Origin of the sequence: Streptomyces sp. Mut1 (genome assembly GCF_030719295.1) — a bacterium.
GTDB classification, from domain to species: domain Bacteria; phylum Actinomycetota; class Actinomycetes; order Streptomycetales; family Streptomycetaceae; genus Streptomyces; species Streptomyces castrisilvae.
Genome location: NZ_CP120997.1, coordinates 5185308 through 5412176, shown reverse-complemented (window position 1 = coordinate 5412176; position 226869 = coordinate 5185308). Strand labels below are relative to the sequence as shown.

The 226869-nt window shown below is 71.8% G+C and carries 208 protein-coding genes, 2 tRNA genes and 1 riboswitch (2 of these 211 running past the window's edge); of the genes, 77 read left to right on the top strand and 133 right to left on the bottom strand.

Annotated elements, in window-relative coordinates; genetic code table 11:
* From P8A18_RS23710 to P8A18_RS23665, 10 genes are all read right to left on the bottom strand, one after another.
* Positions 1-578, bottom strand: partial view of an AAA family ATPase gene (locus tag P8A18_RS23710; protein ID WP_306057401.1) — the 5' portion only. The gene continues 370 nt to the left of window position 1, outside the view; the window shows 578 of its 948 coding nt (coding positions 1-578); it begins with the start codon at positions 576-578; its stop codon lies off the left edge, out of view.
* Positions 575-988, bottom strand: a complete 414-nt coding sequence (locus P8A18_RS23705) for a CU044_2847 family protein (protein ID WP_202453318.1) — start codon at positions 986-988, stop codon at positions 575-577. The genes P8A18_RS23710 and P8A18_RS23705 overlap by 4 nt, the downstream gene beginning before the upstream one ends.
* A 72-nt stretch (positions 989-1060) precedes the next feature.
* Positions 1061-4054 (bottom strand): FxSxx-COOH system tetratricopeptide repeat protein, encoded by a 2994-nt coding sequence (fxsT, locus tag P8A18_RS23700; protein WP_306057399.1) that lies wholly within the window; start codon positions 4052-4054, stop codon positions 1061-1063.
* Between the two features lie 81 nt (positions 4055-4135).
* Positions 4136-5524: an aKG-HExxH-type peptide beta-hydroxylase gene (locus tag P8A18_RS23695; protein ID WP_306057398.1), complete on the bottom strand. Its 1389-nt coding sequence runs from the start codon at positions 5522-5524 to the stop codon at positions 4136-4138.
* The gene (locus P8A18_RS23690; protein WP_306061107.1) at positions 5521-6660 is read right to left on the bottom strand and encodes an FxsB family cyclophane-forming radical SAM/SPASM peptide maturase; all 1140 of its coding nucleotides are present in this window, start codon (positions 6658-6660) and stop codon (positions 5521-5523) included. Before P8A18_RS23690 ends, P8A18_RS23695 begins: the two co-directional genes overlap by 4 nt.
* Positions 6661-7033: 373 nt before the next feature.
* On the bottom strand, positions 7034-7222 hold the full coding sequence (gene fxsA / locus P8A18_RS23685; RefSeq protein ID WP_306057396.1) for an FxSxx-COOH cyclophane-containing RiPP peptide: 189 nt from the start codon (positions 7220-7222) through the stop codon (positions 7034-7036).
* A gap of 161 nt (positions 7223-7383) precedes the next feature.
* The gene (locus P8A18_RS23680; protein WP_371933712.1) at positions 7384-10983 is read right to left on the bottom strand and encodes an SAV_2336 N-terminal domain-related protein; all 3600 of its coding nucleotides are present in this window, start codon (positions 10981-10983) and stop codon (positions 7384-7386) included.
* A gap of 193 nt (positions 10984-11176) precedes the next feature.
* Positions 11177-12205: an AAA family ATPase gene (locus tag P8A18_RS23675; protein WP_306057395.1), complete on the bottom strand. Its 1029-nt coding sequence runs from the start codon at positions 12203-12205 to the stop codon at positions 11177-11179.
* Between the two features lie 130 nt (positions 12206-12335).
* Positions 12336-14342 carry a VMAP-C domain-containing protein gene (locus P8A18_RS23670; protein WP_306057394.1) on the bottom strand — a complete coding sequence of 669 codons (2007 nt, stop codon included), beginning with the start codon at positions 14340-14342 and terminating at the stop codon, positions 12336-12338.
* A 56-nt stretch (positions 14343-14398) separates the two neighbouring features.
* Positions 14399-14968: a CU044_2847 family protein gene (locus tag P8A18_RS23665; RefSeq protein ID WP_306057393.1), complete on the bottom strand. Its 570-nt coding sequence runs from the start codon at positions 14966-14968 to the stop codon at positions 14399-14401.
* Between the two features lie 111 nt (positions 14969-15079).
* Here P8A18_RS23665 and P8A18_RS23660 point away from each other — a divergent pair, with 111 nt between their 5' ends.
* Entirely contained in the window at positions 15080-15265 is a 186-nt protein-coding gene (locus P8A18_RS23660) for a DUF6104 family protein (protein WP_010061466.1), read from the top strand.
* A gap of 9 nt (positions 15266-15274) precedes the next feature.
* Here the strand turns inward: P8A18_RS23660 and P8A18_RS23655 are convergent, their stop codons facing one another.
* Positions 15275-16129 (bottom strand): hypothetical protein, encoded by an 855-nt coding sequence (locus tag P8A18_RS23655; RefSeq protein WP_306057381.1) that lies wholly within the window; start codon positions 16127-16129, stop codon positions 15275-15277.
* Positions 16130-16311: 182 nt separating this feature from the next.
* On the opposite strand from P8A18_RS23655, the gene P8A18_RS23650 reads away from it, so the two are divergent.
* Both P8A18_RS23650 and P8A18_RS23645 read left to right on the top strand, forming a co-directional pair.
* Positions 16312-17172 carry a DUF4097 family beta strand repeat-containing protein gene (locus tag P8A18_RS23650; RefSeq protein ID WP_306057380.1) on the top strand — a complete coding sequence of 287 codons (861 nt, stop codon included), beginning with the start codon at positions 16312-16314 and terminating at the stop codon, positions 17170-17172.
* Between the two features lies 1 nt (position 17173).
* Entirely contained in the window at positions 17174-18193 is a 1020-nt protein-coding gene (locus P8A18_RS23645; RefSeq protein ID WP_306057378.1) for a PadR family transcriptional regulator, read from the top strand.
* A 520-nt stretch (positions 18194-18713) separates the two neighbouring features.
* Here P8A18_RS23645 and P8A18_RS23640 read toward each other — a convergent pair.
* From P8A18_RS23640 to P8A18_RS23625, 4 genes are all read right to left on the bottom strand, one after another.
* Entirely contained in the window at positions 18714-19289 is a 576-nt protein-coding gene (locus P8A18_RS23640) for a Clp protease N-terminal domain-containing protein (protein ID WP_306057375.1), read from the bottom strand.
* On the bottom strand, positions 19289-19498 hold the full coding sequence (locus P8A18_RS23635; protein ID WP_018549966.1) for a helix-turn-helix domain-containing protein: 210 nt from the start codon (positions 19496-19498) through the stop codon (positions 19289-19291). The genes P8A18_RS23640 and P8A18_RS23635 overlap by 1 nt, the downstream gene beginning before the upstream one ends.
* Before the next feature lie 31 nt (positions 19499-19529).
* Positions 19530-20501, bottom strand: a complete 972-nt coding sequence (locus tag P8A18_RS23630; protein ID WP_306057373.1) for a zinc-binding dehydrogenase — start codon at positions 20499-20501, stop codon at positions 19530-19532.
* 371 nt (positions 20502-20872) lie between these two features.
* Positions 20873-22084, bottom strand: a complete 1212-nt coding sequence (locus tag P8A18_RS23625) for an NAD(P)-dependent malic enzyme (RefSeq protein ID WP_306057371.1) — start codon at positions 22082-22084, stop codon at positions 20873-20875.
* 522 nt (positions 22085-22606) lie between these two features.
* On the opposite strand from P8A18_RS23625, the gene P8A18_RS23620 reads away from it, so the two are divergent.
* The 3 genes from P8A18_RS23620 to P8A18_RS23610 are packed head-to-tail and all read left to right on the top strand — an operon-like array spanning position 22607 to position 25328.
* Positions 22607-23584, top strand: coding sequence for an ABC transporter substrate-binding protein (locus tag P8A18_RS23620; protein ID WP_306057369.1), 978 nt, complete (start codon positions 22607-22609; stop codon positions 23582-23584).
* 29 nt (positions 23585-23613) lie between these two features.
* Positions 23614-24570, top strand: a complete 957-nt coding sequence (locus P8A18_RS23615; protein ID WP_306057368.1) for an amino acid ABC transporter permease — start codon at positions 23614-23616, stop codon at positions 24568-24570.
* The gene (locus P8A18_RS23610; protein WP_306057367.1) at positions 24567-25328 is read left to right on the top strand and encodes an amino acid ABC transporter ATP-binding protein; all 762 of its coding nucleotides are present in this window, start codon (positions 24567-24569) and stop codon (positions 25326-25328) included. Before P8A18_RS23615 ends, P8A18_RS23610 begins: the two co-directional genes overlap by 4 nt.
* An 89-nt stretch (positions 25329-25417) precedes the next feature.
* Here the strand turns inward: P8A18_RS23610 and P8A18_RS23605 are convergent, their stop codons facing one another.
* On the bottom strand, positions 25418-26206 hold the full coding sequence (locus P8A18_RS23605) for a hypothetical protein (protein WP_306057365.1): 789 nt from the start codon (positions 26204-26206) through the stop codon (positions 25418-25420).
* Complete coding sequence (locus P8A18_RS23600) at positions 26203-26691, bottom strand: SigE family RNA polymerase sigma factor (RefSeq protein WP_306057363.1); 489 nt, start codon at positions 26689-26691, stop codon at positions 26203-26205. Before P8A18_RS23600 ends, P8A18_RS23605 begins: the two co-directional genes overlap by 4 nt.
* 211 nt (positions 26692-26902) lie before the next feature.
* On the opposite strand from P8A18_RS23600, the gene P8A18_RS23595 reads away from it, so the two are divergent.
* The gene (locus P8A18_RS23595; protein ID WP_018549958.1) at positions 26903-27532 is read left to right on the top strand and encodes a CGNR zinc finger domain-containing protein; all 630 of its coding nucleotides are present in this window, start codon (positions 26903-26905) and stop codon (positions 27530-27532) included.
* Here P8A18_RS23595 and sodX read toward each other — a convergent pair.
* Positions 27436-27894, bottom strand: coding sequence for a nickel-type superoxide dismutase maturation protease (sodX, locus tag P8A18_RS23590; protein WP_199783736.1), 459 nt, complete (start codon positions 27892-27894; stop codon positions 27436-27438). The genes P8A18_RS23595 and sodX overlap by 97 nt on opposite strands.
* Positions 27895-28075: 181 nt before the next feature.
* Between sodX and sodN the strand changes: the two genes are divergently transcribed.
* A complete protein-coding gene (gene sodN, locus P8A18_RS23585) occupies positions 28076-28471 on the top strand; it encodes a superoxide dismutase, Ni (RefSeq protein ID WP_018549956.1) in 396 nt (131 codons plus the stop codon).
* Positions 28472-29178: 707 nt separating this feature from the next.
* On the opposite strand, the gene darG is transcribed toward sodN, so the two are convergent.
* Positions 29179-29679 (bottom strand): type II toxin-antitoxin system antitoxin DNA ADP-ribosyl glycohydrolase DarG, encoded by a 501-nt coding sequence (gene darG, locus P8A18_RS23580; RefSeq protein ID WP_306061103.1) that lies wholly within the window; start codon positions 29677-29679, stop codon positions 29179-29181.
* 481 nt (positions 29680-30160) lie between these two features.
* Here darG and P8A18_RS23575 point away from each other — a divergent pair, with 481 nt between their 5' ends.
* Complete coding sequence (locus tag P8A18_RS23575) at positions 30161-30703, top strand: GNAT family N-acetyltransferase (RefSeq protein ID WP_306057358.1); 543 nt, start codon at positions 30161-30163, stop codon at positions 30701-30703.
* Positions 30704-30774: 71 nt separating this feature from the next.
* Here the strand turns inward: P8A18_RS23575 and P8A18_RS23570 are convergent, their stop codons facing one another.
* Complete coding sequence (locus P8A18_RS23570; protein ID WP_306057356.1) at positions 30775-32235, bottom strand: MFS transporter; 1461 nt, start codon at positions 32233-32235, stop codon at positions 30775-30777.
* A gap of 100 nt (positions 32236-32335) precedes the next feature.
* Between P8A18_RS23570 and P8A18_RS23565 the strand changes: the two genes are divergently transcribed.
* Positions 32336-32947 carry a TetR/AcrR family transcriptional regulator gene (locus P8A18_RS23565; RefSeq protein ID WP_306057354.1) on the top strand — a complete coding sequence of 204 codons (612 nt, stop codon included), beginning with the start codon at positions 32336-32338 and terminating at the stop codon, positions 32945-32947.
* Between the two features lie 63 nt (positions 32948-33010).
* Here P8A18_RS23565 and P8A18_RS23560 read toward each other — a convergent pair whose 3' ends face one another.
* The 6 genes from P8A18_RS23560 to P8A18_RS23535 all read right to left on the bottom strand — a co-directional run bounded on the left by P8A18_RS23560 (position 33011) and on the right by P8A18_RS23535 (position 38589).
* Entirely contained in the window at positions 33011-33634 is a 624-nt protein-coding gene (locus P8A18_RS23560; RefSeq protein ID WP_306057352.1) for a nucleotidyltransferase domain-containing protein, read from the bottom strand.
* 4 nt (positions 33635-33638) lie between these two features.
* Positions 33639-34571: an NAD(P)H-binding protein gene (locus P8A18_RS23555; RefSeq protein WP_306057350.1), complete on the bottom strand. Its 933-nt coding sequence runs from the start codon at positions 34569-34571 to the stop codon at positions 33639-33641.
* Positions 34568-34924 carry a DUF952 domain-containing protein gene (locus tag P8A18_RS23550; protein ID WP_018549944.1) on the bottom strand — a complete coding sequence of 119 codons (357 nt, stop codon included), beginning with the start codon at positions 34922-34924 and terminating at the stop codon, positions 34568-34570. The genes P8A18_RS23555 and P8A18_RS23550 overlap by 4 nt, the downstream gene beginning before the upstream one ends.
* A gap of 64 nt (positions 34925-34988) precedes the next feature.
* Complete coding sequence (locus tag P8A18_RS23545; RefSeq protein WP_306057348.1) at positions 34989-36443, bottom strand: choice-of-anchor A family protein; 1455 nt, start codon at positions 36441-36443, stop codon at positions 34989-34991.
* Positions 36444-36538: 95 nt separating this feature from the next.
* Entirely contained in the window at positions 36539-37540 is a 1002-nt protein-coding gene (locus tag P8A18_RS23540; RefSeq protein WP_306061101.1) for an NAD-dependent epimerase/dehydratase family protein, read from the bottom strand.
* 8 nt (positions 37541-37548) lie between these two features.
* The gene (locus P8A18_RS23535) at positions 37549-38589 is read right to left on the bottom strand and encodes a LysR family transcriptional regulator (protein ID WP_306057346.1); all 1041 of its coding nucleotides are present in this window, start codon (positions 38587-38589) and stop codon (positions 37549-37551) included.
* Between the two features lie 388 nt (positions 38590-38977).
* On the opposite strand from P8A18_RS23535, the gene snpA reads away from it, so the two are divergent.
* On the top strand, positions 38978-39637 hold the full coding sequence (snpA, locus tag P8A18_RS23530; RefSeq protein WP_306057345.1) for a snapalysin: 660 nt from the start codon (positions 38978-38980) through the stop codon (positions 39635-39637).
* A gap of 76 nt (positions 39638-39713) precedes the next feature.
* On the opposite strand, the gene P8A18_RS23525 is transcribed toward snpA, so the two are convergent.
* From P8A18_RS23525 to P8A18_RS23505, 5 genes are all read right to left on the bottom strand, one after another.
* Positions 39714-40073: a GntR family transcriptional regulator gene (locus P8A18_RS23525; protein ID WP_306061098.1), complete on the bottom strand. Its 360-nt coding sequence runs from the start codon at positions 40071-40073 to the stop codon at positions 39714-39716.
* A 2-nt stretch (positions 40074-40075) separates the two neighbouring features.
* Positions 40076-41059, bottom strand: coding sequence for a DUF1648 domain-containing protein (locus P8A18_RS23520; protein WP_306057343.1), 984 nt, complete (start codon positions 41057-41059; stop codon positions 40076-40078).
* Positions 41060-41304: 245 nt separating this feature from the next.
* Complete coding sequence (locus P8A18_RS23515; protein ID WP_306057341.1) at positions 41305-41985, bottom strand: DUF6304 family protein; 681 nt, start codon at positions 41983-41985, stop codon at positions 41305-41307.
* A 119-nt stretch (positions 41986-42104) separates the two neighbouring features.
* A complete protein-coding gene (locus P8A18_RS23510; RefSeq protein ID WP_306057340.1) occupies positions 42105-43148 on the bottom strand; it encodes a family 2 encapsulin nanocompartment cargo protein polyprenyl transferase in 1044 nt (347 codons plus the stop codon).
* A 133-nt stretch (positions 43149-43281) separates the two neighbouring features.
* Positions 43282-44688 carry a family 2B encapsulin nanocompartment shell protein gene (locus P8A18_RS23505; RefSeq protein ID WP_306057338.1) on the bottom strand — a complete coding sequence of 469 codons (1407 nt, stop codon included), beginning with the start codon at positions 44686-44688 and terminating at the stop codon, positions 43282-43284.
* Positions 44689-44868: 180 nt separating this feature from the next.
* Between P8A18_RS23505 and P8A18_RS23500 the strand changes: the two genes are divergently transcribed.
* From P8A18_RS23500 to P8A18_RS23485, 4 genes are all read left to right on the top strand, one after another.
* Positions 44869-45315: an RrF2 family transcriptional regulator gene (locus tag P8A18_RS23500; RefSeq protein WP_306057337.1), complete on the top strand. Its 447-nt coding sequence runs from the start codon at positions 44869-44871 to the stop codon at positions 45313-45315.
* A gap of 108 nt (positions 45316-45423) precedes the next feature.
* Positions 45424-46617 carry a globin domain-containing protein gene (locus tag P8A18_RS23495; RefSeq protein WP_306057335.1) on the top strand — a complete coding sequence of 398 codons (1194 nt, stop codon included), beginning with the start codon at positions 45424-45426 and terminating at the stop codon, positions 46615-46617.
* A 149-nt stretch (positions 46618-46766) separates the two neighbouring features.
* Positions 46767-47360, top strand: coding sequence for an N-acetylmuramoyl-L-alanine amidase (locus P8A18_RS23490; protein ID WP_018549932.1), 594 nt, complete (start codon positions 46767-46769; stop codon positions 47358-47360).
* Between the two features lie 45 nt (positions 47361-47405).
* The gene (locus P8A18_RS23485; protein WP_306057334.1) at positions 47406-48353 is read left to right on the top strand and encodes a 1-aminocyclopropane-1-carboxylate deaminase/D-cysteine desulfhydrase; all 948 of its coding nucleotides are present in this window, start codon (positions 47406-47408) and stop codon (positions 48351-48353) included.
* Here the strand turns inward: P8A18_RS23485 and P8A18_RS23480 are convergent.
* Positions 48332-49930, bottom strand: coding sequence for a Na+/H+ antiporter (locus tag P8A18_RS23480; RefSeq protein WP_306057332.1), 1599 nt, complete (start codon positions 49928-49930; stop codon positions 48332-48334). The two genes, P8A18_RS23485 and P8A18_RS23480, sit on opposite strands and share 22 nt — an antisense overlap.
* A 35-nt stretch (positions 49931-49965) precedes the next feature.
* Between P8A18_RS23480 and P8A18_RS23475 the strand changes: the two genes are divergently transcribed.
* From P8A18_RS23475 to P8A18_RS23465, 3 genes are all read left to right on the top strand, one after another.
* Positions 49966-50226, top strand: a complete 261-nt coding sequence (locus P8A18_RS23475) for a UBP-type zinc finger domain-containing protein (protein WP_306057331.1) — start codon at positions 49966-49968, stop codon at positions 50224-50226.
* A 231-nt stretch (positions 50227-50457) separates the two neighbouring features.
* Positions 50458-50871, top strand: coding sequence for an ATP-binding protein (locus tag P8A18_RS23470; RefSeq protein WP_018105584.1), 414 nt, complete (start codon positions 50458-50460; stop codon positions 50869-50871).
* Positions 50868-51848 (top strand): RNA polymerase sigma factor SigF, encoded by a 981-nt coding sequence (locus P8A18_RS23465; RefSeq protein ID WP_371933711.1) that lies wholly within the window; start codon positions 50868-50870, stop codon positions 51846-51848. The genes P8A18_RS23470 and P8A18_RS23465 overlap by 4 nt, the downstream gene beginning before the upstream one ends.
* A 71-nt stretch (positions 51849-51919) precedes the next feature.
* Here P8A18_RS23465 and P8A18_RS23460 read toward each other — a convergent pair whose 3' ends face one another.
* Entirely contained in the window at positions 51920-52312 is a 393-nt protein-coding gene (locus tag P8A18_RS23460) for a hypothetical protein (RefSeq protein WP_306061095.1), read from the bottom strand.
* A 234-nt stretch (positions 52313-52546) separates the two neighbouring features.
* Between P8A18_RS23460 and P8A18_RS23455 the strand changes: the two genes are divergently transcribed.
* Both P8A18_RS23455 and P8A18_RS23450 read left to right on the top strand, forming a co-directional pair.
* Complete coding sequence (locus tag P8A18_RS23455) at positions 52547-53515, top strand: diacylglycerol/lipid kinase family protein (protein WP_306057329.1); 969 nt, start codon at positions 52547-52549, stop codon at positions 53513-53515.
* A 319-nt stretch (positions 53516-53834) separates the two neighbouring features.
* Positions 53835-54092 carry a WhiB family transcriptional regulator gene (locus P8A18_RS23450; protein WP_003953983.1) on the top strand — a complete coding sequence of 86 codons (258 nt, stop codon included), beginning with the start codon at positions 53835-53837 and terminating at the stop codon, positions 54090-54092.
* A 160-nt stretch (positions 54093-54252) separates the two neighbouring features.
* Here the strand turns inward: P8A18_RS23450 and P8A18_RS23445 are convergent, their stop codons facing one another.
* Together P8A18_RS23445 and P8A18_RS23440 are read right to left on the bottom strand one after the other, a co-directional pair.
* On the bottom strand, positions 54253-55719 hold the full coding sequence (locus P8A18_RS23445; protein ID WP_306061093.1) for a sensor histidine kinase: 1467 nt from the start codon (positions 55717-55719) through the stop codon (positions 54253-54255).
* 367 nt (positions 55720-56086) lie between these two features.
* On the bottom strand, positions 56087-57160 hold the full coding sequence (locus tag P8A18_RS23440; RefSeq protein WP_306057327.1) for an SIS domain-containing protein: 1074 nt from the start codon (positions 57158-57160) through the stop codon (positions 56087-56089).
* A gap of 220 nt (positions 57161-57380) precedes the next feature.
* Between P8A18_RS23440 and nagB the strand changes: the two genes are divergently transcribed.
* The gene (nagB, locus tag P8A18_RS23435; protein WP_306057325.1) at positions 57381-58166 is read left to right on the top strand and encodes a glucosamine-6-phosphate deaminase; all 786 of its coding nucleotides are present in this window, start codon (positions 57381-57383) and stop codon (positions 58164-58166) included.
* Positions 58167-58230: 64 nt separating this feature from the next.
* On the opposite strand, the gene P8A18_RS23430 is transcribed toward nagB, so the two are convergent.
* The 4 genes from P8A18_RS23430 to P8A18_RS23415 all read right to left on the bottom strand — a co-directional run bounded on the left by P8A18_RS23430 (position 58231) and on the right by P8A18_RS23415 (position 63062).
* A complete protein-coding gene (locus P8A18_RS23430; RefSeq protein ID WP_306057322.1) occupies positions 58231-59766 on the bottom strand; it encodes a glycoside hydrolase family 3 protein in 1536 nt (511 codons plus the stop codon).
* A gap of 9 nt (positions 59767-59775) precedes the next feature.
* A complete protein-coding gene (locus P8A18_RS23425) occupies positions 59776-60639 on the bottom strand; it encodes a carbohydrate ABC transporter permease (protein ID WP_018549922.1) in 864 nt (287 codons plus the stop codon).
* Entirely contained in the window at positions 60636-61649 is a 1014-nt protein-coding gene (locus tag P8A18_RS23420) for a carbohydrate ABC transporter permease (RefSeq protein ID WP_306057320.1), read from the bottom strand. Before P8A18_RS23420 ends, P8A18_RS23425 begins: the two co-directional genes overlap by 4 nt.
* A 111-nt stretch (positions 61650-61760) precedes the next feature.
* Positions 61761-63062 (bottom strand): sugar ABC transporter substrate-binding protein, encoded by a 1302-nt coding sequence (locus P8A18_RS23415; protein ID WP_018549920.1) that lies wholly within the window; start codon positions 63060-63062, stop codon positions 61761-61763.
* Between the two features lie 283 nt (positions 63063-63345).
* Between P8A18_RS23415 and P8A18_RS23410 the strand changes: the two genes are divergently transcribed.
* The 5 genes from P8A18_RS23410 to P8A18_RS23390 all read left to right on the top strand — a co-directional run bounded on the left by P8A18_RS23410 (position 63346) and on the right by P8A18_RS23390 (position 69980).
* On the top strand, positions 63346-64116 hold the full coding sequence (locus P8A18_RS23410; RefSeq protein ID WP_018549919.1) for a GntR family transcriptional regulator: 771 nt from the start codon (positions 63346-63348) through the stop codon (positions 64114-64116).
* Positions 64117-64401: 285 nt separating this feature from the next.
* A complete protein-coding gene (locus P8A18_RS23405; protein ID WP_018549918.1) occupies positions 64402-64614 on the top strand; it encodes a DUF3311 domain-containing protein in 213 nt (70 codons plus the stop codon).
* Entirely contained in the window at positions 64611-66239 is a 1629-nt protein-coding gene (gene mctP, locus P8A18_RS23400) for a monocarboxylate uptake permease MctP (protein WP_306057317.1), read from the top strand. Before P8A18_RS23405 ends, mctP begins: the two co-directional genes overlap by 4 nt.
* Before the next feature lie 78 nt (positions 66240-66317).
* A riboswitch (adenosylcobalamin-variant (AdoCbl-variant) riboswitch) is annotated at positions 66318-66416 on the top strand.
* 151 nt (positions 66417-66567) lie between these two features.
* Entirely contained in the window at positions 66568-68964 is a 2397-nt protein-coding gene (locus tag P8A18_RS23395) for a ribonucleoside-diphosphate reductase subunit alpha (protein WP_306057315.1), read from the top strand.
* Positions 68964-69980, top strand: coding sequence for a ribonucleotide-diphosphate reductase subunit beta (locus tag P8A18_RS23390; protein WP_306057314.1), 1017 nt, complete (start codon positions 68964-68966; stop codon positions 69978-69980). Before P8A18_RS23395 ends, P8A18_RS23390 begins: the two co-directional genes overlap by 1 nt.
* A 34-nt stretch (positions 69981-70014) precedes the next feature.
* Here the strand turns inward: P8A18_RS23390 and P8A18_RS23385 are convergent, their stop codons facing one another.
* On the bottom strand, positions 70015-70227 hold the full coding sequence (locus P8A18_RS23385; RefSeq protein WP_306057312.1) for a hypothetical protein: 213 nt from the start codon (positions 70225-70227) through the stop codon (positions 70015-70017).
* A gap of 81 nt (positions 70228-70308) precedes the next feature.
* Here P8A18_RS23385 and P8A18_RS23380 point away from each other — a divergent pair, with 81 nt between their 5' ends.
* Positions 70309-71283, top strand: a complete 975-nt coding sequence (locus tag P8A18_RS23380) for a GlxA family transcriptional regulator (protein WP_306057310.1) — start codon at positions 70309-70311, stop codon at positions 71281-71283.
* A gap of 80 nt (positions 71284-71363) precedes the next feature.
* Positions 71364-73481 (top strand): glycoside hydrolase family 20 protein, encoded by a 2118-nt coding sequence (locus P8A18_RS23375; protein ID WP_306057308.1) that lies wholly within the window; start codon positions 71364-71366, stop codon positions 73479-73481.
* 62 nt (positions 73482-73543) lie between these two features.
* Here the strand turns inward: P8A18_RS23375 and P8A18_RS23370 are convergent, their stop codons facing one another.
* The 9 genes from P8A18_RS23370 to P8A18_RS23330 all read right to left on the bottom strand — a co-directional run bounded on the left by P8A18_RS23370 (position 73544) and on the right by P8A18_RS23330 (position 81795).
* Positions 73544-74275 carry a D-Ala-D-Ala carboxypeptidase family metallohydrolase gene (locus P8A18_RS23370; RefSeq protein WP_306057306.1) on the bottom strand — a complete coding sequence of 244 codons (732 nt, stop codon included), beginning with the start codon at positions 74273-74275 and terminating at the stop codon, positions 73544-73546.
* 162 nt (positions 74276-74437) lie between these two features.
* Positions 74438-75076, bottom strand: coding sequence for a peptide deformylase (gene def / locus P8A18_RS23365; RefSeq protein WP_306057304.1), 639 nt, complete (start codon positions 75074-75076; stop codon positions 74438-74440).
* Positions 75077-75173: 97 nt separating this feature from the next.
* Positions 75174-76166 (bottom strand): tetratricopeptide repeat protein, encoded by a 993-nt coding sequence (locus P8A18_RS23360; RefSeq protein WP_306057302.1) that lies wholly within the window; start codon positions 76164-76166, stop codon positions 75174-75176.
* A 91-nt stretch (positions 76167-76257) separates the two neighbouring features.
* Positions 76258-77541, bottom strand: coding sequence for an HD-GYP domain-containing protein (locus tag P8A18_RS23355; protein ID WP_306057300.1), 1284 nt, complete (start codon positions 77539-77541; stop codon positions 76258-76260).
* The gene (locus tag P8A18_RS23350) at positions 77538-78917 is read right to left on the bottom strand and encodes an HD-GYP domain-containing protein (protein ID WP_371933710.1); all 1380 of its coding nucleotides are present in this window, start codon (positions 78915-78917) and stop codon (positions 77538-77540) included. The genes P8A18_RS23355 and P8A18_RS23350 overlap by 4 nt, the downstream gene beginning before the upstream one ends.
* A 102-nt stretch (positions 78918-79019) precedes the next feature.
* Positions 79020-79340, bottom strand: coding sequence for a mycothiol system anti-sigma-R factor (gene rsrA / locus P8A18_RS23345; protein WP_018549906.1), 321 nt, complete (start codon positions 79338-79340; stop codon positions 79020-79022).
* Positions 79337-79993 (bottom strand): sigma-70 family RNA polymerase sigma factor, encoded by a 657-nt coding sequence (locus P8A18_RS23340; RefSeq protein WP_018549905.1) that lies wholly within the window; start codon positions 79991-79993, stop codon positions 79337-79339. The genes rsrA and P8A18_RS23340 overlap by 4 nt, the downstream gene beginning before the upstream one ends.
* A 285-nt stretch (positions 79994-80278) precedes the next feature.
* Positions 80279-80929 carry an alpha/beta hydrolase family protein gene (locus tag P8A18_RS23335; RefSeq protein ID WP_306057298.1) on the bottom strand — a complete coding sequence of 217 codons (651 nt, stop codon included), beginning with the start codon at positions 80927-80929 and terminating at the stop codon, positions 80279-80281.
* Positions 80930-80979: 50 nt separating this feature from the next.
* Positions 80980-81795, bottom strand: a complete 816-nt coding sequence (locus P8A18_RS23330) for an SOS response-associated peptidase (RefSeq protein ID WP_306057296.1) — start codon at positions 81793-81795, stop codon at positions 80980-80982.
* A 65-nt stretch (positions 81796-81860) separates the two neighbouring features.
* On the opposite strand from P8A18_RS23330, the gene P8A18_RS23325 reads away from it, so the two are divergent.
* From P8A18_RS23325 to P8A18_RS23300, 6 genes are all read left to right on the top strand, one after another.
* A complete protein-coding gene (locus P8A18_RS23325; RefSeq protein WP_018549902.1) occupies positions 81861-82574 on the top strand; it encodes a M50 family metallopeptidase in 714 nt (237 codons plus the stop codon).
* Positions 82575-82660: 86 nt separating this feature from the next.
* Positions 82661-84010, top strand: coding sequence for a 3-phosphoshikimate 1-carboxyvinyltransferase (gene aroA, locus P8A18_RS23320; protein ID WP_306057294.1), 1350 nt, complete (start codon positions 82661-82663; stop codon positions 84008-84010).
* 3 nt (positions 84011-84013) lie between these two features.
* Complete coding sequence (rsgA, locus tag P8A18_RS23315; RefSeq protein ID WP_306057292.1) at positions 84014-85030, top strand: ribosome small subunit-dependent GTPase A; 1017 nt, start codon at positions 84014-84016, stop codon at positions 85028-85030.
* Positions 85031-85210: 180 nt separating this feature from the next.
* Positions 85211-85534, top strand: coding sequence for a DMT family transporter (locus tag P8A18_RS23310; RefSeq protein ID WP_306057290.1), 324 nt, complete (start codon positions 85211-85213; stop codon positions 85532-85534).
* A 54-nt stretch (positions 85535-85588) separates the two neighbouring features.
* Complete coding sequence (gene hisN / locus P8A18_RS23305) at positions 85589-86389, top strand: histidinol-phosphatase (RefSeq protein ID WP_306057288.1); 801 nt, start codon at positions 85589-85591, stop codon at positions 86387-86389.
* Between the two features lie 186 nt (positions 86390-86575).
* Positions 86576-86977 (top strand): CBS domain-containing protein, encoded by a 402-nt coding sequence (locus P8A18_RS23300; protein ID WP_306057286.1) that lies wholly within the window; start codon positions 86576-86578, stop codon positions 86975-86977.
* A gap of 69 nt (positions 86978-87046) precedes the next feature.
* On the opposite strand, the gene P8A18_RS23295 is transcribed toward P8A18_RS23300, so the two are convergent.
* Positions 87047-88498: a catalase gene (locus P8A18_RS23295; RefSeq protein WP_306057284.1), complete on the bottom strand. Its 1452-nt coding sequence runs from the start codon at positions 88496-88498 to the stop codon at positions 87047-87049.
* Between the two features lie 178 nt (positions 88499-88676).
* Here P8A18_RS23295 and P8A18_RS23290 point away from each other — a divergent pair, with 178 nt between their 5' ends.
* The gene (locus tag P8A18_RS23290; RefSeq protein ID WP_306057283.1) at positions 88677-89096 is read left to right on the top strand and encodes a Fur family transcriptional regulator; all 420 of its coding nucleotides are present in this window, start codon (positions 88677-88679) and stop codon (positions 89094-89096) included.
* A gap of 104 nt (positions 89097-89200) precedes the next feature.
* Here the strand turns inward: P8A18_RS23290 and P8A18_RS23285 are convergent.
* The 4 genes from P8A18_RS23285 to P8A18_RS23270 all read right to left on the bottom strand — a co-directional run bounded on the left by P8A18_RS23285 (position 89201) and on the right by P8A18_RS23270 (position 94752).
* Positions 89201-89274 (bottom strand) — tRNA-Met (locus P8A18_RS23285).
* A 67-nt stretch (positions 89275-89341) separates the two neighbouring features.
* On the bottom strand, positions 89342-91402 hold the full coding sequence (locus tag P8A18_RS23280) for a tetratricopeptide repeat protein (protein ID WP_306057281.1): 2061 nt from the start codon (positions 91400-91402) through the stop codon (positions 89342-89344).
* A 212-nt stretch (positions 91403-91614) separates the two neighbouring features.
* A tRNA-Met gene (locus P8A18_RS23275) sits at positions 91615-91688 on the bottom strand.
* A gap of 52 nt (positions 91689-91740) precedes the next feature.
* The gene (locus P8A18_RS23270; protein WP_306061088.1) at positions 91741-94752 is read right to left on the bottom strand and encodes a UPF0182 family membrane protein; all 3012 of its coding nucleotides are present in this window, start codon (positions 94750-94752) and stop codon (positions 91741-91743) included.
* 128 nt (positions 94753-94880) lie between these two features.
* Between P8A18_RS23270 and P8A18_RS23265 the strand changes: the two genes are divergently transcribed.
* Positions 94881-95450 carry a PPA1309 family protein gene (locus P8A18_RS23265; RefSeq protein ID WP_371933709.1) on the top strand — a complete coding sequence of 190 codons (570 nt, stop codon included), beginning with the start codon at positions 94881-94883 and terminating at the stop codon, positions 95448-95450.
* A 21-nt stretch (positions 95451-95471) separates the two neighbouring features.
* Here P8A18_RS23265 and P8A18_RS23260 read toward each other — a convergent pair whose 3' ends face one another.
* The 4 genes from P8A18_RS23260 to P8A18_RS23245 all read right to left on the bottom strand — a co-directional run bounded on the left by P8A18_RS23260 (position 95472) and on the right by P8A18_RS23245 (position 98699).
* Positions 95472-96563 carry a YlbL family protein gene (locus tag P8A18_RS23260; RefSeq protein ID WP_306057278.1) on the bottom strand — a complete coding sequence of 364 codons (1092 nt, stop codon included), beginning with the start codon at positions 96561-96563 and terminating at the stop codon, positions 95472-95474.
* A 93-nt stretch (positions 96564-96656) separates the two neighbouring features.
* Positions 96657-96845, bottom strand: a complete 189-nt coding sequence (locus tag P8A18_RS23255; RefSeq protein ID WP_026249277.1) for a hypothetical protein — start codon at positions 96843-96845, stop codon at positions 96657-96659.
* A gap of 129 nt (positions 96846-96974) precedes the next feature.
* Entirely contained in the window at positions 96975-97436 is a 462-nt protein-coding gene (locus tag P8A18_RS23250) for a molybdenum cofactor biosynthesis protein MoaE (protein ID WP_306057276.1), read from the bottom strand.
* 108 nt (positions 97437-97544) lie between these two features.
* A complete protein-coding gene (locus P8A18_RS23245; RefSeq protein WP_026249275.1) occupies positions 97545-98699 on the bottom strand; it encodes an SDR family oxidoreductase in 1155 nt (384 codons plus the stop codon).
* Between the two features lie 190 nt (positions 98700-98889).
* Between P8A18_RS23245 and P8A18_RS23240 the strand changes: the two genes are divergently transcribed.
* Together P8A18_RS23240 and P8A18_RS23235 are read left to right on the top strand one after the other, a co-directional pair.
* Entirely contained in the window at positions 98890-100368 is a 1479-nt protein-coding gene (locus P8A18_RS23240) for a zinc-dependent metalloprotease (protein WP_306057274.1), read from the top strand.
* On the top strand, positions 100365-100913 hold the full coding sequence (locus tag P8A18_RS23235; RefSeq protein ID WP_306057272.1) for an NUDIX hydrolase: 549 nt from the start codon (positions 100365-100367) through the stop codon (positions 100911-100913). Before P8A18_RS23240 ends, P8A18_RS23235 begins: the two co-directional genes overlap by 4 nt.
* A gap of 68 nt (positions 100914-100981) precedes the next feature.
* Here P8A18_RS23235 and P8A18_RS23230 read toward each other — a convergent pair whose 3' ends face one another.
* The 4 genes from P8A18_RS23230 to P8A18_RS23215 all read right to left on the bottom strand — a co-directional run bounded on the left by P8A18_RS23230 (position 100982) and on the right by P8A18_RS23215 (position 104809).
* A complete protein-coding gene (locus tag P8A18_RS23230; RefSeq protein WP_018549886.1) occupies positions 100982-101737 on the bottom strand; it encodes an AIM24 family protein in 756 nt (251 codons plus the stop codon).
* A gap of 19 nt (positions 101738-101756) precedes the next feature.
* Positions 101757-102437: an AIM24 family protein gene (locus tag P8A18_RS23225; protein ID WP_306057270.1), complete on the bottom strand. Its 681-nt coding sequence runs from the start codon at positions 102435-102437 to the stop codon at positions 101757-101759.
* 11 nt (positions 102438-102448) lie between these two features.
* Complete coding sequence (locus P8A18_RS23220) at positions 102449-104080, bottom strand: TerD family protein (protein WP_306057269.1); 1632 nt, start codon at positions 104078-104080, stop codon at positions 102449-102451.
* Between the two features lie 105 nt (positions 104081-104185).
* The gene (locus P8A18_RS23215; RefSeq protein WP_306057267.1) at positions 104186-104809 is read right to left on the bottom strand and encodes a M48 metallopeptidase family protein; all 624 of its coding nucleotides are present in this window, start codon (positions 104807-104809) and stop codon (positions 104186-104188) included.
* 206 nt (positions 104810-105015) lie between these two features.
* Here P8A18_RS23215 and P8A18_RS23210 point away from each other — a divergent pair, with 206 nt between their 5' ends.
* Together P8A18_RS23210 and P8A18_RS23205 are read left to right on the top strand one after the other, a co-directional pair.
* Positions 105016-106164: a ThiF family adenylyltransferase gene (locus tag P8A18_RS23210; protein WP_306057266.1), complete on the top strand. Its 1149-nt coding sequence runs from the start codon at positions 105016-105018 to the stop codon at positions 106162-106164.
* Between the two features lie 41 nt (positions 106165-106205).
* Positions 106206-107759 (top strand): ABC1 kinase family protein, encoded by a 1554-nt coding sequence (locus P8A18_RS23205; RefSeq protein ID WP_306057264.1) that lies wholly within the window; start codon positions 106206-106208, stop codon positions 107757-107759.
* Positions 107760-107944: 185 nt separating this feature from the next.
* Here the strand turns inward: P8A18_RS23205 and P8A18_RS23200 are convergent, their stop codons facing one another.
* From P8A18_RS23200 to P8A18_RS23185, 4 genes are all read right to left on the bottom strand, one after another.
* A complete protein-coding gene (locus P8A18_RS23200; RefSeq protein ID WP_306061086.1) occupies positions 107945-108268 on the bottom strand; it encodes a putative WhiB-interacting protein in 324 nt (107 codons plus the stop codon).
* A 32-nt stretch (positions 108269-108300) separates the two neighbouring features.
* Complete coding sequence (locus P8A18_RS23195; protein WP_018105532.1) at positions 108301-108669, bottom strand: WhiB family transcriptional regulator; 369 nt, start codon at positions 108667-108669, stop codon at positions 108301-108303.
* A 173-nt stretch (positions 108670-108842) separates the two neighbouring features.
* Positions 108843-109181 (bottom strand): hypothetical protein, encoded by a 339-nt coding sequence (locus tag P8A18_RS23190; protein WP_306057262.1) that lies wholly within the window; start codon positions 109179-109181, stop codon positions 108843-108845.
* Between the two features lie 165 nt (positions 109182-109346).
* A complete protein-coding gene (locus P8A18_RS23185; protein WP_306057260.1) occupies positions 109347-111545 on the bottom strand; it encodes an ATP-dependent DNA helicase UvrD2 in 2199 nt (732 codons plus the stop codon).
* A gap of 261 nt (positions 111546-111806) precedes the next feature.
* On the opposite strand from P8A18_RS23185, the gene P8A18_RS23180 reads away from it, so the two are divergent.
* Entirely contained in the window at positions 111807-112064 is a 258-nt protein-coding gene (locus P8A18_RS23180) for a mycoredoxin (protein WP_018549877.1), read from the top strand.
* Positions 112065-112133: 69 nt separating this feature from the next.
* Here P8A18_RS23180 and nudC read toward each other — a convergent pair whose 3' ends face one another.
* From nudC to P8A18_RS23165, 3 genes are read right to left on the bottom strand one after another with little or no spacing between them, the layout of a single operon-like run.
* Positions 112134-113081 carry an NAD(+) diphosphatase gene (gene nudC, locus P8A18_RS23175; RefSeq protein ID WP_306057258.1) on the bottom strand — a complete coding sequence of 316 codons (948 nt, stop codon included), beginning with the start codon at positions 113079-113081 and terminating at the stop codon, positions 112134-112136.
* A 44-nt stretch (positions 113082-113125) separates the two neighbouring features.
* Positions 113126-114520, bottom strand: a complete 1395-nt coding sequence (locus P8A18_RS23170; protein WP_306057256.1) for a dipeptidase — start codon at positions 114518-114520, stop codon at positions 113126-113128.
* A gap of 10 nt (positions 114521-114530) precedes the next feature.
* Positions 114531-118007: an ATP-dependent helicase gene (locus P8A18_RS23165; RefSeq protein WP_306057254.1), complete on the bottom strand. Its 3477-nt coding sequence runs from the start codon at positions 118005-118007 to the stop codon at positions 114531-114533.
* Between the two features lie 153 nt (positions 118008-118160).
* On the opposite strand from P8A18_RS23165, the gene P8A18_RS23160 reads away from it, so the two are divergent.
* Positions 118161-119060, top strand: a complete 900-nt coding sequence (locus P8A18_RS23160) for an SAM-dependent methyltransferase (protein WP_306057252.1) — start codon at positions 118161-118163, stop codon at positions 119058-119060.
* A 52-nt stretch (positions 119061-119112) separates the two neighbouring features.
* Positions 119113-120018, top strand: coding sequence for an SAM-dependent methyltransferase (locus P8A18_RS23155; RefSeq protein ID WP_306057250.1), 906 nt, complete (start codon positions 119113-119115; stop codon positions 120016-120018).
* 9 nt (positions 120019-120027) lie between these two features.
* Here P8A18_RS23155 and P8A18_RS23150 read toward each other — a convergent pair whose 3' ends face one another.
* Positions 120028-123351: an ATP-dependent helicase gene (locus P8A18_RS23150; protein WP_306057248.1), complete on the bottom strand. Its 3324-nt coding sequence runs from the start codon at positions 123349-123351 to the stop codon at positions 120028-120030.
* A 213-nt stretch (positions 123352-123564) separates the two neighbouring features.
* The gene (locus P8A18_RS23145; protein ID WP_371933708.1) at positions 123565-123933 is read right to left on the bottom strand and encodes an MGMT family protein; all 369 of its coding nucleotides are present in this window, start codon (positions 123931-123933) and stop codon (positions 123565-123567) included.
* Between the two features lie 221 nt (positions 123934-124154).
* On the opposite strand from P8A18_RS23145, the gene P8A18_RS23140 reads away from it, so the two are divergent.
* From P8A18_RS23140 to P8A18_RS23130, 3 genes are all read left to right on the top strand, one after another.
* Complete coding sequence (locus tag P8A18_RS23140; RefSeq protein WP_306057245.1) at positions 124155-126893, top strand: lysylphosphatidylglycerol synthase domain-containing protein; 2739 nt, start codon at positions 124155-124157, stop codon at positions 126891-126893.
* 70 nt (positions 126894-126963) lie between these two features.
* Complete coding sequence (locus P8A18_RS23135; RefSeq protein ID WP_306057243.1) at positions 126964-128565, top strand: alpha/beta hydrolase; 1602 nt, start codon at positions 126964-126966, stop codon at positions 128563-128565.
* Positions 128566-128632: 67 nt separating this feature from the next.
* Entirely contained in the window at positions 128633-130213 is a 1581-nt protein-coding gene (locus P8A18_RS23130; RefSeq protein WP_306057241.1) for an alpha/beta hydrolase, read from the top strand.
* Positions 130214-130278: 65 nt separating this feature from the next.
* Here P8A18_RS23130 and moeZ read toward each other — a convergent pair whose 3' ends face one another.
* From moeZ to P8A18_RS23095, 7 genes are all read right to left on the bottom strand, one after another.
* Positions 130279-131457 (bottom strand): adenylyltransferase/sulfurtransferase MoeZ, encoded by a 1179-nt coding sequence (moeZ, locus tag P8A18_RS23125; RefSeq protein WP_018549867.1) that lies wholly within the window; start codon positions 131455-131457, stop codon positions 130279-130281.
* An 85-nt stretch (positions 131458-131542) separates the two neighbouring features.
* Positions 131543-132364 (bottom strand): spherulation-specific family 4 protein, encoded by an 822-nt coding sequence (locus tag P8A18_RS23120; RefSeq protein ID WP_306057239.1) that lies wholly within the window; start codon positions 132362-132364, stop codon positions 131543-131545.
* The gene (locus P8A18_RS23115) at positions 132352-133317 is read right to left on the bottom strand and encodes an NAD-dependent epimerase/dehydratase family protein (protein WP_018549865.1); all 966 of its coding nucleotides are present in this window, start codon (positions 133315-133317) and stop codon (positions 132352-132354) included. The genes P8A18_RS23120 and P8A18_RS23115 overlap by 13 nt, the downstream gene beginning before the upstream one ends.
* Before the next feature lie 193 nt (positions 133318-133510).
* Entirely contained in the window at positions 133511-134998 is a 1488-nt protein-coding gene (locus tag P8A18_RS23110; protein WP_306057237.1) for a hypothetical protein, read from the bottom strand.
* Positions 134999-135068: 70 nt separating this feature from the next.
* On the bottom strand, positions 135069-136856 hold the full coding sequence (locus tag P8A18_RS23105) for a glycosyltransferase (RefSeq protein ID WP_306057235.1): 1788 nt from the start codon (positions 136854-136856) through the stop codon (positions 135069-135071).
* A 243-nt stretch (positions 136857-137099) separates the two neighbouring features.
* Positions 137100-138479, bottom strand: a complete 1380-nt coding sequence (locus P8A18_RS23100; protein WP_306057233.1) for a DUF3152 domain-containing protein — start codon at positions 138477-138479, stop codon at positions 137100-137102.
* Positions 138464-139429 (bottom strand): alpha/beta fold hydrolase, encoded by a 966-nt coding sequence (locus P8A18_RS23095; protein WP_306057232.1) that lies wholly within the window; start codon positions 139427-139429, stop codon positions 138464-138466. Before P8A18_RS23095 ends, P8A18_RS23100 begins: the two co-directional genes overlap by 16 nt.
* Before the next feature lie 110 nt (positions 139430-139539).
* Between P8A18_RS23095 and P8A18_RS23090 the strand changes: the two genes are divergently transcribed.
* From P8A18_RS23090 to P8A18_RS23075, 4 genes are all read left to right on the top strand, one after another.
* Positions 139540-139755, top strand: coding sequence for an Rv3202a family protein (locus P8A18_RS23090; RefSeq protein ID WP_018549860.1), 216 nt, complete (start codon positions 139540-139542; stop codon positions 139753-139755).
* Positions 139756-139923: 168 nt separating this feature from the next.
* On the top strand, positions 139924-140565 hold the full coding sequence (locus P8A18_RS23085; protein WP_018105511.1) for a TetR/AcrR family transcriptional regulator: 642 nt from the start codon (positions 139924-139926) through the stop codon (positions 140563-140565).
* A 131-nt stretch (positions 140566-140696) separates the two neighbouring features.
* Positions 140697-140924: a DUF3107 domain-containing protein gene (locus tag P8A18_RS23080; protein WP_306057228.1), complete on the top strand. Its 228-nt coding sequence runs from the start codon at positions 140697-140699 to the stop codon at positions 140922-140924.
* Between the two features lie 193 nt (positions 140925-141117).
* On the top strand, positions 141118-141387 hold the full coding sequence (locus P8A18_RS23075) for a hypothetical protein (RefSeq protein WP_306057226.1): 270 nt from the start codon (positions 141118-141120) through the stop codon (positions 141385-141387).
* 34 nt (positions 141388-141421) lie between these two features.
* On the opposite strand, the gene P8A18_RS23070 is transcribed toward P8A18_RS23075, so the two are convergent.
* Positions 141422-142156: a ferritin-like fold-containing protein gene (locus P8A18_RS23070; protein WP_306057224.1), complete on the bottom strand. Its 735-nt coding sequence runs from the start codon at positions 142154-142156 to the stop codon at positions 141422-141424.
* A gap of 451 nt (positions 142157-142607) precedes the next feature.
* Between P8A18_RS23070 and P8A18_RS23065 the strand changes: the two genes are divergently transcribed.
* Together P8A18_RS23065 and P8A18_RS23060 are read left to right on the top strand one after the other, a co-directional pair.
* On the top strand, positions 142608-144545 hold the full coding sequence (locus tag P8A18_RS23065; protein WP_306057222.1) for a DEAD/DEAH box helicase: 1938 nt from the start codon (positions 142608-142610) through the stop codon (positions 144543-144545).
* Between the two features lie 177 nt (positions 144546-144722).
* A complete protein-coding gene (locus tag P8A18_RS23060) occupies positions 144723-145568 on the top strand; it encodes an alpha/beta fold hydrolase (RefSeq protein WP_306057220.1) in 846 nt (281 codons plus the stop codon).
* Between the two features lie 24 nt (positions 145569-145592).
* Here the strand turns inward: P8A18_RS23060 and P8A18_RS23055 are convergent, their stop codons facing one another.
* The gene (locus P8A18_RS23055) at positions 145593-146480 is read right to left on the bottom strand and encodes an NYN domain-containing protein (protein ID WP_018549854.1); all 888 of its coding nucleotides are present in this window, start codon (positions 146478-146480) and stop codon (positions 145593-145595) included.
* Between the two features lie 220 nt (positions 146481-146700).
* Between P8A18_RS23055 and P8A18_RS23050 the strand changes: the two genes are divergently transcribed.
* Entirely contained in the window at positions 146701-146853 is a 153-nt protein-coding gene (locus P8A18_RS23050; RefSeq protein WP_018549853.1) for a DUF8834 family protein, read from the top strand.
* A gap of 127 nt (positions 146854-146980) precedes the next feature.
* Here the strand turns inward: P8A18_RS23050 and P8A18_RS23045 are convergent, their stop codons facing one another.
* The 3 genes from P8A18_RS23045 to P8A18_RS23035 form a co-directional block, all read right to left on the bottom strand.
* Complete coding sequence (locus P8A18_RS23045; RefSeq protein ID WP_306057216.1) at positions 146981-147586, bottom strand: MarC family protein; 606 nt, start codon at positions 147584-147586, stop codon at positions 146981-146983.
* A 151-nt stretch (positions 147587-147737) separates the two neighbouring features.
* Complete coding sequence (locus P8A18_RS23040) at positions 147738-148604, bottom strand: PHP domain-containing protein (RefSeq protein WP_306057214.1); 867 nt, start codon at positions 148602-148604, stop codon at positions 147738-147740.
* 75 nt (positions 148605-148679) lie between these two features.
* Positions 148680-149324 (bottom strand): DUF6758 family protein, encoded by a 645-nt coding sequence (locus tag P8A18_RS23035; protein ID WP_306057213.1) that lies wholly within the window; start codon positions 149322-149324, stop codon positions 148680-148682.
* A 168-nt stretch (positions 149325-149492) separates the two neighbouring features.
* Between P8A18_RS23035 and P8A18_RS23030 the strand changes: the two genes are divergently transcribed.
* Positions 149493-150740 (top strand): MFS transporter, encoded by a 1248-nt coding sequence (locus tag P8A18_RS23030; RefSeq protein ID WP_306057208.1) that lies wholly within the window; start codon positions 149493-149495, stop codon positions 150738-150740.
* A gap of 5 nt (positions 150741-150745) precedes the next feature.
* Here P8A18_RS23030 and P8A18_RS23025 read toward each other — a convergent pair whose 3' ends face one another.
* Positions 150746-151330: a suppressor of fused domain protein gene (locus P8A18_RS23025; protein ID WP_026249266.1), complete on the bottom strand. Its 585-nt coding sequence runs from the start codon at positions 151328-151330 to the stop codon at positions 150746-150748.
* A 409-nt stretch (positions 151331-151739) separates the two neighbouring features.
* Between P8A18_RS23025 and P8A18_RS23020 the strand changes: the two genes are divergently transcribed.
* Together P8A18_RS23020 and P8A18_RS23015 are read left to right on the top strand one after the other, a co-directional pair.
* Positions 151740-152861 (top strand): magnesium and cobalt transport protein CorA, encoded by a 1122-nt coding sequence (locus P8A18_RS23020; RefSeq protein ID WP_306057206.1) that lies wholly within the window; start codon positions 151740-151742, stop codon positions 152859-152861.
* Positions 152862-152897: 36 nt separating this feature from the next.
* Positions 152898-153413, top strand: coding sequence for a hypothetical protein (locus P8A18_RS23015; RefSeq protein WP_306057205.1), 516 nt, complete (start codon positions 152898-152900; stop codon positions 153411-153413).
* A gap of 5 nt (positions 153414-153418) precedes the next feature.
* Here P8A18_RS23015 and P8A18_RS23010 read toward each other — a convergent pair whose 3' ends face one another.
* The gene (locus P8A18_RS23010) at positions 153419-154183 is read right to left on the bottom strand and encodes a hypothetical protein (protein WP_306057203.1); all 765 of its coding nucleotides are present in this window, start codon (positions 154181-154183) and stop codon (positions 153419-153421) included.
* Positions 154184-154387: 204 nt separating this feature from the next.
* On the opposite strand from P8A18_RS23010, the gene P8A18_RS23005 reads away from it, so the two are divergent.
* From P8A18_RS23005 to P8A18_RS22995, 3 genes are all read left to right on the top strand, one after another.
* A complete protein-coding gene (locus tag P8A18_RS23005; protein WP_306057201.1) occupies positions 154388-155662 on the top strand; it encodes a magnesium transporter MgtE N-terminal domain-containing protein in 1275 nt (424 codons plus the stop codon).
* Positions 155652-156206 carry a DUF1003 domain-containing protein gene (locus tag P8A18_RS23000; RefSeq protein ID WP_306057200.1) on the top strand — a complete coding sequence of 185 codons (555 nt, stop codon included), beginning with the start codon at positions 155652-155654 and terminating at the stop codon, positions 156204-156206. The genes P8A18_RS23005 and P8A18_RS23000 overlap by 11 nt, the downstream gene beginning before the upstream one ends.
* An 84-nt stretch (positions 156207-156290) precedes the next feature.
* Entirely contained in the window at positions 156291-157424 is a 1134-nt protein-coding gene (locus P8A18_RS22995; RefSeq protein ID WP_306057198.1) for an Mrp/NBP35 family ATP-binding protein, read from the top strand.
* A 91-nt stretch (positions 157425-157515) separates the two neighbouring features.
* Here P8A18_RS22995 and P8A18_RS22990 read toward each other — a convergent pair whose 3' ends face one another.
* From P8A18_RS22990 to sigE, 5 genes are all read right to left on the bottom strand, one after another.
* A complete protein-coding gene (locus P8A18_RS22990; protein ID WP_306057197.1) occupies positions 157516-158175 on the bottom strand; it encodes a hypothetical protein in 660 nt (219 codons plus the stop codon).
* A gap of 117 nt (positions 158176-158292) precedes the next feature.
* Complete coding sequence (locus P8A18_RS22985; protein WP_306057195.1) at positions 158293-158769, bottom strand: sec-independent translocase; 477 nt, start codon at positions 158767-158769, stop codon at positions 158293-158295.
* Between the two features lie 99 nt (positions 158770-158868).
* Complete coding sequence (locus P8A18_RS22980; protein WP_306057193.1) at positions 158869-160578, bottom strand: trypsin-like peptidase domain-containing protein; 1710 nt, start codon at positions 160576-160578, stop codon at positions 158869-158871.
* Between the two features lie 122 nt (positions 160579-160700).
* On the bottom strand, positions 160701-161705 hold the full coding sequence (locus tag P8A18_RS22975) for an anti-sigma factor family protein (RefSeq protein ID WP_306057191.1): 1005 nt from the start codon (positions 161703-161705) through the stop codon (positions 160701-160703).
* Positions 161702-162463 (bottom strand): RNA polymerase sigma factor SigE, encoded by a 762-nt coding sequence (sigE, locus tag P8A18_RS22970; RefSeq protein WP_306057190.1) that lies wholly within the window; start codon positions 162461-162463, stop codon positions 161702-161704. Before sigE ends, P8A18_RS22975 begins: the two co-directional genes overlap by 4 nt.
* A 178-nt stretch (positions 162464-162641) precedes the next feature.
* On the opposite strand from sigE, the gene P8A18_RS22965 reads away from it, so the two are divergent.
* Positions 162642-163307, top strand: a complete 666-nt coding sequence (locus P8A18_RS22965) for an O-methyltransferase (protein ID WP_026249263.1) — start codon at positions 162642-162644, stop codon at positions 163305-163307.
* Positions 163308-163401: 94 nt separating this feature from the next.
* Here the strand turns inward: P8A18_RS22965 and P8A18_RS22960 are convergent, their stop codons facing one another.
* On the bottom strand, positions 163402-163569 hold the full coding sequence (locus P8A18_RS22960) for a DUF3117 domain-containing protein (protein ID WP_003966491.1): 168 nt from the start codon (positions 163567-163569) through the stop codon (positions 163402-163404).
* A gap of 313 nt (positions 163570-163882) precedes the next feature.
* On the opposite strand from P8A18_RS22960, the gene chcB reads away from it, so the two are divergent.
* Positions 163883-164695 (top strand): 2-cyclohexenylcarbonyl CoA isomerase, encoded by an 813-nt coding sequence (gene chcB / locus P8A18_RS22955; protein ID WP_306057187.1) that lies wholly within the window; start codon positions 163883-163885, stop codon positions 164693-164695.
* A 33-nt stretch (positions 164696-164728) separates the two neighbouring features.
* Here chcB and P8A18_RS22950 read toward each other — a convergent pair whose 3' ends face one another.
* Together P8A18_RS22950 and P8A18_RS22945 are read right to left on the bottom strand one after the other, a co-directional pair.
* Positions 164729-165316: a DNA-3-methyladenine glycosylase I gene (locus P8A18_RS22950; protein WP_018549834.1), complete on the bottom strand. Its 588-nt coding sequence runs from the start codon at positions 165314-165316 to the stop codon at positions 164729-164731.
* Positions 165313-165774, bottom strand: coding sequence for a hypothetical protein (locus P8A18_RS22945; protein WP_306057184.1), 462 nt, complete (start codon positions 165772-165774; stop codon positions 165313-165315). Before P8A18_RS22945 ends, P8A18_RS22950 begins: the two co-directional genes overlap by 4 nt.
* A gap of 121 nt (positions 165775-165895) precedes the next feature.
* On the opposite strand from P8A18_RS22945, the gene folP reads away from it, so the two are divergent.
* Complete coding sequence (gene folP, locus P8A18_RS22940; protein ID WP_018549832.1) at positions 165896-166768, top strand: dihydropteroate synthase; 873 nt, start codon at positions 165896-165898, stop codon at positions 166766-166768.
* Positions 166769-166988: 220 nt separating this feature from the next.
* On the opposite strand, the gene P8A18_RS22935 is transcribed toward folP, so the two are convergent.
* Both P8A18_RS22935 and dapE read right to left on the bottom strand, forming a co-directional pair.
* Positions 166989-167774 carry an LOG family protein gene (locus P8A18_RS22935; protein ID WP_018549831.1) on the bottom strand — a complete coding sequence of 262 codons (786 nt, stop codon included), beginning with the start codon at positions 167772-167774 and terminating at the stop codon, positions 166989-166991.
* Between the two features lie 109 nt (positions 167775-167883).
* Positions 167884-168963 (bottom strand): succinyl-diaminopimelate desuccinylase, encoded by a 1080-nt coding sequence (gene dapE, locus P8A18_RS22930; RefSeq protein ID WP_306057179.1) that lies wholly within the window; start codon positions 168961-168963, stop codon positions 167884-167886.
* A 35-nt stretch (positions 168964-168998) separates the two neighbouring features.
* On the opposite strand from dapE, the gene P8A18_RS22925 reads away from it, so the two are divergent.
* Positions 168999-169922, top strand: a complete 924-nt coding sequence (locus P8A18_RS22925) for a VldE C-terminal domain-containing protein (RefSeq protein ID WP_371933707.1) — start codon at positions 168999-169001, stop codon at positions 169920-169922.
* A 312-nt stretch (positions 169923-170234) separates the two neighbouring features.
* Positions 170235-170645 (top strand): ATP-binding protein, encoded by a 411-nt coding sequence (locus P8A18_RS22920; RefSeq protein WP_306057177.1) that lies wholly within the window; start codon positions 170235-170237, stop codon positions 170643-170645.
* Between the two features lie 83 nt (positions 170646-170728).
* Here the strand turns inward: P8A18_RS22920 and dapC are convergent, their stop codons facing one another.
* Both dapC and fdxA read right to left on the bottom strand, forming a co-directional pair.
* The gene (gene dapC, locus P8A18_RS22915) at positions 170729-171823 is read right to left on the bottom strand and encodes a succinyldiaminopimelate transaminase (RefSeq protein WP_306057176.1); all 1095 of its coding nucleotides are present in this window, start codon (positions 171821-171823) and stop codon (positions 170729-170731) included.
* A gap of 121 nt (positions 171824-171944) precedes the next feature.
* Positions 171945-172265 carry a ferredoxin gene (gene fdxA, locus P8A18_RS22910; RefSeq protein WP_018105475.1) on the bottom strand — a complete coding sequence of 107 codons (321 nt, stop codon included), beginning with the start codon at positions 172263-172265 and terminating at the stop codon, positions 171945-171947.
* Positions 172266-172382: 117 nt separating this feature from the next.
* On the opposite strand from fdxA, the gene P8A18_RS22905 reads away from it, so the two are divergent.
* The 5 genes from P8A18_RS22905 (at position 172383) to thrS (ending at position 177396) form a co-directional block, all read left to right on the top strand.
* A complete protein-coding gene (locus P8A18_RS22905; RefSeq protein ID WP_306057171.1) occupies positions 172383-173384 on the top strand; it encodes a GNAT family N-acetyltransferase in 1002 nt (333 codons plus the stop codon).
* Between the two features lie 3 nt (positions 173385-173387).
* Positions 173388-174227 (top strand): transglutaminase family protein, encoded by an 840-nt coding sequence (locus tag P8A18_RS22900; RefSeq protein ID WP_306057169.1) that lies wholly within the window; start codon positions 173388-173390, stop codon positions 174225-174227.
* Positions 174228-174464: 237 nt separating this feature from the next.
* A complete protein-coding gene (locus P8A18_RS22895; protein WP_306057167.1) occupies positions 174465-175118 on the top strand; it encodes a hypothetical protein in 654 nt (217 codons plus the stop codon).
* Positions 175119-175242: 124 nt separating this feature from the next.
* Positions 175243-175950 carry a class F sortase gene (locus P8A18_RS22890; protein ID WP_306057165.1) on the top strand — a complete coding sequence of 236 codons (708 nt, stop codon included), beginning with the start codon at positions 175243-175245 and terminating at the stop codon, positions 175948-175950.
* Positions 175951-176112: 162 nt separating this feature from the next.
* Complete coding sequence (gene thrS, locus P8A18_RS22885; RefSeq protein ID WP_306057162.1) at positions 176113-177396, top strand: threonine--tRNA ligase; 1284 nt, start codon at positions 176113-176115, stop codon at positions 177394-177396.
* Here thrS and P8A18_RS22880 read toward each other — a convergent pair.
* Complete coding sequence (locus tag P8A18_RS22880; RefSeq protein WP_306057161.1) at positions 177386-178597, bottom strand: MFS transporter; 1212 nt, start codon at positions 178595-178597, stop codon at positions 177386-177388. The two genes, thrS and P8A18_RS22880, sit on opposite strands and share 11 nt — an antisense overlap.
* Before the next feature lie 84 nt (positions 178598-178681).
* Between P8A18_RS22880 and P8A18_RS22875 the strand changes: the two genes are divergently transcribed.
* Together P8A18_RS22875 and P8A18_RS22870 are read left to right on the top strand one after the other, a co-directional pair.
* Positions 178682-179347 carry a sugar O-acetyltransferase gene (locus P8A18_RS22875; protein WP_371933706.1) on the top strand — a complete coding sequence of 222 codons (666 nt, stop codon included), beginning with the start codon at positions 178682-178684 and terminating at the stop codon, positions 179345-179347.
* Positions 179284-179826: a TetR/AcrR family transcriptional regulator gene (locus tag P8A18_RS22870; protein ID WP_306057160.1), complete on the top strand. Its 543-nt coding sequence runs from the start codon at positions 179284-179286 to the stop codon at positions 179824-179826. The genes P8A18_RS22875 and P8A18_RS22870 overlap by 64 nt, the downstream gene beginning before the upstream one ends.
* Positions 179827-179883: 57 nt before the next feature.
* On the opposite strand, the gene P8A18_RS22865 is transcribed toward P8A18_RS22870, so the two are convergent.
* Complete coding sequence (locus P8A18_RS22865; RefSeq protein ID WP_306057158.1) at positions 179884-180513, bottom strand: class I SAM-dependent DNA methyltransferase; 630 nt, start codon at positions 180511-180513, stop codon at positions 179884-179886.
* Between the two features lie 296 nt (positions 180514-180809).
* Here P8A18_RS22865 and P8A18_RS22860 point away from each other — a divergent pair, with 296 nt between their 5' ends.
* Positions 180810-182624: a pectate lyase-like domain-containing protein gene (locus tag P8A18_RS22860; RefSeq protein WP_306057157.1), complete on the top strand. Its 1815-nt coding sequence runs from the start codon at positions 180810-180812 to the stop codon at positions 182622-182624.
* 74 nt (positions 182625-182698) lie between these two features.
* Here the strand turns inward: P8A18_RS22860 and P8A18_RS22855 are convergent, their stop codons facing one another.
* Positions 182699-183265, bottom strand: coding sequence for a TetR/AcrR family transcriptional regulator (locus tag P8A18_RS22855; RefSeq protein WP_306057155.1), 567 nt, complete (start codon positions 183263-183265; stop codon positions 182699-182701).
* Between the two features lie 135 nt (positions 183266-183400).
* Between P8A18_RS22855 and P8A18_RS22850 the strand changes: the two genes are divergently transcribed.
* Positions 183401-184318, top strand: a complete 918-nt coding sequence (locus tag P8A18_RS22850) for an SDR family oxidoreductase (RefSeq protein ID WP_306057154.1) — start codon at positions 183401-183403, stop codon at positions 184316-184318.
* A gap of 79 nt (positions 184319-184397) precedes the next feature.
* Here P8A18_RS22850 and P8A18_RS22845 read toward each other — a convergent pair whose 3' ends face one another.
* The 4 genes from P8A18_RS22845 to P8A18_RS22830 all read right to left on the bottom strand — a co-directional run bounded on the left by P8A18_RS22845 (position 184398) and on the right by P8A18_RS22830 (position 188093).
* The gene (locus P8A18_RS22845; RefSeq protein WP_306057152.1) at positions 184398-185774 is read right to left on the bottom strand and encodes an alpha-amylase; all 1377 of its coding nucleotides are present in this window, start codon (positions 185772-185774) and stop codon (positions 184398-184400) included.
* Between the two features lie 204 nt (positions 185775-185978).
* The gene (locus tag P8A18_RS22840; RefSeq protein WP_306057151.1) at positions 185979-186188 is read right to left on the bottom strand and encodes a hypothetical protein; all 210 of its coding nucleotides are present in this window, start codon (positions 186186-186188) and stop codon (positions 185979-185981) included.
* A 118-nt stretch (positions 186189-186306) separates the two neighbouring features.
* Positions 186307-186918, bottom strand: a complete 612-nt coding sequence (locus tag P8A18_RS22835; protein ID WP_306057149.1) for a response regulator transcription factor — start codon at positions 186916-186918, stop codon at positions 186307-186309.
* Positions 186915-188093 (bottom strand): sensor histidine kinase, encoded by a 1179-nt coding sequence (locus P8A18_RS22830; RefSeq protein WP_306057148.1) that lies wholly within the window; start codon positions 188091-188093, stop codon positions 186915-186917. The genes P8A18_RS22835 and P8A18_RS22830 overlap by 4 nt, the downstream gene beginning before the upstream one ends.
* A 144-nt stretch (positions 188094-188237) precedes the next feature.
* Here P8A18_RS22830 and P8A18_RS22825 point away from each other — a divergent pair, with 144 nt between their 5' ends.
* The gene (locus tag P8A18_RS22825) at positions 188238-189464 is read left to right on the top strand and encodes an RNA-guided endonuclease InsQ/TnpB family protein (protein WP_306057146.1); all 1227 of its coding nucleotides are present in this window, start codon (positions 188238-188240) and stop codon (positions 189462-189464) included.
* Between the two features lie 29 nt (positions 189465-189493).
* On the opposite strand, the gene P8A18_RS22820 is transcribed toward P8A18_RS22825, so the two are convergent.
* From P8A18_RS22820 to P8A18_RS22795, 6 genes are all read right to left on the bottom strand, one after another.
* Positions 189494-190234: an ABC transporter permease gene (locus tag P8A18_RS22820; RefSeq protein WP_306057145.1), complete on the bottom strand. Its 741-nt coding sequence runs from the start codon at positions 190232-190234 to the stop codon at positions 189494-189496.
* Positions 190231-191166 carry an ABC transporter ATP-binding protein gene (locus tag P8A18_RS22815; protein WP_306057143.1) on the bottom strand — a complete coding sequence of 312 codons (936 nt, stop codon included), beginning with the start codon at positions 191164-191166 and terminating at the stop codon, positions 190231-190233. The genes P8A18_RS22820 and P8A18_RS22815 overlap by 4 nt, the downstream gene beginning before the upstream one ends.
* Positions 191167-191338: 172 nt before the next feature.
* Entirely contained in the window at positions 191339-193525 is a 2187-nt protein-coding gene (locus P8A18_RS22810; protein ID WP_445978198.1) for a peptidoglycan binding domain-containing protein, read from the bottom strand.
* 194 nt (positions 193526-193719) lie between these two features.
* Positions 193720-194139, bottom strand: coding sequence for a DUF6113 family protein (locus P8A18_RS22805; protein ID WP_306057139.1), 420 nt, complete (start codon positions 194137-194139; stop codon positions 193720-193722).
* Positions 194136-195041, bottom strand: a complete 906-nt coding sequence (mshB, locus tag P8A18_RS22800) for an N-acetyl-1-D-myo-inositol-2-amino-2-deoxy-alpha-D-glucopyranoside deacetylase (protein WP_306057137.1) — start codon at positions 195039-195041, stop codon at positions 194136-194138. Before mshB ends, P8A18_RS22805 begins: the two co-directional genes overlap by 4 nt.
* A 63-nt stretch (positions 195042-195104) precedes the next feature.
* On the bottom strand, positions 195105-195299 hold the full coding sequence (locus P8A18_RS22795) for a hypothetical protein (RefSeq protein WP_018100847.1): 195 nt from the start codon (positions 195297-195299) through the stop codon (positions 195105-195107).
* Between the two features lie 163 nt (positions 195300-195462).
* Here P8A18_RS22795 and P8A18_RS22790 point away from each other — a divergent pair, with 163 nt between their 5' ends.
* Positions 195463-197589 carry a S9 family peptidase gene (locus tag P8A18_RS22790; protein ID WP_306057133.1) on the top strand — a complete coding sequence of 709 codons (2127 nt, stop codon included), beginning with the start codon at positions 195463-195465 and terminating at the stop codon, positions 197587-197589.
* A gap of 4 nt (positions 197590-197593) precedes the next feature.
* Here P8A18_RS22790 and P8A18_RS22785 read toward each other — a convergent pair whose 3' ends face one another.
* From P8A18_RS22785 to P8A18_RS22700, 18 genes are all read right to left on the bottom strand, one after another.
* The gene (locus P8A18_RS22785) at positions 197594-198679 is read right to left on the bottom strand and encodes a hypothetical protein (RefSeq protein WP_306057131.1); all 1086 of its coding nucleotides are present in this window, start codon (positions 198677-198679) and stop codon (positions 197594-197596) included.
* 177 nt (positions 198680-198856) lie between these two features.
* Positions 198857-200143 carry an ABC transporter ATP-binding protein gene (locus P8A18_RS22780; RefSeq protein ID WP_306057129.1) on the bottom strand — a complete coding sequence of 429 codons (1287 nt, stop codon included), beginning with the start codon at positions 200141-200143 and terminating at the stop codon, positions 198857-198859.
* Positions 200133-201110 carry an ABC transporter ATP-binding protein gene (locus tag P8A18_RS22775; protein WP_018550235.1) on the bottom strand — a complete coding sequence of 326 codons (978 nt, stop codon included), beginning with the start codon at positions 201108-201110 and terminating at the stop codon, positions 200133-200135. Before P8A18_RS22775 ends, P8A18_RS22780 begins: the two co-directional genes overlap by 11 nt.
* A gap of 13 nt (positions 201111-201123) precedes the next feature.
* The gene (locus tag P8A18_RS22770; protein ID WP_306057126.1) at positions 201124-202095 is read right to left on the bottom strand and encodes an ABC transporter permease; all 972 of its coding nucleotides are present in this window, start codon (positions 202093-202095) and stop codon (positions 201124-201126) included.
* Complete coding sequence (locus P8A18_RS22765; RefSeq protein WP_018550237.1) at positions 202088-203011, bottom strand: ABC transporter permease; 924 nt, start codon at positions 203009-203011, stop codon at positions 202088-202090. Before P8A18_RS22765 ends, P8A18_RS22770 begins: the two co-directional genes overlap by 8 nt.
* Before the next feature lie 103 nt (positions 203012-203114).
* Positions 203115-204749 carry a peptide ABC transporter substrate-binding protein gene (locus tag P8A18_RS22760; RefSeq protein WP_306057123.1) on the bottom strand — a complete coding sequence of 545 codons (1635 nt, stop codon included), beginning with the start codon at positions 204747-204749 and terminating at the stop codon, positions 203115-203117.
* Positions 204750-205219: 470 nt separating this feature from the next.
* Positions 205220-205705 (bottom strand): hypothetical protein, encoded by a 486-nt coding sequence (locus P8A18_RS22755; protein WP_306057121.1) that lies wholly within the window; start codon positions 205703-205705, stop codon positions 205220-205222.
* 250 nt (positions 205706-205955) lie between these two features.
* Positions 205956-207101 carry an ABC transporter ATP-binding protein gene (locus P8A18_RS22750; RefSeq protein ID WP_306057119.1) on the bottom strand — a complete coding sequence of 382 codons (1146 nt, stop codon included), beginning with the start codon at positions 207099-207101 and terminating at the stop codon, positions 205956-205958.
* Positions 207094-208152, bottom strand: a complete 1059-nt coding sequence (locus tag P8A18_RS22745; RefSeq protein ID WP_306057118.1) for an ABC transporter ATP-binding protein — start codon at positions 208150-208152, stop codon at positions 207094-207096. The genes P8A18_RS22750 and P8A18_RS22745 overlap by 8 nt, the downstream gene beginning before the upstream one ends.
* 10 nt (positions 208153-208162) lie before the next feature.
* Complete coding sequence (locus tag P8A18_RS22740; RefSeq protein WP_306057116.1) at positions 208163-209113, bottom strand: ABC transporter permease; 951 nt, start codon at positions 209111-209113, stop codon at positions 208163-208165.
* Complete coding sequence (locus P8A18_RS22735; protein WP_306061081.1) at positions 209106-210038, bottom strand: ABC transporter permease; 933 nt, start codon at positions 210036-210038, stop codon at positions 209106-209108. The genes P8A18_RS22740 and P8A18_RS22735 overlap by 8 nt, the downstream gene beginning before the upstream one ends.
* A gap of 168 nt (positions 210039-210206) precedes the next feature.
* A complete protein-coding gene (locus P8A18_RS22730; RefSeq protein ID WP_306057114.1) occupies positions 210207-211847 on the bottom strand; it encodes a peptide ABC transporter substrate-binding protein in 1641 nt (546 codons plus the stop codon).
* Positions 211848-212404: 557 nt separating this feature from the next.
* On the bottom strand, positions 212405-212668 hold the full coding sequence (locus tag P8A18_RS22725; protein ID WP_306057112.1) for a hypothetical protein: 264 nt from the start codon (positions 212666-212668) through the stop codon (positions 212405-212407).
* A gap of 219 nt (positions 212669-212887) precedes the next feature.
* Positions 212888-214762, bottom strand: coding sequence for a translational GTPase TypA (gene typA / locus P8A18_RS22720; RefSeq protein ID WP_306057111.1), 1875 nt, complete (start codon positions 214760-214762; stop codon positions 212888-212890).
* A 234-nt stretch (positions 214763-214996) separates the two neighbouring features.
* Positions 214997-217387 (bottom strand): ABC transporter family substrate-binding protein, encoded by a 2391-nt coding sequence (locus P8A18_RS22715; RefSeq protein WP_306057109.1) that lies wholly within the window; start codon positions 217385-217387, stop codon positions 214997-214999.
* 229 nt (positions 217388-217616) lie between these two features.
* Entirely contained in the window at positions 217617-218168 is a 552-nt protein-coding gene (locus P8A18_RS22710; protein WP_018550247.1) for an isochorismatase family protein, read from the bottom strand.
* A 55-nt stretch (positions 218169-218223) separates the two neighbouring features.
* The gene (locus tag P8A18_RS22705) at positions 218224-218457 is read right to left on the bottom strand and encodes a hypothetical protein (RefSeq protein ID WP_306057107.1); all 234 of its coding nucleotides are present in this window, start codon (positions 218455-218457) and stop codon (positions 218224-218226) included.
* Positions 218454-218957 carry a MarR family winged helix-turn-helix transcriptional regulator gene (locus P8A18_RS22700; protein WP_371933705.1) on the bottom strand — a complete coding sequence of 168 codons (504 nt, stop codon included), beginning with the start codon at positions 218955-218957 and terminating at the stop codon, positions 218454-218456. The genes P8A18_RS22705 and P8A18_RS22700 overlap by 4 nt, the downstream gene beginning before the upstream one ends.
* A 156-nt stretch (positions 218958-219113) precedes the next feature.
* Between P8A18_RS22700 and P8A18_RS22695 the strand changes: the two genes are divergently transcribed.
* Both P8A18_RS22695 and P8A18_RS22690 read left to right on the top strand, forming a co-directional pair.
* Positions 219114-221234 carry a TPM domain-containing protein gene (locus tag P8A18_RS22695; protein ID WP_306061078.1) on the top strand — a complete coding sequence of 707 codons (2121 nt, stop codon included), beginning with the start codon at positions 219114-219116 and terminating at the stop codon, positions 221232-221234.
* Positions 221235-221291: 57 nt separating this feature from the next.
* Complete coding sequence (locus P8A18_RS22690) at positions 221292-222005, top strand: PspA/IM30 family protein (RefSeq protein WP_306061076.1); 714 nt, start codon at positions 221292-221294, stop codon at positions 222003-222005.
* A gap of 25 nt (positions 222006-222030) precedes the next feature.
* Here P8A18_RS22690 and P8A18_RS22685 read toward each other — a convergent pair whose 3' ends face one another.
* The 5 genes from P8A18_RS22685 to P8A18_RS22665 all read right to left on the bottom strand — a co-directional run.
* Complete coding sequence (locus tag P8A18_RS22685; protein WP_306061074.1) at positions 222031-224586, bottom strand: SpoIIE family protein phosphatase; 2556 nt, start codon at positions 224584-224586, stop codon at positions 222031-222033.
* A gap of 193 nt (positions 224587-224779) precedes the next feature.
* Positions 224780-225208, bottom strand: coding sequence for an ATP-binding protein (locus P8A18_RS22680; RefSeq protein WP_306061073.1), 429 nt, complete (start codon positions 225206-225208; stop codon positions 224780-224782).
* Between the two features lie 356 nt (positions 225209-225564).
* On the bottom strand, positions 225565-225975 hold the full coding sequence (locus tag P8A18_RS22675; RefSeq protein ID WP_306057106.1) for a (deoxy)nucleoside triphosphate pyrophosphohydrolase: 411 nt from the start codon (positions 225973-225975) through the stop codon (positions 225565-225567).
* Positions 225976-226059: 84 nt separating this feature from the next.
* Positions 226060-226242, bottom strand: a complete 183-nt coding sequence (locus tag P8A18_RS22670; protein WP_306057104.1) for an SPOR domain-containing protein — start codon at positions 226240-226242, stop codon at positions 226060-226062.
* A gap of 284 nt (positions 226243-226526) precedes the next feature.
* A protein-coding gene (locus P8A18_RS22665) for a GntR family transcriptional regulator (protein WP_306057102.1) crosses the window boundary here: on the bottom strand, positions 226527-226869 show its end. 410 nt of this gene lie beyond the right edge of the window; only the last 343 of its 753 coding nucleotides appear in the window; its start codon lies beyond the right edge, outside the window; the stop codon is at positions 226527-226529.

Genomic DNA, 226869 nt, shown 5'->3' with positions numbered 1-226869 from the left:
GCGAGCACGGTGGTGATCATCCGGTGCCGCTCCTCGATGTCCAGCTCCGCGGCCGTCACCATCAGCCCGAACCGGTCCAGGAGCTGGGCCCGCAGACTGCCTTCCTCGGGGTTCATCGTGCCGACGAGCCCGAACGAGACATGGGTCTCGGTGTCGATTCCCTCCCGCTGGACGGAGAGGACGCCGGTGGACACCACGTCGAGGATGATGTTGACGATGTGGTCGTCGAGGAGGTTGACCTCGTCGACGTACAACAGCCCCTTGTCGTGCGCCTCTTCGAGCAGCCCGCGTTGCCTTCGGGCCTCCCCGTGCATCAGCGCGTCCAGCTCCCAGCCGCCGAGCACCCGGTCGTCGGTCGCGTTGATCGGCAGGGTCACGGGCATGCACCCGCCGGTCATCAGCGCGAAGGCCCGCACCACGGTGGACTTGGCCGTGCCGCGCTGCCCCGCGATGAGCACGCCGCCGATGGCCGGGGCGATGAAGTTCAGCTCCAGGGCCAGCTTCAGCTCGTCCTGCCCGACGATACGGCTGTACGGGAGGATCGGCGCCGGCGACGCCTCCCGCGCCGTGTCCCTCACGAGGGCGCCACCACCGCGACCGCCTGCTCCTCGCGCCCCGGCTGCCAGCGGAAGGTGACCTGGATCTGCGCCTCCGCACCGGCCTTGACCACGGCGGCCATCCCCGCCTCGAAGGTGATGCCGACCTGGAGCTCGACCTCGTCGGGCCGCAGCCCGTCCCCGAGGTCGCCCAGCCTGCGCATGGCCTGGGAGGCGCAGCGGCGGGCGAGGTCGAGGCCGTCCCCATACAGATCACCCGCCGCCCCGAGCGCACGGCGGGCGGCCCCCGCACCGTCCCGCGTCTCCTCGCTCCCGTACAGCGAGTCCGCGTCGGTGACGGGTGCCCCGGTGGCGGTGAACGCCTCGACGTCCACCACGACCGGTATGGGACCGTCCTCGCCGGGTGCCGGTGAACCCACAACGACAGCCATCGTTGCCCCCCATGAGCGCTCAAGTAGCCTTTGCCGCAAGGTTACTGACTAGCCGTCACCAGCACCATGGCCTCAGATCATCTGCGGCTCGAAGTCCCAGTACGGACGGTTCCTGGACCGCGCCGACACGGTGTGCGCGTGCTGCGCGCCGAGCGTCGCCACCAGATCGTCCAGTGCCTCCGTCTCAACCTTCTCCGCTCGCTGCCTGTCCCGAATCCCCCTCAGGTCCGCAGCATGGGCGATGCGGGCGGAGAGAGTCAGCGGGTGGGTGCGTCCCAGGACCTCGGTGGCGCGTGTGACGACTGAGTCCGTCAGATTGACGGCGGACTCCACGTCGCCGACCAGGTTGCGTACGGCCGAAGCGTTGATGGCGCAGCCCAGGGTCCAGGGATGGCTCTCCCCCACCGAACGGCCCATGTCGATGAGGGCCTCTTCCAGCAGGTGGTGCGCCTGTTGGCGTTCCCCTACATTGCGCAGGATCAGGGCGTGGTTGGCGCGGCTGCCGGCCACGTACGGATGTTCCTCACCCAGCATGTCCACATAGCCGCCCACCACCTTCTCGCTTATGGCCCTGGCCTGGTCGATGTCGGCGTGCTCGCGGGCGAAGAAGCTCTGGCTGGCGGCGAACATCATGGTCAGCGGGTCATTCTCGCCAAGCACGCGCTCACCGCGCTCCAGTACGCGAGTGAACAGCACAGCGGCCTTGTTCCGCTCCCCCGCCCGATACTGGCAGAGTGCCAGGTTGTGCTCGGCGCGCAGGGTCTGGGGGTTGTCCTGGCCCATCACGATCCGGTGCACACGGGCGCTCTGGGCCTGGACGGACTGGGCTTCGTGGTACCTGCCGAGGAGGCGCAGGTCGGTCGCGTAGTTCACCTCGGAGTACAGGGTCCACCCGTGGCGGGGCCGCAACAGCTGGCGGCGTGCCTCCAGAGTGCGCCGGTTGAGTTCCAAGGCCTCCTCATAGCGCCCGAGGAGGCGCATGGACGTGCCGAGGTTGTTCTGCGCGCTGAGCGTGCGGGAGTCCTGCTCGCCCAGCAGTTCCCGGTACGACGTCAGGATCCAGCTCGACAGCTCCTGCGCTTCTTCGTAACGGCCGAGGCCGCGCAGGTCCGCGGCGAGGCCACCGGCCGCCCGGAGGTGTTCGAGATCCTGGGGGCCGCGCTCGGTCCTCAGGTGATTGACGGCTGCCCTTTCGATCGCCTCGGTTCCGGCGTAGTCGCCCACGGCCCGCAGCAGGTTGGCGTAGTTGTAGCTGAGGTCGAAGACGCGCGCGTGGTTCTCGCCCAGCAGTTCCCGCCAGGCGGTCATGGCACGCGCGCCCAGCTTGATGCCGGCCCGGTACTCCCCGGAGAGGTACATGTAGCGGAGGCAGTTGAGTACCAGGGTCTGCACAGCGGTGTCTGTGCTGCGCAGCACGTCGGCCCACTTCAGATGCGGTGTGATCTCCGCGTAGCGGGGCCAGAGCCTGGTGTCCGTGGGCCGGCCCGGGTCGGCGGCGGCGAGGGCGCGGCGGACGACATCGATGAATTCCTGCCGGTCGTGATCCGGCATGTCCTTGCGGACGATCTGGTGGACCATGCGGTGCAGGTAGAGCGACTCCCCGGAGGACGCCTCGTCCACGACTGACTCGTGGGATTCCAGGCGGACCACGGAGTACTGGCGCAACTGGCCGATCGCCTTGTTCCACAGCAGCGGGTCGTTCATCAGACCCGAGAGCTGCTCGGGCAACTCCCCCGACGGCATTTCCTTCAACAGCCGCACGGGAATGGAACCGGGTGCGAAGAAACTGCACAGGCGCAGCAGGTCGACGGACTCGGGGACGGTGTCCCTGAGTTTGTTCAGCAGTATCGACCAGGCGGTCTGGAAGGCGAGAGGGAAGTCCGCGGAGACCTTGACCACGTCCTGGTCGATGCCGCCACTGAGAAGTTCGATGTATTCCTCGACCGACATGTCGGAGTCGTTCAGCCACCCGGCTGTCTGATCGAGCAGCAGCGGGAGGTCCTCCAGCGCGTCGGCCAGCTGGTCGGCCTCCGTCCGGGTCAGCCTGGGGGCACGACGGCGGATGAAGGCGACGGACTCGTCGCGCCGGTATACGGGCACCTCTACGAGGTTGCTGTTGTGCTCGCTCCACTCCGGGTTGCGGGAAGTGATCAGCACGTGCCCCGGGCCGGTGGGCACCAGGTCCCAGATCTGGTCGGGCTCGTCGGCGCCGTCCAGGACCAGCAGCCAGTGGGCGTGCGGGTCGCCGCGGCGCAGCGAGTCGCGGACGGCACGCAGCCGTTCGCCGTACTCGGCGCCGGTGGCGAGTCCCAGTTCGGGGGCGAGTTCGGCCAGCTTCTGCCGGTAGAGCGCGCGCCGGTCCGCGGGCACCCACCAGACCACGTCGTAGTCGGAGCCGAAGCGGTAGACGTATTCGGCGGCCAGTTGGGTCTTGCCTACACCCGACATGCCGTGCAGCGTCACCACGCCCGCCCCGGTCCCCGCCTCCTGCAGGGCCTGGTACGTGTCGGTGAGCAGTGCCTCGCGGCCGGTGAACCGGGTGTTGCGGCGCGGTACCCCTCCCCAGACTTCGGGTGTGTCGGCGGGGTAGCGGGGGCCGGGCGGCGCGGCGGCGTCCTCGGGAAGCGGATCGGCGGGAAGTCCCAGGTGTACGAGCAGACGGCGTTCCGCCTCGTCCGCACCGACGTTCGTCAGGTCCGCCGCACCGAACGCGGAGGTGGCACCGGGCAGCGCCGAGGTGGTGATTGTTACCGCGGCGAAGCGGTCGGGATCGGGCACGACCACTTCGCGCAGGGCTCTGTTCCACTCCTCGTGGCTGCGGGGGCCGAGCTGGAAGTACCAGTCGCTGAGCAGGACCAGAATCCGCCCGCGCGAGAGCGTGAGGTCGCGGAGCGCGTCCTCCAACGGCAACTCCACCGGGGGGTCCCAGCGCTGCTGGACGACGGTCACCCCGTGCCGCTCCAGCCGGTCCGTGATCCACGCCGCCCAGGCCCGGTTGAATCCGGCGAAACTGAGGGTGACGGTCTGCGCCCCGGTTGCTCCAACTTGCCTACGCGTTACGGGCATTCAACCGTCTCCCTGACCTCGTTGTGAGCCTTTTCAAGATACACCGGGGCCTGCGAATCCCGGCCATGATCGCGCGGCTGCTCAACTCCTGGATGATCCGTTCCTCTGCTGCCATATCACCTTGGCGGTGGCCACGTACGCCTCCGCACGCGCCAGGTGACCCGTGGGTGGCGGCGAATCCTCCAGACGGTGGTAGAGCGTGATCATTTCGTTGACGAGTACACGTCCCTCGACGGTCAGGGAGGCCGACCCCGCCAGTACCGGCAGCACTGCCCCGACCTGCTGCCTGCACCGCGCGTGTTCGGCCCAGGCCAGATCCCGGTGGGTGACGCGCTGGGCGTTCAGTGCGAACCGCTGCCAGTAGTCGGCGAGCGCCAGATGCGAGTAGGCACCTTGCAAGAGCCCGTCGAAGGGCCTGGGATCGGGACGCCAAGGAGCGAAATGCCGGGGCGTCGCGTCCTCGTGGTGCAGGGGGACGAGGGCGCAGAGCGCTGCGAGCTTGGTGTGCTGGAGTTCATGTACGAGCGTCGACGTGAAGTAGGCCGCAGTGGCGGGCTTGCTGCTGAGGATCGCGCCGAATGCCTCGCGCCGGGTGCCGCTGCAATGCGCCGCACTCCGACCCGTGGGCCCGGAGCCGGGCGGTGGCCCGAGGGGGACCATGCAGCGCAGCAGGACGGCCGCCTCGGCAAGCCGGTGTTCTCCGCCGATGCGCAGCAGCGGCTCGATCCCTGACCAGGACTCGATCCAGGCCTTGCGCTCCCAGTCGTCGATCGGGTCCGCACCGCTCAGTCCGTGTTCTTCGAGTCCGCTGCCAAGGGTGCGGTACGGGTCGAGGTCGTCGAGCGGGATGGCACCGGATCCCGGCAGTACCGCAGGCAGCATAAGCATGGGCAGCCACCGTGGGTCCGCTGATCCCGTGGTGCCGTCCGACTGAATGCGTACGGTCAGGGGCGGCACGTCAGCAGGCCGTACCGTCAGCTCGCCTCCCGAGCAGTGCAGTTCGACCGGGCCCGCGTCCACCCGGGCGGCTCCCAGCGTGGGCAGCGACAGCAGCCCGTCCCTGGGGCCGAGGCAGACGGTGAAATCCACCCCCGCCCGGATCGCCGCCGCGGCCGCGAGTGCGGTCAGGTGGGCCAGGTCCGCGAGGAGGTCCGGGCCCGCGGCCGGGGCGGTGAGGCCGCCCAGCAGGCGCTGCGCCCAGGGGCCGGCCAGGGGGTGGAACAGGACGGTGCGCGCCGCGGCCCGGTCGGTGCGTTCGGCGGCTTCGAGCAGGGCCCAGTCCTCGCGCAGCCGGTCCAGCAGTGGGGGTGGGCACACGGTCGCCGGCGCGGCCGACGCCGCGTCGAGCACCGCCCTCAGAAGGAGGAGGCGGCGGGTGTCCTGGTCGCGGACGAGCAGGCCGAGGGACGCGGCGTCGCCCTCGGTGCGGCCGAGTTCGCGCAGGACGTGGTCGGGGATGGCGGTGCTCATGGAAGGTCTCCAGCGGTTGCTTCGGCGAGCCTGGCGGCCACGTGGCGGACCAGCCGTTCGAGGTCGGCGCAGTAGACGGAGGGGTTGGCGAAGCCGTTGTCTGCGCGATAGCGGTGCGCGTAGTGGCCGCCACCGCACACGGTCAGCAGCGGGCAGGCGCGGCAGGCGGCGGCGAGCGCGCCGGCTCCCGCCTGGCGGGCGGCGACACCGGGGTGGCGCAGGGCGTCGTCGAAGGTGTGGCGGAAGACGTCGAGGCCGGTGGCGGCCGCGCCGTCGTACGCGGACTTGAGGGAGTCGACCTGCTCGATGGAACCGTCCGTCTCGACCACGACCGCGTTGACCGGATCGAGACCGAGGGACTCGGTGGCGGCGGGCAGTCCGAGGAGCAGGGCGACGCACTCCTCGAAGAGCCGGATGCGGGTCTCCCGCCCCGGGGCAGGCCACCAGTGGTCGAAGACGGCGCACAGCCAGTCGCCGTACGGGGTCGCGCGGCCCGATCCCGGGCCCATGGCCGTGTCCGTGAGTCCGGGCAGTCCGGGCGGCGGGCTGGACCAGTTGCCGTGCGGCAGGAGGAGGTCCAGGGCCGGGGGGCGCAGGGCGAGCAGCGACTCGTACATCTCCAGGGGGTCCGTGCGCGGGTCGACGACGGTGAGGATGCCCGCGTACGCGTCGGGGTGGTGGTCGGCCAGGAGCCGGGCACCGCGTGAGGCGGCGGGCCAGGAGGGGCGGCCGGCGTGGTCGGTGCGCAGGGTGTTGTGGGCGGCCAGACCGCCGTCGAGGCTGATGCCGACGCGGATGCCGTGCCGGGCGAGGGTGGTGATCCCGGCGTCGGTGAGCAGGGTGGCGTTCGTCTGCACGGTGGTGTGGACGGCGCATCCCGCCGGCACCCGCGCGCGCACCGCGTCGGCGAGGGCCGCCAGCCGGCCGGGTCCGGCGAGGAGGGGTTCACCGCCGTGCAGGACGAGGGCGACGCTACGGAGCCCGTGGGCCGTCGCGTGCTCGGCGATGCGGCCGGCGGTGCGGTCCAGAACGGCGGGGGCCGCGGCGGCGGGGCGGTCGCGCCAGGTCCGGTCGGGGCCCTCGTACAGGTAGCAGTAGCGGCAGGCGAGGTTGCAGCGGCCGTGCACCTTCACGATGAACTGGCCGAAGGGGACCGGCGTCGCGCCCGGTCCGTCCGCCGGTGCCGGGCCCGCGCGGAGGTGCGCACGGGCATCGCGCCGCGGCGCCCGTTCCGCGGACCGCTCCTCCCGGGGCGTCGTCCGTCCAGCCACTCAAGCACCCCCGTGCTGTACGCCGGCCGGGGTGGCCCCCGATACCGGCCCGGAGGGAGTGTCCCCGGCGTACGGCATGCGCAGCCCCGTCGCGGGCCACGATGTCCTGATCGGGCACACCCAGGGCCGAAACCGTGCGGTGCCCGGGACGCGGGACGGCACCACCGGACCGCGGCCATCCGCCCGGGACAGCCGTCGGTGGACCTTCCTGTCCGGACCGTGTCGGTGGACGTCCTCCTCAGAAGGCGTTGGTGAACCCCCAGAGCATTTCCCTGGGCTGCTCCGCCCGCCCCCGCAGATCCGCCACCACCTCGGTCAGCACCGGGTGGTCCAGGGTCCGCAGGGTCGCCAGGTCCAGGCCCAGCAGGTCGGGCAGCTCCCCCGTGCCCGTCGTGGCCGTTGCGTCGTTCCGTGCCGACTCGCTCATCACGCCTCCCCGTACCGCACTGCCGGGCCGGCCGGCCCATCGCTCGTCGTCGAGCGCGTGCCGCCTGTCCCGCGTCCTGGGTCTGGTCTGCCTGTCTCCGCTGCCCGGACCTTCGCGCGGGCGGCGGCCGCGGGGCCGTCGCCGTGCTCGCCGTTGAGCACTCAGCGCTCCAGTTCGGCGAGCCGCCCGGCGGTGGACTCACCCGCCGCGCCGCCGCCGTCCGGCAGTTTGCGCCACTCCTGCCGGGCCGCCCGGTACGCGTCCCGCGCGGCCTGGGGGCGGCCCGCTCTCTCATACGTCATACCCCGCCAGTGGTTGGCTGTAGCAGCCAACTCCACCGCTTCCCGGAGATGTTGTGGACTGTCCGGCTCCGTTTGTGCCTCGGCCGCGGACTCGGCGGCCGATCTGAAGGCCTCCGCCGCCTCGTCGCGCCGGGCCGGGCGGCCGAGGACTCCGGCGGCCTGGAGGAGGGCCCGGCCCAGCTCCAGCCAGCAGTGCGCGGCGGTGAGCGGGGCCGTGGCCTCCTCGGCGGCCAGCTTGAAGAGGTACTCCGCCTCGCGCAGGTCGACCCGGTCCGCGGTGGCGCGGTGCCTCAGCATCAGGGCGCGGCCGAGCATCAGCAGGCGCTCGGACTGGTGCGCTCCCCCGGCCGGCATCTCGGAGCGGCAGTCCCGCAGCACCCGTACCGCGGCCCCGATGTGCCGTGTGCCGTCCGGGAGTTCGGCGCGGCGCAGCAGGGTGGCCCCCCACTCGGCGAGGAGGTCGGTGTAGGCGCGGGAGTCGCGCGGGATGCCGCGGGCCGCGCGGGCGAACCACTCGGTGGCGTTGACGAGTTCGGCGGGGTCGCCGGTGTGCTCGTAGCGGGCGACCCGGACCCTGCCCGCCCTGGTCTGGAGCTGGGCGCGCCGGCGCTGGTCGCGTACGGTCTCCAGCGCGTGGGCGGTGAGGGTGGCGGCCTCCTCGGGCTCGGCGCCCGAGGCGAGCAGCGCGTCGACCAGGTCCAGGACGATGCGCGTCTCGGTGCCCAGGGTCTGTTGGCCGCCCTGCGCGAAGGCGGTGCGCAGGGAACGGGCCGCCTGGCGGGCGTACTCCCGGGACTGTTCCTCGTCCTGGGTGGCGCGGGCCAGCTTCAGCAGGGTCCGGCCGTGCTGGAGCGGCAGGACGGCGGGCCGGTTCTCCTGGTCGGGCCAGGCGTCGGCGAAGGCCTCCAGCATGCCGCAGGCGCTCTGGAGCAGGGCGGTGTCGCCGTCGAGCCGCCACTGCGCCTCCAGGGCCCGCACCCGCTCCAGGGTGAGCCGCAGCGCCTCGCCGGGCTCAAGGCCGGGGGCCGCGCAGGCCGCGGTGTACTCGCGGTCGGCGCGCCGCAGGAGTTCCAGGGCGCCCCGACGGTCGCCGCGCCTGCGCCGGTCGTCCGCCGCCGCGTGCAGCACCTTGGCGAGCACCGCCCGCTCCCGTACGGCACCGGGGCGTGCGGCCCGCTCTGCGGCGCGTTCGGCCTCGTCGAGGAGGTCGGCGCCGCCCTGCACCTCCCACAGCCGCAGCACGCAGCGCGCGTACTCCGACCAGAGCTCGGGGTCGGCGGACGGCGTCGGGCTGTTCTCGGCGGCGCCTCTGAGCAGTTGTACGGCGTCGATCAGGCGCTGCACCATCTTGTCGGCCTCGAAGTGCCGCACGAGTTCACGCGCGCGCCGCACGGCGACGCCGCCCGCGGGGGGCGAAGGGGTCCCGGGGGTCTTCGGCTCCCGGGTCACGAATCTGGGGGGCACAGGCATGAATCGCTCCAGTACGCGGGCTGCGACCTCGGCAAAGGCGTGGGGGACGCGCGGACCGCCGCGCCTCTCGTTCCCCTCGGCCCCCTCGTTCTCCTCACTCTCGTCGGCGTCTTCCCCGTCCGTGTCCGTGTCCGTGTGCCCGTCGTTGGGCTGTACGTCCTCGGCCCCGCGCGGCCGGCCGGTGCCCGGCCCGGGGCCGTGTCCGGTGTCGCGTACCGTGCCGTCGCCGAGCTGGGCGTAGGCCAGGGCCGGGAAGTTGGGCCCGCCCTTGCCGAACCGCTGCTCTATGTATTGCGAACAGTGCTTGAGTACGAGTAGAGCCTCGTCACGGCCGAGCGGCCCGAGCAGCGCCTCCTGCACGTCGGGTTCGAACGCGTACCACTGTCCGCGCCCGGTGCCGCCGTCGACCCTTTTGAGGAGGCCGCTCAGCAGCACCTCGGCCAGCTCGGCGGGGCCCGAGTGGGGCAGCATGGTGCGCTGCACCAGCTGCATGACCGGCAGGTAGAGGGGGGCCGCCGCGAGGTAGACGGCGAGCTGGCCGGCGACCGGGGAGGCCGTCGAACGGAACCGGCTGACCAGCTGGAGCGAGGACAGCGTGTCGCCCCTGCGGCGGGCGGCCGCTTCGGGCTGGTCGGCCCTGACCCAGCCGACCGCACCGGGGACGGACGCGGCGCCGGTGCCGGAGAGCAGCTTCGCCCAGGCCGCGAGCGCGTCCGGCGCCGGGGGCAGCACCGGCACGGCCAGGGCCCCCGGGTGGATGTCGGGGCCCGTTCCGGCGTCGCCTGTGACCTTCAGCAGGGTCGCCCCGGCCGGGCCCTCGCCCCGGGTCAGCGAGCCGAAGGTGACGGGCAGCCTCGTCCGGTTCCACATGCGCTGCGGCAGCGGCTGCAATACGGCCACGGGGGCCAGGCGGGCGAGCTGGTGCAGCAGCCGGTGCGCGTGGCCGGTGCGCCAGAGGGGGCCCGCGCAGTCGCTGACCACGACCGTGACGCGGCGCCCGGTCGGGTCGCTGAGCCGGTCCGCCGAGTGCAGCGGGGCCGCGGCCGGGTCGGGGCTGCGGCTGACCGCGCAGCCGCCGTCCGGGCCCTGGTGCAGATAGCGCACCTGTACATCCCTGAACGCCCCCAACTGCGCGAAGATCTGCTGGAGTTCGCCGAACAGCCGGTCCCAGACCAGCATCGAGGACGAGGCGTCCATCACGCACTGGACGATGGCGTCGCCCCGCCGGACCCCCCTGAAGACCGGCATGATCACGCCGCCCGCGCGGGCACTGCGTTCCGCGGTCGCGGTCTCGTCCAGGACGCGGCGCAGGGGGGCGGAGACCGGGTGGTAGCGCTGCAACGGGCGCAGCGCGCGGGAGAGTTCGAGCGGGGCGGGCAGGACGGGAGCGGCCGGTACGCCGAGGGGCAGCACGGCGCGGGCCTGCGCGCCGGAGCGCGCGCCGCCGGTCCGGGGCGCGTCCCGGTCCTCCGCGTCTGTGGCGTCGCCGGTCCGGGCGCGCCCGGGGACGGGGTGCAGGGAGATCCGCTCGCCGTCCCCCGGCTCCCGCTCCGCGCCCCGGTGGTCGTCCCGGGTGGCTTCCGCAGTGCGTACGTCCGGTGCGGTGAGCGTACCGACGCGGCCCCGGGCGGCGGCCTCGCCGGAGGAACGGGCGCCCGAGAGCAGCGCTCCGGCCCCGCCGTCGCCGGCGTCGGGCGCGCCGGGTCTGCGGGTCCACTGGGCCAGCCAGAGCGCGTCGCACAGCTGCTCGACGTCGGGTTCGAGCCCGGCCGCGCGCAGCCGGGCGACGAGTTCGGGCAGCAGCCCGTCCTCGTACGACTCCGAGACACCGGGCGCCTCGGGCGCACCGGGCGCCCCAGCCGTCTCGGGCGTCTCGGGCGCTCCAGCCGTCTCGGGTGACCCAGCCGTCTCAGACGTCCCAGCCGTCTCGGGCGTCTCGGATGCCCCAGCCGCCCCTGGCGTCTCGGGCGTCCCAGCCGCCTCAGGCACACCACGCACGCCAGCCGCCCCATGCGCCCCATGCGCCCCATGCGCCCCATGCGCCCCATGCGCCCCATGCGCCCCAGCAGCACCGAACACCCCAGCCGCCCCACCAACCCCAGCAGCCCCTCCGGCCTCAGCCGCTCCTCCAGCCCCCCGAACCCCCCGCGTCCCGTCCTCGTCCGACCCGGGCATCAGTACCTCACCTCGGCCGGTCGAGTCGCTGGATGAGCAGGTCGGCCAGCCGGTCGCGGCCGGCCGGTGACGCGGCGTGCGTGAGGTATATCGCGTTCAACAACTGGTCCGTGGCCAGGAGTTCGGTGCGGGAACGCTCCAGGAAGTGGGCGATGAGGTCGTCGCTGGAGCGGGCCGCCTCCTCGCCCAGGTGGGCCTTCACGAAGGAGGCCAGCCGTTTGTGGTCGGGGCGGCCCAGCTCCAGGTGGATGCAGCGGCGCATCAGCGGGGCCGGGAAGTCCCGCTCGCCGTTGCTCGTGAGCACGACGAAGGGGAAGGACCTGCACTGCACCCGGCCGCCCCTGATCCGCACCTTGTTGCCGTCGTGGTCCAGCACGTCCGCCTCGCCGCCGGGCAGCCGGTCGACGATCCGCTCCAGTTCGGGGATGGCGAACTCGCCCTCCTCCAACACGTTCAACAGGTCGTTCGGCAGATCGATGTCGCTCTTGTCCAGCTCGTCGATGAGCAGCACGCGCGGCCGGTCCGAGGGGAGCAGGGCGGTGCCCAGCGGCCCGAGCCGGATGTAACTGCCCACGCTCTGCGCCGCGTCGGCCCCGGCCGCACCGCCCGCCGCCGCCGCGTGCGAGGCGATCTGCACGTCCTGGAGCCGGGCGATGGCGTCGTAATGGTAGAGGCCGTCGAGCAGGGTGGTGCGGCTGACGACGGGCCAGCGCAGCACCTTGCCGAGCTCCAGCTCCCGCGCCACGGAATGGGCCAGCGTGCTCTTGCCCGCGCCCGGGTCCCCCGTGACCAGCAGCGGGCGCCGCAGGTACAGCGCCGCGTTGATCATTTCCAGCTCCTCGGCGCCCGGCCGGTGCTCCTCGGCGACGCGTCCGGGGATGCCGAGCCGGCGGTCGGCGGACTCGGTGCCGTCCGCCTCGCCGTCCGCCCGGCCGCCGCTGAAGTCACGCCAGGGCGGCGGGGGCGGCAGCTGCGCCACTTCGTCGTGCGGTTCGCCGACGCCTCGGTAGATGAGCCACTCGCTGGGTTCACTCATAGCGTGTTCCTCATTGTCACTCGTCCGCCACCGGCGGCCGCCGTCGAACGTGCCTTACCGTAGCGATCCGGCCCAACCCCCGTAAGAGAAAGGTCAGTTCGCCTCTGCGGGTGATGCGGTACGCGGTGGCTCAAGGCGCCTCCAGGAAGTCGGAGCCCGGCAGCGGACGGTGCGGATCGTCGTAGTAGAGGGCGGCGCCGGCGGACCAGTACATCTCCGTGCGCCCGGCGCTCACCCCTCTGCGCAGTTCATGGATCTTCCACGGCAGCCGGTCGTGGGTACGGGTGTCCGATACGGCCTCGGCCACGCGCCGGTGGAACTCCCGGCAGACCGTGTCGCCCTCCGTGGCACGCCGCTGCAACAGGGCGACGCCGAAGCCGCTGTCGAGCAGCCGCACCACCCCGGCCGTGACGTCCGAGTCCGGCCGGCTCCCGTAGCGGCACAGGACGGGCACGGTCTCGTGGGCCAGGGCGAGCAGCCGCGCCGACTCCGGTACTCGTACCCTCAATTCGTCCTCGCAGTCGACGACTTCGGCCCGCAGCGGAGTCGCCAGGCCGGCGTTCCAGCGGGCCGGGCGCTCCTCGGGACGGCCCTGGTACGGGCTGCGCAGCACCACCGGGCGTACGGCTCCGAGGCGCTGCCCGGACGGGGGCAGCACCCAGTCGTCCACCGGGAGGCCGAAGAGCGCGGGCGCCACGACGACCTGGAGCATGGCCGGGCTGCCCGGTTCGTCGCACCGGCGGAACGCCTCGGTCAGCGCGGCGGCGAGCCGGTCGGGCACGGTGCCGAGCGGGGCGCCGCGGCTGTCCTCGTCCACCGGCTCCGCCTCCGATGCCCGGCGGTCCACGGCGACCCGCCAGTCGTACTGGTCGCGGGACCAGCCCTGGAGGTCGACGTGGAGCACGACGCAGTCGCGGTCGCCGTACAGGACGGGCGCGCTCGCCCGGGTGCGATCGGCGGGCTGGCGGTTCTGCTCCAGGCGCAGCCGGATCTCGGCCCACTCCACGTCGAGCTGCCGGCGCAGGTCCCTGGGCAGCTCGACGTCCGCGATCCGCTTCACCCAGCCCCACAGCGCCTTGGCGTTGCGCACGGAGAGCTGTCCGCAGGGCCGGTCGGCCGCCAGGACGCCCATGCAGAAGCGCACGATCAGTTCGAACTGGGCCTCGCTGTCGCGGGCGCGGACGTCGTACAGCGCGCCCAGTCCGTCGCGCCAGCCGCGCGGGGCCGGGCGGTGGTCCCGGGAATGCACCCCGGGCAGGCGGTCGAGCAGCATCAGCAGGGCGCGGGTGCTGGCGGGCGGCGGCAGTTCGGCGAGCCGGCCCAGCAGGTCCACCCGGCGTTTGGGGCCGAGGATGCCGCCGGGCGGGACGGGCAGTTCGCTCTGCGCGTCGGTCCAGGTCCGCTCGGTCCCGGCCGAGCTGGTGTGCTGGTCGGCGTGGTAGCGGTCGTGGGCGTGGAAGACGGCCTGGTATATGTCGTCGGTCTCGGTCTCGACGGGGGTGGCCGGCACCTCAAGGGTGCGCAGCCGCTCGATGCCTACGGCGGTGCCGCCCTGGTGGCCGTCGAGCCGTGACTTGATCACGCCGACCACCTCACCCCGGACGAGGTCGACCAGCGGGCCGCCGGACATGCCGAGCTCCACCCAGTCCCCGTCGAGCCTGACGACCTGCTCGGCGTCGCCGGACCCCCCGTAGGAGCCCTTCACCGCGCAGACGCCGCTGCGGTTCTGGAGTCCGCCGCCCTGTCCGGGCGCCCAGCCCACGCAGCGCACCTCGCGGCTGCGGAGCATCGCCTCGGACCGCTCGGTGACGTACACGCAGGTGTGCTCGACGGGGCGCTGGAGCTGGATGAGCGCGAGGTCGGGGGCCGGCCAGCCGCCGCCCCCGGGCGGCCGGGCGCCGGGCATCGCGGCGACGACCTTGCCCGGCACCTCGGTCAGTTCCGCGCTGTAGCGGTCCTCCTTGAACCACACGCCCACCATGCCCCCCTCCCCCCGCGTCGCCACGTGTGCGCAGGTGAGGACCCAGCTGGGGGCGACGAAGAAGCCGCTGCCCAGGAAGTCCCCTCCCGGCCCGTCCTGGGCATACCCGGACGGCGGGCGATGGATGCGTACGGTGGCGTCCTGCACGAGGTCCATGAGGGCAGCCTGAGCGGGTCCCAGCACCCCCTCTGCGCCCCCCTGGCCATCGAAGGTCATACCCCGCCGCCGTCGGTGTCGTCCGCACCGCCGGGTTGTGCCGGTGCGCCGGGGGATGCCCCGGCGGGCGGGAAGCCGGGGTGTGCGCCCGCGTGCGGCGGTGGTGCGGGGGGCGCGGGCGGAAGGGGTGGCGCCGGGGCCGGGCTCCCGGGCGGCGCGGAGGTCTGCGCGGGCACCGGGGCGGGCGGGGGCGGGTCGACCGGAGGTCCACCACCGCTCCAGGTGAGCGTGACCGTGATCGCGCCCTTGGCCTCGCCGTCCGCGAGCAGTCCGACGATCTTGCCGGCCTTGGCGGTGAGCTCGATGCCGAACTCGACGCTCACCTCGTCCGGCCGCACCGCGCGCAGCGGCACGGCGAGCGAGCGCGCCACCCCCGTCACCACCGAGTGCAGGCTCTCGACCCGTGCCTGCACCTGGTCCGCGAGGTCCCCGAACCCGGTGTCCGTGTATGTCGGACCGCCGCCGGGAGCCGGACCGGCCAGTTCCTCGGCACCGGAGATCCTGGCCCAGACCGGCGTGCCGTCCGGAAGCTCAATGCGCGTAATACGGGACCCACTGTCACCCATGACACCCCCCGTTCGCCAACTACCCGCAGATTAACGGCCGTAGTCGGCCGATGCGGGGTACATCGACGAGGACGCGACGAAGGTGTCCGGCGGGCCTCTAAACTTCGTGCCATGTACTTCACCGACCGCGGTATCGAGGAGCTGGAGAAGCGGCGAGGCGAGGAAGAGGTCACTTTCGAGTGGCTCGCCGAGCAGCTGCGTACGTTCGTCGATCTGAATCCCGACTTCGAGGTGCCGGTCGAGCGCCTCGCGACCTGGCTGGCCCGTCTGGACGACGAGGACGACGAGGACGAGTAACCGGCCCCGTCAGCCGGTCGCGTCCGGGCCGTCCGCCCGGATGCGGTCGTACGCGAGGCCCAGCGCCCCGTGCGCCATCAGCAGCACCCCGGCGAAGGCCCAGCCGCCGCTGCGCCGGGCCGCCCCCCAGAGGGCGAGCGGGAGACCGGCGGCCAGCTGGGCACCGGCCAGGGCGCGGGCCCTGGGGCCCCGCATCCAGGGCCCCAGGCGGCTGTGCTCCGCCGCGTCGAGGTCGACCTGGACCGCGTCACGCCAGCCGGTCCACTCGATGCGCTCGGCGTCCGGCCACCCCTCGCTCCCCGGGTCCGGCCGCGCGCCGGGCTCCCCCGGTTCGAGGCCGGCCGGGAGCGCGAGGCCGGTGCGGGTGAGCACGGCGAGCAGCCCGCGCAGCCGGACCCGGGCGTCGGCGTCCGGGTCGGGCCGGGTCAGCGCTTCGAGCGCCTGCACGTCCAGTACGGGGTCGAGACCGAGCCGCTCGGCGAACGTACGCATCGCCTCGTCCTCGCCGGCCGGGGTCCCGTCCGCCAGCCAGACGTAGCCCACCGGGCGGCGGAATCCGGCGGCGAGGGTGTAGCCGGCCCGGTCGCCGTCCCACCACAGCGCGAGCACCGGCCAGGTCGAGCCGACCGCGAGCGCGGTGGCCCAGCCGCCCATCACCCGGTCGACGGGCTCGGCGGCCTCACCCGTGGCGGACTCCGCCCGCCGGCCGCCCCGCCAGGGCTCGCCCTCGGGTACGAGGAGGCTCCACCCGTCACCGGCGGGTGCGAGCAGCAGCGGCTCGCGGAGCAGCCGGGCGACCGGGCGCACGGCTTCCGGCGCGGTCCGGCACAGCAGCAGTGCACCCACGGGTGAGGTCGCGTCCATGCCCACACCGTAGGACACATTGTCCCGTTCCGATGGGTTTTGCTCACCCTCCACGCCACCCGGAACCCCCACCCCTCCCCCGACTTTCCCGCCCTTTCTTGACTTCCCGCACCCGCGATATATCGTGTTCCTCAAGAGACGCGATATGTTGCGTCGTCCGCGCTACCCGGGAGGTCAGATCCATGCCTGTCTCGACATGGGCCGTCGCCGAGCCTCAAAAGCTGGCCTTCGACGCGCCGGTGACCGCGCTGAAGGTGCGCGTCGTCAACGGCACGGTCAACGTCGTCGGCACCGACGAGCCGACCGCACGCCTGGAGGTCTCCGCCATCGAGGGCCCGCCACTGGTCGTGACGCACGAGGACGGTGTCCTGACCGTGGCGTACGAGGACCTGGCCTGGCAGAACCTGCTGAAGTGGCTCGACCGCAAGGAGTGGCGCCGCCACGCGGTCGTCTCGCTGGCGGTCCCGGCCGGCTCGACGGTGGAGGTGGGCGTGGTCGGCGCCGGCGCCTTCGTCTCCGGGGTCCGCGGCCGTACGGAGGTGCGGGGCGTCACGGGTGACACCACGCTCGTCAAGCTCGCCGGACCGGTGGGCGCGGAGACCGTGTCCGGCAGTGTGGAGGCCCAGTCCGTCACCGGCGATCTGCGCTTCCACTCGGTCTCCGGCGATCTGACGGTCGTCGAGGGCGGGGGCGCCTCGGTGAAGGCCGAGTCGGTCAGCGGCGGCATGGTGCTCGACGTGGACCCGACCGGGAAGCCCACCGACATCCGGCTGACCACGGTCTCCGGCGAGATCGCGATCCGGCTGCCGCACCCCGCCGACGCGACGGTCGAGGCGAACACCGCGAGCGGCTCCGTCTCCAACGGCTTCGAGGACCTGCGGGTCAGCGGCCGGTGGGCCGCGAAGAAGATCACCGGCACGCTGGGCGCCGGCACCGGGACCCTGCGGGCGACGACCGTATCGGGGTCGATCGCGCTCCTGCGCCGCCCGCCGGCGGCCGAGGAAGATTCGTACGACGGCGAGCCGACCGGAAAGGTGCTCTGACATGCCCCCCGTATTCGCCCACGGCCGTCTGCGGCTGTACCTGTTGAAGCTGCTCGACGAGGCCCCCCGGCACGGCTACGAGGTGATCCGGCTGCTGGAGGAGCGCTTCCAGGGGCTGTACGCCCCCTCGGCGGGCACCGTCTACCCCCGGCTGGCCAAGCTGGAGGCCGAGGGCCTGGTCACGCATGCCACCGAGGGCGGCCGCAAGGTCTACTCGATCACCGAGGCCGGCCGCGCCGAACTGGCCGACCGCACGGGTGAGCTGGCGGATCTGGAGCTGGAGATCCGGGAGTCCGTCTCCGAACTGGCCGCCGAGATGCGCGACGACGTGCGCGGGGCCGCGGGCAAGCTGCGCAGCGAGATGCGGGCGGCGGCCGACGAGTCGCGCCACACCTCGGGCGGCGGCAAGGGCACCCACTCGGGCGGCAAGGAGTCCCCCTTCGGCGGCTTCGGGGACCTCGGGGACCTGGGCGACCTCGGCGATCTGCGCGACAAGGAGGCGTGGCGCTCCGCGAAGGAGGAGCTGCGCAAGGCCAAGCAGGAGTGGAAGGAGCAGGCCCGCCGCGCGAAGGACGAGTCCCGGCGCGCCCGCCAGGACGCGCAGCAGGCCCGCCGCCAGGCCAAGGAGGCCCAGGACCGGGCGCGCGAGCAGATGCAGAACGCCGCCCGTCAGGTCCAGGAGCACTTCGCCCGGGGCGACTGGCCGGCCGGGGTCCGTGAGGGCCTGGCCGAGATCACCGGCCAGCTGGGCGGCTTCGCCCGCACCGGCGGCTGGGCGCCGTACATCAAGCCGGACGCCGCGGACACCGACCCCGACTGGGGCAAGGAGACCGGCGGCACCGGCGACCCGGCCCGCGACCTGGACCGCCTGCTCGACCGCTTCCGCGACGAGATCCGCGACGCGGCCCGGGACCACGGCGTGACGGAGGACCAGCTCACGGAGGCCCGCCGCCATCTGTCGACGGCGGCGGCCCACATCGCGGCGGCGCTGCGCGGCAGCGACGACGAGGGCGCGAAGTAGGGGCGGGGGGCACGTGCGCGCGGGGGCGCGGGCGCACGGTGCGCGAGGCGGCGAGGCGGGGGTGCGTTCGAGGCGCCGGGCGTCAGCGCAGGGCACGGGCGCGGGGCGGGGGGCCGGCGCGCCCGGGGAGCGACACCCCGGGCGCGCGGGGCGCGAGGCGAGGGCCGATCGGTCCGGGGAGTGACGCCCCGGGCGGGCCGGGGTGCGAGGCGAGGGAGCGAGGCGGGGGCCGACCGGTCCGGGGAGCGACACCCGGGGCCGGCCGGCCCCCGTTATGCGCCCCGGCGCGCGTCCGGCCGACGGGCCGCTGGTTCCGGCCGACGGGCCGCTGGTTCCGGCCGACGGGCCGCTGGTTCCGGCCGACGGGCCGCTGGTTCCGGCCGACGGGCCGCTGGTTCCGGCCGACGGGCCGCTGGTTCCGGCCGGCGGGCCGCTGGTTCCGGCCGACGCCCGGTCAACGCGCCTCGCGCCCCCTGCCCCGGCCCGGTCAACGCACCTCGCTGCCCCGGCCCCCGCCCGGTCAGCCCGCCTCGCGGTCCTGGTCAGCGCCGCCGTCCCCGTACAGCGCGCGCTCGACCGTCGCGTACGTGGCGCCGTGCTCGGCGAGCACGTCGGCGACGATTCCGGGGGTGGCGGTGAGGGCCAGCAGCAGGTGTTCCTCACCGATGAACCGGTCCCCGCGGCCGAGCGCGATCCGCAGCGACCTCTCCAGGGCCTTCTTCGCCTCCCGGGCGAACGAGGGGCTGCCCGACCATCGCCGCCGGCCCCCGCCGCCGCCCCGCAGGGCACCTTCGCCGTGCGCCTCCTCGATGCGTGAGACGACCGCGGTGAGGTCGATACCGATACCCGCGAGCGCCTCGGCGTCGGCCCTGGTCATGCCGCCGCGCCGGCGCGCCTCGGCGAGGCCGGCCTCCACCGAGGCCCTGCGGTCCGTGAGACCCAGCGCGGTGACGGCGAATGACGCCCGGCCGGTCACCTGGTCCAGGAGGGCGAGCAGCAGATGTTCCTCGGTGACCGCGCCGGCACCGGCCCGCTCGGCCTGCTCCACGGCTCCGGTCACCGTGGCGCGGGCCCCATGGGTGAATCGCTCGAACATCAATGCCTCCCGTACTTCTTGTGCACGGCCTGCCTGCTGACGCCCAGTTCGGCGGCGATCTCCTGCCACGACCAGCCCTGGGCGCGTGCGCTTCCGACTTGTACGGCTTCCAGCTGCTCCAGCAGCCGCCGCAGCGCGGCGACCGACCGCAGCCCCACCCGGGGGTCGCGGTCGCCCGCCCGCTCGGCGAGATCCGTTGCTTCGGTCATGCTGTCAACTTACGTTGACGAGCGGACCGTGTCAACCATTGTTGACAGTCAGCACGATTTTGCCGAACTGGTCGCCCGCGGCGAGCCGTTCGAACCCCTCGCGGGCGCGGTCCAGCGGCAGCACCTGGTCGATGACGGGGCGCACGCCGGTGGTGGCGCAGAAGGCGAGGAGGTCCTCCAGTTCGTCCTTGGACCCCATGGTGGAGCCGACGACCTTCAGCTCCAGGAAGAAGATCCGGGTCAGCTCGGCGTGCGAGGGGCGGTCGCCGCTGGTGGCACCGGAGATGACCAGCGTGCCTCCCGGGCGCAGTGACTTGACGGAGTGCGACCAGGTGGCGGCGCCGACCGTCTCGATGACGGCGTCGACCCGGTGGGGCAGCCTGGCCCCGGCCTCGAACGCCTCGACGGCGCCGAGTTCGACGGCCCGGCTGCGCCTGGCCTCGTCGCGGCTGGTGGCGTAGACGCGCAGCCCGGCGGCCCGGCCGAGCACGATGGCGGCGGTCGCGACCCCGCCGCCGGCGCCCTGGACCAGCACGGAGTCGCCGGGGCGCACCCCGGCGTTGGTGAAGAGCATGCGGTACGCGGTCAGCCACGCGGTGGGCAGACAGGCGGCCTGTTCGAAGGTGAGCTCCTTCGGCTTGGGCAGCACGTTCCAGCTGGGGACGGTGACCTGCTCGGCGAAGGTGCCCTGGTGGCGCTCGGTGAGGATGGACCGGGGCTCGTCAGGTCCGACCCCGTGCCCGGTCTGGCCGATGACCGAGTGCAGGACGACCTCGTTGCCGTCCTCGTCGACCCCGGCGGCGTCGCAGCCGAGGATCATCGGCAGCTTGTCCTCCGCGAGGCCGACGCCGCGCAGGGACCAGAGGTCGTGGTGGTTGAGGGAAGCGGCCCGGACGTTCACGGTGGTCCACCCCGGCCGGCCCTGTGGAGCGGGGCGTTCGCCCAGCTCAAGGCCGTTGAGGGGGTGGTCGCGGTCGAGGCGGGATGCGTAGGCGGCGAACATGGGGCCGACGATAGGGGGCGGGCTACCGCGACGTAACCGGCTGCGGGTGTGACACGCACCGCGCGTAACGCAGGCTCTCCCCTACCCGCCCCTCCCCGAAACCGGGACCTGCCCCGGCCCCCGCGCCTCAATCGCCGGCGAGGCTGGATCTTGCCCCGGCGCAGCTCAAGCCACCCACCGGCAGAGGCAAAACCAAGCCCCTCCGGCGATTGAGGAGCGGGGGGCCGGGGGCAGCGCCCCCGAAAGCAGGGGCCCGCGGGCGGCGCTCCCCAACCGGGGGCAGCGCCCCCGAACGCAGAAGGCCCGACGGGCGGCGCCCGAAATCGCGCCGCCCAACGCCGCCCACCGGCCCCCGCCGGCCCCCGGCCGGCTCAGCGCCGCGCCACGCCCTCCGCCCGCGCCGCCGCGGCCACCGCCGCCGTCACCGCCGGGGCGACCCGCTCGTCGAACGGGGACGGGATCACGTAGTCCGCGGCCAGCTCGTCGCCCACGACATCCGCCAGCGCGTTCGCCGCGGCGATCTTCATGCCCTCGGTGATCCGCGAAGCCCGTACCTGGAGCGCGCCCGCGAAGATGCCGGGGAACGCGAGCACGTTGTTGATCTGGTTCGGGTAGTCCGACCGCCCGGTCGCCACGACGGCCGCGTACTTGTGCGCGATGTCGGGGTGGACCTCCGGGTTCGGGTTCGCCATGGCGAAGACGAACGCCCCGGGCGCCATCGAGGCCACCGCCGCCTCCGGCACCGTACCGCCGGAGACTCCGATGAAGACGTCCGCGCCGGCCAGCGCCGTGTCCAGGGAGCCGGAGATGCCCGCCCTGTTGGTGAGCGCGGCCAGCTCCCGCTTGACGTCGGTCAGGTCCTCGCGGTCCCGGCTGACGATGCCCTTGCGGTCGGCGACGGCGACATCACCGATCCCCGCCTCCAGCAGGAACTTGGCGATGGCCACCCCGGCCGCACCCGCGCCCGAGATGACGCCGCGCAGGTCGCCGAGGCTGCGCCCGGACAGCTTCGCCGCGTTGCGCAGGGCCGCGAGCGTGACCACCGCGGTGCCGTGCTGGTCGTCGTGGAAGACCGGAATGTCGAGCCGCTCCTGGAGCTTGCGCTCGATCTCGAAGCAGCGCGGCGCCGAGATGTCCTCCAGGTTCACCCCGCCGAAGGAGGGGGCGAGCCGGACGACGGTCTCCACGATCTCGTCCGCGTCGGTGGTCGCCAGCGCGATCGGCACCGCGTCGACGCCGCCGAACTGCTTGAACAGGATCGCCTTGCCCTCCATCACCGGGAGGGACGCCTCGGGGCCGATGTCGCCGAGGCCGAGCACCGCGGTGCCGTCCGTCACGACGGCGACGACCTGCGACTTCCAGGTGTAGTCGTGGACGAGCTCGGGCTGCTCGGCGATCGCGCTGCACACCTTCGCGACGCCGGGCGTGTACGCGAGGGACAAGTCGTCCTTGTCCCGGATCGGGACGGTGGCCTGCACGGCCATCTTCCCGCCCCGGTGGAGCGCGAAGGCCGGATCGAACGGCTCGTCGGTGCTGCTGTCGGTACTGCTGTCGCTGCGAGGATTGACGATCTCCGCTGCCATGGTGTTGACCCCTTAAGTCTTCATCGTTTGAGGGTGGCCACTCCTGGTTGAGGAGGGGTGGGCGGGCACCGCGTACGCGCCCTGCGCCGGGCGGTTGGCCCGCCCCGGCAGGGAGAGGTACATACGCGCGGGCGCGCCGCACACGCGCCCTGAGCCCCGGATGAGGGGTGTAAAGGTCTTTCTTACCGGACGGACCTGGTCACGGACGAGTCCATATCGACTCCGTGACGTGACTCATAGTCGGATATCTGAACAGGCCGGGCTTGTGCCCGGCCTGCGTCCGCCACTCGGGACGCACCGCAGATTCTCCGGCCGTCAGGAGGAAACCCCACAGAAGGTCCGGCCCTGGTGTACCGGCCTCAAGAGGTTCGGGGATCGCCCGTTACCCGATTTTGACATGCCGGGCCCCCTGTTCGGGCTAGTCCGAATGGCAACATGCCGTAATCACACAAGGCGGCGACACCCGACGCCGTGTGCCATTACCGCCCTGGCGACCACCTGACCTGCCGGAGGAACCCGATCATGACCGCACGCTCCACCCGTCGTACGGCCGCGAGGTCCCGCATCGCCGCGGTCGGCGCCATCGCGGTCGCCGGCACCATGCTGCTGACCGCCTGTGGCGACCAGACGAAGAACAACGACTCCAGCGGCCCGGACAAGGCCGGGACCAGCGCCGGTGCCTCCGCCGAGACCTCCTCGCCCGCGGACCTGCTGCCCGCGAAGATCAAGGCCAAGGGCGTCATCAAGGTCGGCTCGGACATCGCGTACCCGCCGGTCGAGTTCAAGGACAAGTCCGGCGAGACCGTGGGCATCGACCCCGATCTCGCCGACGCGCTCGGCAAGGAACTGGGCGTGGAGTTCCAGTTCGAGAACGGCACGTTCGACACCCTGATCACCGGCCTGCGCTCCAAGCGCTACGACCTGGCGATGTCGGCGATGACCGACACGAAGGACCGCCAGGAGGGCATCGACCCGGAGACGAAGAAGAAGGTCGGCGAGGGCGTCGACTTCGTCGACTACTTCACCGCCGGTGTCTCGATCTACACCAAGAAGGGCGACGACCAGGGCATCAAGACCTGGGCCGACCTCTGCGGCAAGAAGATCGCCCTCCAGCGCAACACGGTCTCGCACGACCTGGCCAAGGCCGAGTCGAAGAAGTGCACGGGCGGCAAGAAGATCGCCATCGAGGCGTACGACAACGACCTGGAGGCCCAGACCCGGCTGCGCTCGGGCGGCGCCGACGCCGGTTCCTCCGACTTCCCGGTCGCCGCGTACGCGGTGAAGACCTCGGGCGGCGGCAAGGACTTCCAGCTCGTCGGCGAGCAGGTCGAGGCGGCCCCGTACGGCATCGCCGTCGCCAAGGGCAACGACCAGCTCACCCAGGCCATCAAGGCGGCCATGGACGCCATCATCAAGAGCGGCGAGTACGACAAGGTCATCGCCAAGTGGGGCGTCGAGGCCGGTGCGATCACCGAGGCCAAGGTGAACGGCGGGTCCTGACCGGATTCCGTCCCCGAAAGGCATGAGCCGTGACTGACATCGAGAAGAAGACGGGCCCGGCCGAAGAGCCGCCCGCACCCCCCGCCGTGCCGGCGTCCGGGCCGGAGGCCATCAAGGCCATCCCGGTCCGGCACTACGGCCGGTACGTCTCGGCGCTCGTCGCCATCGCCGCGTTCGTCGCGATCGTCTACGCCTTCAGCCAGGGCAGGATCAACTGGGGCGCGGTCCCGGACTACTTCTTCGACGACCGCATCATCGAGGGCGTCGGGCAGACTCTGCTGCTGACCGCCCTGTCGATGGTCATCGGCGTGGTCGGCGGCATCCTGCTGGCCGTCATGCGCCTGTCGAAGAACCCGGTGACCTCGTCCATCGCGTGGTTCTACATCTGGTTCTTCCGCGGCACACCGGTCCTGGTCCAGCTGTTCGTGTGGTTCAACCTGGGTCTGGTCTTCGAGTACATCAACCTCGGGCCGGTCTACAAGGACTACTGGTCGAGCTTCATGACGCCGCTGCTGACGGCGCTGCTCGGCCTCGGCCTCAACGAGGCCGCGTACATGGCGGAGATCTGCCGGGCCGGTCTGCTCTCGGTGGACGAGGGCCAGACGGAGGCCTCGCACGCGCTGGGCATGAGCCACGGCAAGACCCTGCGGCGCGTCGTGATCCCGCAGGCCATGCGGGTGATCGTGCCGCCCACGGGCAACGAGGTCATCAACATGCTCAAGACCACCTCACTGGTGGCGGCCGTGCAGTTCTACGAACTCTTCAAATACGCCCAGGACATCGGGCAGAGTTCCGGGGCCCCGGTGGAGATGTACTTCCTCGCCGCGGCCTGGTATCTGATCATGACCTCGGTGCTGAGCATCGGGCAGTACTACCTGGAGCGGTACTACGCGCGCGGCTCCAGCCGGAGCCTGCCGCCGACCCCGCTGCAGAAGGTACGGGCCACGCTGCTGTCGTTCGGCCGCCCGAAGGGAGGCATGGCATGACCGCCATGGTGAAGGCCGAGGGCGTCCACAAGTCCTTCGGCGCCGCACACATCCTCAAGGGCATCGACCTGGAGGTCGCCCCGCGCGAGGTCTTCTGTCTGATCGGCCCGTCCGGTTCCGGCAAGTCGACGTTCCTGCGGTGCATCAACCACCTGGAGCAGCTCAGCGCCGGCCGGCTGTACGTGGACGGCGAGCTGGTGGGCTACCGCCAGAAGGGCGACAAGCTCTACGAGCTCAAGGACAGCGAGGTCGCCCTGAAGCGCCGGGACATCGGCATGGTCTTCCAGCGCTTCAACCTGTTCCCGCACATGACGGCGATCGAGAACGTCATGGAGGCTCCCGTCCAGGTGAAGCACGAGTCCAAGGCGGTCGCGCGGGCCCGTGCCGAGAAGCTGCTCGACCGGGTCGGCCTCGGTGACAAGGCGAAGAACTACCCCTCGCAGCTCTCCGGCGGCCAGCAGCAGCGGGTGGCCATCGCCCGTGCCCTGGCCATGGAGCCGAAGCTGATGCTCTTCGACGAGCCCACGTCGGCGCTCGACCCGGAGCTGGTCGGTGATGTGCTCGACGTGATGCGCGGGCTCGCCGAGGACGGCATGACGATGATCGTCGTCACCCACGAGATGGGCTTCGCCCGCGAGGTCGGCGACGCGCTGGTCTTCATGGACGACGGGGTGGTGGTCGAGTCGGGCCACCCGCGCGACGTCCTGACCAACCCGCAGCACGACCGGACGAAGTCGTTCCTGTCCAAGGTGCTCTAGGACGCTGTTCCGTGACGGTACGGGGGCGGGGAGGCGGTACGTACCGCCTCCCCGCCCCCGTACCCGTACCCGTACCCGCCCGCGTCACGTCACGTCTTCGGCAGCAGCTCCGGACGGAGCACCAGCTCCCGCAGCTGCGCGCGGGTGAGCGGCGGGGACTTGAGGAGCGGCCCCTGCACGATGTCGGCCTCGAAGCCGGTGCTGTCGCGCACGTTCAGTTCGCCGCCGTCGGCGAGGACGAGCCGGGCGGCCAGCTCCGGACCCCACTGCGGGGTGCCGTCGCCGTAGTCCATCGCGTCGCTCCAGACGGTGAGCACCCGCCCGTCCGAAAGCTCCTCGCGCACACAGTCCGTACGGGCCGGCTCCCCGTTCGCCACCTTGCACAGGTCCTTGCCCCGCGGGCTGCCGCCCAGCTTCCGCTCCACCGCCTTCGCGTCCCTGACATCGACGGTCAGATAACCGACGCCGCCGTCCTTGCGGACCGCGTACTGCCCGTCCAGCGGCCCGGTCCTGGGCGGCTCGGGCGGCAGCGGCGACGCGTGCTTGATGATGTCGGCGAACGACACCTCCTCGACCGAGCCGACGCCGCTGGGCAGCAGCTGGGTCAGCCGCGCCGCCCGTCCGGTGCCGCTGGACTCCCCCGACGGCTCGGCCGGTGCCGCGACGGACGAGGTCTGCGGCGCCCGAGCCGCCGGGGAGGCGAGCTGGGGCACGACGAACGCCCCCAGCGCCACCGTGCACACCGCCCCCGCCGACACCCCGGCCCTGCGCCGCCACCGCACCCGCGCGGCCTTGGCGTAGACCGCCTCCGTACTGATCACCGGCCGCCCCGCGTCCTCGGCGGCCCTCCGCAGCAGTTCACGCGCCTGGTCACTCATACCAATGCCTCCGCCATCTCGGCGCGCAGCGCCGCCAATCCCCGAGCCGCGTGGCTCTTGACCGTGTTCTCCCGCATCCCGAGCACCTCGGCGGTGGCCTCGACGCTCAGGTCCTCCCAGTACCGCAGCACCAGCACCGCCCGCTGCCTGGGCGTGAGCCGGGCGAGCGCCGCCCGGACCGCCAGGCCCGTGTCCGTGTCGGGCGCCTGGGCGGCGCGGTCGGGCAGTTCCCCGTATGCCTGCTCGCGCCGCCAGAACCGGCGGCGGGCCGCGATGAAGGTGTTGACCAGGGTTCTGCGCGCGTACGCCTCGATGTTGTCGAGCCGCCCGTGCCGCCGCGCCCCGAGCACCACCTTGACCAGAGTCGTCTGGACCAGGTCCTCCGCCTCGTGCCGGTCACCGCAGAGCAGGAACGCGCTGCGGAACAGGGCGGTGCGGCGGCCCTCGACGAAGGCGTGCAGCGCGGCGTGGTCATCGCTCCGCATCCTCGGTGTCCTTCCCCCGGCCCGCGGGTGCGGACCGTCTCACCCTTCCAGTGCGGTGGGGTGCGGCGGAGGTTGCGGCAGCCGGGCAGGGAAAATGGAGGCCGCGAAGGCATGCGGGCCACCACCACCCGGGCCCGTAATACCCTGTACCCTTAACGACCCATTACGACCGCACCGCACAGCCCGTGAACCGACGCCGTAAGGACTATTCGTGGAACTGGCCTATTACTCGGACTACGCCGTGCGCCTGGTCAACACCGAGGAACCGGCCCGCAACAAGGACGTCCTCACCTCGGTCGAAGCGGTCCGGGACCTGTTCGGCGTCAACGGCCAGGCGGCCCGGCGGGCGACCGACGCGGACGTCACCCGGTTCCGGTCCGTACGGGCCCGGCTGCGCACGGTGTTCGAGGCCGCCGACACCGGGGACGAGCGGCTCGCGGTCGACCTGCTGAACTCGCTGCTGCTGGAGTTCCCGGTCAGCCCGCAGGTCTCCGGCCACGACATCCGCGACGCGGACGGCAAGCCGGACTGGCACATGCACCTGGCCGACCACCCGTCCAACGCGACCGCGGGCTACGCCGCGATCGCCGCCATGGGCCTGGCCTTCCACCTCACCTCGTACGGCGTGGACCGGCTCGGCCTGTGCGAGGCCGCGCCCTGCCGCAACGCCTACCTGGACACCTCGACCAACCGCTCCCGCCGCTACTGCTCGGACCGCTGCGCGACCCGCGCCAACGTGGCCGCCTACCGGGCCCGCAAGCGCCTGGAGACCGAGCGCGCCGCCGAGACCGGCCGCAGCGCGGAGACCGCCCAGGCCACCACCCCGCGCACCGAGCGCTGATCCTTCGTCAGCGGCCGGTAGCGGGCCCGGACCCGGGCGAGCACCAGCTCCTCGGGCACCGTCCCGTAGTCCGTACTGTCCCCGCCCGCGTAACTGTTGTCCCCCAGCACCCACCAGCCCCCGGCCCGCCGCTCCACGGCCCGCTTGACGACCAGCAGGTCCTGCTGGAACGGATGGCGCAGAATCACCACGTCCCCGGGGCGCACCGGCGCCCCGTACTGCACGAGCAGCCAGTCCCCGTGGTGGAGCGTGGGCACCATCGAGGGCCCCGTCACCTCCACCACCTGGAACGGCACCCGCGCCGCCAGCCCCCGCGCGGGCTGCTCATCGGCCAGCTCAGGCACCTCCGGTACCTCCCTCATCTCCTCCGGCACGTCCCCGGTCCGTCCAGTACACCGTCCCCCACAGGGTTTCGTACATTCGGCCACCGGTCCCATCCCCATCCCGGACTTTTGGCCTAAGCCCCTGGGGGCACCCGCAAAAAGAGGCTTCTCACGGAGTAATGTCCCACCTGAGAAGACGATCACGAGGAAGGACAGCTCCATGCTTTCCCGCCTGTTTGCCCCCAAGGTGAAGGTCAGCGCTCACTGCGACCTGCCCTGCGGCGTGTACGACCCGGCCCAGGCCCGCATCGAGGCGGAGTCCGTCAAGGCCGTCCAGGAGAAGTACCAGGCCAACGATGACCCGCACTTCCGGGCCCGCGCGGTGGTCATCAAGGAACAGCGCGCCGAGCTCGCCAAGCACCACGTCTCGGTGCTCTGGAGCGACTACTTCAAGCCCCCGCACTTCGAGAAGTACCCGGAGCTGCACCAGCTGGTCAACGACGCCCTGAAGGCCCTCTCGGCCGCCAAGGGCTCGACCGACCCGGCCACGGGCCAGAAGGCGCTGGACCTGATCGCCGAGATCGACAAGATCTTCTGGGAGACCAAGAAGGCTTGATCGGCTGCCGGTTCGGCCGTCGGCCGGACCGCAGGTCAGAGCAGGAATGAGAGAGGCCCAGCCGCTTTTCGCGGCTGGGCCTCTCCCGCGTTTGAAGATCATTTGGGAGGTGTTGGGGAGGTGAGGTCAGGCGGCTCGCCAGTGACGTCAGTCTGCCGCGTTCGCGGCACCCTCAGTCAGTGACTTCGCCCATGGCCTGCCAACAGGCCGCGAACCGTGCTGGACGGCTCAGTGCGGCCAGGGTCTGCTCACTGCCCTCGTCCAGAACGCCCGAGAGCCGTGGGTCGTGGACGGCACCAAGGGGCTCAGCACCTCCCACTGTGGTCAGGATGCACTCGTCGCGCCTTTCAGACGGATCCGCGCTTCGCCGAGCAGCGAGTGCCACGGGCCGAGCCGGTCATGGAGCAGGAAGCGCGGCTGGGGCACGACGACAACGCCGTCCCCCGGGGACCGGATCGTCAAGCCGGGCGCGGCGAAGACCGAATCGGCGGCGGGGCCGTACGTCAGGCCACCGGACGCAGGGACCTGCGGCGGATGAACGGCGGTTGCTCGCCGAGGGACGGACGTGGGCGTGGGCTCGTTTCCGGAAAAGCCGTCGGACGCAACGCACCGGACGATTGGTCATCGGATCGTCCGGTTGACGACTCAGCTTTTGACCCCCGTGTCCGGGGCCACGCGGCAAAGCTGCCGGCGTGACTCTCCCCGGGTTATTCCGGTGCGCCCGTACGGGCCGGAGTCGAGTCAGGCGATGGTGCACCGGCCGGCGGGAACAGCAGCACCTCGACCGTCGGCAAGGATTCAAAAGCGGTTTGAATCATCGGATGGACATCACCCCAGTCAAGCCCGCCATGCCCGCACCCCAAAGCGGGTATCGCGATGGATTCAATCCTGTACTCCTTTATCACTTCAACCAGCGCGTCGAGACCTGCCCGGACGTCCTCGGCGCGCGACTTGCCGCGCCAGTGACGCTTCGTCGGGAAGTTCAGGACGTACCGGCGGGGGCCCAGGGGCTGAGCCTCATGGACGAAGATTTCACCGACCCTCACCTCGCTCCGGTCGCAGGCTGCCTTGTACTGCTTGAAGTTCTCAGGGAAAGCTTGCTTGAATTGCAGAGCGATGCCCTTCCCCATGACACCAACAGTGTTGACAGCGTTAACGATGGCCTCCACGTCCGCTTCGAGCAAGTTGCCTTTCGATTCCTGAATCATCGTCGCCACCCTTGGATTTATCAGTAGTTGGACTCGAAATACACCGCCCCGGGAATCGAAACACCGCTTAATCCACTGCCCGCCGATCGGCTTTTCACGAAGTCGGCATCGCCGGAGCGGAAATCAACGGAGTCGGCACCCGCGTCCTGGGGTCAGCACCGGTGCAGGCACTTGTTCGGGAATGTACTTGGCGGCACTGACATCGCTTCGACGCGGGAACCGTGGCAGGGCGCCGCGCGGGCGGACCCGGGGCCGTCCTGGGCGCGCCTCCACTCGTATCCCGTGGGAGACCGAGAAGGCTTGATCCGCGGTGGGGCACCCTGTCCCGCGATTGCCCGGCCCCGGCCGCCCACCTGTCCGCACCCGGTCCGTCGCGGCCGCCGAACACGGCGGCCGCGGGGGCCGGGTGCGGTGTTTCGCGGCCACTCGGCGGCCCGGAAACTCGGTTTCGGGCCGGTGGCGCCGTCACTAGAGTGCGGCCGTGGAGATCACCTATGAACGCTTCGAGCCGGCCGACGCCGAAGAGCTGGTCGGCTTCCTCTCGGGCGACACCTGGCCGTTTCACGGCTCGGACGTCGTCGACCCGGCCGACGCCCGGAAGTCGGTCGCGGAGGGCCACTACGACGACCAGGACAACCGGACGTTCTGGATCACGGCCGGCGGTGAGCGCGCGGGCCTCGTCCGGCTGATGGACCTGTCCGACCGCACGCCGATGTTCGATCTGCGAATCCGCTCCGAGCGCCGGGGGCAGGGCCTCGGGGAAAAGGCCCTGACCTGGCTCACGGGGTACGTGTTCGCCGAGTTCCCCCTGGTCCAGCGGATCGAGGGCAACACGCGTCAGGACAACGCGGTGATGCGCCGTACGTTCCAGAAGTGCGGCTACGTGAAGGAAGCGCACTACCGCGACGCGTGGCCCGCGTCCGACGGCACGCTTCATGACGCCGTCGGGTTTGCGATGCTGCGACGCGACTGGGTCTCCGGCACCACGACGGTTCCCGACTGGGACGACGAGCGCATCGGCTAGGGGAGGCCCGCCCATCTGCCCATGACCGCGCGGTCATCCCCCGCGCCTGCCCCGGAAGCCGCCCGGCAGTGTCACGCAGGACGATTCGTCGGCCGCCGGCCCAGGAACGTACCGGCGAGCAGCGCGCCCGCCAGGACCAGTGCGGAGTTGACCAGGATCGCGACCGAGACACCGGACAGGACGCCTTCCGGGCCCGGGTCGCCGAGGGCGGTGACGCGGGCGGTGGCGATGGCGCTCATGACCGGGATGCCCAGGGTGATGCCGACCTGCTGGGTCATCGTCGCGAGGCCGGTGGCGAGGCCCTGTTCGTCGTCGGGGAGGCCGGAGGTCGCGGTGACCATGAAGCCGACGATCATCAGCATGTTGCCGATGCCCCCGATGAACGTGGCGGCCAGCAGGAGCCGGATCCAGTCTCCGGATGTGCCGAGCGCGACCAGGGAGAGCGTGGCGAGTGCCTGGACGACGCCGCCGGTGACGATGGTCGCGCGGGTGCCGTAGCGGCCCACCACCCGGCCGCCGAGGGTGCCGCCGATCACGGTGCCGATGCCGAGGACGCCGAAGGCCAGGCCGGTGGCGAGGGGTGAGTAGCCGAGGACTTCCTGGAGGTAGAGCGTCAGCAGGAAGACGAGGGAGGTCTCCGTGACGAAGGCGATGAGGCCGGTGGTGTTGCCCCAGATGACGCTGCGGCGCTTGAGGATGCGTACGGGGACGAGCGGGGCGGCCGCCCGCTTCTCCACGAACCAGAAGCCGACGAGCAGCGCGAGGCCGGTCAGGAGTGCGGCCAGGGTGGTGGGGGTGGTCCAGCCGGTCGCTCCGGCCTGGGTGAGGCCGTAGACCAGGAGCAGCAGGCCGCCGGTGACGGTCGCGGCACCGGGGATGTCGAGCCGGGGCCGCTCGGTGGGGCGCGAGTCGGTGATGACGGCCGGGGCCAGGGCGACGACGAGGGCGGCGACGGGGACGTTGACGAGGAAGGCCCACCGCCAGGAGAGCAGGTCGGTGAGGAGGCCGCCGAGGATCGCGCCCGCGGTGAAGCCGGCGGACATCAGGGCCCCGTTGAGGCCGAGGGCGCGTTCGCGCAGCGGGCCCTCCTTGAACGCGGTGGTCAGCAGGGCGAGCCCGGCCGGGGTGACGGCGGCGGTGGCCAGCCCCTGGAGAACGCGGGCGGTGAGCAGCACTTCCGGTGAGGTCGCGAGGCCGCCCAGCGCCGAGGAGAGGCCGAGGACGGCCATGCCCCCGATGAACAGGCGCTTGCGGCCCACGAGGTCGGCGACGCGGCCGAACAGGAGCGTGAACCCGGCGGCGGCCAGGGCGAACGCGGTGGCGATCCACTGGAGGTCCCGGAGGGCGAAGCCGAGCCCCTCACCGACGACGGGCAGCGCCACGTTCAGGATCGAGAAGTCCACGGCGATCATGAACTGGGCGCCGAGGAGCAGGGTCAGGACGAGCTTCTGGCGGCTGGTCATGCGGGCGGCCGGTGCCGGCCGGTCGGCGGTGGGTGCGGGATGCGACGGGGTGCGGCTGGGCGCGGACATGATGGTCCCTCCTCGGACGGTCGCTAAATGGTTCTGTGGTTCCGTTAAGATGGGGCGACCGTAGCAGAGGAACGGTTACTAATGGAACTGGAGACCCGTTATGGCATCCGAGGGTGTGGAACCCGGCACCGTACGGCCCGGCGGGCGGACCGCGCGGGTCAGGGAGGCCGTCCTGCGGGCGGCGGGCGACGCCCTGGCCGAGCACGGCTTCGACCGGCTCGACCTCGCCGATGTCGCCCGCCGCGCCGAGGTGGGCAAGACGACCGTCTACCGGCGCTGGTCCTCCCCCACCGGCCTGATCGCGGACCTGCTGGACGACATGGCCGAGCAGTCGTCTCCCCGCGCGCGCACCGGCTCGCTGGCCGATGACCTCAGGGCCAACGCCCGGCTGGTGCTGAAGACGCTCACCGACCCGCGTCAGGGCGCCCTGTTCCGGTCCGTCATCGCGGCGGCGACCTGCGATCCGCGTACGGCACAGGCCCTGCACCGCTTCTACGCGGTCCGGGTCGGGGAGTGGTCGGGCTGTGTCACCGAGGCCGTCGAGCGCGGCGAACTCCCCGCGGGCACCGATGCCGACGAGGTCGTCCGCGCCGTCTCGGCGCCGCTCTACTACCGCCTCCTCGCCAGCGGCGACCCGCTGGACGAGGCCGCCGCCGACCGCGCGGCCGAAGCCGCCGTCCTGGCCGCGAAGGCGGGGGCGTACGTCAACTGAGCAGCGGTGTGTGTGCGCGTGCTCCGCGCCCCGGGCGTACGCACGGACGCCCGGGGCGCGCCCTCAGCGCGCCAGGAGAGTGCGCAGCCGGGCCGCCCACGGATGGTCCGCGCCCTGCGCCAGCGTGATCGTCTCGGCCAGCCAGGCGCGCCCGTCGTCGTCGAGCACGGGCAGCGCCGCCTCGAAGTCCTGCTCGTCCTTGGGCCGCAGGGCCCTGGACTTGTAGAGGAGCTGGACCTCGGGCGCGAGGTACGGGACGCCGTCCCCGGAGACCCGGCCCAGCCGGTCCAGCGGCAGGCGGACCCGGGAATCGCGACGGAACACCCAGTCGTCGCCCTCCGCGTCGTCCAGCATGAACTGCAGGCGCCACGGCTCGTCCGGGCCCGGCCGGCACCAGATGTCATGGACTCCGGGAGGCAGGGTCTCGCCGGGGCGCCAGGGGCGCAGCGTGCCGGGCGGATCGGCGGCCCACCACTCCCAGTCCGGCAGAATCCGCTGGATCTCCGACTGGTCCCGGCGCAGCAGGAGTACGTCGATGTCGCCGTGGTCCCGGAAGGCACGGCCCACGGCCAGCTCGACCGCGTACCCGCCGGCGATCCACCACCGGGTGCGCAGCGGGGCGAGCAGCCGCACGCCCTCGGCGAGCGGGGGCGGGTCCCAGGGGCCCCAGGGGGTTTCCGTGCGCATGCCGTCAGCCTTCGGTGAGGAGGTGGCGGTAGCTGTCGGGGTGGGTGCGCAGGTAGGTGGCGAGGTCCATGGCGGGGCGGCCGGTGAGCCTCGGCACCGCGTCCGAGACGGCGGCCATCTCCCCGGCCGCGATGGCCTCGTACGAGGTCACCCAGCCGGCCACCTCCCAGTCCGGGGCACCGTAGTGGGCCCGTGAGGCGTAGGCCTCCTCGCGGGTCTCCGGCTCGTAGGTGATGGTGCGTCCGGTGACCCGGCTCAGCTCATCGGCGGCCTCGGCCAGGGTGAACGCCACGGGCCCCGTCAGCTCGTACGTCCGCCCGTCGTGGGAGGGGCCGGTGGCGTCGGTGTCCGCGAGCAGCACGGCGGTCGCCGCGTCGGCGATGTCCTCGTGGGCCACCGCCGCCACCCGGCCGTCGCCGCCCGGCCCGCGCAGCACGCCGTCGGCGCCGGTCATCGCCGGAAGCCCGGCGAGGTACCAGCTGTCGCGCAGGAAGGTGAAACGGACGTCCGCGGTCCGGATGTGCGCCTCGGTGTCCCAGTGGTCCCGGGCGAAGGTGAACGTGGCGTCGGGTTCGGCGCCGAGGAAGGAGACGTAGACGATCCGTTCGACGCCGGCGGCGACCGCCGCGTTCACGGCGGTCGTGTGCTCGCGCACCCGGTCGGGGCTCTCGTGCGCCGAGACGAGGAACAGCGTGTGCGCCCCGGCCAGGGCCCGGCGCATGGCCTCGCCGTCGCCGTACGGGGCGGGGGGTGCCGGGTCGGCGCCGGGGAGGTCGGGCAGCCGGGCCGGGTCGCGGCCCAGCAGCCGGACGGGGACTCCGGCGCGGGCCAGCCGGGTGGCGACCCGGCCGCCGAGCGCGCCGCTCGCCCCGGTGACGGCGGTGAGGGGGCCGGTGCTGAGGGAGTCGGGCGCGGGGGTGGGGTCGGTGGCGTTCATGCGGGGGTTCCTTCCTCGGGCTGCCAGGGGCGCACCTGGACGACCGCGTCGACCGGGAGCGGCCCGTAGATGTGCGGGAACTCCTCGCCGCCGGGCGATACGGCCTCGTACCGCACGGGGGCGGGCAGCCGGCCGGTGTCGATGACGAGCACCACGAGGTCCTGGTCAGCGGCTCCGGCCCGGCTTCCCGCGCCGTACAGCATCTCGGCCACACCGGGGAGCTGGTGGGGCAGCGAGCAGTGGATGAAGCCCTCTTCGTGCAGGGTGCGGCCGCGGGTGGACATCTCGTACGTCCCGGTCCCGCGGGCCGCTTCCCACAGCGGGCCTTCGGTGAGGTGCAGCAGTTCGGCCATGGGCCGAGGTTAGGCCTTGAGGCAGGTCCTGGGACCTGTCCGGCGGATCTTCGCGGGACAGGTCCTAGCCGCGTCGGCGCGTCCTGCGGGCCATCACCATGGCGCCGGTACCGGCGGCCAGCAGTGCCGCCGCGATGCCGCCGATCACCCACTCACCGCCGCGCGAACCGGTGTGCGGGAGTTCGCCGCCGGGGTGGGGCGGGCGGTGCGGCCAGGTGTGAGTGGGCTCCGGTCCTGGCGCGGACGGCGACGGTACCGGCGCGGGGGTGGGCGACGCGTCGGTCGGGGACGGCGTCGGCGTCGGCGTCGGCGTGGGGGACGCGTCGGTCGGCGTCGGGGTCGGGGAGTCCGTGGGGGTCGGGGTCGGGGAGTCCGTGGGGGTCGGGGTCGGGGAGTCCGTGGGGGTCGGGGACGGGGAGTCCGTGGGGGTCGGGGACGGTGACGGCTCGGCACCGCAGTCCGGCAGGTCACCGTCGAACGGATAGGAGTGCAGTTCCTGGCCGCCCGACTCGCCCGCCGAGGTGTGGGTGAGGGAACCCGCCGTGTAGAAGCGGCCGTTGACACCGCTCGCGCTGACCGTGGCCCGGCTCGACGGCTGTCCGATCAGCACACTGCCCTGGAACTGGCCGGAACCCCTCAGTCCGACCTCGGTGGCGTCCGGGAAGTTCCACATCAGATGCTCGCGCAGGCCCGTCTGCGGCAGCGAGCCCATGTACGTACTGATGGTGCGGGCGTCGCCGTAGACGTTGACGAGCACGGTCGCGCCGTCCGGGATGCCCGCGAAGACGATGCCCTGGTCGTCGCCCGAGCCGCTCACCACGTCGGCGTCGAGGGCGAAGACCTGGAGCGCGGAGGTGCCGTCACCGGTGAGGACGGTCTCGAAGCCGTCGTTCACGGTGGTCCCCGTCACCGGGCGCCGGTGGTCCGCGTTGTCGTCGTACGCGTAGCAGTGGCTAGCCTCGGTGAGTTCGTCGCGCAGCCCGGCGTACGGGGCGGTCGCGGCCGGGTCGTGGACGGGGGCGTCCGCCGGGTCGACGGTGCCGGTCAGCGTCCCCGCGTAACGGACCCGGCCGGTGTTCCGCATCTCCACCGCGACGATCCGCTGCCCGCTCGCGACGGTGATGTCGCCGCCCACGGTCAGGTAGTCGCTGCCGTTGGGCGGGGGTACCCGCGAACCGACGCCCGCGACGCCGACGTTGTAGATCTGCGAGGCGCCGGTCCGCTTGTCCATGTCGAACGCGCCGAGCGTGACGATCCGGCCCTCGGCCTCGGCCGCCGCCTCCCTGACCAGGTAGTCGCCGCCGACGTAGATGTTGATGTTGCTGTCGTGGTTGCGGACCGGGTCGTTGCTCGGGTCGTTCCACGTGGTGGGGCAGTCGTCACCCAGGCACGGCCCGAGCCCGCCGGGCAGCGGGGCGGCGAAGGCGGCGGGCGCGGCGGTACCCAGCACGACCGCCGCCGCGGCGACGACCACCGCCGCCCGGCGCCTTTTATCACCTTTGATGAGTTTTGATCCCATGGGCGCACTATGCAGCGTCCCGGGCCCCGCGCCGGGGGTGCCACACCGCGCAGGCCCGGCAAGGTCCGCCGCGCGGGCCCCGCCCGCCGGGCCGCTCAGCCCGCCAGGAGCGCGGCCTCGGCCTCCGGGGTGAGCCCCGGGCTGGGCCGGTCGGGGCGCTGCGGCACCGTCCCTCCCAGCTCGCACAGCCACGCCCAGGTGTCGGCGACCGTCTCCTCGACCGGCCGGCAGCGCAGCCCCGCCGCGTACGCGCGGCTGACATCGCCCTGGTGCAGGGTGTCGTACACCTCCCCCGGCGGCAGCCAGACCGGCAGGTCGGTCCACGGCTCGACGCCCGCCGCGAGGATCTTCTCCGCCTCGGTCCAGCGCAGCTCCGCGTCCGAACCGGTGGCCCGCACACAGGCGTCGAGCAGCTCGCCCATGGTGGTGTGCCCCGGCCGGCTGACCAGGTTGTACGGGCCGTGCAGCCCGCGCTCCGCCGCGTCGAGCAGCCAGCCGGCGAGGTCGCGGGCGTCGATGTACTGGAGATCCAGGTCCGGGGTGCCCGGCGCCACCACCGGGCCGCCGCGGGCGATCCTGTTGAGCCACCAGGGCAGCCGGCCGATGTTCTCCCAGGGGCCGATGATCAGACCGGCACGGGCCAGGAGTGCCCGGTCACCGAAGGCGTCCAGCACGGCCAGTTCGCCGCCGCGCTTCGCATGGGCGTACGACTCGCCGTCCTCGGAGTCGGGCGAGGCGCCCTCCACCACGGGGCCGTCCTCGGGCAGACCGGCCGGCGCCGGAAACGCGTACACGGAACGGCTGGATACGTACGTGTACCGGGCGGCCCGGCCGGACAGCAGGCGGGCCGCGTCGCGCACCGCCGACGGCGCGCCGCTCCACGTGTCGACGACCAGGTCCCAGGTGTGGCCTTCGGCATCCGGCGCGTCGGCCGCGGCGAGCGCGGCCAGGCCGCCGTCGGCGGTACGGTCACCGATCAGTTCGGCCACTCCGGCCCGGGGCGCGTGGTGGCCCCGGTGGAAGACGGTGACCTCCCAGCCGCGCGCGAGCGCCGCCTCGGTGACGGCCCGTCCGACGAACTGTGTTCCGCCCAGCATCAGAAGCCTCATGAAGGTGACTCTGCCCTGTGGCGCGGCGATCCGGAACGGTCCACGCTTTCGGCTGAATCGGCCGGGACCGGGAACTCGGCGGGGGCGGTGGGCGTCAGGAGCGGGCTGCGGTGGCGCAGCAGCCACTGGTGGTATCCGGCCACCCGCCGGGCCGCCTCGCGGTAGGCAGCCTCCAGTTCCCCGTAGACCGCGGCCGTGTCGGCGCCCGGCCGGGAGACGAGGAGCAGCCGGACGCCGAGCGGGTCGTCGCGCAGGGGGCGGATCGCCATGTCGTCGCGGGGGCCCGAGGTCGGCTGGCAGGGGGCGACCGCCTCGCCGAGCACGACGAGCGAGGCGGCGGTGAGGTAGTCGCCGTGCAGCACGGCGGGCGCCACCCCGGCCGCGCTGAACACCCGCCGCAGCCCGTCCCATTCGCCGTCCACCGTGGGGTCGACCATCCACCGGTCGGCGGCCAGGTCGGTGAGGTCGACGACGGGCAGCGCGGCGGCCGGGTGGTCGCGGGCCATGGAGACGAACTGGGGTTCGCGGTCCACGAGCACCCGCTGTTCCAGGCCCTCCGGGACGGCGAGCGGACAGCCCTCCACCTCGTGCACGAAAGCGACGTCGAGCCGGCCCGTGTCGACCGCGCGCAGCAGGGCGTGGGCGGACACGTCGACCCGCAGCGAGATGTCGGTGCCGGGCAGCCGAAGCCGAAGCCGGCGCAGCCAGCCGCCGATGACCCGGCTCGCGGTGCAGCCGATGCGCAGCCGGGGCCCCCCGGCGCGCGCGGCGTCGGCCTCCGCCCTGGCGTCGCTGACCAGGGCGCTCATGCCCTCGACCAGGGGGCGGGCGCGGCTGAGGACGGCGCGGCCGAGGAGGGTGGGGCGGCAGCCGGTGCGTCCGCGGCTGAAGAGTTCGGCGCCCAGCGCGTTCTCGATCCGGCGCAGTTGGGTGGTGAGCGCGGGCTGGCTCACGCCGAGTGTGCGGGCCGCCCGGTGCAGGCTGCCGGTGTCGGCGATGGCGCACAGCGCCCTGAGGTGCCTCACCTCAAGCTCCATGCTGCCGAGGGTAGGGCGGCCCGACCGGGTGCACCACGGGCCGTAACTCTGCCAAAGACCCATAATCCGGCATTGGTTCAGGCCGTGGACCCGAAGCGTGCATCAGGCATGCACCCGGCGTGCACCCGCGGCGTGTACAAGGCGCACATCTGCGGCGCGTACCGGGCGGGCATCTGCGGCGTATACCGGGCGGGCCCCAAGCGGTGTGTACCGGGTCCGTGAACCGGCGCGGGTCCGTCGCTCGCACGGGGGGGATAAGGCCGCGCTATCACCGGCTGACATCATCCGCCCCGGCTCCGCTTCCCCGACACTCGCTGCGTACCGACCCCGTCCGAGTCCGAACATCGGACGGGTTCCTCTGGCAGGTAACTGGTAGGAGACCCCCCACATGAGACACCCCAGGACCGTCATGTCGGCCGTGCTCGGCCTCGGCCTCGGCATCGCCGCCGCGCTGGGCACCACCCCCGCGATCGCCGCCCCCGCGCCCGCCGCCCCCACCGCGCACGTGGCGTACACCGCGCATTCCGGTTCGCACGAGAGCGCCGCGGCGAACAAGGCGTTCTTCGAGGCGGTCGTGAAGTCGGTGGCCGAGAAGCGGGCCGCCAACCCGGGCGCCCAGTCCGTCACCATCGTCTACAGCGCCGCCAACGCCCCGAGCTTCCGCACCCAGATAGCCAACAGCGCGCAGATCTGGAACAGCTCGGTCTCCAACGTCCGGCTCCAGGAGGGCTCGAACGCGGACTTCGCCTACTACGAGGGCAACGACCCGATGGGCTCCTACGCGAGCACCGACGGGCACGGCAACGGCTACGTCTTCCTGGACTACGCGCAGAACCAGCAGTACGACTCGACCCGGGTCACCACCCACGAGACCGGGCACGTGCTCGGCCTGCCGGACCACTACACGGGCCCGTGCAGCGAGCTGATGTCGGGCGGCGGCCCCGGCCCGTCCTGCACCAACCCGTACCCGGACTCCAACGAGCGCAACCAGGTGAACTACCTGTGGCAGTACGGCTTCGCGGCCGCGCTCACGGCCGGCGGTTCCTGACCGAACCGGCCCGGTTCCTGACCGAACCGGGCCGGCCGGTGGGCCGCCTCGCAGGACGAGGCGGCCCAGCGGCCGTTCAGAGGGCACCGAATTCGGTACGCACCAGGGTCAGCAGCTCGTCCGGCGTGAGCCCCAGGCCACGGGCCTCCTCGACCGCCTCGCGCACCCGTTCCAGCAGGCGGGCGCGGTGCGGGGACGCGCCGTCGGCGATGGCGGCGCCCCGGCCCCTGCGCAGTTCGATCAGGCCCTCCTCGCGCAGCCGCTGGTAGCCGCGCAGGACCGTGTGCACGTTGACCCCGAGCGATTCGGCCAGGACCCGGGCGGCGGGCAGCCGTTCGCCGGGGGCCGCCGCGCCGTCGGCCACGGCGCGGCGGACACAGGCCGCGATCTGGTCGCCGAGCGGCACGGTGGAGGTGGGATCGACCCGGAAGAGCATGGTCACTGTTCCGTTCGGCGCTGGTCGATCAGGGTGTTGAGCAGCGCGGCGCCGGTCGCCGAGTCGTCCACGGTCACCGCGAAGTCCCGGCCGTTCGCCAGCCGTGCCACGATGCCCTCCCCCGAGCGGATCATGACGCCGGTACGTCCGGGCCGGATGCGGTAGCCCCAGCCGCCGTACTCGGTGAGCGGGCTGATGTCGCGGCTGGTCGCCCCCTCTATACGGTCCAGCGAAACCCGTACACGCGGCCAGGGCAGCAGCCCGGAGACGGTGATCCCGCGCCGGTCCACGGTCACGTACGGACGGGCGAAGCTCGCGATGAGCACGCCGAGGACGAGGGCCGGCACGGCGACGGGCCAGGTCGCGGTGAACAGCAGGGCGACGCCCGTGCCGAAGGTCAGGAGCGCGATGAGCGACAGCCACCAGGACCCGGCGCCGCGCGCCCACCCGGCGACCTCACCGGGTCGCAGCGCGATCCGCTTCCGCTCCCCCTCGGCCCCGCCACCCCCGTCCGGCTCGATCGCGGGGACCAGCGCGGCCACCAGGAACCCCAGCCCGAAGCCGACAGCGGCCACCCCGACGGCCACGGCCAGATGCCACAGCGGGAACGAGACGTCCTGCCCCCGGCCCCGGGCGTCCTCGACCGCGTCCACGTTGATGAGCATGACGGCCGCCATCAGGTAGCCGAGGAACCCGGCGAGCGCGTAGCCGCAGCCGACCATTGCGCGGGAAGCCGAGCCGTAGAACTTCCCCAGCCCCGCCATCAGCGCCAGCAGAACGCCGCAGCCGACCAGCACCACCGTGGTGACGACGACGTACGAGGTCTGGCCCGCGTAGTCGTCCGCCCGGCCGTTGCCCACGAAATGGCTGGCCAGCTGGGCGGGAAGCCGGTCGCGGCGGGTGGCGAAGAGGATCAGGTCGGTGGCGAGCGCGAGCAGGAACGGCAGAGCGGTGAGGACCACGCGGCCGATGTTTTTCCGGTTCATGAAAACCTCCATTGTTCGCATGCTAGTAGAACAATGGAGTCCATGGCAACGAGAAGCGAGGGAGGGCGGTACGCCCAGGTGCGACGCGGTGCCGCGGTGCGGGTGCGGCGCCGCGTTTCCCGAAACGCAGAACCGCCGAAACGCCGAACCGCCCGGCGGCGCAAGGCCGTCGGGCGGTTCGGGATCGAGCGGTTCGGAGGGAGGGGTTCAGGGGGCGGTTCGGGGGCGGCCCGAGGGCCGGCCGGTCAGGCCGTTTCGAGTGGGAACGCGCCCCGGTGTCCGGTGCCCGCGCCCGCTGTCGGCCGGGGCTCGAACTCCCGGCAGCTCCAGACCTCCTGGACGAAGCCGGTGCGCCGGTCCCACAGGCCGAGCACGTCCTGCTCACCGGCCGTGCCCCGGTACTCCTCCTTCGCGCCCCGGAAGCAGGCGAGCCCGCCGGAGAGGCCGCGGACCGGTACCGGGTCCTGGGCCGGGAAGTAGTCCGAGAACGCGCAGGCTATGCAGGTCCTGAGCATCACGCCGGGCGGCAGCTTCCGCTGGATGGTGGCCAGCGCGGACCCGAAGTCGCTCTCGGCCCGGTGCGACCGGAAGGCCGCCCCGCCGAACTGCAGCTCCAGATACAGATACGGGTCGGGCCTGCGCAGCGACAACAGGCAGCTGAGCGTCGCCTGCCGCCCCTCCCCCTCCGCGGTGACGGGGAACGGCAGGTCCCACTCCAGGACGCAGTCGTTGAGCGCCCCGTCCGTCAGGGCGAACACTCCGCTCTCCACCGGCGCGCCGGCCACCGGGCGCAGGCCGTCGAAGCTCGTGCCCTCGAAGTCCACGCCCCTGATGCGGAGCCGGAGTTGCTGTCCGTCGGTGGTGAGGATGACGGCGTCGGATCCCTGCCGGTCCCGGTACCACCCTGCCCACGACTCATCTGTCATGAGCAGGGACTGTAGCCCCTGCCTCCGACACCGCCCCTGCCGCCCTCCGGTTGTCCCCGCAGCCCTCGTGATCTTGCTCTGGTTCCTCCCTTCCGCCCCTCATATGTGCCTGGGGAGTCTCAGTGCGAGCGGCGGGTGACGAACTCCGCCAGGGCCAGCAGATCGCCCGCCGCCGACAGGTCCGGGACCGCCCGGGACAGGTGGTGCACCGCGCGCGCCATCCGGTCCCCGGCGCAGCCCTGCGCCCAGTCACGGCCACCGGCTCTGTCGACGGCTTCCGAGGCCCGGCTCACCTCGGCGCGCGTGTTCATCGCGCCCCGGTAGAGGGCGGCGAGCTCCGCGGCGGCCGGGCCGCCCGCGGTGAGCGCCGCCACCACGGGCAGCGACTTCTTGTGGGCGCTGAGATCCGCCCCGACCGGCTTGCCGGTCTGCGCCGGGTCCCCCCAGATGCCGATCAGGTCGTCGATCAGCTGGAAGGCGAGTCCGGCCTCCCGGCCGAAGCCGTCCATGGCCCCGACGGCCCGTTCGTCGGCACCCGCGTAGAGCGCCCCCAGCGCACAGGCGCAGCCGAGCAGCGCGCCCGTCTTCGCCGTGGCCATGGTGAGGCACTCGTCCAGCGACACCTGGTCCGGATCGCGCTCCTCGAAGGCGCAGTCGGCCTGCTGGCCCGCGCACAGCTCGATGACACACGTCGAGAGTCTGGCCGAGGCGCCGGCCGAGACCGCTCTGTCGTCCTCGGCCAGCAGCCGCTGGGCGAGAGCCAGCATCGCGTCGCCGGCGATGACGGCGTCGGCGACGCCGAACACCGTCCAGGCGGTGGGCCGGTGGCGGCGGGTGTGGTCCTCGTCGATGACGTCGTCGTGCAGCAGGGTGAAGTTGTGGACCAGCTCCACGGCGACGGCCGCCCGGACCGCCTGTTCGGGATCGCCGCCCAGCGCGCGGGCGGCCGCCAGGACGAGCGCCGGTCTGATCGCCTTGCCCGCGCCGCCCGCGGCCGGGCTGCCGTCGGCGTGCTCCCAGCCGAAGTGGTACATCGCGACCCGCCGGAGCGATCCGGGGAGGGAGGCGACCGCGGCCCGCAGAGGGGGGTCGACGAGGGTACGGGTGTACTCCAGCAGCGCCGCGGCCTCGTTGCCCTCGGTCGCGGCGTCGGTTCGGGTCATGGTCAATCGGTCACCCCTGTCGTTGCCGTCCCGCCTCGGCCGCTGTCGCGCCGGGGGGCGGGGACGTGGGTGGTTGCTGTGGTTGCGCGCTGCGGGCCGGGGCCCGGACCCCGCGGGGTCCGGGCCCCCTGGCTCACCGCCAGCGGCTGACCTCGACGTTCTCCAGGACACCGAGGGCGTCCGGGACGAGGATCGCCGCGGAGTAGTAGGCGGTCACGAGGTAGGAGATGATCGCCTGCTCGTCGATGCCCATGAAGCGGACCGAGAGGCTGGGCTCGATCTCGTCCGGGATGCCCGTCTGCTGGAGGCCGATGACGCCCTGCTCGGCCTCACCGGTCCTCATGCAGATGATCGAGGTGGTGCGGGCGTCGCTGACCGGGATCTTGTTGGACGGGAAGATCGGCACCCCGCGCCAGGCCGGCACATGGTGTCCGCCGATGTCGACGCTCTCCGGCACCAGTCCGCGCTTGTTGCACTCGCGGCCGAAGGCGGCGATGGCGCGCGGGTGGGCGAGGAAGAGCTTGGAGCCGCGGCGGCGCGAGAGCAGTTCGTCCATGTCGTCGGGGCTGGGCACCCCGTCGTGCGGCTGGAGCCGCTGGCCGTAGTCGCAGTTGTTGAGCAGGCCGAACTCGCGGTTGTTGATCAGCTCGTGCTCCTGGCGCTCGCGCAGCGCCTCGACCGTGAGCCGCAACTGCTGCTCGGTCTGGTTCATCGGCTGGTTGTAGAGGTCCGCGACGCGGCTGTGGACCTTCAGAACGGTCTGGGCGACGCTCAGTTCGTACTCGCGGGGCGCGGCGTCGTAGTCCACGTACGTGTGCGGGACGACGGCCTCACCGACATGGCCCGCGGAGAGGTCGATCTCCGCCTCGCCGTATTTGTTGGTGCGCTGGTGCGGGACGGCCAGCAGCCGGGCGAGGTGGTCGCGCAGCGGCTCGGCCCGCTCGGCGAGGTTGAGCACATCGGCGCGCGAGAGCGTCAGCACCGTGCACGCGGTGACGGCGCGTGCCGTGTACTCCCAGACGGCGTCGCCCTCGATGAGGGAGTGGTCCCCGAAGTAGGCCCCGTCCGCGTGGACACCGAGCACCGTCTCGTCCCCGTAGGGGCCGGTGCCGATCTTCTCGACCTTGCCGTGCGCCAGCAGGTAGACCCGGTCCGCCGCCTCACCCTCCGTCGCCAGGAGCTGCCCGGCGGGGACGTCGCGCTGCTCACACCTCCTGGCCAGTTCGGCGAGGACCGCCTCGTCCCCGAAGTCCCTCAGGGCAGGGAGCTCGCCGAGCTCGGCCGGGATGACCGCCACCTGGTCCCCGGTCTGTACGAACGTCACACGGCCGTCCCCGACCGAGTAGCTCAGCCGGCGGTTCACCCGGTACGTGCCGCCCTGCACCTGGACCCACGGAAGCATCTTCAGCAGCCACCGTGAGGTGATCTCCTGCATCTGCGGAGCGGACTTGGTGGTCGTCGCGAGGTTCCGCGCGGCCGCCGTGCCGAGACTCTGCTGCGGCGGCACCTGCACGTTCTGAACCTCTTCACCAACGGACATCTGTCGTCCTCTCGATTTGTCGGCTGACCTGCGAGAAGAAGACTTCCAGCACGATGAGGCCCCGCGCCATTACACAAAAGAGTGTGACTAATCGGCCTTTGGGCTGGGCACAACGCTGCGCGATACCCCGACCGCCTTCAAATTTGTATCTCGAATGCCAATTAACCTAGTCTCGCCGCCATGCGGCTGACGAGATTCACGGACGTGGCACTGCGCGTACTGATGCGCCTGGCCGTCGTGAAGCACGAGGACCCGACCACCCGCGAGGTGGCGGCCACGATGCAGGTGCCGTACTCGCACGCCGCCAAGGTGGTGGCCCGCCTCCAGCACCTCGGCCTGGTCGAGGCGCGGCGCGGGCGCGGCGGCGGCCTCACCCTCACCGAGGCCGGCCGGACGGCGTCGGTGGGCGGCCTCGTGCGCGAACTGGAGGGGCCCGGCGACGTCGTCGACTGCGAGGGGGGCACCCCGTGCCCGCTGCGGTCGGCCTGCCGGCTGCGCAGCGCCCTGCGCCTGGCGGAGGAGGCCTTCTACACCTCCCTCGACCCGCTCACCGTCGCCGATCTGGTCACCGGCCCCACCGGCCCGCTCCTGATCGGCATCAGCAGCGGCCCCCCGCCCGGCGACTGAGCCGCAAGCCCCCTGAACCCACCCCGCCGCACCGGGTCCCGAACCCGGTTTCTACACTGAGCTTAAATGCGCATCTCAGATGCCAATTCAACATCCGAGGAGTCACCCATGCTCTCCGAGCCGTCCACCGCCACCGTCCGTGCCACCCTTCCCGCCGTCGGCGCGGCCATCGGAGACATCGCCGATCTCTTCTACCGGAAGCTGTTCGACGCCCACCCGGAGCTGCTGCGCGACCTGTTCAACCGCGGCAACCAGGCCTCCGGCGCCCAGCGCCAGGCGCTCGCCGGCTCCATCGCCGCCTTCGCGACCCAGCTGGTCGAGCACCCCGACACGCGACCGGACGTGATGCTCAGCCGCATCGCCCACAAGCACGCCTCACTGGGCATCACCCCCGCCCAGTACGACGTCGTCCACACCCACCTCTTCGCCGCCATAGCCGAGGTCCTGGGCGACGCGGTCACCCCCGAGGTCGCCGCCGCCTGGGACGAGGTCTACTGGCTGATGGCCAACGCCCTGATCGCCATCGAGGAACGGCTGTACGCCCAGCAGGGCGTCGTCGCCGGTGACGTCTGGCGCGACTGGGAGGTCGTCTCGCGCACCGAGGAGACCGAGGACGTCGCCACCTTCCGCCTCCGCCCGGCCGACGGCTCGCCGGCCCCCGCCTTCCGCCCCGGCCAGTACGTCTCCGTACAGGTCGAACTCCCGGACGGCGCCCACCAGATACGTCAGTACAGCCTCTCCTGCGCCCCCGGCTCGACGGTCCGCTCGATCACGGTCAAGCGGGTGCGTGGCGGCGGCGCCCCGGACGGCGAGGTCTCGCGGCAGCTGCACGAGCAGGTCCGTGCGGGGGACAGGCTCCGGGTCTCGGCCCCGTACGGCGACCTCGTCCTGAAGTCCGCCGAGGCGCCCCTCCTGCTGGCCTCCGCGGGCATCGGCTGCACGCCGATCCTGTCGATGCTGGAGCACCTCGCCGAGTCCGGGCACCGCACCCCGGTCACCGTCGTGCACGGCGACCGCTCCCCCGCCGACCACGCGATGCGCACCGACCACGCCGCCCTCGCCGGCAAGCTCCCCGACTCGGCGGCCCACTTCTGGTACGAGGACCCGACGGACGGCCACCCCGCCGACCGGACCGGTCTGGTCGACCTGAGCGGCCTGGCGATCGCCTCCGGCACACACGCCTACCTCTGCGGCCCGCTGCCCTTCATGCGCTCGGTGCGCACCCAGCTGCTCGCCAAGGGCGTCGCCGCGTCCGACATCCACTACGAGGTGTTCGGCCCCGACCTGTGGCTCGCCTCCTGAGCGCCCCACGACGCGCGCCGAATTGACCGAATCGGCTCGCACAGCATCCGAACAGGGCCCCGCGGTCGCGCCGCGACCGGTCCGGGGCCCTGTCCGGCGGGTACAAGCGCTGTACGGACACACTCCCCCACGCACCAAAGGAGTCGGTCATGTCCACACCCATGTCCGCGAGCGCTTTCCTCGCCGCCCTGAAGAACGAAGGGCTCACCGTCGTCCAGGTCGGCGACTGGCGCAGCCACAACCGCAACCACAAGGGCGCCTGGGGCCCGGTCAACGGCGTGATGATCCACCACTCCGTCACCAGGGGAACGGACGCCACCGTACGGATGTGCCGCGACGGCCACCCCGACCTGCCGGGGCCGCTGTGCCACGGCGTCATCGCCAAGGACGGCCGGGTCCACCTGGTCGGATACGGCCGGACCAACCACGCGGGCCTGGGCGACGACGACGTGCTGCGCGCCGTCATCGCCGAGAAGAAGAAGCTCCCCGGCGTCAACGAGAGCAACACCGACGGGAACCGGCACTTCTACGGCTTCGAGTGCGAGAACCTCGGCGACGGCAAGGACCCCTGGCCCGACGCCCAGCTCGAAGCCATCGAGAAGGCCGCGGCGGCCCTCTGCCGGCACCACGGCTGGAACTCCCGCTCGGTCATCGGGCACCTGGAGTGGCAGCCCGGCAAGGTGGACCCGCGCGGCTTCACGATGGCGGACATGCGGGACCGCGTCCACGACCGCCTCAAGTAGCCGCCCGGGGGCCGTCCGGCGGGGGCGTACGCCCACAATGGGGGCATGCCCGACGCGCCCGCCCCGTCCCCCGGCCCGCCCGGCCTCTCCCGGCTGCGGCCGGTGCTCCCGTCACCCGTGCGGCAGGTCGAGGACGAGCGCTTCACCCGCCACGGTGTGACGCTGCTGCTCAAACGCGACGATCTGATCCACCCGGACCTGCCGGGCAACAAATGGCGCAAACTCGCTCCCAACCTGCTCGCCGCCGCCGGGCGCCCCGTGCTGACCTTCGGCGGCGCCTACTCCAACCACCTGCGGGCCACGGCCGCCGCGGGCCGGCTGCTGGGCTTCCGCACGATCGGCGTCGTCCGGGGCGACGAACTGGCGCACCGGCCCCTGAACCCCTCGCTCGCCCGGTGCGCGGCGGACGGCATGCGGCTGCACTTCGTGGACCGGCGCACGTACCGCGCCAAGACCGATCCGGTGGTCCTGGCCGGACTGCTGGACGTCCACGGCGAGTGCGAGATCGTCCCGGAGGGCGGCAGCAACGCCCTCGCGGCCCGGGGCTGCGCCGCACTCGGGCACGAGCTGCGGGGCGTGGCCGATGTGGCGGCGGTGGCCTGCGGCACCGGCGGCAGCCTCGCCGGGCTGGCCGCCGGGCTCGGGCCGGGGCAGCGCGCCCTCGGCGTCCCGGTCCTGCGCGGGGGCTTCCTCGGCGACGCGGTGCGGGAGCTGCAACAGGAGGCGTTCGGCGGGCCGGCCGGCGACTGGTGGCTGGACGAGCGCTTCCACTTCGGCGGCTACGCCCGTACGACACCCGCCCTGCATGCCTTCGCACAGGATTTCGAGGACCGCCACGGGCTGCCGGTCGAGCGACTGTATGTGGCCAAAATGCTGCACGCGCTCACCGTGCTGGCCGAAGAGGGCGCGTTCCCCGCCGGGAGCACCGTCGCGGCCGTGATCACGGGCCGTCCCGACACCGCCGCCGACGGTCAGTCCGCGTCCTCCCGGTAGGCCGCCGCCTCCTCCAGGTCCAGGCGGCGCAGCAGGGTCCGCATCATCTCGTCGTCGATCCTGCGCTCGTCCCGCAGCCGTACGAAGACCTCGCGCTCGGCCTCGATCATCTCGCCGGCCAGCCGCCGGTAGGTGTCGTCCGCCGATTCGCCGGTGACCGGGTCGGCCGCGCCCAGCCGCTCCCACACGGCGTTGCGGCGGCGTTCCAGGACGGTGCGCAGCCGGTCGGTGAGCGGCTGGGGCAGGCGGTTGTGCTCGTCGGTGAGCAGTTCCTCCAGGCGGGACTCGGCGGCGGTGGACGCCTCGCTCTGGGCCTGCGCCTCGGCGAGCGTCTCGGCCTGCCGGTCGCGCCCCGGGAGCTTCAGCACGCGCACCAGGAGGGGCAGCGTGAGCCCCTGGATGACGAGCGTGCCGATGACGGTGGTGAACGTCAGGAACAGGACGAGGTTGCGGGCCGGGAAGGCCGCGCCGTCGGACGTGACCGGCGGGATGGAGAAGGCGACGGCCAGCGAGACGACCCCGCGCATCCCGGCCCAGCCCACGATCAGCGGGGAGGTCCAGTCCGTGTTGGACTCCCGTTCCCTGATCCGCCGCGACAGCCACCGGGGCAGGTAGGTCGCCGGGTAGACCCAGACGAAGCGGACCAGGACGACGACGAGGAAGACCACCACCGCGTACCCGAAGGCCTCCGCCACGGCGTACGCGCCGAGCCCCTTCAGGACGAACGGCAGCTGGAGGCCGATCAGGGCGAAGACGACGGACTCCAGGACGAAGGCGACCATCTTCCAGACGGCGGCCTCCTGGAGCCGGGTGGCGAAGTCGACCTGCCAGGAGCGGTGGCCCAGATACAGCGCGACGACGACCACGGCGAGCACCCCGGAGGCGTGCACGCGTTCGGCCGCCGCGTACGCCACGAACGGGATCAGGAGCGAGAGCGTGTTCTGGAGCAGCGGCTCCCTGAGGTGGGTGCGCAGCCAGTGCAGCGGCACCATGAGCAGGAGGCCGGCCCCGACGCCGCCGACCGAGGCGAGCAGGAATTCGCCCGCTCCGGCGCCCCAGCTCATGCCCTCGCCCACGGCGGCGGCGAGCGCGACCTTGTAGGCGGTGATCGCGGTGGCGTCGTTCACGAGCGACTCGCCCTGGAGGATCGTCGTGACGCGCGCGGGCAGCCCGACCCGGCGGGCGATGGCCGCGGCCGTGACGGCGTCCGGCGGCGCGATCACGGCCCCGAGCACCAGGGCGGCGGTGAGCGGCAGGTCGGGCACCAGCCGGTGGACCAGATAGCCCACCGCGACGGTCGCGAACAGCACATAGCCGACCGAGAGCAGGGCGACGGGCCGCAGATTGGCCCGCAGGTCGAGGTAGGAGCTGTCCACGGCGGCGGTGTAGAGCAGGGGCGGCAGCAGCAGCGGGAGCACGATGTGCGCGTCCAGGGTGTACGTCGGCACCCCCGGCACGTACGAGCCGATCAGCCCCACGGCCACCAGCAGAAGAGGTGCCGGCACCGGCGTGCGACGGGCCAGACCCGCCGTCGCCGCGCTGGCCGCGACCAGCGCCACCAGGGGCAATGCGTCCATCTCACGGTCCTCGCATCCGTCGTAACCTGGCCATCATGAGTGTGTGCCCGCATGTATCGGACCTGCCGCGCCCCGAGCCGGCGCCCCTGAGTGAGACGTGTCTCGAATGCCGGGCGGCCGGCACCCACCCCGTGCAGCTGCGACTCTGCCTGAGCTGTGGCCACGTCGGCTGCTGCGATTCGTCGCCCGGGCGGCACGCCACGGGGCACTACCAGGAGACCGGCCACCCCGTGATGCGGAGCTTCGAGGCCGGCGAGAACTGGCGTTGGTGCTTCACGGACGGTTCGATCGTCTGACGTCTGGGTACGTCAAACCGGCGCCCGTCGTTCGCAATTGACCGGCGCAGCCCCCTAGCCACTGTGTGTACCCATGGGCCTACCATGAGTGACAGCCGCAGGGGGAGGTTCCGGCGACACGGCATCATGGATGCCGATAGCGTCGCCGGGACTGGAACCGAAGACGTACCGCATGGCTCCGGGCGCTCTTCCCGGAACCTCGAATGAGTTTGTGCCACCTTGGAGGTGAGGGTGTCCCAGATCGCAGGCGAGCCCGGGAATCAGGACTTCGTAGAGGTCCGGCTGCCCGCTGCGGGTGCCTACCTGTCGGTGCTGCGCACGGCCACGGCCGGTCTCGCAGCACGCTTGGACTTCACGCTCGACGAGATCGAGGACCTTCGCATCGCGGTCGACGAGGCCTGCGCGATCCTGCTCCAGCAGGCCGTGCCCGGCTCCGTCCTCAGCTGCGTGTTCCGGCTCATCGACGATTCACTTGAGGTGACGGTCGCGGCCCCGACCACCGACGGCCGCGCCCCGGAGCGCGACACCTTCGCCTGGACGGTGCTCTCCGCCCTGGCCGGAAAGGTCGACTCCTCGGTCGCCGACGACCGTACGGTCAGCATCAGCCTGTACAAACAGCGCGGCGCGGGACCCGGGCCGGCGTGAGCAACGGGAACGGGGACGGTCCTGTGCGGGACGAGACGATCCGACCAGGGGTGGTGCGTGCGGCAGGCATCCCGGACCAGCAGGCCCTGCCTCATCCGGTGGACGGGGCGGACCTGCCCCGTGCGGTGGACGGGGCGGACGGGCCCGCCGGCATTACGGTCGCGGTGGAGCAGGCGCAGGCGGAGCAGGCGGGCCAGATGAGCGAGCACGGGCACCACGATCCAAACGACCGCAGCGGGGCGCGGGCGTTGTTCATCGAGCTGGGCAAGCTCCCCGACGGTTCGCCGGAGAAGGCGGAGCTGCGCAACCGGCTGGTGCGGATGCATCTGCCGCTGGTGGAGCATCTGGCCCGGCGCTTCCGCAACCGCGGGGAGCCGCTGGACGACCTGACCCAGGTCGCCACGATCGGGCTGATCAAGTCCGTCGACCGGTTCGACCCGGAGCGGGGCGTCGAGTTCTCCACGTATGCGACGCCGACGGTCGTCGGGGAGATCAAGCGCCACTTCCGTGACAAGGGCTGGGCGGTGCGGGTGCCGCGCCGCCTCCAGGAGCTGCGGCTGTCGCTGACCACGGCCACCGCCGAGCTCTCCCAGCAGCACGGCCGCTCGCCCACGGTGCATGAGCTGGCGGAGCGGCTCGGGATCTCCGAGGAGGAGGTCCTGGAGGGGCTGGAATCGGCCAACGCGTACAGCACGCTCTCGCTGGACGTGCCGGACACGGACGACGAGTCGCCCGCCGTCGCGGACACGCTCGGCTCCGAGGACGAGGCGCTGGAGGGCGTCGAGTACCGGGAGTCGCTGAAGCCGCTGCTGGAGGACCTGCCGCCACGAGAAAAACGGATTCTGCTACTCCGGTTCTTCGGCAACATGACCCAGTCGCAGATCGCGCAGGAGGTCGGCATCTCGCAGATGCACGTCTCACGGCTGCTCGCCCGCACGCTGGCGCAGCTGCGCGAGCGGCTGCTCGTCGAGGAGTAGCGAGGAGCAGGCGGCAGGGTGCGCCGAAGGCCGCCGGGGACGCCCCGGCGGCCTTCGGCACTCAGTGGGTGTCAGGCGTCGGTGGTGTCCGCGTCGGGCGCCGCGCCCGGCCTGCGGATGCCGAGCGCCTCGATGGTGGCGGGCCTGACCAGCTGGTAGAGCGAGGTCAGCGCCACCGCCGCGAGCACGATCCCGGCCGGGATCAGGACACCGTGGGACCGCAGCAGCGTCCAGGCGACCGGCAGCGCGATGATCTGCGTGATGAGCGCGGGCCCCCGGCTCCAGCTGCGCCGCAGCAGCAGTCCGCGCGCGGCGAAGAGCGGGATCAGTCCCAGCGCGATCACGGTGAGCCCGCCCATCTCGGCCTGCTCCGGGCTGTCGGGGCGGCCGAGCAGCCCCATCACCAGCATGTAGATCCCGCCGACGACGAGGGCGGTGCCTTCGAGGGCGTTGAGTCCGGCCACCAGCGTGATCCTGGCCGGCCTCACCGGCTCGGCCGAGGGGGTCGGCGAGGGCGCGTTCTGCTGAGTACTCACCCTTGCAGGTTGGCATCCCCGCCCTGGGAAAGGAAAGCCGGGGGTCGCCGTGCCACCCCACGGGAGAGGCGCGCCGCCGCCCCGCTCCCGTACCGTCACCGAGCGTGAGGGTCACCGGGCAGGACTTCAGGCCGATACCCCGCGGTAGGTAGGCTGGCGGTCATGCGCGCACTTCTTGTGGTCAATCCAGCTGCCACCACCACCAGTGCGCGGACCCGTGACGTGCTGATCCACGCCCTGGCCAGCGAGATGAAGCTGGAGGCCGTCACCACGGAGTACCGCGGGCACGCCCGTGACCTGGGGCGGCGGGCCGCCGACAGCGACGACATCGATCTCGTGGTGGCGCTCGGCGGCGACGGCACGGTCAACGAGGTCGTGAACGGCCTGCTGCACCGGGGCCCGGAACTCGACAGCCTGCCGAAGCTGGCCGTGGTGCCCGGCGGCTCGACCAATGTCTTCGCGCGCGCCCTCGGACTGCCCAACGACGCGGTGGAGGCGACCGGCGCCATTCTGGACGCGCTGGCGAACCGGACGGAGCGCACGGTCGGCCTCGGCCTCGCGGCGGGCACACCGGGCACGGACGACGAATCCGTACCGGAACGCTGGTTCACCTTCTGCGCCGGCCTCGGATTCGACGCCGGGGTGATCGGCCGGGTCGAGCAGCACCGCGAGCGCGGCAAGCGTTCGACCCATGCGCTGTACGTGCGCCAGGTGGTCCGGCAATTCCTCGACGAGCCGCACCGGCGGCAGGGCGTGATAACGCTCGATGTGCCCGGCCAGGACCCGGTCACCGATCTCGCGCTTTCCATAATCTGCAACACGGCGCCCTGGACGTACCTGGGGAACCGGCCGATCTACGCGGCCCCGAAGGCCACCTTCGACACCGCCCTGGACGTGCTTGGCCTGCGGAAACTGTCCACGGCCGCGGTCAGCCGCTACGCCACCCAGCTGCTCACGTCGAGCCCGGAGAAGGGCCCTCGCGGCAAGCACGCGGTTTCACGGCACGACCTCACGGACTTCACCTTGCATTCAAAGGTTCCACTGCCCTTCCAGATGGACGGTGACCACCTGGGAGTGCGTACAAGTGTGACGTTCACAGGCGTACGCCGTGCACTGCGTGTGATTGTGTGAGTGGAAGGGACCAAAGTCCTTTAACTCGAACGTTTGGACTGGCTTCCACCCTCTAGAAGTACGGCTGTGACCTAGTCGACACCGAGGAATCAAAAAAAACTTTCCTGAAGGGGTTGTATCCGCAGCCGAGGTTTGCGAATCTCTACATGGCGATCGGGACGGCCCGCAACAACGGCCTCCACTGAGAGCCAGAACCCCTCCTCACTTCACAGGACCGCAACCAGTTCATCTGGGCGTCGGCCCCACACCTGCGGGGGGATTCGTGAAAGCGTTCACATTCACAAGCCACAGTACGTAATACCAAGGAGAGGTAGCAGCCATGGACTGGCGTCACAACGCCGTTTGTCGTGAGGAAGACCCGGAGCTGTTCTTCCCCATCGGCAACACCGGTCCTGCGCTGCTGCAGATCGAGGAAGCCAAGGCCGTCTGCCGTCGCTGCCCCGTCATGGAGCAGTGCCTGCAGTGGGCGCTCGAGTCCGGCCAGGACTCGGGCGTCTGGGGTGGCCTCAGCGAGGACGAGCGCCGCGCAATGAAGCGCCGCGCCGCTCGCAACCGGGCGCGCAACGCCAGCGCCTGACCGACGCCACCGCTACGAACCTCAGCCAGGCGGCGCGTACAGCGCGTACGCACCACCCCGCCCCCCGAGTCGCAGCGCGCAGTACCCCCGAAGCGCATGCTTGACAGAGAGCCCGGACCGTTCTTCAACGGTCCGGGCTCTCTGTTGTGCGCGGGCGGGGCTACTTGTCGGCGCGGACCGGGATGTCGAGGACGACCTGTGTGCCGCGCTCCGGCGCCGGGACCATGCCGAACGATCCGCTCAACTCGCCCTCGACCAGCGTCCGCACGATCTGGAGGCCCAGATTGCCGGCCCGCTTCGGATCGAAACCCTCCGGCAGACCGCAGCCGTCGTCCTGAACGGTGATGAGCAGCCGCCCCTCGGTGGGCGAGCCGCCCCGGACGGCGGAGACCTCGACCGTGCCGGACTCGGCCACGCCGAACGCGTGCTCCAGGGCGTTCTGCAGGACTTCGGTGAGGACCATCGCCAGCGGGGTGGCCACCTCGGCGTCGAGCACGCCGAAGCGTCCGGTGCGGCGGCAGGTGACCTTGCCCGGCGAGATCTCGGCGACCATGGCGATCACCCGGTCCGCAATGTCGTCGAACTCCACCCGCTCGTCCAGATTCTGGGACAGCGTCTCATGCACGATGGCGATCGAACCGACGCGCCGCACCGCCTCGTTGAGCGCCTCGCGGCCCTGCGGGGAGTCCATCCGGCGGGCCTGAAGCCGCAACAGGGCGGCAACCGTCTGGAGGTTGTTCTTCACCCGGTGGTGGATCTCCCGGATGGTGGCGTCCTTGGTGATCAACTCACGCTCGCGGCGGCGCAGTTCGGTCACGTCCCGCAGGAGGACCAGGGAGCCGATGCGGACCCCCTTGGGCTTCAGCGGGATCGCGCGGAGCTGGATCACTCCGCCGGTGCACTCCACCTCGAACTCACGGGGCGCGTAACCGCTGGCGAGTTTGACCAGGGCCTCGTCCACCGGGCCCCGGGAGGGCGCGAGTTCGGCCGTGATCTGGCCGAGGTGATGGCCCACCAGGTCGGAGGCGAGCCCGAGCCGGTGGTAGGCGGAGAGGCCGTTGGGGCTCGCGTACTGGACGACCCCGTCGGCGTCGAGCCGGACCAGGCCGTCGCCGACGCGGGGGGACGCGTCCATGTCGACCTGCTGGCCGGGGAAGGGGAAGGACCCGGCGGCGATCATCTGGGCCAGGTCGGAGGCGGACTGGAGGTAGGTGAGCTCCAGCCGGGACGGGGTGCGTACGGTCAGGAGGTTGGTGTTGCGGGCGATGACGCCGAGGACCCGGCCCTCCCGGCGTACGGGGATCGACTCCACCCGTACCGGAACCTCCTCGCGCCACTCCGGGTCGCCCTCGCGCACGATCCGGCCCTCGTCCAGGGCCGCGTCCAGCAGCGGGCGGCGGCCGCGCGGCACCAGGTGGCCGACCATGTCGTCCTGGTAGGAGGTGGGTCCGGTGTTGGGCCGCATCTGGGCGACGGACACATAGCGGGTGCCGTCGCGGGTGGGGACCCACAGGACGAGGTCGGCGAAGGAGAGGTCGGAGAGCAGCTGCCACTCCGAGACCAGCAGGTGGAGCCACTCGAGGTCGGTGTCGCCGAGGGCGGTGTGCTGGCGTACGAGGTCGTTCATGGAGGGCACGTGTGGAGCGTACCTGTGGATGTGCGCCGGGTCCGAACCGGAAGCCGCGCCCGTACGTGCAGCACGGTGGGCACCGACATTGGCGGCGCCCATGGATGGACAGGGACTAATGGTCTAGTCCACAATGCTTGATGTAAGAGCCTCCGCTCTCCCCGCACAGGAGGGCGGATCGAGGTACCGCGCTCTCTGCCCTGACTGCGCCGGTGCCTCTCCCCCGGCCGGGGGCACCGCACACCGCCGGCCGAGCCGCCGCCCGCGAGGGCGGCTCTACTCCGGGCTGCGGTGCTGGTCGGGCTGAGGGTCCCGGCCCGGCGCCGCGGCCCGCGGGTGTTTCCGGGGTCTCTTCGCGCCGGCGGACTCAGCGGGTCTCGGTGACCTTCGCGAGCGCGCGCGGCGCGTCCGGGTCCTGGCCCCGGGCGATCGTCACCTCGTAGGCCAGCAACTGGAGCGGCAGGATCTCCAGGACCGGCTGCACCTCCTCCGCCACCCCGGCCGTCGGCAGCACGAAGCCCGCGGACGCCGCCGCCACCGGTGCCGCGGGGCCGACGACGAAGAGGTCGGCGCCCCGGCCGCGCAGCCGGTCCAGGACGGGCTGGAGGGCCTCGCCGCCCCGGCCGTCGGTCACCACGGCGATCACCGGCGAGATGTTGTCGACCATGGCCAGCGGGCCGTGCAGGAGATCGGCGCCGGAGTAGGACAGAGCGGGGATGTAGCTCGTCTCCATGAGCTTCAGGGCCGCCTCCTTGGCCGTGGGATAGCCGTAGCCGCGCGAGGTGATGACCATGCGCTCGGCGAACCGGTAGCGGGAGGCCAGGGACTTCACCTCCTCCTGGCGGGCGAGCACCTCGTCGGCGAGGTCGGGCAGGACGCCGGCCGCCGCGCCGTCGCCGCCGCGCAGCCCCTCCACGAACAGGTACAGCGCGAGCAGGGACGCGGTGTACGTCTTGGTGGCCGGCAGCGCCTTCTCCGGCCCGGCCAGGATGTCGATGTGGTACTCGGACACGGCCGCGAGGGGCGAGTCCGGGTTGTTGGTCACGGCCAGCGTCACCGCGCCCGCCTCGCGGGCCGCCCGGGTCGACGCCACCAGATCGGGCGAGCCGCCGGACTGGCTGACGGTGACGACGAGGACGTCCCGCAGGTCCGGCTTCGCGCCGTAGGCCGTGGTGGTGGACATCGAGGCCAGTCCGCAGGGCAGCCCGAGCGTGATCTCCAGCAGGTACTTGGCGTAGAGCGCGGCGTTGTCGGAGCTGCCGCGCGCGGTGAGCAGGACGAAGCGCGGCTTGCGGGCCGCGATCCGCTCGGCGGTCTCCCGGACGGCGGGAGCGCCGCGTTCGAGGATGCGCCGGAGCATCGCGGGCTGTTCGGCCATCTCGCCGGACATGATGCGGCCGGGCCGTTCGCCGTTCTCGCCGGCCGGGTACGTGGCGGACATGTCTGGTGCCTCCCGGGTGGTCACGGTGCGTCGGACAAGTCGAGCACGGTGCACCGAGGGCCCGCCAGCGGGCTGCGGCCGGTGGGGCGGCCCCTGGGACCGGGCCGTACGTCCGAAGGGCGGTACGGGCCGCGTCCCGGCGGGCCGGGTCTGCTAGATTAGGCTGTTGATTGGTCTATACCACATATCGTCAGTCTTCAATCGGATCGGCAGGCCCCGCGTGGAAGTTGTCATCGTCCCGGACGCCAAGGCAGGCGGCGAACTGATCGCGGGGGCCATCGGCGCCCTGCTGAGCCGCAAGCCCGACGCCCTTCTCGGCGTTGCCACCGGCTCTACCCCGCTGCCCATCTACCAGGCCCTCGCGGAAAGGGTCCGCTCCGGCTCCGTGGACGCCTCGCGCGCCCGCATCTGCCAGCTGGACGAGTACGTGGGGCTGCCCGCGGGCCACCCGGAGTCGTACCGCTCCGTGGTGCTGCGCGAGGTGGTCGAGCCGCTCGGGCTCTCCGAGGCCTCGTTCATGGGCCCCGACGGCTCCGCCGAGGACGTCCAGGCGGCGTGCGAGGCGTACGACAAGGCGCTCGCCGAGGCCGGCGGGGTGGACCTCCAGCTGCTCGGCATCGGTACCGACGGGCACATCGGCTTCAACGAGCCGTGCTCCTCGCTCGCCTCCCGTACCCGGATCAAGACGCTCACCGAGCAGACCCGGGTCGACAACGCGCGCTTCTTCGACAACGACATCGACCAGGTGCCGCACCACGTCATCACCCAGGGCATCGGCACGATCCTGGAGGCCCGCCACCCGATCCTGCTCGCGACGGGCGAGGGCAAGGCGGACGCGGTGGCCGCGACGGTCGAGGGGCCGATCGCCTCGGTCGTGCCCGCCTCCGCGCTCCAGCTGCACCCGCACGCGACGGTGGTGGTCGACGAGGCCGCCGCGTCGAAGCTGAAGCTGGCGGACTACTTCCGCGCCACGTTCGCGGCGAAGCCGGCCTGGCAGGGGCTGTAGCTTCCCGCGGTACGCGAGAGGGCCGGGGCACCTTGGTGGTGTCCCGGCCCTCTCTTCGGTACGGCTACCGCGCGGCGATGATCTCCGCCGCCGCCTGGCCGCAGACCCTGGCGGCGCCGTGGGTGGCGATGTGCAGGGCCCCCCGGGGCTCGGCCTGGGGGACGCCCATCTCGACCACGACCGTGTCCGGGCGCGCCGCGATCAGGGCGTCCAGGGCCTCGGTCATCCACGCGTGGCGGTGCGCGTCGCGGACCACCGCGACGATGCGCCGCTCCCCCGCCGCCCGCAGCGCCGCCTCGGCCGGGGCCTGGGACTCGCTGTCGTACGTGTCGGTCCCGGTGCCCGGCACCAGCCGGGTCAGCTCGGCCGCGAGGCCCCACGGGGTCTCGTCGCCGACCGCGATGTTCGCGACCGGGGTGAAGGCGGCCACGTAGGCCGGACCGGTGAGCGGCTCGGCCGTACCGGTCACGCGCACCGCGCGGCGGGCGGCGACCAGGCCGACGTCCGAGGCGACGCCCTCGCTCTGCGCGGTGCCGGGCGCGGTCCCCTCCTGCGCTGCCGCGCCCGGCTCCCGGACAGCCCCCCTGGCCTCCCGCGTCCAGGACGCGAGGGCCCGTACCCGGGCAGCGGCGTCGGCGAGCCGCTCCTCGGGAAGTTCACCGGCGCGCACCGCCGCGACCAGCGCGTCCCGCAGCCGCAGCACGGTGCTGTCGTCGTCGAGCCCGCCGCCGACGCACAGCGCGTCGGCGCCGGCCGCGACGGCGAGCACCGAGCCGCGCTCGATCCCGTACGTCGAGGCGATGGCCTGCATCTCCACGGCGTCGGTGACGATGAGCCCCTCGTATCCCAGCTCCTCGCGCAGCAGACCGGTCAGGATCTGCGGGCTGAGCGTCGCCGGGCGGTGCGGGTCGAGTGCGGGCAGCAGGATGTGCGCGCTCATCACCGACTTGGAGCCGGCCGCGATGGCCGCCCGGAACGGCACCAGTTCCCGGGCGTGCAGGGTCTGGAGGTCGACGTCGATGCGCGGCAGCGCGTGGTGCGAGTCGACCGCGGTGTCGCCGTGCCCCGGGAAGTGCTTGGTGCAGGCGGCGACGCCGGCGGCCTGGAGGCCCTCGACGTACGCGGCGGTGTGCCGGGCGACCAGCTGGGGGTCGGCGCCGAAGGAGCGGACGCCGATGACCGGGTTGCCCGGGTTGGAGTTGACGTCCGCGGACGGGGCCCAGTTGAGGTTGACCCCGCACTCGGCGAGCCGGCGGCCCAGCTCGTGGGCGACGGCCCGGGTCAGCCCGGTGTCGTCCACGGCGCCGAGCGCCAGGTTGCCGGGGAAGGACGAGCCCTGCCGCACCTCCAGACGGGTGACGTCGCCGCCCTCCTCGTCGATCGCGACGAGCACGTCGTCACGCTCGGCCCTGAGCTGGGCGGTGAGCGCGGCGAGCTGCTCGGGCGTCTCGATGTTGCGGCCGAACAGGCCGACGGAGGACAGGCCTTCGCCGACCCGGCGCAGCAGCCACTCCGGCGCGGTGGTGCCGGTGAAGCCGGGCTGCAGGACGGCCAGCGCGTCGCGGGTGACGGTGTCCGTGGTGGATATGAGGGTGGTCATGGGGCGGCGTTATCCCTTCACGGCGCCGGAGGTGAGGCCCGCGGCCATCTTCTTCTGCACGAACATGAAGAAGATGACGACCGGAAGAGCGATCATGGTCGACGCCGCCATGAGGGCACCGTAGTCCGTACCGCGCTCACTGGTGAACGTCATCAGCCACACGTTGAGCGTGTACTTGGAGTTGTCGTTGATCAGGATGTAGGCGAAGAGGTACTCGTTCCACGCGTTGACCAGCGCGAAGATCGACGCGGCCGCGAGGCCCGGGGCGAGCAGCGGCAGGATCACGCGGCGGAAGGCGCCGAAGCGGGTGCAGCCGTCCACCATGGCGGACTCCTCCAGCTCCACCGGGATGTTCACCACGAAGCCGCGGATCATGATCGTCGCGAACGGCAGTGTGGAGACCAGGTAGACGACGATCAGGCTCCAGTACTCGTCGATGCCGCCCATGGCGTTGAGCTGGGCGTAGATCGGGATGAGCATCGCCGTCGGCGGGAGCATCTGGACCAGGATCATGATGAGGAGCAGGGGCTTGCGGCCGAAGAAGCGGAACCGGCCGATGGCCAGGGCCGCCAGGGTGGCGATGATCATGCCGCCGACCACGGCGGTGATGGAGACGATCAGGCTGGACTGGACGGCGGTGCCGAAGTTCGGCTGCTGCGTGGCCTTGACGAAGTTGTCGAAGGTGATCGACGAGGGCCACAGGGTCTGGTCGTACGAGCGGATCTCCCGGCTGGGCCGCAGGGCGCTGATCACCAGCCAGTAGACCGGGAAGACCATGACCAGGGCGATGCCGAGGCCGAGGATGTTCAGGCCGACCCGGGAATTCTTGCGGTCCGGGCGCAGGACCTGTGGTGTGTCGGTCGTGGTGCTCATTCGACCTCTCCCGTCTTCATGAGCTGGCGCAGGTAGTACACGGCCACGGCGGACAGCAGGATCACCGTGATCAGGGCGATGGCGGTGCCCTGGCTGAAGGAGGTGGACTCGAAGGCCTTGGAGTAGGAGTAGAGGCCGAGGGTCTCGTACTCGGGCTCGGGCTTGCTGCCGCGCAGCAGCCAGATCTGGCCGAAGACGTTGAAGTCCCAGATCACCGACAGCGTGGCGACCATGCTGAACACCGGCTTGATGACCGGCCACGTCACGTAGCGGAAGATGCCGAAGCTGCTGGCGCCGTCGAGGGAGGCGGCCTCCTCCAGTTCCTGGGGGACCTGGGTGAGGGCGGCGTACAGGGTGACGACGACGAAGGGGATGGCGCCCCAGACCACCAGCAGGGTGATGATCGCGAAGCCCTGGATCGGGTCCAGGTACCAGTTGTGGCCGAGCCAGTCCTCGCCGACGACCTTCGCGATGAGGGTGTTGATGAGGCCGTAGTCGGAGTCGGCCATGAACCGGAAGATCGAGGCGGCGACCATCAGCGGCATCGCCCAGGCGGCGATGAGGCAGAAGGTCAGGATGAGCCGCACCCAGTTGGACAGCCGGCGCATCAGCAGGGAGATCAGCAGGCCGATGCCCATGGTGAGCGTCACGCAGACGGCCATGAAGACGACGGTGCGGAAGGTCACCCACCAGAACTCGGAGTCCCCGAGGATGTTGGTGAACTGGTCGAAACCGACCCAGGGTGCGGGGTCGCCGCTCCACAGCTCGCGCCGGCCCATGTCCTGGAAGGACATGATGACGGTCTTGGCGAGCGGGTAGAGGTAGACGGCGGCGATCGCCACGATCGCCGGGAGGATCAGGAGGTAGGGGAGGAGTTCACCCTTCTTCCGCTTCCTCTTCTGCTTGAGGGGACCGTTGCCGCCCTGATCGGACAGTGGGCTCCCGTCCGCCTCGGGATCACGTGGTACGGGGACCGGTGGCCCGGCGGCCTTGGTATCGGCGGCAGTCACGTGGCTGACCTTCCATCGCGGGTCCGAGGCAGCCCCCGGAAAACACGGCGTTGCTGGTAAAGGAGCGGGGGCCCGGCACAGTGCCGGGCCCCCGCCTGGCGATCAGAAGGCTCAGGCCTTCTTGTTGATCAGTGCGTCGATCTCGCTGTCGGCCTTCTTGGCCGCGTCGGCGACGGAGGTGCCCTTGAGGATCTTCAGGAGCATGTTCTCCAGAATCTCCTCCTTCTCGATCGAGGCCCAGCCCGGCGCGATCGGCGTGAACCAGGCGTCCGGCACCGCGTTGGCGATGGCGGCCGTCTCGGGCTTGGCCTTCAGCGGCTCAAGCTGCTTCTCGTTGTTCGGGAGGATGTTCTTCGACGCGAGGACGTCCATGGACTTCGCGTTGGTGAAGAGGGAGATCCACTCCTGGCCGAGGTCCTGGACCTTCGACTTGGAGATGGTGGCGAGGTCCGAGCCGCCGATGAAGGACGGGAGCGCCTTGCCGTTCGGGCCGGGCATACCGGCCGTGGCGATCTTGCCCTCGAGCTTCGGGTTGCCGTTGTCACCGCCGGTGACGCTGCCGGCCTCCCAGGCCTGGCCGTAGATGACCGCGGCCTTCTCGTTGGCCATGACGTTGGCGTGGTCCTGCTCGTCCTTCGTCTGGTCTGCCTTGTTGTACTTCTTGACCAGGTCGACGAAGTCCTGGATGCCCTTCTGCGCCTCGGGGGTCGAGAGGGTGGCCTTCCACTCCTTCGCGCCCTCGTCGTACTTGGCGATCTGGCCGCCCTCGGCCGCGACGTAGGACATGGCGGCGTACCAGTAACGGCCCGGGTAGTACAGGGACGAGGCGCGCTTGTCCTTCTTGGCGAGCTCGGCCTGGACCTTGTCCATGGCCTTGAGGAAGGACGCCTCGTCCTGCGGGAGGGTGTCGCTGCCGGTGCCGGCCTTCAGCATGTCCTTGTTGTAGACCGCCAGACGGGCACTGGCGTAGTACGGGACACAGTAGATCTTGCCCTCGTAGGAGCAGGTGTCCTTCAGACCCTTGATCCAGGTGTCCGAGTTCTCGTACTTGGCGGTGTCGATCTCGCCGAGCGCGCCGTTGAGGATGTACTGCATGGTCTCGGTGTTGCCGAGCTCGACAACATCCGGGAACTTGTCGCCACCGAGGGAGGTGTCGAGCTTCTTGACCTTGTCCGCCCAGCCCTGGTACTGGACCTTGACCTTGACGTTCGGGTACTTCTTCTTGAACTCGGCATTGACGTCCTTGACCAGTTCCGGCCAGGTCGACTGGGCCTCGCCCATGAGCCAGACAGTCAGGTCTTCCTTGCGGTCCTTCGGGTCCTTCGAGGACGAAGACTTGTCGTCCGAACCACACGCCGCAATGGAAACCAACATGCCCGCGACGCCGATCGCCGCGATGAGCTTGCGCTTCACGCCACCCTCCTCAGGGATGCTGCAACCCCCTCCCCCCACCGCGCGAAAACGTCGACGAGTACTGCTGGGGCTGGGACCTGGTCTTTAATGGTTTAGACCAGTACCGGGAGCTTGGCCTAGACCTTTAGGGGTGTCAAGGGTGTATAAGAAGTGCACTCGCGTCCGTTATAGGACCGACACCTGAGGGAGGGCGACGAGCCGTGACCGGACCGTGCCACCATGTGAGCCGCGACAGACGGAGGAGCCGGTGACGGCAGCAACGCAGCAGTCGGGAAGGCGGGCCATGGGCGCCGACGGGGGAAGTCCGGAGAACGAGACGGGCGCGGGCGCGGGTGCGCGTACCGCGCGCGTCCCTAAGTACTACCGGCTCAAGCGACATCTCCTCGACATGACGGACACCATGCCGCCGGGCACCCCCGTGCCCCCGGAGCGGACCCTGGCCGCCGAATTCGACACCTCGCGCACCACCGTGCGCCAGGCGCTCCAGGAACTGGTCGTCGAGGGCCGGCTGGAACGCATCCAGGGCAAGGGCACCTTCGTCGCCAAGCCGAAGGTCTCCCAGGCCCTGCAACTCACCTCGTACACCGAGGACATGAGGGCCCAGGGACTCGAACCGACCTCGCAGCTCCTGGACATCGGCTATGTCACCGCCGACGACACGCTCGCCGGGCTGCTCGACATCAGCGCGGGCGGCCGGGTCCTGCGGATCGAGCGCCTGCGCCTGGCGAGCGGCGAGCCGATGGCCATCGAGACCACGCACCTGTCGGCCAAGCGCTTCCCGGCGCTGCGCCGTTCGCTGGTGAAGTACACCTCGCTCTACACGGCGCTGTCCGAGGTGTACGACGTCCGGCTGGCCGAGGCCGAGGAGACCATCGAGACCTCGCTCGCCACCCCGCGCGAGGCCGGACTGCTCGGCACGGACGTGGGCCTGCCGATGCTCATGCTGTCCCGGCACTCGCTGGACGAACAGGGCGAACCGGTCGAGTGGGTGCGCTCGGTCTACCGCGGCGACCGCTACAAGTTCGTGGCCCGCCTCAAGCGGCCACTGGACTGACCCTCCGCACGAATGTGCGCGCCCAACAGCCCCTCGGACCCGCCGCCGAGGGGCTGTTGGGCGTTCCACGCCCCTCAGCCGCGCACCGGCGCGGGGACGTTCGGCGCAATCGTGATCATCCGGCCGGCCCGACGCCGATTTTGCCGGACCGCAATGCGGACAGGGGGTGACGCTGGCCAGAACCCTCCCTTAGATTTCGTGCGCGTTGCACCAGGTGATCAGCGAGGGGACGGAGTCGCCGCCATGCCGGAAGAACCAGAAGAAAAGCCACCCACGGTCACACCGATGAGGGTGGTCATCGCGCTCTGTCTCATCGCGCCGTTCGTGGCGATGCTCTGGGTGAGTTCGTACGCGAAGATCGACCCGACCTTCATCGGCATTCCGTTCTTCTACTGGTACCAGATGCTGTGGGTGCTGATCTCGACCGCCCTCACCATGATCGCGTACAAGCTGTGGCAGCGTGACCAGCGCGCCCGCAAGGGGGGTGCGTCGGCATGAAGGACGGCGTGAACGGCGTCGCGCTCGGCGTCTTCATCTTCTTCTTCCTGGCCGTCACGGTCATCGGCTTCATGGCCGCCCGCTGGCGCAAGGCCGAGAACGAGGCAAGTCTCGACGAATGGGGCCTGGGCGGACGGTCGTTCGGCACCTGGGTCACCTGGTTCCTGCTCGGCGGCGACCTCTACACCGCGTACACCTTCGTCGCCGTCCCGGCGGCGATCTACGCGGCGGGCGCGGCCGGCTTCTTCGCGGTCCCCTACACCATCCTGGTGTACCCGCTGATCTTCACTTTCCTGCCGCGCCTGTGGTCGGTCTCGCACAAGCACGGCTACGTCACCACCTCGGACTTCGTCCGCGGCCGCTTCGGCTCGAAGGGGCTCTCGCTGGCGGTCGCCGTCACCGGCATCCTCGCCACGATGCCCTACATCGCGCTCCAGCTCGTCGGCATCCAGGCGGTGCTGGACGTGATGGGCGTCGGCGGCGGCGAGAACACCAACTGGTTCGTCAAGGACCTGCCGCTGCTGATCGCGTTCGCGGTCCTCGCCGCGTACACGTACTCCTCCGGGCTGCGCGCGCCGGCGCTGATCGCGTTCGTCAAGGACGGGCTGATCTACCTGGTCATCGCCGTGGCGATCATCTACATCCCGATCAAGCTCGGCGGCTTCGACGACATCTTCGCCGCCGCCCAGGACAAGTTCGCCGGGCCGCCCGGCGGGAAGCCGACCGGCGCGCTCGCCCCGGGCGCGGCGGGCCACTGGGGTTACGCCACCCTGGCGCTCGGCTCCGCGCTGGCGCTCTTCATGTACCCGCACTCCATCACGGCGACCCTCTCCAGCCGCAGCCGTGAGGTGATCCGCCGCAACACCACGATCCTGCCGCTGTACTCGCTGATGCTGGGCCTGCTCGCGCTGCTCGGCTTCATGGCGATCGCCGCCGGCGTCAAGGTGGACAACGGCCAGCTGGCCATCCCGCAGCTGTTCGAGAACATGTTCCCCGACTGGTTCGCGGGCGTGGCGTTCGCCGCCATCGGCATCGGCGCGCTGGTGCCGGCCGCGATCATGTCGATCGCCGCGGCGAATCTCTTCACCCGCAACATCTACAAGGACTTCCTGAAGCCCGACGCGACCCCCGAGCAGGAGACCAAGGTCTCCAAGATGGTCTCGCTGCTGGTCAAGGTCGGCGCGCTCGCCTTCGTCCTGACCATGGACAAGACCGTCGCGATCAACTTCCAGCTGCTCGGCGGGATCTGGATCCTCCAGACGATGCCGGCCCTGGTCGGCGGTCTGTTCACCCGCTGGTTCCACCGCTGGGCGCTGCTCGCCGGCTGGGCGGTCGGCATGATCTACGGAACGGCCGCCGCCTACGGGGTCGCGAGCCCCACCCAGAAGCACTTCGGCGGGTCCTCCAAGGAGATCCCGGGTCTCGGTGAGATCGGCTACATCGGCCTCACGGCCTTCGTGCTCAACGTCGTCGTCACCGTGGTGCTGACCTTCGTCCTGAACGCCGTGAAGGCGCCCGCCGGGGAGGACGAGACCGCTCCGGGCGACTACACCGCGGACGCGGGCGACCCGGGCGTGAAGGCGGAGCTCCCGCCGGCCACGGCCGGGGCGCCGGGCGGTCACTGACCGCACAGTTTTACGTCACGCGACACAACATGTGGGGGCCGCCTCATCCGGCGGCCCCCACATGTATGCTCGTGCTCGCTGTCGCCGCAGGGAAATCCGGTGCGAATCCGGAACTGTCCCGCAACGGTGTGTTCGGTGTGCTTTTGCGCACCCGTAAGTCCGAGGACCTGCCGACAGCGCATCCGGCTCGACCGAACCGGGTGCCCAGACGTCCGGGCCTCGTGGATGGGCCGGTGGACGCCGCACGGAGTGCTGCCCCGACCGGGCCCGCGCCCGCCCGGCTGCCCCGCCCTCCGCCGGCCCAGAGCCGAGCGAGGGAGAGCACCACGTGACCATCGCGCCAGCCGATCCGGTCTCAGCGGCCGAATCAACGGGGACCATGAGCGACGGGCCAGGCACCGCACTGCTGCGGACCCTGACCGACCTCACCGCCGATCTGCCCGACACCGACCCGGGGCGCGTCGCCGCCGCGGCCCTGCGCGGCCGCAACGCCCGGTCGGACGAGGCGGAGCTGCGCTCGCTGGCCACCGAGGCCGCCGCGGGCCTCATCTCCGAGGACCCCGCCTACTCCCGGCTCGCCGCCCGCCTCCTCACCCGCTCCATCGCGGACGAGGCCGCCGGGCAGGGCTCGACGTCGTTCTCCGCCTCGGTCGCCGTGGGGCACCGCGAGGGCCTGATCGCGGACCGCACCGCCGAGTTCGTGACGCTGCACGCCGCGGCCCTGGACGCGCTGGTGGAGCGGTCCCTCACCGACGGCGCCGACGACCGCTTCGGCTACTTCGGGCTGCGCACCCTGCACAGCCGCTACCTGCTGCGCCACCCGCACACCCGCCAGGTCATCGAGACGCCGCAGCACTTCATGCTCCGGGTCGCCGCCGGGCTCGCCGAGGACAACTCCGAGCGCGCGCTCGACGAGGTCGCCTCGCTGTACGGGCTGATGAGCCGGCTGGACTACCTGCCCTCCTCCCCCACGCTCTTCAACTCCGGCACCCGCCACCCGCAGATGTCCTCCTGCTATCTGCTGGACTCGCCGCTGGACGAGCTGGACTCGATCTACGACCGCTACCACCAGGTGGCGCGCCTGTCGAAGCACGCGGGGGGCATCGGCCTCTCCTACTCCCGCATCCGCGCCCGCGGTTCGCTGATCCGCGGCACCAACGGGCACTCCAACGGCATCGTGCCGTTCCTGAAGACGCTCGACGCCTCCGTCGCCGCCGTCAACCAGGGCGGCCGGCGCAAGGGCGCGGCCGCCGTCTACCTGGAGACCTGGCACGCGGACATCGAGGAGTTCCTCGAACTGCGCGACAACACGGGCGAGGACCAGCGGCGTACGCACAACCTGAACCTGGCGCACTGGATCCCGGACGAGTTCATGCGCCGGGTCGACGCGGACTCCACCTGGTCGCTGTTCTCCCCGGCGGACGTGCCCGAGCTGACCGACCTGTGGGGCGACGACTTCGACGCCGCCTACCGGGCGGCCGAGGCGAAGGGCCTGGCCCGCAAGACCATGCCGGCCCGTGAGCTGTACGGCCGGATGATGCGGACCCTCGCGCAGACCGGCCAGGGCTGGATGACGTTCAAGGACGCCTCCAACCGGACCGCGAACCAGACCGCCGAGCCGGGCCGCGTCGTGCACTCCTCGAACCTGTGCACCGAGATCCTGGAGGTCACCGACGACGGCGAGACGGCCGTCTGCAACCTCGGCTCGGTCAATCTCGGCGCGTTCGTCACCGAGGGCACGATCGACTGGGAGCGTCTGGACGCCACCGTGCGCACCGCCGTGACCTTCCTCGACCGGGTCGTGGACATCAACTTCTACCCGACCGAGCAGGCCGGCCGTTCCAACGCCCGCTGGCGGCCGGTGGGCCTGGGCGCCATGGGCCTCCAGGACGTCTTCTTCCAGCTGCGGCTGCCGTTCGACTCCCCCGAGGCCCGCGCGCTCTCCACGAAGATCGCCGAGCGCGTCATGCTCGCCGCCTACGAGGCGTCCTGCGACCTCGCCGAGAGGTCGGGCCCCCTCCCCGCCTGGTCCGAGACCCGGGCCGCGCGCGGGGTGCTGCACCCGGACCACTACGACACCGAGCCGAACTGGCCGGAGCGCTGGGACGCCCTGCGCGCCCGGATCGCGAAGACCGGGATGCGCAACTCGCTGCTCCTGGCGATCGCCCCGACCGCGACGATCGCCTCGATCGCGGGGGTCTACGAGTGCATCGAGCCCCAGGTCTCCAACCTCTTCAAGCGCGAGACGCTGAGCGGTGAGTTCCTCCAGGTCAACGGCTATCTGGTGGACGAGCTGAAGCGGCTCGGCGTGTGGGACGCGCGGACCCGGGAGGCGCTGCGCGAGGCGAGCGGCTCGGTGCAGGGCTTCGCGTGGATCCCCGCGGACGTGCGGGCGCTGTACCGCACCGCGTGGGAGATCCCGCAGCGCGGACTGATCGACATGGCGGCGGCCCGTACGCCGTTCCTCGACCAGAGCCAGTCGCTGAACCTGTTCCTGGAGACGCCGACGATCGGCAAGCTCTCCTCGATGTACGCGTACGCCTGGAAGCAGGGGCTGAAGACGACGTACTACCTGCGTTCGCGCCCTGCGACGCGCATCGCCCGCGCCGCGTCCGGCCGGGCCGCGGACGCCGCCCCCATTCCCGTACAGCAGGCACAGGCGCCCGACGCGGACGCCATCGCCTGCTCCCTGGAAAACCCCGAGTCCTGCGAGGCCTGCCAGTAATGAGTTCGAACGACACGAAGCACCTGCTCGACCCGGGCTTCGAACTGACCCTGCGGCCCATGCGCTACCCGGACTTCTACGAGCGCTACCGGGACGCGATCAAGAACACCTGGCACGTGGAGGAGGTCGACCTCCACTCCGACGTGGCGGACCTGGCCAAGATGTCGCCCGCCGAGCAGCACCTGATCGGCCGGCTGGTGGCGTTCTTCGCGACCGGTGACTCGATCGTCGCCAACAACCTCGTGCTGACGCTGTACAAGCACATCAACTCCCCGGAGGCGCGGCTCTACCTGTCGCGCCAGCTGTTCGAGGAGGCCGTGCACGTCCAGTTCTATCTGACGCTGCTGGACACGTACCTGCCCGACCCGGACGACCGGGCGGCGGCGTTCGCGGCGGTCGAGAACATTCCCTCGATCCGCGAGAAGGCGCAGTTCTGCTTCAAGTGGATGGACTCGGTCGAGTCGATCGACCGGCTGGAGACGAAGGCCGACCGCCGCCGCTTCCTGCTGAACCTGATCTGCTTCGCGGCGTGCATTGAGGGGCTGTTCTTCTACGGCGCCTTCGCGTACGTCTACTGGTTCCGCTCGCGCGGTCTGCTGCACGGCCTCGCCACGGGGACCAACTGGGTCTTCCGCGACGAGACCATGCACATGAACTTCGCGTTCGAGGTCGTGGACACGGTCCGCAAGGAGGAGCCCGAACTCTTCGACGACGCCCTGGAGCAGCAGGTCACCGACATGCTGAAGGAGGCCGTCGAGGCGGAGTTGCAGTTCGGCCGCGACCTGTGCGGCGAGGGCCTGCCCGGCATGAACACCGAGTCGATGCGCGAGTACCTGGAGTGCGTCGCCGACCAGCGGCTCACCCGGCTGGGCTTCCCCGCGATGTACGGCTCGCAGAACCCGTTCTCGTTCATGGAGCTCCAGGGGGTGCAGGAGCTGACGAACTTCTTCGAGCGGCGCCCCTCCGCCTACCAGGTGGCCGTCGAGGGCACAGTCGGCTTCGACGACGACTTCTAGTGCCGCGACGGGGCGAAGCTTGCCGGGAGGCGCACTAGATCCTCGCCCAGCTCCTGACGTACGGACGCCGTGCGGCCCTCACCGGCCGTGCGGCGTCCGCCGTTCGCGGTGGGCGCGTGCTCCGGTCCCGTTCCGCTTCGCGCAGCTCGCGGTCGATGCGGCGCTCGCGGACGACGCCGAGCAGCGCCGGCAGCAGGACGAGTGCGAAAAGAACGGCTATGCCCAGGTAGTTCAGGAATGTGTTCATGCCTCTACTGTCGTCGGTCACGGACGATCGCGTCAGTGGCAGGACTGTCGTAGAACCTCGAATTACTGCCACACTGGGGTCATGCTGAAGAATGTCGCCGTTCTGCTGCTCGACGAGGTCCATCCCTTCGAACTGGGTGTCCTGAGCGAGGTGTTCGGGCTCGACCGCAGTGACGAGGGGCTGCCCGTGCTCGATTTCGCCGTGGTCTCCGCGGAGGGCCCGGTACTGGAGACCCACGCCGGTTTCACCATCAGCACCCCGCACGGCCTCGACCGCCTGGAGGAGGCCGACCTCATCGCGGTCCCGGCCGGCAGCCACTTCATGGACCGGGAGTACCCCGAGGAGGTCCTGGACGCGCTGCGCCGGGCCGTGGCCCGGGGGGCCAGGGTGCTGAGCGTGTGCTCGGGGGCGTACGTGCTCGGCGCGGCCGGTCTGCTCGACGGCCGCCGCTGCACCACGCACTGGCGCCACACCGACGAACTGGCCCGCCGCTTCCCGCGCGCCTGTGTGGAGCCGGACGTGCTGTACGTGGACGCGGGCCCGGTCATCACGTCGGCGGGGACGGCGGCGGGGATCGACGCCTGCCTGCACCTGGTCCGCCAGGCGTACGGTCCGGCCGCGGCCAACACCATCGCCCGCCGGATGGTGGTGCCGCCGCACCGGGACGGCGGGCAGGCGCAGTACATCGAGCGCCCGCTGCCCCGCACCCGCTGCGACACCGTGGGCGACACGCTCGCCTGGATGGAGCGCCACCTCGACCGGGAGATGACCGTCGAACAGCTCGCCGCGCAGGCGCACATGTCGCCGCGCACCTTCGCCCGCCGCTTCCAGCAGGAGACCGGCACCACGCCGTACCGCTGGCTGCTGCGCCAGCGGGTCCTGCTGGCCCAGCACCTGCTGGAGACGTCCGACGAGACGATGGACACGATCGCCGGGCAGGCCGGCTTCGGGAACGCCGCGGCCCTGCGCCACCAGTTCGTGCGCTCCCTCGGCACCACGCCCCACGCGTACCGCCGCACGTTCCGGGGGCCGTCCGCGGTCACCGAGGTCGCCTGACCCGCCCCGTGCGATTCGTCCAACCGATCGCGGCGCATGTCCATGGACCGGGCCCGCGCGGCCGCGCCAGGGTCGGCCCCATGGACATGCGCAAGGCAAGACGAAGGACCATCGGAGCCGTGGTGGCCGCGCTCGCCGCCACCCTGCTGCCCTGGCAGAGCGCCTCGGCCCAGGAGGGGACGGCCGCGGCGGCACCGCCCGAGGTGCTGCCCTCGCTGCGGCAGTGGCAGCCGGGCAAGGAGGAGTTCGTCCTCACCCACCGGGCCCGGATCGTGCTGGACGGGGTGCGCGAGGGACGTACGGCGGCCGACGCGGCCCGGTTCGCGGGTGAGCTGGCGGGGAAGGCGCCGGTGTCCCGGGGCAAGGCGCGCTCCGGCGACATCGTGCTGCGCCAGGACCCGTCGCTGAAGGGCTCGCTGGGGGCGGAGGGCTACCGGCTCGACGTGGGCGACCGGCTCACGGTCACCGCGGCCACCTCCACGGGCGTGTTCTACGGGTCGCGCACGGTGTTGCAGCTGCTGAACGACGACGGCCGGGCCGCGCGCGGTTCGGCGACCGACGTGCCCGCGTACCGCGAGCGCGGGGTCGGGGTGTGCGCCTGCTACATCAACGTCTCGCTCCCCTGGTTCGAGCGGCTGATGAAGGACATGGCGTCCCAGAAGCTCAACCAGCTGTGGATCGAGGCGAAGGTCCGGAGCGACACCGACCCGAAGTCGGCGTTCTGGGGGTACTACACCAAGCCGCAGATCCGCTCGCTGACCGCGATGGCGAAGAAGTACCACATCGAGCTGGTCCCGGAGATCAACTCCCCCGGCCACATGGACACCTATCTGGAGAACCACCCCGAACTCCAGCTCAAGGACGTCGACGGCGTCGCCTCCCCGCCCCGGCTGGACATCTCACGGCCCGAGGCGCTGGCGTACTACACCTCGATGGTGGACGAGGCCCTGGAGGTGTGGGACACCCGCGCCTGGCACATGGGCGCCGACGAGTACATGATCGGCTCCTCATACCCAGACTACCCGCAGCTCCAGGCGGCAGCGGCGGAGAAGTTCGGTGCGACGGCCACCCCCGACGATCTGTTCGTGGACTTCATCAACCAGGTCAACGCCCATGTGAAGGCCCGGGGCCGCTCGCTGCGGATCTGGAACGACGGGCTGATGGGCCGCAACGCGCTCGTCCCGCTGGACCGTGACATCACCGTCGAGCACTGGCTCGGCGGCGGCGACATCCAGCAGCCGTCCGCCCTGCTCGCCGAGGGCCGCCCGGTGATGAACTCCGCGTACGCGCTGTACCTGGTGCGCGGCGGCTACACCACGCAGACCCGGCAGCTGTACGAGAGCGACTGGACGCCCCTGCGCTTCGAGGGCCAGACGCTGCCCGCCACGGCGGCGAACCTGACCGGCGCGAAGATCAGCCTGTGGCCGGACACCGCGGCGGCCGAGACCGAGAACGAGGTCGAGGCGAAGGTCTTCATGCCGCTGCGTTTCATCGCCCAGGCCACCTGGGGCGGCCCGAAGCCCAGCGAAACGTACGCCGGTTTCGAGGCGCTGGCCCGCCGCGTCGGCCACGCCCCCGGCTGGGAGAACACCGACCGCGCCCCGCTCGCCGACGGCGGCTACCGGCTGGCGTCCGGCGCGAAGGCGCTGGCGCCGGCCGCGGGCTCCGGGGTCTCGCTGGTCCGGGGCTCGAAGGCGGTCTGGACGCTCACCGCGACCGCCGACGGCTACTACACGGTCCGCTCGGCGGACGGCCTGTGCCTGGACGCGGTGCGCGGCAGGACGTATCTGGGGGCCCCGCTGGAGGTGGGGGCCGAGCTGTCGCTCGAAACCTGCTCGGCCGACGTCCGTACGCAGCGCTGGCAGCTGGACACCGGGGCCGGTGCGCTGGTCCTGCGCAACGCCATCTCGCAGCTGCGGCTGACGGAGCGGCCGTCGGACGGCGCCGCGGTGCAGACGACGGACGGGACGCGCCTGCGGGCTAGGGCCTGTCTTCAAACTGCCGTCGTCGCCCGAAGGGCGGCCGGGCGGCGTCAGGTGCTTCCCCAAGTTCTCGGCTTCGCTCGAACAGGGGAGACCCCACCCCTCGGCGTGCCGGCCCCAGGCCCCTGTACTGGACGTACCGGGGTCTGGGACCGGTGCGGCGAGAGTGCGTGCATGGCGTCGCCCGGCAGACGGCAGTTTGAAGACAGGCCCTAGGACCGCCTGACCGCGCGGGCACGGCTTTGGGGCCCGCCGGATTCCGGCGGGCCCCACCTGTGTCAGATACCGCAGCTGGACGCCGACCAGAAGTGGCTGGGGCCCTGGTTCACGTGGACATGGTCACTGTGGCCCGGGTAGCCCGGGCCGAGGATCCCGTTGAACCCGTGGTAGCGGGCCTCCTTGGCGAGGGTGCAGAAGGCGATCCCGCCGAGGTCGGCCGCGTCTCCGTACATGTGGCGGCTGTTCGACGCACCGCCGACCGCGCTGTTGCAGCTCTTCGAGCGGAATCCGCTGTTGACGCGGATCGGACGGTCACCGAGTGCGTGGCGCAGCGCCTCCAGTTTCCACATGGTGGTCAGCGCGTTGTGCTTCGCCGTGGCCGCCGAGACGGCACCGCTGGCCCACGTGCTGTTGCAGTGGTTCATCTCGGTGTAGGTGAAGTGCGCCGGGGTGCAGTCGTTGTCCTGGAGGGCGTACAGCTTGGCCTGGGTGGCGGGGCCGGCGACACCGTCGGCGGCCAGTCCGTAGGCGGCCTGGAAGCGCTTCACAGCCGCGGTGGTGGCGGGCCCGTACGAGCCGTCGATGGCGAGGACGGAGTTGTACCCGGGGTATCCGGCGACCCGGATCTGGAGCTGGGTGACGTCGTTGCCGGTGGCGCCGGACTTCAGGGTGCGGGTCCAGGTGTAGCAGCCGTCGGCGTGCGCGGTCCCGGCGGTGACCACGGCACCACCCAACCCGAACGCCATGGCCATGACAAGGCTGAGCAGCAGTCGTGCGGAACGTCCGATCACGGGATCTCCCTACCACTGTGAAGGTTGTGGGCCATGAGCCTGGCGGACGAGTCCACGCGCGTCAACTACGCGTGTAGAAACCACAGTTGACCGTCCGGTAACGACGCGCGGGCCCGCCCCGGCGTACCGGGACGGGCCCGCGCGGCCGCGCGTGGAGCCGGGTCAGTCGTTCGGGACGACCTCGTAGCGCGGGGTGTTCTCCGCCATCTGCCGCAGCGCGTCCTTGCGGTCCCGCTTGGAGAGCCGGTCGATGTACAGGTAGCCGTACAGGTGGTCCGTCTCGTGCTGGAGGCAGCGCGCGAAGTAACCGGTGCCGCGCACCCTGACCGGGTTGCCCTCGGCGTCCTGCCCGCGCACCACCGCGTAGTCCGGGCGGGCCAGCGAGGCGTACGCCGTCGGAACCGACAGGCAGCCCTCGTTGGAGTCGTCCAGCACCCGGCCCTCGGGCGGCAGCTCCTCCAGCACCGGGTTGCAGATGGCCCCGACGTGCCGCGCCCCGTCGTCGTCCGGGCAGTCGTAGACGAAGACCTTGAGGTCCACACCGATCTGGTTGGCGGCCAGGCCCACGCCCTCCGCCGTCCGCTGGCTGGCGAACATGTCGTCGATCAGCTGGGCCAGCTCGCCGTCGAACGCGGTGACGTCCTTGCACTCCTTGTGCAGGACCGGATTGCCCACGACCGTGATCGGGCGGGAGGTGCCGCGCTCGCGGTGTGCCGTCTCACGCGCCTCACAGTCCTCGGTGTCGATGAGGAAGCCCTCCTCGTCGACGCTGATCTGCTCGTCCGTCTCCTGCTGCGCCATGTCCGCCGTACGCCTTCCTCAAAACCCGAATTCGATGCGCGTACAGCCTAGGCCCTGTCCAGCCGATCAGGACCGGATCGGACCCGGTGGGTGCCGGTCAGCAGACTTCTTCGAGATCCCGCCACTCGCGGCTGTCCGGGCTGTCCGCCACCCAGCCGTCCAGCAGCCCGCGCACCAGGCCGGCCGGCGCCGCGAGACCGCACTCGCGCTCCGGCACCCACAGCTCACCGGCCGTGCGGTGGCCGAGCGGTCCCGGGTGGCCCGGTTCGCTGTGATCGTGCGGGTCGAGGTGCTCGCCGTCGCCCTCGTCGCTCTCCATCCGGCTCTCCGAACAGGAACGGCACAGCAGCCGTACGGAAGAGGACCAGTCCTCGGCGGCGAAGCCCGCGTCGGACGCCAGCCGCTCCAGCGCGTCCCGGTCCGCCTCGGTGGCCGCCTCCAGGAGCACCACCCAGGTGGGCACGGGCGACGGGGCCCACAGCTCGATCTCGTCGAACACCGGGTAGGACGGGCCCGCCGCGGTGATCCGCTCGCCGTTCGGTACGCCGTCGTGGAGCACGACCTCGCCCCAGCGCCGCCCGGAGGACGGCAGCGGGATCGACAGCACCTCTATCCGCGCCGGGTCGAGCCTGCGGCCCCAGACGACCTCGGCCTCACCCTCGGGCGACAGCCGCACGGCCGCGCTGCCCAGCTCCATGCCGACCGGCTCGCTGCCGGCGGCCGGGGTCTGCTGCCCGCCGCCGGGGACCTTGAGCCCGTAGGCCTGCCAGGCCCGGCGCGCGAGCGGCCAGTCCTGGAGCGCGGTCGCGGCGATCCCGACGTTCCACCAGTCCGGGGCGCCGGACTCCTTGTCGAGCAGGGCGACGGCCCGCAGCCCCGCGGCCCTCGCCTGCTCCCAGTCGTGCCGGAACTTGTGCAGCAGCGCCAGGTTGAACCACGACTCCGAGAGCCAGGGTTCCAGGTCCGCCGCACGTGTCAGCAGCGCGCCCGCGTCCTCGTACCGGCCGTCGCCGATCAGCGTGAACGCGCGGTCCGTGGCCTGCCGCCAAGAGGCGGACGGCCGATGCCGTACCTTCCCGAAGATCCTCACGATTCCCGCCTGTCCCGACTGGACACCCTCGTTCTACCGCTCTCTTCGCATCCAACCATGCCCGGCCGGACGCCCGCTCATTACCCATCGGTTACCCGGGCGGGACAAGGGCTGGAGCGCCCCTGGCCAGAACCCGGGCCAGTGATTCCACCACCTGCGGCTGGAAATCCCGGCCGGTCCCGAGCCTGAGATGCTCCAGCGCGCCCAGTGGCCCGGAGAGACTTTCCCCGCACAGGTCGTCGTATGCGTTCACCGCCCGGACGATCCTGGCGGACAGCGGCTGCTCGCGGTAGGGGTCGGCCTGCTGTTCGACCACGACGGCGACCTTCGCGTCCACCCCGGTCTGACGGACCACTGCCCCGCCGAGCAGCGCGATCCGGCGCTGCTCGGCGACCGGCAGCACCGCCGTCGCCCCGGCCGGCACCGGGTCGACCAGGGAGAGCTGGCCGATGTCGTGCATCAGCGCCGCGTACTCCAGGACGGTGAGCTCGGGCCCGGAGAGCCCCATCTCGCGCCCGACGGCCGTGCACAGCTCGGCGACCCTGCGGGCATGGCCGTGCGGGGTGTAACCGGCGATCTCGGTGGACCGGGCGAGCGAGGCGATGGTCTGCCGGTAGGTGGTGCGCACGGCGGTGAACCGGCGGAACGAGAGCTGGGTGAGCAGCAGCGGTACGCACAGCACGGGCAGCGCCCACAGCCCGGCCGCGGCCACCCCGAGCGCCATGACCGCGCCGGTCGCGCAGACCGCGGATCCGATGCCGGTCAGGGCCCGCAGCTCGTCGCGCAGGAGCGGGCCGTAGGGGGCGGGGGCGGCGCGCGAGCCGGGCGGCCGGGTGCGGGCGCGCAGCAGCAGGGCGGTGAGGACGGCGTCGCACAGGGCGGTGAGCCCGAGCAGCAGGAGCAGGAAGGCCGCGTAGCAGGGGCCGTCGCCGAACCAGTCCTCGCAGCGTCCCGAGTTGTACAGGGGCTGGAAGCAGACCGCGGCGAAGGTCACGGTAACCAGGCGCCGGGCCGCCTGATCGGCGCCCGGCCCCGCGTCGCGCGCCACCCGCGGCACCGAGGCGACGAGCTGGGCGGCGGCCACCACCGCGGCCACCTGGAGCACCCCGTGGCTGGTGGGCTCCCCGCCGCTGCGTCCGAGCAGGGCGTACGCGAGTGCCCCGGCGGCGCCGAGCGGTGCCGGTTCGCGTTCCCCGGGCAGGGCGCCCCAGCGGGCCAGCTCGCCGATGGTGATGAGGGCGCCGAAGGCGAGGGCGTGCCCCGGTTCGTGGACGCCGCGCCACAGGGTGTGGCCGAGCCCGGCGGCGGCGATCACCAGGGCGGCGCCGCGCACGCCCAGCGTCGCGGGGGCGGCACGGGCCCAGCGGCGGATCACCGGGTGCCCTTCCCCTCGGGGCCGTCCGGCACGCTCACTTCCCGGGGGGCTTCCCCGCCCCGCGGCAGCGGTACCCGCGCCTCGTCCGACGTCACGGCCCCGGACCATCCGTACCGTTCCAGGCCGCGTGCCAGGGCCCGCACCATCCGGGGGTCGAACTGCGTTCCGGCGCAGCGTTCCAGCTCCTCCACGGCGGCCGGGACCGGGCGGCCGGGCCGGTAGGAGCGGGTCGATGTCATCGCGTCGAAGGCGTCGGCGACGGCGACGACGCGGGCGCACTCGGGGATGGCGCGGCCGGCGAGCCCGTACGGGTAGCCGCCGCCGTCGAGCCGTTCGTGGTGGTGCAGGATCGCGGCCCGTGCCTCGCCGAGGAAGCCGATGCCGCGCACGATCTCGTGCCCGTACTCCGGGTGCAGCTCGATCGCGCGCCGCTCCTCGGGGGTCAGCGGGCCGTCCTTGCGCAGGACCCGGGTGGGCACGCCGAGCTTGCCCACGTCGTGCAGGATGCCGGCGAACCGGAGCACCTCGACGCGTTCCCGCGCCATGCCCAGCTCCCGGGCGATGAGAACGGAGGCGCGGCCGACCCGTTCGCTGTGGCCGCGGGTGTAGGTGTCCTTGAGGTCGACGGCCTGCACGAGGGCCCTGATCGTGGCCCGGTGCGCGGCGTGCTCGCGGTGGTACTGGGCGTAGACCCAGCAGGAGATGTACATGGGCAGGAGCACGAAGAGCGCGGCCAGCGGCCCGTACGTGCTGTTCCACAGGACCGCCATCATGAGGCCGGCGAGGCCGTGCACCAGGTGGGGGGCGAGCGAGCGCGGCAGCAGGCCCCGCCAGGCGCGGCGCGGCGGGAGCTGTTCGGCGGCGGCCAGGATCGAGCCGTCGAGGGCGGCGAGCACCGCGCTGAAGGCGAGGACGGCCGCGCAGACCGGCAGGAGGGCGTAGGGGAGGTCGGGCAGCCGTCCGGGGCCGGGAGCGCCGAGCGCAGCGGGGCCGCCGAGGAGGGCGTGGACGGTGGCGGCCGCCCAGACGGTGACGGCCAGCTGCGCGGCACGCCAGATCCGGCGGGCGGCGGCCGGAGGCTCGTCCACCCGGCCCACCAGGGACCCGGGGACGGCGACCAACGCCGCGGCGGAGGGCGGGAGCAGGAGGGCGGCGGCGAGCAGCAGTGGGAAGAACGATCCCGCGGCGAGCGGCACGGAGCCGCCGAAGAACAGGCAGCGGCCGGGGAGTTCGCAGGCGAGGTAGAGCCCGGTGAGCAGTCCGAGGGTGGCCCACGGGGTACCGGCTCCGGGGGTCAGCGCGGGCCGGACGCACAGGGCCGCGCCGAGGGCGACTGCGCCGATATGGACCCGCGCCGCCCTGCGTGTGGCTCTCACCCTGCGCTCGCCCCCCAGCATCGCCCGTGGAGGGGCCACGCTAGCGAGCGTGGCGTTACGGGCGGCTGCCGATGGGGGCGATTAGCACGTTCGGGTGAAGCGTCATTCCTTGGCGGCGGTCGGGACCTCGGTGCCGGAGACCGTGATGTCCTGTTCCGGCACCGCCTGTCCCGAGCGGATGAGGTCGATGCGGCCCATCACCTTCGAGCGCAGGTCGGCCGGCACGTCGTCCTGGCCGCAGCAGCGCTTCACCAGCTTCTTGACGGCCTGCTCCAGGCCGTACTTCTCCAGGCAGGGGGAACACTCGACGAAATGCGCCTCGAACTTGGTGCAGTCGCTGTCGGGCATCTCCCGGTCGAGAAACTCATAGAGGTGATCGAGGACCTCTGCGCACTCCGTCTCGTGCGGCTCTCCGCAGCTCATGAGCCCGAGCCTTTCCGATCGTTCGACTCACCGGCGCCGGCGGGGACGAGCCCGCGGTCACGGGCGTAGTCCTCCAGCATGCCGCGCAGTTGACGGCGGCCCCGGTGCAGTCGGGACATCACCGTACCGATGGGAGTCCCCATGATGTCCGCGATCTCCTTGTAGGCAAAGCCCTCAACATCGGCGAGATACACGGCGATGCGGAACTCCTCGGGGATCGCCTGCAGCGCGGACTTCACGTCCGAGTCGGGCAGGTGGTCGAGGGCCTGCGACTCGGCGGAGCGCAGTCCGGTCGACATGTGCGACTCGGCGCGGGCGAGCTGCCAGTCCTCGATCTCCTCGGCCGCGCTGCGCTGGGGTTCGCGCTGCTTCTTGCGGTACGAGTTGATGAAGGTGTTCGTCAGGATGCGGTACATCCAGGCCTTGAGGTTGGTGCCCTCACGGAACTGGTGGAAGGAGCCGTACGCCTTGGCATACGTCTCCTGGACCAGGTCCTCGGCGTCCGCGGGATTGCGCGTCATGCGCAGCGCGGCCGAGTACATCTGGTCGAGGAAACCGAGGGCGTCGCGCTCGAAGCGCGCGTTGCGCTCGGCCGTCGTCTCCTGCGGGCGGCCGTCGTCGGTCCCTGTGTCGGTCCCTGTGACCGGACCCACCTCCTCCAACGCTGGGGCGGAGCCGAAACCGGACCCGCTCGCATCGGAGAATAGTCGACCTTGGTCCGGCGCGGGCTGTCGTTCCGTCGCGCCGACGGACCGCTCAGGGGTGGTCTTGGCCGCGTGCAGGACCGTCCACTCCAGCTCAGCGGTGTTCGAGCGACGCGGGCAGATGGTCGAACCCATGCGACGGACTCCCTCTCCACATACGACGTTGGTGTACCGATGTCCGGAACAACAGCGGCCCCACGTCCGGCATTCCCCGGCCCGGTACCCCGTGCCGGTTCAGACGATCCCGGCCAGCCATCCCGTGACGGACGTGGTGAGGATCTCCATCGCCCGGTCCTCGGTGAGGCCGGACCTCTTGGGGACGGCGAAGCCGTGGTCCCCGTACGGCACCTCGGTGATCCGGTAGTCGCCCGGGGGGAATTCGGCGGGCTTGCCGAACGGGTCGTTGCCGCCCTGGACGACGAGCGCGGGCAGCCCGCAGCCCAGCAGCTCGTCGGCGCGGGTCTTCTCGGGCCGGCCCGGCGGGTGCAGCGGGAAGCTGAGCGCGAGGACCGCGCGGGCGCCGAGTTCCGCCGCGGTGCGGCAGGCCACCCGGGCCCCGGCGCTGCGTCCGCCGGCCACGACCGGGAGGCCGGGGGCGGCCAGGGCGGGCCACAGACCGCGCCAGCCGGTGTCCAGGGTCTTCGGGGCGGGCGCGAGCTTCTTCCCGGCGACCCGCCAGGGCTGCTCCACCAGGGCGACGCCCACCCCGTGCGCGGGCAGGGCGGCGCCCAGGGCCTTCAGGTCGCGGGCCTCGATGCCGCCGCCCGCGCCGTGGCCGAGCGCGAGCAGGAGACGGGGCGCGGGGGCCGGCAGCCAGGTGATCCGGGCTCTCCCGGCGTCGGTCTCGACCGTTTCGGTGCGGGGTTTCGTGGCGTCGGTGTTCACGCCTCCATCCAACCAACACCGGTGCGCGCGGCGGGGCTCCGGCGCGTGGCTCAGAACAGCGTGCCGACCTCGGGCTCGGCCAGCTCGTCCTTCAGCTCGGGCCCGTTGTTGCGGACGTTGCTGACGGCGGTCGCCACCGGGTAGGCGCGCATCAGGCCGGGGGGCGGCGGTGCGAGCAGGCCGCGCAGCTCCTCGATGTCGGTGCGCGAGGGGTCCAGCCAGTCGTCCCAGCGGTCCGGGGTGAGCATCAGCGGCATCCGGGGGTGGATGTCGGCGAGCGCGGCAGGTCCCTCGGTGGGGGCCACGGCGAGGGGGTCGGTCTCCGCCTCGGTGGTGATCACGGAGCAGGTGACCCACCAGGCCCGGGGGTGGTCGTCGGGCAGGGTCCGGTCGCGCCAGAACTCGTACAGACCGGCCATGGCGAAGACGGAGCCGTCGGCGGGGGTCACGAAGTAGGGCTGCTTACGGGGGCGCTTGCGGCGGCCCTTCTCCTCCAGCTGCCGCTCCTCGGCGCCGGTCACCCACTCGTAATAGCCGTCGGCGGGCAGGATGCAGCGCCGGGAGACGAAGGGGCGGCGGAAGGACGGCTTCTCGTGGACGGTCTCGGCGCGGGCGTTGATCATCCGGGCGGCGCCCTCGGGGCTCTTGGCCCAGGACGGGACGAGCCCCCATTTCAGTGCGCGCATCTGGCGAACCGGACGCTGGTCGTCCGCGTCTTTCACAGGACGTTCCAGTACGGCGTAGACCTCCTTGGTCGGCGCCACGTTGTAATCGGGCTCCAGCGCCTCGGCCGGTTCCCACTTCTCCACCTGGAAGAGTCCGGTCAGGTCCTCGGGCCGCCGACTCGCTGCATACCGTCCGCACATAAGTGCCAGACTGCCACGACCGCCGTCCCGTCCGGACCCCACTCCCGCAAGGAGCCGCCCACCCCATGGACAGCACCGACCTCGGCAATCTGTGGGACCGCGTCGTCGGCACCCAGCCCGCTCCCGAGCAGTGGCTGGTGGTGGTCACCGCGACCGCGGCACTCATCGCCGTCGTCCCGAACGCCCTGTGGCGGCTGTCCCGCAACGCGATCACCATCGCCCACGAGGGCGGCCATGGGCTGATCGCCCTGCTCTCCGGCCGGCAGCTCTCGGGCATCCGGCTGCACTCGGACACCAGCGGGCTGACGGTGAGCCGGGGCAAGCCGACCGGTATCGGCATGGTCCTGACCGCGGCGGCGGGCTACACCGCGCCCTCCCTGCTCGGGCTCGGCGGCGCCTGGCTGCTGGTGGACGGCCGGATCACGCTGCTGCTGTGGGTGGCCACGGCCCTGCTCGCGGTGATGCTGGTGATGATCCGCAATGTGTACGGGGCGCTGACGGTGATCCTCACCGGTTCGCTCTTCCTGCTCGTCTCCTGGCTGGCCTCACCGGACTGGCAGTCCGTGTTCGCCTACAGCGTGGTCTGGTTCCTGCTGCTGGGCGGGGTGCGTCCGGTGTTCGAGCTCCAGTCGAAGCGGCGGCACGGCGGGGCGCCGGACTCGGACGCGGACCAGCTCTCCCGTCTGACCGACGTCCCGGCGGCGCTGTGGCTGTTCCTCTTCCACGCGGTCTCGCTGTGCTCGCTGATCGGCGGAGGCCGCTGGCTGCTGGGGCTGTGACCCGGCCCACAGAGGCTCAAACCCTTACGACCTCAGCCGTCGGGAGCCCGCTCGCTGTCGCGGGTGAGGTCGTTAAAGTGAACCGCATGACCGATAGTGCCGTGCACCCCGCCCTCTGGCCCGCCCCGCATGCGAGCGGAGCCGTCGACACGACCGTCACCGTGCCCGGTTCCAAGTCGGTCACCAACCGTGCGCTGGTCCTCGCCGCGCTCTCCTCGGAGCCGGGCTGGCTGCGCCGCCCGCTGCGCTCCCGCGACACCCTGCTGATGGCGGACGCCCTGCGCGCGATGGGCGTACGCATCGAGGAGACGGTGTCGTCCAGCTCCGCTGCGACCGACGGCTCCGGGGTCCCGGAGGCGGCGGGTGAGGCCTGGCGGGTCATCCCGGCCCCTCTGCACGGCCCGGTCACGGTGGACGTCGGCAACGCCGGTACGGTCATGCGCTTCCTGCCCCCGGTCGCCACGCTCGCCGACGGCCCGGTGCGCTTCGACGGCGACCCCCGCTCCTACGAGCGCCCGCTGACCGGGGTGATCGACGCCCTGCGGGTGCTCGGCGCCCGGATCGACGACGACTCCCGGGGCTCGCTGCCGATGACCGTGCACGGCAGCGGGGCGCTGGACGGCGGCCGGGTGGCGATCGACGCGTCCTCGTCCTCCCAGTTCGTCTCGGCGCTGCTGCTGTCGGCGCCGCGTTTCAACCAGGGCGTGGAGGTCCGCCACACCGGCGACCGGCTGCCCTCGATGCCGCACATCCGGATGACCGTCGACATGCTCAGGGCCGTCGGCGCGCAGGTCGACGAGCCGGAGACGGGCGGCGAGCCGAACGTCTGGCGGGTCTCCCCCTCCGCCCTGCTCGGCCGCGACCTGACCGTCGAGCCGGACCTCTCCAACGCCCAGCCGTTCCTGGCCGCGGCGCTGGTCACCGGCGGGCGGGTCACCATCCCGGACTGGCCGCTGCGCACCACGCAGCCCGGTGACGCGCTGCGCGAGATCTTCACCGCGATGGGCGGCAGCTGCGAGCTGACCGAGCACGGGCTCACCTTCACCGGCTCGGGCCGTATCCACGGTATCGACGTGGACCTCGGCGAGGTCGGCGAGCTGACCCCGGGCATCGCGGCCGTCGCCGCCCTGGCCGACTCCCCCTCGACGCTCAGCGGCGTCGCCCACCTGCGCCTCCACGAGACGGACCGGCTGGCCGCGCTCACCAAGGAGATCAACGAGCTGGGCGGCGACGTCACCGAGACCGCGGACGGCCTCCGTATCCGGCCGCGGCCGCTGCACGGCGGTACCTTCCATACGTACGACGACCACCGGATGGCCACCGCGGGGTCGATCATCGGCCTTGCCGTCCCCGGAGTGGAGATCGAGAACGTGGCGACGACCGCCAAGACCCTGCCCGACTTCCCGCAGATGTGGACCGGAATGCTCGGGGCCTGAGACATGCGCCGCTACGGCAAGAACCCCGACGAGGACGACATCCGCGTCCGCCCCAACCGCAAGGGCAACCGCCCGCGCACCCACATCCGGCCCAAGCACGAGGACGCCGAGGAGGGCATGGTCCTCACCGTGGACCGGGGCCGCCTCACCTGCCTCGTGGACGGCCGCACCATCATCGCGATGAAGGCCCGTGAGCTGGGCCGCAAGGCCGCGGTGGTCGGCGACACGGTCTCCCTGGTCGGCGATCTGTCCGGGGGCAAGGACACCCTCGCCCGGATCGTGCGCATCGGTGAGCGCCGCTCGGTGCTGCGCCGGACGGCGGACGACGACGACCCGTTCGAGCGGGTAGTGGTGGCCAACGCGGACCAGCTGGCGATCGTCACCGCCCTGGCCGATCCGGAACCCCGCCCGCGCATGATCGACCGCTGCCTGGTCGCCGCGTACGACGGCGGGCTCTCCCCGCTCCTGGTGCTGACCAAGTCCGACCTGGCGTCGCCCGACAAGCTGCTGAGCGCGTACACCCCGCTGGGCGTGCCGTTCGTCGTCACCAGCCGCGAGGAGCTGGAGAACGGGGACGCGGCCGACCGGGTACGCGAACAGCTCAACGACCGGGTGACGGCCTTCGTCGGGCACTCCGGTGTCGGCAAGACCACCCTGGTCAACGCGCTCGTGCCGAAGGAGAAGCGGCGCACCACCGGGGTCGTCAACGCGGTCACAGGCCGGGGCCGGCACACCACGACGTCGGCGCTGGCCCTGCCGCTGCCGGACTACCGGGGCTGGGTCATCGACACCCCGGGCGTCCGTTCGTTCGGGCTGCACCACGTCGACCCGTCCCGGGTGATCAACGCCTTCCCCGACCTCCAGCCCGGCACCGAGGAGTGCCCGCGCGGCTGCACCCACGACAGCCACGAACCGGAATGCGCCCTGGATGCCTGGGTGGCGGCGGGGCACGCGGACCCGGCGCGGCTGGGCTCGTTGCGGCGACTGCTGTCCACACGTAACCGGCGCGAGGGCGACTGAACACCGTCCGGTGCGGGTACGGCGCACGGGCGAACGGTCCCGGTGGGGCCGGATGCGACGAACAGATGACCGGGCCGGTTACGTTTGCGATCACTCGCCGCCGGTAAGTGCATAATCACGAATCATGCTCGGTGGTAGCGGGCGTTGCCGGGCGGTCACCGATGCGGGAGGGCACTGACGATGGCGTGGCTGCTGGTCGTGGTCGCGGGACTTCTGGAAACCGGCTTCGCGGTCTGTCTGAAGCTCTCGCACGGCTTCTCCCGGCTGTGGCCGACCATCGCGTTCTGCGTCTTCGCGCTCGGCAGCTTCGGCCTGCTGACCATGGCGCTGAAGAAGCTCGACGTCGGGCCCGCGTACGCGGTGTGGACCGGCATCGGCGCCGCGGGCACCGCGATCTACGGCATGATCTTCCTCAACGACGTGGTCTCGGTGCTCAAGCTGGTGTCGATCTCGCTGGTGATCCTCGGCGTGATCGGCCTCCAGCTCTCGGGTTCCGCCCACTGACCGGGCTCCGGGGCCCTGTGGCCGGGGTCACCGGCGGGTCGATACTGTGACGGCATGCCCGATTACCACGATGATCTGCGCCTCGCCCATGTGCTGGCCGACGCCGCCGACGCGGTGACCATGGACCGGTTCAAGGCTCTGGACCTGAAGGTCGAGACCAAGCCGGACATGACGCCGGTGAGCGAGGCCGACAAGGCCGCCGAGGAGCTGATCCGGGGGCATCTGCACCGGGCGCGCCCGCGCGACGCGATCCTGGGCGAGGAGTTCGGGATCGAGGGCACGGGGCCGCGGCGCTGGGTGATCGACCCGATCGACGGCACCAAGAACTATGTGCGGGGCGTGCCGGTCTGGGCGACGCTGATCTCGCTGATGGAGGCGGGTGAGGACGGGTTCCAGCCGGTCATGGGTGTGGTGTCGGCGCCGGCGCTGAACCGGCGCTGGTGGGCGGCGAAGGGCGCGGGGGCGTACACCGGCCGCAGCCTGACGTCCGCGACCCGGCTGCGTGTCTCCAAGGTGGAGCGGATCTCGGACGCCTCGTTCGCGTACTCCTCGCTGACCGGCTGGGAGGAGCTGGGCCGGCTCGACGGGTTCATGGACCTGACCCGGGCCTGCTGGCGGACCCGGGGCTACGGGGACTTCTGGCCGTACATGATGGTCGCCGAGGGGTCCGTGGACATCTGTGCGGAGCCGGAGCTCTCGCTGTGGGACATGGCGGCGAACGCGATCATCGTCCAGGAGGCGGGCGGCAGTTTCACCAGTCTGGACGGTGTCGGCGGTCCGGGCGGAGGGAACGCCGCGGCGTCGAACGGCGTCCTCCACCATGAGCTGCTGGGTTATCTGAACCAGCGTTACTGACCGCCGTTCCGCCCGCCGGGCGGCGTACTCGTCACCGGAGGGGTGTGCCGCACCCCTGCACGCCCCTCCGGTGATCTTCGCTCCCCCTTGTTGCCCTGACTCATCGGTGCAACTCTGAGAGCTCCCCCACTTGTGAACTTGTGAATCGACTCATGCGGTCGCTTCACCGAGGAGGTGGCTCTCTTCATGCTCGTCCGCGACGCCATGAGCACGGTGGTCCTCACCATCGGCCCGGCCCATACCCTGCGCCAAGCCGCCCGGCTGATGTCGGCCCGGCGGATCGGGGCGGCCGTCGTCCACGACCCCGATACCAGCGGGTTCGGCATCCTCACCGAGCGCGACATCCTCAACGCGGTCGGCTCGGGCCAGGACCCGGACACCGAAACCGCCTCCGCGCACACCACCACCGACGTGGTCTTCGCCGCCCCCGCCTGGACCCTCGAAGAGGCCGCGGCGGCCATGACCCACGGCGGCTTCCGCCATCTGATCGTGCTGGACGACGACGGTCCGGTCGGGGTCGTCTCGGTACGCGACATCATCCGCTGCTGGTCGCCGCTGCACCGCCACCCGGCGGAACTGGTCGGCTGACCACCGCGCATGCGACCGGCCCGGCCCCCGGGTGCGGGGCCGGGCCGGTCGCGTAACGGCCGAGGGGACTCAGGCGCGCAGCGCCTGCACGGCCGCCTCCAGCCGCTTGCCGAAGTTCTCGTCGGCCCGGCGGAAGTTGCCGATCGCGCGCTCCGCGATGTCGTCGCGCGAGACCTTCGCGATGAACCCCGCGAGGTTGTCGATCAGCCGGCCCTTCTCGTCCTCGGACATGAGCCGGTAGAGGTTGCCGGCCTGCACGAAGTCGTCGTCCTCGGTGTGACGCGGGGTCTCGTGGTTGCCGGTGCCACCCGTGACGGGGGTGGACTCCCACAGCGGCCGGTCCGTCTGGGCGGGGCCGCCGAAGCTGTTCGGCTCGTAGTTCTTGGTGCCCTTGTGGCGGCCGTCGTACAGGTAGCCGTCACGGCTGTTGGTACGCGCCTCGGTGGCGTGCGGGCGGTTCACCGGCAGGTGGTCGGCGTTGATGCCGACGCGGTAGCGGTGCGCGTCGCCGTACGCGAACAGGCGGCCCTGGAGCATCTTGTCGGGCGAGGGACCGATGCCGGGCACGAAGTGCGCCGGGCTGAAGATGGACTGCTCGACCTCGGCGAAGATGTTCTCCGGGTTGCGGTTGAGCTCCAGCTTGCCGATCTCGACCGGCGGGTAGTCCGCGTGCGGCCACACCTTGGTCAGGTCGAACGGGTTGAAGCGGTACGTCGCCGCCTCGGCCGCCGGCATGATCTGCACCTGCACGGTCCAGGTCGGGAAGTCGCCGCGCTCGATGGACTCGCGCAGGTCCCGCTGGTGGCTGTCGGGGTCCACACCGGAGAGGCGGTTCGCCTCGTCGGTGGTGAGGTTCTTGATCCCCTGGTCGGTCTTGAAGTGGTACTTGACCCAGAAGACCTCGCCCGCCTCGTTGTTCCACTGGTAGGTGTGCGAGCCGAAGCCGTCCATGTGACGGTACGAGGCGGGGATGCCCCGGTCGCCGAAGAGCCAGGTCACCTGGTGGGTGGACTCGGGCGAGAGACCCCAGAAGTCCCAGACGTTGTCCGCCTCCTGGGAGCCGGTGTACGGGTCGCGCTTCTGGGTGTGGATGAAGTCGGGGAACTTGATGGCGTCCCGGACGAAGAAGACGGGGGTGTTGTTGCCGACGAGGTCGTAGTTGCCCTCCTCGGTGTAGAACTTCAGCGAGAAGCCGCGCGGGTCGCGTACCGCGTCGGCGGCACCGAGGTTGCCCGCGACGGTGGAGAAGCGCAGGAACGTCTCGGTCTGCTTGCCGACCTCGGAGAGGAACTTCGCCCGCGTCCACCGCGACACGTCACGGGTCAGCGTGAACGTGCCGTACGCGCCGGCGCCGCGTGCGTGCACCACGCGCTCCGGAATGCGCTCGCGGTTGAAGTGCGCGAGCTTCTCCAGCAGCAACTGGTCCTGGACCAGGACCGGTCCACCGGCACCCGCGGTCTCACTCTGCTGGTTGTCGGCGACCGGCGCGCCGGCCTCCGTGGTGAGCGGTCCCTGCGTCACGTGCGCCTCCTGCGATCGTTTCCGCACGTCATGCCTTCATGCCGTGCGCGGCTTCGCGGCCTTCCTGTCCTCCGGCCGACGCCATAAGTGATCCTACAATGGACAAAGTCCAAGTCAAGTGAGCATCCAAAGTCGCACCTATTCAAGAGAGGGTCCCCGCGCTGCTAGACTGGCGCCCATGAGTGACCTGCTGGAACGACTTCGAGGACGCGGCTGGCGTATGACCGCACAGCGGCGCGTCGTGGCCGAGGTCCTCGACGGGGACCATGTGCACCTGACGGCCGACGAGGTCCACGCACGCGCGGTGGCCAGGCTGCCCGAGATCTCCCGCGCCACCGTCTACAACACGCTGGGCGAGATGGTGACCCTCGGCGAGGTCATCGAGGTCTCCACCGACCGCCGCGCCAAGCGCTACGACCCCAACGCGCACCGCGCCCACCATCACCTGGTGTGCGCGAAGTGCGGCGCCATCCGCGATGTGCACCCGTCCGGCGACCCGCTGGCGGACCTGCCGTCCGGCGAGCGCTTCGGCTTCACGATCTCCGGCGTCGAGATGACCTACCGGGGCATCTGCCCGGAGTGCGCCGCGACCGCCTGAGCCACGCACCTCCCGCACGGGACGGAGCGCATACCCGCGCGCCGCGCACCATGCGCACACACAGAAGGCCGGATCTTCGAAAAGATCCGGCCTTCTGTCTTCAGTAGCGGGGACAGGATTTGAACCTGCGACCTCTGGGTTATGAGCCCAGCGAGCTACCGAGCTGCTCCACCCCGCGTCGTTGTGTTCATAACCCTACGGCACGCCTTGGACCAGTGCAAATTCATTGCCGGGGCCCCGCCGGCTCACGCGGTCAGCTCCTGGTGCAGCGCCTCGCGCAGCCGCGCGGCCCGCTCCGCGACCTCCGCGGGCCCCAGCTCGACCGCCCGCGCACACCACCGCTTCCCCTCGGCCAGCTCACCGCGGCGCGCGGCCAGCAGGGCGAGGCGCAGCGCGGCCCGCCCGTGCCCCTCGGCGGCGGCCCGGGTCCACCACAGGGCGGCCTCGCGCTCACTGCCCTCGCGGGCGAGCAGCAGGCCGAGGTTGAAGGCCCCGTTGCGGCTGCCCGCCTCGGCCGCCTCGCGGTACCAGCGGCCGGCGCTCTCCACGTCGCCCCGGGAGGCGGCGAGCATGCCGACGCGGACCTGGGCGCGGCGGTGCCCCTGCTCGGCCGCCCGCTCGTACCACTCCTCGCACTCGGTCTTCTCCGGCAGCGGCTCGCCCAGCGCGGGCGGTCCGGGCGGCGGCTGCCGCGAGTCAAGCACCCCGGCCAGCCGGAAGGCCGCCTCCGCGCTGCCGCCGCCGGCGGCGCAGCGCAGATGCCGCTCGGCCTCGCGCTCCTCGCCGTGGTGCAGCAGCGCCATGCCGACCTGGAGCGCCGCCTCGGTGTGACCGGCCGCCGCGGCCCGCTCGTACCAGAGCAGGGCCGTGCGGTCCTCGTCGCGCCCGGCGTACAGGATGCCCAGGTTGAAGGCGGCGTCGACGCTGCCGGCCTCGGCCGCCTTGGAGAACCAGGGCTCGGCGCCGACCGGGTCGCCTGCCTGGAGCAGGAGCACGGCCAGCGCGTTGGCGGCCTCGCGGTGGCCCGCGTAGGCGGCGCGGCGGTACCACTGCTCGGCCTGCGCCGTGCGGTCCTGGGCGGCGCAGAGCAGCCCGAGGTTGTAGGCGCCGTTGACGTCGCCCGCGTCCATCGCCGCGCGGTACCAGCGCTCGGCGGTCTGCTGCTCGCCCCTGGCCGCGTGCAGGGCCCCGAGGGCGTTCGCGGCGTTGCCGTCGCCGTCCTGGGCTGCGCGCAGCCACCACACCGCGGCGCTCTCCCGGTCGCCCGCGTCGCGCAGCAGGAAGCCGAGCGCGCAGGCGGCCCGAGCCTCGCCGGCCTTGGCCGAGATGAGGTACCAGCGGCCGGCCTCCTTGAGCTCGCCGCGCTGTTCGAGGATGGCGCCGAGGTGCAGGGCGGCCCGCCGGTGACCGCGCGCGGCGGCCTGCCGGTACCACTGCTCGGCCTCGCCGGTGCGGGACGGCTCGGGGCCGGCGACCGGGCCGTCGTCCTTGCGGGCGGCGGGGCGCCGGGGCGCGGCCGGGTCCGGCGCGCGGCCGGCGTCGGCGCGGGGACCGAGGCCGGCACGGCCGAACGCGTCGTGGTCGGCGTCGGCGGCGTTGCGCTCCAGCGTGCGCGCGAGCCGGTAGGCCGCCTCGCGGTGGCCCTGTTCGGCCGCGGCGCGCAGCCAGCGCTCGGCGCCGACGTCACTGCGGTGTTCCAGCAGGTCGGCGAGGGCGTACGCGCCCAGTGCGTGGCCCTGCTCGGCGGACTGGCGCAGCCAGTACTCGGCGCCGGGCTCGTCCCCGCGCTCGCGCAGGTGCCGGCCCAGGGCGTGCGCGGCGGCCGCGGAGCCGGCGACCGCGGCGGTCCGCCACCAGCCCGCGGCCTCGTCGGGGTATCCGCGCTGGTGCAGCAGGACGCCCAGGTTGTTGGCCGCGGCACGGTCGCCGTCGGCGGTGGCGGCGCGCAGGTAGGGCTCGGCGCCCGCCAGATCCCCCCGGCGCAGCAGCAGCGCGCCGAGCACACTCATCGAAGCGGTGTCACCGGCGTCGGCGGCCCTGCGGTGGCGCGCCTCACTCTCGGCGTTGTCCGCGCTCGCCGCGGTCTCCGCTCCCTCGGCGTTCTCCACGCCGTCGGCGGTCTCAACGGTCTCTGCACTCTCGACGCTCGCGGCACACTCCGCAGTCTCGGCGCTCTCGATGATGTCGTTGTACTGGGCGGTGGCAGCGACAAACGCCACATCCGCCGTCTTTTCCTCCGGATGGGCGTGACCCCGCGCAAACCGCCCTGTCTTCAACAGAGTTGCCCTGTCCCCCATAAATACCATCGTCGCACCACCTACAACCCGCGTACACCTGGTATATCGCGGCCAGTGAGGTCACTTCAGCGTTTTGTCGACATGCCCACAGAGAGACAAGTCAAACACGTCCGCGGCCAACTCGTGCCCCGCGAACCGCACTTCACACCCGCCACCTGGAAAAGCCATCGCGCATGACGAAGGCCCGGATCCCCTGGAGGATCCGGGCCTTCGTCTTTCAGTAGCGGGGACAGGATTTGAACCTGCGACCTCTGGGTTATGAGCCCAGCGAGCTACCGAGCTGCTCCACCCCGCGTCGTTGTGTTCAAACCGTACCACGACGCGGAGGTGGAGCTTTACCGGGTCACTCAGGCCCCACCGGTATCGTTCGCCTTATCACTTGCTTTGTCCGACTTGTCCGATGCCTTGTTCGTATCGGCCTTGTCGCCCTTGCCGTCACCGTCGGCCTTACCGTCGCCGTCGCTCTTGCCGTCGCTGTCGGCCTTGCCGTCGCTGTCGGCCTTGGACTGGGCCGCCGCCGCCCGCTCCAGCGCGTCCTGGAGATCGGTCTGCGCCTTGCCGTAGGCCGCCCAGTCCTGCTTCTTCAGGGCCGCCTCACCTTCCGTGTACGCCTTCTGCGCATCGGAGATGGCCTTCTTGAGCGCGGCGTCACCGGTGGCCGGCGGCTGCGTGGTGTCCGGCGGCTCGGTGGTGTCGCCCGGTGGCTCGCTCGTATCGGAACCCTCGGCGCCGAAGACGGCGTTGAGCGCCTCACCGAGACTGTTCTCGAAGACGATCTTCGAGCCGTACGAGGCGGCGACCTTGCGCAGCAGCGGGTAGTTCTGCGTGCCACCGCGCGTGTAGACCGGCTCGATGTAGAGGAAGCCCCCTTCGAGCGGCACGGTCAGCAGGTTGCCGTACTCGATGTCGGAGTCGGTGCCCTTGAGGTTCCGCACGAACTCGGCGACGTCGTCGTTGCCGTTGAGCTCACTCTGCACCTGGCCCGGACCCTTCACGGCGCCGGTGACTCTCAGGAGTCTTATCGTGCCGTAGTCCTTGCTGGCCGCATCGGCGTCCACCGCCATGAACGCCCCCAGGTCGGGCCGTCCCTTGGGGGTGAAGGTCGTGGTCAGCGAGAACTTCTGGGCCGACTGGTCCGGCATCTTTATGCTCAGGTAGTACGGCGGGACGGAGCCGGACTCCTTGTTGGTCGGGTCGTCCGGGACCTGCCAGGCGTCACTGCCGCTGTAGAACTGAGCGGGGCTCGTGACGTGGTAGCGGGTCAGCAGCTCGCGCTGCACCTTGAACAGGTCCTGCGGGTAGCGCAGGTGCTCCATGAGCTCCTGCGGGATGTCCGACTTGGACTTCACGGTCCCGGGGAACGCCTTGCGCCAGGTCTTGAGGACGGGGTCCTCGGTGTCCCACTCGTACAGCGTGACCGTGCCGTCGTACGCGTCGACGGTCGCCTTCACCGAGTTGCGGATGTAGTTGACCTGGTTCTGCTGGGCGACGACCGCCCGCTGGTTCGTGGTCAGCGAGTCGGCCGTGGTGTCACCGAGCGTGGTCCGCGAGGCGTACGGGTAGCCGTTGGTCGTGGTGTACGCGTCGACGACCCACTGGATCCGCTTGTTGACCACGGCCGGGTAGGCGTCGCCGTCGATGGTGAGCCAGGGGGCCACCGCCTCGACGCGCTCCTTGGGCGTGCGGTTGTAGAGGATCCGCGAACCGTCGCCGATGGCTCCCGAGTACAGGATCTGCGGCTCGCTGAACGCCACCGCGTACGCGGCCCGGTTGAACGCGCTGGAGAGACTGACCCCGCTGTTGCCCTTGTAGCTGGTGGTCTTCTCGCCGTCCTCCTCGTAGTCGAGCTCCTTCTGGGGCCCGCCGACGATGGAGTACTGCTCGGTCTTCTCGCCGTAGTAGATCTCCTGCTTGTACGTGCCCAGGTCGCCGGTGGTCGGCAGGCCGGACTCGGTGAAGTCGGGAGATCCCTTCGGGTTCTTGCCGGTCGTGGTGCCCCGGGCCGCGATGGCGCCGTAGCCGTGGGTGTAGGTGAAGTGGTCGTTGATCCAGTTGCGCTTGGGGATGCCCTGGATGTTGAGCTCGCGCAGACCGATGACCGTGTCCTGGTCCTTGCCGGACTCGTCCTTGTAGCGGTCGACGTCGAGCGTCTTGGGGAACTGGTAGTAGTTCCTCTTCTGCTGGAGCTGCTGGAAGGCCGGCGAGACGACGTTGGGGTCCATCACCCGGTAGCTCGCCGCGGAGTCCGCGCTCGCCCGGAGCTTGGTGCCGTCGTCCTCCGTCGACTGGCCCGCGTAATCCGTGACCTGGGCGTTGTCGATGTCGTAGGCCTCGCGCGTGGCCTTGATGTTCTTCTGGATGAACGGGGCTTCCTTGGCCTGCTCGTTCGGCTGGACCTGGAACTTCTGCACGATCGCCGGGTAGAGCCCGCCGATCAGGATCGCCGAGAGGACCATCAGCCCGAAGCCGATCACCGGGAGCTGCCAGGTGCGCCGCCACAGCGTCGCGAAGAACAGCACCGCGCAGATCGCGGCGATGCAGAACAGGATCGTCTTCGCCGGCAGATAGGCGTTGGCGTCGACGTACCGCAGGCCCGTCCAGTTGTCCGTGGCCTTGAAGTCACTGGACTTCACGGCCAGGCCGTAGCGGTCCAGCCAGTACGCCACGGCCTTCAGCGTCACGAAGACGCCGAGCAGCACCGAGAGGTGGCCGGTGGCCGCGCCCGTGGCCCGCGCGCCGGGGCTGGTGATGCGCAGCCCGCCGTACAGGTAGTGGGTCAGGGCGGCGGCGATCAGGGAGAGGACCGTCGCCGCGAAGCCGAAGCCCAGCAGGAAGCGGTACCAGGGCAGGTCGAAGGCGTAGAACGACACGTCCAGATGGAACTGGGGGTCCTTCTGGCCGAACGACACGCCGTTCACATACATCAGCCAGGTACGCCACTGGCCCGAGGCCGAGGCCCCGGCGATCAGACCGACGAGCGCGGTGATCGCGAGCAGCACCCACTTCTTGTACGGGGCGAGACTCATCCGGTAGCGGTCCAGGCTCTGCTGCTCCAGCGACATCGCGCTCAGCGGCGGCCGGAGCCGGTGCGCGAGCCAGATGTTCAGACCGACGGCCAGGGCCATCAGCAGTCCGAAGACGAGGAACAGCCCGATCTTGGTCCACAGGGTGGTGGTGAAGACGGACGAATACGCGACCGACCTGTACCAGAGCCAGTCCGTCCAGAACCCGGCGAACATGACGAACGCCATGGCGAGAATCGCCAGGACGCCGAGTGTCATGAGCAGGGTTCGGGCGCGCCGGGACGGGCGGCCGACTCTGATCCGTGGCCCGGTCGGGCCTCCGCCGCGGTCCGGCATCTGGAAAGCCAACGTGCGCACCTCGAAGTTCGCGGGTCGTGTGGAGCGGGCCCAGCGATCGTAGAGCCCATCCCTTCAACTTACTGATGCTTTACCTAGTTCCCGTTCCCGGGGCGGAAGGAGGCAGGATGTTGTCCATGCCCAACGTTTCCCCCTCAGGCCCTCCGATGGCCGCGAGCCCGCTCACCGTCGCGGTGCTCGAAATCGACGAGTACATCTCCGGCCTCGGCTGGGACCAGCCCGCCCGCCTCTTCGCCCTGGTCGACACCGCCCGGCTGCGGGTCCAGGAACCAGGGCTCGCCGCCCAGCTCGGCCTGGACGACGACGGCTCGAAGGCCGCCGCACTGACCCCCATCGAGCAGGAGGAGCTGCCGGCGGGAACCGCGCTGGACGAGTTCCTCGCCACGATCGCCTGGCCCGACGCCGTCGTCGGGTGCGCGATGACGGTGGAGCGGCTGATGCTGCCGCCGTCCGCCGAGGCCTCCGTGCCCGAAGGCCTCAACGAGAAGCGGCTGACCGAGTGGGTCGCCGAGCACCCGGACCGGCAGGAGGTCCGGATGACGGTGGCCGTGCTGCGGGACGGGGCGCGCGAGTCGGCCGTACGGCTGCGTGAGAAGGACTCGCCCAGCGAGGTGCTGACCGGTGCCGGCCTGGTGCCGGGACTGGCAGAGGCGCTGGCCGCGACGTTCGAGTCCTGACCGCCCGGTGCGGGGGCGCGGTCAGCCTGCCGAGCAGCTCGGCAGTCCGGCCGTGTCCCCCGTGCGGAGCTTGTCCAGGGACTTCTTGGCGTCCGCGATGGTCTTGACCCGGATCAGGGTGAGCCCGTCGGGGGTGTCGGAGGCGGCGGCCTTGCAGTTGTCGTCGGGGGTCAGGAAGTAACGTGCGCCCGCGTCGCGCGCGCCGACCAGCTTCATGTTGATCCCGCCGATCGGGCCGACCTTGCCGTCGTCGTCGATGGTGCCCGTGCCGGCGATGAACTTCCCGCCGGTCAGCTGCCCCGGGGTCAGCTTGTCGACAATGCCCAGGGCGAACATCAGCCCCGCGCTCGGGCCGCCCACGTCGGCGAGCTTGATGTCGATGTCGAAGGGGAAGGTGTGGTCCGTCCCCGCCTGGATACCGACGATGGCGCGGTTCTCCTTGGCGGAGGCCTTCCGGGTGGTGATGGTGACCTTCTCGGAGCCCTCGGGCTTCTTGCCGGCCTTCTCGGCCGCCGCCGCGGTCTTGGCCGGGATCACCGTGAAGGTGACGTCCTCGCCGGGCTTGTGCCGGGTGACGAGCTTCGCGACGTCCTCGGGCTCCTCGACCGCGGTGCCGTCGACGTCCTCGATGATGTCGCCCGCGTGCAGCTTGCCCTGGGCGGGGCTGTCCTTGACGACCGTGGAGACCACGACGTACGACGTCACCGGGATGCCGAGCTCGGTGAGGGCCGCGACCTTGGCGCTCTCCTGGGACTGGCTGAACTCCTCGGCGTTCTCCTGCGTCGACTGCTCCTCGGTCTTGCCGTCCGGGTAGAGCGTCTCGTGCGGTACGACCACACTGTCGTGGGCCAGCCACCCGTAGAGGGCCGCGACGAGGTTCATGCTGTAGTCGGCGCCGGTGACCCTGACGGTGGTCATGTTGAGGTTGCCGGACGTCTTGTACGTCTGGTGGCCGGTGATCTGCAGGACGGGATCGCCCGCGACCTTGCCGAGTGTGTTCACCGTCGGACCGGGTGACATCTCCGAATACGGCACTTTGATGACCACGCCCGCACAGATCAGTGCGATCAGGATCAGCGTGGAGGCGAGCATCGTCGCGGTGCGGCGTGGCATGGAACGACAGTACGGGAAGGGTCTGTCAGTGCACCGCCGGGGCCGGTCCGTACGGGGCCCGGGGCGGGGGCGTCGAGGGCGGTCTCCGCGGCCTCAGACGTTCGATATCTGCTCGAGCGGTTCGGAAGCGGAGTGCGACTTCTCCATCGCTTCACGGAACCGTGCGTACCCGGCGAGTTCGGTGACGTCACCGGTCGTGCGATTACGTGCGGCCCAGCTTCCCCATATCGCTGCTCCGAACGCAGCGAAAAGCGGAATCAACAACCAGGCGAGTGCTGCCATGCCGACCTCCCTACCCCAATGAGCGGTCGCAACTGACCGATCAGCAGATTAACCATCCGCAGGACCAACGCTCACGGCCGGGGTGCGGTTACGCAAATCGGGGCGGATGCCCGCCGTTCCGGTTTGCGCTCAGCAGGCTCCGACCCACTCCTCCGTGCCATCCGAGAAGCGCTGGTGCTTCCAGATCGGAACCTCGTGCTTGAGGTCGTCGATGAGCTTGCGGCAGGCCGCGAAGGCCTCCGCGCGATGGGGGCAGGAGACCGCCACGACCACCGCGAGATCACCCACTCGCAGGTCACCCACTCGGTGGACCGCCGCCAGGGCCCGCACGGGGTAGTCCGCGACGACCTTCTCCGCCACCCGGCGCAGCTCCTCACCGGCCGAGGGGTGGCACGAGTAGCCGAGGGCGTCGACGTCCTGGCCGCCGTCGTGGTTGCGCACGGTGCCGACGAAGAGCGCGGTGCCCCCCGCGGCGGCGTCGCCGACCGCCCCGAAGACCTCGTCCACCGACAGCGGCGTGTCGCGGATGTCCAGCAGCCGGATCGGGTCCAGTGCCGTCTGCTCGCCCGGATGGTCGTACGTGAGTGCCATGACCACCATCGTGCCGTACCGCGCGGACAACACGGAATTGCCGATTCACCCGGCGGGCCGCGCCGCGCCTTGGAGCCTCCTACAGCGGACGGCCCGCGGCCCCCGCTCTCAGATGCGGCGGCGGGCCTTGCGGGCGCGGCGGACCAGGGCCGCGGTGCCCAGGAGGGCGACGGTCGCGCCGGCGGCTCCGGCCGCGGTGGCGTCCTTGCGGCCGAGCCTGCGGCCGGCGACGGTGTGGCGCCCCTCCACCTCCTCCAGGAGCGCGGCGAGCACCTCCTCGTTGGTCCAGCTCGGGCGCCATCCCGCGTCGTGCAGCCGGCTCACGCTGACCACCCAGGGGTGCATCGTGTACGCCAGGTCGCCCGCGGGCGAGGGGGTGAGGCCGATCCGGTGCAGCCGGGCGGCGGCACCGAGCGCGACGGCGGAGGGCAGCTCCATCCGGCGCACCCCGCTCAGCTCCTCGACCTCGGCCTGTTCGAGCCAGCCGTCGCAGCCGACCGCGAACTCCCCGTCGATCTTCTCCAGTGCCGCGTACTCCAGCGCCGTGACCAGGTCGTCGACGTGGCAGAACTGCCAGGCGGGCCGGGAACCGGCCACGACGAGCAGCCGGGGCGACTCGAAGTAGCGGGTCAGCGCGGTGTCGGTGCCGCCGACGAGCACGGTCGGGCGCACGACGGTGACCTGGAGCCCGGGGTGGGCGCGCGGCGCTCGGCGGCCCAGCCGTTCGATCTCCAGCAGGTCTCCCACGCCGGTGGCCTCGGCGGTGGCCCGCAGCTCGGCGTCCTCGGCGAGCGGGAGGTCGTTGTCGGGCAGCGCTCCGTAGACCATCGCGGAGGTGCACAGGACGACGCGGTGCACGCCGACGGCCGCGGCGGCGGTCAGCACGGTCTGGGTTCCCCGCACGTTGTAGGCGGTGCGCGCGGCGGGGTCGGTCTCCAGGTCGAGGTCGAGGGCCAGGTGCACCACGACGTCCGCGCCGCGCAGCTTCTCGGCGATGGCCGGGTCGCGTACGTCGAGGAGGTGCCAGGTCGCGTCGGAGACATCGCCCCGGCGCTCGTCGATGGCGATGACCTGTTTGATCTCGTCGGAGGCCGCGAGGCGCGCGGTGAGGAGCTCACCGACGCCCTTCGCGGCTCCGGTGACGGCCACGACGGGGCCGCGGCTTCTTGGGCGGCCGGGGACGGACGTGTTCTCGGGCTTCTTCTCTAGCGATGGGTCGGCCAGGTTTCGCGCTGCGCGAACCTGCGGATCTGGGGAACTCACCGGGCGTCTCCAGCGGTTGTCTTCAGTACGTACCCGCATGACACGTACGTACCAGGTGGCGTCCATCCTGCCGCAGGGCCGGTGCCGACGGAGCACTGAGGCCCTGAGCGGACTTGGTGTCTACGCTGGAAGGTGATGTCGGGCAGTCGCCGTCGGTTCCCACCGGCGGCCCTACGAGCCGAGGAAACCCGTGAGTGACACCCCATTCGGATTCGGCCTTCCGCCGGAGGAGCCGGACGACGGCGACAAGGGCAAGAAGAACGACCCCACCGGAGGTGGGCAGGGTTCGGGCGGTCCGGCGAACCCGCTCGGCTTCGGTCCGGGCGCGGGCGGTGACAACCCCTTCGCCGCCATGTTCGGCTCCATGAACCCGAACGATCTGGGCGCGGCGTTCCAGCAGCTCGGGCAGATGCTGAGCTACGAGGGCGGTCCCGTGAACTGGGACATGGCCAAGCAGATCGCCCGCCAGACGGTGTCGCAGGGCACGCCGGACGGTTCCAAGGACGCGAGTGTGGGCCCCGCCGAGCGCGCCTCGGTCGATGAGGCGCTGCGTCTGGCCGACCTCTGGCTGGACGGGGCGACGTCGCTGCCCTCCGGTTCCGTCTCCAGCGTGGCGTGGAGCCGCGCGGAGTGGGTGGAGGCGACGCTTCCGGCCTGGCAGCAGCTGGTCGACCCGGTCGCCGAGCGGGTGGGCCTCGCCATGGGCGATGTGCTGCCCGAGGAGATGCAGGCGATGGCGGGCCCGCTGATCGGCATGATGCGGTCGATGGGCGGCGCGATGTTCGGCCAGCAGATCGGGCAGGCCGTCGGCGTGCTGGCGGGCGAGGTGGTCGGTTCGACCGACATCGGGCTGCCGCTCGGCCCGGCCGGCCGCGCCGCGCTCCTCCCGCTGAACATCGAGCGGTTCGGCAAGGACCTGAGCGTCCCGCAGGACGAGGTGCGGCTGTACCTGGCGCTGCGCGAGGCCGCCCACCAGCGGCTCTTCGCCCATGTGCCGTGGCTGCGCTCGCATCTGTTCGGTGCCGTCGAGGGCTACGCGCGCGGGATCAAGGTGGACACCAGCAAGCTGGAGGACGTGGTCGGCCAGTTCGACCCGTCGCAGCCCGAGCAGTTGCAGGAGGCGCTCCAGCAGGGGATGTTCCAGCCGGAGGAGACCCCGGAGCAGAAGGCGGCCCTGGCCCGGCTGGAGACCGCCCTGGCCCTTGTGGAGGGCTGGGTGGACGCGGTGGTGCACGCAGCCGCGAAGTCCCGTCTGACCTCCGCCGACGCGCTGCGCGAGACGATGCGCAGGCGGCGCGCTTCCGGTGGCCCCGCCGAGCAGACGTTCGCCACGCTCATCGGCCTCCAGCTGCGGCCGCGGCGGCTGCGTGACGCCTCGCGGCTGTGGGCCTCGCTCACGGACGCGCGCGGTCTCGACGGGCGCGACGCGCTGTGGGAGCACCCGGACATGCTCCCGACGGCGCACGACCTGGACGACCCGGACGGTTTCGTCCACCACGAGCAGCTGGACTTCTCGGAGCTGGACAAGATGCTCGGCGAGGCGGCGAACGGGCCGCGGAAGCCCGCGCCCGGGGCGGATGCCCAGGACAAGCAGGACAAGCAGGACAAGCAAGACACCGCTGCCGACGGCGACAACAGCAGCGACGGCAAGGACGACACCGACAAGTGAGCCTGCACGACGAAGCCGTCCTCGTACTGAAGGGTTACGAAACCGGGGGCGACGCGGCCCAGGAAGAGTTGCGCGACACCTATCTGGCGCACCTGGCGCTCCATCCGGACGCCATGTGGAAGGCCTGCGATGCAGGGCATCTCACGGCCAGTGCCCTGGTCGTCGACCCCGAGCGCGGCCGGGTGCTGCTCACGCTGCACCGGAAGCTGCGGATGTGGCTGCAGATGGGCGGCCACTGCGAGCCGGGGGACGCCACGCCGGCCGCGGCGGCGCTGCGCGAGGCGACGGAGGAGTCCGGCATCCCCGGGCTGACTCTGCTGCCGGGCGGGCCGGTGGTCCTGGACCGCCATCCGATCCCCGGCCCGTGCCACTGGCATCTGGACGTCCAGTACGCGGCGCTGGCGCCCTCGGGCTCCACGGAGCGGATCAGCGAGGAGTCCCTCGACCTGCGCTGGTTCCCCTACGACGAGGTGGCGCGGGTCGCCGACGCCTCGGTGGTCCGGCTGATGGAGCGGACCCTCGCGGCGCTCGACGGCGGCCGGTAGCCGCCCGTACGACACGCATGGGTAAGGGGCGGCCTCCAGAGAGGGCGCCCCTTACCCATGCGTGTGGCTCAGTTCCAGGAGTTGTTCTGGTTCTGGCCGTGCGCGCCGTGCTGGCCCACACCGAACTGGGCGGCGAGGCCCTGTCCGATCTGGGCGTTCTGCGGCGGAAGCAGCTCGCTCGGCTGCACCAGGGCGAAGCCCTGTCCGAGGAAGCTGAGCTCCCAGCCCTCCCCGGTGTTGCCGCGGCGGCGGAAGACACCCGAGGAATGCGTCTGGGCCTGCATCTGCACCCGCAGGGAGCTGGACCAGGCGACGATCGCGTCGGCGTCGGCGCTGACGTACTTGTCGGGCGTGACCTGCATCATCAGCGGCTGGCCGGAGGTCATCAGCGCGACCTTGCCGGTGCCGGAGATGTTGAGCTGGTACTTGCCGGTGCCCGAGATTCCGTACTGGCTGTCCACGGCGATGACCTCGGCGTGCAGCGAGGAGTCGAGCGCCAGGACATAGGCGCTGTCGACCGTCAGGCCGTCGTGGTCGACGTCCACCACGTGGATGTACTGCGCCAGGTTGGCGAAGTAGACGGTGCCCTGTCCTGAGCAGCGCATCAGGTCCAGGCCCTCGCCGGTGTGGGCGCGGGCGCGGCGCTGCTCGTTCGACTGGTATTCGCCGTCGAACTCCATCAGCCCCTGGTAGGCGACCATGGCGCCCTTGCGGGCGAGGACGTCGTCGTGGCCGGTCAGCGAGACGCGCAGGAGCTGCGGGTTCTGGATCGTGTAGCGGTCCTGGGACTGCTGTTCCGTGTAGTTGAAAAGCGGACTCTGCATGGTGTGCTCTCCCTCCCCGTCAGTTCCGGATCCGCAGCCGGTCGGTACTGTCCTCGCTCGGCTGGACGACGACGATCCCCTGGCCGGAGAAGGCCATCTGGAACGCCTCGCCGCTGCCCCGCCCGATGAGCGACGATGCCTTGAAGCTCCGCTTGCCCTTCACCCTGAGGTTCGGGGACCAGGCCACGAGGGCGTCGGGGTCCACGTACGTCTCGTCCTCGCCGCGTCCGCAGTCGACGACGATCGGCGTGCCGCGCGAGGTGATCGCGACCCAGCCGGTGCCCGAGATGCAGACGTTCCACAGCCCCTGGCCGGCGAACTTGGCGAGCCCCTTGACCCGCTCGACGCCCCAGGTGAGATGGCCGTCGAAGGCGAGGACGTTGGTGCCGTTGACCGAGAGGGAGTCGTTGTTGAGGTTGATGACGACGACATCGGCGCCGTAGTCGGCGAGGTAGAGCAGCCCGTCCCCGGTGCACTTCATCAGGGGCGCGCCCTCGCCGGTGATCCACTGCGAGGCGATCTGGCGGACGGCGGGCGGGTTGGGCTCGTACTGGATGAAGCCCTCGTACGCCACCATCGAACCGGTGCGCGCGTAGAGGTCCTGGCCGGTCGCCATCGCGACCTTCAGCATGGAATGGCCGTGGTTCTCCATCCGGGCCGTGACAGGGGTCGGGACGTAGCCCGCGAGTTGCTGGTTCATGACGGGCTCCCTCAGACCTCGTAGGGCTGGACGACGATGAAGTTGCCGGGGGCGCCCCGGAACTGGAGGTTCACGGACTCCCCGCTGTGACCGGGATACGCGTTGCGGCGCAGCCGGACCTGGCTGGAGACGATCACCTGGGACGCGGACGACCACGCCACCACGGCGTTGCAGTCGGCGAAGGTGGTCGGGGTGACCGGCAGGACCACGGGGGTGCCGTGAGTCTTGACGACGATGGTGCCGGTGCCCTGGAACTGCATGGTGAACAGGGCGCCGCCGGGGATGCCGTGGCCCTCGATCCTGCGGACCTCGTACTGGAGCGACTCGTCGAAGGCGAGGACGTTCTCGGCGGAGACGCAGATGCCGTCGCCCTGGAGCTCGATGGAATGCAGATGGGTGCCGTCCTCGGCGAGGAAGACCTGTCCGCGGCCGGTACAGCGCATCAGCTGCATTTCCTGGCCGGTGGCGTTCCCGACCATGCGGCCGGCGAAACCCGCGCCCTTGTAGCTGAAGTCGACCTTGCCCTGGTACATCACCATGCTGCCCTGCCGGGCCAGCACTCCGGCACCGCCGCTCATGGTGAGGTCGACCCGCATGAGCTGGCTGTTCTGCGAGGTCCAGCGCTGACCGGTGGCGGTCTCCTTGTACGGCTGGAGCGCGGCCAGCAGCCCGGCACCGGCCTGCGGAACGCCCTGCTGCCCGCCCGGCGGCATCCCGGGAGGCTGCTGTCCGAACGGGGCGGGGGCCGGCTGTCCGTACGGCGGAGGAGCCTGTCCGGGGACCTGTCCGAACTGCGGCGGCTGGGGCGGCTGCCCGAACTGCTGTCCCGGCTGCTGCCCGTACGGGGCGGGTGGGGGTGGCGGCGGCGGGGGTACCGTGCCGCCGGGCGGCGGGGCCAGGGGGGCGACGATCGTCGGCGCGGCGTGCATCTGCTGCTGCGCGGCGGGCATCGGCGGCGGGGCGGGGGCGGGCGGCGCTCCGAAGGACGGTGCGGGCTGGGGCGCCTGAGGGGCCTGCGGTGCGGCCGGGGCGCCGAACGACGGAGCCGGGGACGCCTGGGCGGGCGGGGCGAAGGACGGTGCTGCGGCCTGCGGCTGCGGGGCGGCCGGTTCCTCCTCGGCGACCTCTCCGCCGAAGTTCTTCAGCAGCGCTTCGAGTCCGCCGTCGAAGCCCTGGCCGACGGCGGCGAACCGCCAGACGTCCTTGCGGTAGAAATCGCCCAGCATGACCGCGCGCTCGGTGCTGAACTCCGAGCCGGTGAACGCGTACCTGACGACTTCCTCGCCGCCCGCGACGATCCGGATGTAGCCGGGGCCGACCTGCGACATCTGCCCGGCGCCGTCCACCGTCGCGGTGAACGACAGCCTGTGGATGCTCGCCGGAATACGGTCCAGGGTCACGCGGAAGGACTCGGTGTCACCGGCCTGGGCACCGAGGAGCTGAATGGACTCCTCAGGGGATTTCGGCTGATTGAAGAAGATGAAATAACGGTCGTCGGAGAGCTGCTCATTGGCATCGAGCCCGAAGCAGCTGATGTCAAAGGTCAGTCCCGGGCCGGCGATCTGCACACCTACGTACAGGTCCGTCCCCGGCGTGAGATCGCTGATCTTGGCCTTGTGGCCGCGTTGGAATTCCCTGGCCATGCGTAACGACCGTCCCCCATCCGGAAGGTGAATGCGTCGCGTCAGGCTATCCGCAAACTCCGGCAGGGAGTGAAGCCGGTACAGACCCGGTACACAAACCCCGCGTCACTCGCCGCGCGCGGCCGGCAGGTGCGGCAGCCGGTCGGCCGCCACCACCCCTTCCAGATAGCCGCGCGCCCGTTCGGTGCGCGGATAGGCGTCCAGCAGCCGCCAGAACCGGGGGCCGTGCCCAGGCACCAGGAGGTGCGCCAGCTCGTGGACGAGCACATAGTCCACGACGTACTCCGGCATGCCCTGCAACCGGTGCGACAGCCGGATACTGCCCTCGGCCGGGGTGCAGGAGCCCCACCGGGTGTTCTGGTTGGTCACCCACCGCACCGATACGGGCCTGGCCCGGCCCTGGAAATACTGGGCGGACAAGCGCTCCGCGCGTTCGGCGAGCTCGGTGTCGCCGATGATCCGCTTCTTCTCCTGGGCGGCCAGCTTGTCGAGCATCACGTTCACCCAGCGCTGCTCCTCGGCCTCGGACATCCGGGCCGGAATCAGCACAATGGTGCGGTCGCCCTCTCGGTACGCGGAGACCGTCCTGCTGCGACGGGCGCTCCTGCGGACCTCGACGGCGCTCGTCGCCGAGGCTCGGCGGGCAGGGTCCGCCGAGCTTCGCCGGTGGGTTCCGGCTGCGGGCGCGGCAGGCTCCCCGGCGGGGCCGGGCGACGGGTCGGCGGGCACGGCACGACGTTACCCGCTGCCAGGCCGGGAAGTCCCGCCCCCGGGACGGTTCCGCATGATCGGCTCCATGCCTTGCACCATTTGAACGACTAATACCCCAGGCCTGTGGATAACTTTCCGCACGCCTCGGCGGTCCGCTGCATTCTGGCAATGCACATCGCACAGCAGTCACAGCCACACAGGCCGCACACAGACCGGGGGAAGCCGTGCATCCGATGTTGAAGCCCGCACTGCGCCGCGCATGGCGCGGCCGCGACACCGTGCAATTCGGAGTGACACCCGCCCACGCGGTGAAGGTGGGCCCGATGGATATCGCGACGGGCTGTTTCATGGAACTGCTCGACGGGACCCGGGGCATGCCTCTGCTGCGCGAGGAAGCGAGGGCGATGGACCTGAGCGAGCGCCATGTGGACGCGCTGGTCATGCGATTGATGGACGCCGGTCTGCTCGATGACGTACGGGCGGGCGGCCCGGAGGCCGACGCCCTGCGGAAGCGGCCGGATGTCCTGGAGCGCCACCGCCCCGATCTGGCGTCGCTCTCCGTCGTGCATCCCGAGCCCGGGGCGGCGATGCGCCGGCTGGCGGCCCGCCGCTCGACGCGCGTGCAGGTACGGGGCGCGGGGCGGGTCGGCGCGGCCGTCGCCGCGGTGCTCTCCGGGGCCGGTGTGGGGCGGGTCGAGGTGCTGGACGGCGGATGTGCGGAGCCCGGTGACGTGTCCCCGGGCGGGCTGCCCGCCTCCGCCGTGGGCGAGCGCCGGGACATGGCGGCCCGCCAGCTGGTACGCCGCTCCGCCCCCGGCCCGGCTCCGCGAGCACCCGGGGCGGCGGGTACCGGCCCGGCCGGCCGGGAGCCGGGCCTGTCGCTGATCGTGGTCGCCCCGCGCGACGGTCTGTCCGGGTACGTCCCCGATCCGGGTACGGCCGAGCCGTGGATCTCGTCGGGTACGCCCCATCTGTACGCCGGGGTGATGGAGGCCACCGGGTTCGTCGGGCCGCTGGTCCTGCCCGGCGGCACCGCCTGTGCCGGCTGCCTGCATCTGAACCAGCGGGACCGGGACCCCCAGTGGCCGCGCATGCTGGCGCAGTGGCAGTCCGGGCGTCGCGGTGCCGTGCAGGCGTGCGACCTGGGGCTGGCGACGGCGGTCGCGGGCCTCGCGGCGGCCCACGCGCTGGCCTTCCTCGACGGTGAGCTGCCGGCGAGCACCGGGTCCCGGTGGGAGGCGGCGCTGCCGCTGTTGGACTGGAGGTCGGAACGGATCGGGGCCCACCTCGACTGTTCCTGTGGGGCCGCCGGTCACACTGAAGGGGTCCGCGCCTCCGGAGCCGGCAGGGCGCACGACACAATGGCCGGGTAACCGCCGCACGCAGCGCGGCAGTCTGGGACTTGGAGGGGCATATGTCTGATCTTCCCCGGAAGGCGGTCACCCGAACCGCCAAGCTGGCCGCGCTGCCCTTGGGATTCGCCGGCCGCGCCACGTGGGGCCTGGGCAAGCGCATCGGGGGCAGGTCCGCGGAGCTGGTGGCCCGCGAGGTGCAGCAGCGCACGGCCGACCAGCTCTTCAAGGTGCTCGGCGAGCTGAAGGGCGGGGCGATGAAGCTCGGCCAGGCCCTGTCGGTCTTCGAGTCCGCGCTGCCTGAGGAGGTGGCCGGCCCCTACCGCGCGGCCCTCACCAAACTCCAGGAGGCCGCCCCGCCCCTGCCGAGCGCCACGGTGCACGCGGTGCTGGCGGAACGGCTGGGTGAGGACTGGCGGGAGCTGTTCCTGACGTTCGACGACAAGCCGTCGGCCGCCGCCTCCATCGGGCAGGTACACCGGGCCGTGTGGCACGACGGCCGGGACGTGGCGGTGAAGGTGCAGTATCCGGGCGCGGGCGAGGCCCTCCTCTCGGACCTCACCCAGCTCAGCCGGTTCGCGCGGCTGCTCGGGCCGCTGATCCCCGGCATGGACATCAAGCCGCTCATCACGGAGCTGCGCGACCGGGTGTCGGAGGAGCTGGACTACGAGCAGGAGGCGCGGTCCCAGCAGGAGCATGCGCTGGAGTTCGCGGACGACCCCGATGTGGTGGTCCCCGGGGTGGTCCACCAGTGCGCCCAGGTGCTGGTCACCGAGTGGATCGACGGAATCCCGCTGGCCGAGGTGATCGCCGAGGGAACGGCCGGGCAGCGCGACCGGGCCGGGCAGCTGCTGGCCAGGTTCCTCTTCTCGGGCCCCGCGCGCACGGGCCTCCTGCACGCCGATCCGCACCCGGGCAACTTCCGGCTGCTGCCGCCCGTCTCACCCGCCACCACGGAGACGGGCGGGACCGAGGAGACCGGCGGGACCGGCGAGACCGAGGGAGCCGAGGCGGCCCAGGCGACCGAGGTAGCCCAGGCGGCAGGGCAGACCGGGCAGGGGGCCGACGACGCGGGTCAATGGCGGCTCGGGGTCCTCGACTTCGGGACGGTGGACCGGCTTCCGGGCGGGCTTCCGCAGACCATCGGGGACTCGTTGCGGCTGACGCTGCGGGGAGACGCGGACGCGGTGTACGAGGTGCTGCGGGCGGAGGGGTTCGTCAAGGACTCGATCGACCTCGATCCGGACGCGGTGCTCGATTATCTCCTGCCGATCATCGAGCCGGCCGAGGTGGAGAGCTTCACCTTCAGCCGGAGCTGGATGCGCCACCAGGCCGCCCGGATAGCCGATCCGCGCTCCCCCGCCCACCAGTTGGGCAAGCAGCTGAACCTGCCGCCCTCCTACCTGCTGATACACCGGGTGACGCTGAGCACGATCGGAGTGCTGTGCCAGCTCGGCGCCACGGTCCGGCTCCGCGACGAACTGGAGTCCTGGCTCCCGGGCTTCCTCCCGCCCGAGGAGACGGGCCGGCCCGAGCAGGAAGAAGGCGTCGTGGCAGAGCAGCAGTTGGGCGACGAGCCCGTGGCCGGGGCCGCTGAGACGGTGGATGCCGGGTAGGCGGAACGGCCGCGGGGCCGGTCCGGCGGACGGACCGGCCCCGCGGCACGGGTACTGCCAGGGCCTGTCCGGCGGGTGTTGCCGGCCGGGCGCGGCCCGCCGGGCGCAGAGAGCGGCTGCGCGCCGACGGACACCGTTGGTGACCGGCCCCGTCCGACCCGTGCGGGTCGGTGGTGCGTGGCGGATCAGTGCATGACGGCCATGGCCAGCGCACGGCGGGCACGCATCGAGGCGCGCTCGGCCCGGCGCTGCATCCGCCGCGCGGAGATCAGGCGCACGGCCTGACGGTCCGCGTCGACTTCACGCATGCGGTCGTGCATATGCGCACGAGCCAGGGCTTCTGGGATGAGTTGCATTTCGCGGGTCCTGTTCTGACGCGAGTCGTTCGCGCCGATGATGGTGACGTCTGGTGTCGCGGAGCCGACGGGCTCTGACATGGGGATGGTCATTGGAGCCTGGTTTCGGGGGTCGTGGGTGAGGGGACGGTCGATGGTTCCGATGCGCTTCATGGGCTTGGGGGCCGGGACCCCCAGGTCGGCGGTCACGCCGCGACCGGGTTCTTGCGCGGACGGCCACGCGGACGCTTGCGGGCGACGACGACACCCTGGATGAAGAGCTCGCCACCCCAGACACCCCACGGCTCGCGGCGCTCCTTGGCGCCGGCGAGGCAGGCCTCGACGAGCGGGCAGGTGCGGCAGAGGGACTTGGCGTACTCGACGTCGGCCGGGGACTCCGCGAAGAAGACCTCCGGGTCGTAGGCACGGCAGGGGACGGGCACACCGAGGTTCTCGATGGCGTCGTCGAGCGCGGTGAGCGCGGTGAGGGGGGTCAAGGTGGAGTCCTCCGTGAGGCCGGGCGGGGAGATCGTGTCGGAAGGCGGTACTGACGGGGCGTGCGCTTCGAGTTGCACGGTGGTGGTGTCCTCGTCTGGTCGTTTCCGGCCTGTTGGCCGGGGGGCGGCTGGTACCAGGTCCTGCTTGTCCCGAGGCTCCTTCGCGCTGTCCCGTCCGTTCGGACAAAACAAAAGGGCCGCGGATCCCGAGTGGGGTTCCGCGGCCCTGAAGGCGCCGGCCTGATGCTGGATCAGGCTGGATCACTCCAGGGTTCAGGCCCACGGAAGGCCCACATCGTGTGGTGGTGCTGCGTCTGCTCGGTGAAGCCGGCTTCCGCTCCCGCACCGACGGCCGCAAAGGCATAGGCCTGGGCCTGTCCCTTCGCTACTGCTGCTGCCGGTGCCTGGGTCGGTCGCTCATTGCGCTCCCGCACGGGAAGGCCGGCCGGGGACATCGGGATGACGGCGGAGACGCCGGACACACCGGTGGCACGCAGCGAGGACTTCGAGGAACGGGCGAGAAGGCCGAGCGAGCAGGCGGAGACGACCGAGAGATCGGTCATTTTGTTGGTCTCGATGATGCTGATCACTGGAATCGCCTCCTCTCGGCGTCTCGGGGGGACCGGCGAACCGGCCCTGCGTATTCGGATAAGTACAGCACGGAACCAGGGCTTCAGAGAAGCCGCTGTTTCCGTGGTTAAGAACCTATGGTGATGACTGGGGCGGGCGCAAACTATTTTTTCGACGAGTTTTTCTCACATCTCCCCGTCGGCCTCCGCGCTCCCCTCGCTCCCGTCCCCACCTGCGCAGATGTCCAGGACAGCGGCACCGAAGCGGCCCAGCTTCCGCGCGCCGACCCCGGAGATCCCGGCCAGATCCCCCTCGCTGCCGGGCACCGCCTCCGCGATCGCCATCAGTGTCTTGTCGGTGAACACGCAGTACGCGGGCTGGCCGATCTCCCGCGCCCGGACCGCCCGCCAGTCGTGCAGGCGCTCGTACAGTGCCTCGTCCATGTCGGACGGGCAGTCGTCGCAGCGCATCAGCTTCATCTCGCCGGCATCCGTCAGGGTCTTGCCGCAGACCCGGCACCGCGCGGGACCCCGGGGCTTGCGACGGGCCACCACCGGCCGCTCGACGCCCCCGCCACCGGCCGCGGTGCCCGCCGCGCTCCGGCCGCCGGGCCCGGCCGAGCCGGGGCGCAGCCCGTTCAGGAAGCGGGTCGGCCGCCGTCCGGGCCGGCCGCCGGGCGAACGGGACAGCGACCACGACAGCGCGAGGTGGTGGCGGGCCCGGGTGACGCCGACGTACAGCAGGCGGCGTTCCTCCTCGACCTGCTCGGCCGTCTTGGCGTAGGTGATCGGCATCATGCCCTCGGTCAGCCCGACCAGGAACACCGCGTCCCACTCCAGGCCCTTCGCCGAGTGCAGCGAGGCCAGGGTCACGCCCTGCACGGTGGGGGCGTGCTGGGCGGCGGCCCGCTCGTCGAGCTCGGCGACCAGGTCGGAGAGGGTCGCGCCCGGCTTGGCCCGTTCGAAGTCCTCGGCGAGCCTGACCAGGGCGGCCAGGGACTCCCAGCGGTCGCGCACCGCACCGGAACCGGCGGGCGGCTCGCTGCGCCACCCCTTCGTGGAGAGCACCGCCCGCACCTCGGCGGGCAGGCCCTCCGCGTCGTCGAGCAGGGAGTCGTTGCCCCCCGCGCGGGCCGCCCCGCGCAGTGCGATGCCCGCCTCGCGCACCTCGGGGCGCTCGAAGAAGCGCTCCGCGCCCCTGAGCTGGTAGGGCACGCCCGCGTCCGCGAGGGCCTGCTCGTAGACCTCGGACTGGGCGTTGACCCGGTAGAGGACGGCGATCTCACCGGCCGGGACGCCCGCGGCGATCAGGTCGCGGATGCGGCGGGCGGTTCCCTCGGCCTCGGCCGGCTCGTCCGCGTACTCCACGAAGGCGGGCTCGGGGCCGCGCTCGCGCTGGGAGACCAGGTCGAGGCGGTGCTCGGCGGCCCGGCCGGTGGCCTGGGCGAGCAGCCCGTTGGCCAGGTGGACGACCTGGGGGGTGGAGCGGTAGTCGCGGACGAGCTTGACGACCGTGGCCCCCGGGTGGCGGGTGCGGAAGCCCAGCAGGTGGTCGGGAGTGGCCCCGGTGAAGGAGTAGATCGTCTGGCCCGCGTCACCGACGACGCAGAGACTGTCCCGGTCGCCGAGCCAGAGATCGAGCAGCCGCTGCTGGAGCGGGCTCACGTCCTGGTACTCGTCCACCACGAAGTGCTGGTACTGGCGGCGGACGTGGTCGGCGATGTCGTGCCGGTCCTGGAGGATACCGACGGTCAGGAGGAGCACGTCCTCGAAGTCGATCACCGTCCGCTCGCGCTTCAGCTGCTCGTACATCGCGTAGACCTGGGAGATCTCCGCCGGGTCGCGCGGGGCGTCCCGCTGGGACTTGGCGACCATGGCGGGGTAGTCGGCGGGCACGGTCTGGGTGACCTTGGCCCACTCGATCTCGCCGGTGACGTCCCGCAGCTCGTTGCGGTCGAGCCGGATGCCGCAGCGGGCCGCCGCCTCGGCCACCAGCTGGACCTTGCGCTCCAGCAGCCGGGGCAGATTGCCACCGACCGCTTTCGGCCAGAAGTACTGGAGCTGCCGCAGCGCGGCGGAGTGGAAGGTGCGCGCCTGCACCCCACCGGCTCCCAGCTGCCGCAGCCGGCCGCGCATCTCGCCGGCGGCCCGGTTGGTGAAGGTGACGGCCAGCACGCTCGACGGCTGGAGTATCCCGGCGCGCACCCCGTAGGCGATGCGGTGCGTGATGGCACGCGTCTTGCCCGTACCGGCTCCGGCCAGCACGCACACCGGGCCCTGCAGGGCCGTGGCGACCTCGCGCTGCTCGGGGTCGAGCCCGTCCAGGACGGCGTCGGCGGTGTCGGGGACCTGAGGGAAGAGGGTGGAGTGCGTTGCTGATGTCACCCCGCCATGCTGCCAGGTCGCGCGGGGCCGGTGCGGTGGTTGTCCACAGGGGTGACGTATCCGTCGTACTAATGCGGCGGCCCCGTCCGGTCCGGTACGCGGCCGCCGCCGAGCCCGGCCCCCCGCGCCGGGAATGGCGGCCGGGCTCCGTACGTTCACCCTGCGTGCGGCAACGCACGTCCCGGCCCCTGTGCGACGCACCGGACCCCCGCCCGGACGTGAGGGATTGCCGGGACCGATGAGACAGAGGAGTGCGAAGACATGCCGGGCACTGTGACGATGTACAGCACCACGTGGTGCGGCTACTGCCGTCGGCTCAAGGGTCAGATGGACCGCGAGGGCATCGCCTACACCGAGATCAACATCGAGCAGGACCCGGAGTCGGCGGCCTTCGTCGAGAAGGCCAATGGCGGAAACCAGACGGTTCCGACGGTTCTGGTGGTCCCGGCCGGCGGCGGTGACGACGTCGTCATGACGAACCCGAGCCTGGCCCAGGTGAAGCAGGCCCTCGCGGTCTGATCACCCTCGCACCCACCCCGCCCTCTCCGGTCAGCGCACCGGAGGGGGCGGTCGTGTGTCCGGGTCCGGTCAGCCCGTCGCGCGGAGCGGCTTCGGAAGGGGCTTTCCGTACCAGAGCTCGATCAGGCGGGACGCGATCGAGATGCCGAACGGGGGCAGGATCTCGCCGGACTCGAAGGCGGCCGTCAGCTCCTCGCGGGAGAACCAGCGCGCCTCCTCGATCTCCTCGCCGTCCACGTCGATGTCGTACGTCGTGGCGCGGGCCATGAAGCCGAGCATCAGGCTGGAGGGGAACGGCCAGGGCTGGCTGGCGACGTACTCGACCTCGCCGACGGTGATGCCCGCCTCCTCGTAGACCTCGCGTGCCACGGACTGCTCGATCGACTCGCCCGGCTCGACGAATCCGGCCAGCGTGGAGAAGCGGCCCTCGGGCCAGTGGACCTGGCGGCCCAGCAGGGCGCGGTCCTGGTCGTCGGTGACGAGCATGATGACCGCCGGGTCGGTGCGCGGGTAGTGCTCGGCGCCGCAGGCCTGGCAGCGGCGGATGTGGCCGGCCGCCGCGATGACCGTGCGTTCGCCGCAGCGGGAGCAGAAGCGGTGCAGCCGCTGCCAGTTCTCCAGGGCGACCGCGTGCACCATCAGACCGGCGTCGCGGGGGCCCAGGAGCATCCCGGCCTCGCGCAGCCCGGCGGGCCGGGCCGACTGGTCCATGCGGCCCGGGAGGGTGTCCTTCTGGAGGGCGAAGTAGCTGACACCGTCGGCGTCCGTGCCGAGGAAGTAGCGATGGGTCTCGGTGACGGGTGCCTCGAAGGCGGGCGTCATCACGAGTTCGGTGCCGTCGTCGGTGTCGTCGATCAGCACCTGACCGCCGGAGACGACGAAGACCCGGGTCGTCGGGTGGCTCCACGCGGCGGACAGCCATGCCTCGTCGAGGCGGTGGTGCGCCGCGCGGTCGATGCCGCTCGGCGCGGTCAGACCGATGGGCCGGTCTGCGGTGGCGTTGTCGAAGGTGCTCACAGGTGCTTCCTACTCCCCCGGGATGGATCGGGTGTTCAGAGGATTCAGCGGAGGGCGGCCGCCATTTCGCTCCAGAGGTGGGCGGCTGTCTCCACGCCCTTGAACAGCAGGCCGAGTTCGACCTTCTCGTCGGGGGCGTGCCAGCCGTCGGACGGTACGGAGATGCCGAGGAAGAGGACGGGTGCGCCGAGCACGTCCTGGAGGTCGGCGGCGGGACCGGAGCCTCCTTCCCGGGTGAAGAGGATCTTCTGGCCGAAGGCCCGGCCCATGGCGCGGGCGACGGCCCGCAGCGCCGGGTGGTCCAGGGGCGTCAGGCAGGGGCGGGTGGCGGGGAGGAAGGTGATCCGGTGGCCGATTCCGGCCGGGACGCGGGCCTCGGCCCAGGCCTGTACGGCCTGCTGGACGTGGTCCGGGTCCTGACCCGCGACCAGGCGGAAGCTGATCTTGACGCGGGCGGACGACGGGATGATCGTCTTGCTGCCGGCGCCCTGGTAGCCGCCGCCGATGCCGTTGACCTCGGCGGTGGGGCGGGCCCAGATCCGCTCCAGCGTGGAGTATCCCGCCTCGCCGGATGCCGCCCCGGACCTGGCGGTGCGCAGCCAGGTGTCCTCGTCGAACGGCAGCTCGGCGAAGAGGGCGCGTTCGGTGGCGGTCAGTTCGGCCACGCCGTCGTAGAAGCCGGGGACCGCGACCCGCCCGTCCGTGTCGTGGAGCGCCGCGACGAGGCGGGCGACCTCGGTCGCCGGGTTGGGGACGGCGCCGCCGAAGGAGCCGGAGTGGATGTCCTGCTCCGGCCCGTGCAGCTCGATCTCGCACTCGGCGAGGCCGCGCATCCCGGTGCAGACGGTCGGAGTGGTCTCGTTCCACATGCCGGTGTCGGAGACGATCACGGCGTCCGCGGCGAGGCGGTCGGCGTGCTGCTCGACCAGGGCGCGGAAGTGCGGGGAGCCGGACTCCTCCTCGCCCTCCACGACGAGCTTGAGGTGGACGGCCGGGGTGGTGCGGCCGGTCGCGGCGAGGTGCGCCCGGACGCCGAGGGTGTGGAAGAACACCTGCCCCTTGTCGTCGGCCGCGCCGCGTCCGTACATCCGGCCGTCGCGGATCACCGGCTCGAACGGCTCGGTGCTCCAGCCGTCCTCGCGGGCGGCGGGCTGGACGTCGTGATGCCCGTACACCAGGACCGTGGGGGCCGCCGGGTCGTCGGACGGCCACTCGGCGAAGACGGCGGGCGCCCCGTCCGTCTCCCAGACCTCGGCGACCGGGAAGCCGGTCTCCTTCAGCTTCGCCGACAGCCACTCGGCGCTGCGCCGTACGTCGCCCTCGTGCTCCGGCTGAGCGGATACGGAGGGGATGCGCAGCCACTCGGCGAGGTCGTCGAGGAAGGCCGCGCGGTGCCGCTCGGTGTACGCGTGGACAGCGCTGTCCGGGGTATCGCTCATGACCTTCAGCTTATCCGTCCGACGGAGGTGGCTCGTCCAGGAGGATGCGCTCCAGCTCCGGGCGGCCCGGGAGGCGGGCCGGGCGGACGCTCTCGCCGCTGCGGACGAAGAGGAACGTCGCCGTGACGTCGGTGAGCGCGAGGCCGTGCAGCTCGGCCCAGGCCAGCCGGTAGACGGCGAGCTGGAGGGGGTCGGCGGTGTTGGTGCGGCTGGTCTTCCAGTCGACGATCTCGTACGTGTCCCCCGTGCGGTACACGGCGTCGATCCGGCCCCGGATGATCCGCCCGGCCAGTGTGATCTGGAAGGGCGTCTCCACGCGGTACGGGGTGCGGCGGGCGTACGGGGTGCGCTCGAAGGCCTCCTTCAGCTCGGCGAGGTCGCGCTCGTCGGCGATGTCGGCGTCGCTCTCGTCGCCGCCGGGCAGCTCGTCGGGGCCGAGCATGGGCAGCGGCAGCTCCTCGAACCGGGACTCGACCCAGGCGTGGAAGCGGGTGCCCCGGCGGGCGGCCGGCTGCGGCGGGCGGGGCATCGGCCGGGCCAGCTCCCGGGCGAAGCCGTCGGGGTCGTCGGCGAGGCGCAGCAGCTGGGTGGCGGAGAGGGAGGCGGGGACGAGGACGTCGCGCACGGTGGCGCGGGCGCGGCGCAGCTCCCCGGCGAGCGCGTCGAGGTCGCGGTCCCAGGAGGCGAGGGTGCGGGCCTCCTCGGGCGTGAGCCGCGCGGGGGCGGGGGCGGGGGTGCGGGCCGCCGGGACGTGGGGAAGCGGCGGTTTGCCGTCGTCACCGCCGGGGAACGGCGCGTCGTCCGGGAACGGCGCGTCGTCCAGGAACGGGTCCTCCTCGAACGGGTCCTCCTCGTCGGGCAGGGCGTCCCCGTCGAACACGCCGTCCTCCGGGAACGGCTCGTCGTCGGGGAACGGCGGCCCCTCCGGGCGGGCGGTCTCCTCGGCCCGCGACGCCTCCCCCGTCACCGCCGCCAGGTGGTCCAGCACCGTGTCCGCGGCCGCGCGGCGGCGGGCCAGGGCGGTGGCGTCCAGAGGCAGCGGCCAGGCGTGGTCGGCGGCGGCCTCGGACAGGGCCGGGTTCTCCTCGGTCTCGGCCGGCCCGTCCTCCCAGGCCTCGATCTCGCCGTACCCGGCGGCGCAGTGCTCGTACAGCGCGTGCAGGAAGGCGGACGGGCCGCGCGGCTTCTTCTGGCTGGGGCCCCACCAGTGGCCGGAGCCGAGCAGCAGGGTGCGGGGGCGGGTGAAGGTGACGTAACCGAGTCGCAGCTCCTCGGTGTGCTGGTGCTCCTTCATCTCCTCCTTGAAGCCCTTGAGGCCCTTGAGGCCCTTGGCGTCGACGGTGTGGAGGGCGGGCAGCGTGGCCCGGTCGCCGCGCAGGGCGTGCGGGAGGACCTGGGACTGGGTGGTCCAGGCGTCGCGGGACTGGCCGCTGGGGAACTGGCCCGCGACCAGGCCGGGCACGGCGACGACGTCCCACTCCAGGCCCTTGGACTTGTGGGCGGTGAGGACCTTGACGGTGTTCTCGCCGCCGGGCAGCGCGTTGTCCAGGCCCTTTTCGTACTGGGCGGCGGTGCGCAGGAAGCCCAGGAAGGCGAGCAGGGTGGCCTCGCCGTCGACGGCGGCGAAGCGGGCCGCGACGTCCAGGAAGTTGCCCAGGGTCTCGCGGCGGCGGGCGGCGAGTGCCTGCGGGGAGGCGGAGAGCTCGACTTCCAGGCCGGTCGTGCTCAGGACCCGGTGGAGCACGTCCATCAGCGGGTCGGCGAGCGAGCGGCGCAGCTCGCGCAGTTCGGCGGCGAGGCGGGCGAAGCGGACCCGGGCATCGGCGGAGAACGGAAGCCGGTCGTCCTCCTGGCCGCCCGCGTCGAGGAAGGTGTCCAGGGCGTCGGCGAGGGAGATCACCTCGGCCGGGTCCACCCCCTCGACGGCCTCGGCGAGCCGGCGGTCGGGGTCGAAGTCCTCGTCGTCGCCGTGGGCCGCGCGGTGGACGAGGAGGCGGGCCCGGCGGCCGAGCAGGGCCAGGTCGCGGGGGCCGATCCGCCAGCGGGGGCCGGTGAGCAGGCGGACCAGGGCGGCGTTGGCCCCCGGGTCCTGGAGGACCTCGCAGACGGCGACGAGGTCGGCGACCTCGGGGAGGTGGAGCAGCCCGGAGAGGCCGACGACCTCGACCGGGATGTCCCGGGCGACCAGCGCGGCCTGGATCTCGGGGAAGTCACCGGCGGTGCGGCACAGGACGGCGATCTCGCCGGGTGCCTTGCCGGTGCGTACGAGGTGGGCGATGGAGTCGGCGAGCCAGGCCAGCTCATCGGCGTGGGTGCGCAGCAGGGCGCAGCGGACGAGGCCGTCGTGCTCGGCGCCGGGGGCGGGGCGCAGGGCCTCGACGCCCTCGTGCATGGCGCGCAGGGGTGCGGCGAGGTTGTTGGCGAGGTGGAGGAGGCGGCCGCCGCTGCGGCGGTTCTCGCTGAGGGAGTAGCGGGTGGCGGGGGTGCCGTCGGCGTGCGGGAAGTGGCTGGGGAAGTCGTCCAGGTTGGCGACGGAGGCGCCGCGCCAGCCGTAGATGGCCTGGCAGGGGTCGCCGACGGCGGTCACGGCGTGTCCGCAGGCGGCGCCGTCGGGGCCGCTGCCGAAGAGGGCGGAGAGCAGGAGGCGCTGGGCGACGGAGGTGTCCTGGTATTCGTCGAGCAGGACGACCCGGTATTCGTCGCGCAGGATCGCGCCGACCTCGGGGCGGGTGAGGGCCAGCTCGGCGGAGAGGGCGATCTGGTCGCCGAAGTCGAGGAGGTCGCGGCTCCGCTTCGCCTCGCGGTAGCGCCGGGTCAGCGTGAGCAGCTCGCGGCGGGCCTCGGCGGTCTCGGGGATCCTGCGCAGTTCCGCGTTGCTGAGCCTGGCGGTCTCCAGGGTGCGCAGCAGCTCGGCGTCGTACTCCGCGAGCTGTTCGGGGCGCACGAGGTGTTCGGCCAGCTCGGCGTCGAGGGCCAGCAGGTCGCTGACCAGGGTGGGGAAGGACCTGGTCAGGGCGGGGTAGGGGCCGGGTGCCTCGCGCAGCACGCGGGCGGCGAGCTGGTAGCGGGTGGCGTCGGCGAGGAGGCGCGTGGTCGGTTCGAGGCCGATGCGCAGGCCGTGCTCGGTCAGGAGGCGGCCGGCGAAGGCGTGGTACGTGGAGATGCCGGGCTCGCCCGGGGGGTCGTCCGGGTCGATGGCGTCCGGGTCGGTGACGCCGGCCGCGACGAGGGCCTTGCGTACGCGCTCGGCGAGCTCGCCGGCCGCCTTGTTGGTGAAGGTGAGCCCGAGGACCTGCTCGGGGGCGACCTGTCCGGTGCCGACCAGCCACACCACACGCGCCGCCATCACCGTGGTCTTCCCCGACCCGGCTCCGGCCACGATCACCTGCGGGGCGGGCGGCGCGGTGATGCAGGCCGTCTGCTCCGGGGTGAAGGGGATGCCGAGAAGCTCCTTGAGCTGCTCGGGATCGGTGAGGCGCGGGGACACTCCACAGAGGCTAACCGGCTCCACCGACAACCCACGAAGCGCCGGGGCGCGCACCCGTCACCGCCTCGTCCCCGCCTCCCGGTGGGACGCATGCGTCGCGGATGGGTCTAAATTATCTGCTTGTCGCATCAACAGCCTTACGAGGACGGTCACATGAGCGCCGACGCACCCGCCCCCGACGCCGCCGAGCTCCGCAAGCGCATCGACACGACGAAGGCGCACCCCGCACGGGTCTACGACGTCTTCCTCGGCGGCAAGGACAACTACCCGGCCGACCGCGAGGCCGCCGCCATGGCGGCGAAGGCCAATCCGCGCGGGCACCTCGACGTGCGGCACAACCGGGACTTCGTCCGGCGGGCCGTGACCGTACTGGCGGACGGGACGGGCATCCGGCAGTTCCTGGACATCGGCACCGGGCTGCCGACCCAGCAGAACGTCCACCAGATCGCCCAGGCCATCGCCCCGGACGCGGAGATCGTCTACGTCGACAACGACCCGATCGTCCTCGTCCACGCGCAGGCGCTGCTCACCAGCAGCCCCGAGGGGCGTACCGACTACATCGAGGCCGACCTGCGCGAACCGGACAGAATCCTGGAGGCGGCCCGCCACACCCTCGACTTCGACCGGCCCGTCGCCCTCGTCCTCGCCGCCGTCCTCCACTTCATCGAGGACGAGACCGCCCACCCGGTCGTCGCGCGGCTGCTCGACGCGCTGCCGTCCGGCAGCCATCTCGTCCTGAGCCACCTCAGCGCCGACATGAACCCGGGGCCGATCACCAAGGTGGCCGAGACGTTCCACAAGCGGGGCTTCTCGTTCGTGCTGCGCCGGCGCGAGGAGATCGAGCGCTTCGTCACCGACAACGGTCTGGAACTGCTCGACCCCGGGATCGTCCCGTCGCGGCACTGGCGGCCGGACCACGCGGCCGACGCGACCGAGGCCGAGGGGCCCGCGCCGGAGCGGCTGGACCACCTGGACGAGGGCCGGTACGTCAGCATCTCCGAGGCGACCGACGAGGACGTCAACATCTACGTCCTCGTGGCACGCAAGCCCTGACCGACCCGCACATCATCAGCCTTTCGCATAACAGTCATACGAGGACGGTCACATGAGCGCCGACGCACCCGCCCCTGACGCCACCGAGCTCAGGAAGCGCATCGACACGACGAAGGCGCACCCCGCACGGGTGTACGACGTCTTCCTCGGCGGCAAGGACAACTACCCGGCCGACCGCGAGGCCGCCGCCATGGCCCTGGCCGCCAACCCGCGCGGCTACCTCACCGTGCGGCACAACCGGGACTTCATGCGGCGGGCGGTCACCCTCGCGGCGAACGACGGCGTCCGGCAGTTCCTGGACATCGGCACCGGGCTGCCGACCCAGCAGAACGTGCACCAGATCGCCCAGGCCCTCGCGCCCGAGTCACGGGTGGTCTACGTCGACAACGACCCGGTCGTCCTCGTCCACGCGCAGGCGCTGCTCACCAGCGGCCCGGAAGGCCGTACCGACTACATCGAGGCCGACCTGCGCGAACCGGACAGAATCCTGGAGGCGGCCCGCCGCACCCTCGACTTCGACCGGCCCGTCGCCCTCGTCCTCGCCGCCGTCCTCCACTTCATCGAGGACGAGACCGCCCGCCCCGTCGTGAAGCAGCTCGTCGGCTCCCTCGCACCCGGCAGCTTCGTCGTCCTCAGCAATGTCAGCTCCGACCTCAACCCGGAGCAGGTCGGCAACATCACCAAGGGGTTCAAGGAGCGCGGCTTCGCCATGGTCCGCCGCTCCCACTCCCAGATGGAACGCTTCGCCACCGACAACGGTCTGGAGCTGCTCGACCCCGGGATCGTCCCCGTGCACCGCTGGCGGCCCGAGCGGGTCGTGGACCTGCCGGAGGCCAGGAACCCCGACCCGGAGTTCCTGGCGGACCTGGACGAGCTGGACCGTACGCGCTACCACGGCATCAACGACGTCACCGACGCGGATGTCAGTGTGTACGGCCTGGTGGCGCGCAAGCACTGACCCGGGTTCCTACTCCAGGACGTGCCGGCCCTCCGGCTGGGCGCTGCACGAGGCCCGGAAGGCGCAGTGGGTGCAGTGCTGGCCGGTCGTCGGGGTGAACCGTTCGTCCAGGACCCGGCCCGCGGCGGTCGCCAGCAGGTCGGAGACCCACTCGGAGTCCGGCGGCGCCTGCCCCTGCACCTTGGGCGCGGCGTCGCCCCCCTCCTTCTTGGGGGCGGCCTGGCGCAGCTGTACGAGTTCGGCGCCGCCCGGCTCGGGCCGCGTACCGCCGAAGACGTCGTCGACCGCCCCTTCCCGGACCGCCAGCTGGTAAACGGCGAGCTGGGGGTGGCGGGCGACCTCGTCCTTCGTCGGGGACTGCTTGCCGGTCTTGAAGTCGACCACGTAGGCCCGGTCCTCGGCGTCCCGCTCCACGCGGTCCATGGAGCCCCGGATGCGTACCGCGAACTCCCCCGCCTCCAGCGTCACGTCGAAGTCGTGCTCACTGGCGACGGGGGTACGGCCGGCCCGGTCCATGACGTGCCAGCGCAGGAAGCGTTCGAGGGCGGCCCGCGCCTGCTCCTTCTCCTGGCCGGACTTCCAGGGCGCGTCGAAGACCAGCCCGTCCCAGACCGAGTCGAGCCGCTCCATCAGGACGGCCAGATCGGCGGGCGTCCGGCCGGAGGCCACCTCGTCGGCCAGGACGTGGACGACGTTGCCGAAGCCCTGGGCGGCGGTCGCGGGCGCGTCGGCCTTCACCTCGCGGCCCAGGAACCACTGGAGCGCGCAGGTGTTGGCGAGCTGGTCGAGCGCGCTCCCGGAGAGGGCGACGGGCTGGTCCCGGTCGCGCAGCGGCAGGGCCGAGCGGGTCGGCTCGTAAAGACCCCACCACCGGTACGGGTGGGCCGAGGGCACGAGCGGCCGGCCCTCGTCGTCGGTGAGCGCGGCCAGCCGGGCGAGGCGGCGGGCGGCCTCCTCGCGCAGGGCGTCGGAGGCAGCGGGGTCGACGGTCGTGGCGCGCAGCTCGGCGACGAGCGCGGCGACGGCGAGGGGGCGGCGCGGGCGGCCGGTGACGTCCCGGGGTTCGACGCCCAGCTCGGTGAGGAAGCGGGAGGGCTGGTCGCCGTCGTCGGCGGGGGCCTTGACCGCGGTGACGACCAGGCGCTCGCGGGCCCGGGTCGCCGCCACGTAGAACAGCCGCCGCTCCTCCGCGAGGAGGGCGCCGGGCGTGAGGGGTTCGGCGAGGCCGTCGCGGCCGATCCGGTCCGCCTCCAGCAGCGAGCCGCGGCGCCGCAGGTCCGGCCAGAGCCCTTCCTGCACCCCGGCGACGACGACCATCCGCCACTCCAGGCCCTTGGACCGGTGGGCGGTCATCAGGCGCACGGCGTCCGGCCGCACCGAGCGGCGGGAAAGGGTGTCGGCCGCGATGTCCTGGGCGTCGACCTCCTCCAGGAAGTTGAGCGCGCCCCGGCCGCCCGTGCGCTCCTCGGCGCGGGCCGCGGTGTCGAACAGGGCGCAGACCGCGTCGAGGTCGCGGTCGGCGTTGCGCCCGCCCGCGCCCCCGCCCAGGGCCGCGCGCTCCAGCCGGCCCGGCCACGGGGTGCCCGACCACAGCGCCCACAGGGCCTCCTCGGCGGTGCCGCCCGCTTCGAGCAGCTCACGCGCCGTGCGCAACAGCGCGCCCAGGCGCTGGGCGCCGCGGGCGTACGCCGGATCGTGCGCCACGAGCCGCTCCGGTTCGGCGAGCGCGCGGGCCAGCAGTTCGCCGGAGGGCGCGGGCACCCGGTTCCCGGCGGCGCGCTCCTCGTCCCGCAGGGCGCGGCCGAGCCGGCGCAGATCGGCGGCGTCCATGGAGCCGAGGGGTGAGGCGAGCAGGGTCAGGGCGGTCTCGGTGTCGAGCCAGACGGTTCCCTCCTCGGCCGGTCCTCCTTCCAGGGCCGCCGCGGCCACCGCGCGCAGGGCGGTCAGGAGGGGGGCCACCGCGGGCTCGTGGCGCAGGGCCAGGTCGTCGCCGTCCACCTCCAGGGGAACGCCCGCCGAGGTCAGCGCCCGGCGCAGGGCGGGGAGCGTACGGCCGCCGGCCCGGACGAGCACCGCCATCTCGTGCCACGGCACCCCGTCCTCCAGGTGCGCCCGGCGCAGCAGGTCGGCGACATTGTCCAGCTCGGTGGAGGCGGTCGGGTAGGTGTACGTCTCGACGCCGCCGCCCTCGAAGACCGCGCCCAGCTCCCGGTGGGCGCGGACCTTCGCCGACGGGAGCCGGGTGAGCGGCATCCGCCGGGTGAGCAGCCGGGTGGCGGCGAGCAGCCGGTCGCCGGAGCGGCGCGAGGTGGTGAGGACGCCGACCGGGGCCGGGGCGCCGTCCGCGCGCCGGAAGATCTCGGGGAAGTCGAGGATGCCGTTGACGTCGGCGCCCCGGAACGCGTAGATCGACTGGTCGGGGTCGCCGAAGGCGATCAGATCGCGCCCGCCGCCGGCCCCGGGAGCGCCGCCCCGGTTGCCGGCCAGCGCGTGCAGCAGCCGCACCTGGGCCGGGTCGGTGTCCTGGTACTCGTCGACGAACACCGCGTCGTAGCTCCCGGCCAGCAGCGCCGCCACCTCGGGGCGCTCCGCGAGCAGCACCGCGCGGTGGACCAGCTCGGCGTAGTCGAGGACGCCCTGGGCGTCCAGCACGTCGAGGTATTCGGCGAGGAAGCGGGCGGCGGCGCCCCAGTCGGGCCGGCCGGTGCGCCGGGCGAAGTCCGCGAGGGCGTCCGGGCCGAGGCCCAGCTCACGGCTGCGGGCGAGCACCGCGCGCACCTCGTCGGCGAAGCCGCGCGTGGTCAGGCAGGCCCGCAGCTCGTCGGGCCAGCGGATGTGCGGACGGCCCTCCTTCTCCAGGTCGAGCTGGCCGGCCAGCAGATCGCGGACGGTCACGTCCTGCTCGGGTCCGGACAGCAGCCGCAGCGGGTCCGCGAAGAGATCGGCGTCCTGGTGGGCGCGGACCAGGGCGTAACAGAAGGAGTGGAAGGTGGTGGCCTGCGGTCCCCGGGCGGCGCCGAGCCGGGCCGCCATCCGGTCGCGCAGTTCGACGGCGGCCTTGCGGCTGAAGGTGAGGACCAGCACGCGCGCCGGGTCGGCGCCCCGGGCGATCCGGGCGGCGACGGCTTCGACGAGCGTGGTCGTCTTGCCCGTACCGGGTCCGGCGAGCACCAGCAGCGGCCCGCCGGGGTGGTCAACCACCGCGCGCTGCGCCGCGTCCAGGAGAGGGGGCTCCACGGAACCCGGCAGGGTGCGCACCAGCCGGTACGGACCCGTGGTCCCCTGCCGTGCCTGACGGCGAGGACTGTGCCGGGTGGTGGAGGAGGTACTCACGTGGGATCGCCGGTCCTGGTGGGTGTACGGGTGGTGAGGGCGCGGTGTCTGCCGCGAACTGACGACGCTACTCCGGCGCGCGGAGCGAATGCGCCGGGACGGCTGCGGGGATCGTCACGTTCTCCGGGCGGCCGCGCCCCGGCCCCGGGCCGCGCTTCCCGCACACCGTACGGACCGGGCTCCGCCCGATACGCCGCCGGATGGCCGAAGCTGTCAGGTGTGAGCTCCCCCACCGCCGCCCGTCACGCCGTCCCACCGCGCGCGCCGCATGTCCAGGCGCGGGAGGTGGCCCTCCGCGCCGCGCGACGCCTCGCGCAGCGGGGTGCTCTCCTCGCGGTAGTGGTCCAGCGCGCGCAGCTCGTGGCCGGGCAGCAGCGCGCCGTCCGAGCGCACCACGCGCCACCAGGGCGCCGCTCCCCCGTACAGCGTCATGACGCGGCCGACCTGGCGCGGGCCGCCGTCGCCCAGCCACTCCGCGATGTCGCCGTAGGTCATGACGCGGCCGGGCGGGATCAGATCGGCGACGTCGAGCACGCGTTCCGCGTACTCCGGCAGCGCGTCGGCCGTCGGGTGTTCACTCATCGTGCCCATCCTGCCGTACGCCACCGACAGTCCCCGCAGGTCCGTGTCCGGGCGCACACGCAGCGTGCGCGTGGTGGGAAAGGAGCGTATGTTGCGCATCGCACGCCCCCGCATCGCACCCTGATGCCCCCTTGCGTCCGTCGGCCGTGCCACCATCATGCGGGCGGTGACCGGTGATACGAGACCACGAAGACCAATCAGAGGCGACGAAGGAGCAGGGCGTGCAGCCACCGAAGGCGGCCGACGACGCCTCCGACGCCGAGCCACGCCCGGACAAGGCCCGGCAGGATCCGGGCACGGACGCGGAGGGCTCTTCCGGGCACCTGGCCGGTTCGACGCTCTCCACCTCCGAGGAGGCGCTCACCGAGCGCGTCTCGGGGGACGAGCCCCTGCTGCCCGCCCGGGTGCACCGCCCCTCCGACCTGCTGCGCCTGCTCATCGGGGTGCTGGCGGTCGTCGTGCTGTTCTCCGTCGCCGCCTTCGCCCACGGCACGACCACCGGACTCGAACAGGACATCAACAAGGGCACCGGACAGGCCCCCGACCTGCTCATCAAGCTGGCCGGGCTGGTCTCCAGCATCGCCGTGCTCCTGGTACCGGTCGCCTTCGCCATCGAGCGGCTGATCAAACGGGACGGGCTGCGGATCGCGGACGGGGTGCTGGCCGCGGTGCTGGCGCACGGCGTGACGCTCGCCACCGACCTGTGGGTCGCCAAGTCCGCTTCCGGAACCGTGCAGGACGCGCTGACCCAGCCGACGCCCGGTGACGCGGTGACCGATCCCGTGCACGGCTACCTCGCCCCCGTGATCGCCTATATGACGGCGGTGGGGATGGCGAGACGGCCGCGCTGGCGGGTCGTGCTGTGGGTGGTGCTGCTGCTCGACGCGTTCGCCATGCTGGTCGGCGGCTACACCACCCCGTTCTCCATCGTCCTGACGGTCCTGATCGGCTGGACGGTCGCGTACGGCACGCTGTACGCGGTCGGCTCGCCGAACGTCCGCCCGACCGGGCAGCACCTGATGGCCGGGCTGCGCCACGTGGGCTTCCGCCCGGTCACCGCGATGCGGGCCGAGGACGCGCCCGACTCCGGCGACCAGAGCGACCGGGGGCGGCGCTATCTGGTCTCACTGGAGGACGGGCCACCGCTCGATGTGACGGTCGTGGACCGCGAGCAGCAGGCCCAGGGCTTCTTCTACCGGGTGTGGCGCAGGCTCACCCTGCGCGGCATCACCCAGCGGCGGTCCATCCAGTCGCTGCGCCAGGCGCTGGAGCAGGAGGCGCTGCTCGCGTACGCCGCCATCGCCGCCGGGGCCAACGCGCCCAAGCTGATCGCCACGTCCGAGCTGGGCCCGGACGCGGTGATGCTGGTCTACGAGCACATCGGCGGCCGGTCCCTGGACGCCCTGGAGGACGCCGAGATCACCGACGCCGTGGTCCGCGGCGCGTGGCATCAGGTGAAGGCCCTCCAGTCGCGCCGGATCGCGCACCGCAGGCTCACCGGAGACGCCATCCTGGTGGATCGTTTCGGCAAGGTGTTCGTCACGGACCTGCGCGGCGGGGAGATCGCGGCCGGTGATCTGGTGCTGCGGATGGACGTCGCGCAGCTGCTCACGACGACCGGTCTGCGGGTGGGCCCCGAGCGGGCCGTGGCCGCCGCGCTCGCCGTGCTCGGCCCGGACGCCGTCGCCGATTCCCTGCCGCTGCTCCAGCCGATCGCGCTCAGCCGGTCCACCCGGGCGCATCTGCGCAGGCTCGCCCGGGAGCGGTCGCAGCGCGAGCGCGAGGCCGTGCTCGACGCTTCGGACGCGGCGAAGCGGGCCAAGGCCGAGGGCGCGGAACTCCCCGACGAAGGGGACGCGGGCCGCAAGGCCGTTCGCAAGTCGCTGCGCACCGAGAAGCAGGCCGAGAAACGGGCCATGGACGACGCGCTGGAGGAGGCGCGCGAGGAGGACCTGCTCTCCCAGATCCGCCGGGAGGTCCTGCTGATCCGGCCGCAGGCCCCCGTCGAGCCGGTCCGCCTGGAGCGCATCAAGCCGCGCACCCTGTTCAGCTTCATCGCCGGTGCCATCGCCGCGTACTTCCTGATCTCGCAGGTCACCCAGGCCGACTTCGGCGCGGTGGTCGAGCAGGCGGAGTGGGGCTGGGTGGCGGCGGCGGTCGGCTTCTCGGCGCTCAGTTACGTGGCTGCGGCGATGAGCCTGCTGGGCTTCGTGCCCGAGCGGGTGTCGTTCGGCAGGACGGTCCTCGCGCAGGTCGCCGGTTCGTTCGTGAAGATCGTGGCGCCGGCGGCGGTCGGCGGGGTCGCGCTGAACACCCGTTTCCTCCAGCGCTCCGGGGTCCGGCCCGGCCTCGCGGTCGCCAGTGTGGGCGCCTCGCAGCTGTTCGGCCTGGGCTGTCACATCCTGCTGCTCGGCGCCTTCGGCTATCTGACCGGCACCGAGAAGACCCCGTCCTCGCTCACCCCGTCCAGGACCGTGATCGCGGGGCTGCTGACGGTCGCCGTGCTGGTGCTGGTGGTGACGGCAATCCCGTTCCTGCGCAAGTTCGTGGTGACCCGGGTGCGGTCGCTGTTCGCGGGGGTCGTCCCGCGCATGCTCGACGTGGTGCAGCGGCCGCAGAAGCTGCTCACCGGCATCGGCGGGATGCTGCTGCTGACCGGTGTGTTCGTGATGTGCCTGGACGCCTCGATCCGGGCGTTCAGCGGACCGGACACCCCCCACCTCAGCTACGCGAGCATCGCGGTCGTCTTCCTCGCCGGCAACGCGCTGGGCTCGGCCGCCCCCACGCCCGGCGGCATGGGCGCCGTCGAGGGCGCCCTGACGCTGGGTCTGATCGCGGTCGGGCTGCCGAAGGAGGTCGCCGCGCCCGCGGTGCTGCTGTTCCGGCTGATGACCCTGTGGCTGCCGGTCCTTCCCGGCTGGCTCTGCTTCAACCACCTGACCCGCAAGGGCGAGATCTGAACCGTGCACCGGCCACCCAGTTGGACCGGCACCCCGTGCACCCCTCCCCGCACCGCCGCAGCATGGAGCGATGAGGACCTCCCCTGCCCTGCGCGCCGCGGCGCTCGCCGCCACCGTGACCGTGCTGCTCCCCCTCTCCGGCTGTGCGAACGGCGGTGACAAGGACGCGGCCGACCGCTCGACCAGCCCGCCGCGCGCGGCGAACGCCGCCACCGGCAGCCCGTCCGGCCTCGCCGCCCAGAAACTGACGTGGAAGAAGTGCCCCGCCCCTTCCCAGGCACAGGGCGGCGGAAAAGCGCCCTCCCCGCTGCCCGGCGGGGCCGCCTGGGAGTGCGCCTCGATGAAGGCCCCCCTCGACTACGCGAAGCCCGACGGCGACACCATCGAGCTGGCCCTCATCCGCGCCGGGGCGATCAACGAGAAGAAGCGGATCGGCTCGCTCATCTTCAACTTCGGCGGCCCCGGCGGCTCGGGCGTCGCCACCCTGCCCGCGTTCGGCACCCAGTACGACAAGCTGCGCGCCCGCTACGACCTGGTGAGCTTCGACCCGCGCGGGGTGGGGAACAGCGACGGGGTGGAGTGCGAGACCGACAAGCAGCTGGACGCGCGCTACCAGGAGGACGGCACGCCGGACGACGCGGCGGAGGAGAAGGCGTTCGTCAAGGACACCAAGGAGTACGCCGCCGCCTGCGAGAAGAGGTCCGGCGAACAGCTCCCGTACGTCGGCACCACCAACGCCGCCCGCGACATGGACCTGATGCGCCAGGTACTCGGCGACGACCGGCTCCACTACTTCGGCATCTCGTACGGCACCGAACTCGGCGGCGTCTACGCGCACCTGTTCCCCAAGAACGTGGGCAGGGCGGTGCTGGACGCGGTGGTCGACCCGACCGAGGACGCCGAGCAGTCCTCGCTCGGCCAGGCCAAGGGCTTCCAGCTCGCCCTGGACAACTTCGCGAAGGACTGCGCGGACCGGGGCGACGCCTGCAAGCTGCCCGGCTCCGACCGGAAGGAGATCGAGCAGGGCATCGTCGATCTGCTCGACCGGCTGGAGAAGAAGCCCGTCAAGGGCATCGGCTCCCGCAGGCTGACGCAGACCCAGGCCACCACCGGCATCGCGGCCGCCCTCTACTCCAAGGAGACCTGGCCGCTCCTCGAACAGGGTGTGGACGAGGCCGACGGCGGGAACGGCTCGCTGCTCCTGGCCCTCGCCGACTCCCTCAACGGCCGCTCCGAGGACGGGCGCTACGACAATTCGGCCGCCGCCTACACCGCGATCAGCTGTGCCGACTCCCGGGAGCGGTTCACCCTGGAGCAGACGAAGGCGAAGCTGCCCGCCTTCCGGGAGGCGTCTCCGGTCTTCGGCGACTACCTGGGCTGGGGCCTGATGGGCTGCACCGACTGGCCCGCGAAGGGTACCTGGAAGACCCCTGACGTCAGCGCTCCCGGCTCGGCCCCCGTGCTGGTCATCGGCAACACCGGTGACCCGGCGACCCCGTATGCGGGCGCCAGGGCGATGGCCGAGGAGCTGGGCGAGGGCGTCGGTGTGGAGATGACGTACAAGGGGCAGGGGCACGGCGCGTACAACAGCGGCGACGCCTGCGTGCAGAAGGCGGTGGGCGGCTATCTGCTGGACGGCAGGGTCCCGGCCGCCGGAACGGTCTGCGGATAGGCCCCTGCCGCGCGCCTACCATGGGCGAACTGCCGGACGGCAGGGCTCTACGGGGAGGTACGCACACGTGGTCGCACACGCACGGGCCGGGGCACTCGCCGCCGCCGCACTGCTCCTGACGGGGGTGCTCGCGGGCTGCGAGGACGGTTCGGACGACAAGCCGGGCAAGGCGGCGGACGGTGGCACGGCCTCTTCGGCCGCCTCGCCGTCCGCCGCCCGTCCGTCCGCCGCGGACGGGCTGCCGGCCCTGCCCACGTCGCTCACCTCCCAGCACCTGGACTGGAAGCGCTGCGAGGCCCCCAAGGGCGGCAGCGCCCCGGGAGCGGAGTGGCGCTGCGCCGAGGTAAGGGTGCCGCTGGACTACGCGAAGCCCCGGGGCGACACGATCGGCATCGCCCTGGTCCGCAAGGAGGCCCGCGACAAGGGCCGGCGCCTGGGCTCCATGCTGTTCAACTTCGGCGGGCCCGGCGGCTCGGGCGTCTCGATACTGCCGCGCGCCGCCGCCTCGTACACCACCCTCAACACCCGCTACGACCTGGTGGGCTTCGACCCGCGCGGGGTCGCCGGGAGCGCCGGGGTGCGGTGCCGCGACGACAAGGAGCAGGAGGACGCCTACCGGGACGTCGACATGACCCCGGACACGGCGGCCGAGCAGGCCGAGTTCATGAAGGACGGCGCCGCCTTCGGAGCCGGCTGCGCACGCCTGTCGGGCAAGGTCCTCCCGTACGTCGGCACGACGAACGCCGCCCGCGACATGGACCTGGTCCGCGAGGTCCTCGGCGACCGGAAGCTGACCTACTTCGGCATGTCGTACGGCACCGAGCTGGGCGGCACCTACGCCCACCTCTTCCCGGCGAACGTGGGGCGTACGGTCTTCGACGCGGTGGTCGACCCGACCGCGGACACCACCGGGCACGCCCGCAACCAGGCGACCGGCTTCCAGCGGGCGCTGGAGAACTACTTCAAGGACCGCGGCCAGGACCCGAAGGCCGCGACGCGGCGCATCGCCGCCCTGCTGAAGCGGATCGACGCCGAACCGCTGCCCACCGGCACCGACCGCGAGCTCAACGAGTCGCTGGCGATCACCGGCATCGTGCTCCCCCTCTACTCCAAGAGCAGCTGGCCGACCCTCACCCGGGCCCTGGACGAGGCGGAGAACGGCAGCGGCGCCACGCTGCTGCGACTCGCCGACTCGTACAACGGCCGCGACGAGAACGGGCACTACGACACCGAGAGCCACTCCCAGCGGGCCATCTCCTGCGCGGACAGCAGGGCCAGGCCCACGGCGGCCGAGGCGAAGGCGCTGCTGCCCGAGTTCGAGAAGCTGTCTCCGGTCTTCGGTCCGTTCCTGGCCTGGGACACGGCCGGCTGGTGTTCCGGCTGGCCGGTGGAGGGCGAGCACGACACGCCCGAGGCGAGCGCCCCGGGAGCCGGTCCGATCCTGGTCGTGGGGACGACGGGCGACCCGGCGACACCGTACGAGGGTGCGCGCAGGATGGCGGACGAGCTGGGCAAGGGCGTCGGCGTCCTGCTCTCCAACAAGGGCGAGGGGCACGGCGCCTACGGCGGCAACAGCTGCGTCACCTCGGCCGTGGACGCGTACTTCCTGGACGGCAAGGTCCCGGCGGACGGCACCACCTGTTCGTAGTCCCCGGGCACGACGAAGGGGGCCGGCCCGCATGACGCGGACCGGCCCCCTTTCGAAGCGCCGTTCTAGTAGACCGGCTTCTCGGGCTCGATCTGGTTGACCCAGCCGATCACGCCGCCGCCCACGTGGACCGCGTCGGCGAAGCCCGCCGACTTGAGGACCGCGAGGACCTCCGCACTGCGGACACCCGTCTTGCAGTTCAGGACGATGCGCCGGTCCTGCGGGAGGTCCTGGAGGGCGTTGCCCATCAGGAACTCGTTCTTCGGGACCAGCCGGGAGCCCGGGATCGCGACGATCTCGTACTCGTTCGGCTCTCGGACGTCGATGATCTCGATCTTCTCGTCGGCGTCGATCCACTCCTTGAGCTGCTTCGGAGTGATCGTGGAACCGGCAGCCGCCTCCTGGGCCTCCTCGGACACGACGCCGCAGAAGGCCTCGTAGTCGATGAGCTCGGTGACGGTGGGGTTCTCGCCGCAGACCGCGCAGTCGGGGTCCTTGCGGACCTTGACCTGGCGGTACTGCATCTCCAGGGCGTCGTAGATCATCAGCCGGCCGACCAGCGGGTCGCCGATGCCGGCGAGCAGCTTGATGGCCTCGTTGACCTGGATGGAGCCGATGGAGGCGCAGAGCACGCCGAGGACGCCGCCCTCGGCGCAGGACGGAACCATGCCCGGCGGGGGCGGCTCCGGGTACAGGCAGCGGTAGCAGGGTCCGTGCTCGGACCAGAACACGGACGCCTGGCCGTCGAAGCGGTAGATCGAACCCCAGATGTAGGGCTTGTTCAGCAGGACCGCGGCGTCGTTGACGAGATAGCGGGTGGCGAAGTTGTCCGTGCCGTCCACGATCAGGTCGTACTGGGAGAAGATGTCCATCACGTTGTCGGCTTCGAGCCGCTCCTCGTGAAGGACCACGTTGACCAGGGGGTTGATTCCCTGCACGGTCTCCTTGGCCGACAGCGCCTTGGACTTGCCGATGTCACCCTGGCTGTGGATGACCTGGCGCTGCAGGTTCGACTCGTCGACCTCGTCGAACTCCACGATGCCGAGCGTGCCGACACCGGCGGCGGCCATGTACATCAGGGCCGGCGAGCCGAGGCCCCCGGCGCCGACACAGAGCACCTTCGCGTTCTTCAGCCGCTTCTGCCCGTCCATCCCGACATCCGGGATGATCAGGTGGCGGGAGTACCTGCGGACCTCGTCGACGGTGAGCTCAGCAGCTGGCTCGACCAGGGGTGGCAGCGACACAGGAACCTCAACAATGCAGGTGGTCGGTTTCTACGTACTTCGACTACGTACGGTTGTTCTTGCGGTAACACTGCCACGCCCCCTCTCATTCCGAGATACCGAGTCCGATCCGCGAGACAATTTCGTCCCAGTAACTGGGCAGTGCCGCGAATGGGTCGCTTTGTCCGCGCCCGCGTCCGGATTCCGACTGCCCGCCGCGGTCGGTGAAGAAGATCGTCCCGGCTCCCTGCCAGCGGGCGATGCGCATGGCCTCCTCCAGGTGGGTGCGCGGGACGCCGTGGACGAAGTGGGCGAACCGGCCGGGCGGATAAGCGGCGGTCCACTCCGCCACCTGCGACCAGCGGTAGTCGCTCCACGCGCCGCGGAAGGTGACGAGCTGGTCGGCGGCCTCCGCGTAGCCGGGGTACGGGTGGGTGTCGTGTCCGAGCACGAGGGGGCCGTCCGCGTCCGTGAGGAAGGCCCTGAGGGTCCCGGCGAGGCGGCGGACGGCCGGCAGATCGGCGCGGTCGACCGGACAGCGGTCGAGGTAGAAGCCGTCCACGCGGTACCACTCCAGGAACGACCGGGCGTCCGCGAGCAGTTCCGTGAAGGGCCGCCGGCCGTGCGCGAGGTCGAGCCGCCCGAGCAGCCGCCCGCCCGCCGCCCGCACGGTGTCGGGCGGCTCACCGCCGCGCGGCGCGCGGGCGTTGCGGAACCGGCCCGCCGCCTCCAGGCAGTGCGGGTCGGGCCGGCTGCCGGGGCCGTTGTCGACGTTGAGGACAGCCCAGTGCAGCGGCGTTCCGGGGCGCGTGAGCTCGGCCCACTCGGCCGTCGCGAGCAGCGGGTGCGCGTAGCCGGGGACGCCGAAGCCGAGCTGTTCGGCGCCGCTGCTCCGCCGGGCCGTGCCGGTGCTGGTCAGATACGGCACGCCGCCTCCATCCAGATGTCGGCGAGTGACTCCTCCAGGTTGATCCGGGGGCGCCAGCCGAGCCGGTCGCGGGCGGTGCGTACGTCCGCCTGCTGCCAGGCCCCGCAACCGTCCGGGTACGGGGACGGCGTGGCCGAGAGGTGCTCGATGACCGATTCGGTGGAGGTGCGGGGGGCGCCGATGGGCAGGCGCGCGGGGGGCGTGTCCAGCTCGTGGAGCGCGCCGGCGTATCCGGCGACCTTGGCGAGGACGGCCGCCGCGTCGCGGAGCCGGACGGCCCGGCCGGTGCCGATGTTGACGACGCCCTGCGCGGCGGAGAGCGAGGCGGCGTGCACGGCGCGCGCCACATCGCGTACGTCCACGAAGTCGCGCTGCACGCCGAGGCCGCTGAGCTTCAGCTCGCCGTCGCCGGACTGCATGGTGCGCCGCATGGCCTCGGCGAGCCGGCCCAGCGGGGAGCCCGCGGGGGTGCCGGGGCCGACCGGTGAGAAGACCCGCAGCACGACCGCGTCGAGGCCGGAGCCGAGGACGAGCTCGGTGGCGGCGAGCTTGCTGACGCCGTACGGGCCGCCGGGGCGCGGGATCGCGTCCTCGGCGGTGGAGGATCCTGGCTGCGAGGGACCGTACTCGGAGGCGCAGCCGACCTGGACGAGGCGGGCCGAGCAGCCGCTGCGCCGCATCGCCTCGCAGACGGTGGCGACGGCGACGGTGTTGTGCCGGGTGAGGTCGCGGGCGCCGCCCCGGGTGGCGCCCGCGCAGTTGACGACGACTCCGGGGTGGACGGCGTCCAGGAAGCGGGTGAGCGCTCCGGGACTGCCGCCGGCGAGGTCGAACCGTACGTCGGCGTCGTCGCCGCGCCCGAGGGCGGTGAGGTGGACGGCGGGGTCGGCGAGCAGCCGGTCGGCCACGAACCGGCCGATGAATCCGTTGGCTCCGAGCAGCAGCACCCTCATCGCGCACCGCCCAGGCCCGGTCCACCCGGGCGTCGCGAACCGGGCGCGAATGGGCGGACCCGGCCTGGGGGCCGACGGCGGGCTGCCGGTGCGGGGGATTGGGGGGTCATGTCCGGTGTCTCCTTGGGGCAGTTACGGGTGGAACGGGTGATGACGACCCGCGGCGTCGGCTCCGCGGGGGTTCTGGGGCGCCTCAGGCGGCGGTGTGGGCGGATGCCCTGGAGAGGGCGAGGGTGGCGGTGGTCAGCAGGCCGAGGGCGGCCGCGCCGCAGGCGAGCGCGGGCACGGCCCCGGTGCCCGCCGCCTCGATCAGGGCATCGACCGGGCGGGCGAGCGGGTCGAGTCCGGGCAGCCGTCCGGCCAGGATCAGGGCGGGGGCGGCGGCCTCGACGGCGCAGGCGGCGGCGAGGCCGGTGGCGGCCGCTTCCGGGAAGCCGTGGACGGTGAGCAGGCGGGCCAGCAGGAGCAGCACCCCGAGGGCGGCGGCAGCGGCCGGGGAGCCGCCGGTGCCGAGCCCGAGCCGGGCCAGGTACAGCAGCGCGGCCAGGACGCAGGCGAAGAGCGCGACGGCGCCGAAGAGCAGGGGGCGCACGCCGGCGGCGAACTCCTCCAGCGCGTGGCTGCCGTGGAGTCTGCGGTGGGCGTACAGGGAGAAGAGGTGGGCGCACCAGGCGGCGGGGGCCACCGCGAGGGCGAGCCCGAGCAGGGGCGCCGGGGTGAGCGTCCAGGGGCCTTCGGGGCCGCCGCTGAGGACCTGGTGGAGCAGGTCGTCGCCGTACAGGACGTAGCCGAGGAGCCAGCAGGCGCAGAGGGCTGCGGTGCCCGATGAGCCGGTGCGGGCGCTGAGGGGGCCGGTGCGCAGGGCGAGGGCCAGGCCGATGAGCGCGAGCAGCGTGCCGCCGGCGCCGATGGCGAGCCGGGCGTCGCCGCCGAGCACCCCGTCGGTGAGGCGAAGCGCGACGAAGGTGGCCAGGCAGGCGGCGCCCGGCAGCAGGGCGCGCAGCGACCAGGCGGCGCGCGTCTCGATGTCGCGCGCCGGAGCGGGGCCGGCGGCGGCGGACTCCCCCGCGACGGCCGGGACCCGGGCGAAGAGTTCCTCGGCGAGCGAGAACACGTCGCGGTGCCGGTAGCGGGCGGCGGTGCGGTCGGTGACGCCGTGGGCTTCGAGCCCGGCGGCGATCTCCAGCGGGTCGACGGCCCGCTCGCACAGCTCACGGTGCCGGTGCATGAGGGCCTTCACGGGGTCGGCGGTCCCGTGCGCCCCACCGGCCGCCTGGCGCGCGGCGGTCGCGGTGTCGCGGGCGGGGTGGGCGGTGCGCGGGTGGACGCGGGCCACCTCGGGGGCGCGCGCGGGATTACGCGCCGGGGTGTGCTCCGGGTTGCGCTCCGGCGCATCGGCGGCCGTCCGGGCGGGGGCGTGCGCGGGGTCGGGGGGCACGAGGTCGGCTGGGGCGGGGGCGGCGGGCCCGGGGTCGACAGGCGCGAGGTCGGCCGGCGCGAGGCCGGACGGCGCGGGGGCGGCCGGCGCGAGGCCGGACGGCGCGGGGGCGGCCGGCGCGAGGCCGGCGGGCCCGGGGGCGGCGGGCCCGGATCCGATCAGCTCGGGCCCGGCCGTTTCGCCCGCCGGCGTGGGGGCGAGGTCTTCCAGGGCTTCCGTGCGGGCGTCCGTCTGGGGGCCCATCGTCGTTCCTCCGTGCTGCTGTTCGTCCGGTCCCGGCCGGCTGGGGCGGGGCGGGCCGGCCGTCTCCTGGTCACGCATCGCTCGCCCCCGGCCCCGGCGCCGCGCCCGCCCAGCTGGGGGTGCGATCGCCGGGGTGCGGCTCCGGTTCCGGTTCCGGTCGGAGGCCCAGGACGTGGGCCTCCGGCGGGGTGGCGAAGGGGCGCGGCCCCTCACCGGGCTCCGGGCGCGGCGCGCTGCGTACCGGCGCCTGCGCGATCAGCTCCAGGTAGATGCCGCGGAATGCCGCGAGATTCTGTTCGACGGTGAAGAGTTCCAGGGCTCGGGCGCGAGCCGCCGCACCCAGGCGCGCACGGCGCTCCGGGTCGCGCAGCAGCGCCAGGCAGGCGTCCGCGAGCGCCCGGGGGTTGCGCGGCGGGACCACGAGCCCGGTGCCGCCGATGACCTCGACGACCGCGCCGACGTCCGTCGACACGGTGGCCCGGCCGCAGAACATCGCCTCGACCAGGCTGATCGGAAAGCCCTCGACCACGCTGGACAGCACCACGACGCCGCCCGCCGCATACGCCTGGGCGAGGCCGGGTACGCCGTCGTCCCCGATGTCCTCGAAGGAGACCGGATTCTCGCCCCCGGCGTGCGTACCGGCCGCCTCGTCGGGGAACAGCTCGGCGGCCACCGCCCGGCAGTGCGCGAGATAGGTGGCGCCCGCCGGGCCCGGGGCCGGCGCCCCGATGATCCGCAGCCGGGCGTCCGGCTCGGCCCGGCGCACCTCGGCGAAGGCATGCAGGAGGGCGATCAGGTCCTTGGCGGGCTCGATCCGGCCGACCCAGACGAGCGTGTCGGGGCCGCCGTCGTCCTCACGCTCACCGAGTGCCGCGAACCGGGCGGACTCCATGCCGGGGTACACCGTCCGCACCTTGGCGGGGTCGGCGCCGCAGCGCTCCTGCCAGCGGCGGGCGTGGGTGTTGCCGGGGGTGATGAGCGCGGCCTGCCGGTACACCTCGGTGGCGAGCCGCCCGTGGAAGTTCGCCAGGAGGGCGCGCACCGGCGCGCTCACGGGCGCGCCCCCCGACGAGAGGTAGTGCGCCCGCACCCGCACCGAGTACTCGGTGACCAGCAGGGGGACGCCGAAGAAGCGTTTGGCCAGCAGACCCGGCAGAGCGGCCGCACCACCGGACGCGGCATGGCAGAGGTCGACGGCTGCGAGGCCGTCCTCCTCGTACCAGTCCAGGGAGAGCGGGCGCAGCACCCGGTCCAGTTCAGCGGTGAAGGCGAGGAGGTCGGCGACGGTGGCGGTCTGCACGGTGCGCCCGGTGCCGGGGGCGCGGCAGGCGGCCTCCAGGATGCGCACGGCGGTCTCGGAGCGGAGCGCGGCGGGCAGTCCGCCGTGCTCCCAGGCCAGTTCGGCGAGCCCGTAGAGGCCCTGGGTGAACTGCTCGTCGGCGGCCCGGGGGCCGGCTCCGTCACCCGTACCGGCGGGCCGGGCCGTGTCCGCCCCGCCGGGCTCGCCGCCCGCCGTGCAGACCGAGGCCGCGAGGGAGGTGAGGTGGGTGGCGAAGCGCCGCCGTTCGCGCCGCGCGTAGGTCCGCGCGCCCCCTCCGGTCAGCAGGCGCGAGAACGGTCCCCTGGGTGCGTGCAGTCCGAGGGATTCCTCGTCGGCGGTCCACAGGGGGGCGGTACGCACCTGGCCGACCTGGGCGGGGAGCCTGACCCAGCCCCGCGCCTCCTGTTCGGCGGTACGGCTGAGCGCGAAGAGGTCGAACTCGTGCTGGGCGAGCCCGCGTACCAGGCGGTCGCACCAGAGCCTGGACTCACCGGTCGCGTACGGATAACCACCGTCGGTGAGCAGTCCGATCCGCACGAGTGCACCCCCGATCTCCCTTGTGTGCGGCCGCCGTTGGATCGGCGACTCGCGGCGGGACGACCGTAAGCGGATACGCCGGTGGTGCGACGGACGGTTGTCCGTCGCACCACCGAAAGGGGTGAACCGTCGTAACTTTCCCGCGCGAATAACGTTTAGTCGCGCTATGGAGGCGAAAGGTCACTCGCGGTCAGGCTCATGGCACCGCGGGCGCTACCCGCGCACCGGCCTCCTGACACCCATTCAGTCCTCGGGATACACCCAGGGGTTGGCCCGGCACTTGATGCCGTCGAGGTTCAGCGTCTTGGTCTGCTGCTGCATGACGGGCGCGAGGGCGCCCTCCGTACGGCAGCTCACATGGTTGTGGCCGAGCCGGTGGCCGACCTCGTGGTTGATCAGCATCTGCCGGTAGGAGAACAGCTTGTCCGGCCCGAAGGTGGCCGAACCCTGCGCCCAGCGGTAGGCGTTGATCATCACGCGCTCGGTGGCGGCCGAGTCGCAGGAGACGTTGTCCTCGGTGGTGTCCAGGCCCGACTTCCGGCACCACGTGGCGGTGGTGCCGGGACTTGCCAGCGTGATGACGAAATCCGGATCGCCCTTGGAGATCCGTTCGAAGGTCATATCGCCGTCGTGCGCCCAGCTCCGGTCGTCGTTGAGCGTCTTCTGCACGGCCTGCGCGAACAGTTCGGCGTCGAGCCCGAGCCCCTTCTCGACATCGATGCGGTAGCGGTGCTTCGTGCCCTTGCCCGGCGCCTTGGCCGAGCCGGGGACCGTCTCGAAGTCCCCCGGTCCCACGAGCGCCGGAGCCAGCGGATAAGGCTTGGCCATTTTCTGCTCATACGAAAGGGGCTTGACCGCCGCCGTTCCGGGGGACGGGGTGTTCCGGCTGTCCGACCGGGAGGCGTCGTCGCTCTCGCCCCGGTCCACGCCCGCGGCCCGCGCCGCTCCGTTGCCGCCGGTGCCGTCGTGGGCGACCTGGCCGGCCACGACGACCGCGAGCACGGTGGTGACCGCGGCGGCGGCGATGCCGGTGAACGTACGGCCCTTGCCGCCCTTGGCGTCCTTCGCGTCCCTGGTCCCGGCCGCCTCGTCGCGCCCGCGCTCCGGCGGGCGCTCGTCCCACTCGGTGACGGAGGCGAACGGGTCGGCGGGCGCCGCCGCCTGCCGACGCGGCGCGGGCGGTGCGGGCGGATTGTCGAAGGCCTCGACGAACTCGCGCCGCGGACCCGGTATCAGCGGCCGGGTGGAGGTCGCCTGCTGATGGTGCGTGGGGCCCTGCGGGTGGTGCGCGGGACGCGGGCCGCCCGGCCTGCCGCCGGGGGCGGGCGCCTGGAGACCGGGCCGCCCCTGGCCCCTGCCCTCGGTGCCTCGGCCCATGGGGCCCGCGCCCCAGCCGCCGCCGGGTTCACGCTGTTCGGGGTGACCGCCACGTACCTCGGGCGCGCCCGGGAACGGCCCCGGGCCGGCCTGCTCGGCCTGCCGTCTGCGCCGCCCGCTGCCGGCGACCGGCCGGGCGGCCTCGCGCCCCGCCTCGTTCGCCTCCGCCTGCCCGGTCTCGGGCACCCTGGGCGCAGGGCCCTTACGGCTGTGTCGTCCCACGCCCCGGATCAGCTCCCGCCGCATTCGTCGAGCAATTCCCGGAACGCCTGGGCGACCGCCTCCGGGTACTCCATCATCGCCACGTGCCCGGCGTCGGGCAGTGTCAGCAGGCGCGCGTCGCGGAAGGCCGCGGACGCCCTGCGGGCCATCCGGAACGAGACGAGCTGGTCCCGTCCGCCGTACACCAGCTGGGTCGGCGCGAGCACCCGCTCGGCCTGGCGCCACAGCCCGTGCTGTCCGCCCAGGGTGTACGCGTCGACGATGCCACGGGCGGTACGCGCCATGGCGTCCCAGAAGTACGGCAGTTCCAGTCGGCGCTCCATTTCGGCCACCGCGTCGCGGAAGCCCGTCTCGGAGACCCGTGCCGGATCGCCGTAACAGAGTGCCATGACTCCGCGGGTGCGCTCTTCCGCGCTCCAGTCCCGGGTCAGCCGGGAGAACAGGGAGGCGACGCCCGGGAGTGCGAGCAGCGCGGTCGGGGCGGCCGTGCGCTGGACCCGGATCTCGGGGAGCGCGGGCGAGACCAGGGTGAGGGTGCGCACCAGGTCGGGGCGGACGGCGGCGACCCGGGTGGCCACCGCGCCGCCCAGCGAGTTGCCGAACAGATGGACGGGGCCGTGCTCCTGGGCGTCCAGGAGACGAATCACCGCGCGGGCGTGACCGGTGACCGAGTAGTTGCCGTCGTCGGGCGGCGGGGAGTCGCCGAATCCGGGCAGGTCGACCGCCTCGCAGTCCACCACGTCCTCCAGGAGCGGCATCAGCGCCGTCCAGTTCTGCGAGGAGCCGCCGAGGCCGTGCACGAAGAGGGCGGGCGGCAGTCCGGGCCGCCGGGAGGGCCGCGAACGGAGGGTGAGCGTCAGTCCGGGCAGCTCGACGGAGCGCAGCCGCTCCCCCTCGGCGACCCTGACGGCGCTCACCGTGGGGGCCACCGCTGCGGCGGCGGCGCGGACTCCCGGCAGCTCGGTCGAAGACATGCGGGCAATGTTACGAGATGATCACACGACGATTCATGTGTTCGCCGTCACAGATCGCATAGCGGCTTCCGGGGGTACCCCATAGGCTCGAACCGAGGAAGGGAGTCACCATGACGGTCGACCCGAGGGACCCCGAGACCTTCGAGGACGTCCAGCCGGACGAGCCCGACCAGGAGACACCCGACGCGGACGCCGCCGAGCAGCGGACGGATCTGCGCCCCGAGAGCGACGAAGCCCTCACGGACCACGACCGCGACGAGGTCAGCGAGGCCGATGCGGCGGAACAGGCCCGCGTCGTCCCCCAGGATGAGGACGATTACCGCTGATACGTCCCCATCTGTGCCGAGGGCAGGGCAGTGCATGGCTTCCGCAGCCGTCCGGTCCGTGAAATTCTGCGTCCGCGCCGCGCATACCGGGGTTACCCAAAAGTACGATGTCGGTAGGGCACGGCGTGTACGGAACGGCTGTGTCTGACCACGAATTTGGGAGGCGGCGTGACAGCCATCGAGCAGACCGAGGCGGCGCGCCCGCGGGGCACTCGCCTGCCCCGCCGCGCCCGACGCAACCAGCTGCTGGGAGCCGCACAGGAGGTCTTCGTCGCGCAGGGCTACCACTCTGCGGCGATGGACGACATCGCGGAGCGGGCCGGGGTCAGCAAGCCGGTGCTCTACCAGCACTTCCCGGGCAAGCTGGAGCTGTATCTGGCCCTCCTCGACCAGCACTGCGAGTCACTGCTCCAGGCGGTGCGCACGGCGCTGGCGTCGACCACGGACAACAAGCTGCGCGTGGCCGCGACGATGGACGCGTACTTCGCGTACGTCGAGGACGAGGGCGGTGCCTTCCGGCTCGTCTTCGAGTCCGACCTGACCAACGAGCCCGCCGTCCGCGAGCGGGTGGACCGGGTCTCGCTCCAGTGCGCCGAGGCCATCTCCGACGTGATCGCGGGTGACACGGGCCTGTCCAAGGACGAGTCGATGCTGCTCGCGGTGGGTCTCGGCGGGGTGTCCCAGGTGGTCGCCCGCTACTGGCTCTCCAGCCGGTCGGCCATCCCGCGCGACACCGCGGTCCAGCTGCTGACCTCGCTGGCCTGGCGGGGCATCGCGGGCTTCCCGCTGCACGGCATCGATCAGCACTGACCGCCGGGCGGCGCCCGCTGTTCGCTGCGGGCGTGGCCCGTGGCGCCCGGACGAGTCCCCTCAGCGGGCTAATGTGTGCTGCGTACGGCGCGGTTCACCGCGCAGGGACTGACCGTCGGAGGGACATAGCCGTGGAGGTCAAGATCGGGGTGCAGCACACGCCCCGGGAGATCGTTCTGGAGAGCGGGCTTTCCGCCGAAGAGGTCGAGAGCACGGTCGCCGCGGCTCTCGCCGGCAAGGCGCAGCTGCTCAGCCTCACGGACGAGAAGGGCCGCAAGGTCCTCGTGCCGGCCGACCGGATCGCCTACGTGGAGATCGGCGAGCCCAGCGCACGACGGGTGGGGTTCGGCACGCTGTAACGGCGTACGGACGCGCAAGACGCGGAGAGCGGCCCGGCGGGAATCCCGCCGGGCCGCTCTCCGTATGCGCCCGTCCGCTTCCCTGTGCGGCGGCTGAGCGAAGCCTGTGCGTGAAAGGATTGTGACCGGGCGCTCACGGGTAGTACGACCAGGACCGATATACCCGGCCCGTCGTCCTGCGAGGTGATCGTCTGTGATCCTGGAAACGCTGAGCGCCGTCGTGCTCGGAGTGGCCCTCTCCTGGGCGGCCCTGCGCTCGCTGCCCGGCCGCCTCCCGGCCCGTCGCACCGTGTTCGCCGCCGGGGCGCTCGGGGCCCTGTTCGGCACGTCCCTGATGCGCTCGGTGCTCGGCTCCGGCCATCCGGCGGTCACGGTGGTGGGCGCCGTGCTGATCGCGGCGGTGACGGTCTCCCTGCTGATCCGGCCGCGCAGCCGACCGCTGGGCCGGTCGGCCGCGGCCTGACGCCGGGGCCTGTCCGGCCCCGACGGACGGGACGCTAGGCGGCCAGCCCCAGGGCGGCCATCCGCTTGGTGTGCGCCTCGGTGATCCGCGAGAACATCCGGCCGACCTCGGCCAGGTCGAAGCCGTCGGCGACGCCGCCCACCAGCATGGTCGACAGCGCGTCACGGTCCGCGACCACGCGTTGCGCCTGCGACAGCGCCTCACCCATCAGCCGCCGCGCCCACAGCGCGAGCCGGCCGCCGAGCCTCGGGTCCGCCTCGATCGCGGCGCGCACCTTCTCGACGGCGAAGTTGCCGTGGCCCGTGTCGTCGAGCACGGCGAGGACCAGGGAGCGGGTGTCGGAGTCGAGCCGGGCCGCGACCTCCCGGTAGAAGTCGCTGGCGATCGAGTCACCGACGTACGCCTTGACCAGGCCCTCCAGCCAGTCCGACGGCGCGGTCTGGCGGTGGAATTCGTCCAGAGCCCTGGCGAACGGTTCCATCGCGCCGGTCGGCTCCACCTCGATGGCCGTGAGCCGCTCCGTCAGCCGCTCGAAGTGGTGGAACTCGGCGGACGCCATCTTCGCCAGCTCCGCCTTGTCGGCCAGGGTCGGCGCGAGCTTGGCGTCCTCGGCGAGCCGCTCGAAGGCCGCCAGTTCCCCGTAGGCGAGTGCTCCCAGCAGGTCGACCACGGCGGCCCGGTACTGCGGCTCCGCGGAAGCGGTGGTCCAGTCCTGGTCGGCGATTCTGGTGGTCGCGGGGGCTTCAGTGGCGTTGTCAGGCGTCTCCATGCAGCGCAGAATAGCCCGCCCGCAGGGGTGCGGAACGGTCCGGCCGCCGACCGACGTCACACCCTTCCGACGAATTCGCCCAACACAGATGCGCGGATCCGGGGTACAGTGGTAATGCGCTTACTGAGCACTTTGCATCTGCTCGTGGCGCGAAATTGAATGAGGATGCCCGGTCGGTGGCCCGATCGGCTCCGACCTGACAGCCCTCCACGCGGTGCGTGCGACACGTACGACCGCACCATGAGGGGCCCCCTCAGCGGCACGAGCGCTCTGAGCGACGGCAGTGGTCCCGCGCCACCCGGCCCATCCCGGCCGGATGACCAACCCGGCACGGTACGACCCCCTTCGTTCGCCTCGGGCCGCGTCTCACAGAAGAGGCAGCACCCTGACTACGTTCCGAGACCTCGGGATTCTTTCCGAGACCGCCGAGGCCCTTGAGGCCGTCGGCATCATGTCCCCCTTCCCCATCCAGGAGCTCACGCTCCCCGTCGCCCTCTCCGGCTCCGATGTCATCGGGCAGGCCAAGACCGGCACCGGCAAGACCCTCGGTTTCGGTCTGCCGCTGCTGGAGCGCGTCACCGTCCTCGCCGATGTCGAGGCGGGCCGCGCCAAGCCCGAGGAGCTGACCGACGCTCCGCAGGCCCTCATCGTCGTGCCCACCCGCGAGCTGTGCCAGCAGGTCACCAACGACCTGCTGACCGCCGGCAAGGTGCGTAACGTCCGGGTCCTCGCGATCTACGGCGGCCGGGCGTACGAGCCGCAGGTCGAGGCCCTCAAGAAGGGCGTCGATGTGATCGTCGGCACCCCGGGCCGGCTGCTCGACCTGGCGGGCCAGCGCAAGCTCGACCTCTCCAAGGTCCGCGCGCTCGTCCTCGACGAGGCCGACGAGATGCTCGACCTGGGCTTCCTGCCCGACGTCGAGCGCATCATCACGATGCTGCCGGCCAAGCGCCAGACCATGCTGTTCTCGGCCACCATGCCGGGCGCGGTCATCTCCCTCGCGCGCCGCTACATGTCGCAGCCGACGCACATCAACGCCACCTCGCCCGACGACGAGGGCACGACCGTCAAGAACACGGCGCAGTACGTCTACCGCGCCCACTCGATGGACAAGCCCGAGATGGTCTCGCGCATCCTCCAGGCCAACGGCCGCGGGCTCGCGATGATCTTCTGCCGCACCAAGCGCACCGCGGCCGACATCGCCGAGCAGCTGGAGAAGCGCGGCTTCGCCTCCGGCGCGGTCCACGGCGACCTCGGCCAGGGCGCCCGCGAGCAGGCGCTGCGCGCCTTCCGCAACGGCAAGGTGGACGTACTGGTCTGCACCGACGTCGCCGCTCGCGGTATCGACGTCGAGGGCGTCACGCACGTCATCAACTACCAGTCGCCCGAGGACGAGAAGACCTATCTGCACCGCATCGGCCGGACCGGCCGCGCGGGCGCCAAGGGCATCGCGATCACGCTGGTCGACTGGGACGACATCCCGCGCTGGCAGCTGATCAACAAGGCCCTGGATTTGAAGTTCCCGGACCCGGTCGAGACGTACTCCACCTCCCCGCACCTGTACGAGGAGCTCGACATCCCGGCCGGCACCAAGGGTGTCCTGCCGCGCACCGAGCGGACCCGGGCCGGTCTGCGGGCCGAGGAGATCGAGGACCTCGGTGAGACGGGCGGCCGCGGCCGCAAGTCCGCCGCCCCGGCGCCCGCCGTCCGCGAGGAGCGCCCGCCGCGTACCCCGCGTCAGCGCCGCCGCACCCGTGGCGGCTCGGCCCTCGCCGAGGGCGCGGCGACCGTGCCCGCACCGGCCACCGAGGCCGTGACCGAGGCAGCGGCGCCCGCCGACGCCGTGGAGGGCCCGCGCACCCCGCGCCGCCGCCGGCGCACCCGCGTCGGTGCGGCGGACATCGCGGCCGAGGCAGCGGTCGCCGTGGCCGAGGCCCCCGTGGCCGTCGAGCCCGAGGCCGGGGCCGAGCCGAAGAAGCGCACCCGGACCAGGACGGCCAAGCCCAAGGCGGAGGCCGTCGTGGACGCCGTGGCCGCTGAGCCGGTGACCGACGAGACGGTGACCGAGGCGGCCAAGCCGCGTCAGCGCCGCGCCCGGGTGGCCAAGCCGGTGACCCAGGAGGCGGACTTCCAGACCGCGCCCGTCGCCGAGCCGGAGGCGCCCGCCGTCACCCGGCCGCGCCGCCGCGCCCGGGTGATCAAGCCGGCCGAGGACGAGGTCGACTTCCAGATCGCTCCGGTCTCCGAGCCCGAGCCGCCGCGCCGCCGCACCCGCGCGGTCTCGAAGCCCAAGACGGAGGCCGTGGCGGAGACCGCGACCGCCGAGGGCGAGGCCAAGCCGCGCCGGCGCCGGGCACCGCGCGCCGCCGCCGCGAAGGCCGAGAGCTAGGACCCGTCCGCAAGGTCCCGTCGTACGCCCGAAGGGCGTGGCCCGCGGCAGGCCTCGCGGGCCGGGCTGGGCTTTGCGGACACGGCCCGGCGGACGACTCACCGCCTGCGGGACGGCCCCGGGGACTTCCCCGGGGCCGTCCCGCGTACCCGGCCGCACAGGTTCTAACCTCGTCCCATGAGCAGGCCACCCACCTTCACCCCGCCCCCCTGCGCGCGGGCCCGCGCGCTGCACACCGCGCGCGGCGACTTCGCCGTGCTGGACGCCTCCCCGCCCGCCGCCCCGCGCGGCACCGCCCTGCTGGTTCCCGGGTACACGGGCAGCAAGGAGGACTTCATCGCGCTGCTGGAACCCCTCGCGGACGCCGGATACCGTGCCGTCGCCGTCGACGGGCGCGGGCAGTTCGAGACCCCGGGGACGGACCGCCAGGAGAGCTACGCCCAGGAGGAGCTGGCCCGTGACGTGCTCGCGCAGGCGGCCGCGCTCGGTGCGGGCGAGGACCCGGTGCATCTGGTGGGGCACTCGCTCGGCGGGCAGATCGGCCGGGCCGCCGTCCTCCTGGACGTCGCGCCGTTCCGTTCGCTGACCCTGATGTCGTCGGGGCCCGCCGCCGTGGTGGAGGCGCAGCGGGTCAAGCTGAAGATCCTGGGCGACGCGCTGGCGACCATGACCATGGACGACGTCTGGGCGGCGATGCGTGCCTTCGACCCGCCGGCCGAGGCGGACACGGACGGCGAGGACCTGCGGCGGCGCTGGCTGCGCCACCACCCGGCCCAGCTGATCGCCACGGGCCGCCGGCTGGCCGCCGAGCCGGACCGGGTGGCCGAGCTCGCCGCCGCCGGGCTGCCGGTCCATGTGCTCTCCGGCGAGAGCGACGATGTGTGGCCGGTGCCCGTGCTGGACGAGATGGCGGTACGGCTGGGCGCCCGCCGGACCCGGATCGGGGGTGCGGAGCACTCCCCCAACACGGACCGGCCGGACGCCACGGCCGCCGCGCTCGTCTCCTTCTGGGACGGCCTCTGAGGGCTGTCAGTACCGCGAGGGCTGTCAGTACTGCGCTTTGAGGTGCTGCCAGAAGCCGTCGCGCAGGGCCCTGCGCAGGGGGGCGTAGCCGCGCAGTGAGCGCTGGAGGAGGCGTTCGGCCTCGTTCAGCAGGTCCTGGTCGACGGAGCCCGGCAGATACGGATGGCCGGGCAGCAGGTCCGCCAGGGACTCGCGGCCCCGTGCGGCGAGCCAGGCACCGGCGATCTGGGCTCCGACGAAGCGGACGTCCTCGCGCGAAGGCGCGGGGGCGTCGTCCTCGTAGGTGGTGACGGCGCGTCTGGTGACGTAGGGGCTGCAGAAGTCCAGGTCGAAGGTGCGCTGGCTGTCCACCTCCCAGAGCAGCGGCTCCGCCTGGTTGCGTCCCTCGCCCGCCTCGATGCCCCAGAGGTGGACCCGGGCTCCGTAGCCCTGGGCGGCCTCGACGGCCGGGACCAGGTCCTCGTCGCCGCCGATGAGCGCGGCGTCGCTGATGGCGCGGTGGCGGGCGAGGGACTCCAGGTCGGTGCGGATGAGGGAGTCGACGCCCTTCTGCTGGTTGTTGGCGTTGAGGTTGCCGAGTCTGACCTTGACGTCGGGGAGTTCGGCGATGGCCTGCTGCTCGGTGGTGTGGATACGGCGTCTGGCTCCGTCGTACCAGTACACGCGGAGCAGTCTGCTGTCCGCGAAGATGGTGCGGGCCTTGTCGATGAAGGCCTCGATCAGCCCTTCGGCGTCGAGGTCGAAGGAGCGCCGGTCCTCGGTGCCGGTGACGAGCAGCCCGGCGGCGGCGTACACATAGCCCGCGTCCACGAAGATCGCGTGGGTCGAGGGGGTCTTCGAGACCTCGGCGAGCACCCGCTGGAGCAGGGTGTTGGTGCGGTCCAGCCGCTCGCCGATCTCCGCGTCGTTCATGCGGTTCCCGTCGGGGAGCCGGTCGTGCGCACACGCGTGATTACCCGCTGGTACTTAGACATCCAAAAAATTTCCTTAGCGTAGGGAATGTTTGCAGGGGGCAAGCCGTTGTACCCCCTGTGGAGCGCACGACAGTCATGCCTGGCGCTCCTCATCCTTGCGGACGGGAGACCGTCCTCCAGTAGTTCTCCAGCAGGAGGATCAGACGAAGGGAAGCCGTATGCGCTTCGAGATCATGCGACTCAGCGATGTCGACGGTACCGCCGTGGACAGCACTGTTGTGGACGCCGCCTCCGTCAACCGGATCGTGCAGCAGGCCGCCGCGACGGGCCAGCGCATCTATATCCGACCGGCCGAAAGTCCGGCTTCGTAACACCTTGTTGAGCACCTTGCCCAGCGCCTTGCCGATGTGAATGGTCGACGTAACGAAGACGAAGCGCCCCCGTACGGAATGTCCGTACGGGGGCGCTGTGGTGTGCGGGCCGGACACCGGGCCGGGGTCAGGCGCCCTGGATGACCTGGGTGACGCCGTTGATGATCTGCTGCACGGCGATGGCGGAGAGCATCATGCCCGCCAGCCTGGTGACGAGCACGACGCCGCCGTCCTTGATGACGCGGATGATCAGCAGCGAGTAGCGCATGGTCAGCCAGAGCACGACATGCATGGCGACGATCGCCGACCAGACCGACACCTGGCCCGCCACGCTGTCGGCGTGCTGCACGGCGAGGATCACCGAGACGATCGCGCCGGGTCCCGCGAGCAGCGGCATGCCGAGCGGTACGAGGGCGACGTTGACGTCCTTGGTCTGCGTCGGTTCGTCGGTCTTGCCGGTCAGCAGGTCGAGCGCGATCAGCAGCAGGAGCAGCCCGCCGGCGATCATCAGCGCGGGGACGGAGACGTGCAGGTAGTCCAGGATCTGCTGGCCGAGCAGGCCGAAGACGGCGATCACGCCGAACGCGACGGCGACGGCCTGGAGGGCCATCCGGCGCTGCATCCGGGCGGGGCGGCCGGCGGTGAGGGCGAGGAAGATCGGGGTGATCCCCGGTGGATCCATAATCACAAAAAGGGTGAGAAAAAGGGATCCGAAGACAGCGACGTCGAACACGGTGAGCCTTGCGAGGAGAGAGCGGGAACGCGGTGGGTGGCCGCGGGGAAGAGGCGCGCCACAAGACCGCCGGGCGGTCCGGACGGACAGCCGGGGGCGGCCGGTGCGCGGGTGGGGGTGAGCGGTGCGAACGGGCGGGGCCCGTGTGCCGTTACGAGGCGGTGGGTCCGCCGGCGCCCGGCACCGGGAAGGCTCCCGTGGCGCGCCGGGTGATCTCGCCGTAGATCTCGGGGTCGGTGGTGTACGCGCCGAGCTCCACGGTCTTGCGGCTGCCGTGGTAGTCGCTGGAGCCGGTGGTCAGCAGCCCCAGCTCGCCGGCGAGTGCGCGCAGCCGGGTCCGGGTCGGCTCGTCGTGGTCCATGTGGTCGACCTCGATGCCGTCGAGCCCGGCGGCCGCCAGTTCGGCTATGGCGGACTCGGGGACCGTACGGCCGCGTTTGACGGCGGCCGGATGGGCGAGGACGGTGACGCCGCCGGCGGCCTTGACCAGCCGGACGGCGTCGAAGGGGTCCAGCTCGTGCTTGTCGGCGTACGCGCGTCCGCCGTCGCCGAGCCAGTCGGGCGTGAAGGCGTCGGAGACGGTCTCGACGACGCCGAGCTCGACCAGGGCGGTGGCGACGTGCGGCCGGCCGACCGAGCCGTCCCCGGCGATCCGGGCGACCTGCTCCCAGGTGACCGGCACGCCCAGCTCCTGGAGCTTGCGCACCATGGTCCGGGCGCGCGGCACCCGGTCGTCGCGCACCAGCTCGCGCTCGCGGGCGAACGCGGGCTCGTCCGGGTCGAAGAGGTACGCCAGCATGTGCAGGCCCACGCCGTCGATACGGCAGGACAGCTCGGCGCCGGTGACGAGCGTGAGCCCCTCAGGGAGTGCGCCGATCGCCTCGGCGTGGCCGCGCACGGTGTCGTGGTCGGTGAGGGCGACGACATCGAGGCCCGCGGCCGCGGCGTTGCCCACCAGCTCGGCGGGGGTGTCCGTACCGTCGGACGCGGTGGAGTGGGTGTGCAGGTCGATGCGCACGACACGGACTCCAGTGCTCGCGGCCGATAGGGGACACCCAAGGATAACCGGCGCGCGGGACCCCTCCGGCCCCGCTCAGGGCCTGGTCAGCAGGCGGGGCGTGAGCGCGCCGCAGGGCACCAGGTCGACCTCTCCCCCGGCGTCGCGCAGGTCGGTGAGGACCAGCTCGTCGTACATGAGGAGCCCGGACTGCTCGGGCCAGACGATGGCCCACAGCCACAGCCCGCGCGCCTCGCCCGCGAAGACGGCGCGGTCGGCGGGGGCGTCCTTGACGTGCCAGAGCGGCGTCGGGCGGCCCGCGGCGAGGACCTTGGCGTCCGGGGGGCCGTCCACCCGCAGTCCCGGCCCGGGATCGGGCCCCTCGATCCCGGCGTACCGCGCCCCGAGTCCGACGCCCAGCTCCTCGGCGACGAGCAGCAGCTCGCCCATGCCGCCGAGCGGTCCCGGTCCGGTGCAGGCGACGGCGGTGGCCCGGCCCCCGCTGCGGTCGTCGCCGGCGCAGGCCACGCCCGTGAACAGCCAGCCCACCGGCAGCGGCCACGGCATCCAGACGGGCACCTGCGCCCGGTGCACCACGACCCCGAGCGCCTCGACGCTCGGCGGGATGACCGGCTGGAGCGGGTGCACGCTGCCGTGGGCGTCGCACTGCCAGGTGTCGGCAAAGAGACCCGGCGCCCTGACCCGGCCTGCGCACTTCGGGCAACTTGGTTCGCCCCTCATACCGTCCAACGGTCCTCCCCGGCCGTCGCCGCGTCAAGGACGATCACCCCTCGGCCGAGCGGGATCGCTCCTGCTCCCACCGGCCAATTTAGATGTAGCTTGCACTCATTAGATCCTCTAACTTATTCTGTGCATAACGCATCGATCTAGCGGAGAGTGAGAAGGCCCATGCGGAGCGAGTCCACACCGGGAGAGGATCCATTCGATCAGGAGACGGTCAGCCTCCTGCGCCAGCCGAAGGCCGTCTGGGCGACGGCGGGCGCGTCCGTCGTCGCGTTCATGGGAATCGGCCTGGTGGACCCGATCCTGCCGTCCATCGCCAAGGGACTGGAGGCGACACCGAGTCAGGTGTCGCTCCTGTTCACCTCGTACTTCCTGATCACCGCCGTCGCGATGCTCGTCACCGGATTCGTCTCCAGCCGCATCGGCGGCCGCAGGACGCTGCTGGCCGGACTGGCGCTCGTGGTGGTCTTCGCGGCCCTCTCCGGCACCTCGTCGTCCGTCGCCGAACTCGTCGGCTTCCGGGCCGGCTGGGGCCTGGGCAACGCCCTCTTCGTCTCGACCGCGCTCGCCGTGATCGTCGGCGCCGCGGCCGGCGGCAGTTCGGCGGCGATCCTGCTGTACGAGTCGGCGCTCGGCCTCGGCATGGCCTGCGGGCCCCTGCTCGGCGCGCTGCTCGGTGACGCCAGCTGGCGCTACCCGTTCTTCGGGACGGCCGCGCTGATGGCGATCGGCTTCGTCTGCATCACGGCCTTTCTGAAGGAACAGCCCAAGCCCGCCCGCAGGACGTCACTGCTCGACCCGGTCAAGGCCCTCGGCCACGGCGGGCTCGCCTCCGTCGCCGCCTCCGCGTTCTTCTACAACTACGCGTTCTTCACGATCCTGGCGTTCACGCCGTTCGTGCTGAACATGACGCCGTACAAGTCCGGCGCCGTCTTCTTCGCCTGGGGTCTGCTGCTCGCGGTCTTCTCGGTGCTCGTCGCGCCCCGGCTCCAGAGGCGCTTCGGCTCGCTGAAGGTGCTCGGCGCCTCGCTGGTGCTGTTCGCCGCCGACCTGGTGGTCCTCGGCTACGGCAGCCACACGACGGCCATCGTCTGCACCATCGTCTCCGGCGCCCTCATCGGCATGAACAACACCGTCTACACGGAGCTGGCACTCGGCGTCTCGGACGCCCCGCGCCCGGTGGCCAGCGCCGGCTACAACTTCGTCCGCTGGTTCGCCGCGGCGGCGGCGCCCTACCTGGCCCCCAGGATCGAGGAGTGGAGCAACATCCACATCCCGTTCGTCGTCGCCGCCGTCGCCGCGCTGCTGGGCGCCGTCGTGGTCCGGGTCAGGCGCTCCGCGCTGACCCACGAGGCCGAGGAACTGGAGCCGAAGCACGCCACCGAGGACGGTGTCACCGTCTTCGCGGGCTGACCCCGTCAGTCCAGCGTCACCGAATGTCGCAGGGGATCGCGCAGGTCCGTCCCCTGCGACAGCCATCTCTCCTGGAGCTCCTGCGCACCGCGGACCCGCTTCCAGGCGGCCTCGTTGTGCGTCATCGGCAGCAGCGGCAGAAAGCGCACCGGCTCCGCCGGCTCATCCAGTTCCAGGTCCGCCACCAGACCTCCGCCCTCCGCGACGAGCACCGAGGTGAACGGGGCCCCGGGCCACAGCGGTTCGCCGACGTCCAGCGAGGCCCCGGGCGCCACGATCAGGCCCTCCACCTGGGGGGACGCCGCCAGCACCGCGAGCTTGCGCAGCACCTGGTCGGTGTCGGCGAGCCCGCCCCGTACCGACAGCACCAGCTCGGCGCGCGGGCCCTTCACCGGGTCGGCGAGGGCGGCGGTCGGGTCGGACATCGGCTGGGCGGACATACCGAGCGTGGCGTACCGCACGATGTCGCCGTCGATGAATCGGAGCACCTCGATCCGGTCCGTCCCGAGAAACGTCACTGCCGCGCGTGCGTCCGGTTCACCCAGGGCCGTCCGCAGACGCGCCTCGACCAGCGCAAGAATTTCTGCCATGCGGCGAGCATAGGACGCGTATGGAACGGGCAAAGGAAGGGATTGGCCCTGAACCGGCTGCTAGCCTGGGGTCCCGGCCGGGACAGCACGCAGAAGCGTCGCTCTCAAGTCCCGGCGCAACGTCATCCCCCAAGGGGGACCGACCGGAGGAGGTGGGGCTGCGGTGGATCCAAGTCGACCGTGCAGTACCAACCGCTCTTCCGCTCGACACCTTTCCGCGTGAACTGACGCCTCCCCGGTCAAGGCCACGGCATTTCGCACGACGGAAGAGCACGTCTTTTTTTGCCTGTCTGTAGCGATCGCCGTCATCGCGCTGCCGCGGTGCCGCCCGCTTTGCGGATGTGAGCCCACGTCCCCATTCCGGGCTGTTCCACGCCCTCGCCGACGGCCCTCCGTGAAGGAGCCAGCCATGTCGATGATCCGTGACCTGCGCGCCGTCGTGCGCCCGTCCCTGCGCAGGAACACCGTCCTGCACAACAGTTACGACGCCACCCGTGACCCCTCCGCCTCCAGCGCGGTCGTCGACTGCGCGGTCTACCGCGACGGCCGTCGCATCGCCGAGCAGGACGGCACCTGCCGCACGCCGCACGAGGCGATGCTCCGGGTGCGGGAGAGCGGCGGTTTCGCCTGGATCGGCCTGCACGAGCCGACCGAGGAGGAATTCGCGGGCATCGCCCGGGAGTTCGGGCTGCACCCGCTGGCCGTGGAGGACGCCGTCCACGCCCACCAGCGGCCCAAGCTGGAGCGGTACGACGACACCCTGTTCACCGTCTTCAAGACCATCCACTACGTCGAGCACACCGAACTGACCACGACCAGCGAGCTCGTGGAGACCGGCGAGGTCATGTGCTTCACCGGCCGGGACTTCGTCATCACCGTGCGGCACGGCGGCCACGGCTCACTGCGGGCGCTGCGCCACCGCCTGGAGGAGGACCCCGAGCTGCTCGCCAAGGGCCCCTCCGCGGTGCTGCACTCCATCGCCGACCACGTCGTGGACGGATACATCGCGGTGGTGGGCGCGGTGCAGGACGACATCGACGAGGTGGAGATCGAGGTCTTCTCCACCCCGGACAAAGGCAGTTCGCGCGGCTCGGACGCGGGCCGGATCTACCAGCTCAAGCGCGAGGTGCTGGAGTTCAAGCGCGCCGTCTCGCCGCTGCTGCGCCCCATGCAGCTGCTCAGCGAGCGGCCGATGCGGCTGATCGACCCCGACATCCAGAAGTACTTCCGGGACGTCGCGGACCACCTGGTGCGGGTCCAGGAAGAGGTCATCGGCTTCGACGAGCTGCTGAACTCGATCCTCCAGGCCAATCTGGCGCAGGCGACCGTCGCGCAGAACGAGGACATGCGCAAGATCACGTCCTGGGCGGCCATCGTCGCCGTACCGACGATGATCTGCGGCGTCTACGGCATGAACTTCACCAACATGCCGGAGGTGCACTGGCGGTACGGCTACCCCATGGTGATGGGCGTCATCGCCGCGGTCTGCTTCTCCATCCACCGCATGCTCAAGCGCAATGGCTGGCTCTGACGTCCTCCCCAGTACCGGACGTTCTAAGCTCTGCCCATGACTGCTGCTGACACGCTGCTCGGGCCGGCCCTCGTCGAGGAGGCCACGAAGAAGTCGGGCCTCATCTGGGTGCGCGGCACCGGCCCCGCGCGGGCGCTGTGGCACGTGTGGCACGAGGGGGCTGCGCATCTGGTCGGTGACGGCCCGGGTGAGCAGCCGTTCCCGGCCGGCCTCACCGACGGCGCCACCGCGGAGGTGACCGTCCGCAGCAAGGACAAGGGCGGCCGCCTCGTCGCCTGGTCGGCATCGGTGACCGAGCCGACGCCGCACTCGAAGGAGTGGGAGGCCGCGGTCGCCGAGCTGAAGGGCAAGCGGCTGAACGCCCCGGACGCGGAGCGGATGACGGAGCGGTGGGCCCGCGAGTGCCGGATCGTACGGCTCACGCCCCGCGACGCCCGCACCGAGCTGCCGGACACCTCGGGGGCGGCCGCGCCGCTGCCCACCCCGGCGACGACCCGGCTCCCGGTCCCGGCGGGCCTGCCCCGCCTCCTGAAGCGCTCGCTGCGCAAGTAACCCGGTTACGAGGAGGGCGACGTCTTCGGCAGCTGCTTGCCGTAGTCGACCGTCTCGTCCTCGGCGGGGGCCTTGAGCGTGAAGTCCTTGCCCCAGTCCGCGAGCGTGACGACGCCCCCGCCGCCGCCCCGGGCGAAGCGCAGCGGATACGGCTTGCCCTCCAGCGACACGTCCAGCGCGCCGCCCTTGCCCTCGCCGCCCATGATCCGTACGGTGCGCACCCCGGCGACCTTGTCGCGGTCGCCCTTGGTCAGCTCGCCGTGCAGCGTGAGCAGCCCGTCGAGCAGCACCTTCTTGTCGGTGAAGCCGCTCAGCTGCTTGTACGTGGGGTCGTCCTCGGGGACCTTGACGTACTTGTCCTCCAGCTTGTCCGCCGCCGAGGCGCCGTCGGCCCCGTCCTTCTCGTCGTGGCTCCAGAAGCCGGCGTCGGCCTTGAGGTAGAGCTCGTCACCGATCCGCAGCAGCGCGAAGGTGCTGTTCTTCGAGGTGACGGAGCCCGCGCCGCCCTTGTTCTTGAGCCGCATGTCGATCTTGTACGTGCCGCCCTTGCTCACCAGCGTGCCGGCGAGGCGCACCGCGTCCGCGGCGTCCGCCGCGGTCTGCGCCTTCTTCTCGATCTCCGGTGCGGAGAGTCTGCCGACTCCGTTGGTCCCCTCGTCCGGGTCCTCGCTCCCGCACGCGGTCAGGGCCGCGGTCAGCCCCGCGCAGAGCACGACGGCGAGCGGGACGGTCCGGCGGCGGGCCCGGACGGACGGCACGAAAGAGGTCACAGGCGCACTGCCTCTCATCTTCATGGTGGGGGGTGGCAGACGGCAGCGTACCCGGGCGGCCTACGCCATTGGGCGCAGAGCCGTACGGACGGTCCACCGGGGCGGTCCGCAGGGGTACGGGCTAGCCTGATCACGTCATAACAGGGCAATAACTGTCGAAAGCGGGCGGGCCGCGCGGCCCGACGCGAGCGAGGAGGCACAGGCATGACACCGGTCACGCCCCGCGTCTTCGTCTCGCACCTGTCCGGTGTGCCGGTCTTCGATCCCAACGGCGACCAGGTGGGCCGCGTCCGTGACCTGGTCGCGATGCTCCGGGTCGGCGGCCGCCCGCCCCGGCTGCTCGGCATGGTGGTCGAGGTGGTGAGCCGGCGCCGGATCTTCCTGCCGATGACCCGGGTGACGGGCGTCGAGTCGGGACAGGTGATCACCACGGGCGTGGTCAACATGCGGCGCTTCGAACAGCGGCCCACCGAACGCCTGGTGCTCGGCGAGTTCCTCGACCGCCGGGTGCGCCTGGTGGAGACGGACGAGGAGGTCACCATCCTGGACGTGGCGATCCAGCAGCTGCCGGCCCGCCGGGACTGGGAGATCGACAAGTACTTCGTCCGCAAGGGCCGCGGCGGGGCGCTGCGCCGCAAGGGCGAGACGCTGACCGTCGAGTGGTCGGCCGTGAAGGGTTTCTCGCTGGAGGAGCACGGGCAGGGCGCCGAGTCGCTGGTGGCCACCTTCGAGCGGCTGCGCCCCGCCGACGTCGCCAACGCCCTGCACCACCTGTCGCCGAAGCGCCGGGCGGAGGTCGCCGCGGCGCTGGACGACGACCGGCTCGCCGACGTCCTGGAGGAACTGCCCGAGGACGACCAGATCGAGATCATCGGCAAGCTCCAGGAGGAGCGCGCGGCGGACGTCCTGGAGGCGATGGACCCGGACGACGCGGCCGACCTGCTCTCCGAGCTGCCGGAGGAGGACAAGGAACGGCTGCTGACGCTGATGCGGCCGGGCGACGCGGCGGACGTGCGGCGCCTGATGTCCTACGAGGAACGCACGGCGGGCGGGCTCATGACGACCGAGCCGGTCATCCTGCGCCCGGACGCCACCGTCGCCGACGCGCTGGCCCGGGTCCGCCGGTCCGACCTGTCCCCGGCGCTCGCCGCGCAGGTGTACGTGTGCCGGTCGCCGGACGAGACGCCGACCGGGAAGTACCTGGGCACCGTGCACTTCCAGCGGCTGCTGCGCGACCCGCCGTTCACCCTGGTCAGCTCGCTCCTAGACAGTGATCTGGTGCCGCTGCCGCCGGACACCCCGCTGTCGGTGGTGACCAGCTATCTGGCGGCGTACAACCTGGTGTCGGTGCCCGTGGTGGACGAGAGCGGCTCGCTGCTCGGCGTGGTGACCGTGGACGACGTCCTGGACCACCTGCTGCCCGACGACTGGCGCGAGACCGACTTCCACGGCCAGGAGGGGGTGCTCCGTGGCCGCTGAGGACCGTGCCAGGGCGTCGAACGGCGCGACGGCGCTGACCCGTACGCCCAGGACCCGGCTCGACCAGCCGAGGGCGCCGCGCCGGAAGCTGCTGCCGGAGTACGACCCCGAGGCGTTCGGCCGGTTCTCGGAGCGCATCGCGCGCTTCCTGGGCACGGGCCGGTTCATCGTCTGGATGACGCTGATCATCATCGTGTGGGTGGTGTGGAACATCTTCGCCCCGACCGGCGTCCGGTTCGACGAGTACCCGTTCATCTTCCTCACCCTGATGCTCTCGCTCCAGGCCTCGTACGCGGCCCCGCTGATCCTGCTCGCGCAGAACCGGCAGGACGACCGCGACCGCGTCACGCACGAGCAGGACCGCACGCAGAACGAGCGCTCCATCGCCGACACCGAGTACCTGACCAGGGAGATCGCGGCGCTGCGGATGGGGCTCGGCGAGGTCGCCACCCGGGACTGGATCCGCTCCGAACTGGAGGACCTGGTGAGGGATCTGGACGACCGGCGCGCGCCGGCCTCCGCGGAGAGTGACGAAGACCGCTGACGGGCCCTACCCACGCGTACGCTACGGCGCCGTACCTCCCTCCCGTCACGCGGGGAGCGCTCCGCGCACCCGTACTATCGATGTATGGCTACGGAAGACGCGGTGCTTGAGGCACTGGCGACAGTGAACGACCCGGAGATCCACCGCCCGATCACCGAGCTGGGCATGGTGAAATCGGTCGACATCGATCCTGACGGTGTGGTCGCTGTCACGGTGTACCTCACCGTCTCCGGCTGTCCGATGCGCGAGACGATCACCAGGAACGTGACCGAGGCGGTGGCCCTCGTCGAGGGCGTCTCGCGGGTCGAGGTGACCCTCGACGTCATGAGCGACGAGCAGCGCAAGGACCTCGCGGCGTCGCTGCGCGGCGGTACGGCCGAGCGCGAGGTGCCCTTCGCCAAGCCCGGCTCGCTGACCCGGGTGTACGCGGTCGCCTCCGGCAAGGGCGGCGTCGGCAAGTCCTCGGTGACGGTGAACCTCGCGGCGGCGATGGCGGCGGACGGGCTCAAGGTCGGCGTCGTGGACGCGGACATCTACGGGCACAGCGTGCCGCGGATGCTCGGTGCGGACGGCAAGCCCACCCAGGTCGAGAACATGATCATGCCGCCGTCCGCGCACGGCGTGAAGGTCATCTCCATCGGCATGTTCACCCCGGGCAACGCCCCCGTGGTGTGGCGCGGCCCGATGCTGCACCGCGCGCTCCAGCAGTTCCTCGCCGATGTGTACTGGGGCGACCTGGACGTCCTGCTGCTCGACCTGCCGCCGGGCACCGGTGACATCGCGATCTCGGTCGCCCAGCTCGTGCCGAACGCGGAGATCCTGGTCGTCACGACCCCTCAGCAGGCCGCGGCCGAGGTGGCCGAGCGGGCCGGTTCGATCGCCGTCCAGACCCACCAGAAGATCGTCGGCGTCGTCGAGAACATGTCCGGCATGCCGTGCCCGCACTGCGACGAGATGGTCGACGTGTTCGGCTCCGGCGGCGGCGCCCGGGTCGCCGAGGGGCTGACGAAGACGGTCGGCGCCGAGGTGCCGGTGCTCGGCTCCATCCCGATCGACGTACGGCTGCGTGAGGGCGGCGACGAGGGCAAGCCCGTCGTGCTGTCCGACCCCGACTCCCCCGCCGGCAAGGCACTGCGCACCATCGCGGGCAAGCTGGGCGGCCGTCAGCGCGGCCTGTCGGGCATGTCGCTGGGCATCACCCCGCGCAACAAGTTCTGACACCGGACACGCGCGCGGAAGGCCGGGGCCAGATGGCCCCGGCCTTCCCCGTCCCGTGCCCGGTCATGCGCGTACGCCGTCCCGGGCCGGGTCAGGCGTACGACTCGACGTCCTTGACCTCCGAGAAGCCCAGGCCGTACGCGCTCATCCCGCGCCCGTAGGCGCCGATGTGCACCCCGCCGGGCGCGGAGCCGGCCAGTACCCAGCCGAACTCCGACTCGCGGTAGTGGAAGGGCACCGGCACACCGTCGACCGGCAGGGACAGCGCCGACCAGGCGGGGCCCTCCAAGTCGTCGGCGAGTTCGAACGCCGTCTCCGTCTGCTGGTCCAGCCAGTCGTCGCGCAGGGTGTGGTCCAGCTGCGGGGGCCAGGTGCAGGCCAGCAGGCCCGAGCCCGCCAGCCAGGCCGCGGAGGAGACCGTCGTGGCCTCCAGGACCCCGGTGCCGTCGCCGCTGCGCCGTACGGGGCTGCTGCCCACGGTGACCACGACCGCGAAGCGCTGTTTGTCCGCGCCGGAGTCGCCCCGCACCAGGGGCTCGTCACCGTGGCCGATGGAACCGTGCTGCACGGAGCCGTCCGCCGCGGTGCCCAGCGGCATCAGCCGGCGCGGGCCGGTGAACGCCTCGTCCAGCGCGTACCAGGGGAAAGGGGACCGCAGATAGTCGTCGACCACGAGCCGGGCCGCCGGGACCGCCTCCGCCGTGACCGTGTCCGGCGCGTCCTGTGCGCCCACCCGACTCGTTGTCTCCATCAGCCCGGCCGCCTCCTCGATCCATAGGGTCCGGAGCGGCCCGCCCCCCGCGGGCGTCTCACAACCGGACAGATGGAGAATAGCCATACCGTCCGGGCGACCCGGGATTGGCAGCCCTCAGGTGGCGTCCGCGTCGAACGGCGGCGGGGTGTCCTTCGGCGGCTGCCCGCCCTTCTTGAGCAGGTCGGGGGCGCCCTTCGAGCCGTTCGCCGCGGTGACGGACGCACCGCCCGACACGCCGGTCTTCGCCTCGACGGACTCCGTGCTCCGCCCGTTCACCACATCGGTGATCTCGGTGACTTCCTTGCGCAGGTCGAAGCTCTCGCGGATCTCCTTCAGCCCCAGGTCGTCGTTGCCGTCCATGAGCTGCTTGCGGACGAACGTCTTGGGGTTGAGGTCCTCGAACTCGAAGTCCTTGAACTCCGGCCCGAGCTCCGTGCGGATGTCTTCCTTGGCGCTCTCCGAGAACTCACGGATCTTGCGGATGAAGCGGGAGGCATCCTGGATGACCTTGGGCAGCTTGTCCGGACCGAAGATGAGCACGCCGAGAATCGCGAGCGTCAGCAGCTCCAGTGCGCCTATGTCGTTGAACACCTTGCGGCTCCTCGTCTTCTCCGCGACCAGCTCGGATGAGGTCCGGACTCGGCCCACGGTACCCGGGGAATCTGTCCGGACGGTAGCTTCCCGTGGCCGTCACGTGCCGGTTGCCGACCCCAGGGTCAAAGTTATGGACAGGTCTTTACCACCACGGGTCAGGGTGAACTCAAGACGGTCCCCCGGCCGGTGCGAGCGGATCTTGACTATCAGCTCCTCGCCGCTGTGCACCCGCTTCCCGTCCACCCCGGTGATGATGTCGTCCGGCCTGATGCCCGCCTTGTCCGCCGGACCGCCCGGTGTCACGGGCGAGGCGCCCCGGGCGCCCGACCCGACCTTGGCGCCGTCCCCGGTGTACTTCATGTCGAGAGTGACACCGATCACGGGGTGGGTCGCCTTGCCGGTGTTGATCAGCTCCTCGGCGACGCGCTTGCCCTGGTTGATCGGGATGGCGAAGCCGAGGCCGATGGACCCGGCCTGCCCGCCCTCGGCCGAGGAGCCGCTGTCGGCGGCGCGGATGGCGCTGTTGATCCCGATGACGTGGGCGTCGGTGTCCACCAGCGGGCCGCCGGAGTTGCCCGGGTTGATCGGGGCGTCGGTCTGGAGCGCGTTGACGTAACTGACGTCGCTGCCGTCGCCCTTCTCGCCGCCCGCGGTGATCGGCCGGTCCTTGGCGCTGATGATGCCGGAGGTGACGGTGTTGGACAGGTCGAACGGGGCTCCGATGGCCACCACCGGGTCGCCGACCTGGACGTTGTCGGAGTTGCCCAGCGGCAGCGGCTTCAGCCCGGAGACGCCGCTGACCTTGACCACGGCCAGGTCGTAGCCGCTGTCCTTGCCGACGACCTCTGCCCTGGCGGTCTCGCCCCCGCTGAACGTCACGGTGATCTCGCCGGAGGAACCGGCCGGGGCGACCACGTGGTTGTTGGTGAGGATGTGGCCCCGGTCGTCCAGGACGAAGCCGGTGCCGGTGCCGGACTCGGTGGTACCGCTGACGTGCAGGGTCACCACGCTGGGCAGGGCACTGGCCGCGATGCCCGCCACGCTGTCCGGGGCGCGGCCGCCGCCGTCCCGCTCGTCCTGCGGCAGCTCGACGCTGGTGAGGCCGCCGTTGCGCTCTATGTAGGCGCCGATCCCGCCGCCGATCCCGCCCGCGACCAGGGCGAGGAGCAGCGCGCCGACCAGCGTCGCACCGCGCCGGTTCTTCCGCCGGCCGTCGGGGAGCGGGGGGCCCGGCTGGGTGACGAGGGGCTGCCGGGGCGCCCCCCAGGGGTCGTAGCTCTGCCACTGCGGGGCCGGCGGGTGCTGTGCGGGCGCGTGCGCGGCCTCCTGCGGCTGCTGGGGCGCCGTCGGGGGTGGGAAGGCGGGCGCCGGGTCGGCGGGCGCGAGGGTCATGCCCGCGCCGTTCGTCCCCGCGTACGGCGGCGGTACGGGCGTGCCGTGCGGGGGCGTCGGCCGCTGCACGGGAGGGGCGGGCGCCCACGGTCCGGGGCCGCCGTAGGGCGGCGTGCTGTACGGGTCCGGCTCGTGCAGGGGCTGTGCGGGACGCGGGGTGTCGACGGCCACGGGGGCTTCCCCGGCATCGGGAGCCCCGGCGGCCCCGGGCGCCACCGGGGACCCGGGCGTCGCGTGCTCCCGCTGCGCGGTCTCCGGCTCCTGGCCGGGTGCGGGCGGCGCGCCGGCCGTGTCCGTCGGCGACGGGGCCGCGTCCTGGACGGTCGGCTCATCGGACGCCGTGGGGGTGGTGCGCCCCGCCGTGGGCCGGCTCCACCACTTCGCCCTGGGCTCGGTCGGCTTCCCGTCGTCCATCGTCTCCCCGCAACTGCCGCAACCGGCCTCCGCACGCCCCCGCAGGGGCGTCCCACCCGAAAATCCTGCCGGAATTCAACCAGGTTTGAGCCGGACCTGTGCAGCCCGTGCGGGCCGCTGGATCAGCGACGCGGGGAGAGCGGCAGCCCGTGGTCGGAGGAGGCCGGTTTCGCGGCGGCCGACGTGGGCGGCAGAAAGGACGTCGCCGAGCGGACGGGCAGGACCGGATCGAGCCCGCTGCCCAGGGCATGGGTGAGCAGGGAATCGGCCCCACCGGGGCGTATCAGCGCGGGCTCGGACTCGTCGGAGCGGAGGGAGAGTCCGAACGGGCTCGCCGTCAGCCGGCCGGTGGCCAGGAGCGAGGGCGCCGGGGTGTACGCGGGGGGCGCGGTGTTCACCACCAGGGAGACCGGGAGGTCGTCCCGGCGCTGCGCGGTGAGCGATCCCTGCCCCGAACCGCTCCGGCGGCCGGCCGTGGCGCCCGTACCGGCGCGGGTGTTGGCGTCGACCGGGGTCACGGTGTTGCCGGAGCCTCCGGCGCGGGTGTTGGCGTCGGAGCCGGTGCTCGTCGGCAGGGCGCCGCCGAGCGCGATGGCGGCCAGCGAGACGGCGCTCGCGGCGGCGAAGGCGAACCTGCGGCCCCGCCAGGGCGAGCGGTCGGCCTCGCGGCCCACCTCGTGGATGCGGAAGACGGAGCCGGCCGGTCCCGCGGGGAGCGCGGTGCCGGAGCCGTGGACGGTCGGGAGGTAGCCGAAGCCGTCCAGGGGGCCGCCGCCCGGGGTGAGGTCGGCCCTGCCGTTCGCGGGGCGCGTCCCGGGCACCGGTCCGTCACCGAATCGCCCGGAGCCGCCCAGGGGTCTTCCCTGACGGTCGTCGTCACCACCCGGCGGGCCGCCCGGAAGGCCCTGGAGGCGGGCCAGGAACCCCTCGGAGGGCGAGGGAGGGGCCGCCTGCGCGAACACGTCCTTCAGGCGGCGCTGGGCGGCCGCCTCGGCCTTGCACCGGGCGCAGGTCGCGAGGTGGGCGAGGACCCGGTCGCGGGCGTCGTGTTTGAGCTCGCCGTCGACGAGCGCGGCGAGGCGGTCCCCCAGGTGTTGTTCCGCGGGGGTCGGAACTGTGCCGCTCACGCCGTGCCGCCCTCCCCTGCCAGGAGGGCGCCCGCCAGCGAGCGCTGCTCGGCGCGCGCCTCGGGCGAGCGGTGCCGCAGCGCCTTGCGCAGGTGGGAACGCCCGCGGTGGATGCGGCTGCGCACCGTACCGAGCTTCACGCCGAGCGTCGCGGCGATCTCCTCGTACGACAGTCCCTCGATGTCACAGAGCACGACGGCGGCCCGGAACTCGGGCGCGAGGGTGTCCAGCGCCTGCTGGACGTCCGCGTCGAAGTGGGTGTCGTTGAACACTTGCTGGGGGGAGGGCTCGCGGCTGGGCAGGCGCTCGGCCGCGTCGTCCCCGAGGGAGTCGAAGCGGATGCGCTGCTTGCGGCGGACCATGTCCAGGAAGAGGTTGGTCGTGATGCGGTGCAGCCAGCCCTCGAAGGTGCCGGGCGTGTACGTCGACAGCGAACGGAAGACACGGACGAAGACCTCCTGCGTGAGGTCCTCGGCGTCGTGCTGGTTTCCTGTCAGCCGGTAGGCAAGGCGGTAGACACGACCGCTGTGCGTGCTGACGATCTCTTCCCATGTGGGCGGGGTCCACGCCTGGGATTCCGCATCTGAGGCGAAGGTCGCGGTCGGTGCGGAGTCGTTGGAAGAACGGTCAGCAATGTCGGTCACGGATTTCGGCTCACCCGCCGACCTGAGAAAGCGCCGCAGCACTCCTCCCCGATCCACAGGCGCAGCCGCACCTCCCCTGTCGGCTCTGGTGGTGTCCAGTGGAACCCCTACCATAGCCACCTCGCCCGTTAGCTCCGGATAAGCCTTTTTCCAGCTGGGGCCGGGGATCTCCCCGGAACCGCCGCCCGCGCACCGGACCCGGTCGGCGGGCCTGATCCACGGGCTTTCCCCCGCGCTTACACAACGCCCGGTCCCATCTGCGGGTTCCCGGGTCCAGCGGATACAGTCACCGTTGCGCCAACTAAGGGGACAGGAGAGGGTCATTACCGCCAACCGGCAGACGAGCTGGGCGTTCGCCGACGCCTTTGTCGCCGAGGACGAAGCACTGCGCTGGGCCCGGGACCGTGCCCGGGACGCGGGGCTCCGCTCGGTGTCGCCAGGCACCGGCGCAGCGCTGCGCCTGCTCGCTGCCACGACGGACGCCAAAGCCGTGGCGGAAATCGGCACCGGCACCGGCGTGTCCGGCATCTATCTGCTGCACGGGATGCGGCCGGACGGGGTGCTGACCACGGTCGACCCGGAGCCCGAGCGCCAGCAGTTCGCCCGTGAGGCCTTCCGGGCCGCGGGCTTCGCCGCCAACCGCTCCCGCTTCATCCCCGGCCGCGCGCTCGACGTGCTCCCCCGGCTCGCGGACGGCGGTTACGACCTCGTCTTCTGCGACGGCGACCGCATGGAGAGCCTGGACTGCCTCGCTGAATCGTTGCGCCTTCTGCGGCCCGGAGGCCTGGTCTGCTTCGAGGGCGTCTTCGCGGACGGCCGTACGGTCGACTCCGCGGCCCAGCCCGCGGAGGTGCTGCGGCTGCGCGAGCTGCTGCGCGCGGTCCGCGAGAGCCAGGAGCTGATGGCGACCCTGCTGCCGGTGGGTGACGGCCTGCTCTGCGCGGTCCGCCGGGGCTGAGCCGTACGGCTCCCTCCGGCGTCCGGCCCCGGACGCACTACTGCCCCGGCACGGGAACCGTGCCGGGGCAGTAGTGAAGTGTGGGCGCCTCTGCTCAGCCGACGACCTTCTTGAGGGCATCGCCGAGGGCATCGGCCTCGTCCGGAGTCAGCTCCACGACAAGCCGACCGCCGCCTTCGAGCGGAACGCGCATGACGATGCCCCGCCCCTCCTTTGTCACCTCGAGCGGGCCGTCGCCCGTCCGCGGCTTCATGGCCGCCATGCTCGTTCCCCTTCCTGAAACCAGCTCATCGCAACCGGCGGCCCCATGACAGGCGCTGCCTCACCGGCATCGAACACAGTGCTTCCAGGTCATTATCCCGCATCACCGACCCCGATGACCAACATCGCTCTGCATCGCTTGCGCAACGCGCACACTCAAAACCACCCAATTCGGCGATCCGACTGCGATACTCCGGCCTCTGCACCCCCTCTGCGGCACAGAATTATTTGACGCAGGTCACATGTCCGCCCAGGGCGAAGTCGGCCATGCTTGCGTGGACAGGCTGGTGAACGACACGCAAAGGGGACCATCCATGGCCGATCACGACGACGCGGTGCTCTACGACCTCAGCGACGGGCTCGCGACGATCACGATCAACCGCCCCGACGCGATGAACGCCATGAACACCGCGGCCAAGGTCGCGCTGCGCGACGCCCTGCGGACGGCCGGCGCCGACACCGGCGTACGGGCCGTGCTGCTCACCGCGTCCGGCGGGAGGGCCTTCTGCGTGGGCCAGGACCTCAAGGAGCACCTGACCAAGCTCGCGGAGGCCCAGGCGCCGGGCGGCGGCAACGCGCTCAGCACGGTGAGCGAGCACTACAACCCGATCGTGCGGGCCCTCACCGAGATGCCGAAGCCGGTCGTGGCCGGGATCAACGGGGCCGCCGCCGGCGCGGGCTTCGGCTTCGCGCTCGCCTGCGACTACCGGGTGGCCGCCGACACCGCCTCGTTCAACACCTCGTTCGCCGGGGTGGCCCTGACCGCGGACTCGGGCGTCTCCTGGACCCTGCCCCGGCTGATCGGCCACAGCCGCGCCGCCGACCTGCTGCTCTTCCCGCGCTCCATCTCGGCGCAGGACGCCCACGGCCTGGGCATCGTCAACAAGCTGGTGCCCGCGGCCGATCTCGCCGCCGAGGCCGCCGCCGTGGCCCGCGCCCTGGCCGACGGGCCGACGGTGGCGTACGCGGCGCTCAAGGAATCGCTCGCCTTCGGCGCCGGGCACACCCTGGGCGAGGCGCTGGAGAAGGAGGACGAGCTCCAGACGAAGGCGGGCGTGTCCGAGGACCACTCCATCGCGGTGCGGGCCTTCCTCGCCAAGGAGAAGCCGAAGTATCTCGGGCGGTAGCCCGGCGGGCCCGTCCCGCCCCGACGCGTTCCCTTACGCGGGGGTGGGGCGGGAGACGCAGTCGGCGAGGTGGTCGTCGACCAGCCCGCACGCCTGCATCAGTGCGTAGGCCGTGGTCGGACCGATGAACCGCAGCCCCCGCTTCTTCAGTTCCTTCGCCAGGGCCGTCGACTCGGTGGTGACCGCCGGTACGTCCGCGAGGGTCTTCGGGGCCGGCCGGCCCACCGGGTCCGGGGCGTACGACCAGATCAGCTCGTCCAGCTCGCCAGCCCGCCAGCCCGCCAGCGTCCGGGCGTTGGCCATGGTCGCGTCGACCTTCGCCCGGTTGCGGATGATGCCCTCGTCGGCCAGCAGCCGCTCGCGGTCCGCGTCCGTGAACGCCGCCACCGCCGGGATGCTGAACCGGGCGAACGCGCTGCGGAAGCCCTCCCGGCGGCGCAGGATCGTCAGCCAGGACAGCCCGGACTGGAACGCCTCCAGGCACAGCCGCTCGAACAGGGCGTCGTCGCCGCGGACCGGGCGGCCCCACTCGGTGTCGTGGTACCAGAGGTAGTCCTCGGTGGACAGGCCCCAGGGGCAGCGCAGCTCGCCGTCGGCCGCCGCCACGGCCTCGCCGGTCATCGGCCGGTCTCCCCGTCGGTGCGGTCCGTCCCGGCGTCCTGCGGGGCCTGCCGGGCGGTCTCCGGCGGGGCGGCCTGTCCGGCGGGCTCCGTGGGGGCATGCCGGGGCCGGTCCGGGCCGGCCGGCGGCTCCTTGAGCAGGTCGGGGCGGCCGGGGCGGGTGGCCTGCGCTCCGGCGAGCGCCGCCTCCAGCTCCGCGATCCGCGCGTCCCGCTCGGCGAGCTCGGCGCCGAGCCGGCTCAGCGCGTCGTCCACATCGGCCATCCGGTAGCCCCGGGCGGCCACGGGCAGCCGCAGCGCCTCGACATCCGCCCGGCCGACCGGACGGGCGGCGGGCAGCGGGTCCGTCAGCTGCTCGGGCGCCACGTCCTGCAGGATGGCGCTCCTGCCTCCACCGACCACCGCGAGGGTGACCGCGGCAACCACCACCACCATCGCCAGCAGCAAGAACCAGAACACGCGTATCTCCCCGGGAGCGGAATTCGTCCGGGTCCGATCGTGCCATGAGGCAGTGACAGTTAGGGTCGGCAGTTGGCCTCGGCAGGTCATCTGCCGGGCGGATTCACAGAGAGGGACTCGGATGGCAAGCGGTGCGCTCCGGCTGGGGCGGCGCGAATTCGGTGCGCACGAGCCGGTGATCATGGCGATCGTGAACCGCACCCCGGACTCCTTCTACGACCGGGGCGCCACCTTCCGGGACGAGCCCGCGCTCGCCCGGGTCGAGCAGGCCGTGGCCGACGGCGCGGCGATCATCGACATCGGCGGGGTCAAGGCCGGGCCCGGCGAGGAGGTCACCGCCGAGGAGGAGGCCCGCCGCACGGTGGGGTTCGTCGCCGAGGTGCGCCGCCGTCACCCGGACGTGGTGATCAGCGTCGACACCTGGCGCCACGAGGTCGGCGAGGCGGTCTGCGAGGCCGGGGCGGATCTGCTGAACGACGCGTGGGGCGGGGTGGACCCGAAGCTGGCGGAGGTCGCCGCGCGGTACGGGGCGGGGCTCGTCTGCACGCATGCCGGGGGCGCGGAGCCGCGGACCCGGCCGCACCGGGTGGGGTACGAGGACGTGATGGCCGACATCCTCGGGGTGACCGTGGGGCTGGCCGAGCGGGCCGTGAAGCTCGGGGTCCGGCCGGACGGGATCATGATCGACCCCGGTCACGACTTCGGGAAGAACACCCGGCACTCGCTGGAGGCGACGCGCCGGCTCGGCGAGATGACGGAGACGGGGTGGCCGGTGCTGGTCTCGCTCTCCAACAAGGACTTCGTGGGCGAGACGCTGGACCGGCCGGTGAAGGAGCGGCTGCTCGGGACGCTGGCGACGACGGCGGTGTCGGCGTGGCTGGGGGCGCGGGTGTACCGGGTGCATGAGGTGGGCGAGACGCGGGAGGTTCTGGACATGGTGGCGTCCATCGCGGGGTGGCGGGCGCCGGCGGTCGCGCGGCGAGGGTTGGCGTAGGCGGGGCGGGGCGGGCGTCGCGCCCGCGGGTGGGGGCGCCTGCGGGTGGGGGCGCCTGCGGGTGGGCCTGTTCCCCTACCCGCCCCTTCCCGGAACCGGGGCGCTGCCCCGGGCCCCGCTCCTCAAGCGCCGGAGGGGCTTGAATTCGCCTCCGCCGGTGGGCGAGATCCAGCCCCTCCGGCGATTGAGGAGCAGGGGTCCGGGGGCAGCGCCCCCGGGCTCAGCGGCCGACCTCCTTCGTGACCAGGGCCACCGCCTCGTCCACGTCGTCCGTCACGTGGAAGAGCAGGAGGTCCTTCTCCGAGGCCTTGCCCTGGGCCACCACCGTGTCGCGCAGCCAGTCGACCAGGCCGCCCCAGTAGGCCGTGCCGAACAGGACGATCGGGAAGCGGGTGACCTTGCCGGTCTGGACGAGGGTCAGCGCCTCGAAGAGTTCGTCCAGGGTGCCCAGGCCGCCGGGCAGGACGACGAAGCCCTGGGCGTACTTCACGAACATCGTCTTGCGGACGAAGAAGTAGCGGAAGTTGACGCCGATGTCGACGTGCTGGTTGAGGCCGGACTCGAAGGGCAGCTCGATGCCGAGGCCGACCGAGACGCCCTTCGCCTCGCGCGCCCCCTTGTTCGCCGCCTCCATCGCGCCGGGACCGCCCCCCGTGATGACCGCGAAGCCCGCGTCGACCAGCGCCCGGCCGATCCGTACGCCCGCCTCGTACTCCGGCGCCCCGGCCGGGGTGCGGGCCGAGCCGAAGACGCTGATGGCGCTCGGCAGTTCGGCGAGCGCGCCGAAGCCCTCGACGAACTCCGACTGGATGCGCATCACCCGCCACGGGTCGGTGTGCACCCACTCGGAGTCGTCCTCGGAGTCCAGCAGCCGCTGATCGGTCGTGCCGGGCTGTACCTGGTCCCTGCGGCGCAGTACCGGGCCGAGCCGCTGCTCCTCGGGCAGTACCGCGCCCTCGGGGATCTCCGCACCCTCGGGAATGCGCGCATCCTCGGGATTGCCCATGACCTGCTCCCTCCGCCGACGTCGGAGGCGCTCTGCGGCGCCTCCGTCTCGTGCCAGCGTAGATCGCCGCGGGTTAAGGGCGGAGGAATGCGGGAGGTCGGATCGTGGGTCAGGCGGTGAGCCAGGAGCGCAGACGGTCCTCGCAGTGGGTGATGCGCTCGACCTTCACGTGCTCGTCGCGCTTGTGGGCGAGGATCGGGTCGCCGGGGCCGTAGTTCACCGCGGGGACGCCGAGGGAGCCGAAGCGGGCGACGTCCGTCCAGCCGAACTTGGGGCGGGCGGTGCCGCCGACCGCGTCCATGAACGCCTTGGCCGCCGGGTGGGAGAGGCCGGGCATGGCCGCGCCGGAGTGGTCGTCGACGGTGAACTCGGCGACGCCGCAGCCGTCGAAGACCTCACGGACGTGGGCCAGGGCCTCTTCCTGGCCGAGGTCGGGGGCGTAGCGGTAGTTGACGACGACCGTGCAGGCGTCGGGGATGACGTTGTTGGCGACGCCGCCCTCGACGCGTACGGCGTTGAGGCCCTCGTGGTACTCCAGGCCGTCGATCACCGGCCGGCGCGGCTCGTAGGCCGCGAGGCGGGCGAGGACCGGGGCGGCGGCGTGGATGGCGTTGGACCCCCTCCAGCTGCGCGCGGAGTGCGCCCGCTCGCCGTCGAGGTGGAGGAAGACGCGCAGGGTGCCCTGGCAGCCGCCCTCGACCTCTCCGTTGGAGCCCTCCAGGAGGACGGCGAAGTCGCCCGCCAGCCAGTCGGGGTGGGCGTCGGCGATGTGGCCGAGGCCGTTGAGGTGGGCGGCGACCTCCTCGTTGTCGTAGAAGACGAAGGTGAGGTCGCGGTTGGGCTCGGGCACGGTGGCGGCGATCCGCAGCTGGACGGCGACGCCGGACTTCATGTCGGAGGTGCCGCAGCCCCAGAGCAGGCCGTCGGCGTCGAGCCGGGAGGGCACGTTGTCGGCGATCGGCACGGTGTCGATGTGACCGGCCAGGATGACGCGTTCGGAGCGGCCGAGATTCGTCCTGGCCACGACGTTGTTCCCGTACCGCTCGACCGTCAGGTGCGGCAGCGGCCGCAGCGCCGACTCGATGGCGTCGGCCAGGTCCTTCTCCTCCCCGCTGACCGAGGGGAAGTCGACGAGCGCGGCGGTGAGCGCGGGTCCGTCCAGGGTGAGGTCAAGCGTGCTTTCGGCCATGGCTACGACCCTAGCGTCTGTCGTACGGTGACCCCGTGCCCAGGACCGTTCCCGCTGACCGCCCACGCCCCGGCCGCAGCCGCCGGCTGCGGATCGCGGCGGCCTTCGGGGTGCTTGTCGCGGTGGGTGGATATCTGACCTTCCAGTACGTTTCGGGCGGCCGGGGGTCCGATCAGTGCACGGTGCGGTCGGCGGACGGCACGTACCGGCTGACGCCCGAGCAGGCCGCGAACGCGGCGACGATCTCCGCGGTCGGCACCACGCGCGGGATGCCGGAGCGGGCGGTGACGATCGCGCTGGCGACGGCGTTGCAGGAGTCCGGGCTGCGCAACCTCGACCACGGCGACCGGGATTCGCTGGGGCTGTTCCAGCAGCGCCCCTCGCAGGGCTGGGGCAGCGAGAAGGAGGTCATGGACCCGGTGTACGCGGCCGGGAAGTTCTACGCGCACCTGGCCGAGGTGCCCGGCTATTCGCGGCTGCCGCTGACCGAGGCCGCGCAGCGCGTCCAGCGCAGCGGCTTCCCGCAGGCGTACGCGAAGCACGAGCCGGACGCCGCGCTGCTGGCCGCCGCGCTGACCGGGCGCACGCCGGGCGCGCTGGACTGCGAGCCGCCGCGGTCCACGGCCGGGACGGGCGACGCGTCGAAGGTGCGGGCCGCCCTGGTGCGGGCCTTCGGCGAGAAGGTGCTGCCGGGGCCCGCGCCCACGGCGGGCGCGTCGGCCTCGGGCGCGCTCACGGTGCCGGTGCGGGCCGACCGCCGTGCCGCCCGGGACGGTGCGCCGCAGCGGGGCTGGGAGCTGGCGCACTGGGCGGTGGCCCAGTCCGAGGCGCTGGGCATCGATGAGGTGGCGTACGGGGGCCGGGTGTGGAGCGCCGGATCGGGCTGGCACACGGAGCGCGAGGAGTCGAAGCGCACGGAATCCGACACCGCCGAGGTCCGGATGCGCCTCGTGCGATAGGGCCCGTCCGACGCCCGCGCGTGCGTACGAGGTGTCATCCGCGCGGGGGGACCCTGGCCCGTGCGGATACCCCCGGCGCGGGGGTGCCCGGCCCGTCTCTCCGCTCCCCCGATTCCCTTGTGCCGCACGGGGAGTGACGGTTCGGCGGGTGATCGCGGAATGCTGCGTTTGCCCGGGTTCCTCCGCTGAGGATTATCCGACGCATTACTCACTCTTTACGTCGTCGCACCGCAACCTCACCCGCCCCCACGACGGTTGTCATGGCGTCCGACCCACGGACAGCCCGAATTTCCCTCCCGTCGAAGGAGCATCATGTCCCTCCCCCTGACCCGTCGGATCGCCCGTACCGCGCTGCTGATCGCGGCGGGTGCGGCCCCCGTGGTCGGTGCGGCCGGCGCCGCGGGTGCCGCGGAGCTCCCGCAGGCCCCGGACCTCGGCGGTCTCACCAGCGTCGAGGGTTCCGGTCTCGGTAAGACGGTCGAAGGCGCGGCCCAGCCGGCCTCCGACACCGCGGGCAAGGCCGGCGGCAAGGTCGTCGGCACCACGCTTCCGGTGGCGAGCAAGACCCTCGGGGACGTCGGCACCAAGGCCGCCCCCGCCGCGAAGAACGTCACCAGGACCACCAAGGGCGCGGCTGACGGCGACGCCGTCGGCACCGTCTCCAAGACCGCCGAGGGCGGCCTGCCCACCGACGCCCTCACCAAGGGCCTGCCGCTCGGCTGAGGCCCTGCCGGTTTCGTAGCCATGCGTGAGGGCCCCGGGAGTGCGCACTCCCGGGGCCCTCACGCACGCCGTCCCCGAAGGGCTCAGCCCAGCCGCTTGACCGCGCCCGCCACGCGCTCGTCGGTGGCCGTGAACGCCACGCGCACGAAGCGGTCGCCCGCCGGTCCGTAGAAGTCGCCGGGCGCCACCAGGATGCCCAGCTCCGCCAGGTACGCCACGGTGTCCCAGCACGGTTCGTCGCGGGTCGCCCACAGGTAGAGACTCGCCTCGCTGTGCTCGATCCGGAAGCCGTGCGCCTCCAGGGCCGTGCGCAGGGCGGCGCGCCGGTCCGCGTAGCGGGTGCGCTGCTCGGCGACGTGCGTGTCGTCGCCGAGAGCGGCGACGGTCGCGGCCTGGACGGGCGCGGGCGTCATCATCCCGCCGTGCTTGCGGATCAGCAGCAGGTCGCCCAGCACGGCCGCGTCGCCCGCGATGAACGCGGCGCGGTAGCCGGCCAGGTTGGACCGCTTGGAGAGCGAGTGGACGGCGACGGTGCCCTCGTAACTGCCGCCGCAAACGTCCGGGTGGAGCACGGAGACCGGTTCCGCTTCCCAGCCCAGCTCCAGGTAACACTCGTCGCTGAAGACCAGTACGCCGTGCTCGCGCGCCCAGGCGACGATCCGGGTCAGTTCGTCCTTGGCGAGGACCCGGCCGGTCGGGTTGGACGGGGAGTTGAGCCAGAGCAGCTTCAGCCCGGCCGGGTCCAGCTCGGTCGGGTCGTCGTAGGCGACGGGCTCGGCGCCGCAGAGCCGGGCGCCGACCTCGTACGTCGGGTAGGCGAGCCGCGGGTGGGCGACCTTGTCGCCGGCGCCGAGGCCGAGCTGGGTCGGCAGCCAGGCCACCAGTTCCTTGGAGCCGACAACGGGCAGCACGTTCTCGTGGGCCACCGAGACCGCGCCGAGCCGCCGCTCCACCCAGCCGGTGAGCGCGTCGCGCAGCGCGGCCGTCCCCCACACCGTCGGATAGCCGGGGCTGTCCGCGGCCGCGACGAGCGCCTCGCGGATCAGCTCGGGCACCGGATCGACCGGTGTGCCGACGGACAGGTCCACGATGCCGTCCGGGTGGGCCTCGGCCGTCGACTTGTAGGGCGCCAGCTTGTCCCAGGGGAAGACCGGGAGGCGGGAGGAGACTGCGGACACGGCTCTCTGCTTTCTCGTACGGGGTACACGCGGGCGGCCCGGAAGGGGCCGCGGGAAACACCTCGGTCCCGCACGGCGACGAGCCGTACGGGACCGGGGTGGCGCACGTGCCGGGGCGCTGTTACTGGTTCTGCGGCGGCAGCGCGGCGATGAACGCGTGGTCGCGCTCGATCAGGCCCAGCTTGGAGGCACCACCCGGCGATCCGAGGTCGTCGAAGAACTCGACATTCGCCTTGTAGTAGTCCTTCCACTCGTCCGGAGTGTCGTCCTCGTAGAAGATCGCTTCCACCGGGCAGACCGGCTCGCAGGCTCCGCAGTCGACACACTCGTCCGGGTGGATGTACAAGGACCGCTGGCCCTCATAGATGCAGTCGACGGGGCACTCTTCGATGCAGGCCTTGTCCTTTACGTCGACACAAGGCTGCGCGATGACGTAGGTCACGCTGTCGTTCCTCCTCGGTAGGGCGTTGGCTCTCGCGCGGGAGCGCGGCGTCGTCGATGCCCGCACCTAGTATCTCCGTTCGCGGGCACGATCCGAACAGGAGGGGCGGACAGAGCTGTGGAATTCACCATCGGCGGACGGCTTGAGGTCCGAATTGCACCAGCTGACGTGGGCAAACGGGTATCAGTCCGGCGGGTGGCCGAGGACGGCCCGCAAGGACCGAAGTTCACCGACACGGTCGGCGTTCTCACATCGTGGGACGACGGTGTGCTCTCCGTCACACCCAAGAACGGGGATTCGGTGCGCATCCCGGAGTCGTCCCTGGTAGCGGGCAAGGTCGTGCCGTCCGCCCCGGCCCGCAGGCGCGGACCCGCCGCCTCCTTCGGGGAACTCGCCCGGGTGACCGCGCGTGCCTGGCAGCCCGTGGAGAGCGAACCGCTGGGCGAGTGGCTGCTGCGCGCCTCCGGCGGTTTCACCCGGCGCGCCAATTCCGTCCTTCCGCTCGGCGACCCGGGCGTGCCGCTCGACGTGGCGCTCGGGCGGGTGAAGCAGTGGTACGCGGACCGGGGTCTGCCCGCGTACGTACAGACCGCGACCGGTGCCGAGGGCGCGCAGGAGGAGCTGTGCGCGGCGCTGGAGGAGCACGGCTGGCGGCGCGAGGTGACGGCGTCCGTACGGATCGCCGCCCTGGCCCCGATCGGTGATCTGCCGGCCGAGGTGTCCCGGGTGCGGCTGGGCCGTACGGCCGACGAGGCGTGGCTCGGCCGCTATCAGCGCGTCGGGACCCCGGGCCCGGAGGTGACCTCCGTGCTGAACGGCGGCCCCTCGGTGTGGTTCGCCTCCGTGCCCGGCGAGCCCGGGGATCAGGCGCCCGCCGCGATCGGGCGGTGCGTGGTGGACGGGCGGTGGGCCGGGTTCATGGCCGTCGAGGTGGCTCCCGAGCACCGCAGGCGGGGGCTGGCCACCACGGTGATGGCCGCGCTGGCCCGGCAGGCGATGGACGAGGGCGCGTCGGCGGCCTGGCTCCAGGTGGAGGAGGACAACGAGGGCGCCCGCGCGCTGTACGACGGGATGGGGTTCGCCGCCCACCACCTCTACCACCACTTCCGGCCGGTGTGACCGGTGGCCCCCGGGAGGAACGACTGCGAGGAGCGGCGCCGCCGGTTCGCCGACGAGGCCCGCGCCGAGCGGCCCGACCTGGCGCTGCTGTGTCTGCTGGTGGCCGCCGAGGCGGACCCCGAGCTGGACACGCATGGCATCGACACGGCCCAGATCGAGCTGGACCGGCTCGCCGGACTGCTCCCGTACGGGCTGCGCGACGGCCGCGCCTGGGCGTCCGCGCTGGCCGAACTGCTCGGTGAGCGGTACGGGTTCGAGGGCGCGCCCGCGGACTACCGGCGCCTGGAGTCGTCCCTGCTGCACGAGGTGCTGCGGCGGCGGCGCGGGCTGCCGATCCTGCTGTCGGTGGTGTGGATCGAGGTCGCGCGGCGGGCGGGCGCCCCGGTGTACGGGTTGGCTCTGCCGGGCCACTTCGTGGTCGGCTTCGGCGATCCCTCCGAGCGGGTGCTCGCCGATCCGTTCGCCGGGGGCCGGCCGCTGACGGACCAGGACGCGGAGCTGCTGGTGACGAGCGCGACCGGGGAGCGGTGGGAGCCGGCCGCCCTGGAGCCGGCCCGGCCGCTGGAGGTCGTGCTGCGGATCCTGAACAACATCCGGGCGTGGGCGGCGGCCCGTCCCGAGCAGATGGCCGTGGCGCTGTGGGCGGTCGAGCTGTCCCTGCTGCTGCCGTCGCACCCGGCCCGGCTGCGCTACGAGCACGCCCAGCTCCTGGTGCGCGCCGGGGAGTTCCTGCGCGGGGCCGAGGAGATGGAGGAGTACGCGCGGGTGGTCGAGGAGATCGAGCCGGCCGCGGCCGAGTCGGTGCGGCACAGCGCGCGGGCCGCGCGGGCGCTCCTGAACTGACGGGGCGGAACGCGGTGCGGGGTGGGCCGTGCCCAAACCTCGCGGGGCGCGCCATGCCGTCCAACGGGTGATTATCCGTTCTTCGCCACTCGATGAGCCCACGCCGTAGCTCCAATGCGGGGCTCTCCGATGGCGCGCTCCGGCGTTCCGGCTGACGGTGGATCACGTAGCCGCTGCGTCACCGGGAGTCGACACACCGTCACTCCTCGCAGGGGCGACGAAAGGAAATGTGTTCAGATGCGCTCTGCCCGCACACTGTTCGCTTCGGCCGCCGTGACGGCGGTCCTCACGATCACCGCTCCCTCGGCCTACGCCCTGACCGTGGCCGCCGACCAGCACGACGGCGGCTCCTCCAGCGCCCACGAGCACGGCAAGTCCGACGACGACGGCTGGAAGAAGGACAAGCCGCACGGCGGCGTCCACACCGGCGGCGGCGCGCTGTCGATGACGGTCGCCAAGGAGTGGCAGCCCGGTGACGAGGGCGGCAAGTACAAGGACGAGGACAAGCCCCACGGCGGCGTCCACACCGGCGGCGGCGCCCTCGCCAACACCGTCGCCGAAGGCTGGCAGCCCGGCGACGAAGGCGGCAAGTACAAGGACGAGGACAAGCCCCACGGCGGCGTCCACACCGGCGGCGGCGCCCTCGCCAACACCGTCGCCAAGGAGTGGCAGCCGGGCAACGACGAGAGCGGCAAGACCGGCTCCGCGTCGAAGTCCGAGGACGAGGGCTGGAAGAAGGACAAGCCCAGCGGTGGCATGCACACGGGTGGCGGCGCGATGGCGATGACCGGCAGCGGTCTGGCCGCCGGTTCGCTGCTGCTGCTCGGTGGCGCGGGTGTCGCCGCGTACCGGCTCCGCCGCCGCCAGGCGTCCGGCGGTGCGATGGCCTGACCAGGCCGCTCAGCGGGCCCCTGGCCGTCGCGGTCGCCGTCCCTGCGGACGGCGACCGCGGCGCCCGCGTTTCCCGGGTCCGCGCTCGCCCGCACCGCACCGCACGCACGAAAGGCACGTTCCCATGGCCGCCCCGCAGTCCTCCGACTCCCCCTCCACCGGGGCCGCGTCCGGCACCGGCACGCTCGGCCGGGCCCTGTTCTGGCCCGTCGCGGCGGCCGGCCTCGGCGCGCTGCTCATCTACCACTCCATCGGCGCCCCCGTCGACGACAAGGCCCCCGCCCCGCCCGCCGCGGCCGCGCCCGCCGCCCCCTCCCCCGCGGCCTCCGCCTCCGGGACGGCCGCCCCGAGCCCCGCGCCCGCGCTGCCGCGCTCGCTGCCGACGCGTCTGCGCATCCCGGCCATCGCGGTGGACGCGCCGTTCACCCAGCTGTCGATCGGGGCGTCCGGCCGGCTCGACGCGCCGCCCCCGAACGACAAGAACCTGGTCGGCTGGTTCAAGGACGGGGTGACGCCCGGCGAGCGCGGGGCGTCGATCGTCGCGGGCCATGTCGACACGACGACCGGCCCGGCCGTCTTCCTCCAGCTGCGGTTCCTGCGGCCCGGCGCGAGCGTCGACATCACCCGCGCCGACGGCACGGTCGCCTCGTTCTCGGTCGACACCGTGGAGACGTTCAGCAAGGCGGACTTCCCCGACAAGAAGGTGTACGCCGACACCCCGGACGCCCAGCTGCGCCTGATCACCTGCGGCGGCAACTACGACCGGAAGGCCAAGGACTACGAGGACAACGTCGTGGTCTTCGCCCACCTCGACTCGGTCAAGAAGGCATGAGCCGGCCTTCCCCGCGTACGGGCGGAAAAACCCCGCGCGCCCGGTACGGGACGGCTGTTAACGTCTCCCGCATGAAGCGTGCCGCTATGACGACGACGCCGGAGAGTGTCCCGGCGCGCTGACCGATGACCAGTCAAGCCCCGGGGCGAGTGCCCCGGGGCTTTGTCGTGGGGTCGCTCGCCCTCCGTACGCGAGGAGACCACCATGCACGACCACCGCAGGCTCGGCCGTGAGCTGGAGCTGTTCGACACCGACCCGCTGATCGGGGCGGGCCTCCCCTACTGGCTGCCGGACGGTGCGGCGCTGCGGCACACCCTGGAGGAGTACGTCCGCGGCGCCGAGCGCCGGGCGGGCTACCGCCACGTGTACTCGCCGGTGCTCGGCAAACGGGAGCTGTACGAGATCTCGGGGCACTGGTCGCACTACAGCGACGACATGTTCCCGCCGATGGACCTGGGCTCCGAGCAGGTCGTGCTGCGGCCGAGCCTGTGTCCGCACCACGCGGTGATCTACCGCTCCCGCGCGCACAGCTACCGCGAACTGCCGTTGCGGATGGCGGAGCTGGGCGGGATGTACCGCTCGGAGCTGTCCGGGGTGCTCGGCGGGCTGACCCGGGTGCGGGCCATCCAGCTGAACGACGCGCACATCTTCTGCACCCTGGACCAGGTCGCCGACGAGGCACGGGGCGCGCTCGACATGATCCGGCAGGCGTACGAGGCGCTGGGCATCCGCCCGGCCCGCTTCCGGCTCTCCCTGCCGGGGCCGGGCGGGAAGTACGTCGCCGCCCCGGAGATGTGGCGGCGCTCGACCGCGCTCCTGACCGAGGTGCTGGACGCGTCCGGGCTGCCGTACGAGGCGGCCGAGGACGAGGCCGCGTTCTACGGGCCGAAGATCGACGTCCAGGTCGAGGACCCGGCGGGCCGCGAGTCGACCATGTCGACCGTGCAGGTCGACTTCCACCAGCCGGAGCGGTTCGGTCTGCACTACACCGGCGCGGACGGGGCGAAGCACCGGCCGGTCATGGTGCACCGCAGCATCATCGGCAGCGTGGAGCGGGCCGTCGCTCATCTCGTCGAGCAGCACGGCGGCGCGTTCCCGGGCTGGCTGGCCCCCGTCCAGCTGATGGTCATGCCCGTCTCCGACGCCGAACTCCCGCAGGCCGAGGCGCTGGCCGGGCGCTGCGCCGACCTGGGGCTGCGCGCGGAGGTCAGCGGCCGGGAACACGGCAGCCTCGGGGCCAGGATCCGCCAGGCCCGGCTGGTGCCGTACCAGGCGGTGATCGGCGCGGCGGAGGCGGCGGACGGGCTCGTCGCGTTGCGGCTGCGCGACGGCCGGCGGCTCGACCCGGTGCCGGCCGGTGAGGCGCTGGCCCGGATCGGGGCGCTGACCGCCGCGCACAGCACCGCGCTGTGGGACGACGGGGAGGCGGAGCCGGTCAGGGGGTGACCGGCTCGCTCCGCGGATCGGTCGCGGTGCGGTCGGGGCCCAGCGCCCCGGCCAGCATCGCGGCGACGGCCACCAGGGCGAGGACCACCGTCATCGCGAGGCGCAGCCCGATGTGGTCGGCGAGGAAGCCGAGGGCGGGCGGGCCGACCAGGAAGGCGCCGTAGCCCGCCGTGGAGACGGCCGCGACCCGGGCCGCCGCGTCGTGCGGATGGTCGCCCGCCGCGGACACGGTGACCGGGAAACCGAGCGAGGCGCCGAGCCCCCACAGCACGGTGGCGGCGCCCGCCATCGCCGGGCTCGGCGCGACGATCACCACCACCAGGCCGAGCGCGGCCGTCACCCCGCTGATCCGTACGACCCGCACCCGGCCGAACCGTTCAAGCAGGGGGCCGCCGGCGAACCGGCCGAGCGTCATCGAGGAGGCGAACAGCAGGAAGGTCAGCGAGCCCGCGGTGGCGCTCACCTCGTACCCGTCGACCATCAGCAGCGGCAGCCAGTCGTTCGCCGCGCCCTCCGCGAACGCCATGGCCAGCACGATCACGCCGATGAGGACGAGCTGCCGGTCCCGCCACACGTGCAGCTGCCCCCGCAGGCCGCCCTGCCCGGACCCGGCGGCCGGGCCGGTCTCCTTGCCGGTGCCGTGCGGGATGGCGAGGACCGCCCGCGTACCGGCCGCCGCTATCAGCACCGCGACGAGTGTCAGATGCCATCCGACGGGGAACTCGGCCGCCGTCAGCGCCATGCCGAGGAGCGCCCCGACGACGGTGCCCAGGCTGAAGCAGCCGTGCAGCACCGGCAGGACGGGCCGGCCGATGGCGCTCTCGACGGCGGCGCCCTCGATGTTGAACGCGACCTCGCTCATCCCCATCCCGCCGCCGAACAGGGCCAGTCCGCCGAAGACCACGGCCGCCAGCGGCAGGGCGGTGCCCAGGGCGACGACGAGCAGGCCCGCGACGATCAGCGAGGCCCCGCCGAGGATCGTGGTCCGGCCCCCGTAACGGCGTACGAGCGGGCCGGAGGCCGTGACACCGGCCATCGAGCCGGTGGAAAGGCCGAACAGCACCAGGCCCATCGACCCGGTGGACACGTCGAGCCCGTCCCGCACGGCCGGGGTGCGCGCCACCCAGGAGGCCATGCCGGTGCCGGCGGCGAGCATGAAGAGAAACAGTGCGGCACGCCAGCGGCGTGTGGCGGCATCCATACAGCGGGGCCTCGGCAGACGGGTCGGGAAGGTGGCGGACGCCACGAGCGTACGATCGTACGCCTTGAGTGTACGATCGTACCCATGACGGACCACTTCGCGGGAGATCCGCGTACCAACCAGGAGCGGATGCTCGCCGGGGACCTCTACATCGCCGACGACCCGAAGATCGTCGAGGCCCAGCGGCGTGCCGTGCGGCTGGCCGCCCGCTACCTCGCCGCCTACACCGAGGACCCGGACGCGGCGCGGCCCGTGGTCGCCGAACTCCTCGGCGGTCTCGGCGCCGGCGCGCACATCCGGCCGCCCCTGTACGTCGACTACGGCACGTACATCACGGTCGGCGAGGACACCTTCGTCAACTACAACCTCACCGCCCTGGACGTCGCCCCCATCACCATCGGCCGTGACTGCCAGATCGGGCCGAACGTCCAGCTGCTCACGCCCACCCACCCGGTGGAGCCGGAGCCCCGCCGGGACAAGCTGGAGGCGGCGCGGCCGATCACGATCGGCGACAATGTATGGCTCGGCGGCGGGGCGATCGTGCTCGCCGGGGTGACCATCGGGGAGAACAGCGTCATCGGCGCGGGAGCCGTCGTCACCAAGGACATCCCCGCCAATGTGGTCGCCGTGGGCAATCCGGCCCGGGTGATCCGTTCGATCCAGACGAGGGACGACGAGGACTCAGCGTGGCGACCGGACAGAACGACCCCGAGCGGCGGGAACGCATCATCGGCGCGGCGCTCGACCTGATCGCGCAGGAGGGGGTCGCCGGGACCTCGCACCGCAAGGTCGCCGCCCGCGCGGGCGTGCCGCTCGGCTCGATGACGTACCACTTCGCGGGCATGGACGAGCTGCTGCGGGAGGCGTTCACCCGTTTCTCCGGCGGCATCGTCGCCGTCTTCGAGGAGCGTCTCGGCGCCGCCACCACGCGGGACGAGGCCCGGGAGGCGGTCGCCGACCTGGTGCACCACCTGTCCGGCGGCAACCAGCGCGAACTGGTCCTCACCCATGAGCTGTACACCCTGGCCGCCCGCAAGCCCGCCTACCGCGAGCTGACCCGGGAGTGGATGCGCCGCAGCCGGGTCGCCCTGGAGTGGCACTTCGACCCGGCGACGGCCCGCCAGCTGGACGCGCTGATCGAGGGGCTGTCGATCCACCGCGCCCTGGAGACCGAACCGCACGACCGCGCCCTGACCGTCGAGGCCATCGCCCGCATCACCCGCGCCTGACGCGCGCACCCCAACTCCTGGCCGGCACCCCACCTGACCAAGGTGCCGGCCAGGTCCTCACGTTCCCGCGCGCGCCAGCAGGCACACCTGGGGCCAGCGGTCGCCCGCGGCGGTCAGCCGGGCGGTGACGGTGAAACCGGCCTCTTCGAGCTGCTGTCCGACGTGGTCGGGCGACAGCAGGTGAATGGCGTACGCGACGCCTTCGGGCCGCGGCTGTCCGGTGTAGGGCTCCCCGTTCCCGGCGTGGAAGCCCAGCAGCAGCCGGCCGCCGGGGGCCAGGACGCGGCGGAACTCGACGAAGAGTGAAGGCAGGAGCTCCGGCGCGGTGTGCAGGATCGACCACCAGGCGACGATCCCGCCCAGCCCGCCGTCCGGCAGGCCGAGCGCGTCCATCGTCCCCGCCTCGAACCGGAGTCCCGGGTGGCGGCGCCGGGCGACGTCCACCATCCGCGGCGACGCGTCCACCCCGTGGACGCCGAGCCCGAGTCCGTCCAGATGGGCCGTCACATGGCCGGGCCCGCAGCCGACATCGGCCACCGGCAGGCCGCCGTCCGCCCGCACCTCCTCCGCGAAGGCGCCGAGCATCGCGCGCCCCGTCACATCCTCGGCGAAGAGACCGGGGACGCGCGTGGCGTACTCCTCGGCGACGGTGTCGTAATAGGCGCGGGTGGCATCGAGTTCGGTCATCCGCAGGAGCCTAGGGCCTGTCGTTCGGATCAGGCCCCAGTGCCCTCCCGCACCGAACGGCGCAACATCATCTCCTGAACCCAAGAGCGCCCCGAACTGAGCGCAGAACGGGTCAATTGCCGTTCCCCTGCCGTTAATTGTTGCGCCCAGCTGGTTCGGGTGAGGCTTCTGTTGCACACCTCTTGACGTTTCCCGGGTGGCGACGGAACCATCAACTCCCACGAGAGAGCGCTCTCACGGCGCTCTCCGGACAGCTCGTCGTGTCACCCGTACCACGACTCAGGAGACGTACGTCCATGCACCTTCCCCCCACGGAAGCCCCCACAACTCCCCCCACACCCACCTCCGCGACACCACGCCGCAGGCGGCGCCGCGGGCGGGCCCTCGGGTTCGCCGCGTTCGCCACCTCCCTGCTGCTCGCCGTCCCCACCGCGCAGACCGCCTTCGGCCAGGACGCGCAGGCCGTCGAGGGCGGCGGCGATCTCGGCCCCAACGTCCTGGTGTTCGACCCGTCGACGCCGGACATCCAGGGCAAGGTCGACGAGATCTTCAAGCAGCAGGAGTCGGCGCAGTTCGGCACCGGCCGCTACGCGCTGATGTTCAAGCCCGGCACGTACGACAACATCAACGCCCAGATCGGCTTCTACACCTCGATCGCCGGTCTGGGGCTGAACCCGGACGACACCACGTTCAACGGTGATGTCACCGTCGACGCGGGCTGGTTCGACGGCAACGCCACGCAGAACTTCTGGCGTTCGGCCGAGAACCTCGCGCTCAACCCGGTCAACGGCACCGACCGCTGGGCCGTCTCGCAGGCGGCTCCGTTCCGCCGGATGCACGTCAAGGGCGGGCTCAACCTGGCGCCCGACGGCTACGGCTGGGCGAGCGGCGGGTACATCGCCGACAGCAAGATCGACGGCGAGGTAGGGCCGTACTCGCAGCAGCAGTGGTACACCCGGGACAGTTCGGTCGGCGGCTGGGGCAACGGCGTCTGGAACATGACGTTCTCCGGCGTCGAGGGCGCTCCCGCGCAGAGCTTCCCCGAGCCGCCGTACACCACGCTCGACACCACCCCGGTCTCCCGCGAGAAGCCGTTCCTCTACCTGGACGGTGACGACTACAAGGTCTTCGTCCCGGCCAAGCGCACCAACGCGCGCGGCACTTCGTGGGGCAACGGCACGCCGCAGGGCGAGTCGATCGCGCTCGACCAGTTCTATGTGGTGAAGCCCGGCGCGAGCGCGGAGACGATCAACGCGGCCGTGCAGCAGGGTCTGCACCTGCTGTTCACGCCGGGTGTCTACCACGTGGACCAGACGATCGACATCGACCGCGCCGACACCGTCGTGCTCGGCCTCGGCCTCGCCACGATCATCCCGGACAACGGGGTCACCGCCATCAAGGTCGGTGACGTGGACGGCGTCAAGCTCGCCGGGCTGCTGGTCGACGCGGGCACCACCAACTCCGACTCGCTGATCGAGGTCGGCCCCCAGGGCGCGTCCGCGAGCCACGCCGACAACCCCACCTCCCTCCAGGACGTCTTCGTCCGGGTCGGCGGCGCGGGCGCCGGCAAGGCGACCACGGGCATGGTGATCAACAGCAACGACACGATCATCGACCACACCTGGCTGTGGCGCGCCGACCACGGCGAGGGCATCGGCTGGGACACCAACCGGTCCGACTACGGCCTCCAGGTCAACGGCGACAACGTCCTGGCCACCGGCCTCTTCGTGGAGCACTTCAACAAGTACGACGTCCGCTGGTCCGGCGAGAACGGCAGGACGATCTTCTTCCAGAACGAGAAGGCGTACGACGTTCCCAACCAGGACGCCATCCAGAACGGTGACATCAAGGGCTTCGCCGCCTACAAGGTCGACGACTCCGTCACCACCCACGAGGGCTGGGGGCTCGGCAGCTACTGCTACTTCAACGTCGACCCGAGCATCCGCCAGGACCACGGCTTCGAAGCCCCGGTCAAGCCCGGCGTGAAGTTCCACGACCTGATCGTCGTCTCCCTCGGCGGCCAGGGACAGTACAACCACGTCATCAACGACACGGGGTCGCCCACCTCGGGGACGGACACCATTCCGTCGCAGGTCGTGTCGTTCCCGTAGAGCAGCACGGCTGAAGCACAGCACGGCCGGACATCCGAGGGCCCGGACCGCCTCCACGCGGTCCGGGCCCTCGGCTATGCGCCCGCCGTCACCGCTCTGAGCGCTTCGAGGGCCTCGTGCGTGAAGTGGTCCATGCTCCGGGTTCCGTCGCCGTCGGTCCAGCGTTCGAACGCGACCTTGAAGACGGCGATGCCGGCCTCGGCGGCCAGGCTCGCGGCCGGTTCCGCGACACCGCGTGCGCGCAGGGCCCCGGCGAGCGCGGCGGACAGCGAGGCGAGCTTGATCAGCTCGCGTTCCCGCAGCTCCGCGTTGGCGGAGATGATCCCCTGGCGCCGCAGCGCGAACTCGCGCCGCCCGTCGAAGGAGGCCGCGACCGCGTCGAGCGCCGCCGCCACCACGTCGATCGCTGGCGCGGACGCGGGCGCGTCGCCCAGGCCGGCGACCAGCAGGTCCTGGAGCGCGGCCGACCCGCCGAACAGCACCTCCCGCTTGTCGGCGTAGTGCCGGAAGAACGTGCGCTCGCTGAGCCCGGCGCGCTTGGCGATCTCGGTCACGGTCGTCTGCTCGTAACCCCGCTCGCCGTAGAGCTCCATGGCGGCCTGTTCCAGCCTGCCGCGTGCGTTCGGCTCCCATCGACCCATACGGCCGAGTGTATGGGACGGCAGTGACTGTCATCGGGGAGTACGCTGATGACAGTCGCTGACATCGGAGGTCCGGCCCTCGTCCTCCGACCGGCCCGGACCGCCGGCATGTCGGCCTGTTCCAGGAGGTTTCCCATGCGTGTGTTCATCACCGGAGCGTCCGGCTGGATCGGTTCCGCCGTCGTTCCCGAGCTCATCGGAGCGGGCCACCGGGTCGTGGGGCTCGCCCGTTCCGACGCCTCGGCCGAGGCGCTCGCCGCCGCGGGGGCCGAGGTGCGGCGCGGGTCGCTGGACGACCTCGGTGTTCTGCGCGAGGCGGCCGCCGACGCGGACGGCGTCATCCATCTCGCCTTCAAGCACGACATCGCATTCTCCGGCGACTTCCAGGGCGCCACGGACGCGGACCGCCGGGCCATCGACACCTTCGGCGACGCGCTCGCCGGCTCCGGCAGGCCATTCGTCATCGCGTCCGGTCTCCTCGGACTCGCCCCGGGCCGTCTGGCGACCGAGCGGGACGGGCAGAGCCCCGACCCGCAGGCGCCGTCCGGGGGCCCCGGCGGCCGGCAGGACAACGCCAGGGCGACCCTCGCCCTCACCTCCCGAGATGTCCGCTCGTCCGTCGTCCGGCTGCCCCCGACGGTCCACGGCGACGGGGACAACGGCTTCATGGCCGCCCTGATCGGCATCGCCCGCGAGAAGGGTGTGGCCGGCTATGTCGGCGACGGCTCCAACCGCTGGCCGGCCGTGCACCGCTCGGACGCGGCCCACCTGTTCCGGCTGGCCCTGGAGAACGCCGACGCCGGTTCGACGCTGCACGCCGCGGCCGAGGAGGGCGTCCCGCTGCGGGCCGTCGCCGAGGTCTTCGGGCGCCGCCTCGGCGTCCCCACGGCCTCGGTCCCGCCCGAGGAGGCGGCCGGTCACTTCGCCTGGCTGGGCGGCCTCGTGGGGATCGACGGACCCTCGTCCTCCGCGCTGACCCGTGAGGCGCTGGGGTGGCGGCCGACCGGCCCGGGGCTCCTCGAAGACCTCGACCAGGGGCACTACTTCGCCTGACCCGCCCGACGACGGAACCGGCCGCCGCCGCCCCCGCGGAGGGGCGGCAGCGGCCGGCGGTGTGCGCCGCGTGCCGGGATCAGCCGTGCAGGGCCAGCGCGCCCTTCGCCGGGACGGTCGCGGTCAGCGTGCCGTCGTCACCGACCTGAACCGTGTTTCCGTCACAGGCGTCCGGGGAAGCCTGCGCCACGTTGCAGTACGTGCCCGCCGGGAGCGAGGTGGAAAACGTCCCGGTCAGCTCGCCCTCCCCGTTGTTGATGGCCACGAACCCCTTGTCGCCCCGGCCGAAGGCGATCGCCGACGAACCGTTGTCCCACCAGTCCGTCAGCTCCGCGCCCTCGGTGGCGTTGTGGAAGCCGACCATGCCGGTGATCGCGGTCCGCGCGTGCGTGCAGGTCCAGCCGTCGCTCCCGCAGGCCGCCGCGCCGCCGTTCGGCGGGCCGGCGTCCTTGTCCGACCACTCGTAGCCGGAGAAGACGTTCGGCGAGCCGTAGGGCGAGGCCAGCATGAAGACGTTGGCCAGGGTGTAGGCCGCGCCGTCCTTGTAGGTCAGCGTGGAACCGTTGCGCTCGGTGTCCCAGTTGTCGACGAACGTACGGGCGCTCCCGCTCGCCAGCTTGCCGTCGGCCACGCCCCGGAGCCCGCTGATGCCGCCGCCCTGGAAGGCGCTCTTGAGGTGGCCGCCGTAGCGGAACTCGTCCACGTCGCCCACGCCCGTGTACTCCTCGGGCTGGACCGCCTCGCCGCCACCGTAGATGACCTCGCCGACCCAGTAGCCCGGGTCGTCCATCTTGCCCTTGATCGCGGCGATGTCGTCGGCGGCCATGTGCTTGGCGGCGTCGATGCGGAAGCCGTCGACGCCCAGGCCCCGCAGGTCGGAGAGGTAGGCGGCGATCGTCGTACGGACGGCGTCGCTGCCGGTGTCCAGGTCGGCCAGGCCGACCAGTTCGCAGTTCTGGACGTCGTCGCGGTCGCCGTAGTCGCTGATGTCCTTGCGGCAGCCGTGGAAGTCCTGGTCCTGGAAGTACCCGGGATAGTCGTACTTCGTGTACGCGGTGCCGCCGGTCCCGGTGCCGGAACCGGACGACATGTGGTTGATGACCGCGTCGGCGATCACCTTCACCCCGGCCGAGTGACAGCTCTCCACCATCGAGGCGAAGGCGTCACGGTCGCCGAGGCGCCCGGCGATCTTGTAGCTGACCGGCTGGTACGAGGTCCACCACTGGTCGCCCTGGATGTGCTCGGAGGCGGGCGAGACCTCCACATACCCGTAGCCTGCCGGGCCCAGGGAGTCCGTACAGGCCTGGGCCACCGCGTCGTACTTCCACTCGAACAGGGTGGCGGTGACGGTCTTCTCGCCCGGCGGGGTGGCCTGGGAGGGCCAGGCGGTGAGCGCGGTGGCCCCGGCGGCTGCGAGCAGCCCGGCCAGCGTCACGCGGAGGGCGCGGGAACTCAATTGCGGCTCCTTCGGTCGCGGGTACGGAAATGGGGTCCGTACCCTGCGGGGGCGGCCACGCGCCTGGCCACCGTGGGGGGAGTTCGGAGCCTGCCGCGATGGCGGTGAGCACGTCAAGAGATGGCGCAAGAAATTCCAGCATGTTTCTGAAATGTTTTGCCGGGAAGGCGAGTTGGCGATACGAGTGCGGTGTCTTCCGCATCGTCACTGGTCACGGCGGTGCACCGCGAGCACCGTCACCGCTCCCGCCACCAGGGCCCACAGGACGTGGACGGTCCACGCGCCCGTCTCCGACCACGGAAAGAGCGCGGGCGCGCCCTTCGGGAACGCCACCTCCGAAAGCCGCTCCCACCCGCTGACGGGCTGCGCGTGCCGGAGAACCGCCGTCAGGTGGCGCTGGTCGCTGAGGATCACGAGGCGGGGCCGGTCTCCCCCGTGCTCACCGGCCGGGGGAGCGCGCCGCGGTCCGTGCCGGGGCCGGCCTCCGGCCGGTGAGCGCGCCGGAGTCCGGCCCCGGCCCGGCGCGCCGGTCCTACAGCCAGCCCTTCTCGCGGGCCATCCGGACGGCCTCCGCGCGGTTGCGGGCGGCCATCTTCTGGATCGCCATGGAGAGGTAGTTGCGGACCGTGCCCTGGGAGAGGTGGAGCGCGGCGGCGATCTCCGCGTTGGTCGAGCCGTCCGCCGCGGTGCGCAGCACCTCGCGCTCCCGCTCGGTCAGCGGACTCGCCCCGTCGGCGAGGGCGGCGGCGGCCAGGGTGGGGTCGATGACGCGTTCCCCGGCGAGCACCTTGCGTACCGCCGCGGCGAGCTGGGCCGCGGGGGCGTCCTTCACCAGGAAGGCGTCCGCGCCGGACTCCATCGCCCGGCGCAGATAGCCGGGCCTGCCGAACGTGGTGACGACGACGACCTTGACGTCCGGGAGGGCGTCGCGCAGCTGGGCGGTGGCCTCGATGCCGGTCATGCCGGGCATCTCGATGTCCAGGAGGGCCACGTCGACGCCGTGTTCCCGGGCCGCCGCGAGGACCTCGTCGCCGCGGGCGACCTGGGCGACCACCTCGATGTCGGGTTCCAGCCCGAGGAGCGCCGCGAGGGCCTCGCGCACCATGGACTGGTCCTCAGCGAGGAGGAGTCTGATCATGCTCATTCCGCGGATCCTAGGCCGGATTCGAACGGAACACTGAGGACCATGGTGAAGCCTTTGCCCGAGCGGGGGTGGGTGGGCCGGGTGGTGAGGGTTCCGTCGACGGTGGCGAGGCGTTCGGCGAGACCGGTGAGGCCGTTGCCGGGCCGGGTGCCGCCGGCGCCGCGGCCGTCGTCGGCGACGGTGAGTTCGAGGACCCGGCCGCCGAGCGTCTGGCGGGGGGCGACGGTGACCGTGCAGCGGTGCGCGCCGCTGTGGCGTACGACGTTGGTGACGGCTTCCCGCAGCCCCCAGGCGAGCACCTCCTCCGGTTCCTCGGGCAGGCCGTCGGGGACGTCGGTGGGGATGTCGGCGGTGACTCCGGCCGCGGCCAGCGCGGTCCGGGCCCCGGCCAGTTCGCCGGGGAGGGTGGGCCTGCGGTAGCCGGTGACTGCGCTGCGTACGTCCACCAGCGCCTGGCGGCTGACCTGTTCGATGTCGGCGACCTGCGCGGCGGCCTGCTCCGGCCGGCCGGGGAGCATCCGCCCGGCCAGCTCGCTCTTGAGGGTGATCAGGGAGAGGGAGTGGCCGAGCAGGTCGTGCAGGTCGCGGGCGAGGCGGAGGCGTTCCTCGTTGGCGGCGAGCTGGGCGACGGTGGCGCGGGCCTCGCGCAGCTCGATCGTGGTGCGGATCATCTGCCGGACGCCGGCCATCGCGAAGCCGCCGAGCAGCGCCGGGAAGGCCAGCGCGCTGATGACCTCCCTGGGGTGTCCGCCGGCCGCGCCGATGCCGATCAGGACGGCGGTCACGAGCGGGATCAGCCAGCGGGCGGCCGCGAGGGGCAGGGTGGCCCCGACGGAGACCGAGACGTAGACGAACAGCACCAGCCAGGGGGTGCCCAGCGTCAGCGACAGCACGACGGCCAGGACCCCGAGGAAGGCGAGCGCGGAACGGACCCGCAGGGGGTCGAGCGCCTTCGAGGTGTGGCGGTAGACCAGGAGCAGATAGCTGCCGACGAACACCAGCAGGCCGAACGTGCCCAGCGCCGTCGCCCACGCGGTGTGGTGGGCGTCCACGAGGTCCTTCACCGGGGCGCTCATGAAGGCGAGCCAGATCCCGATCCACAGGGCCTTGAGCCGCATCTGCTTGCGCCGCTCCGGCGGACTGCCGATACCCACCGACGTCTCGTCCTCGTTCACCTTGTTTCTCCCGGAACGCCCCACCCTTCAGAGCGGGGAGGAGTGGGTCCTCGCCGCTGAGCCGCGAAGCGGTGCATTTCTCTGCGCATCTGTGTTGACCTGCGCTCTCTTCCGTTGTCAGTGGGGGCTGTTAGGTTGCCGATCATGACGACGACAGCAGTGACCGAGCAGGGGTCCGGGCATGCCCGGTACACCTTCCGGCTCCGTATGTCCTCGACCGCCCTGGCCGGTCTTGAGGCCGAGTGGGCGCGCTGTCGGTGGGTGTGGAACGAGTGCGTGGCCATGTCCCGCAAGGTCCACGCCGCGAACCGGGGCGCCGCGAAGAAGGTCACGTGTGGTCCGGCGCAGCTCGACAGGATACTGACCGAGGCCCGGCAGTCGATGGCATGGCTGCGTGAGGGTGCGAGCGTTCCGCAGCAGCAGATCATCCGGGACTTCGCGAAGTCCCGCACGAAGGCGTTGAAGGACATCAAGGCCGGTCTGCCGATGTGGCAGCGCGCCGGGATGCCCCGTGCCAAGCGCAGGCGTGACGCACTGCCCACGCTGAACTACACCCGGCGCGGATTCCGGATCAAGGACGGGCGCCTGCACCTGGCCGGCGGGATGGTGCTGTCGGTGGTGTGGTCCCGTGACCTTCCGTCCGCACCGTCGTCGGTCCGGGTGTACCGGGACCGCCTCGGACACTGGTACTGCTCGTTCGTCGTCGCCACCGAGACCGTGCCGCTGCCCGCCACCGGCCGGGCGATCGGCGTCGACTGGGGTGTGAAGGAGGTCGCGACCACCACCTCCGACAGACACGACCTCCCGCACGCCCAGCACGGCAGGTCGGCCGCGCACCAGCTTGCCCGCTACCAGCGGATGATGGCACGCAGGAAGACGCCGAAGAACCGGCCTGACACCGCCGGATACCGCAAGGCCCGCACGGCCGTGGCAAAGCTGCACAAGAAGACCGCCCGGCAGCGGACCGACACCGCACGCAAATGGGCAAGGACCGTCGTCCGTGACTTCGACCAACTCGCCGTGGAAGACTTCCGCCCGAAGTTCCTCGCGAAGACCACCATGGCCCGCAAGGCCGCGGACGCCGCGATCGGCGCCACCAAGACAGCGCTGATCGAGCAGGCCCGCAAGCACGGCAGAACCGTGCACCTGGTCCACCCCGCGCACACCACCATGGACTGCGCACGGTGCGGAGCGAGAACCAAGCACGCACTCCCCCTCTCCGAACGAACGTACACGTGCACCGCATGCGGAACCTCGTCCCCCAGGGACAAGAACTCCGCCCATGTGATGCTCGTCCGGGCTGGTCTCAACCCGGCTGGTGCTGATCTCGTAAGCCCTGCCCCCTGCCAGAGGTCAGGCGAAGTGAGCTAGGAATCCCCTCCCGCCGGGGAGGGGAGGTTTCAAGCCTTCAAGGTGTCCTTCCGGTAGAGCCAGGCCGCGCCGCCCGCGAAGAGCAGGAAGTAGACGCAGAGGACGGCGATGTCCCTGGCGTGCGGCGCGCCGCCCATTTCGACGGCCTGGCCGAGTGCAGCGTACGCGTGTGTGGGAAGCCACTCGGAGATGTTCTGGAGCCACTGCGGGAAGGTCGCGCTCGGCATCCACAGGCCGCCGAGGATCGAGAGGCCGAAGTAGATGATCATCGTGACCGGGCGGACCGCGTCACCGCTGGTGAGGTAGCCGATGGCGACGCCGAGCGCGGCGAAGACGAGCGAGCCGGCCCAGATGACGCCGGTCAGCGCGAGCCACTGCCACAGGTCGAAGCGGACGTGTTTGGCCGCCGCCGCGACGAGGAAGACGACGACGATGCAGGGCAGCGTCACCATGGCGGCGCTCGCGATCTTCGCCAGGACGTAGCCGCGGCCGGGCAGCGCGGTCAGCCTCAGCTGGCGCACCCAGCCCTTCTCGCGCTCCTTCGCGATGCGTTCGCTGTTGCCCATCAGGACGGCGGTCAGCGCGCCGAAGGAGGCCATGGAGACCATGAAGAAGGCCTGGAGCGTCAGATCGGTGCCCGGCACCGTGTCGGTGGTGTTCTGAGTGCCGGAGATCAGCAGGTAGATCACCGACGGGTAGATGACCGAGAAGAACATGAACTTCTTGTTCCGCAGGGTGCGGGTCACTTCGAGCTTGATGAGCGTGTTCATACGGTCCTGGCCTCCTCGGCCTCGGTGATGGCGACGAAGGCCTGTTCCAGGCCGAGTCCGGCGACTTCCAGCTCGCGCGGGTAGAGGCCGAGCCCGTAGACGGCGTGCACGGTCGCGTCCGCGTTGTGCGACTGGATGCGCACCCGCCGGCCGCTGATGTCGAGCGTGGCGAGGAACGGCAGTGCGCGCAGGGCCGCTTCGTCGACCGCGCCCTCCAGTTCGAAGGAGATCCGGCGGGCCCCCGCCTTCGCCTTGATCTCGGCGGCGGTGCCGTCGGCGAGGAGGCGGCCCTTGTGCAGGACCAGGACGCGGTCGGCGATCGCGTCGGCCTCTTCGAGGTAGTGGGTGGCGAACAGGACGGTACGACCCTGCTCGGCCTGCTCGCGCATGGTGGCCCAGAACGCCTGGCGGGCGGTCACATCCATGCCGGTGGTCGGTTCGTCGAGCACAATCAGGTCGTTGGCGCCCGCGGTGGCGAGGGCGAACCGTACGCGCTGTTCCTGGCCGCCGGAGAGCTTGTTGACCATGCGGCCGGCGATCGACGCGACGCCGGCCCGGGCCAGCACCTCGCTCACCGGGTAGGGGTGCGGGTGCAGATCGCAGACCAGCCGGACCAGTTCCTCGACGGTGACGTCCTCCATCAGGCCGCCGCTCTGGAGCATGGCGCCGACCCGGCCGGCCGCGATGGCCTCCTGCGGGGACGTGCCGAAGAGGCGGACGCTGCCGGAGTCCGCGGTGCGCAGGCCGAGGAGGAGGTCGAGGGTGGAGGACTTCCCGGCGCCGTTGGGGCCGAGCAGCGCGACGGTCTCGCCAGGGTGCAGGTCGAGGGTGAGTCCGTCGACGGCGCGTACGTCTCCGTAGGCCTTGGTGACCTGGTCGAAGCTGACCACGGCGGTCCTCGCCGCGGTCGTTTCGGTGGCTGTCGTTGTCATGCGTCCAGCCTGGCGGACCGGGGGGTGCGCCCGGCAGGGTCACGGGTCGTGGATACGGGATGACAGATGTCATGGCTCACGGATGACGGGGCGGGCGCGCGGACCGGCCCGGGAACGCCGCCGCCCCCGGCCGGAGGTCCGGCCGGGGGCGGCGACAGGTGGTGCGGGCGGGTCAGCCCTTGCCGTCGAGGTCGATGGTGACGGTCCGCTCGGCCTCGGTCTTGCCGAGCAGCGCGCCCTTCATGGCGGTGGCCACGTCGTCCGCGCCGAGCTGGTGCTTCTTGCCGTCGCTCTTGGTGATCATGACGCCGTCGAAGACGCCGCCGCAGAGCCGTTCGATGGCCTTCTTGTCGTAGAAGTCGACGAGCTTGCCGTCGACCGCCTTCATCGACAGGATCTGCGGCAGCGACTTGGCCGGGCCGAACGGGATCTGCCTCCCGCCCGCCTTGATGACGACCAGGCCGGACATCGCGGGCTCGGCGAACTCCTTCATCGCCCGGTCCAGTTCGGCCTGGGTGATGGTGGGCTGCTTGGTGACGACGGGCAGCTCGACGGTGTTCGTACGGCCGGTCTCGACCTGGGCGCGGTAGGCGTCCCGGACGGAGACGACCGACTTGTTCACGTCGAGCGCCTGGCCGGCCTTGCCGGGTACGGCGACGGCCTTGCCGGGCTCGAACTTGATCGTCCCGTCCTGCGCGGTGCCCGAGACACCGGCCAGGTCCTGGAGCGCGACGGCGAGCTTCTCCTGGTCCACCGGGAACACCGGCTCGACGGTCCGCTCGCCGCCGAAGAGCGAACCGATGACGGAGACGGGGTTGTAGTCGGCGCCCGCGGCGGAGCGCACGGTCGCCTGGCTGTCCAGGGCGAGCCCGGCCTTGTCCGGCGCGAGCTGCGTCTTCTTGCCGTCGACGCTCAGCTGGAGCGGGGCCGCGGCGCGCTTGGCGAGCGCGGCGTCCAGCTTCTCGACGCCCTGCTCCTTCGTGCCGCCGCCGATGTCGACACCGAGCACGGTGGTGCCCTTGGGCACGTCCGAGTGGTTCATCAGCAGCCCGGCGCCGTACGCGACACCCAGCAGGCAGACGGCCGCCACGGCGAGCAGCACCAGCTTGGAGCGGCCCTTCTTGGCGGGGGCCTGCTGCTTCGGGGCGGTCCGGGCCGCGGGGGCCGGCGGCTTCGGGGCGAAGCCGTCCTGCCCGGCGGGTCCGGTGCCCATCGGGTCGGCCGGGGCCCCGGCACCGTCACCGCCCGGGAACGGCGAGGGGTTGTGCCGGTCGCCGGGCACGACGGGGATGCCGCTGTTCAGCGTGTCACCCGAGACGTTGCCGCCGGGGGGCTGCGCGAACTGCGGGGTCAGCACGGCCGTGTCGTCGGACATCCGCGGCGGCACCGCTCCGGGGACGCCGGGGACGCCGGGCGCCTGCGCGCCGGGGCCCGGCGGGAACGGTCCGGGGCCGTCGAGGTTCGGGGTGAGCGCCGAGCTGCCGGCTGCCGGGCCCGTGGTGGGACCGGACGGGCCGGGGGTGCGGACCCCGAGGTTCGGCGTGGGGCGCGTGCCGTCGCCGGGCGCACCCGGGCCGGCCGGGACGTCGCGCTGCGGGCCGTCCGAGAAGTACGGCAGGTCGGTGCGCGGGCCCGAGGGCGGGGTCACCCGGCCCGGCAGCTGGCCGCCCGGCCGAGCACCGGGGCCACCCGGACCGGTGGGAGCACCGGGGCCGCCCGGACCCGTCGGGGCACCGGGACCACCGGGGACGCTGGGACCACCGGCACCGGGGCCGCCGGGGCCGCCGGCAACACCGGGTCCACCGGAAGCGTCCGGGCCGCCCGGGGTGCCGGGGCCGGTGGCGGGGAAGCCCGCGCCGTCCGTGCCGCCGGGCTGCCCGTCCGTGGACGGCTTGGCGCCCGCCGGCGCCTTGCGCGGGGCGAACCAGTCGCTGCCGCTCTTCTCCCTGGCCGGCTTCTCGGGCGCGGGTTCGGCCGCCGGGGCGGACTCCTCGCGGGCCTGGGGCGCCGGTGGCTGGGGCGTCTGCCGGGCGCCGCCCTGCGCCGGGGCACCCGGGCGCGGGGTCTCGCCGGTCCGCTCGCCGCCGCCCTCGGCGTCGCTCATGGGCGTACGCATGACAACCGGCGGGATGGGACGCGATCCGGGGATGTTGATCCGGATACGCGTCGTCAGGGTCGTCTCGGTCTTCGGCTCTTCGGACCGTCCGGGATCAGTGGATTCCGGGGTCTCCTCCGGAGCGTCCTGCGACGGGTGCGGCGACGGATACTGGCGGGATCCGTACGGCGGCGTACCCGAGGGGTACGCGGCTCCTCCGCGACCCTGGGGCCCGGAGGACGAACTGTCAGTTTCACGACTCAAAGCAGGTTCTCCCGATTGGCTCCGCCGCCCGTACTTCCCCCGTGCCGCAGCTCGGGCGCGCGAACCACCTTACTGGCCGCCGCCGACAGACACCCCGCGACCGGGGGAAACGACGGCGCACCCCCCGGACGGACAGGGGGCATTACGGGATCGGACGTGGCACATTACTTGGCAGGTCGGCCGCAGTCGGCCCGCTACCGGGGCGTGCGCGGCAAGGTGGCACAGATCACAGCGATGGCCATTCCGCCCAGCATGAAGAGCGCGAGGCCCAGCGCGTCACCGAAGACATAGTCGCCTTCGGGCCGCCCGCCGAGCAGAAAAATGACCGAAATCAGCCAGCCCGCGGCCGGCACCATGGCGCCCGACTGGGTGCCGGTCAGGGTGCGCCCGCCGAAGAAGAGACCGGCCGCCGCCGCCAGGGCGAGGACCAGTCCGCCGGGGAACCAGGCGGGTTGGACCAGCGCCCCGGCGATGCCGACGAGGATGCCGACGACCAGGAGACCGAACAGGGCGGCGATCCTGCCGAGGTGGAGAGGAGCGGCCATACCGGTGGCCGGAATGTCCCGCTTCGGCGCTTCCGTCCGGCCGGCCCGCGCCCTGCTGCTGCCGCTCATCGTCCGGCTCCCGTCACACCCGCGAAGAGATCGTGTTCGAGCTCGGCCGTCGGAGCGCCCGCCGGGCCCGGTTCACCCGTGACCAACTCGTAGTACTCGACGGTGAAAAGAGGCTGGCCCAGGTCGTTCGAGAGGGCGAAGTAGGGCTCCTGGACGGCGATCTGGGTGGCGTGCGCCCGCATCGCGGCGGCCTTCGCCCCCTCGTACCCGGCGCCGTCGACGAGGGTGGTGACGAAGGCGTCGTTCACCACACCCGGCACGTCCTCGATCGCGGCGATCCCCCCGAACGCGTCGGGGGCGTCCGCCCGCAGGGCCGCGAACGCCTTCTCGGCGACCGAGCGGGGCACCCGGTTCCAGTAGACCTTGGCGACGGTGTGCGGGGCGGAGCCGGGGCGGTGGGCGGCGTCGGCGGCCAGTTGTGCGGCGCGGGTGGCGACCCGGTGGGCCTGGATGTGGTCGGGGTGGCCGTAGCCCCCGTCCGGGTCGTACGTCACCAGGACCTGGGGGCGCACCTCGCGGATCACGTCCACGAGGTGTCCGGCGGCCTCGTCCAGGTCGGCCGACCAGAAGGCGCCGGGGCGGTGGTTCTGCTCGGTGCCCATCATCCCGGAGTCCCGGTAGCGGCCGGGGCCGCCGAGGAAGCGGTGGTCGGTGACGCCCAGCGCCCTCATCGCCGCCGCGAGTTCGCCGCGGCGGTGGGGGCCGAGGGTGTCGTCCCGGTCCGCCGCGAGATGGGCGAGCGCGGGCGGGATGACCTCGCCCTCCTCGCCGAGTGTGCAGGTCACCAGCGTGACCAGGGCGCCTTCGGCCGCGTACCTGGCCATGGTGGCGCCGTTGTTGATCGACTCGTCGTCCGGGTGCGCGTGCACCAGGAGCAGCCGCCGGGCGGGAAGGTCCGTCATGGGGACCACCCTACGAGCCGGCGGCTCCGCCGGCCGAAGGCGGCCGGGGGCGGGGCGGTGGCGTCAGAACTTGATGCCCCCGATCATGCCGGCCACATTCGTGGTCAGCTCGGAGATGGTGGGCGCGATGGACGAACTGGCGAGATAGAAACCGAGCAGCGCGCAGACGACCGCATGTCCCCCCTTCAGTCCGGATTTCCGGATCAGCAGGAAGACGATGATCGCCAGCAGCACCACCGCCGAAATCGAGAGCGCCACGGCGGTTCACCTCCATCTGTACGGTCGGGACGGGCAGCACGCATGGAGCCAGCAGGTTCATACCCACCGAGCGCTACGGATCATAACTATCCGTGGCAACGCATTGATCGGGGCACAGCAGCACGAGGGGCGCACGGACGGGAGCGGCCGATAGGTTCGGCGCATGACTTCGCCAGAGATCAGCTTCCCGCTCCAGTTCGCCCGGACGATGAGATTCACCCTCGGGGCACCTCGCGCGTTCACGGTTTCACCCGACGGTGGACGCGTGGTCTATCTCCGCTCGGGTTCCGGCACGGACCGCTCGAACCGGCTCTGGGTGCTGGACCTGGCCGGGGGCGCGGCCCCGCGCGAGCGGCTGGTGGCCGATCCCGCGGCGCTGCTGGGCGGTTCGACGGAGCGCCTGTCGGCCCAGGAGCGCGCCCGCCGGGAGCGCAGCCGCGAGGGGTCGTCGGGGATCGTGGGCTACGCGGTGGACGGGGCGGCCGAGTTGGCCGCGTTCGCCCTCTCGGGGAAGGTGTACGTCGCCGATCTGGTCTCCGGTACGGCGCGCGCGCTGCCCGTGCCGGGTCCGGTGATCGACCCGCGCCCCTCCCCGGACGGGCGACACGTCGCGTATGTGTCCAAGGGGGCGCTGCGCGTCGTGGGTGCCTCCGGCGAGGAGGACAGGGCGCTCGCGGAGCCGGATGACGCCCATGTCACGTACGGGCTGGCGGAATTCGTCGCGGCCGAGGAGATGGGGCGCTCACGGGGCTTCTGGTGGTCGCCGGAGTCGGACCGGCTGCTCGTCGCCCGGGTCGACGACAGCCCGGTGCGGCGGTGGTGGATCGCCGACCCCGCGCACCCCGACCGCCGGCCCGCCGAGGTCGCCTACCCGGCGGCCGGTACGCCCAACGCGGTGGTGGGGCTCCATGTGATGGGCCTGGACGGCAAGCGCACCGAAGTGGTCTGGGACCGGGCCCGGTTCCCGTACCTGGCACGGGTGCACTGGTCGTCGCACGGGGCGCCGCTGCTGCTCGTGCAGGCCCGGGACCAGCAGAGCCAGCTGTGCCTCGCGGTGGACCCGGAGACCGGGGCGACCCGGACGGTGCACGCGGACGAGGACCCGGTGTGGCTCGAGCTGTTCCCCGGGGTGCCCGCGTGGGCGCCGGACGGGCGGCTGGTGCGGATCGCGGACGAGGGCGGGGCCCGGGTCCTGGCGGTGGGCGACCGGCCGCTGACCGGGGCGCAGCTGCACATCCAGTCGGTGCTGGACATCGGGGAATCGGACGTCCTGGTGGCGGCGTCGGCGGGCGAGGAGGCGGCCGCGCCGGAGACCGGCGAGAGCCATGTGTACCGGGTCAACGAGCTGGGTGTCGAGCGGGTCTCCGAGGGCGTGGGCGTGCACACCGCGGTCCGCTCCGGCCGGGTGACGGTGCTGGTCTCGGCGTCGCCGGAGCGGCCGGGGACGGTGGCGCGGGTGCTGCGCGACGGCGAGGAGATCGCGACGGTCGCGAGCCACGCGGAGCGCCCGGTCCTCGCCGCCCGGCCGGTTCTCACCGAAGGGGGCGCACGGCGGATTCCGTGCGCCGTGCTGCTCCCCACCGGGTACTCGGAATCGGATGGTCCGCTTCCGGTTCTGATGGACCCGTACGGCGGGCCGCACGGCCGGCGGGTCCTCGCCGCCCACAATCCGCACCTGACCTCGCAGTGGTTCGCGGACCAGGGCTTCGCCGTGGTCGTCGCGGACGGGCGGGGCACCCCGGGCCGCTCACCGGCCTGGGAGAAGGCGGTCAAGGACAACCTGGCACTCACCCTGGACGACCAGGTGGAGGCCCTCCAGGGGCTCGCCGGGCGCTTCCCGCTGGACCTGGGCCGGGTGGGCATCCGGGGCTGGTCCTACGGCGGCTTCCTGGCCGGCATGGCGGTGCTGCGGCGCCCCGACGTCTTCCACGCGGCGGTCGTCGGCGCCCCGGTGACGGACCTGAGGCTCTACGACACGCACTACACCGAGCGCTACCTCGGCGACCCGGCGAAGCAGCCGGAGGTGTACACGGACAACTCGCTGCTCGGCGACGAGGGGCTGTCGCACGCCGCCGAGCAGGTCCGGCCGATGATGATCGTCCACGGCCTGGCGGACGACAACGTGGTCGTCGCCCACACCCTGCGGCTGTCCTCGGCACTGCTCGCCGCCGGCCGGCCGCACGAGGTGCTGCCGCTGAGCGGGGTGACGCACATGACCCCGCAGGAGAAGGTCGCCGAGAACCTGCTGCTGCTCCAGGTGGACTTCCTGAAGCGGTCGTTGGGGCTCTGAGCCGCTACCAGCCGGGCGGCGGCTGCGAGGGCGGCGGGGGCGGGCCGAAGCCGCCGCCGCCCTGCGGGTAGCCGTAGCCGGGGGCCGGCGGCTGCCCGGGGTACGGGGGCTCCGCCGGTCCGGGCCGGGGCTCCGGACCCCACCCCGTCCCGCCGTACCAGGGGTCATCGCCCGGCCCCTGCCCGCCCGGCACATCGGCCAGGCCCCGCGGGGCGAGGGTGATCAGCACGACCACGGCGGCGAACGCCTCGAAGATCCAGCTGGCCAGCGTGAGCTGCGTCTCGACCGGCAGCGAACCGAAGTCGTCGAGCATGTCGTAGTGCGCGATCAGGACCACCCCCATCACCCCGCCGGGCAGCAGCAGCGCACCGGCCACCAGGCCGAACGGACGGGCGTGCCGGGCCCGTGCCACGGCGCCGATCCCCGCGTACACGCACAGCAGGGCCGGCACGGCGTTGGCCCAGCCCGGTGGCGGTCCGGTCAGCTGGTGCCCCATCAGGTCACTGCCGACGTACCAGTCGGGGAAGATGTCCGGAGTCCGCACGACCTGGCGGATCTCCCAGGCGATCTGCACCGCCCCGGCCGCGCACAGCACCAGGAACGCCACCACCGCCGCACCCGGCCCCGGCCTGGCCGGCGGCTGCTCGTACGAGCCGGCCGGGGGCCTGCGGCCCGCCCCGGCCGTGATGATCATCGCGGCGCCCGCCGCGAGGGCCACGAACGCGGAGATCAGCGCCCGCGAGCGCAGGTCGTCGGAGTACGAGATCTCCATCCGGCCGTTGTCGATGGTCCAGAGCCCGGGAAGCCGGACGCCGATCGTGACCACCCCGGCGACGACGAGCGCGGGGGCGGCGACCGCGGTGCGCAGCGCCGCCACGGCGACGGCCACGTACAGCACGAACAGGACGACGTCCATGGCCGAGGTCGCGGGCACGGCGTGCGGGCGGGCATCGTAGAACCCCACCCAGTAGCGCCACAGCTGGCCGAATTCCGCCGCCCTGGCGTCCCGTACCAGCCAGCTCGCGACGATCACCGCGAGCACGCCGGAGAGGACGGCACCGGTGACTCTTGCTCCGCGGGTAAGTATCACCCTCGCGATACTTCCGTGCGCCGGGTCCGCCGACAAGAGGGCCTGCCCCGGCGGCCGGTACGGCGACCGGCCGGGGGCGTGACACCCACCGGCCGGCCCACGGCACCCGCACGGCCGTACGACGTCCATGGTGCCGGGTCCGTATATCGGGCGGGTTGCCCGCGTGTTAACGCCCGGTCAGCTCACCCGGCTGCTTCCGGAGGCCGGCGGCGGGCCGTCCTCGGGCCCGCCGGGCGCCTCCGGGGCCGGAGCCCCGGAGACCGGGGCCCCGGGCGCTGCCGGGGCGTCCTGGCCCCGCCCGTCGTCGCCCCGCGCGGTCTCCTGCACCGGCTCCAGCGTGCCCTCCGGCGGCACCACCCGCTTCTCCTCCGCGAAGTGGCAGGCCGAGTCGTGCCGGGCCGGGCTGTCCGCGTCCCGGAAGGCGGCCGGGACGGCGAGCAGCGGCACCTCCAGTTCGCACCGCTCCTGCGCCTTCCAGCAGCGGGTGCGGAAGCGGCAGCCGGACGGCGGGTTGGCCGGGGACGGCACGTCGCCGTGCAGGATGATCCGCTCCCGGTATTCGCGCGCCGCGGGGTCCGGCACCGGCACGGCGGAGAGCAGGGCCTGTGTGTAGGGGTGCGTGGGGTGGTCGTAGATCTCCGCGTCCGTGCCGATCTCGATGAAGCGGCCGAGGTACATGACGCCGACCCGGTCGGAGATGTGCCGCACGATGGACAGGTCGTGGGCGATGAAGACGTAGCTCAGGTTGAACTCCGCCTGGAGCCGGTCCAGCAGGTTGACGACCTGCGCCTGGACGGAGACGTCGAGGGCGGAGACCGGTTCGTCCGCCACGATGATCTCCGGGTTGAGCGCGAGGCCGCGGGCGATGCCGATGCGCTGGCGCTGGCCGCCGGAGAACTGGTGCGGGTAGCGGTTGATGTACTCCGGGTTCAGGCCCACCACGTCCAGCAGGTCCTGCACCTTGCGCCGCCGGTCGCCCTTCGGGGCCACCTCGGGGTGGATCTCGTACGGCTCCCCGATGATGTCGCCCACCGTCATCCGCGGGTTGAGCGAGGTGTACGGGTCCTGGAAGACCATCTGGATGTTGCGGCGCACGGCCTTCAGCGCGCGGCCGGACAGCTTGGTGACGTCCTCGCCCTTGTACCGGATGGAGCCGGCCGTCGGCTGCTCCAGGTGCACCAGCAGCCGGGCGACCGTCGACTTGCCGCAGCCGGACTCCCCCACCACGCCGAGCGTCTCGCCGGCCCCGAGGTCGAAGGAGACCCCGTCGACCGCCTTGACGGCACCGACCTGCTTCTTGATCACGATGCCCTGGGTCAGCGGGTAGTGCTTGACGAGGTCGCGCACCTCAAGGATCGGTTCACGGCCCGCGTACGCGCTCTGCTGCCGCGATTTGGCCAGGAGGTTGCGCGCCACCTCGCCCTCCTGGCGCGCGACCCTGCGCCCCGAGTGGTCAGCGTGCATCGAGCGTCTCCTTCCAGAAGTGGCAGGCGCTCTGTCGGTGCTCGGCCACGTCGTACAGCGGCGGCACGTCGGTGCGGCAGACGTCCTGGGCCATCGGGCAGCGCGGGTTGAAGGCGCAGCCGGGCGGGATGTGCAGCAGGTTCGGGGGCAGGCCCTTGATCGCGTACAGCTCCTGGCCCTTCTGGTCCAGGCGCGGGATCGAGGCCAGCAGGCCCTTGGTGTACGGGTGCGCGGGTGCCTTGTAGATGTCGTGCACGGGCGAGGTCTCGACGATCCGGCCCGCGTACATCACCGCGATCTTGTCGGCGACGTCCGCGACGACCCCGAGGTCGTGGGTGATGAGGATCAGGCCCATGTTCAGTTCGCGCTGGAGTTCCGCGAGGAGGTCCATGACCTGGGCCTGGACGGTGACGTCGAGGGCGGTGGTGGGCTCGTCGGCGATGATCAGGGAGGGTTCCAGGGCCAGCGCCATGGCGATCATGATGCGCTGGCGCATGCCGCCGGAGAACTGGTGCGGATAGTTGCCGACCCGCTCCTTGGCCGCCGGGATGCGTACCCGGTCCATCAGCTCGACCGCCTTGGCCTTCGCCTCCTTGCGGGACATCCCGCGGTGCACGACGTACATCTCGCCGAGCTGCTCGCCCACGGTCAGGACCGGGTTGAGGGAGGACAGCGCGTCCTGGAAGATCATGGCCATCTCCTGGCCGCGGATCTTCCGGCGCTCCTCCCTCTTCATCTTCAGCAGGTCGCGGTCCTTGAAGAGGATCTCGCCGCCGCTGATCTTCCCCGGGGGCATGTCGAGGATGCCCATGACCGCCTGCGCGGTGACCGACTTGCCGGAGCCCGATTCGCCGAGCACGGCGAGCGTCTCGCCCTCGGCCACCGAGTAGTTGACCCCGTTGACGGCCCTGACGATCCCGTCCCGGGTGTGGAACTCCACGTGCAGATCGCGCACTTCGAGCAACATGGCAGCGGACTCCTCAGCGCAGCTTGGGGTCGAGGGCGTCGCGCACCGCGTCGCCGAGCATGATGAAGGCGAGCACCGTGACGGCCAGGGCTCCCGCGGGCCACAGGAGCATGTGCGGGGCGTTGCGGATGTACTGGGAAGCGGCGGAGATGTCGATGCCCCAGGAGACGGCGGGCGGCTTCAGGCCGACGCCGAGGAACGACAGGGTGGCTTCCAGGGAGATGTACGTGCCGAGCGCGATGGTCGCGACGACGATGACCGGGGCGACGGCGTTCGGCGCGATGTGGCGCAGCATCATGCGCCCGTTGGACGCTCCCAGGGCCCGTGCGGCCTGGACGTAGTCGTTGTGCTTGGCGGTGATGACGGAGCCGCGGGCGATGCGGGCGATCTGCGGCCAGCCGAGGAGCACGATGAAGCCGATCACCGGCCAGACGGTGGAGCTGGTCACCACGGAGAGGAAGACCAGGCCGCCGAGGACGACGGGGATGCCGAAGAAGACGTCGGTGAGGCGGGAGAGGATCGCGTCCCACCAGCCGCCGAAGAAGCCCGCGAGGCCGCCGAGGACGCTGCCGATGAGGGAGACGCCGAGGGTCGAGCAGATGCCGACGGTCACGGAGTTGCGGGCGCCGTAGACGACCCGGGTGTAGACGTCGCAGCCCTGGCCGTCGTAGCCGAAGGGGTGGCCGGGCTGGGAGCTCTCCTGGGCCTTGCCGAGGTCGCAGTCGAGCGGGTCGCCGGAGGCGATGAGCTGCGGCCAGATGGAGATGACGACCAGGAACAGGATGATCAGGGCGGAGATGATGAAGACGGGGTTGCGGCGCAGGTCGCGCCAGGCGTCGGACCACAGGCTCTGCGGCTTGGAGTCGGGTCCCGTTCCGTCCGGGCCGGGGGCCTTCTCCAGGCTGTCGCCCTCCGCGAGCGCGAGGTCCGTCGGTCCGCCGGCTCCGGCCGCCGAGATCGCCTCGTCCGGTGTCTGCTCAGGCATAGCGGATCCTCGGGTCGAGTACGGCGTAGAGCAGGTCCACGATCAGGTTGGCGGCCAGGAAGACGAGGACCAGGACGGTGACGAAGCCGACGACGGTCTGCGAGTTCTGGCGCAGGATGCCCTGGTAGAGCTGGTAGCCGACGCCGTGGATGTTGAAGATCCGCTCGGTGACGATCGCCCCGCCCATCAGGGCGCCCACGTCCGTACCGATGAAGGTGACGACGGGGATCAGCGAGTTGCGCAGCAGGTGCCGGATGATCACGCGGCGTCTGGGCAGCCCCTTGGCGGTGGCGGTACGGACGTAGTCGGCGCGGGTGTTCTCGGCGATCGAGGTCCGGGTGAGCCGGGTGACGTACGCCAGGGAGACGGAGGCGACCACGAGGCCCGGGATGATCAGCTCGTCGAGCGGGGCGTCGGTGGAGACGGACGGTTTGATGACGCCCCACTGGACGCCGAGCAGCAGCTGGAGGAGCAGACCGGTGACGAAGGTCGGGATCGAGATGACGATCAGCGTCAGGATCAGCACGGTGGTGTCGACGGGGCGGCCGCGGCGCAGCCCGGTGACGACGCCGAGGGTGATGCCGATGACGATCTCGAAGACGATCGCGACGAGGGTGAGGCGGATGGTGATGGGGAAGGCGGTGCCCATCAGCTCGGTGACCTTCTGCCCGTTGAACGCGGTGCCGAAGTCTCCGGTGAAGACGTTGCCCATGTAGGTGAGGTATTGCTGCCAGACCGGCTTGTCGAGGCCGAATTCCGAGCGGAGTTGGGCGGCGGTCGCCGGGTCGCACTGGCGGTCGCCGCAGAGACCCGCGATGGGGTCACCCATCACGTTCACCATGAGGAAGATCAACAGCGTGGTGCCGAAGAAGACCGGGATCATCTGCAGCAGCCGCCGGATCACATAACGTCCCATGAAGGGCTCCGGAGGTCGCGGGGACGGAGGCTGAGGGGTCGCGGGGGGACGGAGAGGCCGGGCGGCCGGTGCGTCGCCGCACAGGTCACCCGGCCGGGGCCCGCTACTTGACCTTGATCTGCTCGTACACCGGGACGCTGAACTGGTTCAGCGAGACGTTGGTGACGTTCTCCGAGTAGCCGGCGCTGCCGTTCTGGTACCAGAGCGGGATGACCGGCATCTGCTGGACCATGACCTTCTCGGCGTCCTGGAAGGTCGAGACGGCCTTGGCCTTGTCGGATTCGGCGTTGGCCTTGTTGACGAGGTCGTCGAACTGCTTGTTGTTCCACTTGCCGTCGTTGGACGAGGCGTTGGTGTAGTACACCGGCTGGAGGAAGTTCTGGATGAGCGGGTAGTCCATCTGCCAGCCCGCGCGCCAGGCGCCGGTCAGCTTCTGCTGGGAGACCTGGCTGCGGAAGTCGGCGAAGGTGCCGACGGGGGCGCCGACGCAGGCCCGGTTGTTGCCCATGACCTTGTTGATGCTGTTGCAGACGGCGTCGACCCACTCCTTGTGGGAGCCGGTGTCCGCGTTGTACGAGATCTTGAGCTGGCCGCCGGGGATGCCGCCGCCGTCCTCGATCATCTTCTTGGCCTCGGCGGCGTTGTACGTGCACTCCTTGCCGCAGAGGCCCTTCTTGAAGCCGCCCTCCTCGCCGAGGACCGGGGAGGTCCAGTCGGAGGCGGGGGTGCGGGTCTTCTGGAAGATCTGGCTGGTGATCTGGTCGCGGTTGATCGCCATCGACAGGCCCTGGCGGACCTTGATGCCGCCGGGGGTGTCCCACTTCTTGTCGTAGAAGGGGAACGCCAGGGTCTGGATGATGCCGGCCGGGGTGTTGATGTAGCGGTCGCCGAGGTCCGCCTTGACGTTCTTGAGCTGGGAGGCGGGCACGTCGTCCACGAGATCGAGGTTGCCTGCCGTCAGGTCGGTGTAGGCGGTGTTGTTGTCGGTGTAGACCTTGAGGTCGATGCCGCCGTTCTCCGCCTTGTCGTCCCCGGGGTAGTCGTCCCACTTGCGCAGGCTCATCGAGGAGCCCTTGGTGTACTTGTCGATGGTGTACGGGCCGTTGCCGATCGGCCTGGAGACCCAGGCGGCGTGGTCGGTGTAGAAGGCCTTCGGGAGCGGGGCGAAGGCCGGGTAGCCGAGGGTGTCGGGCCACAGCGAGAACTTCTGCGTCAGCTTGACGGTGAAGGTCTTGTCGTCCACCTGCTTGAGGCCGGAGAGCTTGGTGGCACTGGCCTTGCCGGTCTCGGGGTGGACCTTGTCGTAGCCGTCGATGTAGCCGAAGAAGTAGGCGTTCTTCTGGTTGTTCTTCAGCAGGGCGCCGTAGTTCCAGGCGTCCACGAAGGACTTGGCGGTGATCTTCTCGCCGTTGCTGAAGGTCCAGCCGTCCTTCACGGTGATGGTGAAGTTCTGGTTGTCCTTGGTCTCGATCTTCTCGGCGAGCATGTTCGTGGCCTCGCCGGTCTTCGGGTCGTACTTCTTCAGACCCCGGAAGATCATGTCGAGCACCTTGCCGCCCTGCACCTCGTTGGTGTTGGCCGGCTCCAGCGGGTTCTGCGGGTCACCCCAGGACGAGCTCACGATCCCGTCGGCGCCACCTCCACCACCGCCGCCGCTGTCGCCCCCGCCGCAGGCCGTCGCCGCCAGGGCGACGGCCGCCGCACATGCGGCCCACTTGACGTGTGTGGCTCCGCGCATGGAGTGCCTCCTCGTAGTGCTCCGTCTCAGGTGAGGTCAAATATCACCCTCCATCCGTACTTATGCACTCGTACTGCGTCCGGATGTGTCAGACATGCACCTGAAGGACGGACCGCTACGACGCCCTGGCTAGCAAGAAGGCCCTACCAGTAGTCGGGGACAAACTCAGTCTGCTCAAGCATGGCGACAGCCTTCCGACTGCTGGCCGGGCAACCAGGCATGGCCTCCATGCCCCCGTCGATTTCACTACTTCCTCGCGAACAGGGACCGGAGAAGATCAAGTCGGCGCAACAGTTCTCTGCGGCCTCTCAGCCGCCGTCGCAGACTCTCTACGAACACGCCCAGGCAGAAGGCCCGGATGAGGAAACCTCACCCGGGCGATCTGTACATGCTGCAAGAACTGCTGGAACCTCCAGCCGGCTAAGGGCTGTCCCGCAATTCCTGGCGGGACAACCCTTAGACCAGACGAGTCACGCGTTACTGGCGTCGCTGACCCTAAACGGAAAGCCCTGCCCGTTGCACTTGGAATAGGCCTTGGTGCTCGACTCATAAAGGCACGTTTCGGCCTCCAGGGTACTGTCCTCCGCGAAGTCCTTATTGCACTTGGCCCAGGACGGCGAACCATGGTTGTTTATGCAGACACCTTGGCGAATCAGCTTCCCGTTGCGCATATTCCACCACTTCACCGCTACCGACTTGCCATCCGCAAGGCCATCCAGAAGCCACCACACATCGCCGTAGGACTGGAATGCCGACATCTCATTTCCACCAACACCCGCGGCTCCCTGGTACCACCAGCCACTGCTCGTGTAGTTCGGGTTGGCCGACGTCTTGACCGCGTAGTCAGTTTCGAATGTGACCGCAGAAGCCTGCGGGGCAATGGCAAAATTCACCCCGAGGCAGATCGCGATGGACGACATGAAGCCGATTGCAGAACGAGCCTTCATTTTCAACACTCCCTATTCCTCGATACTCGCGAACCACACTCCGGCTCGACCCACCGAGGCATGATCCTCTTGCCGAGGCGCCAATTAACGTTCGCCCTTCGTTCGCCGACCCTAGTCTCCAATGGTTCTACCGGGCCGGTTGGTGTAGGAATAATTGAGCGGACTTCAAGGACCTCAACACAAACCGGCACGGGATTGGTGGGAAAGAAGAGGCGCCCCGGAACCGATCGGTTCCGGGGCGCCTTCGCTCGCGCGCGGCTCACGAGGCCGCGTGCACCACGTCCTTCTCCGCCGCGAAGTGGCACGCCGACTCGTGGGCGGCCGGCGTCTTCGAGGCCTTGAAGCGCTCGGGGACGGCCAGCAGCGGCACGTCGGTGGCGCACTTGTCCTGGGCCTTCCAGCAGCGGGTGCGGAAGCGGCAGCCCGACGGGGGGCTGGCCGGGGAGGGGACGTCACCGGTGAGGATGATCCGCTCGCGGCCCTCGCGGGCCTCCGGGTCGGGCACCGGGACCGCCGACAGCAGCGCCTGGGTGTAGGGGTGCGTCGGGTGGTCGTAGATCGCGGTGTCCGTACCGATCTCGGCCATCTTGCCGAGGTACATGACGCCGACCCGGTCCGAGATGTGCCGGACGATGGACAGGTCGTGCGCGATGAAGAGGTAGGAGAGGTTGAACTCGTCCTGGAGCTTCTCCATCAGGTTGATGACCTGCGCCTGCACCGACACGTCGAGCGCGGAGACCGGCTCGTCGCAGATGATGATCTCCGGGTTGAGCGCGAGGCCGCGGGCGATGCCGATGCGCTGGCGCTGGCCGCCGGAGAACTGGTGCGGGTAGCGGTTGATGTACTCCGGGTTCAGGCCCACCACGTCCAGCAGGTCCTGGACCCTGCGCCGCCGGTCGCCCTTGGGGGCCACCTCGGGGTGGATCTCGTACGTCTCGCCGATGATGTCGCCCACCGTCATACGGGGGTTGAGCGAGGTGTACGGGTCCTGGAAGACCATCTGGATGTTGCGGCGCACGGCCTTCAGCGCGCGGCCGGACAGCTTGGTGATGTCCTGGCCCTTGTAGAAGACCTCGCCGGCGGTGGCCCGCTCCAGCGTCATCAGGAGCTTGGCGACGGTGGACTTGCCACAGCCGGACTCGCCCACGATGCCCAGCGTCTCGCCCGCGTACAGGTCGAACGAGATGCCGTCCACGGCCTTGACCGCGCCGACCTGCTTCTTGAACAGGATGCCCTGGGTCAGCGGGAAGTGCTTGACCAGGTTGCGCACCTGGAGGATCGGCTCCCCCTGCGACACGGGCGCGTCGATGGCGGCTACGGCGTCCGCCTCGGTGGCCGCGTCGACGGTCTCGACGTCGGAGACGTTGGGGGTGGCGTCCACCGGCTTCTTCTCGATGTCAGCCATGGATCGTCTCCTTCCAGAAGTGACAGGCGCTGCGGCGGCCGGCCAGCTCGGTGCCGTCCTGCTCGGTCACCGGGTGGAGGGCCGGCATGTCCGAACGGCAGATGTCCTGAGCCATGGTGCAGCGCGGGTTGAAGGCGCAGCCCGTCGGCACCTGCAGCAGGTTGGGCGGCAGGCCCTTGATCGCGAAGAGTTCCTGGCCCTTCTGGTCCAGGCGCGGGATCGAGGCCAGCAGACCCTTGGTGTACGGGTGCGCGGGGCGCTTGTAGATCTCGTGCACCGGGGCGGTCTCGACGATCCGGCCCGCGTACATCACCGCGATCTTGTCGGCGACGTCCGCGACGACCCCGAGGTCGTGCGTGATCAGGATCAGGCCCATGTTGTACTCGCGCTGGAGCTCCGCGAGCAGGTCCATGACCTGGGCCTGGACGGTCACGTCGAGCGCGGTGGTCGGCTCGTCCGCGATGATCAGGTCCGGCTCCAGGGCCAGCGCCATGGCGATCATGATGCGCTGGCGCATACCGCCGGAGAACTGGTGCGGGTAGTCCGAGACCCGGGCCGCGGCGGCCGGGATCTTCACCTGGTCCATCAGCTCGATGGCCTTGGCGCGGGCGTCCTTCTTGGACAGGCCCTGGTGGACCCGGAACATCTCGCCGAGCTGGTAGCCGACGGTGAGGACCGGATTCAGCGAGGACAGCGCGTCCTGGAAGATCATGGCGATCTTCTGGCCGCGGATCTGCCGGCGCTCCTCGTAGGACATCTTGAGCATGTCCTGGCCGCGGAAGAGGATCTCGCCCTGCGGGATCTTGCCGGGCGGCATGTCGAGGATGCCCATGATGGCCTGCGCCGTCACGGACTTGCCGGAGCCGGACTCACCGAGGACGGCGAGGGTCTCACCGGCGTCCACGCTGTAGTTGACGCCGTTGACCGCCTTGGCCACACCGTCGCGGGTGTGGAACTCCACGTGCAGGTCACGGACTTCGAGCAGGGGACCGACGTGGTCGTCACCCCGGCGTGCGGACGGGACTTCGGCGGTCTTGTTGATGGTGGCCACGTTCGCCCTCCTATCGCGACTTCGGATCGAGGGCGTTGCGGACGGCTTCGCCGAGCATGATGAACGCCAGAACGGTGATGCTCAGCATGATCGACGGGTACAGCAAGATGTGCTGTGCGACGCGGATCGAGCTGGCACCGGCGGAGATGTCCATGCCCCAGGAGATCGTTGGATCCCCGAGGCCCAGGCCCAGGTAAGACAACGTCGCCTCGGCCGAGATGTAGACACCCAGCGAGATGGTGGCGACGACGATCACCGGTGCCATGGCGTTGGGAAGGATGTGCCGGAAGAGAATCCGATTGGTCCCCGCGCCCAACGCCCTGGCGGCCTGCACGTAGTCCGACTGCTTGATCACGATCACGGCGCCTCGCATGACGCGCGCGATCTGGGTCCACCCAAGGAATGCCAGGGCGAAGATGACCACCCAGATCGAGTGATCGGTAAAGGCCTGAAGCACGACCATGGCACCGAGCAGGAAGGGAATTCCGAGGAAGACGTTGGTGAAGAAGCCGGAGAGCAGCGCGTCGACCCAGCCGCCGAAGTAGCCGGCGAGCATGCCGATAAGTCCGCCGAACAAGGTCACCAGGATGGTGACGCAGATGCCCACAGTAATCGAGGCCCGGGTGCCGTACACGACGCGCGCGTAGACGCTGTGGCCCTGACCGTCATAGCCGAGCCAGCCTTCAGAGCCGATCTTGCTCAGTTCCGGCTTGCCCAGATAGTGGTGCACCAGGTCTGCAGAGGTGGGCGAGGCACTGGTGAACAGGCCCGGGAACACCGCCATCACCAAAAGGATGAGGATGAGTACCGATGACACGATGAAGTACCAGTTGGAGCGCAGGTCCTGCCAGGCGTCACCCCACAGGCTGCGGGCCTTCTCGGTCTTCACGGTTGCTGCCGGATCCGCGATGGGCGCCTTGGCATCCTCGGGCGCGGAAGCGGTCTTGGTCACGTCAGGCATAACGGATCCTCGGGTCCAGGACCGCGTACAGCAGGTCGACGATGAGGCTCATGCAGAGATAGACGAGCACGAGGATGGTAACGAGGCCGACGAGCGTCGTGCCCTCGCGCTTGACGATGGATTCGTAGATCGTGCCGCCGACGCCCTTGACATTGAACAGGCCCTCAGTGATGATCGCGCCGCCCATGAGGGCTCCCAGGTCGGTGCCGAGGAACGTAATGACGGGGATCAGCGAATTACGCATCAGGTGGATACCTACGATGCGGCGCTTGGGAAGGCCCTTGGCGACAGCGGTCCGCATATAGTCCGAGCGCAGATTTTCGGCCATCGTCGTACGCGTAAGTCTCGCCACGTAGGCAAGTGAGAGCGAGCCCAGCACGATTGCAGGCGCCAGCAGTTCGCTCCATTTGGCTTCTCCCGAGACGTTCGGTGAGATCCAGCCGAGTTGGAAGGCGAACACCGCCTTGACGATGAAGCCGAGGACGAAGACTGGGATCGAGATAATCAGCAGAGTGAAGATCAGGATCGCGTTGTCGACGAGCCTGCCGGCACGCAGGCCGGCGACGGTCCCGAGCCCGATGCCGATGACGATCTCGATAACGAAGGCCAGGCCTGCCAGCCGGAGGGTGACGGGGAACGCGTCGCCGAGAACGTCCGTGACGGGACGCCCACTGGCTATCTGGTCACCGAAATCAAAGTGCAGGACGATGCCTGTCATGTAATTCCAGTACTGCTGCAGGATCGGAAGGTCGAGACCCTTCTCATGGCGAAGTCTCGCCAGAGTGGCCGGGTCGGCACCCTTGTCCCCGAAGAGCCCGCGCACGGGGTCGCCGGGCAGCGTGTAGACCATCAGGAAGATCAGCAGCGTTGTCCCGAGGAAGACCGGGATCATCTGGAGCAGTCGTCGTGCGACATAGCGCCCCATCATGCCTCCATGTAATAGGCGGCGGCAGCCGACGGGCCCTCCCCCGCCCCGACTTCCCCTGTGGGGTGGTCGGTCGCGTGGAAGGGCCCCCCGGCCACTGCGTGCGGGCAGGCGCGGACCGGTTTTTCCTGCCGGTCCCGCGCGTGCGCGCGGACTACGTCGGTGTGGTTACTTCTTGACTTCGATCTGGGTCAGGATCGGGTCGCCGTCCTGCGCGTAGTCGACGTTCTGGACCTTCTCCGAGTAACCGGCGTTGACCTTGTAGTACCAGAGCGGGATGGAGGGCATGTAGTTCACCAGCTCCTTCTCGATCGCCTGGTACGCCGCGACGGACTCGTCGAGGCTCGCGGCGGAGTCCGCGGCCTTGATCTTGGCGTCGAGTTCCTTGTTGGAGAAGAAGCCGTTGTTACCGGCCGCGTTCGTGCGGAACAGGTCGCTGATGAAGTTCGCGTTCACCGGGTAGTCGAGCACCCAGCCACTGCGGTAGAACGACTTGACCTGCTTGGCGTCACGGGCGTTCAGGTCGGCCTGGAAGTCGGCCTTCGAGTCGCCGGCGCACGCGACACCGGTCGCCTGGGTGATGCTGTTGCAGACAGCCTCGACCCATTCCTTGTGGCCGCCGTCGGCGTTGAACTGGATGTAGATCTTGTTGCCCGGAACACCGCCGCCCTCCTTGATGAGGGCCTTGGCCTTGGCCGGGTCGTACTTGGTGACGTCGCCCGCGACGTCCTTCTGGTAACCGAGAACGCCCTGCGCGACCCAGCCGGTGGCCGGCTCACGGGTGCCCTGGAGCACCGTCTTGGTGATGGTGTCGCGGTCGATGGCCATCGACAGGCCCTGGAGGACCTTCGGGTCGGTGTCCTTCCACTGCTTGGTGTACATCGCGACGCCGATGGTCTGGATCGCGGAGTACGCCTTGTCGACGGCGCGGTCACCGAGGTCGGACCGGTAGACCGGGAGGTCCTTCGGGCCGATCTGGCGCAGCACGTCGACGTTGCCGGACTTCAGGTCCTCGTAGGCGGTTTCGAGGGTGGTGTAGTTCTTGAAGATCACACCACCGTTCTTCGCCTTGTCGGCACCCTTGTAGTCGTCGTTGCGGACGACCTTGATCTGCTTCTTGTGGTCCCAGCTGACGAACTTGTACGCGCCGTTGCCGACCGGCTTCTCGCCGGCGGCCTTCGGGTCCGCGTAGAAGGACTCGGGCAGCGGGGAGAAGACCGTGTAGCCGAGCTTGTACGAGAAGTACGGGAGCGGGGCGCTGAGCTCGATGGTGAACGTGTAGTCGTCCACCTTCTTCAGACCGGACATGCTGTCCGACTTCGGCTTGGCCTTCGCGTCGTCCGGGTGGACGTCCGCGTAGCCCTTGATGTCGCCGAACCAGGACGCGTTGGTCTGGTCGTTCTTGATGTTGGCGGCCCAGTTCCAGGCCTTGATGTAGGACTCGGCCGTGACGGGGGTGCCGTCGTGGAACTTCCAGTCCTTCTTGAGCTTGACCGTCCAGAGCTTGCTGTCCTTGGTCTCGACAGACTCCGCGTTGATCATCTCAAGCTTGCCGGCCGGGTCGTAGTCGACCAGCTGCGAGAAGATCGCGTCGGTGACGATGCTGCCGTTCGACTCCATCGTGTTGGCCGGCTGCAGCGGGTTCTGCGGCTCACCGACCTCGACGGAGAAGATGCCGTCGGGGTTGACAGCACCCTTGGCGCCGCCCTTGCCCTTGTCTGCGTCGTCGTCGCCGCCGCCACAGGCAGTCGCAGCCAGGGCGATGATGGCCGCTCCCGCGACCCACTTGGCGCTCTTGGCACCACGCATGGGTTTCCTCCTCATGAGTCCACTTTTGACTACAAGAAGGGCACTGGGTCGATACACCGACACCCCTGACGGTGATCGTTTCAGTGCCCTTAGTGTGCTCGTGAGTCGGCGCACTCCCCACGGTGCGTGACCCATTGACCCGAGCTCAACGGAGCCAACTATTAAGTACGTCTGGGCCGTAAACCACACTTAAAGGGTCTCGGTTTGACAACATCCGTCACTTGCGCTGTTCGAAATCCGGACAAACCGAGCACAGACAGACACCCCCGAAACGGACTGTTAACACACGTTTCGGAGAGCGATATCCGATAGCCGGACGGATCGCCCTCACAAAACGTTTGACTTCCGCACCCGGACCACCGGATGAGCATCCCTCATTGCCGCCGGGGCCCCGGCGCACGCCGAAGGGGCCCCACGGCGGCGACACGGCAATCGGCAGCCACCGAACAAAGCGTCGATGACTGCCGATTGCCGGCCTCCAGGGACCGCCCGCCGCAGAGCGGCCCGGAATCAGGACATGGGGCCGGCCGGCTCGCACCGGAAACGGCCCGGCCGGCTCAGGGGCGGGCCAGCGCCCAGACCCAGCCGACGGACCCTCCGAGATTGAGGGCCTTGCAGTAGTACTCCGGGCCCGCCACGTTGGCGGCGGTGTTGCACGCCTTGGCGCCCGCCGACGTGTAGCCGTACCACTGGACTATGACCTCCGCCGACGAGGTGCCCGCGGCAAGGCCCACCGTCAGAGCCGCCGCGCCCACCACGGTGGCGATCCTCGCCCTGAGCCGTCCCCGCGAAGCCGCTCCACCGCGTGTCACTGCACTCATGCTTTCCGCCCCTCGATCAACCGTCCGCTGCGCCGCTCGGCACACCGACATCAGGGACATATCCGCTGTGCGAATATGCCGCTCCTGATAGCGGACTCAGCCTAGGGAAAGACCGCAGGACGTACAGACGGACGACCGATGCACACGAGATCCCCCTGACCGGAAGGGTCGTTTCCCCTTCCGGTCGGGTACGGATCAGGCAGCCGGCGCCGGGCCGGGTCAGCTGTGCTTGGCGCGGGACGCGGCGCGGCCGCGCTCCTTCTGGTCGAGGACGACCTTGCGGATACGCACGGTCTCCGGGGTCACCTCGATGCACTCGTCGTCGCGGCAGAACTCCAGGGACTGCTCCAGCGACAGCTTGCGGGCCGGCACCACGTTCTCCGTGGTGTCGGCGGAGGCCGCACGCATGTTGGTGAGCTTCTTCTCCTTGGTGATGTTCACGTCCATGTCGTCGGCGCGGGAGTTCTCGCCGATGATCATGCCCTCGTACACCTCGGTGCCGGCCTCGGTGAAGATGACACCGCGCTCCTGGAGGTTGACCATCGCGAACGGCGTCACCGTGCCCGAGCGGTCCGCGACCAGCGAGCCGTTGTGACGGGTGCGCAGCTCGCCGAACCAGGGCTCGTGGCCCTCGAAGATGGAGTGCGCGATGCCCGTGCCGCGGGTCTGGGTCAGGAACTCCGTACGGAAGCCGATGAGGCCGCGGGACGGGACGATCCACTCCATGCGGACCCAGCCCGAGCCGTGGTTCGTCATCGTCTCCATGCGGCCCTTGCGGGTCGCCATCAGCTGCGTGATGGCGCCGAGGTGCTCCTCCGGCGAGTCGATCGTCATGCGCTCGATCGGCTCGTGCGTCTTGCCGTCGATCTGCTTGGTGACGACCTCCGGCTTGCCCACGGTCAGCTCGAAGCCCTCGCGGCGCATCTGCTCGACCAGGATGGCGAGCGCGAGCTCACCGCGGCCCTGGACCTCCCAGGCGTCGGGGCGCTCGGTCTCCAGGACGCGCAGCGAGACGTTACCGATCAGCTCGCGGTCGAGGCGGTCCTTGATCTGGCGCGCGGTGACCTTGTGGCCCTTGCCGCCCTTGCCGACGAGCGGCGAGGTGTTCGCGCCGATGGTCATCGAGATGGCCGGCTCGTCGACCGTGATCAGCGGGAGCGCGATCGGGTTCTCGGTGTCGGCCAGGGTCTCGCCGATCATGATGTCCGGGATACCGGCGATGGCGCAGATGTCGCCGGGACCGGCCTTCTCGGCGGGCTTGCGGGTGAGCGCCTCGGTCATCAGCAGCTCGGTGATCCGGACGTTGGACTGCGTACCGTCGCGCTTGATCCAGGTGACCGTCTGGCCCTTGCGCAGCTCGCCCTGCTCGACGCGGCAGAGCGCGATGCGGCCGAGGAAGTTGTCGGCGTCGAGGTTGGTGACGTGCGCCTGGAGCGGGGCGTCCTCGTCGTACTCGGGGGCCGGGACCGTGGAGAGGATCGTGTTGAAGAACGGCTCCAGGCTGGTGCTGTCCTGCGGGACCGTGCCGTCCTCCGGCTTGGTCAGCGAGGCGACACCGTCACGGGCGCAGGCGTAGACGATCGGGAACTCGATCTGGTCCTCGTCGGCGTCCAGGTCGAGGAAGAGGTCGTACGTCTCGTCGATGACCTCGGAGATCCGGGAGTCCGGCCGGTCCGTCTTGTTGATGCAGAGGATGACCGGCAGCTTCGCGGTGAGCGCCTTGCGCAGCACGAACCGGGTCTGCGGCAGCGGGCCCTCGGAGGCGTCGACCAGCAGCACGACCGCGTCCACCATCGACAGGCCGCGCTCGACCTCGCCGCCGAAGTCGGCGTGGCCGGGGGTGTCGATGATGTTGATCGTGATGACGTCGCCGCCATCCTTGGGGTGGTACTTCACGGCCGTGTTCTTGGCCAGGATCGTGATGCCCTTCTCACGCTCCAGGTCGTTCGAGTCCATCATGCGTTCGTCGAGGTTCTCGGCGGCGTGCGCGGCGAAGGCGCCGGCCTGCCTGAGCATGGCGTCGACCAGCGTGGTCTTGCCGTGGTCGACGTGGGCGACGATGGCTACGTTACGGATGTCGTGGCGCGTGGGCATGGGTGGCTTGCGCTTCTCTCGGATCGGGGATTCAGGCGTCTTAGTCGGTCTTGAGTCCTCGTACGCCCGCCGGGCGGACACGCCACGGCTAGTCCCATGTTACGGGGCAGCCGCCGCTGCGGCTTCCCCGGCAGGTTTCCCGGGTCGGTGGAATGGGCACGGCCCTGCCCGCCGGTGGGTTGGCGGGCAAGGCCGTTGAGCTGCTTGCGATCCTTCCGGTCCGGCTCCGACCTGCTACTTCTTGCCGTGGGCCGGCGCGCCCGCGGCCCGAGGGGCCTTGTACCCGATGTCCTGGTAATGCGGCACCCCGAAACCGAAGGCCCCGACGTTCACGAGCTTCCGGTCGGCCGCGACGAGCTGGGGGCGCTGGAAGAGGGGAATGGACCCGGCGGCGGCCCAGATCCGGGCGTCCGCCTGCTTCATCAGGTCACGGGCCGTCTTCTCGTCCAGCTCCGAGACCGCCTGGTCGAAGAGCTGGTCGATGTGGTCCGTGCCGACGCGGGTGTAGTTCTGCTCGACCAGCAGCGAACCGTCGCTCGCGGGCACCGGCTTGGCGAAGATCGGGCGGTCGTCGGTGGCCGGGTAGGCGCTGGCGGGCCAGGAGTACAGGGCCATGTCGTAGTCGCCGGACGCGACGTGGTCGCGGAAGTAGCTCTCGTCGGACACCTTGGTGATCACCGTGCGGATGCCGATCGTGTCGAGCATGGCCGCGATCTTCTCCCCGACGCTGCGCAGACCGGCGGAGCCGGGCCCGGAGGGCAGGACGAAGCGCAGGCTCAGCGGCTTGCCGTTCTTGCCGAGCGGTCCGCGGGCCACGTCGGGCGCCTGGGCCGGGGCCGCGGTGCCGGCCGGGGCGTAGGCGCCGGCCGCGCCACCGGGCTGCCGGTCCTGGGCCAGGACCACGTCCCGGGCGTCCTCGGACGCGCCCGTGTTCCCGAGGTGTCCGGCCTGGCGCAGCAGGGCGGCGCTCTGCGCGGCGGCGGCGGGGGCGGGCGCGATGACGGGGGCGGCGCCGGGCTTGTTGTCGTCGCCGACGATGTAGAGGCCGTCGCCGGCGGAGGGCTCGCCCGCGGCGGCGCGGCTCGCCTTGCCGTCGTCCCCGGCCTTCTTCTCCGCCGCCTTGTCCTCCTTCTCCCCTGCCGTCTTCTCCCCGGCCTTGTCCTCTTCCCCTGCCTTCTTCTCCTCGGCCTTCTTCTCCGCCGCGTCCTTCTGCTGCTTCTCGCCCTCGCTGCCGGCCTTGGTGCCGTCGCTCTTCTTGAGAGCTCCCTCGCGCGTCCAGCCCGCGTCGGCGAGCAGCGCCTGGGCCTGCTCGGTGTCGTGGCCGCCGAGCGCCTGGCTGCCGTCCTTGTACGCGGGCTGCCCGGCGAGGGCGAGGTGGCTGCCGAGCGGCTGCGCGGGCAGGCCGAGCGGCTTGAGAACGGTGTCGGCGAGCTCCTGGCGGTCCAGGGCGCGGGCCACGGCCCGGCGCACCCGGTCGTCGGCGAGCGGCCCGGTCTCGCCGTTGAGCGCGAGCTGGGTGTAGGCGGGCTCCAGCGCCTTGCGGACGGCGTAGGCGCGCAGCCCGCTCTGCTCGGTGGCGTACGCCTCGGCGGCCTTGGCCTTGTCGTCCCTGGCCTCCTGCTCCTCCTCGGCCGCCTCCTCGTCGGAGCCGTGCGCGACCGCCCAGGAGCGCAGCGCGGCGGCCGGGGTCAGTTCGGCGCCCGGTCCGGCGGCGGGCTGTGCGCCGCCGGCGCCCTCGCGGGCGGCCTGGGCGATGCGGTGGGCGGAGGTCGCGTCGATGTCGGCGACGTCGATGGTGCCCTCGGCCAGCGCGTCGGTGCGGTCCTCGGGCTTGACCGCCTTGAAGACCAGCGAGTCGAGCTTGGCCGGGCTGCCCCACCAGCGCGGGTTGCGGGTGAGCGTGACGGACCCGGTCTTCTTGTCCACCTCGCGCAGCCGGAACGGTCCCGCGGTCGCCTTGACGGTGGTCCGGGCTCCGTCGTTGAAGGCGTCCGGGGAGCCGGTCACCTGCTTCGGGTACAGCGGGGAGAACAGCGAGCGCCAGTCCGCGTACGGCTTGGCGAAGGTGACCTTGACCTCCAGGTCGTCGGCGCCGCGTTCGATCTTCTGGATGCGCTCGTACCCGGCGTTGCGGGCGGTCCAGAACGCGGAGTCCTTGCCGCTCAGCGCGCGCCACTGGGCGACGAAGTCCGGCGCCCCGATCTCGCGGCCGTCGCTCCAGACCGCCTGCTGGTTGAGCCGGTAGACGACGACCTGCCGGGGCTCGCGCTCGACGACCTTCGCGGATTCCAGGTAGTCCGGGTTCAGTTGCGGCATGCCCTTGGAGTCGAGCGGGAAGAGCGTCGGCAGCAGGGCTCCGGTGATCCGGGTGGTGGCGCTGTCTGCGTCCGCCTGGAAGGCGTTGAGGGTGGCGGGCATCGCGTCGATCGCCCAGGTGACCTTGCCGCCTTCGGCGATCTGCGAGCGGGCGGCGGGGGCCACGTCCTGGGGGACGACGACGGCGGCGGGTGTCTCCTCACCGCTGGAGCTGCATCCGGCCAGGGCGGGGATCGTGAGCACGCCCGTGGTGAGGAGGGCGAGCGAGCGCTTGCGGGCCGTCCCGCGCGGGACGCCGACGTGGGACATGGCTGTTACCTCCGGGGACGGCCCGGCCCGCCCGCAGCCGAAGGGGCCGGATTCTGCGTGTTTGGTGGCATTTGCAGTTGATCACACTGATTCCGCCCCTCCACTGAAGGTGGCTCCGCGCGGGAAAGTGGTGCCGACACGGCGCGTCCGCCCGAAAGCTCACCCATGCGGCGGAGCGCCGCGACCCGGCCGGCCACGGCGCTCCGCCGCATGGGTGTGGGCCCGCCGCTCAGCCCAGGAGCTTGACGATCTCCTCCGTGGTGCCGGTCTCGCCGAGACGCGGGAAGATCCGCTGGACGCTGTTGTCATGGGCCTCGGCGCTCATGTCGGTCATGGCGTCCGTGGCGAGGGTGACGTGGTAGCCGTGCTCGTGGGCCGAGCGGGCCGTGGACTCGACGCCGATGCTGGTCGCGATTCCGGCCACCACGACCTGGGTGACGCCCCGGCGGCGCAGCTGGAGGTCGAGGTCGGTGCCGTAGAAGGCGCCCCACTGCTGCTTGGTGACGACGATGTCGCCCTCGCGCGGGCCCAGCTCCGGGACGATCTCCGCCCAGTCGGCGGCCGGCTTGCCGGAGCGGGCGGGGCCCTCGGTGCGGCCGGGGGCGCCCCCGGTGACGCGGACCAGGACGACCGGGAGGCCCTTGGCCCGGAAGGCGTCGGCGAGGGTCGCGGCGCGGGCGACGACCTCGGCGGTGGGGTGGGCGCCGGGCAGGCCGGTGATGCCCTTCTGGAGGTCGACGACGATCAACGCGGTGTTCGGGTCGAGAACGGTGGCGGTCATGGTGGTGCTCCTCGGGATGGATGGGGTCGCGCGGGCCGGACGGGCCGGCGCGGGATCAGGTGCGGCCGCGCGGGGCGCGGTCGGTGAGGGTGAGGATGGTCAGCAGGGCGCCCGGTACGGCGGCGGTGAACGGCGCGAGGGAGGGCCGGGCGGGCACGGGACGCGGGTCGACGCGCCCGATCCGGGCCGACTCGGGCAGCGGCGGGGTGGTGAGCCGGGCAGCGGGTGCCGTACGCCGTGGGCGGACGGCCGTGTGTATCCCCGCGGGAAGCACGTCGCGAACGGTCACGAACCGACCAGGCGCTCGATGAGGGCGGCGGCCTCCGCGACCGTGCGCCGCTCGTGCCCGTCGAGTTCGGCGGCGACGGCCTCGGCCAGCCAGTTCCGCTTGGCGGCCCGGACCTCGGCGAGCGCGGTACGCCCGGCGTCCGTGATCGACATGACCGATTTACGCCCGTCGGCAGGGTCCGGCGCCCGCTCCACGAGCCCCTGCCCCTCCAGCGCGCCCAGGGTCAGCCGCATGGACTGGGGGCGTACGAACTCCGCACGCGCCAGATCCGCCGTGGTCGCGGCTCCTCCGTCGTCCAGCCGGGCCAGCACCGAGCGCTGGGTCGGCGTCAGCGGGGACTGCGACGACGAGGAACGCAGCCGCCGCAGCAGCCGGCCGACCACGGAGGCCAGCTGGTTCGCCACCTCCTCGGCCGAGGGATCGACCGAGGCATCGACGGAGGGACTGGCGGCGGGATCGGCGCGAGGCCCTTCCGCCGGGCCCCCGGGTGCTTGCGTCATACATGCACCGTAGAAGATGGACAGGCCACCTTGCAAGGCAACCTGTCATTCTCCGACGACCCGCTGCCACACCGGCCGCCGCACCGCCCAAAGCCAGTCACCGCCGGGTCGCGACCCCTCGAAGGTGGACATAGCCTCACAAACGTGACGCCGCCTGTGAGCCGTACCCGGATTCTCATACCGGGCCGGGCGCTGCTCGCCGTGCTGCTGACGGTGTGCTGGCTGGCCCTGACCCCCGCCCCGTCCGCACGCGCCGACGGACCGATCACGCTCTCCCGCGACGGGCAGATCACCGACAGGGTGGGCGCGCTCGGCCACCGCGGGCCCCAGGTGGTCACGGCGCTCGACCGGCTCTACGACAAGCACCGCGTCCAGCTCTTCGTGGCGTACGTCCGTGACTTCTCCGGGCGCTCCCCGCAGGACTGGGCCGACGAGACGGCCGACCGCAACGGACTCGGCCGCGACGACGTCCTGCTGGCCGTCGCCACCCACGACCGGCAGTACGCCTACTCCGTCGACCAGGACTCCCGCCTCACCGACGCGCAGCTCCGGGACGTGGCGAACACCGCCGTCGAGCCGGCGCTCAGGCAGCACGACTGGGCGGGCGCCGCGATCGGGGCCGCCGACGGATACACGGCCGTCCTGTCCGGCGAGGCCGTGCCCACCCCCACGATCAAGCCGGGCGCCGACGACCCCGGCGCGGGCTCCGGCGGGACCGGCACCGGCGACCTCCTCCTGCCGGTCGTCCTCGTCGGCGCCATCGCGGTCGTCGCCGCGTACGCCTTCCTCCGGCGCAAGAGGCGCGCCACCACCCGTACGACGCCCGGCGCCACGGGCTGGGGACCGGCGGGCCCGGGACGGGGCGGGGCCGGGCCGCCGCCCGCCCCGCTGCCCGAACTCGACGCCCAGGCCAAGGAGACGCTCGTCGCCACCGACGACGCGGTGCGCACGAGCGAGGAGGAACTCGGGTTCGCCACCGCCCAGTTCGGGGAAGAGGCCGCCGCGCCCTTCACCGAGGCGGTGGCCTACGCCAAGGGCGAGCTGACGGCCGCGTTCCGGCTGCGCCAGCAGCTCGACGACGCCTTCCCGGAGGACGACACGACCCGCAGGCGGATGCTGGACGAGATCATCAGCCGCTGCGCGGACGCGGACGGCCGGCTGGACGCGGTCTCCGAGGACTTCGACCGGCTGCGCGAGCTGGAACGCGACGCCCCGCAGGCCCTCGCCGCCGCCGAGACCGCGTTCCGCGAGCTGACCGGCCGGGTCTCGGCGGCCGAGGCGGCGCTCGCCTCGATGCGCGAACGGTACGCGGACGGGGCGTCGGCCCCCGTCGCGGGCGACGTCGAGCAGGCCAAGGACCGGCTGGTCTTCGCCACCTCCTCGCTCAACCGGGCCCGGCAGGCGGTGGACGGCGGCGACCACTCGGCCGCGGCCGTCTACGTACGGGCCACCGAGGGTGCCATCGGCCAGGCCGGCACCCTCGTCGACGGCGTCGAGCGGCGCGCCCGGGAGCTGGACGAGGCGGCGCGGAAGCTGCCGGCCGCGCTGACCGAGATGGAGACGGACCTCGCGGACGCGGACGGGCTGCTCGAAGGCACGGCGCCGGGGGCGTCCACGGCGGACCTGCGGGGCCGGATCGCCCGCGCACGGTCGGTGGCCGGTGATGTGCGCGGGGAACAGGGCGCCGGCCGGTACGACCCGATCGGCGCGCTGCGCCGGGTCGAGGAGGCGGACGCGGCACTGGACGAGGCGCTGGCCGGTGCGCGCGAGCGGGAACAGGGCGACGTGCGGGCCCGCTCGCTGCTCGACCAGGCGATGCTCACCGCGCGCTCGGCGGTGGGCGCCGCCGCCGACTTCATCACCACGAACCGGGGCGCGGTCGGCAGCCGGGCCAGGACCCGGCTCGCGGAGGCGCAGCGCCGGCTGGAGCGGGCCCGCGAACTGGCCGGCGCCGGCGACCCGCAGGCCGCGCTGGCCGAGGCGCAGCGGGCGGACGCGCTGGCCGGCGAGGCACGCGGCCTGGCCGAGCAGGACGTACGGGGATACGGCGGCGGTCCGGGCGGCATGGCGGGCGGAGGCGGCGGCATGGGCGGCGCGGTCCTCGGCGGCATCCTGCTCGGCGGGCTCCTGGGCGGAGGCGGCCGCCGGGGCGGCGGATTCGGCGGGGGCGGCTTCGGCGGCGGAGGTTTCGGAGGCGGCTTCGGCGGGGGCGGCGGGCCGGGGAGCTTCGGCGGCGGAGGCACCCGGGGCCGGCGCGGCGGAGGCGGCCGCTTCTGAACGCCCGTACGCCCCGACCCGACCGAGCAGCAGGACCGGACACACAGGAGAGGTGCCATTAGCAAGCAGACCATTCTCGGACGCGTGACCCAGCTGGCGAAGGCCAACATCAACGCCCTGCTCGACCAGGCCGAGGACCCGCAGAAGATGCTGGACCAGCTGATCCGCGACTACACCTCCAACATCGCGGAGGCCGAGCAGTCCGTGGCCGCCACCATCGGCAACCTGCGCCTGATGGAGCAGGACCATGTCGAGGACGTCGAGGCGGCGAGGGAGTGGGGCGGCAAGGCGCTCGCCGCCAGCCGGAAGGCCGACGAGCTGCGGGCGGGCGGATCGGGCCCCGAGGCCGACAAGTTCGACAACCTGGCCAAGGTGGCGCTAGGCCGCCAGCTCCAGTCGGAGAAGGAGGCGAGGACCGCCGAGCCGACCATCGCCGCGCAGAACGAGGTGGTCGACAAGCTCAAGACGGGCCTGGACCAGATGAGGGCGAAGCTGTCGGAGCTGAAGGCCAAGCGGGACGAGCTGGTGGCACGCGCCAAGTCCGCGCAGGCGCAGAACCGGATGATGGACTCCGTCAAGAACATCAATGTCCTCGACCCGACGAGCGAGCTCAGCCGGTTCGAGGACAAGGTGCGGCGCGAGGAGGCGCGGGCGCTCGGCAAGCAGGAGCTGGCCGCCTCCTCGCTGGACGCCCAGTTCGAGCAGTTGGACGCGCTGGGCGACAGCGCCGAGGTGGAGGCCCGCCTCGCCGCGCTGAAGACCACGAAGTGAGCCCCGCCCGCGGACCGGGCCGGGCTCAGAACATGCTGAGCAGTTCCTCCACCGACCGCTCGGCGGGCGGCCGGCCGTCGGGCAGCGGCAGTTCGAACCAGACGGTCTTGCCGCGCGGGGTCCGCCTCGCCCCCCACGCCGCGCTGAGGAGCCCGACGAGCTGGAGGCCGCGCCCGCCCTCGTCCGTGTCGCGGGCGCGCCGGCGCCGGGGCTGGACCAGACCGGCGTCCCACACCTCGCAGACCAGGGTGCGGTCGCGCAGCAGCCGGAGCCTGATCTCCCCCTCGCCGTAGCGCAGGGCGTTGGTGACCAGCTCGCTGACCAGGAGTTCGGTGGTGTCGACCAGCTCTTCCAGGCCCCATTCGGTCAGCTGGCCGCGGGCCAGTTCGCGGGCGCGGCCGACCGAGCGGAGTTCGCGGGGCAGCCGCCAGTCGCCGACGGCCTCGGTGGGCAGGCCCTGGATCCGGGCCATCAGCAGCGCGATGTCGTCCTCGCCGTGCCGGGTGTCCAGCGAGGTCAGTACGCGGTCGCAGACGTCTTCAAGGGGGCGTTCCGGTTCGACCAGGGCGGCGCGGAGCGCGGCCAGGCCCTCGTCCAGCGGGTGGTCGCGCGACTCGACGAGGCCGTCGGTGTAGAGGGCGAGCAGGGCGCCCTCCTTGAGCTCGACCTCGACCTCCTCGAAGGGTTCGCCGCCGACGCCGAGCGGCATCCCGGGCGGTACGTCCAGGAGCAGCGCGTCCTCGCCCGGCTCGACTACGACGGGCGGCAGATGGCCGGCGTTGGCGAAGGTGCAGCGCCGGGTGACCGGGTCGTAGACGGCGTAGACGCAGGTCGCGAGGTACACCTCGGAGAGGTCGGCCTCGCGGGACTTGCGCGCGGCCCGCGCGGGCCACTGGGCGCCCCCGCCGCCGCCGGACGGGGAAGCGCCGCCGGGTGTGCCGAGTCCCCGGGCGACCTCGTCGAGCGCGGAGAGCACCTCGGCGGGCTCCAGGTCGAGCAGGGCCAGTGTGCGTACGGCGGTGCGCAGTTCGCCCATGGCCACGGCGGCGCGCAGCCCGCGGCCCATCACGTCGCCGACGACGAGGGCGGTGCGGTGGCCGGGCAGCTCGATCACGTCGAACCAGTCGCCGCCCACCTCGGTGGCGGTGTTGCCCGGCAGGTAGCGGCAGGCGATGTCGAGCCCGGCGGCCTCGGGGTCGCCCGGGGGGAGCAGGCTGCGCTGGAGGATCAGGGCGCGTTCGTGCTCGCGGCGGTAGAGGCGGGCGTTGTCGATACAGACGGCGGCGCGGGCGGCCAGCTCGGTGGCCAGGGCCCGGTCCCGGTCGTCGAACGGCTCGCTCCCCTTCGTACGGGAGAACCGCACCAGGCCCACCACGGTGTCGTGGGCGACCATCGGCACGGCGAGCGTGGACTGTACGAAACCCCGGTCGTCGGCCGGGACGTCCTCCACCCGGCCGGTGCGCAGGGCGACGGCGCAGGGCGAGCCGAAGGGGTAGCGGTGCACGGCTCCGAGGGCGGGGGGCCCGTCGGGGCCGCCCGGCGGTCCGGAGTCGGATGCGGCGGGCAGGGCGTCCGAAACGGCGCTGGCGAAGGCGACGCGGCGCAGCTCGGCGGAGCCGCCGACCGCCTCCCGCGGCAGTGGGCTCCAGCTGCCGGGCGCGGCCTCGTCGCCGGTCAGGAGCGCCTGGTAGAGGTCGACGGACGCGAGGTCGCAGAAGACGGGGACCGCGACGTCGAGGAGCTCGCGGGCGGTGGTCTCCAGGTCCAGGGAGTTGCCGATGCGGGCGCTCGCCTCGTTGAGCAGGGCGAGGTTGCGGCGGGCGCTGGCGGCTTCCCTGGCGGCCATGTGACGCCGGGTCACGTCGGTGGCGAGTCCGGCGATGCCGATGGGGCGGCCCGATCCGCTGTGCACCCGGTAGAGGTTCATCGACCAGTGGCGGCGCTCGGTGTCGCCCGGGGCCATGCCGACGAGCTGGAGGTCGGTGACGGAGTTGCCCGTCTCCAGGACCCTTTCGAGCGTGGCCGTCAGGCGGTCCGCCTCCGCGCCCGAGAGGTAGTCGCCGACGGTGCGGCCGCGGTGGTCGTCGGCCCGGCCGCCGAAGACGGTGGCGAACCGCTCGTTGGCCCGTACGACGGTGAGGTCGGTGCCGAAGAGGACGAAGCCGAAAGGAGATTGGCCGAATATCGCCTGCGAGGCGGCGAGATCCGTCTCGATCCGGCGCAGTGCGCGGACGTCCACGACAATGCAGACCGCGGCGCGCTCGCCGGTGGCGGTCTCACTGGGCATCACGTAGATCTCGGCGAGCCCGTGCACTCCGTCCTCGCCCGGCATCCGGAAGGGGACGAGGCCCGTCCACTCCTTGCCGTCGAGCACCTCGCCGACCCGGCGGCGGCCCTCGCGGCGCACCTCCCCGGGCAGGAACGCCTCGACCGGGTCCTTGCCCACCGCCTGGTGAGCGGCAACGCCGAAGAGACCGGCGGCCCGGCGGCTCCACTGCTCGATCAGGCCGTCGGGCCCGATCGAGAAGGAGGCGACTCTGATGTAGTCGTAGATCGAGCCGGGCGGACTGCTCTGCCACACGACGTCGCCCGCTGTCCCAGGTATTTCGCTCACGCGACCGTCCCCTCCAGCTCACACACCGGACCGGTCATGCCCGCAGTATTCAGCACTACGGCCCCGTCCGGCACGGCGTTCACGATCACAGCACGGTCTCAGTCCCTTTCAGCCAGGTTCTGCCCGACCTCCGGTGATCGCTGTGCGTCCCACCTCACTCCTAACCAGGCAGGGCCAGCTCGAACCACACCGTCTTGCCGCTCTTTCCCCGTCTGGTCCCCCAGCGCCGGGCCGCGCAGGCCACGAGCTGGAGCCCTCTGCCGCTCTCGTCCTCCGGTCCGGGCGCGCGTTCGGTGGGCGGATCCGGAAGCGGATCGGAGACTTCCACCAGGAGACCGGGGTGGGCGCAGGGGTGGGCGCCGTCGGGGTGAGGGCGCATGAGGCGCACCCCGATGGGCCCGTCCGTATAGCGCAGGGAGTTGGTCACCAGCTCGCTGACCAGCAGAACCGCCTCGTCGCCGACGGCGGTGTCGAGCCCCCAGCAGCGCAGCGCGTCATGAACGGCGTGCCGGGCGGTACGCACGGCGCCGGGGACAGCCGGAAAGCTCCACTCGGCGCGGTCGCCTTCGGTATCGGTCACACCGATCACTCCCAGGGCCTGCAACGGAAACGCCCTGCATGCGGGGGCTGAACAGCACATACCCGATATTCATGTCCAAATACCGCTGCCCTCGACACGCGGGGCGTACGGGTGTACGGCAGTGCGCACGTACAGGTGCCCGGGAAGCGGGGGCGCACACATGCGGCGCCGCACACCGCGCCCCGGTCGCTCCGCCCGGGGGCGTGCGCCGCGTCCCGCGCCCCCGCGCTCAGCGCGGAGCGCCACCGGGCGGCCGGCCGCACGGACTCCCCCGGTCGCCGGGCGGTCAGCACGCGACCGGTCAGCGCGCGAAGCGGTCAGCGCGCGAAGCGGTCAGCGCGCGACCGGTTCAGCGCGCGACGCGGTCAGCGCGCGACGCCTCCGCCGCCGGGCAGCCGGCGCACGGCTTCCGCGACGGCGGACAGATCCTGCTCCAGCCAGTCGACCGTGCCGCTCTCGCCGGGCCCCAGCCAGCGCAGCTCGTCGTGGTCCTGCAAGGGCGCGGGCACGCCGGACACCAGCCGGGCCGTCCACACGCGCAGGACGTAGCCGCGCGGCAGCGGCCATTCTCCCGGGATGCGCTCCAGGGGCTCCGTCTCGACGCCCAGCTCCTCGCGGAGTTCGCGCACGAGGGCCTGCTCGCCGCTCTCCCCCGGCTCGACCTTGCCGCCGGGCAGCTCCCAGCGGCCGGCCAGCTCGGGCGGCGCGCTGCGGCGCGCGGCCAGCAGCCGCCCCCGGTCGTAGACGGCCCCGGCCACCACCACGCGATCAGTCATGCCGGGGAGCGTAATACCCCGCCCTCGGGCCCCTGAAAAAGCCCACGAACGGCTGGATTCCCCCCGGCGCGGAGCACCGGCGCACTACGGCCGGGCGGCCTGACCGACGCGTTCCACCCAGTAGAGCTGCTCGTGGCCCCGGTCCTGCAACTTGTCGGCCGTCCGCTGGGCCTCGTCCTGCGTGGCATACCTGCCCACGCGGTAGCGGCTGCCGTTGTCATCCTGCCGGACCACCAGCCAAGGAAGCACGGCACCGCTGTCGCTCATCGTGTTTCTCCCGAGCATCGCGCCCCTCCCCTGAACGACGTGCACGCTTCTAAGGAACCCCAGGAAACCGCAGTACGCATATGCCCGAGCGTACGCCTGACCTTCACTCAACGCATGCGTCTTTACACAAAGAGACACCAATCCGGCCAGGAACGGATCGACGCCCTGGGGGCGCATCCGACTGGATGCGCCCCCAGGGCGTCACGGAAACCCCACCGCCCTCCACGGCACCGCGCATAGGAGCGGGACATGACAATCGGACACAGGCGTCCGCCCGGCCGCGATCACCTCACGGGCAGCCGGTATCCGACCCGGTAGCGGTCGGCGGGCACCACCACATCGGCGGTCTCGACGGGCCGGCCCGAGGCGTAGAAGGTCCGCTCGATCACCATGACCACATGCCCCGGCACACCCCCCAGCGCCAGGAGCTCCTCCGCCAGCCCCGGCCGCGCGCCCACCTGCTCGGCCACGTTGTCCACGACGACATCGATGGCGGCCATCCGCTCGACCACCCCGCAGCCGCCCAACGGGCCCTCCTCCGGCAGCATCACCGGCGTGCGCCCCGTGACCGCGAGGGGCTCCCAGGAGGTGGAGAGCATCATCGGCTCACCGGCCTCCCGGAACACA

Bases quoted from the DNA above. Each gene is read 5' to 3' on its own strand.
- mshB (WP_306057137.1), bottom strand. From the start codon at position 195,041: ATGACGGACCTTCCCGCCCGGCGGCTGCTCCTGGTGCACGCGCACCCG.
- P8A18_RS23135 (WP_306057243.1), top strand. From the start codon at position 126,964: ATGAGGACCTCCCCTGCCCTGCGCGCCGCGGCGCTCGCCGCCACCGTG.
- P8A18_RS22820 (WP_306057145.1), bottom strand. From the start codon at position 190,234: ATGAACACGCTCATCAAGCTCGAAGTGACCCGCACCCTGCGGAACAAG.
- P8A18_RS23705 (WP_202453318.1), bottom strand. From the start codon at position 988: ATGGCTGTCGTTGTGGGTTCACCGGCACCCGGCGAGGACGGTCCCATA.
- sigE (WP_306057190.1), bottom strand. From the start codon at position 162,463: ATGGTAGGGGTTCCACTGGACACCACCAGAGCCGACAGGGGAGGTGCG.
- P8A18_RS23475 (WP_306057331.1), top strand. From the start codon at position 49,966: ATGAGTGTGTGCCCGCATGTATCGGACCTGCCGCGCCCCGAGCCGGCG.
- P8A18_RS22815 (WP_306057143.1), bottom strand. From the start codon at position 191,166: ATGACAACGACAGCCACCGAAACGACCGCGGCGAGGACCGCCGTGGTC.
- P8A18_RS23020 (WP_306057206.1), top strand. From the start codon at position 151,740: ATGTCGATGATCCGTGACCTGCGCGCCGTCGTGCGCCCGTCCCTGCGC.
- P8A18_RS22890 (WP_306057165.1), top strand. From the start codon at position 175,243: ATGGCCGCCCCGCAGTCCTCCGACTCCCCCTCCACCGGGGCCGCGTCC.
- P8A18_RS23600 (WP_306057363.1), bottom strand. From the start codon at position 26,691: ATGCGGAGCGATGACCACGCCGCGCTGCACGCCTTCGTCGAGGGCCGC.
- P8A18_RS23170 (WP_306057256.1), bottom strand. From the start codon at position 114,520: ATGAGCGATACCCCGGACAGCGCTGTCCACGCGTACACCGAGCGGCAC.
- P8A18_RS22855 (WP_306057155.1), bottom strand. From the start codon at position 183,265: ATGGGTCGATGGGAGCCGAACGCACGCGGCAGGCTGGAACAGGCCGCC.
- P8A18_RS22995 (WP_306057198.1), top strand. From the start codon at position 156,291: ATGGCTACGGAAGACGCGGTGCTTGAGGCACTGGCGACAGTGAACGAC.
- P8A18_RS23515 (WP_306057341.1), bottom strand. From the start codon at position 41,985: ATGACAGATGAGTCGTGGGCAGGGTGGTACCGGGACCGGCAGGGATCC.
- rsgA (WP_306057292.1), top strand. From the start codon at position 84,014: ATGCGCCGCTACGGCAAGAACCCCGACGAGGACGACATCCGCGTCCGC.
- P8A18_RS23650 (WP_306057380.1), top strand. From the start codon at position 16,312: ATGCCTGTCTCGACATGGGCCGTCGCCGAGCCTCAAAAGCTGGCCTTC.
- P8A18_RS23510 (WP_306057340.1), bottom strand. From the start codon at position 43,148: ATGACCCGAACCGACGCCGCGACCGAGGGCAACGAGGCCGCGGCGCTG.
- sodX (WP_199783736.1), bottom strand. From the start codon at position 27,894: ATGAGGGAGGTACCGGAGGTGCCTGAGCTGGCCGATGAGCAGCCCGCG.
- P8A18_RS23670 (WP_306057394.1), bottom strand. From the start codon at position 14,342: ATGGACCTCGTGCAGGACGCCACCGTACGCATCCATCGCCCGCCGTCC.
- P8A18_RS23050 (WP_018549853.1), top strand. From the start codon at position 146,701: ATGCGCTTCGAGATCATGCGACTCAGCGATGTCGACGGTACCGCCGTG.
- P8A18_RS23155 (WP_306057250.1), top strand. From the start codon at position 119,113: ATGAGCGCCGACGCACCCGCCCCTGACGCCACCGAGCTCAGGAAGCGC.
- P8A18_RS23490 (WP_018549932.1), top strand. From the start codon at position 46,767: ATGTCCACACCCATGTCCGCGAGCGCTTTCCTCGCCGCCCTGAAGAAC.
- P8A18_RS22715 (WP_306057109.1), bottom strand. From the start codon at position 217,387: ATGTCCCACGTCGGCGTCCCGCGCGGGACGGCCCGCAAGCGCTCGCTC.
- P8A18_RS22670 (WP_306057104.1), bottom strand. From the start codon at position 226,242: ATGAGCGACAGCGGTGCCGTGCTTCCTTGGCTGGTGGTCCGGCAGGAT.
- aroA (WP_306057294.1), top strand. From the start codon at position 82,661: ATGACCGATAGTGCCGTGCACCCCGCCCTCTGGCCCGCCCCGCATGCG.
- P8A18_RS22780 (WP_306057129.1), bottom strand. From the start codon at position 200,143: ATGCACGCTGACCACTCGGGGCGCAGGGTCGCGCGCCAGGAGGGCGAG.
- P8A18_RS23410 (WP_018549919.1), top strand. From the start codon at position 63,346: ATGGGCGCCGACGGGGGAAGTCCGGAGAACGAGACGGGCGCGGGCGCG.
- P8A18_RS23495 (WP_306057335.1), top strand. From the start codon at position 45,424: ATGCTCTCCGAGCCGTCCACCGCCACCGTCCGTGCCACCCTTCCCGCC.
- chcB (WP_306057187.1), top strand. From the start codon at position 163,883: ATGGCCGATCACGACGACGCGGTGCTCTACGACCTCAGCGACGGGCTC.
- P8A18_RS22960 (WP_003966491.1), bottom strand. From the start codon at position 163,569: ATGGCGGCCATGAAGCCGCGGACGGGCGACGGCCCGCTCGAGGTGACA.
- typA (WP_306057111.1), bottom strand. From the start codon at position 214,762: ATGCCCACGCGCCACGACATCCGTAACGTAGCCATCGTCGCCCACGTC.
- P8A18_RS22765 (WP_018550237.1), bottom strand. From the start codon at position 203,011: ATGGGACGTTATGTGATCCGGCGGCTGCTGCAGATGATCCCGGTCTTC.
- P8A18_RS23230 (WP_018549886.1), bottom strand. From the start codon at position 101,737: ATGCAGAGTCCGCTTTTCAACTACACGGAACAGCAGTCCCAGGACCGC.
- def (WP_306057304.1), bottom strand. From the start codon at position 75,076: ATGGCGCAGCAGGAGACGGACGAGCAGATCAGCGTCGACGAGGAGGGC.
- P8A18_RS23485 (WP_306057334.1), top strand. From the start codon at position 47,406: ATGCCCGACGCGCCCGCCCCGTCCCCCGGCCCGCCCGGCCTCTCCCGG.
- P8A18_RS23660 (WP_010061466.1), top strand. From the start codon at position 15,080: ATGTACTTCACCGACCGCGGTATCGAGGAGCTGGAGAAGCGGCGAGGC.
- P8A18_RS23300 (WP_306057286.1), top strand. From the start codon at position 86,576: ATGCTCGTCCGCGACGCCATGAGCACGGTGGTCCTCACCATCGGCCCG.
- P8A18_RS23255 (WP_026249277.1), bottom strand. From the start codon at position 96,845: ATGGCAGCACTCGCCTGGTTGTTGATTCCGCTTTTCGCTGCGTTCGGA.
- P8A18_RS22895 (WP_306057167.1), top strand. From the start codon at position 174,465: ATGCGCTCTGCCCGCACACTGTTCGCTTCGGCCGCCGTGACGGCGGTC.
- P8A18_RS22760 (WP_306057123.1), bottom strand. From the start codon at position 204,749: ATGCGCGGAGCCACACACGTCAAGTGGGCCGCATGTGCGGCGGCCGTC.
- P8A18_RS23030 (WP_306057208.1), top strand. From the start codon at position 149,493: ATGCGGAGCGAGTCCACACCGGGAGAGGATCCATTCGATCAGGAGACG.
- P8A18_RS23500 (WP_306057337.1), top strand. From the start codon at position 44,869: ATGCGGCTGACGAGATTCACGGACGTGGCACTGCGCGTACTGATGCGC.
- P8A18_RS23655 (WP_306057381.1), bottom strand. From the start codon at position 16,129: ATGGACGCGACCTCACCCGTGGGTGCACTGCTGCTGTGCCGGACCGCG.
- P8A18_RS23220 (WP_306057269.1), bottom strand. From the start codon at position 104,080: ATGGCCAGGGAATTCCAACGCGGCCACAAGGCCAAGATCAGCGATCTC.
- sodN (WP_018549956.1), top strand. From the start codon at position 28,076: ATGCTTTCCCGCCTGTTTGCCCCCAAGGTGAAGGTCAGCGCTCACTGC.
- P8A18_RS22850 (WP_306057154.1), top strand. From the start codon at position 183,401: ATGCGTGTGTTCATCACCGGAGCGTCCGGCTGGATCGGTTCCGCCGTC.
- P8A18_RS23620 (WP_306057369.1), top strand. From the start codon at position 22,607: ATGACCGCACGCTCCACCCGTCGTACGGCCGCGAGGTCCCGCATCGCC.
- P8A18_RS23110 (WP_306057237.1), bottom strand. From the start codon at position 134,998: ATGGGCCCCCAGACGGACGCCCGCACGGAAGCCCTGGAAGACCTCGCC.
- P8A18_RS23035 (WP_306057213.1), bottom strand. From the start codon at position 149,324: ATGAGGGGCGAACCAAGTTGCCCGAAGTGCGCAGGCCGGGTCAGGGCG.
- fxsA (WP_306057396.1), bottom strand. From the start codon at position 7,222: ATGAGCGAGTCGGCACGGAACGACGCAACGGCCACGACGGGCACGGGG.
- P8A18_RS23385 (WP_306057312.1), bottom strand. From the start codon at position 70,227: ATGAACACATTCCTGAACTACCTGGGCATAGCCGTTCTTTTCGCACTC.
- P8A18_RS23550 (WP_018549944.1), bottom strand. From the start codon at position 34,924: ATGGCCGAACTGCTGCACCTCACCGAAGGCCCGCTGTGGGAAGCGGCC.
- P8A18_RS23290 (WP_306057283.1), top strand. From the start codon at position 88,677: ATGAGTGACCTGCTGGAACGACTTCGAGGACGCGGCTGGCGTATGACC.
- P8A18_RS23605 (WP_306057365.1), bottom strand. From the start codon at position 26,206: ATGAGTGACCAGGCGCGTGAACTGCTGCGGAGGGCCGCCGAGGACGCG.
- P8A18_RS23060 (WP_306057220.1), top strand. From the start codon at position 144,723: ATGAGCAGGCCACCCACCTTCACCCCGCCCCCCTGCGCGCGGGCCCGC.
- P8A18_RS22980 (WP_306057193.1), bottom strand. From the start codon at position 160,578: ATGGACGACGGGAAGCCGACCGAGCCCAGGGCGAAGTGGTGGAGCCGG.
- hisN (WP_306057288.1), top strand. From the start codon at position 85,589: ATGCCCGATTACCACGATGATCTGCGCCTCGCCCATGTGCTGGCCGAC.
- P8A18_RS22825 (WP_306057146.1), top strand. From the start codon at position 188,238: ATGACGACGACAGCAGTGACCGAGCAGGGGTCCGGGCATGCCCGGTAC.
- P8A18_RS23440 (WP_306057327.1), bottom strand. From the start codon at position 57,160: ATGTCCGCCACGTACCCGGCCGGCGAGAACGGCGAACGGCCCGGCCGC.
- P8A18_RS23625 (WP_306057371.1), bottom strand. From the start codon at position 22,084: ATGGCAGCGGAGATCGTCAATCCTCGCAGCGACAGCAGTACCGACAGC.
- darG (WP_306061103.1), bottom strand. From the start codon at position 29,679: ATGATTCAGGAATCGAAAGGCAACTTGCTCGAAGCGGACGTGGAGGCC.
- P8A18_RS23025 (WP_026249266.1), bottom strand. From the start codon at position 151,330: ATGGCAGAAATTCTTGCGCTGGTCGAGGCGCGTCTGCGGACGGCCCTG.
- P8A18_RS23425 (WP_018549922.1), bottom strand. From the start codon at position 60,639: ATGAGCACCACGACCGACACACCACAGGTCCTGCGCCCGGACCGCAAG.
- P8A18_RS23375 (WP_306057308.1), top strand. From the start codon at position 71,364: ATGGACATGCGCAAGGCAAGACGAAGGACCATCGGAGCCGTGGTGGCC.
- P8A18_RS23630 (WP_306057373.1), bottom strand. From the start codon at position 20,501: ATGTTCGCCGCCTACGCATCCCGCCTCGACCGCGACCACCCCCTCAAC.
- P8A18_RS23695 (WP_306057398.1), bottom strand. From the start codon at position 5,524: ATGAGCACCGCCATCCCCGACCACGTCCTGCGCGAACTCGGCCGCACC.
- P8A18_RS23455 (WP_306057329.1), top strand. From the start codon at position 52,547: ATGCGCGCACTTCTTGTGGTCAATCCAGCTGCCACCACCACCAGTGCG.
- P8A18_RS23570 (WP_306057356.1), bottom strand. From the start codon at position 32,235: ATGTCCGCGCCCAGCCGCACCCCGTCGCATCCCGCACCCACCGCCGAC.
- P8A18_RS22880 (WP_306057161.1), bottom strand. From the start codon at position 178,597: ATGGATGCCGCCACACGCCGCTGGCGTGCCGCACTGTTTCTCTTCATG.
- P8A18_RS23640 (WP_306057375.1), bottom strand. From the start codon at position 19,289: ATGTTCGAGCGATTCACCCATGGGGCCCGCGCCACGGTGACCGGAGCC.
- P8A18_RS23280 (WP_306057281.1), bottom strand. From the start codon at position 91,402: ATGGTATTTATGGGGGACAGGGCAACTCTGTTGAAGACAGGGCGGTTT.
- P8A18_RS22935 (WP_018549831.1), bottom strand. From the start codon at position 167,774: ATGGGCAATCCCGAGGATGCGCGCATTCCCGAGGGTGCGGAGATCCCC.
- P8A18_RS23205 (WP_306057264.1), top strand. From the start codon at position 106,206: ATGTCTGATCTTCCCCGGAAGGCGGTCACCCGAACCGCCAAGCTGGCC.
- P8A18_RS22700 (WP_371933705.1), bottom strand. From the start codon at position 218,957: ATGACGCAAGCACCCGGGGGCCCGGCGGAAGGGCCTCGCGCCGATCCC.
- P8A18_RS22950 (WP_018549834.1), bottom strand. From the start codon at position 165,316: ATGACCGGCGAGGCCGTGGCGGCGGCCGACGGCGAGCTGCGCTGCCCC.
- P8A18_RS23560 (WP_306057352.1), bottom strand. From the start codon at position 33,634: ATGCGCACGGAAACCCCCTGGGGCCCCTGGGACCCGCCCCCGCTCGCC.
- P8A18_RS23480 (WP_306057332.1), bottom strand. From the start codon at position 49,930: ATGGACGCATTGCCCCTGGTGGCGCTGGTCGCGGCCAGCGCGGCGACG.
- P8A18_RS22710 (WP_018550247.1), bottom strand. From the start codon at position 218,168: ATGACCGCCACCGTTCTCGACCCGAACACCGCGTTGATCGTCGTCGAC.
- P8A18_RS23330 (WP_306057296.1), bottom strand. From the start codon at position 81,795: ATGTGCGGACGGTATGCAGCGAGTCGGCGGCCCGAGGACCTGACCGGA.
- P8A18_RS23065 (WP_306057222.1), top strand. From the start codon at position 142,608: ATGTCCCCCTTCCCCATCCAGGAGCTCACGCTCCCCGTCGCCCTCTCC.
- P8A18_RS23070 (WP_306057224.1), bottom strand. From the start codon at position 142,156: ATGGAGACGCCTGACAACGCCACTGAAGCCCCCGCGACCACCAGAATC.
- folP (WP_018549832.1), top strand. From the start codon at position 165,896: ATGGCAAGCGGTGCGCTCCGGCTGGGGCGGCGCGAATTCGGTGCGCAC.
- P8A18_RS23520 (WP_306057343.1), bottom strand. From the start codon at position 41,059: ATGAACCGGAAAAACATCGGCCGCGTGGTCCTCACCGCTCTGCCGTTC.
- P8A18_RS22730 (WP_306057114.1), bottom strand. From the start codon at position 211,847: ATGCGTGGTGCCAAGAGCGCCAAGTGGGTCGCGGGAGCGGCCATCATC.
- mctP (WP_306057317.1), top strand. From the start codon at position 64,611: ATGAAGGACGGCGTGAACGGCGTCGCGCTCGGCGTCTTCATCTTCTTC.
- P8A18_RS22860 (WP_306057157.1), top strand. From the start codon at position 180,810: ATGCACCTTCCCCCCACGGAAGCCCCCACAACTCCCCCCACACCCACC.
- P8A18_RS22750 (WP_306057119.1), bottom strand. From the start codon at position 207,101: ATGGCTGACATCGAGAAGAAGCCGGTGGACGCCACCCCCAACGTCTCC.
- P8A18_RS22725 (WP_306057112.1), bottom strand. From the start codon at position 212,668: ATGAGTGCAGTGACACGCGGTGGAGCGGCTTCGCGGGGACGGCTCAGG.
- P8A18_RS22675 (WP_306057106.1), bottom strand. From the start codon at position 225,975: ATGACTGATCGCGTGGTGGTGGCCGGGGCCGTCTACGACCGGGGGCGG.
- P8A18_RS23390 (WP_306057314.1), top strand. From the start codon at position 68,964: ATGAGTTCGAACGACACGAAGCACCTGCTCGACCCGGGCTTCGAACTG.
- P8A18_RS23380 (WP_306057310.1), top strand. From the start codon at position 70,309: ATGCTGAAGAATGTCGCCGTTCTGCTGCTCGACGAGGTCCATCCCTTC.
- P8A18_RS22775 (WP_018550235.1), bottom strand. From the start codon at position 201,110: ATGTTGCTCGAAGTGCGCGATCTGCACGTGGAGTTCCACACCCGGGAC.
- snpA (WP_306057345.1), top strand. From the start codon at position 38,978: ATGAGACACCCCAGGACCGTCATGTCGGCCGTGCTCGGCCTCGGCCTC.
- P8A18_RS23540 (WP_306061101.1), bottom strand. From the start codon at position 37,540: ATGCTGGGCGGAACACAGTTCGTCGGACGGGCCGTCACCGAGGCGGCG.
- P8A18_RS23675 (WP_306057395.1), bottom strand. From the start codon at position 12,205: ATGAGTGAACCCAGCGAGTGGCTCATCTACCGAGGCGTCGGCGAACCG.
- P8A18_RS23055 (WP_018549854.1), bottom strand. From the start codon at position 146,480: ATGAACGACGCGGAGATCGGCGAGCGGCTGGACCGCACCAACACCCTG.
- P8A18_RS22865 (WP_306057158.1), bottom strand. From the start codon at position 180,513: ATGACCGAACTCGATGCCACCCGCGCCTATTACGACACCGTCGCCGAG.
- P8A18_RS23180 (WP_018549877.1), top strand. From the start codon at position 111,807: ATGCCGGGCACTGTGACGATGTACAGCACCACGTGGTGCGGCTACTGC.
- P8A18_RS23225 (WP_306057270.1), bottom strand. From the start codon at position 102,437: ATGAACCAGCAACTCGCGGGCTACGTCCCGACCCCTGTCACGGCCCGG.
- P8A18_RS23015 (WP_306057205.1), top strand. From the start codon at position 152,898: ATGACTGCTGCTGACACGCTGCTCGGGCCGGCCCTCGTCGAGGAGGCC.
- P8A18_RS23445 (WP_306061093.1), bottom strand. From the start codon at position 55,719: ATGAACGACCTCGTACGCCAGCACACCGCCCTCGGCGACACCGACCTC.
- P8A18_RS23270 (WP_306061088.1), bottom strand. From the start codon at position 94,752: ATGCCGGACCGCGGCGGAGGCCCGACCGGGCCACGGATCAGAGTCGGC.
- P8A18_RS23100 (WP_306057233.1), bottom strand. From the start codon at position 138,479: ATGCGGCGGGAGCTGATCCGGGGCGTGGGACGACACAGCCGTAAGGGC.
- P8A18_RS23450 (WP_003953983.1), top strand. From the start codon at position 53,835: ATGGACTGGCGTCACAACGCCGTTTGTCGTGAGGAAGACCCGGAGCTG.
- P8A18_RS23505 (WP_306057338.1), bottom strand. From the start codon at position 44,688: ATGTCCGTTGGTGAAGAGGTTCAGAACGTGCAGGTGCCGCCGCAGCAG.
- P8A18_RS23665 (WP_306057393.1), bottom strand. From the start codon at position 14,968: ATGGGTGACAGTGGGTCCCGTATTACGCGCATTGAGCTTCCGGACGGC.
- P8A18_RS23645 (WP_306057378.1), top strand. From the start codon at position 17,174: ATGCCCCCCGTATTCGCCCACGGCCGTCTGCGGCTGTACCTGTTGAAG.
- P8A18_RS23005 (WP_306057201.1), top strand. From the start codon at position 154,388: ATGACACCGGTCACGCCCCGCGTCTTCGTCTCGCACCTGTCCGGTGTG.
- rsrA (WP_018549906.1), bottom strand. From the start codon at position 79,340: ATGAGCTGCGGAGAGCCGCACGAGACGGAGTGCGCAGAGGTCCTCGAT.
- P8A18_RS22740 (WP_306057116.1), bottom strand. From the start codon at position 209,113: ATGCCTGACGTGACCAAGACCGCTTCCGCGCCCGAGGATGCCAAGGCG.
- P8A18_RS22990 (WP_306057197.1), bottom strand. From the start codon at position 158,175: ATGGAGACAACGAGTCGGGTGGGCGCACAGGACGCGCCGGACACGGTC.
- P8A18_RS23200 (WP_306061086.1), bottom strand. From the start codon at position 108,268: ATGAAGCGCATCGGAACCATCGACCGTCCCCTCACCCACGACCCCCGA.
- P8A18_RS23555 (WP_306057350.1), bottom strand. From the start codon at position 34,571: ATGAACGCCACCGACCCCACCCCCGCGCCCGACTCCCTCAGCACCGGC.
- P8A18_RS22735 (WP_306061081.1), bottom strand. From the start codon at position 210,038: ATGGGGCGCTATGTCGCACGACGACTGCTCCAGATGATCCCGGTCTTC.
- P8A18_RS23145 (WP_371933708.1), bottom strand. From the start codon at position 123,933: ATGAGTGAACACCCGACGGCCGACGCGCTGCCGGAGTACGCGGAACGC.
- P8A18_RS23405 (WP_018549918.1), top strand. From the start codon at position 64,402: ATGAGGGTGGTCATCGCGCTCTGTCTCATCGCGCCGTTCGTGGCGATG.
- P8A18_RS23565 (WP_306057354.1), top strand. From the start codon at position 32,336: ATGGCATCCGAGGGTGTGGAACCCGGCACCGTACGGCCCGGCGGGCGG.
- fxsT (WP_306057399.1), bottom strand. From the start codon at position 4,054: ATGCCCGTAACGCGTAGGCAAGTTGGAGCAACCGGGGCGCAGACCGTC.
- P8A18_RS23430 (WP_306057322.1), bottom strand. From the start codon at position 59,766: ATGACCACCCTCATATCCACCACGGACACCGTCACCCGCGACGCGCTG.
- P8A18_RS23250 (WP_306057276.1), bottom strand. From the start codon at position 97,436: ATGGCACTCACGTACGACCATCCGGGCGAGCAGACGGCACTGGACCCG.
- P8A18_RS22770 (WP_306057126.1), bottom strand. From the start codon at position 202,095: ATGCCTGAGCAGACACCGGACGAGGCGATCTCGGCGGCCGGAGCCGGC.
- P8A18_RS22875 (WP_371933706.1), top strand. From the start codon at position 178,682: ATGACGGACCACTTCGCGGGAGATCCGCGTACCAACCAGGAGCGGATG.
- dapE (WP_306057179.1), bottom strand. From the start codon at position 168,963: ATGGCCGAAAGCACGCTTGACCTCACCCTGGACGGACCCGCGCTCACC.
- P8A18_RS22920 (WP_306057177.1), top strand. From the start codon at position 170,235: ATGTCCCTCCCCCTGACCCGTCGGATCGCCCGTACCGCGCTGCTGATC.
- P8A18_RS23260 (WP_306057278.1), bottom strand. From the start codon at position 96,563: ATGCCACGCCGCACCGCGACGATGCTCGCCTCCACGCTGATCCTGATC.
- P8A18_RS23610 (WP_306057367.1), top strand. From the start codon at position 24,567: ATGACCGCCATGGTGAAGGCCGAGGGCGTCCACAAGTCCTTCGGCGCC.
- P8A18_RS23265 (WP_371933709.1), top strand. From the start codon at position 94,881: ATGTTGTCCATGCCCAACGTTTCCCCCTCAGGCCCTCCGATGGCCGCG.
- P8A18_RS22805 (WP_306057139.1), bottom strand. From the start codon at position 194,139: ATGAGCGGCAGCAGCAGGGCGCGGGCCGGCCGGACGGAAGCGCCGAAG.
- P8A18_RS23310 (WP_306057290.1), top strand. From the start codon at position 85,211: ATGGCGTGGCTGCTGGTCGTGGTCGCGGGACTTCTGGAAACCGGCTTC.
- P8A18_RS23525 (WP_306061098.1), bottom strand. From the start codon at position 40,073: ATGCTCTTCCGGGTCGATCCCACCTCCACCGTGCCGCTCGGCGACCAG.
- P8A18_RS23545 (WP_306057348.1), bottom strand. From the start codon at position 36,443: ATGGGATCAAAACTCATCAAAGGTGATAAAAGGCGCCGGGCGGCGGTG.
- P8A18_RS23090 (WP_018549860.1), top strand. From the start codon at position 139,540: ATGACGGTCGACCCGAGGGACCCCGAGACCTTCGAGGACGTCCAGCCG.
- P8A18_RS22790 (WP_306057133.1), top strand. From the start codon at position 195,463: ATGACTTCGCCAGAGATCAGCTTCCCGCTCCAGTTCGCCCGGACGATG.
- P8A18_RS22835 (WP_306057149.1), bottom strand. From the start codon at position 186,918: ATGAGCATGATCAGACTCCTCCTCGCTGAGGACCAGTCCATGGTGCGC.
- P8A18_RS23635 (WP_018549966.1), bottom strand. From the start codon at position 19,498: ATGACCGAAGCAACGGATCTCGCCGAGCGGGCGGGCGACCGCGACCCC.
- P8A18_RS23095 (WP_306057232.1), bottom strand. From the start codon at position 139,429: ATGTCTTCGACCGAGCTGCCGGGAGTCCGCGCCGCCGCCGCAGCGGTG.
- P8A18_RS23160 (WP_306057252.1), top strand. From the start codon at position 118,161: ATGAGCGCCGACGCACCCGCCCCCGACGCCGCCGAGCTCCGCAAGCGC.
- P8A18_RS23535 (WP_306057346.1), bottom strand. From the start codon at position 38,589: ATGGAGCTTGAGGTGAGGCACCTCAGGGCGCTGTGCGCCATCGCCGAC.
- P8A18_RS23325 (WP_018549902.1), top strand. From the start codon at position 81,861: ATGGACAGCACCGACCTCGGCAATCTGTGGGACCGCGTCGTCGGCACC.
- P8A18_RS23115 (WP_018549865.1), bottom strand. From the start codon at position 133,317: ATGAGGGTGCTGCTGCTCGGAGCCAACGGATTCATCGGCCGGTTCGTG.